Consider the following 223,451-nt stretch of genomic DNA (forward strand, 5'->3'; position numbering starts at 1 on the left):
AGAAGCGTCGCCGACAATTCGGCGAGCTGTCGCTGCACCAGCACACGCTGCTCGATCAGATTGATGACGAGCTGCGACTTGAGCACTTCGGGGGTGGCGTCGATGTCGCCCTTGTCGGCGAGCATCTGCTTGATCAGCTTGGCCCTCGCCTCCGCTTCGGACTTCTGCGCCTCGGCGAGGATCAGCTGGCTGTTGAGCTCGGAGAGCTGCTGGGCGTTCAAGGTGACGTTGTTGGAGCCGGCATAGAGGCCTTCGCTGGCGCGGAACGTCTCCGCCGCCTCTTCCGATTCCGCCACCTTGGCGCGCAGCACCTCGATCTGGTCCTTGAGCCAGGCGGTGGCGTCCTTGGTCTGGGCGATCTTGGCGGTGCGCTGCCAGCCGATATAGACGTCGGCGAGCTGATTGGCGATCTCGGCGGCAAGCCCCGGATCGCCCGAGCTGTACTCGATGGCGATCACGCTCGACTTCGTGAGCTGGAACACGTCGAGATGGTCGGCGAGCGCGGTCGCCGCCCGCTCCTCCTCGCTCTCAGGGCTGCCGCGCATCAGCCCGAAGCGGCCCAGGAGGCGCCGCATCAAGGGCTGCCCTGCGTCCTTGGCGAAGGCCGCGTTGTTGGTGAGATCGAGGTCCTTGACCACCTGCAGGATGAGGTCGCGCGAGGACAGCACCTGCACCTGGCTCAGGACCGCCTGCTCGTCGAGCGCCACCCGCGCCGGGTCGCGGCCTTGATCGGTGGTCGGCCGCGTGAACGCCGATTCCTCGTTCTGGATGAGGATGCGGGCTTCGGAGGTGTAGAGCGGCCGCACCATAGAGAGGCCGATGAAGGTGCCGACCCCGGCCAAGAGCACGAGGCCCAAGATCCAGCCTTTGGCCCGCCACAGCGCGAGCCCCAGGCTGGCAAGGTCGACGTCGTCTCCTGCCGGATCGTCTGTTCGGGACTTGCTCACTTCAGGCGGAACTCCGGATACGCGCGGCGCTTAAGGCGCATTAACGCAGATCGCCGTAACCAAAGGCTTAAGCGCCGCGCCGCTTCGAGACGCATGCTCAGCATTCGTTAACCATGCGGCCTTAGCTTCGAGCCATGTGGGGTCTCACAAGCGTTCGGTTCGCCCGTTTGGCATTTCTGCTGCTGGCAGTGTCGGCCGCATGCCTCGGCGGCTGCAAGATGCGCTCGATCCCTGGGTTAACGACCCCGGACTTCGCGCTCTCCACCCCCGCGCCGCTGCCCGCCCCGGGCGAAGCTTTCCCGGCAGGCGCCGGCTCAAGCCCCCCGGGCGTTCCCGTCATCCCCAACGAGACCTACACCCTCGATTCCGGCGACAAGGTCAGGATCATCGTGTTCGGCCAGGACAACCTCTCCCGCGTCTATAGCGTCGACGGCTCAGGGCGCGTCGCCATGCCGCTGATCGGCGCGGTCAGCGCCCGCGGCCTCACCACCTTCGAGCTCGCAAGCGAGATCGCCGCCGACCTCAAGCAGAAATACATCAAGGACCCAAAGGTCACCGTCGAGGTCGAGACCTACCGCCCGTTCTTCATCCTGGGCGAGGTCAACAAGCCGGGACAATACGCCTATGTCAACGCCATGAGCGTGGAGGCCGCCGTCGCCATCGCCGAAGGCTATACCGAACGCGCCAAGCAGCGCTTCGTCCGCCTCACCAGGCGGTTCGGCGGCGTCATGTCAACCGTCATGGTCCCAACCGACTACCCAGTCCAGCCAGGCGACACTATTTACGTCCTCGAACGCATCTTCTAAAGCTCTCACGGGAACCTTCAGCCCTCGCGCCTTATCACGGGTCTCGTGAGCTCTAATTTTCGCATCCTTCATGTCTTGCGCGCGCCGGTAGGCGGTCTCTTCCGCCATGTGCACGATCTCGCCATCGGCCAGGCAGAACTCGGGGCCGAGGTCGGCGTCATCTGCGATTCCCACGGCGGCGGCGACGAGCTCGCCGTGGCGCTGAGCCGGCTTGCCGACAATTGCGCGCTTGGCGTCACGCGCATTCCCATGATCCGCCAGATTGGCCTGAACGACTGGCGCACCTATCGAAAGATCGCCAAGATCGCCGGCAAACTGGATGTCGATGTGTTGCACGGCCATGGCGCCAAAGGTGGCGCGTATGCCCGCCTCGCCGGTCGCAAGCTCCGCCGGCGCAAGGGGACCAAGGTGGTCTACACGCCCCATGGCGGCGTGCTGCACTACTCGCCGTCGACGCCCACGGGCCGGCTCTACCTCATGGCCGAGCGCAAGCTCGCGCGGCTGACCGACGGGATCATCTTCGAGAGCGTGTTCGCCGGCAATCGCTATGCCGAGATGGTCGGGCACCCGCCCTGCCCCGCGCGGGTCATCCCCAACGGTCTTTACCGTCACGAGTTCTACGAGTCTCTGCTTGCGGACGATGCGGCGGACTTCGTGTTCATCGGCGAGCTGCGCAAGCTGAAGGGGGTCGATGTGTTCCTCGAGGCGCTCGCCGCGCACCAGACCATCTTCCCGGGCCGGGCGATCATTGTCGGCAGCGGCCCCGATGAGAAATCGTTCAAGCGGCTCGCCCGCAAGCTCGGCCTCGGCCAGCGGGTCGTGTTCTCCGGGCCGCAGCCGGCGCGCACGGCCTTCGTTCGTGCCCGCTGTGTCGTGGTGCCGAGCCGCGCGGAGTCGTTCCCCTATATCGTGCTCGAGGCGGCGGCGGCGCAGATGCCGCTGATCGCCACCAATGTCGGCGGCATCCCGGAGATCATGGGCAATGTGCCCATGCCCCTGATCCCGCCGGGCGACGTCGACGCGCTCGCCGGTCAATTGCGCGCCTTCCTCGCCGACCCCAAGCCGTTCCTCGTGCGGGCGGCGGAGCTCCAGAAATATGTCGCCCAGCACTTCACCGTCGAGGCGATGACACGCGAGGTGGTCGATTTCTATATCGCCGACCTCGGCGCCGGCATCCACAAGCTCCCGGAACTCAGCCCCGCAACGGCCTCTTAACCATAGGTTAAGCACAGCCTTCCGTCCCCGCACCGCTTCACGCATCCAAAAGGCTCGCGTGCCATGATGATGGCCGGATTGCGCTCTCGCGCGCTCATCGCCCGGCCGGGTGGGCCGGACTCGGGGTCGAAGACGGATGGACAAAACCGAAGCGATTCCGACGCAGGAAGGCCTCGTCCCGCCGCGCGCGCGTGGCAAATCGGGTGTGTCGTTCCCCGAGCGGCGCCGCGCACCACGGCCGCCGCTGGCCGAGATCCGCCGCGGCGGCAAGCTCAATCTCTTGCCGCCGATCGTCGTGTCCGGTGCCGTGCGCATGGTCGAGTTCCTGCTCGTGGCCGTGCTCGGCTTTGCCATCTACCTCGCCTATGTGGAACATGACGGCGAGAGCGTGCACATCGTCTATCTCGGCGCCGTGCTCATCGCAGCGACCGCCAACACGCTGATCCTCCAGGCGCTAGATCTCTATCGCCTGCCCGCCTTCCGCGTGTTCGTCAGAAGTTTCACCAAAATCGTATTGGCGTGGACCATGGTGATGGCCGGGATGATGGCGCTCGCCTTCTTCGGCAAGGTCGGCGCCGACTTCTCCCGCGTGTGGATCGCGAGCTGGTACGCCACGGCGCTGTTCGCATTGTTCGGCGAGCGGCTCGCCCTGTCGTTCATGGCCAAGCGGTGGGTCAAGGAAGGCCGTCTTTATCGCCGTGCGGTGATCGTCGGCGGCGGCCCCGAGGCGGAACAACTCATCAAGGCACTGGAAGCTTCCGCCGACACCGACATCCGCATCGTCGGCATTTTCGACGACCGGGGCAACGACCGGGTCTCACCGCTGGTGGCCGGATACCCGAAGCTTGGCAATATCGACGAATTGGTGGACTTCGCCCGCGGCTCGCGCCTCGACCTGCTCATTGTGTCGCTGCCGGTGACTGCCGAGAAGCGCCTGCTTCAGCTCCTGAAGAAGCTGTGGGTGCTGCCGGTCGACATAAGGTTGTCTGCGCACACCAACAAGCTGCGCTTCCGGCCGCGCACCTACTCATACATCGGCAACGTGCCGTTCATCGACATCAGCGACAAGCCGATCGCCGACTGGGACTACGTCAAGAAGTGGTTGTTCGACAAGATCGTCGCCACGCTTGCCCTCATCGTCCTTGGGCCGCTCATGGCGGCCATTGCGCTCGCCATCAAGCTCGATTCACCGGGCCCCGTGCTGTTTCGGCAGAAGCGCCAGGGCTTCAATAACGAGCTGATCGACGTCTACAAATTCCGCACCATGTACACGAGCAAGACCGACGCCGAAGGGAACAAGCTCGTCACCAGAAACGACCCCCGGGTCACCCGGGTCGGCCGTTTCTTGCGCCGGACGAGCCTCGACGAGCTGCCGCAATTCTTCAACGTGGTGAAGGGCAATCTTTCCCTCGTCGGGCCGCGGCCGCACGCGCTCAAGGCCAAAGCCGCGGACAAGCTCTACGCCGACGCGGTCGACGGCTATTTCGCGCGGCACCGGGTCAAGCCAGGGGTCACCGGGTGGGCCCAGATCAACGGCTGGCGCGGCGAAACCGACACGCACGAGAAGATCCTGCGGCGGGTCGAACACGACCTCTACTACATCGAGAACTGGTCGGTGACCTTCGACCTCTACATCCTGCTGATGACGCCCTTCGCCCTGCTCAAGGGCGACAACGCCTACTAGGAAAAGGGCGGTTTCTGAGTATGGCCGTAACCTACGACGCCGTCGACGGAGCGGTCTCTCGTTCGAAACGGCAGGCAAGTCCCGGCGTCAAGCGGCTCGCGCTTGTCTATCTCTGGATCACCATCGCCATTAGCGGCGTGGTCTACTTCGAACCGGCACCTTACGACGCGCTGATGATCGGCGCCGTGATCCTGCTGCCGCTGGTCGGTCTTGCGCCCTTCACACGCGGGCTTGCCGTCTATCTCACGCTGCTTTGCGGCATCGTCGCCGGCGGTTTTGTCGCCACGACTCAAGCAGGCGTTCTCGGCATCCCGGCGACTCACGTCGCCGTCACGCTCTACCTGGCGCTCTCCTCCGTCGTCATGGCGGCGTTTGTCGCGCACAAGCCGGAGGCAAACGTCCGGCTGATCATGTCGGCCTATATGGTCGCGGCACTCGTTGCGGCGATGGCGGCGCTCATCGGCTATTTCGATCTCGTGCCGGGGCTCTACGACCTGTTCACGGAGTTCGGCCGCGCCCGCGGCACGTTCAAGGATCCCAACGTGCTCGGCGCGTTCCTCGTGCCGACCCTGCTCTATGCCTTTAACGTCGTGCTCACCGCCCGCTTCGTGCGCGGAAGCTTCTGGGCGCTGGCGCTGCCGCTTCTCCTGCTCGGCACGTTGCTCAGCTTCTCGCGCGGCGCCTGGCTGAACCTGTTCGTGTCGCTTGCCGCCTTCAGCTTCTTCATCTTTGTGATTGCGGCAACCAATCGCGAGCGCATCAAGCTCGTGCTCGCGATGGTGATCGCCGGCGTGTGCGCCGTCGGCGTCCTTGTGGTGGCGCAGAGCATCCCCAAAGTGGCCGAGATCATGGGCGAGCGCGCCACCTTGGAACAGTCCTACGACGTCGGGCCGGAAGGCCGGTTCGGCGGGCAGAGGAAGGCGGCGGAGCTGGTCATGACCCATCCGCTCGGCATCGGAGCCCTCGAGTTTGGGCGCGTGCATCACAACGAGGACGTGCACGAGGTCTATCTCAACATGTTCCTCAACACCGGATGGATCGGCGGCACGCTCTATATCTTTCTGGTGTTGGCAACGCTGGTGCTCGGGCTGCAGCTCGTGATCAGGGATCGCGGCGGCGATGGCGTCAGCGCCGTCCTCGTCGCCGCTTTCATCGGCATGGCGATCGAGGGCCTGGTGATCGACACAGACCATTGGCGGCACTTCTATCTCATCATGGCGATGATCTGGGGGATGGCGCTGGCGCGGTCGCCGGAGCTGCGCTGACGGGTTTTCGGCATCTCGCCTTTACTCTCACGCGCCGACGGTTTGAGCGTGACCAGTATTCTTGCTCTTCTGGCAAGGGCGCCGCTCGGCGGGCATAGTTACCTGGATCGCACTTGAGTGATGTTCGTCCGGTACCCACATAACTTCGCCGCCATGCTGTCGCGCAATTTCGCGCACAAGCGCGAGACCTAGGCCGGCCCCACACGCTTGTGTTCCGGGCACGCGGTAGAACGGCGAAAAAACCCGCTCCTGGTCGGCGGCGGGTACGCCCGGGCCGTGATCGTGCATGGCCAAGATCACATTCGAGGCACTGGGACGTACTTCGAGCTTGATTGGAGGACTGCCATGCTGCCGCGCATTTTCCAAGAGGTTTCGGATCATTCTGCGTAGCAGCGTTGGGTCTCCGCGCACAAAGCATGGCTCACCGCAAACCGAACAATCTTCGTAGCGGGCGCCCTCCTCAGCTGCCAGCGCCAGAAGGTCAATGTCCTCATGAATGTCGAGCTCTTTCAACGCATCGAGCCGACTCAAAAGTAGAATCTGTTCAATTAATGCATCTACCTCTGCGATGTCATTCTCGAAGTCAGCTTTGCGCTTTGGATCCGCCGACCCCTTGAGCAACTCTACACTCAAGCGAAGGCGCGACAGGGGCGTTCTGAGTTCATGCGACACATTTGCAAGCAAGAGCTTATGCGCGTCGACGAGCTGCTCAATTTTTGCAGCGGCTTGATTGAAGCTTTCTCCAAGTTGCGCCACCTCGTCATGGCCCTCTACATTTACCCGCGTCGTAAAGTTGCCAGCACCAAGCGATTTTACCGCGACCTGCAAACGCTCAAGATTGCGCGTCAAACGGCGAACGATCGGATAGCAGAGGACCGCAATCACGCCGACGAAACAACCCAACAACGCAAACCGCCATTGGGCACGCGAACGCAGCGACGAGGGTCCTTGCACCACAATCCAGCGTGCATCCGGAAGCCGGATCGCCAAGGCCGGCCCGTCGGGTCCTTGGAACCGCCCCCCAAAGTCATGAACCTCCTTTGGAGGCGGCAACTGACGGCCGGCGGCCCCGATTACTCGCATATCAGCATCGAACAAAGACATATCCAATCCAAGCCTTGCGGAAATTTGCTCTATGGCCTGTCGCTGCAATGATGGGTCTGCGTCTGCAAGCGGCAATGCCGAACCGACAAGTCGCCCTGCTAACACAAACGCTTGCTCCGCCGTAGACTCGCCACCAATCGGCCGCCACAGGGCTGCGGCAGCACTCAGGACAAGGATGAGGCTAATCAGGATCGTCAGATATATCTGATAGGAAAGCCGCTTCATGCACTGTTAGATCGGTCAATCCTGATGTCGTGTGAACACATAGCCTGCTCCCCGCACGGTGATGACGCGGCGAGGCCTCTTGACATCGTCCTCGATGGCAACACGGATGCGAGAGATGTGGACGTCGATCGACCGGTCGAACGCCTCTAGCGCCTCCCCCTTGAGAAGGTCCATGAGAACATCGCGTGTCATCACCTGGCCCGGGCGGCGCGCCATGGCTAAAAGCAGATCGAACTGATAGCCGGTGAGTGCTCTGGTGTTTCCGTCAATGCGAACCTCACGCGCCCCGGGATCGATCTCGAGCCGTCCGAAACGTAATACGTTGAGCGTGTCTGCATTCTTGCCCCGTCTCAAAACCGCCTTGAGGCGGGCCAGCAACTCGCGCGGCTCGAAAGGTTTCGGCAGGTAGTCATCGGCCCCTGTCTCTAGGCCTATGATGCGATCCAGCGCATTTCCGCGAGCGGTTAGAATGAGAATTGGCGTCGCCGACTTACCGCGCACTTGCCGACAAACCTCAAGTCCATCCATGTCGGGCAACATCAAATCCAGCACGATCGCATCGAAAGCATCGTGGCTGTGTCGGGCTATTCCGGAGGTCGCATTGAGCGCGTGGGCAACGCGGAATCCCGCTCCTCCGAGATAATCGCAAAGCATCTCAGCAAGACGCGCGTCGTCCTCGATCAAGAGAATTCTCTCCGTCACGGGCCCACTACCTCGCGACCTAGCAGACTGAAACCGCGACAGTGTCGTTCAAGCGGCCGCAACGAGCAAGTGTTCCGGCGGCCGAAGCGGGGTTCGGCAATGCAAAGTTTTGTAAAGTCGAGTGGCACTCCTGCTCCTGCGCGAGGCACCGCTTGATGTTCACTTTACGCAACTTTACCGCCCAGCAAAACGCGAGCAACCGCTCCTCCTCAAGTTGATATCTCAAAAGAGAAAACATGGGAGGGCGTTCATGCGACTCAGGGGTTCATCCGGCGACGACGTTTTGACCGGAAGCAAAAAATCCGACCGCATCTTCGGACTCGGTGGCGACGACAAACTCGCGGGGCTCCGAGGTAACGATGTACTCGAGGGGGCAAGGGCGACGATGTTCTCCTCGGCGGTGCTGGGAACGACACGCTTCGGGGCGGCCTCGGCAGCGACCACCTAATCGGGGGTAGCGGCGCAGACCTCATCGACGGCGGTAAGGGCAACGACACGTTGAGCTATGCCGGCTCACGGGGAGCGGTGAACGTGACGCTCGGAGTCGGCGGGCAGATGACCCTAGGCCAGGGTGGTCATGCCAAGGGTGATCGGATCACCAACATCGAGAACCTACTGGGTGGTAACGGCAACGACGTACTGACGGGCAATGAGCTGGCCAACGTCCTCGCAGGAGGCGCCGGTGCCGATGTCATCGATGGCGGCGAAGGTCACGACATACTCAAAGGCGGCTCGGGCAACGACACCCTTCTTGGGGGCGATGGCGATGACACGCTCATAGGGGGCCGTGGCGTCGACATCATCGAAGGAGGAGACGGCAACGACACTCTAAGCTATGCCAATTCACAAGCTCCGGTACGCGTGCGGTTAGGTGCGGGCGGAATTGAAACTGTCGGTCAAGGTGGCGACGCACAAGACGATCGGATTTCGGCTGTCGAGAACTTGATCGGCAGTGGCGGCGACGATGTGCTTACCGGGAATGAACTCGCCAACATTCTTGACGGCGGCAACGGCAACGACTTTGTCGATGGCGGCATGGGCAACGATACGCTCAAGGGCCGCGCCGGTAACGACACGTTGCTGGGCAATCTGGGAAGCGACGTAATCTTCGGTGGATCGGGCAACGACTATATCGACGGCGGCACGGATAACGACACTGTCTACGGTGGCGCAGGCGATGACATCCTGTTGGGCGGCTTTGGTCATGACACACTAAGGGGCGGTGATGGCGATGACTTCCTCCAAGGCGGCCAAGATGGCGACGATAGACTTGAGGGCGGTGCCGGCAAGGATACACTCCTTGGCGGAATCGGAAACGACACTCTGATCGGCGGCGCCGGTAACGACGTTCTGCTCGGCGGCGAAGGCCACGACACAATGATTGGCGGAGGGGGCAGTGACTTCTTCCAAGGTCTCGGCGGTGATGACACGATGGAGGGCGGTGCCGGGAACGATACGCTGATTGGCGGCGATGGCAACGACACCCTGATTGGCGGCGATGGTAAGGACGCGCTTCGAGCCGGGCTGGGCAATGATCTGTTGATCGGTGGCAGGGGCGCCGATGTAATCGAGGGTCTCGCCGGAATCGACACGCTGAGCTACGCGGGCTCTGGGGCTGCTGTGACGGTGACACTGGGAGTCGGCGGTGCGGAGACCATCGGTAAGGGAGGCGATGCACAGGGCGACCGCATTTCGAGCGTGGAGAACGTGATCGGCGGCGATGGGAACGACACACTGATTGGAAACGAATTGGCCAACGTCCTCGACGGGAGCAATGGCAATGACATCCTCGACGGCGGTGGTGGTAATGACACGCTTAGGGGCGGGGTCGGCAAAGACACGATGACGGGGGGGACCGGCAACGATACGTTCACTTTTGTGGCCGGCTTTGGCCAAGACACAATCACGGATTTTCAGGCAGGTGCAGGTCCAGGGGACACAATTGCGATCGACGACGCGCTCTTCGCAGACTTCAATGCTCTGCTTGCGGCGAGTGCCCAAGTGGAGAATGACGTGGTGATAACGGCCGACCCGGCCAACATCATCACGCTTCGCAACGTCGCGCTCGGAGATCTGAACGGCGACGATTTCTCGTTCTTCTAGTCGCCGAGGTAGTGGCGCCGCGGGTCGCCCCGCGGCCGCCGCTGTCGCGGCTCGGTCCCGGAGGCTCCGAAGGAAGTGGTCGGAGCGGGGAGATTTGAACTCCCGACCCCCGGTCCCCCAGACCGGTGCGCTAACCGAGCTGCGCTACGCTCCGACGTCTCGATGATCAGGAGACTTGCATATACTCGTTCGGGCCGCTGAGACAAGCCAAAGCAGGCCTTGGTGCCAAGCCTTGGTGAGGACGCTAGTCCTTGGCATCGGCGGCGGCAAGAAGGCGCTGGCACGTCTCGATTTCCTCGAGCACGGCGTCCAGCGTGTCTTCATGCAGCTTACGCGGAGCGTGCCGTGCCCGCCCGCCGCTCTGCGCCGCTTCCGCGGCGACGTCCGGGATATCGCGCAAGCGGGGCATGTCGTCGTCGGCATCATCCGCCTCCTCCGCAAGGCCCCGGTAGTCCATGACGAAACGCGGCCCTTGCTCCCGCAAGATCTTCTGGACCCCGCGAATGGTGTAGCCGTCGTCGTAGAGCAGAAAGCGAATTCCGCGCAGAAGCGCCACGTCCTCGGGCCGGTAGTAGCGGCGGCCGCCGCCTCGCTTCATCGGTTTGAGCTGGGCGAACTTGGCTTCCCAAAATCGAAGCACATGCTTCGGGACTTCCAACTCATCAGCGACTTCGCTGATCGTGCGAAACGCCTCGGGCGCCTTCTCCAACGCTCGTCCTCCTGGCGTCAAAACACCCAAGCCTACTCGGCCGCCTTTCTCCGCGACAGCGCCTCGTTGATGCGCTGCTTCATGATGTTGCTTGCGCGGAACACGAGCACGCGTCGTGGCGTGATTGGAACTTCCTGCCCGGTCTTCGGGTTGCGTCCGATGCGCTGACCCTTGTCGCGAATGCCGAACGAGCCGAACGACGACAACTTTACCGGGTCTCCGCGCTCGAGGCTCGCCACAATCTCGCGGAGCACAAGCTCCACGATCTCGGCGGATTCGTTCCGAGGCAGACCAACCTTCTGAAACACGGCTTCCGCTAGGTCAGCGCGCGTTAATGTCTTCCCGCTCATCGTGCGTACGGCTCCCCCAAAGTCGCGGGACGAACCAAGATGCTAGCCGAGCGGGTGTTGAGCGGTCAATCTCCGGTACAATCAAATTCCTGATATTGCGTCATATTCCGGCGAGGTGTGACATAAGCGGCACTCACCAGCGAATTAGCAACGCTCCCCAGGTGAATCCCCCGCCCATGGCCTCCAAGAGCACGAGATCACCCTGCTTGATGCGGCCGTCGGCGCACGCCGCATTGAGGGCAAGTGGTATCGAGGCGGCCGAGGTATTGGCATGCTTATCGACTGTAATGACAATGCGCTCGGGGTCTAACCCAAGTTTCCTTGCCGCTCCGTCCAAGATGCGCTTGTTAGCTTGGTGCGGTACAAACCAATCGATATCGGACGCTTGATAGCCGGCTTGGTCCAGCGTGTCGCCGATCACTTCACTGATCTTGGTCACCGCATGACGAAATACCTCGGGGCCATCCATGCGGACGTGGCCCACAGTCCCGGTCGAGGACGGTCCACCGTCCACATAAAGCTTGTCGCGATAGCGCCCGTCCGAGCGCAAGCAGGCCGCGAGAATGCCCCGATCGCTCATGGCGCCGTTCAATTTCTGCGCCTCCACGACGACCGCGCCCGCGCCATCGCCGAACAGGACGCAGGTGGATCGATCCTGCCAGTCGAGAATGCGCGAGAAGGCCTCCGAGCCGACCACCAGCGCGCGCTTGAATTGGCCTCCCTTCAGATAGTTATCGGCCGTGGCTAAAGCGAACACGAAGCCGGAGCAGACGGCCTGGATGTCGAACGCGGCGCCATGGTTGATGCCAAGCTCGGCCTGGATGGTCACGGCAGTGGCCGGGAAGGTCTGATCGGGGGTCGAGGTTGCGAGGATGATGAGATCGATGTCCTTCGCCTCGAGCCCCGCATTGCCGAGGGCGGCCCTTGCCGCCGCCACGCCCATCGTGGAGGTCAGCTCATCGTCGGCGACGATGCGGCGCTCTCTGATGCCGGTCCGCGCCGCGATCCACTCGTCGGAGGTATCGATGAGCTGGGCCAGGTCGTCATTGGTGACGACCCGCTTGGGCAGATATCCGCCAACGCCCTTGACCACTGACCGCAACGTGCTCAACGCCGTCCACTCCAAAGCCTACGCCGCACCTTCAAGCTCCAGCTTGGTGTGGAAATGGGCGACATCGCTCCCAAGACGTTCGACCACACCGCTCGACGCCATCTCGTAGGCGAGATCGATGGCGCTCGCAAAGCCCGTGGCGTCGGTTCCACCGTGGCTTTTAACGACGATGCCATTCAACCCAAGGAAAATGCCACCATTCAACTGGCGCGGATCCATCTTTTCCTTGAGGGCGCGGAAGGCGCCTTGCGCCAGAACAGCTCCTAGTCGAGCAAGGAACGAGCGCCCCATGGCGGCGCGTAGATACTCGCCGATCTGCTTAGCGGTTCCCTCGGCGGTCTTCAAGGCGATGTTCCCGGTAAAGCCGTCGGTTACGACCACGTCGACCACGCCGTGCCCGATATCGTCACCCTCGATGAAGCCGCTATAGCGGATGGGAAGCGGCGCTTCTTTCAGGACAGCCCCTGCGTTCCTGATCTCCTCCACGCCTTTCACTTCCTCAACGCCGATATTCAGAAGGCCGACCGAGGGCTTTTCCATGCCGAATAGGGCGCGGGCCATGGCCGCTCCCATGAGAGTGAACTCGACCAGCTGGCGGGAATCGGCGCCGACATTAGCGCCGACATCGAGCACGATGCACTCGGCATTGACGGTGGGCCAGATGGCGGCAATGGCCGGCCGGTCGACCCCTTGGATCGTCTTCAGGCAGAACTTCGCCATGGCCATGAGCGCGCCGGTATTGCCAGCCGACACGACGGCGGCGGCGCGGCCGTCGCGCACCGCCTCGATGGCGAGCCACATGCTCGATTTCCAGCGGCCGCGGCGCAGCGCTTGGCTTGGTTTTGCGTCCATGGCAATGGCGATATCGGTGTGAACGACCTCCGTCTTGCCGGCGAGTGTGGGGTGGGCAGCAAGCTCGGGCTCGATCTTCGCCGCATCGCCGACAAGGATGAAGCGCATTCCGGGGTGCCGGACGAGGGCAATGGCGGCAGCCGGAATGACCACGCTTGGACCGTGGTCCCCGCCCATGGCGTCAAGCGCTATGGTGACTGGAGCACCCATTTCCTTACCGATCAGGAAGACGTTACCCTGCAGCGGTCACGCCGCGGCAACCCCCGGAAACGAAACCCGAATAGACTTAAAAGGCCGCTAGTGACAACCGTAATCTGCCGCAGGGTTTCGCGCCCCTAGGGCTCCTTGAGTTGCTTCAGGGCGGCAAATGGGCCGCTTTCGCCGTCTTCGGGCTCTACCCCTCCTTGCGACCATTCGAAGCTCGCCCCCTCCCGTTTCGGATAAGGATCGAGCGCCGTGGCCAGAGTCTCGTAGATTACCGGTCCGAGGTCGAGCGTTCCATCGACGATGGCCTCAGGCCAATCGAGAAGGCCCGACTGTCTGGGGTCCTCGACCCTGCTCTCGAGATCGGCGATCAACGGCGCGGGCCAGAACTCGACGGCAACCGGGACGTCGATGCTGGCTTCGATGGGGTCGAGCGATACGACACAGGTTTGGGTGACGTTCGCTTTGAGCCTGCCGGTCAGCTGAACACGGCCCTGCCCGCCAAGACGCAGCCGATAGTCCAGGTTGAGATTGTCGAGGGACGCGAGCCCGAGCAGGGCGGCGATGGATGTCATCTCGGCCCGCGTGGCATCGATGGCGAGCGGAACGTTCTCCTCGATGTCGGCCGCGCGGACTTTCCGCGACAGCGGCGGGGTTTCAACGTCCTTGCTCACGCGGATTCTACCTTCGGAAACTTCAGCTCGCCGGCGCAGATATCTTGGAGAGGCTCGTGCTCCAAGTGCCGAACGATCCTCTTTACATAGGGTACCAAGCGTCCGCTTACAGCGTCAGCCTGCGTCTCGTCCAGGGGCAGCGAGCGGGCGATCGCGGCGGCGAAGGCCGCGTCCCCCCGCTTAAGGGCCTCCTCGAAGTCCTGCAACAAGGCGGCGCTTGAAGCGGCGAGCCCCCTCACCTTCTTCGGGATGCTGAGGTCGCCGATCCCGATCTCCCGCAGCACGGTCTCCATGTCGGCGGTAAACCGGTCGGCAAGCGCCTGGCCCATGCTACGCGCTTTACTGTCCCCATCATTCAGACGGTGCAACACGGCGAACAGATGGAGCAAAAGCACTGTAAACCGGCCCACAAGGGTGTCAGGCACGCCAAACTCCTGATAGAAAACGGGAAGCCGCGCCTGCGCCACAATCGCGCCATAGATTTCGTCGGCATGGGCATCTCTGCGGCGCCAAGGCAGCAGGGAGGCGACGGGCTTCAAAGTGGGGGCCATTTCGTCTAGTTTTTTAGCACTTCCAAACCGCTTAGCGGAGCGGGGCGCGAAGACGCTTACGGGCACTAAGAGGGGACGTCCAAGTCTTGCGCAAGGTCAAGCCTGCTTCCGTATGGGCTACGTTGCCCATGCTCGCCTTGCTTGCCACTGCATCGGTGGCGCTGACGGCGTGTGGCGCACAGATCGATCGGCACGGACACGTGTTCATCGATATCGACCTCGACCAGATTCAGCCGGGCATGTCGAAGGACGAAGTCCAGACCGTCCTTGGCTCGCCCGATACGACCAGCACCATCGGCGGCGACGCCTACTACTACATTTCGACGACGCAGAAGACCGTCGCCTTCCTCAAGCCGCGGGAGATCGACCGTCAGGTGGTGGCCGTCTATTTCGATGGCGCGCAGAGTGTTCAGCAGGTCGCACACTACGGACTGAAGGACGGCATTGTGGTCAACTACTATAAGGGCGAGACGCCAGCCCGCGGCAAGGACATCACCTTGCTCGAGCAGCTGTTCGGCAACATCGCCAACCGCCAGATGTTCAAGGACCAGCGGCAGAACGCGACCGGCATCCCGGGCCCGGGCCTCTAGCGAGACCCGGGAACGCTTCGTCCTATTGGTGGGCGAGCACCGCGAGCAGCAACAACGCCACGATATTGGTGATCTTGATCATGGGGTTCACGGCGGGGCCGGCGGTATCCTTGTAAGGATCGCCCACCGTATCGCCGGTCACCGCCGCCTTGTGCGCCTCCGAGCCCTTGCCGCCGTATTGGCCGTCCTCGATATACTTCTTGGCGTTGTCCCAGGCCCCGCCGCCCGCCGTCATGGAAATGGCAACGAACAGCCCAGTGACGATGACGCCGAGCAGCATGGCGCCGAGCGCGGAGAACGCCGCGCTCTTGCCGGCGATCCAGTAGATCACGAAATAGAAGATGACCGGTGACAGGACCGGTAGCATCGAGGGGATGATCATCTCCTTGATGGCGGCGCGTGTGAGAAGGTCGACGGCGCGGCCATAGTCGGGGCGTTCAGTGCCCTTCATGATGCCCGGCTTCTCCTTGAACTGACGGCGCACTTCCTCGACGATGGCAGACCCGGCGCGGCCGACGGCCGTCATGGCGATGCCGCCGAAGAGATACGGCAAGAGGCCGCCGAGAAACAGACCAACCACGACGTAGGGGTTGGACAGGCTGAAGGTCGGGTCGACCCCGGCGAAATAAGGGAACTTGTCCGCATTCGCGGCGAAATATTTGAGATCCTCCGTGTAGGCCGCGAACAGCACGAGCGCGCCAAGGCCGGCGGAGCCGATGGCGTAGCCCTTGGTCACCGCCTTAGTGGTGTTGCCGACGGCGTCGAGCGCATCGGTGGTCTTGCGGATGTCTTTGGGCAGGCCCGCCATCTCGGCGATGCCGCCGGCGTTGTCGGTGACCGGCCCGAACGCGTCAAGCGCCACCACCATGCCGGCCAGCGCCAGCATGGTGGTCACGGCGATGGCGATGCCGAACAGACCGGCCAGGATATAGGTGACGATGATCCCCGCCATGATTACCAGCGCCGGCAGCGCGGTCGCTTCCAGGGATACGGCAAGGCCTTGAATGACGTTGGTGCCGTGCCCCGTCACCGACGCCTTGGCGATCGAGTGCACCGGCCTGAACTTCGTGCTGGTGTAATATTCGGTGATGACCACGATCAGCGCCGTGACAACGAGGCCGACGACGCCGCAGAGATAGAGCGATTGGCCGGTGAAGCTCACGTCGCCCACCGTCATGACCGTATCCATGCCGACCAGCCAGGCGGTCAGCGGCCACAGCAGGATGAGCGACAGGACCCCGGTAGCGATGACGCCCTTGTAGAGCGCGCCCATGATCGACTGGCTCTTGCCGAGCCGCACGAAATACGTGCCGATGATCGAGGTGATGACGCAAACGGCGCCGATGGCCAGCGGATAGATCATCATCTGCACGACGCGATCCTCACCGCCGGCGAAGTAGATGGAGGCGAGCACCATGGTGGCGACGACCGTCACCACGTAGGTCTCGAACAGGTCGGCGGCCATGCCGGCACAGTCGCCGACATTGTCGCCGACGTTGTCGGCGATGGTGGCCGGGTTGCGCGGATCGTCCTCGGGTATGCCGGCCTCGACCTTGCCGACCAGATCGCCGCCAACATCGGCGCCCTTGGTGAAGATGCCGCCGCCGAGACGGGCGAAGATGGAGATCAGCGAGGCGCCGAAGCCGAGCGCGACGAGCGCATCGACAACTTGGCGCGAGGCCGGGCTATAGCCGAGAAACTGCGTAAGGATGAGGAAATAGATGGTGACGCCGAGCAGAGCGAGCCCGGCGACGAGGAGGCCGGTGATGGCGCCGGCGCGGAAGGCGAGGCTCAAGCCGTCGGCGAGGCTCTTGGTCGCAGCCTGGGCGGTCCGCACGTTGGCGCGCACGGACACGTTCATGCCGATATAGCCGGCAGCACCGGAGAGCACCGCGCCGACGGCGAAGCCGATCGCCGGTGCCATCCCGAGCAGATAAGCGAGGATGGCGAAGATGACCACCCCGACCAAGCCGATGGCCTGGTATTGGCGCGAGAGATAGGCTTGCGCCCCTTCCTGGATGGCGGCGGCGATCTCTTGCATGCGCGCCGTGCCTGGGTCCGAGGCGAGGACGGCCCTGGTGGTCCAAACGCCATAGGCGATGGAAAGCGCCCCGCAAGCAATGATGAGGTAGAGAACCCAGGTCATGACGGACTGTCCCCGTTTGTCGGCTCGTTGGGAAAGGGGGGTTCGCGACCGCAAGAGGCGTGACACGCAAGGTGCCCGCGGCCTTGTTGCCCCCGGGAGTGGACTTAAGCCCGGCGGAAAATGCCAAAGTTGCGGGGCGGACGCAACACACTGCCTCTCTAAGCGGCAATTTGGCCTAACGCTGGCTCAGCACGCTTAGAAGTGGCTGAATCCCTTGCGTTTTAGCTTGAGTGCCTGCCCCTCTCCGTCGAGCACGGCGATTCCCTCCCCGGCCGGAACAACCTCGCCGATCAGCGTGAACGCCGCTCCCTTGGCGCCCGCCTCCGATTCGAAATCAGCGGCACTCCTCTCGGAGACTGCCATCACGACCCCATAGTCGTCGCCGGCCGTGATCAGCACGGGGAGAAGTCCCGGCTCTCGAGCAAGCGCCTTCCTGGCGGCGGCGGAGAACGGCACGCGCGCGGCCTCGATCCTGGCGCCCACATGGGAGACGTTGCAAAGCTTCTCGATATCGCCGATCAGCCCGTCGGAGACGTCGATGGCGGCTTGGGCGAAATTGCGGACCAGAACCGCGAGGTCATTGTTGGGGCCCGGACGGCGATAGGCCTCGACGAGGAAAGCGACGTCGTTCTTCGTCAGAGCCCACGATGGGGCGAGCCCCGGCTCACGCAGCAGCCGGAGCCCGAGACAGGCATCGCCGATAGTGCCGCTGACATAGAGCCGGTCCCCGGGCTTTGCGCCGAGCCGCATCACGGCGTGATCGTGCGACACGAGACCAAGTGCGGCGATGGTGATGGTGAGGGGTCCGGGCGAAGCGGTGGTGTCGCCGCCGATCAGGCTGATGCCGGTGCGGTCCTGGATGTCGCGCAAGCCCGAGGCGAAGCCCTCGAGCCATGCGGGCGAGACATCGGGCGGCAGCGCCAAGGAGAGCAGGTAGACGTAGCCGCGCGATCCCTTCGCCGTGAGGTCCGAAAGATTGACCGCCAAAGCCTTGTGGCCGATGGAGTCCGCGGGGTCATCTTTCAGGAAATGCACGCCTTCGACGATGGTGTCGCAGGTCGCCACGAGCTCATGCCCCTCGGAGACCATGAGCACGGCGGCGTCGTCGCGAAGCCCGAGAGCGGCAGTGTCCTTGGCAAGGGGGGCGAAATAGCGCGCGATGATGTCGAACTCGTCGGCACCCTTGGTCGCGGTGCGTTCGGTCCGCTTAGCCATTGCCGGCCCCGCGCACCGCGAATTCCTTCGGCCGTGCAGCGCGGCCGATCTGGTCGAGGATGCCGTTCACGACCTTGGGCTCCTCCTCGCCGAAGAAGGCGTGGGCGATATCGACATACTCGGTGATCACGACTTTGGCCGGAACGTCCGGACGCGCGATGAGTTCGTAGGCGCCTGCGCGTAAGATCGCGCGCAGGATGGAATCGACGCGGGTCAGCCGCCAGCCTTCGGCGAGCTGCTTGTCGATCAGCGGGTCGAGCTGCAGCTGATCGCGCACCACCCCCTCGACGAGATTGCGGAAGAAGGCGAACTCCGCGTCACAATATTGATCGCCCTCGACCTCCTGGCCCAAACGGTGCGCCGCAAACTCGGCGACGACCTCGTTCAGGTCGATTCCGGTCATGTCCATCTGGTAGAGCGCCTGGACGGCGGCGAGCCGCGCGGCACTGCGGGAGGCCGCACGATTTGGCGTGTCGCCGCGGGCGGCCATGGCGGCTAGCGCCGGCTCGCGGAGGAGAAATGCTGCTCGAGACGCATCAAGGTGAGACAGGCGCGGGCGGCATCGCCCCCTTTGTTGCGTCCGTCCACGCTTGCGCGCTCCCAGGCCTGCTCCCTGGTGTCGCAGGTGAGAATGCCCATGCCGATGGGCACGCCATGTTGCACGGCGAGCTGATGCAGGCCCGCCGCAGATTCCCTGGCAACGATTTCGTAGTGGGCTGTCTGCCCGCGGATCACGCAGCCAAGCGCAATGCAGCCGCGATGGCGTCCGGCCCGGCCGACAAAGCCGTTGGCGAGTGCGAGGCTGAGCGCGAGCGCGATCTCGAGCGAGCCAGGCACCGCGATGCGCTCATAGTCCACGTGATTGCCGCGCAGTTCCTCGATGGCGCCGCGGGCAAGCTCGTCGGCGATGTCCTCATAGAATCGCGCCTCGATGATGAGGACCGACTTTGGTCCCTTACGGGTCATGAGGTCCGCTCCAGGCTGCGATGGCCAGCGACCTTAAGCCCGTAGCCTTCGAGGCCGACGATCTTGCGCGCCGGCGAGTTCGACAGAAGCACCATCTCGCTCACGCCGAGATCGAGCAGGATCTGCGCGCCGATGCCATACTCGATGAGCCGCTGCTGGCCTTGCCCGGATGCCGCCTGCTTCAAGCGCGTGGACATAGCGTCGGGCCGCGATTCCCGGATGAGAACGATGACGCCGCGGCCCTCGCGGGCGATAATGTCCATAGCCTTGTGGATGGCATTCTCGCGGCCAGCGCCAGAGGCCAGAACATCGTCGAGCGTGTTCAGGGCGTGGACGCGCACGAGCACGGGGCCGCCGGAGGCCACGTCGCCTTTGACGAGCGCCACGTGCTCAGCCGGGTCGACAGTCGTGGCGTAGACCTTCACGGCGAATTCGCCGTAGGGGCTGTCGAGGGTGGTCTCCGCCGCCACTCTCACCAGATGGTCGTAGCGCAGCCGGTAGGCGATGAGATCGGCGATGGCGGCGATCTTGAGGCCGTGGGTCCGAGCGAAACCGACAAGGTCGGGAAGCCGCGCCATGGTGCCGTCGTCGTTCATGATCTCGCAGATCACGCCGGCGGGGTAAAGGCCGGCGAGGCGTGCCACGTCCACGGCCGCCTCGGTGTGACCGGCGCGGACGAGTACCCCGCCCTCCTTGGCCAGCAGCGGGAACACGTGGCCGGGGGTCATCACGTCGCGATAGTCCTTGGTGGGGTCGATGGCGACCGAGATGGTGTGCGCGCGGTCATGGGCTGAAATTCCCGTCGAGACCCCCTCGCGCGCCTCGATTGATACGGTGAAAGCGGTCGAGAGCCGCGAGCGGTTCGACCGCGACATCAACTCGAGATGAAGCCGCTTGGCGCGTTCGGGCGTGAGCGCGAGGCAGACGAGCCCTCTGCCATGCTTTGCCATGAAATTGATGGCGTCAGGCGTCGCCATCTGCGCCGGAATGACGAGGTCACCCTCGTTCTCACGCTCCTCTGCGTCGACGAGGATGAACATGCGGCCGTTGCGCGCGTCCTCGATCACCTCCTCGATCGGCGAGAGGAACTCGTGGTGGGGCGCCCTGTGCGATGTCTTCAAAACGGTCACGGTCTGCCGCCTTCGTGCTGTGCCAGCCGCGCCACGTAGCGCGCGAGAAGATCAACTTCAAGGTTTACCAGATCGCCGGGCGCCCGGTCTCCCCACGTGGTGTGAGTGAGCGTGTAGGGAATGACGTTGACGCCGAAGCGGTTACTATCGGCTTCGTTAACGGTGAGCGAAACGCCGTCGAGCGCAACGGAGCCTTTCGGCGCAATGAAGCCGGCAAGCTCGGCCGGCGCCTCCAAGACGAACCTGACACTGGCGCCGTCCTCGTGACGGGCGAGGACTTTGGCACGGCCGTCGACATGGCCCGTGACGATATGCCCGCCAAGCTCCTCGCCCAGCGCAAGCGCCCGCTCCAGATTGATGCGCCGCCCCGCCTGCCATTCCCCAAGCGTCGTGCTGGCCAAGGTTTCGTTGGACACGTCCACTGCCAACACGGCCCCGTCACCCTTTGCCTTGCTGACAGCGACGACGGTCAGGCAACAGCCGTCGCAGGCGACCGACGCGCCTTCCTGGAGGCTCTTCCGTTTGTAGGGAGAGGCGATCGAATAGCGCGACCCGTTCCGCTCAAGGAGCGTCCCTACGCCGCTGACAATGCCAGTGAACATGTTCGCATCCGCCGCCACAATGTCATCCGGTCCGGCCCGAAGGCGCGCGAGGCGACCTTCGTGAAATCGCGGCTTCCCGTGAGGCGATCAAGGCCATCGCCGGCAAACGGCATGAGGCCGTCGGCGCCTACGGAGCTAGGGCCCTGGTAGATCACAGCCTCGTCCACGAGATCGGCGTCGAGGAAGGCGCGCGCCACCGAGGGGCCGCCTTCGACCAGCACCCGGGTGATGCCGCGTGCCGCCAGCGTCTCCAAGGCGTCTCGAACTTCGATGAGGCCGTGATCGTCGACGGGGACCGGCACGATTTCCGCGCCGCGCTCTTGCAGTGGCTCCGCATTCGCAAGATTTTCGCCCTCGGCGCAGATCAGCCAGACCGGCACCATCATGTCGTCGAAGAGCTTTGCCTCGGGCGGCGTGCGCAGGCGGCGGTCGAGCACGACGCGGATTGGAGAGCGGCAGGACATGCCAGGAAGTCGGCAGGTGAGCGAGGGATCGTCGGACAGGATCGTGCCGCGGCCGACTAGGATTGCGTCGCTTCTGGAACGCAGCAGGTGACCGTGGGCGCGGGCGTCGGGGCCGGTGATCCAGACGGGCTGTCCCTGTCCTTGCGGCACGAGCCCGTCGGCGCCGACGGCAAGCTTGAGCGTCACTGCCGGGCGCCCGTGCATGACGCGCATCAGATGACCGAGGGCGACCGAGGCGGCCTCCGCCGTCAAGACGCCCTCCTCGACGGCGATGCCGGCGTCCTTCAGGCGTGCAATCCCGCGGCCCGCGGTGCGCGGATCGGGATCGCGCAAGGCGATCACGGCGCGCGCAGGTTTCGCCGCAACAATCGCATCGGCGCACGCCAGGCCGCGCCCCTCGTGGGCGCAAGGCTCAAGGGTGACGTAAATGGTGCCGCCTTCGGTCTTGGCGCCGGCATGCTCGAGCGCCACAGCCTCGGCATGAGGACGGCCTCCCGGCGCCGTCCAGCCGCGGCCGACGAGCTCGCCATCGGCCGTGACGACGATCGACCCCACGGACGGGTTCGGCCAGGTGAGCCCAAGTCCGCGCCGCGCCAGCACAAGGGCCTGCGCCATATGCTCTTCGTCGCTCGGGGTCATGGGATAGGGGCCTATCTACTCTTCGGCGGCGGCGGCCTCGCTCGCCTCCGGCTCCTCGCCACCCTCAGTCCCCGCCAGCTCGCCGAGCAGCACCTCGAAATCCTTAGCCTCGCGGAAATTCTTGTAGACGGAGGCGAACCTCACATAGGCCACATCGTCGAGACCCTTCAATGCCTCCATCACCAGATGGCCGATGGTCTCCGAGCGGATGTCGTTCTCGCCCATGTTCTCGAGGCGGCGCACGATGCCGCTCACCATGCGCTCGACGCGCTCCGGCTCAACCGGGCGCTTGCGCAGCGCGATCTGCACCGACCGCATCAGCTTGTCGCGGTCGAACGGAATACGGCGTCCGCTCCGCTTGATCACAGTCAGCTCGCGCAGCTGCACGCGCTCGAACGTGGTGAAGCGTCCGCCGCAGTCGGCGCAAACGCGCCGGCGCCTAATTGTGGTGTGATCCTCGCTAGGGCGAGAATCCTTCACTTGCGTGTTGGTGCTGCCACAATAGGGGCACCGCATGCGCGACCGCCCTCCCCTTCCTCACCGTCACGCCCCGACGCTTACGGATAAATCGGATGGCGCTCGCAAAGCTCGATGGCACGCTTCTTCACCTTCTCCTCCACGGCGCGGTTGCCGTCGTCGCCGTTGGCGGCGAGGCCATCGAGCACTTCGAGGATCATGCTGCCGACCGATTGGAAATCGGTGATACCGAAGCCGCGCGTGGTACCTGCTGGCGAGCCCAGGCGAATGCCGGAAGTGACCATGGGCTTCTCCGGATCGAAGGGCACGCCATTCTTGTTGCAGGTGATGTGCGCCCGGCCAAGGGCGATCTCGGCGGCTTTGCCGGTGAGCTTCTTGGGCCGCAAATCCACCAGCATCAGGTGTGTGTCGGTACCGCCTGAGACGAGCGCGAGGCCGCCGTTGACCAGGGTCTCGCCGAGCGCCTTGGCGTTGTCGATGACCTGCTGCGCATAGAGCTTGAATGATGGCTGTAGCGCCTCGCCAAAGGCCACGGCCTTGGCGGCGATGACATGCATCAAGGGGCCGCCTTGCAGGCCGGGAAACACTGAAGAGTTGATCTTCTTGCCGATCTCCTCGTCGTTGGAGACGACCATGCCCGAGCGGGGCCCACGCAACGTCTTATGCGTGGTGGTGGTGCACACATGGGCATGGGGCAGCGGGCTCGGATGGAGGCCGGCAGCGACCAGGCCGGCAAAGTGTGCCATGTCGACCATGAGATAGGCGCCGACGGAATCGGCGATGGCGCGGAATCGCTTAAAGTCGATCTGGCGCGGATAGGCCGAGCCGCCGGCGATGATCATGGCCGGCTTGTGCTCGTGCGCGAGCCGCTCGACCTCATCATAGTCGATGAGATTGGTGTCCCGGGTCACGCCATATTGCACAGCGTTGAACCACTTGCCGGAGAGGTTGGGCGGCGCGCCGTGGGTGAGATGACCACCATGCGCAAGCCCCATGCCGAGGATGGTGTCGCCGGGCTTGATCAGCGCGAGCATCACCGACTGATTGGCTTGGCTGCCCGAATGGGGCTGGACGTTGGCGAATGCGCAGTTGAACAGGCGCTTGGCCCGGTCGATCGCGATCTGCTCGACAACATCGACATGCTGGCAGCCGCCGTAATAGCGTCGGCCAGGATAGCCTTCGGCATATTTGTTGGTGAGGAGCGTGCCGGCTGCCTCGAGGACGGCCTTGGAAACGATATTCTCGGAGGCGATCAGCTCGATCTCGTTCTGCTGACGCTCGTGCTCGTTCTCGATGGCCTCCCACACTTCGGGATCGGCATCTTCCAAGGGCTTGGTGAAAAAGCTGCTCTCGCGCGCCTCGGCGCGGCGAATATCACTTGCCGTCATGGCTAACTGCTCCTCGAGCTCAAACTTCCCGCCGGCCTAAGACGAATGCGCCCCGCGGGCTCTCCTCATGTCGCGCGCACTTTAGGCACGTTTGGCTGCCTCTACCACATGTCGCGGGACTGCGCCAGCAACACCCCAACCATAGACTGCGCCGACCAGGCTAATCCAGCGGTCGCCTAAAACCAAAGGATTTCGAGTGGCTTAGGTGTGCGCCACACGCAAGAGTTCATCCGGAGGAAACTGGATGGCCGCTTACGTTTCTAGATGGCTCAGTACGCCGAGGCGGTGAAGGCGCCAGCGTCGTGGTTATAGATATCCGGGCGGAAATGCACCTGCCCGTCGGGCGTTGCCCAGGCGCTCACATAGGCCAGATAGATCGGAATCGGGTTGGCCACCTTGACGTCGATCTGCTCGCCCGTGTGCTTCATCTGCTCGATGCGGTTGAGGCTCCAACCGGGATTGTCGCGCATGATCCAGGCGACAAGCGACGAGACGTTGTGGACGCGGACGCAGCCGGAGCTTTCGAAGCGGATGGCCTTGCCGAACAGGCTCTTGAGCGGCGTATCATGCAAATACACGGCATCCTTGTTCGCGAAATTGATCTTCACGAAGCCGAGGGAGTTCTCCTCCCAAGGGCGCTGTCGGAAATTATAGCTGTAGACCGCTTCGCCGAACCAATCGATCTGCCGCGGATCGAGCGGGTTGCCCTGCTGGTCGAACGCCTCCATGTGGTAGGCCGCCAGCATGTCCTGGCCGCGCTGCGCGAATTGACGGCCCTTTGGCACGAGGTCCTTATGGACGATGCTTCTTGGCACGTGCCAATAGGGATTGAAGTTGATCTCCGAGATCTTGCTGGAGAGTTCCGGGGTCGGCCGCTCGATCTTGCCGACGACGGCGGCGTGACGCTGGACCACCTGGCGGCCTTCGACGGCTTCGACCTGGGCCGCGGGGACGTTGACGAGCACGTGGCGGCCGGCTGCCGAGGGCGCGAGACTTTGCAGACGCCGCAGATTTGCCTCGAGCTGAGCGAGACGCACGCTCGCCGGGACGTTCAACGCTTCGACTGTCGCCTTTGAGTCGACCACGCCCGTGGGGGGCAGTCCGTGACGAACTTGGAACTTCTTCATCGCGGCGACGACCGCGGCGTCGTACTCGTCGGGGATGCTCATGCCGACGAGATCGCCGCTGACCTCAAGCCGCTTGTGCAGGATGACGATCTCCTGACCGCGCGCGCCAGGCTTCATCGCCACGGCCGGTACGGCCGGCCAGCCGCCTTGCGCCACGATCGCTTTGTACTTCTCAATGGCCGCCTTGGTCGCCGCGATGTTGTTGGTGGACAGAGTCGGCAAGCCGAGGGCCGGGTTGACGATCATGGCGACCTCGGGGTCGCCCTCGGGGAGCTCGGAAGCGTGCGACTCATGGCTGGGAGCAGTACGCGATGCACCCTTGCCCCCGCCAAACAAGCCGCCGAACAGACCGCCGCCGCCCTGCGGCGGGCCCGGCTGCGCCTGCGGCGCTTGATACTGGTTGTACTGGTCGGGGGGCTGGTTTTGGCCTTGGCCCTGATTCTTGCCCTTGAACCAATTGAATGGCCCGGCGCTCGACGGCTCAACGCTGACGACGAGAAGGGCGACAGCCAATCCGATGGCGGCAAGGATCGCCCCGCCGCTCAATCTGCACGTAAACTTCGGCATGTGCCGGTCCCCGTCCGTTGCGGCCCATCTTCGCTTAACTATAAGCGCTTTACGTTTACCGCTCTACTCGTTTCGGGCCCGCCTTAATCCTCGCTTGGTGACACAAATTCTTTAACCAAGACTGAGGCCAAGGCGAGCCTTGGAGGCTGCAACCGCGCACGCCGCGACAAACCTCTAGATAGCTTCCCTCATCAGCCGCCCTCGTCGCAGGAATTACGTGGCGCGGACTAGCTTCAAGTTATCTGCAGAATAGGGCGAATTTGGGCTGCCCGGCACGCAAAAGCAGACGCCCCGGCGGAAGTTCATCCCGCCGGGGCGAGGAAACTGGCAAATGTGCGAGGGCTAGAGCTGGTAGCGGATCTGATCGGTCCAGAAGCGCTCGAGCCGGATCAAGGCTTTGTTGAGCGTCTCCAGATCGTCTTGCCCGATGCCACCGACCTGCTGCAAGGACTTCAACTGCCTTTGGAACAGGCCGTTCACCACCTTGGACACTTCTTGGCCCTTTTCGGTGAGGCTTACCCGCACAGACCGGCGGTCGGTGGTCGAGCGCTGATGGTGAATATAGCCAGCGTCAACCAGCTTCTTCAGATTGTACGAGACGTTGGAGCCGAGATAATACCCACGGCTGGTGAGCTCGCCCGCCGTGAGCTCGGCATCGCCGATGTTGTAGAGCAACAGCGCCTGCACGCTGTTGACATCGACGCGACCCAAGCGCTCGAATTCATCTTTAATGACATCCAGCAGCAACCGGTGGAGCCGCTCGACGAGTTTCAAGGAAACTAGATAGCGTCCCTTGAGGTCTTCTGCCTCTTCCGAACGAACATCTTTCCCTAAGTCCAGGGCTACATTCATCGCCTACCCTCGTTAGTTGTTGTTAATCCCCAACTTGGCGGCGAGAATATGCTTGGCAGCCTAAAATCCGCTTAAGCGAGACGCTTAAGATTGCATGAAATTCTAGGATTAAGTTTTGATGATGTTGCTGCGCGTTTGAGCAGTCTCAAGGGCCCAAGCGCTCGTCGAGCTCGAGTTCGCCGTCGATGGGGGTCGAAAACAGGCGCTCGATCACTTCGTCATCAACGTCCGCTAGGGTTGCAGGCTGCCAGTTCGGCACGCGCCCCTTGCCGCCGATCCGCGCAGCGATGCCCTCGCGGTAGTCGTGGGTGCCGACGAGATGTGAGGCAAGGCTAAACTCGAGCTTCAGCGCCTGCGCGAGATCGAGCGACTTGCCGGCCTGCATCTGCGCAAAGGCAATCTTGAGCGAGGTCGGCGACTTCTTGCGTAGCTCCGCCGCCGTCTCCTTGGCCCAGGCCGCGTCCTCGCCTTCCTCAGCGTCGAGACGGGCGAGGATCTCCTCCACCGAGCCTGCGGAGAAGATGCGGTCGATGGCCGGCGTGTGTCTTACAAGTTCGCCTTCGCCGGGATCGCGATGCAGCCCGTCCAGGAGGCGGTCGATGGGGTGGTTGTCGGCGAGCGCATCCTTGATCACGCCGAAATGGGTAGCGGGGATGTAGTGGCTCACCAGGCGCAAGCGGTGCGCGTCGGCTGGACCGACGGTGCGGCCCGTGAGCGCGAGATAGACGCCAGTCCAGCCGAAGAGGCGCGGCAGAAAATACGTGCCGCCGATATCGGGCAGGAAGCCAATACCCACTTGCGGCATGGCAAAGCGGTAGCCCTCCCCCGCGACGCAATGGGTGCCGAACAGCGTGATGCCAACACCGCCGCCAAAACAGAGGCCGTTGATCAGGGGCACGTTCGGCCTGATGAATTTCTCGAGCAGCCAAACATGGCTATAAGCGGCGCGATAGAACTCGCGAATCGCCTCGGTGGCGCCCTGCTCGTTCAGCGCGTTCAGGACCTTGAGGTCGCCGCCGCTGCAGAACACGGAGGGATGGGCCGATTGCATCACTACGCCGTAGATGTGCGGCGCAGGCGCCCAGCGCCGGTAATGTGCGCTCAAGGCCTCGAACATTTCGCGCGACAGCGCGTTTAATCGCGACGGACGGTTGAGGGTCACCACCCCGGCGCGGTCGACTTCCTCGAACGTGATGCCAAGCGCTTCGGACAATGGCGATGATCCCCGGCCAAATTCGTCGAATTCCCGCCTTGGAAAGGCCCGCGGCAGCTAGCACTCAATGGCGGAAACCACAAGCTTTGGCAAAGATGCACAAGGACGCCAAATGATGCGAAACGCGGTGCCGGGGCTTGTCATCGCGGCCCTCCTCGCGCTGCCGGTCGCCGCATTGGGTCAGGACACGGACGCGCCGCCGCAGCCGGACCGGAACCCGGCGCGTAGCGGGACGCTAGCGACCGAGACGGCGGAGACCGAGCGGCCGAGCCTTCCCGGCGAGGCGACGACCGTGGCGTGGAGCGACACTGCCGTCGCCAAGGCGGAAGCTGCCTGCAAAAACCTCCTTACCGGGCTGGCGCTCGACTACGAGACCTTGCCGCCGATCAAGGAAGGCCTGTGCGGCGCGCCCGCGCCGATCCTCGTCCGGTCGATCGGCGCCAATCCCGAGGTGGCGATCGAGCCTCCGGCCACAATCACCTGCCCCCTCGCCGCCAAGCTCGACGCCTGGCTCAAGGATAAGGTGCAGCTTGCGGCGAAGGCCTCGTTCGACGCTCCGGTCGTGAAGATCCGCAATGCCTCGTCCTATATCTGCCGCAACCGCTACGGCGACATCGACACCAAGATCAGCGAGCATGCGCTGGCCAATGCGCTCGACATCGCCGAGTTCGAACTTGCCTCGGGCGAGCGCATTACGGTCCTAGACAGTTGGCCGCGCACGGTCGTTACCGAGAAGCCGCCTGCTTTCGCCGATGAGACGACTGCCACGGTCGTGAAGGTGAAGCAGACCATCGCCCTCACGCCGACCGTCGCGGCGTCCAAACCAACAGCGAATCCGTTCGTCCCGCCAAAGGCGCGAAGCACCGGCGTCAAGACGAACCCTTTCGTGGCCCCGATCTCCGCTCCCGCTGAGGCCGCCCTCCCCTTGCCGCCGGAGGCCAAGCCGCCAGCACCCGCTCCTTCGGCAGAACCCCGTGCTGTTTTCCTCAGAGCCATGCATGCTGACGCTTGCAAGATGTTCGGCACGGTGCTTGGGCCAGACGCAAACGCGGCTCACAAGGATCACTTTCACTTCGACATGAAGGCACGCCGCCACTCCAGCTACTGCGAGTAATTCAAACGGCAAACCATGTTTGCCGCACCGTCTTTAAGCCGGGTGCCCCGAGTGGTAGTTTCTCGGCTCGTTAGTCACAGAACGCAGGACCAGGCGTGGCGTCACCGTCCAAAGATAAGGCTGTCTCCTTGCGCACCGAGCGTGCCAAGCGGAGCGGCGCGAAGGCGACCGGCTACCCAAAGCCCGGCTATCCGGCCACGCGGCTCAGGCGCAACCGCCGTGCCGACTGGTCGCGAAGGCTCGTGCGCGAGACGACGCTCACGACCGACGACCTCGTATGGCCGATCTTCGTCATCGAGGGCGAGCGGCAGCGCTCCGAGGTCAAGGCGATGCCGGGCGTGGAGCGTCTCTCAATCGACCTTGCCGTCAAGGCGGCGGAGGAAGCGGCGAGGCTTGGGATTCCTGCCATCGCCATCTTCCCCAACACCGATGCCTCGCTTCGTGATGAGGAGGCGAGCGAAGCCTTCAACCCCGGCAATCTGGTGTGCCGGGCGGTGCGCGCCATCAAGTCGGCGGTGCCGGAGATCGGCCTCATCTGCGACGTGGCGCTCGATCCCTATACGAGCCACGGCCATGACGGACTTCTGAACGACGCTGGCGAAGTCGACAACGATCGCACCGTCGAGGCGCTGATCACCCAGGCGCTGGTTCAGGCGGAAGCCGGCTGCGACATCCTTGCACCCTCCGACATGATGGACGGCCGCATCGGCGCGATCCGCGCCGCGCTCGAACAAAACCGTTTCACCGAAACGCAGATCCTGAGCTACGCCGTCAAGTACGCTTCGGCGTTCTATGGGCCGTTCCGCGAGGCGGTCGGCTCAAGCGCGCAGTTCCGCGGCGACAAGAAGGCCTATCAGATGGACCCGGCCAACGGCGACGAGGCGCTGCGCGAGGCGGCGCTCGACGTCGCCGAAGGCGCCGACATGCTGATGGTGAAGCCGGGGCTCCCTTATCTCGACATCGTGTGGCAGGTGAAGGAAGCGTTCAAGCTGCCGACGTTCGTCTACCAGACCTCCGGCGAGTACGCGATGATCGTGGGCGCGGCCGAGCGTGGCTGGCTCGATCGGGATCGGGTGGTCATGGAAAGCTTGACGGCGTTCAAGCGCGCCGGTGCCGATGCCGTGTTCACGTATTTCGCGCCGGAAGTGGCGAGACGGCTGAAGAGCGCGACCTAACGCTCAGTCGGTGACCTTCATGTTGGTGAAGATCACCGTCGCCTCCCTCCCTTTGTCGAAATTGTCGCCGGAGAGACCGAAGCGCCAGCCGCCCGCCGGCGATTGCCCCCGCAACTCGCGTACCTTCGTACCGTTGATGTAGAAGGTGAGCGCGTTGCCCTTGGCATCGACGCGGAGGGTGTTGGACGCGCCGGGCGCGGTGTTGATGGCGGGGGTTTCGATATTGGCGGCGATAGTGCCGAGCCACTCGCCACCCTGCTTGCGCGCGATCCAGAACTTGCCGTTGTTGAGGATGCCGAACTGATAATAGGTGCGGTTGTCCTCGCCCCAGAACAGCAGGCCGGCGCCGAGCATCGGTTGATCGCCGCCTTGCGGCCACACCGCCTCGGTGCAGATATCCGCGTCCTCGACGGTGAAGGTGACGTTGAGGTTCGACTGCATGTCGTCAGCCGGGAGCTTGAAGATGAAGGCGCCGTCCTTCACCTCGATGGTCTCTCTCAGCGACCATCCGCCGGCATCGTCGTCGAACTTGTCCTCGAAAATGACCTTGCTGCCGTCGCAGGCGAGCGCATGACCGCAAGCGGCGGTGAAAAGGCCGGCAAGCGCGAGCCACAACACCGTTTTCCGCATCCTTACGTCCCCGTAAGCCTCGTCGCGCCCAGAGAGAATCCTTAACGCGTCGTCCCGGACTCGGCAACCGGCGTACCCGTCCGGCCCTATGAGGGCTGTCCCGCTTGTCTGCGCGTGACGGGATACCCATGTTGACCGTGCAAGCTTGGCCCGATTCGGAGGCACTATGACTGAGCATCACCCCCATCCCCATCCGGCCCCCACCAGCTTCAGCGACGAGCCGCACGCCTATAATCCCGTAACCCAGCCTCAGCTGTTTCAGGCGGTGATCCGCAAACGCTCGGTGGCCTTTATCGTCGACGCCATCATCATCTTGGCGTTAACCGCCATCGCCTGGGTCGCCGTGGCGATACTGGGCATCGTCACACTGGGCCTGGCCTGGCTCCTGTTCGGCTTGGTGTTCCCGGCGGTCGGCCTCGGCTACAACGCCATCACCATCGGCGGCCCGAACTCGGCCACGATCGGCCAGCGCATGATGGGGCTTTCCGTGCATATGTGGAACGGCGGCAAGGTGACCCCGCTCATCGCGGCATTCCACGCGCTCCTGTTCTGGTTCTCGCTGGTGATTTTCTGCCCCATTCTGCTGTGGGCGTTCTTCGACCAGCGCAAGCGCTGCCTGCACGACATTCTCGCGGGCGTTGTGGTGATCAACCGGCCCTAGCTTGGAGGAGTTCCAAATTTTAGTGGCTTTGTGACAAGGCTTGCGGATTGCGCGCCCGGCCTCCAATCCACTAAGCTTGCCCCGGATTGACTTGGATTCGCTTCAGGTCGGTGGCCGTGACAGAGCATAAGAGCAACTTTCCCGAGTTCTATATCACCGCGCCGCAGCCCTGCCCCTATCTTCCCGGCCGGCTCGAGCGGAAGCTGTTCACGCACCTCACGCGCGACAAGCCGGGTTTCCTCATCGACAACCTGCTGAAGGGCGGGTTCCGGCGCAGCCAGAACATCGCCTACATGCCCTATTGCGATGCGTGCTCTGCCTGCGTGCCCGTGCGCATCCTGGTGGATGAGTTCGCGCCGCGCCGCTCCCTGAAACGTATCGCGCGCGCCAATCTCGATCTTGTGGCGACCCGCATGCCGCCGGCGCCGAGCTCCGAGCAATATGCGCTGTTCCGCACCTATATCGAGGCGCGCCACGCCGACGGCGGCATGGCGGAGATGAGCGTGCTCGACTATTCGCTGATGGTCGAGGACAGCGTGGTGGAAACCTTCGTTACCGAGTATCGGCTGAAGCCAGACGAGAGTGGCGACGCGCCGCTCATGGGGGTCGCGCTATGCGACCGTCTCAGCGACGGAATCTCCATGGTGTACAGTTTCTACGAGCCGGACCTGCCGGCGCGGAGCCTCGGCACTTACATGATCCTCGACCACGTCGACTATGCCCGGGCGCAAGGCTACCCCTTCGTCTATCTCGGCTACTGGATCGAGGGCTCCCGCAAGATGCGCTATAAGGACCGCTTCCAGCCGCAGGAACGGCTCACGTCGAAGGGCTGGGTGCGCGGATGAGGCTGCGGACCGTCTTCTATCACTGCCCATTGAAGCGTTTGCCGAACTTGCCTGACTTGGGGAAGCCACGCGGCGGCAGGCGTCCGGCCTGCGCGCGGGTACCCCACCAGTCGCGCAACTCTGCCGATGAAAGCGTGAAGGTGCGGTCCGCCGCGTCGATGTAAGTGAGGCCGTCCTTCTTCAGGAAGGTCTTGGCGTCGGCGAGACCGCCGTCCTTGTAGCGCTGGAGGCGCACTCCCTTGCCACGCGGCATCTCGGGCAGTTCCTTCAGTGCGAACAAAAGCAACTTGCGGTTCTCGCCGATCACCGCGACGCTGTCGCCGTCGACCGGCGCGGCAACCGCCGCCTCATCGCCCGCTTTCACGTTCAAGATCTGCTTGCCCTTGCGGGTCATGGCCACGACCTCGTCCTCGGGCACGATGAAGCCGTGGCCGCTCAACGAGGCGACGAGTAGCTTGCGGCCGGGTTCGTAGACGAACAGCTCGACGCTATCGGCGGCGTCCTCGATGTCGACCATGAGGCGGAACGGCTCGCCATGGCCCCTGCCGCCCGGCAGCTTGTCGGCGCCCAGCGAATAGAAGCGCCCGTTGGTGGCAAACAGGAGCAGCGTGTCCGTCGTCTGAGCGTGCACCAGACTCTTCAGCCGGTCACCCTCCTTGAAGGTGAGGCTCGGGGCTTCGGTGTTGTGGCCCTTGATGGAGCGGATCCAGCCTTTCTCCGACAGCACGACGGTGACCGGTTCCTTCTCGATCATGGCTTCGGCAAGCTCGATCTCGACCCCTTCCGGCGCATCGGCGAAGATCGTGCGCCTCTTGCCAAGCTCGGTCTTCTGGCCGAACTCGGCCTTCAGCGCCTTGATCTCGTCCGCGATGCGGGTCCATTGCTTGTCCCTGGAGGCGAGCAGCGATTTCAGCTCCTTGCGTTCCTTGGTGAGCGCGTCGTGCTCGCGCTTGATCTCCATCTCCTCGAGCTTGCGCAGAGCACGCAAGCGCATGTTGAGGATGGCTTCGGCTTGCACGTCGGTGAGCCTGAAGGCCTTCATCAGGGCAGGCTTGGGCTCGTCCTTCTCGCGGATAATCTTGATGACCTTGTCGACGTTCAAATAGACGATGAGATAGCCGGCGAGCACTTCGAGCCGGTGGTCGATCTTGGCGAGGCGGAATTTGGAGCGGCGGACGAGCACCACCAGGCGGTGGTCGAGCCACTCCTGCAACACTTGGCGAAGCCCAAGCACGTTGGGGATTTGACCGCAGCTCAGCACGTTCATGTTGAGCGGCACCCGCGTCTCGAGCTCGGTCAACTTGAACAGCGACTCCATGAGGAGCGTGGGATCGACGCTGCGGCTCTTCGGCTCCAGCACCAGCCGCACGTCCTCCGCCGATTCGTCCCGGACGTCGGCAAGGAGCGGTAGCTTCTTCTGTTGGAGTAACTCGGCGATGCGCGCGACGAGCCGCGCCTTTGGCACCTGATACGGGATCTCGGTGACCACGATCTGGTAGGTGCCGCGGCCGGTGTCCTCCTGCTCCCACTTCGCGCGCAGCCGAAAGCTGCCACGGCCCGTCTTGTAGGCATCAACGATACTCTCGCGCGGCTCAACGATAACGCCGCCGGTCGGCAGGTCCGGACCGGGCACGAAATCGACCAGCTTGTCGGCGGTGGCCTTGGGGAACTTGATGAGGTGGAGCGCCGCGTCGCACAGCTCGCCGGCATTGTGCGGCGGGATGTTGGTGGCCATGCCAACGGCGATGCCCGAGGCGCCGTTGGCAAGGAGGTTCGGGAAATTGGCCGGCAGGACTGAGGGCTCCTGCTCGCGGCCGTCGTAGTTGGCGCGGAAGTCGACTGTGTCCTCGTCGATGCCTTCCAGAAGCCGCGCGGCAACCTCCGTGAGCCGCGCCTCGGTATAGCGCTCGGCGGCAGGGTTATCGCCGTCGATATTGCCGAAATTGCCCTGGCCCTCGACGAGGGGGTAGCGGACGGAGAAGTCCTGGGCGAGGCGCGCCAGGGCGTCGTAGATCGCCTGGTTCCCATGGGGGTGGAAGTTGCCCATGGTATCGCCAACGATCTTGGCGCATTTGCGGAACTCGCCTTGGGGGCCGAGCCGCAATTGCTGCATGGCGTAGAGAAGGCGCCGGTGCACCGGCTTGAGGCCATCGCGCACGTCGGGCAGCGCCCGGTGCATGATGGTGGAGAGCGCGTAGGCGAGATAGCGCTGCTCGAGCGCCTCTTTCAGATCGACCGGCTCGATTGGCCCCGAATCAGGCGGGGATGCGCGTTTTCCCATGCCTCGCGCTTAGCGCATCGCCATGGCGCGCTCAAGGCGTCTCGCTCCGCTCGGGGTTGCGGTCCGGAAGCGGCGGGAGCGCGTCTGCCGGCCCGCGGAAGCAGGACGTGTCGAGGAACATTTGAATCGACACGTAGTACCACTGATTGCCGTGCTTCCATCCCGCGACGCCGACGCCGATTTCCGTGGAGGCCGAGCGCAGTGCACGCTCGTGCCCGGGCGAGCGCTTCCAGAAGCGCATGGCCTTGGCCATGGCCGACTCGACGGAGGCGCGGGCCGGACGCGTCCAGGACTGATGCCAGTTCTCGCCGCGAAACTTGCAGAACTTGATACCGCCCGCGCGTAGCCGCTGCGCCGGGCTTCGCCCGTCCGCTCCGTGGCCTTGCTTGAGCGTGCGGGCAAGATAGGTGGCGTAGGCCTGCGCCACCTGGCTCGCGCCGGCGCTTTCATCCAAGGGCGCAAGTCCCCTGGCTTGCCGGTAGGCATTGGTCTCGCTGACGATTGTCGCTCTCGCGCCCGGAGCGACGAACTGTTGCGCCTTCACCGGCACGACTTCGGACATTACCCCGGCCACCAAGAGCCCAAGCGCGAGCGGCAATGGCGCGACAGATCGTCTGCCCTCCCCGCGCATGAACATGCGCCGCCTCCACGCGTCACGATTGGCGTCCGAAGGGAAATCTTACCTCATCATGCGTGCCGGCTTAAGCCGACGCGTCGCGGCAACGGCGATTGCCGCTGCTCAAGAGGACGTCTCGAGGCCAGTCAGTTCGGCAAAGCGTGTGATGCTCGTGCTCCACCCTTGCGGGGAATCGAGCGCCGCGCGCAATGCGGCTGCCGTCTCGCCGAAGCGCTCGAGGTGCCGATGCTCCAGCTCGACTCTGGTCGTATCGTCGCCTTCAGGGATAAAACGCACCTCGACCTCGCTGACCGCGTTCGGGTCGAACTGAAAATTGCCATTGATTTGCCAGCCGAGGACCATCCGATTGGGCGGGTCCCAGGCCAGCACCTCACCCCACAAACATTCCGATCTATCCTCGCCGCGCTCGAACCAGCGGCCGCCGACGCGCGGCTCGATGATCACCTCTTTCTGCGGGGAGCCGGAGGCGAGGATGGAATGCTCCTTTTGCCACCACCGGCAGGCAGCGAAGACCTCGAACGCCCGCTCCTGTCCCGCCTTGACCGTGACAGTCTTCCGCACCGATGCGACCTCGATGCTGCGCTGCATGGCTACTCCTCCTTCTTGCTCTCTTCCCGCGTGGGGCCGTCTGACTCAAGTTCGGCTTGAAAGGCCGCAAGACCGGACGTCCAAAGCTCGTCGAGCCAGCGCCGCAGCGCGCCGAGGCCCGCCGGGTCGATCTCGTAAATGTGCCTGGTCCCGTCGCGCCGCTCGCGCACAAGTCTCGCCTCACGCAGCACCTTCAGATGCTGCGAGACGGCCGGCCGGCTGACCGGCAAGGCATCTGCGAGGCGTCCGACCGACCTTGGGCCGCACTTGAGCTGCTCGAACACCTGACGCCGCGTGGGATCGGCCAAAGCCGTAAGCGCTTGTGCGTAAGTCATGCCTTACCGTAAGCTAATGCTTACTGAATTGCAAGCCCGGATGGGGAGGCCTCGGGGGGACGCCTGGCGAGAAGATCGAGGAGGCGGGCGCGGGCTTTTGGCAGGGTGAGGCCATGCGGCTCAAGCACGTCGCGCTCGAGGAAGTGTCCGGTGAGCACGAAGCCGGCGGCGATGTCGGCGTTCCCGACAGGCGCTGTATCATCGAGCAGAAACGCCGGCAGCTTGAGCAGCTTGTCGCAATAGGGCTGGCCCGCGTCGCGCGAGACCGCCCTTCCCGAGCGCGGCGATACGTAGGTGAGCTCGTGGTCGGCTCCGGTCACCGCGCATGTGGAGAGATCAAGGCCGAAGCCGAGCTCCTGCAATAGCTGGAACTCCCAGCGCACGAGGAGCACCGGCCAAATGCGCCGGTCATCGAGCGCGCGCAGGACATGCAACGTCTCGGCGTAAAGCTCGGGATGCGGGTCGCGCTCAGGCAGAAGCTTGGCAAGGCCGGCCAAGGTGCCGATGGCGGCAAGCGCCGCCGCATCGTCGAGCGCGCGGGCGGCATGGGCCTCCATCAGCTCCACATTGAAGCCGCCAAGATGGTCGGAGAGACGCGCGCGCCAGGTGACGCGCACGAGATTGCCGGGCTGAAGGACGGGGCGAATGCGGCGCGAGCGGCCGCCGCGCACGAGCCCGAGATGCCGCCCGTGCGACAACGTCAACAGCTCGGCGACCACATTCGCTTCGCCGAGCGGCTTGCCGCCCAGGAAGATGCCATCGTCCACCCAGTCCATCGGCTAACCTATGGCGCAGCCATGCGCCACTCAAGCGGCCCGATGGTTGCCCTAGCCACCACTCGATGTGCCAGAGGAACCCGGTGTGGTCGTCGAACCTGAGCCCGGCAACGGCGTTGGGCCAATGTCTGGCGCATCAGGCGTGCCGGGCGTCACGCCGAAACTTGGATAGGGCGCATAGCCAAGTCCTGGACCCGCAGAAGGATTGGTCTCTTGCAGCGATTGTGGCGAACCTTCGATGAGGCCCGGATTCGTCCTTATCGGGGGCGCGCCCGTTGACCCGGTGCCCGTCGTCGACTGTGCATTGCTGACCGTCGTCGCCAATACCACGGAGATGCCGATCAGCGCGGCTAAAGCGAATTTCATGGGCTGACCTCCGTGAAGTGATCGATCTGGGCCAACCGACTGTCGAAAGAATGGTTCCCGACGGAAAGTCGCAATCAGCGATTCTTCGGATAGTCCAGGCCCATCTCGCGGAAGCGCTCGGGGTCCTCTCCCCAGCGCTCGCGCACCTTGACGAACAGAAAGAGGTGGACGGGGACCCCCGCGATCGCGGCGATCTCAGCGCGGGCGGCCTGGCCGATTTCCTTGATCATGGCGCCCTTGGCGCCGAGCACGATGCGGCGCTGGCTCTCGCGCTCGACATAGATGGTCTGCTCGATGCGGACGCTGCCGTCCTTAAGCTCCTTCCAGTCGGTGGTTTCCACGGTCAGCGCGTAAGGCAGCTCCTCGTGCAGTCGCAAGAACAGCTTCTCGCGGGTGATCTCGGCGGCGGTTTGGCGCAGCGAGGCGTCGGTGAGCTGGTCTTCGGGGAACAGCCATGGCCCTGGAGGCACCGCTTCGGCGAGATACGCCTTGAGGTCGGCGACACCGTCGCCAGTCAGGGCCGAGACCATGAACACGCGGTCGAAGGCTCGATGCGCGGACAACTCCGACGCAAGCCGCAGTAGGTCGGGCTTTGCTACGAGATCGATCTTGTTAAGGAGCGCGATGGCCGGCCGCTTGACCTCGGGCAGATGCTCAAGGAGCGGTGCGAGCTTGTCATCCAGACCGCGTTTGGCGTCGACCACGAGGGCCACGATGTCGGCGTCGGCAGCGCGGTCCCAAGCGGCGTGCGCCATGGCGCGATCGAGCTTGCGCTTGGGCTGAAAGATGCCGGGCGTGTCGACGAGGATTACTTGTGAGGCGCCGATCAGCGCGATGCCGCGCACCGGCCCCCGCGTGGTCTGCGCCTTGTGGGTGACGATGGACACCTTGGCGCCGACGAGCGCGTTGGTGAGCGTCGACTTGCCGCTATTCGGCGCGCCGATCAAGGCGACGAAGCCGCAGCGCGTCTCCTCTCCACCCGGGGTCGCGGTGTCAGCCATCTGCGGGCGGGCGCCAGACGCCCTCGCGTAGCAGCATGGCGAGCGCTGCCGCCTGTTCGGCTTGGCGCTTATTCGCCCCCTGCCCTCGCTCCGGGGCCACCCCCTCCACCTGCACTTCGGCGGTGAAGCGCGGCGCGTGGTCGGGTCCCTCTCGGGCGATCTCGATATAGCGCGGCAGCGGCAGCGCTTTGCCTTGCGCCCATTCCTGTAATACCGACTTCGCGTCGGGCGCGGCGAGGTCGAGGTCGGCGAGATTGGGCTCCCAATCGCGATGCACCAGAGCGCGCGCCGCGGGGTAGCCGCCATCGGCGAATACCGCGCCGAGCACGGCCTCGCAGGCGTTGGCGAGGATCGTCTTCTTGTGGCGGCCGCCCGAGCCGGCCTCGCCGCCGCTCATCAGGATAAAATCGCCGAGCGCCCAATCCTGCGCCACTTGGGCGCAGGTCTCGGCGCGCACCAGGTGATTGAACCAGCGGGCGAGTTCGCCCTCATGCGCCATGGGGAAGCGATCCGCCAGCAGCTCAGCCACGGCGAGCCCCAGCACGCGGTCGCCCACGAATTCGAGCCGCTCGTTGTCCTCGTTCGGTTTGGCGCTTGCCCGCGCGCTCGAATGGGTCAGAGCGAGCTTGAGTAGGGCGGGATCGGCGAAGTCGTGCCCGAGCCGGGCGCAAAGCCGGGCGAGATCCGTAGTCCGCCGCTTAGGCAAGGCCTTAATAAACCACCTGGAAGATGCGGTCCCAGCGGACTTCCGTGGGCCAGCGCCAGAATTCCCAGAACCTCGAATCTTCGTCGATCGAGAAGAAGATCACCTGTGCCTTCCCGACGAGATTCTCGAACGGTACGAATCCCACTTCCGACAAGAAACGGCTGTCCGTCGAGTTGTCGCGGTTGTCGCCCATCATGAAAAATTGCCCTTCGGGCACGTTGTAGACCTCAGTGTTGTCGCCGAAGCCGTCCTTGACGAGATCGAGCACGGGATAGCTCACGCCGTTCGGCAGGGTCTCCTGGTAGCGCGCCATGCGCCGCTCGCGGCCCGAGGAGTCCGTCACGACGTAATCGTCGATCTTCACCTTGTCGACGGCGTCGCCGTTGATGTGCAGGACGCCGTGGATCATCTGGATCTCGTCGCCCGGGAGCCCGATGACGCGCTTGATGTAGTCGGTCTCGTTGTCGCGCGGCAGCTTGAACACGACCACGTCGCCGCGCTCGGGATCGCTGGCCCAGATGCGGCCGGGGAACAGATTGAGGCCGAACGGAAACGAGTAGCGGCTATAACCGTAGCTGTATTTCGAGACGAAGAGATAGTCTCCGATCAAGAGCGTCGGGATCATGGAGCCGGAGGGGATATTGAACGGCTGGAACAGGAAAACACGCACGATCAGCGCCAGGATCAGCGCATGAATAATGACGCGGACCGTGTCCCTGGTACTGCTTTTCGCTTCCATCTTTTCGGCGTCCACGCTCATGCGGAAGCTCTCCTTGGGTTCTTGCTCGGGCCGCTCCCCCGCCCTCACGACTTGCGACAGGCGCCCCTATAGCTCCTCCCCGGGCAACAGGCAAAGCCTCAATCCCGGCCGGGCAGCTTCATGGCGGAGATGATGACGATCGCCTGGGCGGTCGGGAAATCGTCGGTGATGGTGAGGTCGATGCGTACGTCAAGTCCTTGGGGTGTTAGGCGTTCGAGCGCGCGCAAGGCGCCCCCGGTCAGTTCAAGCGTAGGCCGGCCGGAAGGCAGATTGACGACGCCCATGTCGCGCCAGAACACGCCGTGGCGAAAGCCGGTGCCGAGCGCCTTGGCGCACGCCTCCTTGGCGGCGAAGCGTTTGGCGTAGGAGGCGGCCCGCGCCGCCCTGCCATCCGACTTCTGGCGCTCGATGTCGGTGAACACGCGCAACAAGAACCGTTCGCCGTACCGCTCGATGGTGCGTTCCACGCGACGGATGTCGATGATGTCGTTGCCGAGGCCGATGATCATCACGCGAGTCCAGCCCTGGCACTAGCGCGCTGGCGCAGAGTCTCCCGTCCCTTATCCATTGCGGTGCGCATCTGCCGCACACTTTCGTCGAGGCCTACGAACACCGCCTCGCCAACAAGAAAGTGCCCGATATTGAGCTCAACGATTTCAGGCAAGGCGGAGATCGTCTCCGCGGTCGCATAGTTGAGGCCGTGGCCGGCGTGCACTTCGAGACCCAGACCGCGCGCGAGCCGCGCACCGTCCTTTATGGCGCGCCACTGCGCCTCGGCGTCGTCGCTGCGCCCTTCGGCCAGCGCAGCGCACCACGGGCCGACATGAATTTCGATGGCCGGGGCGCGCAGGCGCGACGCCGCCTCGATCTTGCGCCGCTCCGGAGCGATGAACAACGACACATGAATGCCGGCATCGACCAGCTTGGCAACCACAGGCACCAGAGTGTCGAATTGGCCGACGACGTCGAGGCCGCCTTCGGTGGTGCGCTCGGTGCGTTTCTCCGGCACCACGCAGGCGGCATGGGGCGCGGTCTTGAGCGCAATGGCGAGCATCTCCGGAGTCGCCGCCATCTCCAGATTGAGCGGACAGTCGAGTTCGGCGATCAGGCGCGCGATGTCTTCGTCGGTGATGTGGCGCCGGTCTTCGCGCAGGTGCGCCGTGATATTGTCGGCGCCAGCTTCGACCGCAAGCCGCGCGGCGCGCAAAGGATCGGGATGCGGCCCGCCGCGTGCGTTGCGCAGGGTGGCGACATGGTCGATGTTGATCCCGAGCCTGATGGGAGGAACGGTCATCGGGCTTCAGCCGCCTCTCGGGATCTGAGCTCGCGGCGACGGTGCTGATAGGCATCCACCATGGGCTTCACCACGACATAGCTCAGGGCGGCAAGGCCAATGCCGATGGGAACGGCGCCGAGCGACATGGGTTTCAGGATCGGCCAAAGCTGTTCGACGGATGTCTGGAAGATGCCGCCGGAAAGGTCGATGCGCGCCTTATCCGAACCGCCGCCCAGCATCAGGTGACCGACCTCATAGGTTCCGTACCAGAACAACGGATAGGTCAACGGGTTGCCGACGAACGTGCCGAGAACGGCCGCGACGATGCTGCCGCCGATGATCCAGGCGACCAGCGCCGCCATGATCATGTGCGTGCCGAGAAACGGGGTCGTGGCAGAGAACACGCCGGCGGCGAAGCCAAGTGCGACGGCATGGGGCGTGGCGCTCAAGCGGCGCACGCGGTGCACGATGTAACGAGTCGAGCGGCTCCAGCTGCGGCGGGGCCACAGATGCACCCTGAGCCGCTCCAGAAAGCTCTCCGCCTCTCGGCGCCTGAACAGCATCGTCACCTCGTTCTAAGGACTGGTGATCGTCGCTCGACGATGATGGGCCCTTGGTGACGGAGCCCTAGCATATTTGGGCAAAGTTCCTCCATATGCCAGGGGGGCTAGCCTTCCGCTCGGGCCGCGCTGCTCACGACGTCCTTGGCCCTCAGGCCCGCGAGGATCTCGTTCAGGTGCTGCAAGTCCCAGACTTCGAGATCGATCAGCATCTCGGTGTAGTCGGCGACCCGGTTGGTCATCTTGATGTTCTCGATGTTGCCGTCCGCCTCTCCGATTACGGCCGCGACCTGGGCGAGGCTCCCTGGTTCGTTCATCAACGTCACGCCGATCTTGGCGGTGAAGCGCTGGGGATTGTCTTCGTCGATGTCCCAGGTCACGTCGATCCAGCGTTCGGGCTCGTCGTCGAATGCCTTCAACGCATCGGCGTGGATGGGGTAGATGGTGATGCCCTGCCCCGGCGTGAGAATGCCGACGATGCGGTCGCCCGGCACGGCGCCGCCCTCGGCAAAGTTCACCGGAAGATCCCCGCGCAGTCCGCGGATGGGAATGCCGGGGGAACCTTCCGCGCGCTCGCGGCCGCTCGACCCCGGCCAGCGAAATTTCAGCCCCATCACTTTGCCAAGCCCGAACCAGCCCTCCTCGGTGCGCTTAACCTCGCGCCGCCGCTTGGGCGCCTCGGAGGACGTCTCGTCGGGGAACACGGCACGCACCACATCGGCCGAGGCGAGTTCGCCGCGCCCCACCGCCGCCATGACGTCCTCGACGGTCTTCTGCGACAGCCGGCCGAGCGCTTGGCCGATGGCCTCTTCGTTGAAGGACTTGCTGCGCCGCTGGAACGCGCGGTCGAGGATCTCGCGGCCGAGCTTGCCGTACTGGGCGCGGACCGCGTCGCGCGTCGCGCGCCTGATGGCGGAGCGGGCCTTGCCGGTGACGGCAAGACTTTGCCAAGCAGCCGGCGGAAGCTGCGCCTTGGAGCAGATGATCTCCACCTCGTCGCCGTTCCTGAGCTGGGACACGAGCGGCATCGGCCGGCCGTTAATCTTGGCACCGACGCAAGTGTTGCCGACGTCGGTGTGTACGGCATAGGCAAAGTCGATGCAGTTCGCCCCGCGCGGCAGCGCGATCAATCGCCCCTTGGGCGTGAAGCAGAACACCTGGTCCTGGAACAGCTCGAGCTTGGTGTGTTCGAGGAACTCCTCGGGGTTGTCGCCGTCGAGCAGCATGCCGACGAGATGGCGCAGCCAGCGATAGGCATTCGAATCCTGCGACGGCACCTTGCTCTTGCCGTTGGCGCCGTTGAGATCCTTGTAGAGGCCGTGCGCCGCTACGCCGTATTGTGCGACCGAATGCATGAGCTCGGTGCGGATCTGCAGCTCGACCCGTTGATGCCGCGGACCGACAATAGTCGTGTGAATCGACTGGTAATCGTTCTGCTTCGGGTTGGAGATGTAGTCCTTGAAGCGGCCGGGCACCGCGTGCCACGTGGTGTGCACCACGGCGAGCGCGTGATAGCAGTCGGGCACCTCCGGCACGACGATGCGGAACCCGTAGATATCGGACAGCTGTTCGAGCGAGATCTGCTTCCGCTCCATCTTGCTCCAGATGGCGTAAGGCTTCTTCTCGCGGCCGGCGACGATGCCCTTGACCTTGGTCTCTTTGAGCTTGGTGGTAAGCGCGTTCTCGATCTCGTCGATCAGGCCCTGGTTGCGTTCGCGCAAGATCTTCAGGCGCTCGACTACGGCGGCATGGGCCTCCGGGTTGAGCCATCGGAAGGCATGGTCCTCCAACTCTTCGCGCAGCCATTGCATGCCCATGCGGCCGGCCAGCGGCGCATAGATCTCCATGGTCTCCTCGGCGATGATCCGGCGTTTCGCCGGCTTCATGTGCCCGAGCGTGCGCATGTTGTGCAGGCGGTCGGCGAGCTTGACGAGCAGCACGCGGATGTCGCTGGAGATGGCGAGCAGGAGCTTGCGGAAGTTCTCGGCCTGCTCGGCCTTCTTGGTGACGAGGTCGAGCTTCTTGATCTTGGTGAGACCGTCGACCAGGGTGCCGATCTCGGGGCCGAACAGGGTGTCGATCTCGCTCCGGGTGACCTCGGTGTCTTCGATGATGTCGTGGAGGAGCGCGGTGGCAATCGTCGCGTCGTCGAGGCGCATCTCGGCGAGGATCGCGGCGACCTCCAGAGGATGCGAGAAGTACGGCGCGCCCGACGCCCGCTTCTGATTGCCATGGGCCTTCATGGCATAGACGTAGGCGCGGTTCAGCATGGCCTCGTCGGCGGTTGGCTGATAGCTCAGCACGCGTTCGACCAGCTCGTATTGCCGAGTTGTCATGGCGCGCTCAGGATATCGTCATTCCGGCGAAAGCCGGAATCTAGAAACGAAGACTGAGCATTGTCGACTGGATACCGGCTTACCTGCCTGCGCCGAAGCGAAGCCCGTCGTGGGCCTGGCGGTTCCAGCCGAATCGCTTCGGCTTCGCGCAGGCAGGCGCCGGTATGACGGTTAGTGAGTCGTTTAGACTCAGCGTGCGCGCGGTCCTGCATTGGAGCCATCCGAAGGAGCCTGGGTCGCCATGCGGCGCAAGAGCTCCTCCTCGGTCATCTTGTCGATCATCGTATCGCTCGACTGATCGTCCTGGCCGAGAACCGGCATTCTCGTCTCCGTCGACAGCATCGGCACGGCTTCCGCCTCGGGCTCATCCACCTCGACATATTTCTGCATCGAGTGGATGAAATCTTCCTTGAGATCATCGGGAGCGATTTTCTTCTCGGCGATCTCGCGCAGGGCGACGACCGGGTTCTTGTCGTTGTCCCGCTGCACGGCGATCTGCGCCCCGGCGGAAATGGTGCGGGCGCGGTGGCTCGCAAGCAGCACGAGCTCGAAGCGGTTCGGAATCTTGTCGATGCAGTCCTCGACGGTTACGCGAGCCATCAGGTGATCCTTTTGAGAATTGGCCGGATTTAGCCCCTATTTATGCAGTTCGTAGGACGCTGGCAAGTCGAAGTGCGCCTAAAGCTTGCGCAGAACCTGGCCTTGCGCGGCCGTTGCGGCTTCCCGCCACAGCTCCCGGGTGCTCCGTTTCAGGACCGGGTGCCGCCAATCCGGGGCAATGTCGAGCAGCGGCCGGAGCACGAAAAGCCGCTCATGCATCCAGGGGTGGGGCAGAACGAGCGGCCTCGGACCAGCCCGCGCGAAGCGCGGATGCCTTCCTCGCCAATGCTTAACGAGCCCTTTGTGGTCCAGAATGTCGATGTCGAGGGTGCGCGGCCCCCAGGGGCTGCCGCCGCGCCGCCCGGCACGGCGCTCGATGCCTTTCAACGCTCTGAGCAGCGCCTCGGGCGACAGGGGCGTGTCGATCAGGGCGACCGCATTAATGTAGGACGGCTGGCTGGCGCGGCCGACCGCCGCAGTCTCATAGAGGCCGCTCACCGCTTCGATGGCGATGCCGGCGTGCGCGATCTCGCGCACAGCGCGCGCGATGGTGTCCGCGGGACTTCCCCACGGCCCGGGATAATTTGCGCCGAAACTTACCAGCGTCTTGCCGCATGTCGCCAATTGCCGAGCGCCCTTGTCATACCTATGTTGTGTGGAAAGCTCTAGTACGTGTTCGTTGTAACTCGACAGCATATTTTCAGTGTTAGGGACTCAAAATGAATTTCTATCCCACCGAGCGCATCGCTCTCTTCATCGATGGCGCCAACCTCTACGCGGCAGCCAAGTCTCTCGCCTTCGACATCGATTATAAGCGGCTGCTGGCACTGTTCCGCAGCAAGGGGCAACTGGTCAGGGCGCTCTATTACACGGCGCTCGCCGAGGATCAGGAGTACTCCTCGATCAGGCCGCTGATCGATTGGCTCGACTATAACGGTTACACCATGGTGACCAAGCCGACCAAAGAGTTCATCGACGCGGCCGGCCGGCGCAAAATCAAAGGCAACATGGACATCGAGCTTGCCGTCGACGCCATGGAGCTCGCCGACCATCTCGACCACATCGTTCTGTTCTCCGGCGACGGCGACTTCCGCTCGCTGGTCGAGGCGTTGCAGCACAAGGGCAAGCGCGTGAGCGTCGTCTCCACCCTTGCCACCAATCCGCCCATGGTCGCCGACGAGCTTCGCCGTCAGGCGGATCAATTCATCGACCTCGCAGATCTCCACGACGAGATCGGCCGCGACCCGGCGGAGCGGGCGCAGCGCGAGCAGCGGCGGCGTCCGGAACCGGGCCCGCTCGACGACTTCGAGCGCGAAGACCTGATCGAAACTTGATGCGCGCCGGCTAGCCTTGCACCGCGCGCGGCGCTAGGCATAGCGGTATGACGCTATCGCCGCCGCCGGAACCAGACCGCGACTGTCCGCTCTGTCCGCGCCTCGTGGCGTTTCGTCACGATAACCAGGCAACACATCCGGACTGGTTCAACGGGGCTGTCCCCTCTTTTGGCGACGCGAGCGCGCGGCTTCTCATTGTTGGGCTCGCGCCGGGCCTCAAGGGCGCCAACCGCACCGGGCGTCCGTTCCTCGGCGACTATGCAGGCGAGCTGCTTTACCGCACCTTGCTGAAGACCGGGCTCGCCCGAGGCCGTCACGATCCGACGTCGCCGGACGCTCTGGAGCTGGTGGACTGCATGATCACCAACGCGGTGCGCTGCGTACCGCCGCAGAACAAGCCGAAGCCCGACGAGATCGCGCGCTGCCGCGCCTTCCTCATCGGCCGCATGCGCGCCCTGCCCCAATTGGGGGTGTTGCTCGCCATCGGCCGCATCGCCCATGACAGTATTATGGACGCGCTGGGGATGCGGAAACGGGACGCTCCTTTTGCCCACGGCGCGCGTCACCCGCTGCCCGGCGGTCTCATCCTTTTCGACAGCTACCACTGCTCGCGGCAGAACACGAATACCGGTCGGCTCACGGAGTCGATGTTCGAGAAGGTCGTCAGCGAAGCCGCCGCGAGCCGCGAGGGCTGAGCACGTGCTCAGCGCCTTGCTGGCGCGAGACAAGTCGGGCATGCTTCTAGCTGGGTCTTTCACGCGTTAGGGTTTCCTCATGGCGGGACTGGAGATCTCACCGTCAAAGGTTGGCTATGTCATCGTCAAGGCGCGCGAGCTCGCGGCAAAGGTGGCCGCGTGGGACGATGGCGCCACCTCCGAGCATGACGCCGACTCGATCCTGGAGTCCTTTTCGGATGACGCGACCCACGCCGAACTGAAGGAGTTCATCCACGATCTCAACGAAGACGAGCAAGTGAGCCTGGTGGCTCTTGCTTGGGTCGGCCGCGGCTCCTTCGGGCCGGAGGAGCTCGACGAGGCGCTCGCCACGGCCCGCACCGAACGGACCGATCGGACCGAGGACTATCTCATCGGCATGCCGCTGCTGCCCGACTATCTGGAGGAGGCGCTCGACCGCCTCGGCTATTCGGTCGAGGACGCCGAGGACGACGCGCTGGGCGACTGATTTTCAGGCAAGCGCAGCGAGGACCTCGCTCGCATGTCCGGCCGGATCCGCAACAGGATAGATGACCCTCTCGATGCGGCCGTCCGCGACGACAAGGGTGAGTCGCTTCAGATAGATCTCGCCGCCGGTTGTGAAAGTGGGTAAAGCGAGCGCCGCCGAAAAGTGGCCTGCCGCGTCGCTGAGCAGCGGAAACGGCAGAGCTAGACGCAGGGCAAGCTCCCGCTGATAGTCGGTCGTCTGTCGGCTGAGGGCAAACAAATCGATCCTGCGCTGCGTGAAGCTAGTGGCCGCGTCGCGGAAACCTTCGAGCTCCGGGGTCGAACCATGCGCGCCAGGGATATCGTCCCAATCAGGTGGGTTGGCACGACCCGGACGCCCGGTCCAGGGATAGACGGCGATGACGGCGCGCCCGCGCAAGGTCGCAAGGCAGATATCGCGTCCGTCGGTTGTGGGCAGCACGACCGGCGGCAAGGCCCTCCCCGTACAAAGATGAACTGCGGCCCCGTCGGCGGCCGGCGGTGGAGAGCCGGTCACCGCCCTACCCCTTCTCGCGCATGAGCCGGCCCTTCTGGCGCTCCCAGTCGCGCTTCTTTTCCGTCTCGCGTTTGTCGTAATCCTTCTTGCCGCGGCCGAGGCCCAGTTCGACCTTGGCGATGCCGCGCGCGTTGAAATAAAGTCGGAGCGGCACGAGCGCCATGCCCTGCCGCTGGATGGCGCCAAGCAGCCGCGCCATCTCCCGCTTATGCAGCAAAAGCTTGCGGCGCCGCGTCGGCGCGTGGCCGTCGCGCGCTGCGCCTGAATATTCGGCGATGTGCGAATTGATTAGATAAAGCTCGCCGCCTTCGTTGGAGGCGTACGATTCCGCGATGGTCGCTTTGCCCGCACGCAACGACTTCACTTCGGATCCGGTCAAGACGATGCCCGCCTCAATCTTTTCCTCGATGTCGTAGTTGAAGCGGGCTTTGCGATTCTCGGCGACGAGCTTGCCGCTCTCGCGCTTCGGCGCCATGACAAGATCCTGCGCTTAGACCACGGTGAGACCGACGGCAACCAGCGCCTCATCGATCTTTTTGCGTGACGCCGCGCTGATGGGCGCAAGCGGCAGGCGCGTCTCGTCGGAGCACAGCCCGAGCTTGAAGGCAGCATACTTCACCGGGCCGGGATTGGATTCCACGAACAAGGCCTCGTGTAGCGGCATTAATCGATCCTGCAATTCGAGCGCTCGCTTGAAGTTGCCGGCAAGGCAGGCGAGCTGGAACTCGGAGCAAAGCGAGGGCGCCACATTGGCGGTGACCGAAATGCAGCCCTGGCCGCCATGGGCCATGAAGCCGAGCGCGGTCGCGTCCTCGCCCGAGAGCTGGACGAAGTCGTGGCCGAGCGCCGCGCGCTGCTGGCTGACCCGCGCCAGGTTGGCGGTCGCGTCCTTCACGCCGACGATGTTCTTAAGCTTGAACAGTCGGGCCATGGTGTCGACCGACATGTCGATGACGCTCCGTCCGGGAATATTGTAGATCAGAATCGGAATGTCGGCGGCGTCGTTGATGGCCTTGTAGTGGAGGTAGAGCCCTTCCTGAGTCGGCTTGTTGTAATAGGGCGTCACTACGAGGGCGCCGTCGGCGCCGGCAGCCTTGGCGTGACGCGTGAGCTCGATGGCCTCGGCCGTCGAGTTGGACCCCGTTCCGGCAATGACCGGCACGCGGCCCCCCGCCGCCTCGATGCACAGTTCGATGACGCGCCGGTGCTCGTCATGGCTAAGGGTGGGCGACTCCCCGGTCGTGCCGCACGGCACGAGCCCGTGAGTGCCCTGATCGATCTGCCACTCGACCAGCCTACGAAAGGCCGCCTCGTCGAGCTTCCCGTCCTTCAAAGGCGTGATAAGGGCCGTGATCGAGCCTTGAAACGGCGGCATGGGCACGGGGCGAAGCTCCTAAACGCAGGTCAGGACGGACCGGCTGTGGAAAAGTTCGGCGGACAATAGGGGCTCGACGTTGAGGCGGCAAGCCGATGACGGGGAGCGATGGCGTGTGCAGAACCGGCGGCCGTGTCCGGCAAAAAGACGTGAAGGACTCGACGTTTAGGCGAATTTTCTCAGGGTGTCTTGAGCTGAGCAGGACCTGCGGCAGTCATTTTTCCGCCGAATTCTTTCAGACATTGTTCAATTTGGGTACACTAGGGTGACTTTTATCGTCGCGGCTCCCCGGTCGGGGGACGTCCTGACCGCAAGACGCAGGTCGTAAACCGGTACCGATCGACGAACATGGAACGCATTCGCGCGCATTCTCTGACATTGCTGGTCTCGTTGGCCTGCCTTGCGCCTTGGGCTGCGGCGGCGGCGACGTCCGTGCCACTTCCTGACCGCAACCCGGAGCGCCCGCCGACGCCCGCCCAACAGGCGGCGGCTACGCCTGACGCGCAGCCCCTAACGCCGGACGCTGCGCCGAGCGCCAAGGAAGCCGCACCCAGCGCTACGGAGGCCGCACCATCACCCACCGCGCCGGAGCCCGTCCCCGCCGACAACGAAACGACCGTAGCGGCCATTCCCGAGCCGGAGCGCAATCCCGAGAAACCTGCTTCGCAAGCAGGGGCGCCCGTGGAAGAAGCTGCAGCGCCCACGCCGGTCAACGTGCCGCTCCCCGACGTCAATCCCAATCGCGGGCTACCGATGAGCCCGCCCGCGCCTCAACCGGCGCTCAACTACTCCGCGATCCTGAAGCCGTTACTGTCCTATGACCTCAGCGCGGCGGACGAGGCCAATCTCAAGATCGTCGCCCACGGCAAAGGCAATGTCGACGCAACGACCGCCAAGATTTCGGACACCGCGGCACGCGCTTTTGCGCTGTGGTACCGCTACAAGCACAACAAGAGCACGACGCTGAGTGCCGAGGCCGTTGAGCGGTTTCGGCTGACCCATCCTCATTGGCCGGGCCAGGATGATCTCCGCGAGAAGGCCGAAACATCTCTGTTTCTCACCGACGCCTCGCCCGAGCAGGTTAAGCTGTTCTTCGGTGCCTCGGACCCCCAGACCGGCGCCGGAAAGGCCGCGGTCGCCACCGTCTACCTGAAGGAGGGCAACGAGACGGGCGCCAAAGAGCTCGTCGTCTCCGCGTGGCGCGACCATATGCTCAATGAGGACGTTGAGAAGAAAATCCTCGACAAGTTCGGCAGCATGCTGACGGAGGAGCACCACCGGGCGCGCATCGATCGTTTTCTCTATCCGGACAAGGAGTCGCTCGCGGCAGACGCACTGCGCATCGCCAAACTGCTTCCCGCTGACGAGCAGAAAAAGGTCGCGGCCCGCGTCGCCGTGCTTAAGCGCGGCGGCAATGCCGGCAAGCTGCTGGACGCTCTGCCCGACGACGCCATCAAAGCCGACGTCGGGCTCCGCTTTAACAACATTCAATGGCTGCGGCGCACCAAGGACAAAGACCAGCGCCTCATCGCCTTCAAGCTGTTGCTGGATGCCCCGCAGGAGCCGAACGTCCTACTCGATCTCAACGAGTGGTGGGTCGAGCGGCGCATCAATGTTCGCGCCGCGCTCAGCGACGGTCATCCCCGCACGGCCTACGAGATCGCCGCAAAGCACGGCCTCGCTTCCGGCGATTCCTTCATCGAGGCGGAGTACTTGGCGGGCTGGATCGCGTTGCGCTTCCTCAACGAACCGCACACCGCGTTGCGCCACTTCCTCGCGCTCCGCAAGGCGGCTACCAGCTCCAAGAACATCGCGCTCGGCGAATATTGGCTCGGCCGCACGGCGCTCACCCTCGGCGACCGCGGTTCGGCCCTCATCCACTTCCATGGCGCCGCCAAGTACCCGCAATATTTCTACGGTCAGCTCGGCCGTCAGGCGCTTGATCCCAGGCCTGCCCGCCTAGAGGTGACCTCCACGCCAGTGCCGACGCAGGCCGATATCGACCGCTTCATGGCCCACGAAGGCGTGCGCGCCATCGGCATTGCCCGCGCCGCCAACATGGACTGGGTCACGCCGCAGTTCTTCTTCGCCATGGCCCGCACCTTGGATAGCGCGGCCGAGGTGGTGCTGCTCGCCGAGCTCGCCAAAGCCATGGACAAGTGGCAGATCGGCCTGCGCCTGGCGAAGATCGCCTTCAATCGAGACCTGCCTCTCGGCGACTATGCGCTCCCCGTAGGCGTTATGCCCGCGTTCAAGAGCCTGCTCGAGGAGCGGGTCGATCCGGCGCTCTGCCATGCCCTGTCCCGGCAAGAGAGCGAGTTCAATGCTTCAGCCAAGAGTCCCGTAGGCGCGAGCGGGTTAATGCAGCTGATGCCTGCCACGGCGAAGGGCGTCGCCCGCCGGTACAAGGTCACGTATTCTCAGGCGCAGCTCACCAACCCTACGTATAATCAGCAGCTCGGCGAGGCGTTCCTGAACGACCTGATCTCAAGCTACAGCGGCTCCTATTTCCTGGCGCTTGCCGCTTACAATGCCGGCCCCGGCCGGGTCAAAGAATGGATGGAGAAGCACGGCGATCCGCGCGACCCCGACGTCGATCCCGTAGACTGGATCGAGCGCATCCCGTTCACCGAGACACGCGAGTACGTCTTCAAGATCATGGAGACGCTTCAGCTCTACCGCTCTCGGCTTTCGGGCCCGGACCAGGCGCTCCACCTCGTTCAAGATCTCAATCGCGGCCGGAAAGTGCCGTCGTCGGAGACAGCATCCGTGGCCGTCATGCCTGCGACGAAAGCGCCCTGACGGAGCGCCCGCCTCCCCGTTTGACTTTTCAAGGCTTGCCCCCTCGTCAACTTTGCTGAACACTGCGGCCGCGCGCGACCCCGCGCGGCATTAATCCGAGCAAGCTCCCAAGGTTGCTTCACTGACGATGCCAGAGCTTGAAGGCAAGCCGTGGCGAGATATCTTCTATGGGTCGTTCGACGACCTTAGACTTCACGCTCGCCACTACCCAGCACCGGACGACCGCTTCCGGAGCGTAATCTGCTTGCCCGGCCTAACCCGCAACGCCCGCGATTTCCACACCCTCGCCACCTACCTCTCGACACATCCGGAGACGCCACGCAACGTCTACTGCCTGGACTATCGCGGGCGCGGGCGGTCCCAGCACGACAGCAATTGGCGCAACTACGTCCCCTATATCGAACTCCTCGACACGCTCGACTTCCTGACGGTGCAAGGCCTGCATCGGGTGGGAGTCGTTGGCACGTCGCGGGGCGGCATCATCGCCATGATGATGGCCGCGTTCAGGCCGACGGCGATGGGGGCCGTCGTCCTCAACGACATCGGCCCGGTGATCGAGACCCGCGGCCTCGCCCGTATCGTCGGCTATGTGGGGCGCATGCCGGTGCCGAAGACCTGGGCCGACGCGGTGATGATCATGCGGGAGATCAATGGCCGCGGATTCCCGGAGTTCAGCGACGCCCAATGGGACCAGATGGCGCGCGGCGTGTTCGAAGAGCGCAAGGGGCGCCTCGTACTCTCCTATGACCGGAAGCTTGGCCGCGCCATTGGGACGGTCGACTTGAGCCGCCCCCTGCCCGACATGTGGCCGCAGTTCGTCGCGCTCGGACAGGTACCCGCCTTCGTGCTCCGCGGCGCCAACTCAGACGTGCTGAGCGCCGAAACATTGGAGACAATGGTCGAGCGCCATCCGAACCTGCGGGCCATGACTGTGCCGGACCAGGGTCACGCCCCCATGCTCCAAGAGCAGGAGCCGGTCGAGGCGATCGGCGCGTTCTTCGCGGTCAACGATTAGGCCAAGCGGAGCGAGCCCTTATTGCGCATCGAGCAACTGCTTGAGCGGTGGGAGTTCGCCCTTAGGCCAGGTGCTGTTGGTATGCGCAAACTCCTTGATGCGCGGCAGGACCTGCGCCGCAAGATCGTGCGGGACGGCCGCCTCCTTCCACTTGATGCTCTCCGACGTGGAAAACAGCTCGGGTAGGTCGCGGCGCAGTTGATAGGAGACGGCAACGGCGGTGCCTTTGTCCGGCGCAACGCCCTCGATGGTCACGGCGAGGCCCGAGAGCGCGACCTTTCCAGATTCGAGCCGGCTCAAGGCCCGGAGTGCGGCGGTCACCGCTTCATCCCAATTCTTCGGTGCGCCGGATGCGACCTCGAGCCGGTCATCGAGGCCCGGACGCTCGAACAATTGGCGCGACAGCTCGCGCAACTGCTTGCGCGAGTCTTCGCTCGGCACGCTGCCCGAGAGGCTCAGCGCATTCACGCCGAGATTGGCAGTGAACACAAACGGGTCGGCGAGCGGGGGCCGCACGTCGACGCTCTTAACAACGAGGCCGGTGGGCAGCGGGCCAGCGAGCGCCTTTTTGAGCTCTATGTAGCTGTTCCCGCTGCGCGCTTCGCCGATCACCCGGAGATTGACATTGAGAAGTTGAACCGAGCCACGCTTAAGATGCGACAGCTGCTGCAGGCCGAAGCTCACTGCGCCGAGCCATTGCTCCTTTGGTGGTCCGCCTTCGACGATGTTAAGCCGGTCCTCCACCGCAAGGTCGGGAAAGTGAGCCTTCACCATGCCGAGCACCGTGCGCCGGTCTTCTTCTGACGGCACGTCGCCGCGTAAGCGAAGGCCGCCCTCGATCCGCGTCGCGGTCCAGACATAGGCGGAAGGTCGATCGTCGTTCTTCGCCGTGATCGGTGTGACGTGGCGAGCAGCCGCAGCCTCGCTCTGGAGGGTGGGGTCCGGGTAGAATCCGGCGCGCGCGCCAAATGCGGCGATCACTGCAAGAAGTGCGACGAGACACACGAGCAGCCACGGCCGGAACTCCAATATGGAGTTCACCACCCCGCTAGCACGGCGCCGCTTGGCTTGGTTGCCTTGTCCGTTCACACCCGTGGTAGCCCCGTCTTGTTGTCACAGCGTCGGCTAGAAGCATGCGCGACACGGTCGCGAAAAGCGCATTGCCCACTGGCCCTTTGGCTTAAGAAGCCTGGAAGGATTGGATCCCGCGCTCTGCGGGCGGTATCTCCCTTGATACTGAGCGTGAAGATGGAACTATAGGACATCGGAAGACACAGTTCCAGGTCACTCTTTATTGCCACAAGACAAATGCGGCAGGCCGCCGCAGCAGACCGCCGGCGTTTACCTTGCAGCCCAACAGGAGAACTGACGACTAGCGGACTATTGGAAGTGATGCGCCAAACCAATAATGCCGATGGCGATGAGATAAATCGCCACGACGTAATTCAGGATGCGCGGCATCAGTAAGATGAGAATTCCGGCGATTAGGGCGATGAGTGGATTGAGCAGGACTGGATCCATGGCTGGCAAAGGTTCCTCCCCGTAATAGGGCCCGCAGGCCCGATTCGTCGCACTGACGAGCGAAGCATAAGCGATCCGCCGGCGCTTGTCCTAGAGCGAAAACCTGGGCCATAAGTCAAACTAAGCCGCATTACTCACCTTCAAACCGGCGCCAGAAAACCTATATACCCGTCTTGCCCTTGCCGTTTTTCACGGCAAAGGGTAGCTGGCTCCGGCCGGGTTTGGGGACCTGGCCGGAAAATCCGAATGCCCAGGGGGGAAAGCAGCAGCAATGACTGTCGACGATCCAGCATTTTGGCTCGCCGTCCTGCAGATTATCTGGATTGACCTCCTGTTGTCGGGAGACAACGCGGTGGTCATCGCGCTTGCTTGCCGCAAACTCCCCCCGCGGCAGCGCGCCTGGGGCATCGCGCTGGGCACGCTCGTGGCCATCGGCCTCCGCGTCGTCTTTACCGGCGCGATCACCACGCTGATGACCATGCCTTATGTGAAGCTGATCGGCGGCCTGCTCCTGCTGTGGATCGCCATCAAGCTGCTGGGACCTGAGGATAACGGCGGCACGGACGAGATCGCACCAGTCAACAACCTCTGGCACGCGATCAAGATCATCGCCATCGCCGATGCGGTGATGAGCCTCGACAACGTGATCGCCATCGCCATGGCGGCCCGGGGCAGCTACGCTCTGCTGATGTTCGGCCTCGCCGTAAGCATTCCGCTGATCATGGCCGGCGCCGCCATCATTCTGTCCCTGCTCGAGCGCTTCCCCATCATCGTCTGGGCCGGTGCGGCGCTGCTCGGCTGGATCGCCGGCGAGATCATCGCCAAGGATCCGCTCATCGCCGGCAGCCTGGATCCGGCGATGGCGCATTCGGCGTGGATAATCGGCGCGACATTGGGCGCGCTATTCGTGCTCGGCGTCGGCCTGGCGCGCCGGCGATGGCGACGCGAGCCGGACAGGGCCTAGCGCGCAGCGCCCTTCCCTGGCTGTCCTTGCGCCTCCACTTGCGCATTGATCTGCGCGCCGAGCAGCACGATGTAGAACGACAGATAAAGCCAGAACAGGAGAATGATCACGGCGCCGAGGGAGCCATACATCCTGTCGTAATTGGCGAAGTTCGACACGTAATAGGAAAAGCCCACCGAGGCGAGCAGCCATACGAAGGTCGCGAACACCGAGCCTACGCTGATCCACTGCCACCTGGGGTTCTTGCGGCTCGGGCCGTAGTGATAGATCACGGCAATCAAGAACAGGGTCAGCAGCGCGAGGATCGGCCAACGCCCGATCTTGACGAGCCTCTCGTAGGCTTCAGGGTGCCCTGCGTCGGCGAACAGGATCGGCACGTAGACGATCGCGAATAGCATGACGACGCCGCCGAGAATGCCGATGATGGTGTAGCCGATCGCACTCAGGTAGAAGCGCAAGAGGCTGCGGCGCTCGGGCTCGCCATAGGCGATGTTGAGGGCGGAGAACATCGCTTGCGTGCCGAGATTGGCGCTCCACAGGGCGACAACGAGGCTAAGCACGAGCCCTCCCCCCAAGGTCTGGCCGGAGGCCTGGGCGATCCTGCGGATCTGATCGATGACGATGTCGTAGGCTTCTTTGGGCAGTACGTCGTCGAGCATGCCGAACTGCCGCTCCACCGTGGCGGGATCGGTCATAAGGCCGAACAACGAGATCGTCGCCGTCAGTGCCGGGAAGATGGCGAACAGCGCATAGAAGGCACAACCGGCTGAAACCACGGAAAGATTGTCGGTCGACGCCTTGCTCACCACGCTTTGTGCGATCTCCCACCATCCCTTAAGGGGAATGTGGTAGGCGGCCATGGCCACAGGCTCCGGCTTGCGATTCATGTCCTTATGAAGGATCGTGGGGCGCCCTGAACACAAGAGGAAATCGTCGGACCCTTAAGGCAGGCTTTCCGTGCGACAGGAGGGGTGGCCGAGTGGTTGAAGGCACCGGTCTTGAAAACCGGCAGACGCGCAAGCGTCTCGAGGGTTCGAATCCCTCCCCCTCCGCCATCCTCCGCCTCCGCTTACGCTACGGCGTGATTGGCCCAAACGAGGTATCCTAGCCGCCTCTCGTTCTGACAGGCCAATCACGGCGTAGCGTTAGAGAGGCGGATGCCACGCCGTAACGAAGTGAAGGCGGGCCATATGCATTATGTCGACATGCTTCAGAGCGTGCCTAACCCTGATCGCTATTATGTTGGTCTTGCGACGAATCTGAAGCGCCGATTCGAGGAGCACAATTCCTCAAAATCGACTCATACGAGCAAATACCTGCCTTGGAAGCTGGTTACATATGTCGCCTTCTCCGATGGCGTGAAAGCATGGAGATTCGAGCGCTATTTGAAGTCTGGTTCAGGAAGATCGTTCGCTAAGAAGCATTTCTAATCCGCCTCCGCCCTCCAAAGCTTTAGCGAAGGAGGGTCGCCGAACTCAAGCGAATGCATGCGGCAAAGAGATGCGCTTGGCCTCCTCGGCAGGCGCCTCGTCGGTCACGACGCTGAACGATACGAACTTATGCGGGCCGAACGAGGTGACGATGGCCACGTCGGTGGCGTCGCGTCCGTGGGCGATGAGGATGCGGCCGATGCGCGGGGTATTGTGCCGGGCGTCGAAGGTGTACCACCGCCCGTCGATATAGGCCTCGAACCAGGCGCTGAAATCCATCGGCATATCCTCCGGCGGAACGCCGATGTCGCCGAGATAGCCGGTACAGTAGCGCGCGGGCACGTTCATGCAGCGGCACAGCGTAATGGCGAGATGGGCGAAGTCGCGGCACACCCCGCGCCGCTCCTGCAAGGTTTCGAAGGCGGTTCTGGCCGGGTTCGCATGCTCGTAGCCGAACGCGATCTCGTCATGGACGAAGTCGCAAATGGCCTGGACCAGGCTGCCGCCCTTGGGAACCCCGCCGAATTTCGACCAGGCGAAATCCGACAGGCGGTCGGTCTCGCAGTAGCGGCTGCCGAGCAAGTACACCAGAGTCTCGACAGGCAGCCGGTCGAGCGGGTGATAACCGCCCGCCGGCGCCCTGGCTTCAGGCTATCCTCGATAAGAAAATCGGCGGAAATCGTCATGTGTCCCGGGGGTGCCTTGACCACATGGCAGATGTTGTCGAAGGCATCGCGGTAGACGGTGGTCGGCAGGTCGGGATGAAGCCGCATGCGGTCTGGCGTGACGAGGTCCGGGCGCCGCGATGGATGCACGCTCAAGCAAAGGATCATCGGCGTCGCTTGTGGACACTCATAGCCGATGGCGTAGCCTGCACGAATTTTCATCATCACCCTCCACGACCCGACTAAGAACTAGGCCGAAGAGCGATCCTGAAGGCTACTTGCGATCAGGTCAAAGCCCGCAAATTGGCTTTTTGGAACCGATCGACAGCACGCCCTCGTCGCCTTGCTCCACACCAAAGAGCAACGCCCGTGCCAATGTGACGATTGGATGGGTAGCAAGTGATTGGGACGCTGCGGCGCTAGACGTTGCCGGGCTTGCTGGCTGGCGTTCGCGTGGCGGGCTGGGGACCGCCGATGAACCAGGAGACGCGCTCGCCCGCCGGCGGGCGCTCCTCCTCTTCATGCCGTTCCGCGGCGCCGGGCGTGCGGCGCGGTGCGGGGCGCGCGCCGTTCATCACCTGGGCGACCGTCCAGATATGCGGCCGCTGAAGGTGGCCGGGGAGCACGGTGCGCGCATCGCCCTCGGCCTCGTAGAGCTGCGCCTGGGTTAGGTTGCGGACCTCGGCCAAGGTCGCGCCGCTGAGGTTGGCTCCGGCGAGGTTGGCGCCCGCGAGATCGGCGCGATCGAGTTGCGCATCGCTCAGGTCGGCGCCCGCGAGGTTGACCCCCTCGAGGCGAGCATCCCTGAGATCGGTATCGGCGAGGTCGGCGCCTTCGAGGCTCGCCCCGGTCAAGGTGGCGAACCGCAAGAAGGCGTGCCGTAGCCGGGCGAAAGCCAGATTGATGGGGCCGCCGTTGATGGGGCCGAGCTGACGGTCGCCGATGGTGAGAGAAATGCCGACGAGGTTCGGGATGACCGATGGGTGCTGCTCCCGCCATTCGTTCCATGGCCTGGGACCGCAGCGCAGCAGCTCGATATGTTCGGAGTCGGCAGACACAACGCACGCCTACAACACTGAACGCAACACGATGCTAAGCATAAAAACCTGTACACAAGGTAAGCGGCGACCGTAATGCAGGGCGGAACTCATCCACAAGAGATTTGCGCGCGCGTAATGGTGCGCTCCATCCGCACGCCGTGCGCCAGCCCGATCGCCTAAGAGTGTGATCGCAAGCCGCAAAAGAGCCGCCCAATGGGACGGCTCTCGCCAGACATTTCAGCTTGACTGTGGCTTACGCGACTCAGCCGCCAATGCGCGCCGTCCCGGAGCGGCCATCGTTGCGCACCCAGCGTACGGCCGCGCCCTGGCGAGTCAGCCGGTAGCAATACTGCTTGCCGTCCATCCAGCTCGTCCATTTCTGGCAGAGCTGATCGTCGGCCACCCACCATTTGCCGGAGTTCGAGGCGCCGTCGCCCTTCGAGAAGCTCGCCGCCACGGTTCCCATTTTGCCGCTCATGCGCCCATTGGAGGCATAGCGGATGGGAAGCTCGAATCCCGAGATGTTGAGGTAGACGGTCTTGCCGCTGATCGCCTTGCGCAGCTCATCGCCCGCAAGCGAGGCCGGCTCCGCACCAAAAGCCGCAGTCGCCGGTAGGGCGAGGCCCGCGGCCAAAAGGAGTGCTCCGATCTTCATCGCTTCCCCATTTTGTCTTGGAACTGACATCTCGGGCATGCCCCGCAATTCTGGTCAATTTGGGGCTAAGCAAAGGGAATTGCGTGTCAACGTTAAGGGACCCGGGAAGCGCCCGCTCAGCCTTTCCGGCCCGATTTCGCTTTGGCCCGCGCCTGGCGCCGATTCCGCGACGCGAGCACATTGATCACCTCGACGAGCGCCGAGAAGGCCATGGCGAAGTAGATGTAGCCGCGCGGGATATGGAAGTGGAAGGCGTCGGCGACCAACGCCGCGCCGATGAGTAGCAGGAAGGAGAGCGCCAGCATCTTGGTGGTCGGATGTCGTTCGATAAAGGCGGAGACGGGCCCCGAGGCGAAATACATGACGGCGATGGCGACCATCACCGCCGCGATCATGACCTCGATATGGTCGGCCATGCCGACCGCGGTGATGATCGAGTCCACGGAGAAGACCATGTCGATGATGGCGATCTGAATGATGGCCGAGGTCAGCGATTGCACGACCGGACCGCTACCGTGCTCGCCGTCCTCGCCTTCAATGCCGTCGTGGATCTCGCGGGTGCCCTTTACCAACAGGAACAGCCCCCCGGCGAGAAGGATCAGGTCGCGCCAGGAGAAGGCGTAATCGCCGACCGTAAAGATCGGCGTCGTCATGTGGATGAACCAGGCGATGAACGCCAGCATGATGATCCGGAAGATCAGGGCCAGCGACAGGCCGATGCGCCGCGCCATGAGCTGCTGATTGCGCGGCAGGCGCTGCACCATGACGGAGATGAAGACGACGTTGTCGATGCCGAGCACGATCTCCATCGCGCTCAAAGCGAGAAAGCTTGCCCAGGCGTGCGGATCGGTGAGGAGGTCGACGAAAGGCATTTGGTGTGGAGTGATGGCGGTGGGACGGTTCGGTCGGGAGCTAATAGCTCAGCAGGCCGCTTGGGTCCATCGCGACATGTGTCACAAAAGCCGACGCAACGACCGGCCGGCGCCGATGCCTGCAAAGTAGGCGGCGGTGGCCAGCAGCGCCACCTGGACCCACAGGGGCGATGGGAAGGGGTTGGCGACGGCGACCGCCGCCACCGCCGCCCAGACGAGTGTCACCAGCCCCGTGAGGAGGCGCAGACGCCTCACCCGGAAGGGGTGCACATAGAGGATCGGCACGAAGGTGAGGACCACGAAGCCCACCACGACGGCGAGCGCGACCGTCGGCTCCAGCCCAAGCACGAACAAGTAAAGCAACACGATGTTCCAGATGGCCGGGAAGCCGACGAAGAACCCCTCCTCCGTCTTGCTGTCCATGTCTGAGACGTGGAACAGGCCCGACAGGAGTATGGCGATGGCCGCGGGCAGCCGGGAAGCCTCGGGCAGAAGGTCTGACTCCGTGAGCACGAAGGCGGGGATTGCTACATAGGTGAGATAGTCGACGATGAGGTCGAGGCGCTCGCCACTGAAGCGCGGCAGGACGGCCTTGACGTCGAACAGGCGCGCCAGCGGCCCGTCGATGGTGTCGACGATGAGCGCGACGCCGAGCCACACGAACATCATCTGCCAGTCGGCCTGGTGGGCGGCACGCAGCGCGAGCAGCGCGAGGACGGCCCCGATCGCCGTCAGGACATGGACCGAGGCCGCGCGCAGGCGAAGGCCTCTCATGGGCGCGTACCCGCCGCAAAGTGCCGCTTAAAACCGGCGCTTGATCTTGCCCAATACGGTGACGTCGCTCTCGGCATCGAAGGTCGTCTGGCCCTGTTGCAGCTCCAATTGCGGCTGCTCCTGGCCATAGAGCAACTCGAGGCCGAAATCGAGCTTCGGCACGCTGTAGCCGAACACTTCCATCTGGTCGGGCTCCGGTGCCTCTATGGGCACCGCCGGGTTGCCAAGGGCCAGGGCTGGCGGCAAAGGGACGCTCTCTCCGGCAGGAGGCGCCCCGGGAACCTCCTGGAAAGCAGACGCGGGTGCGGCGGCGCCGGCGGTCAGCGCAAGGCTCAATGTCGCGATCAGGCTGCGTGACCTGCACATGGCTCGGTCTCGGCCCCCAGGTTGGTCTTGCCAGCGGGCTGATCAACCTCTCAGGTCTATGGTTAACGGCGTGTTAACCTGGAATCTTCGGCCCTTATCAATGCGTTGTCCGGCCATGTTGCATCGGCCCACAGGATGACCGGGGGCGACTCAGGAGCGAGGCCCCCTGTTATCGTCCGGTCATTCGCGGTCCCTAGGATTTCGCGTTTGGCCATCCAAAGAGGGGGATTTCCGCAAATGAAGAAGAATTACGCCTTAGGCGCGGCCGTGTCGGCGATGATGTTTGCCGCGGGCCCGAGCCTCGCCGAGTACATGAACCCAATCGACTTTCCGCAGAAGGGTGATCCGAACGACGTGCAGGTCGTGGTCGAGATTCCCGCCGGCACCTTCACCAAGTACGAGCTCGACGCCAAGACCGGCCTTATCTTCGTCGATCGGTTCCAGTCGATGCCGGTCGTGTATCCCACGAACTATGGATCGATCCCGAGCACGGTCGGACCCGACGGCGATCCGCTCGACGCGCTCGTGATCACACGCCAGCCGATCTATCCCGGCGCGCTGATCCGCGTCCGCCCCATCGGCATTCTGAAGATGATCGATGGCGGCGAGGTCGATGACAAGATCGTCGCCGTGCCGATCTCGAAGGTCGACCCGACCTACGACAACATCAAGACGGTCGACGATCTGCCGGAAATCGAACGGGCCCGCATCGAGCAGTTCTTCGCCGTGTACAAGAAGCTGCCGGACGGGCGGAAGGTCGTGGAGATGAACGGCTATGATGGTGTCAACGCTGCCGTCGACATGCTCACGTCCGGGCTCGAGAAGTTCAAGACGACCGACGTCTCCACCTCCGCGCAGTAAGACAACGCATTTCAGGCTAACGAAAGCTCATCGAGGCGGACCGCCTCGATGAGCTTCCTTTTTGCGCTCAGCCACCGCGCAGTGTCGCCTGGTCCCAAAAAGGGGCCGCCGCCCGGGAAGGTGGGCGGCGGCAGTCAGGCGAAAGGGGATAGTCTTAAATCCTCGTCTTGCTTTACCAGTCCACTTGGGCACGGACACCCACGCCGGTGATCTCGGCGCCGTCGTTGACACCGCCCTCGATCTCCGACTGGCTGACTTGCAGCTTGATCGCCGTGTAGTCGGTCGCCCACCAGTTGAGGCCAAGGAGCCAAGTCTTCTGCTCACCGCACTCGTTACAGTTGACCACGCCGAAATTGGCGATGGCTGCGGCCTTGTCGCTGAGATCGATCACGTCGTAACGGCCGGCGAGTTGCCAGGCGCCCCAGCCACCACTGCCGCCGTAGAACGGGTTCTTCGGCTTGATGCGTTCCCAGACGCCTTCGTCAGCCGCATAGGGACGCATCTCGCCGGTGATGAACCAGCCCGCTTCGACGTACCAGCCGTCATAGGTCGGGTCGATATTATCGGCGATGGACTTGGCACTATTCGCCTCAATTTGCGAATATTCGCCCACCGCATAGAGGGACTTCCACACCACAGCGCCTTCAAGGACGAACATGTCATCCGAATCGGCAAATTGCGGCGTATCGACGAAGCGGTCGGCGAGATGCAGATCCGCGCCGCGGGCGCGATACTGGAACAGCGCGTTCGGCCCCCCGACGCAAAGCGTAGCGCCGCAGTCCCGCAACGTGCCGGCATCGCGATGGCGCCAGCTGCCACCGAGGTGGACAACCGCCGTGTCGTTGTTGATCGGGGCCACAGTCCCGCGAATGGTAAAGGCCGTCTGGTCGGTGTCGAAGTTTTCCTGGCCCGGGATGCCGTTTTCCTCGATGGGCGTCGCGCCATAGTAGCCCGTCTGGAATGACCAGTGCTCGTTGCCCGCCCAGATGCCGGCGCCGATCTGGCGGTCGAGGAAGAACGCGTCGGTGAACGCCGCGCGCTCCAGGAAGGTGATGAAGCGCGAGCTGGTCAGTTGCTCCATGGAGTTGGCGGTCTTGAAGTTACCGACGATGATCTCCGACTTCTCCCAGTTCGCCCAATTGGCATAGGCGATGTAAGCGTCCTTGATGGCAGCGTCGCCGCCGGCAAAATCGATCTCGAACTTGTACTTCCAGTCGTAGAATACGACGCCTTCGACGCCGATACGGGCACGGCGGATCTCGACCGCCGAGATATCACCCTCGCCGGTAATGCTCTCGTCCTGGTCGATGCCGTTGTAGTCCGTCTGCAACCGGCCGCGGACCTTGAACTTGAACTTGCCGTCGGTGCTGGCCAGTTCCGGCGCGCCCTTCCATTTGACCTTGAGGTCGAGACCGCTGCCGCCACCGCCGCTAGAAGCCTGCTGAGCCGCCGCCGCGGCCGCCTTGGCCGCCGCGACCTCTTTCTGCAACTGCTGCATTTGGGCCTGCATGGCCTTCATCGCGGCCTCGAGTTGCTCAACGCTGGCCGCCTTGGCAGCGGTGCCGCCAAAGGAGAGAAGGCCTAGCGCGCTCACGCCGGCAAGCAAATACCGGCTCGTTTTCCGTAGTCCCCCGTTCATGACCCCTCTCCACTGTGTTTAGCGTTGCATCTTTTGTTAATCAGTTCAGGCAGTTAGGAGAATTCGCTGTTTCCCCGGTTCTCCCCGTTAGAGATCGTTCCACCGTGTCGCCACGGCTGGCCAATACCGTTCTATTTCCTGGCCAATGACGCGCTTGTGACAGTCGGACGACGGTGGGGATTTCGTGAGCCAGTGTTGCCCGTCGGCCACGGAGCGGCCCTGACCGAAGCGGGCGCGCCGGGACAGCCCACCAGCGTCCGTGCCCGGATTCTACGCCCTTGATGCGCGGTAAGAATTCCCGCCGAGGGAACTATCCCCTCAATCCTCTGAGCAGGGCTGAGACCCACGGGCCCCCGGTCACATGGCGAGGCCCTTGAAACCGGGCTAGGCTGCGGCCCCGACCATGGCCAGCACGCAAGCAACGAACGGCCCAAAGCCCGAGGAGATTCGTTCCGACGTCGCCGTCGTCGGCGCCGGCCCTGCCGGCATCGCCGCGGCGCTGGCGCTTGCCCATGTTGGCGCGCGCACCGCATTGATTGGCCCGGCTCCGTCGCAGAGCGACGACGCACACCGCGAGACGCGAACGGCGGCATTGCTCGCAAGCTCCGTCGATTTCCTCAAACGGCTCGAGGTGTGGGATGCCCTCGCGCCTCACGCCGCGCCCCTCAAGGCGATTCGCATCATTGATGCCTCGCGCAGCCTGTTGCGGTCTCCGGATGTCACGTTCGAAGCCGCCGAGCTCGGGCTCGAGGCGTTCGGCTACAACGTCGCCAACACCGTGCTGCTCGACGCGCTCTACGCCCGCGCGCGAGAGATTCTGCCCCTGGTGCTCGACACGAGCGCCAAGGAAATTGCCCTCGATGCGCACGAAGCGCGGCTCAAGCTCGGCGATGGCCAGCGGCTCACCGCACGCCTCGTGGCGGGAGCCGACGGGCGCAAGTCGGTCTGCCGTGAAGCTGCGGGAATCGAGACGAGCGAATGGCGCTACGATCAAGGCGCCATCGCCACAAGCTTCCGCCACACGCGGCACCATGACGGCGTCTCGACCGAGCTGCACAAGGAATCCGGCTCGGTTACGACGGTGCCGACGACGGACAAGCTCGCCTCGAGCCTGATTTGGGTCGGGCCACCGGCGGAGATCGCAGACCTCATGGCGGGCCACGCGGCGGGCTTCGCCGTCCGCCTCCAGGAGCGACTGGGAGAGAGTCTAGGCACTATCTCGGACGTGGGACCGCGCGCGGAGTTTCCCGTCGCCGGACTGACGGCGAAGCGGCTCGCCCATAACCGCACCGCCTTGGTCGGCGAGGCGGCGCACATTCTGCCGCCGATCGGTGCACAGGGGCTCAATCTCGGCCTGCGCGACGCCGCGGCGCTGGCCGACTGCGTGGCAGGGGCGCTGCGGCGCGGTCACGATCCCGGCGGCATGGCGGCGCTCTCGGCCTATGTCCGGGCGCGGCAGCTCGACGTGCTTTCGCGCACCATCGGCGTCGACTTGCTCAATCGCTCCTTGCTGACGAGCCTCATTCCGGTGCAGGCGGCGCGCGGCCTCTTCCTGCACGGGCTGAACGCGCTGCCTCCGTTGCGACGTATGATCATGCGCGCCGGGCTCGCGCCGCCGGCTGAATTGCCGAGCCTGATGCGGCCTCAGCCAGCCGGCCTGCGCGCTTGACGCTTCGAGCCGGTTTGGCCATGAGGTTGGGTTCCTAGGGCGCCCCCTCGCCACCCGAAAAAAGCCTGTAGAAGGAAGCCTCTGTGGCCAACAGCTTCAACCTGCCCTTTGCCCGCGATCTGCGCTACCGGCTCGAATATGCGGGCTTGCGCTTCCTCATCGGGCTGGTGCGGCTGTTCCCCGTCGACCTCGCCGGCAACGTCTCGGCCAAGATCTGGCGGCTGATCGCGCCACATAACCGGCGTCACAAGCGCGCGCTCGCCAATCTTCAGCGCGCCTTCCCGGAGAAGACGCCGGAGGAGCGCGAGCGTATCGCGCGCGCCGCCTGGGAAAATCTCGGGCGGGTTATGGTCGAGACCATGAATATCGACCGCATCCTGAAGGATCCCGGGCGGCTTCACGTCACCAACGGACACTGGATCGCCCGCTACAAGGATAAGATGGGCCCCGCGCTCATCGTCACCATGCATATGGGCAATTGGGAGCTCGGCATGTGGCCCGTGATGTTGGCGGGCGTAAACCCGGCCGGAGTCTACCGCCAGGTGAAGAATCCTTACGTCGACCGCTATTTGCGCGCGCAACGTGAAGCGCTTTATCCCGGCGGCCTATTCGGCCGCGGCCGCGCCGCCGGCCAGGACGAGACGCAGAAGACCGCGCGCCTGATCATGGACTATGTGCGCCAAGGCGGCCGGCTCGGCTTCATCTCCGACCTCTACGACGCCAACGGCATCGAGGTGCCGTTCTTCGGCCGTCCCGCCAAGAGCATGCCGATCGCCGCCATGATCGCGCGCCGCGTCGGCGCGCGCATCTGGATCGGCCGCTGCGTGCGCATCGGCAATCGTGCGTGCTTCGATGTCAATGTAAACGAGCTGCGGATTCCGCGCACCAACAACCAGGCGGAAGATATTCGGTCGATTACCGCCGCAATCCAGCGCTACTTCGAAGTGTGGATTCGCGAGACGCCCGAGCAGTTCATGTGGTCGAACCGCCGCTGGTCATAACGGAGGCGTTAACTGCGTTGACAGCCTCCCCGGGCCGCGCTCTTATCGTCACAAAGACTCGGGGATAGGGTGTCGGTGCAATGTCTACTGTCCGCAACGCTAGATTTCAGATCGGCCAGGTGGTGCGCCACCGGCTCTACCCGTTTCGCGGCGTCGTCTTCGACGTGGACCCGACGTTCTCCAACACCGAGGAATGGTATGCCTCCATTCCGCAGGACGTGCGGCCGCCGAAGGATCAGCCGTTCTACCACTTGCTCGCGGAGAACGCAGAGACCGAATATATTGCCTATGTCTCGGAACAGAATCTCGTGCCCGATCCTTCGGACGAGCCGCTGCGACATCCTCAAGTGCCGGAACTGTTCGAGGACTTGAGGGACGGTGTGTTCCGCTACCGCTTCCTGCAAGAGCACTGAAACGCGAAGGCCGCTGCGCCATGAGACAAGACCGCCCCGGTGCGGCCTTTTCGATGTCGCGTAGACGGCGTCAGACTATGGAGTCGCGGCGGCCGGCGGCTGCTTCTGCTGCGCGGTGGCGTTGGCCGGCGCTGGTGCCGGGGCGCCGCCTTGCGCTTGCGCGGGGGCGCCGCCTTGGGCTTGCGCTTCCCCTTGCTTGGCCTTGGCTGCGAGCTCGGCCTGGCGCTTGCGGAACATCTCCATCAGCTGCCGGCGCTGCTCTTCGTATTTGGCGTTGTCGACCGGCGCTCCGTCATAGGCCTTGCTGAAGCCGGAAAGCGGCACGGGGAAGCCCATGGTCTTCTGCTGGATGTTCATCGCGGCGACGATCATCTGCTTGCCGGCGCGCATCTTCTGATAGAGGTCGTCGGTCAGCTCCATCTGAACCTGGCAGCTGGTCGGGAAGCAGATCGAATATTGCAGCTGGATCGGCTGCTGCTCATCGATGCGGATCTGTACGCCGGCCGGAATCACCAGCGCATAGGCGGTCGGCACGCGGATGAGCAGTTGCTGCTTGTCCTCGCCTTCCGCCTTGCGCACGGCGGCGGCGATGAGAACCATGCCGGTGTTCGGCTCGAGCCCCTCATGGTTGATCAGGCAGATTTCCTTGTTGGCCGTCTGCTCGTTCTTCATGCAGAGCTTCACCCAGGCGTCGTCCGCAGCTTGGCCGGCGGGGCCAGCGCCGGGTGCCGCGGCGGCGGGAGCTGCGGCCGGTGCGGGCGCCTTCGGTGCTTGCGTGGACTTGGGGGCTTGTTGCGCCTGGGTCATTGGCGCGATCATGGCGACGGCAAGCGCGCTTACGCCTGCGCCAAGTATCCAACGACCCGCGCTGCGGCTCAGCGTGTTCCAACGATCCTTGGACCAGATCATCAATCGACCTTTCCTCTGTTTGCGGGCTGGCTCAGGCATGCCAGCAATACCCCGTGCCCGCTCCCTGATACCAGGGTCAATACCCGAAATGCGGCGTAGACGTGGCTGGCCACCGCGCCTAGGGGACTTTCTTGGCCGCCCCTTCCAGTGTTCTAACCTTTTTTCATTGTGATGGAGATAGGTTGCGGCGTCGGATTGTTTGGCCAGGGATGTTACCCTTACCCCCATGGTGCAATGCGAAGGCATCTATAGCCATGCCGGGTCGCGGTTGAAAGCCCCTATTTTGCTGCTTGTGTTGGGGCTGTTGTTGCCGCCCGGCAGCGGTCAGGCGCAGCCTGCGTCCGGGCTCGCCATGCATGGTGAGCCCCGCGAGGGCGCCGATTTCAGCCATTTTCCCTATGCCAATCCCGATGCACCGAAAGGCGGCCGGGCGACCTTCAGCGTGCGCGGCTCCTTCGACAGCTTGAACCCGCTGATCGTCAAGGGCGCACCCGCCGACGGTCTCCGCGAATACGTCTACGAGAGCCTGATGGCGCGCGCCTACGATGAGCCGTTCACCCTCTACGGCCTCATCGCCGAGGCGGTGGAGTCGCCGGCAGACCGTAGCTACGTCGAGTTCACCTTGAACGAGAACGCCAAGTTCTCCGACGGCGCTCCCATCACGGTGGACGACGTGATCTTCTCCCACGCCGTGCTGCGCGATCACGGCCGGCCGAACCACCGCTCCTACTACAAGAAGGTCGCCAAGGTCGAGAAGACGGGCGAGCGCAAGGTTCGCTTCACCTTCGATCAGTCGGGCGACCGCGAGATGCCGTTGATCATGGGCTTGATGCCGGTGCTGCCCAAGCATCTGCTCTCGCCTGAGACCTTCGAGAAGACGACCTTGAAGCCGCCGATCGGCAGCGGCCCTTACGTCATCGACAAGGTCGATCCGGGCAAGAGCATCAGCTACAAACGTGATCCGAACTATTGGGGCCGCGATCTGCCGGTCAATCGCGGGCTCTATAATTTCGACGAGATCCGTTACGACTACTACCGCGACGCGGGTGCCATGTTCGAGGCGTTCAAATCCGGGCTCGTCCAGATTCGCAACGAGGACGATCCGACACGCTGGACGGAAGGCTACAATTTTCCGGCCCTGCGCGACGGGCGCGTCGTCAAGGAGGAGCTTCCGGTCGAGACGCCGGCCGGCATGTCGGCGCTCGTGTTCAACACGCGGCGACCGTTGTTCGCGGACCAGCGTGTGCGCCAAGCGCTCATCAAGCTGTTCGACTTCGAGTGGGTGAACCGCACGCTCTATCACGGCCAGTACGCGCGCAGCGAAAGCTATTTCGCGCGCTCGGAGTTGTCGTCGCACGGCAGGCCGGCCGACGCGACGGAGCGCGCTTTGCTGGCGCCATACGCCGACGCGGTGAAGCCCGCCATCATGGACGGAAATTTCTCCTTCCCGGTGAGCGACGGCACGGGCGAGAACCGTGAAGGCCGGGCGCAAGCACTCGCACTCTTCGAAGATGCGGGCTACACGCTGAAGAATGGCAAGCTTGTCGACAAGAAGACCGGCGAGCCGTTCACCTTCGAGATCCTTGCCGCCACGAGAGCCCAGGAGCGGCTTCTCCTCACCTATGCCCGCGCCTTGAAACAGGTGGGAATCGACGCTCGAATCCGGCAAGTTGACTCCGCCCAGTATCAGCGGCGCAAGCAGACCTACGATTTCGACATGATCCAATATTTCTGGCCGGTGTCGCTGTCGCCGGGCAACGAGCAGTCGTTCCGCTGGGGGAGCGAGGCGGCCGTGACGGAGGGATCGTTCAACTATCCGGGGGTCAGGAGCGAGGCGGTCGACGCCACGATCGAGGCGGTGCTCAAGGCGGAGGACCGCGCCGGTTTCGTCTCCGCCGTGCGCGCGCTGGACCGCGCGCTCCTGTCGGGCGACTACGTCGTGCCCCTGTTCTATCTGCCGCGGCAATGGGTGGCGCATTGGCGGAACCTCAAGCGGCCGCACGAGACCCCGCTTTACGGCTATCAGATCGACACGTGGTGGTTCGACCCACCGGCCAAGGCTGCCGGCGACGTCACCGGCACGCCGTGAAGCCATGAGCATGCTGCCCGCTTCCGCCACGGAAATGGACCATGACAACGGCCCGATCACGGCGGAAGGATTGTTGCGGCGCCGCGCGCACCAGAAGCCGGAAGCCATGGCGCTCGCCGATCCGCCGAACCGGCAGACGCTCGGGCTGACGCCCGCCCGCTCCTTCACCTATGCCCAAGCCGACGAAGCGGTGGACGCGCTCGCCGGCTTCTTCATCGAGCTTGGCTTGGAGCCCGGCGACAGGATCGTCATGCAGCTCCCCAATGTCATCGAGGCGCCGCTGGCGCTGCTCGGGGCCTGGCGGGCGGGACTCACGGTCGCCGCCGTGCCTATGCTGTGGCGCGCCATGGAGATCGCCAGAGTGTGCGACGCGATCGAGCCGAAGGCACTGATCGGCGCGGCGGAGTTCGCCGGCGAGAGGTCGGCCGAATATCTCCGCGACGTCGCCGCCACAAGGCTTTCGGTCCGCTTCGTGCTCGGCTTCGGCCGCAACCTACCCGACGGCATCGCCTCGCTCGACGATGCGATCGCCGCCGGACGCCTGGCGCGCGATCAGGTTCGGGCGCGCACGCACGACGGCCATTCGCTCATCACCTTCACGGCGCGCGCCGGCGCACCATTCATTCCTGTCTTTCGAACTGAGGACGAGATTCTCGCGCAAGGCGCAATGGCGGTGCTCGCGCTCGCGCTCGACCGCGGCGACACGATCCTCAACCCCTACCCGTTCACCGGGCCGGTCGGGCTTGGACTTGGGCTCGCCCCCTGGCTCATCGCAGGCGCCACGCTCGCACAGCACCACCCCTTCGACTACGGCGCGTTCGTGCAGCAGGTTCTCGTCACGGGCGCGACGGTAACGGCACTGCCCGGCGCTGTTCTCGCCGAGCTTGCCAGAGACGGCGTGTTGCAAGATCCCCAGTGCCGGTTACGCCGCGTGGGCCGCGTCTGGTCTACGCCCGGGCTCAGCGAGAGCGCCGCCCTCCCGGTGCAGGCAAGTCGCCCGGTGTTCGACCTCGTCCAGCTCGGCGATCTCGCGAGCCTGATGCTGCGGGACGAGCTGGATGGCCGCGCCGGCCTGCCGCTCGGGCCGGTGCATCTCGGCGAGGACGCCGGCGGCGCGGTGTTCGTGGAGACCAAGCTCGGGGTCGGCGAGCTGTTGGTGCGCGGGCCGGTGGTGCCGCGGGGCGCGTCTGAGGGGCCGCTCGCCGCGGATCGCGACGGCTTCGTCTCAACCGGCCTACGCGGGCGGGCAGAAGATGGCGGGGTGCGGCTTCAGCGCGATCCCGAGCTCGTCTACCATGGCGGCTTCACCATCGCTGCGTCTGAGCTCGACGGGCTTTACCAAGCCTTCCCCGGCTTTCTCGATGCCGCTTGCTTCGTGCTGCCGGACCCCATCGTCGGCGACCGCATCTTCGCCGCGGTGGCCCCCTTTCCCAACGCGCCGGTATCGCTCGAGGCGCTGCACCGCTTCCTCATGGAGCGGGGCGTCGCACCCTATAAATTCCCCGACAAATTGCTCGTGGTGAAGGACATCCCGCGCGACCGCCAGGGCCGCATCCTGCGCGGCGAGATCTTGCGGCAGGTGTAGCCCTCTTTCTCCCTGGAAGGGCGCATATGATCGTCCGACAAAGTTGGACCACTTTTGAGGGAGAGCCTAATGGCCGCCAAGCGTTCGGGGGGGTGCTGCCGACCCTGGTAGGAGTGCACCCCATGAAGAAATATCTCATTGCAGCTGCCCTCGTCGGCGCCTTCGCCATTCCCGCTCTCGCCCAGCAGGACTATTACGTCGCCTTGAGGGTCGGAGGGGGCGGGTGCGAGATCATGACCACCGAGCCCACGGACACCAAAACATACAAGATGATGGGCAAGTACAGCTCAGAGGCCGAGGCCAAGAAGGCCATGGGCGCCATGGCAGAGTGCCAGTAGCCGCCACTCGGCGAAGTTCAAGGGCCCGGCTCACCGGCCCCTTTTGTTACGCCGCCTGCTTCACCGCCTCGGCGATCTTGACGAGGCGCTTCAGGAGATCGCTTGTGCCGGCGAGGCGATTCTCCGGCTGGGGCCAGTTGGCGTAATAGATGAGCCGGTGGTCGGGTTGGAGCTTCACCTGCTTGCCGTTGTCCCGAATGAAGTCGATGAGGCCTTCCGGATTGGCGAAGGTCTTGTTGCGGAAAGCGATGACGGCGCCCTTCGGCCCTGCGTCGATCTGCTCGACGCCGGCCTGGCGGCACAATCCCTTGATCTCGACCACGTCGAGCAGATGCCGCACCTCTTCGGGCAACGCGCCGAAGCGGTCGATCAGCTCGGCGGCGAAGCTCTCGATGGCATCGGCGCTCTCAACCGCCGCCAGGCGCCGGTAAAGCCCGAGCCGCACTTGCAGGTCCGGCACATAGTCCTCCGGGATTAGGACCGAGGTGCCGAGATTGATGCGCGGGCTCCACTGATCCTCGATCATGGCGCCCTCCCCGCCCTTCAGGGCGGCGACCGCCTCCTCGAGCATCGACTGGTAAAGCTCGAAGCCCACCTCTCTGATGTGGCCCGACTGCTCCTCGCCAAGGAGGTTGCCGGCGCCCCTGATGTCGAGGTCGTGGCTCGCCAGGATGAAGCCGGCGCCGAGCGTGTCGAGCGATTGAAGCACCTTCAGGCGCTTCTCGGCGGCGGGCGTGAGCCGCGCGTCGGCGGGAATGGTGAAATAGGCATAGGCCCTGATCTTGGAGCGGCCGACCCTGCCACGCAGCTGATAGAGCTGGGCAAGGCCGAACATGTCGGCGCGGTAGACGATCAGGGTATTGGCCGAAGGGATATCGAGGCCGGACTCGACAATCGATGTGGACAGAAGCACGTCGTATTGGCGGTCGTAGAACGCGTTCATCACCTGGTCGAGCTCGCGGCTCGCCATCTGGCCGTGGGCGCGGGCGACCTTCAGCTCAGGTACGTGCTCCTTGAGGAAGGCGGCGGCGTCGTCGAGGTCGGAGATGCGTGGCACGACGAAGAAGGTCTGGCCGCCGCGGAAGCGCTCGCGGAGCAGCGCCTCGCGCAGGGTCATGGGATCGAACGGCGCCACGTAGGTGCGCACCGCAAGCCGGTCGACCGGGGGCGTCGCGATCAGCGACATCTCGCGCACGCCTGACAGTGCAAGTTGGAGCGTGCGCGGGATGGGGGTGGCGGTGAGGGTCAGCACGTGCACGTCCTCGCGCAGCTCCTTCAGCCGCTCCTTATGCTTGACGCCGAAATGCTGCTCCTCGTCGACGATGAGGAGTCCGAGATCGACGAACTCGATGGACTTGCCGAGCAGCGCATGGGTGCCGATGACAATGTCGATATCGCCGGTCTTGATGCCCTTCTTGACCTCGGCGAGTTCCTTGCCGCCGACGAGGCGCGAAGCCTGGGCGATCTTCACGGGGAAGCCGCGGAAGCGCTCGGTGAAGGTGTGGAAGTGCTGGCGGGCGAGCAAGGTGGTCGGCACCACCACCGCCACCTGCTTGCCGGCGAGCACGGCGATGAGGCTCGCGCGAAGCGCCACCTCCGTCTTGCCGAAGCCGACATCGCCGCAGACGAGCCGATCCATGGGCCGGCCGCTCGCGAGATCCTCAAGCACGGCACCGATGCTGGTGACCTGGTCCTCGGTCTCCTCGTAGGGGAAGCGCGCCGAGAACTCGTCGTAAGTGCCGTCGGGGGGATTGAAGATCGGCGCCTGCCGCAGCTCGCGCAGCGCCGCCACCTTGATCAGCTTCTCGGCCATGTCGCGGATGCGCTGCTTGAGTCGGGCTTTACGCGACTGCCAGGCCACGCCGCCGAGTCTGTCGAGCACGACACCGGATTCGTCCGAGCCGTAGCGGGTGAGCAGCTCGATGTTCTCGACCGGCAGATAGAGCTTGTCGCCGCCTTGGTAGTGCAACTCGAGGCAATCGTGCGGCTCACCGGCCGCCTCGATGGTGGCCAAGCCGACGAAGCGGCCGATACCGTGGTCGGCATGGACCACGAGGTCGCCGACCGTGAGGCTCGCCGCCTCGGTCAGCGCGTCGCTGCCCTTCTTGGCGCGCGACTTGCGCACGAGCCGGTCGCCGAGAATGTCCTGCTCACCAATCACGGCAATGCCAGGCGCCTCGAAGCCCGTCTCGAGCGGCAGCACCGCCACCGATGTCGCCTCAGGCGGGGCGGCGACGGCCTCGGCAAAGGTCTCAACCCGCACCGTGTCGCGCAGGCCGTGCTCGGCGAGTAGAGTGGCGAGGCGTTCCCGCGCGCCGACGCTCCAGCAGGCAACGATGACGAGCTTCTGCTCGCCGAGGAGCCGCTTGGCGTGGGCGACGACGGCGTCGAACACGTTGGCGCCTTCGGTCTGACGCTCCGGCGCAAACGACCGGCTCTGGCGCCCGCCAAACGAGACGAGGGGCACAGCGCTGTCCTCCGGGCGCTCGAACGCATCGAGCGCGATCACCTTGCGGGTGCCGGCGAGCGCCTGCCACTCGGCCTCGGCGAGGAACATGCTCTCCGCAGGCACAGGATGATACGGCGGCGCCCCGAACGCCTTGCGCTCGAGCGCGCCGGGGCGCGCATCGTAGTGATCGGCGATCTGCTCGAGCCGGGTCGCGCGCGCCTCGTCAGAGAGCGGGTCTAGCGTCAGCACCGCGTCCGGCAGATAATCGAACAATGTGGCAAGCGAGCCGTGGAACAGCGGCAGCCAATGCTCCATGCCCTGGTGCTGATGCCCAGCCGAGACCGCCTCGTAGAGCGGGTCATCGCCCTTCACTGGGCCGAACAGTTCCACGTAGCGCTGGCGAAAGGCGCGGCGGACGTCCGGCGTCAGCGCCACCTCGCTCATGGGCAGAAAGTGAACCGCATCGAGACGCGCCTCGGTGCGTTGCGTCTCAGGATCGAACGCACGGATCGACTCCAATGTGTCGCCGAAGAAATCGAGGCGCACCGGCTGGCCGCCTGGCGGATAGAGATCGAGAATACCGCCGCGCACAGCATATTGGCCGGGGTCCGTCACCGTGCCGGACCGGCCATAGCCCGAGGCTTCGAGGCGCTGGATCAGCGCCTGCATGCTCATGACGTTGCCGGACTGAAGCTTGAGACTCGATCCTGAGATGAAGGCGGGTGGCGGCACCCGCTGGATCGCGGCGTTGACCGAGGTAAGCAGCACGAGCGGCTTGGTATCGCCGGGCGCGCGCTCGGTCAGCGCGGCAAGGGTGGCGATGCGCTCCGCTACAATCTCGGCATTGGGCGCCACGCGGTCGTAAGGCACGCTGTCCCATGCCGGGAAGCACAACACCGTGACATCGGGCGCGAAGAAGGCAAGCGCCTCTTGAAGTGTGGCGAGCCGGTTGCCGTCGCGGGCGACGTGCAGGATCTGCGCACCGGCGTGCCTTGCAAGCTCCCCGAGGAGCAAGGCATCGAGGCCCTCGGGCACGCCGCCCGCGATCGTGCGCGGCGCTTTGAGCAGGCGGTCGATTGGCAAGGATGGAAGCTTAGACGCGGAACTCATGGCCGATGGCGTGTTTATCTCGTCCAGGGCAGCCCGTGAAAGCGACGCACGCGGTCCATCAGCGCATCGAGGTCCCGCTCGCCGAGGGAATATCCCTCGAACAGCGATAACTCGAGCCGGGGGTCCGGGGTTTCGATCAGGCGCTCGAGCACGGCGATGTCGTCGGCGTTCATGCTATCGATGGTCTGCTCGGCAAAGCGGCCGAGCAGGTAGTCCATCTCCTTGGAGCCTCGATGAGCCGCCCGCCACAGCGCCCGGCGCCGGCGCATGCCAAGGTCACTGGCCATATCTGCTTTCCAGCCTTGAGCATTCCGGGTTAGAGCGAGCACCCCGACCGATGTCAAGGGCGCCCGAATCTCATCATTGTACACTGGAAATCTATGCGCCCGCCCCGGCTAGCCCCGCTGTTTGCCACGGTCCGCGCCTTGAAGGGCGTCGGGCCCAAGGTCGAGGGGCTGCTCAACAAGCTGGTCGTCCCGCGCCACCAGGGGGCGCATGCGCGGGCCATCGATCTTCTCTGGCAACTGCCGGTCGGTCTCGTCGACCGCGCCATTGTCCCGCGGATTGCCGATGCCAAAGTCGGCGCGCTTGCCACGCTTGAGGTCACGGTCGCCGAGCATAGGCCCGGGGGCGGCCGGCGCGGGGCCAGCGCGCCCTACCGGGTGCTGGTGGAGGACGCCTCCGGCGCGTTCGAGCTGGTCTATTTCAACGCCGACCCGGCTTATCTCAGGCGCCTGCTGCCGGTCGGCAGCACGCGCCTCGTCTCCGGCAAGCTCGAATCCTACGACGGTTGGCTGCAAATGCCACATCCCGACCATGTGGCGGCGGCGGAGCAAGGTGCGAGCACTCTCCCGCTGATGGAGCCGATCTACCCGCTGACCACCGGCCTCTCCAATACGGTGCTGCGGAAGGCGATCGGCGAGGCTCTCACCCAAGTGCCGCCCTTGCCCGAATGGATCGACGCGGGCTTCCTAGCGAAGAACGCGTGGCCGTCCTTCGGCGATGCCATGCAGCGTCTCCACGCACCCCAAGACGACGCGGATCTTCTGCCGTCTGCGCCGGCGCGGGAACGCCTCGCCTACGACGAGCTTCTCGCCAACCAGCTCGCGCTCGCCATCATCCGTCAGCGGCTCAAGAAGCGCACCGGGCGGCGGATCGCTGCACAAGGCAGGGTGCGCAAGGCGATCATGGACGCCCTGCCCTTCGCGTTGACCGGCGCGCAACGCCGAGCGCTTGCCGAGATCGACGCCGACCTTGCAAGCCCTCACCGCATGCTGCGCCTCCTGCAAGGGGACGTCGGCAGCGGCAAGACGGTGGTGGCGCTGCTCGCCATGGCGAATGCGGTCGGGGCCGGCGCGCAAGCCGCGCTCATGGCGCCAACCGAGCTTCTCGCCCGCCAGCACTTTGCCACCATCGGCGGCTTTGCGGACGCCTCGGGGCTTCGGGTTGCGCTGCTCACGGGGCGTGAGCGCGGCCGCGAGCGGACTGCGATCCTCGGTGCGCTGAAGACTGGAAACATCGACATTCTGATCGGCACCCATGCGCTGTTCCAGGAATCGATCCAGTCCCGTGATCTCGCACTTGTGGTCATCGACGAGCAGCACAGATTCGGCGTGCATCAGCGGCTCGCCCTGCAAGCCAAGGGCACCGGTGCAGGCGCGGAGCTTCTGGTGATGACGGCGACGCCGATCCCGCGCACGCTCCTCCTCACGAGCTACGGCGACATGGATGTGTCGCGGCTCGACGAAAAGCCGCCGGGGCGAAAGCCGATCGCGACCCGCACCGTGCCGCTGGACCGTCTCGATGAGATCATCGACGGCGTGGAGCGCGCCATCGGCTCAGGCGCCCAGGTGTATTGGGTATGCCCGCTTATCGCCGAATCCGAGGTGCTCGATCTCGCCGCGGCGGAGGAGCGCTACGCGGCCCTACGCGCGCGGTTAGGCGACAAGGTCGGCCTCGTGCATGGCCGTCTCGCCGGCAAGGACAAGGACGCAGTGATGGCGCAGTTCGCGTCCGGTGCACTCGCGATCCTCGTGTCGACCACGGTGATCGAGGTCGGCGTCGACGTGCCGAACGCCTCCATCATGATCATCGAGCACGCCGAGCGCTTCGGCCTCGCCCAGCTGCATCAGTTGCGCGGCCGCGTGGGACGCGGCGTCGCCGAATCCTCCTGCGTGTTGCTCTATCGTCAGCCGCTTGGCGAGACGGCGCGGGAGCGCCTCAATGTGATCCGCACGACGGAAGACGGCTTCATCATCGCTGAAGAAGACCTGCGTCTCAGAGGCGGCGGCGAGGTGCTAGGCACCCGCCAAAGTGGATTACCCGCGTTTCGGGTCGCCACGCTACCCGAGCATCAAGAGCTTCTCGAAGCGGCGCGCGACGGGGCCCGGCTCAGGCTTACCCGCGATCCAGGGCTCAAAGGCAAGGACGCTGAGGCGCTGCGGCTTCTGCTTTATCTGTTTGAGCGCGACGATGCGGTCCGGCTGATCAGCGCGGGCTGATGTCCGCTTGATCGGCGGCGCAACTCAGGGCTGATTGCCGCCGCTGAAGATGCCGCCAAAGAGACCCCCTCGGCCGAAGAGGCCCGGGCGCTTCTGCGGTTGAGCGGTGTCCGTCTCAGCTGCCACCTCCGCATCGGGCTTGGCTGGCGTCACCTTCTTGTTGACCGCCTTTGGACTGCTCCCCTTTGGCTTGGGATCGGCCGACGCCGTTGCCGGTTTGCGGCCGCCGGCGCCCGGTTTCGCTTGAGACGGCGCCGTCACGACCGGCGGCGGCGGCGCGAGTGCCGCCTCGTCGATCCAACCGCTGGCGCCGCTCCTCAAGTCCTGAATCCGGGCGTAGCCGCCCTCACGTCCAATGACCCGGAATGGCCGCCCGGCGGGAAAGCCGAACATGGCCGAGGCGTCTGGCGAGGGACTAGCCAGCACCTCGACCGGCCGTTTGGAAACGAGGATCATGCCGGCACCCGGGAGCTCCGGCTGCTCCGCCGGCTCAACTGCAGCGCTTTCCGCATCGGTCGGCAGGGCCGCATCACCTGTCGGTGCGGCGGGCTCGCTCGGTGCGGTGGCGGCTTCTTGGGTGGCGGGTGTCGGCTTGGGAATGGAGTCGGTCGTTTCCACGGCGGGTGGTGCGGCAGGGGCCGGCGAAGGGGCTTCAACCGCAGCCGGCGCTTTCTCCTCCACCGCGGGCTGATTGAAATATGGGCCCGCCCGCAGGACAACGCCCACGACCAGCACTAGGCCGGCGACGGCAAGAAACGCGACCTTCCTCGAAGCAAATCCGCTACGCTTCGACAGGGACTTCCGCGCGGCTTCCAGATCCATGGCCCAATCATCGCACGGCCGGAATGTTCGATCCACAGGCGCAGTTCCGCCGGCTGAGAGAGTTATGAAATAGGATAAAGGCGAACTCCGGGCCGGCAATCGCCCGCTCCGGCCGCGTCATGCGGTCGTGGCTCTCGCCTAAACGACCGGCTCCTCGTCGGGGATCGGCTTCTTCGCCTTGGCGTCGTCGACGAGCTTCTTCAGCGCGTCTTGCTGCGGCGGCACGAGACCAGCCGAGATCACCATCTTCGCGCCATCCTCGATGGCCATGTCGAGCAAGGTCACGTCTTTCGCGGGCATGAACATGACGAAACCCGTGGTTGGGTTCGGCGCGTTCGGCATGAACACCGTCATCAGCTTCTCACCGTTGCCAAGCTTCTCCTTGACCTCGGCAGGCGGGTCGCCGGAGATGAACACGAGCGCGTAAAGCCCGCGCCGGGGAAACTCGATGACGCCCACGCGCTTGAACGACGTGCCGGTCTTGGAGAATACGGTGGTGAAAATCTGCTTCAGCAGGCGGTAGACGCCACGCACGACCGGCATGCGATCGAGCATCATCTCGCCGTAGCTGACGATGGTGCGGCCGAACAGATTGGCGGTGAGCGCACCGATCACCATCAGCGCCAGGATGCCGACGATCAGGCCGGCGCCCGGGACGCTGTAAGGAAGATAAGTCTCAGGCAGGTAAGCCTTGGGAATGAGCGGCTTCACCCAGCCGTCGACGAGATTGATGAACCACCACACCACGTAGATGGTGATGGCGACCGGGCCCACGACGATGAGGCCGGTGAGGAAGTAGCCGCGCAGCCGCGCCAGGACGTGTGACGAGGGAGGCTCGAGCGCGCCGAACAAACCGAGCTGGTCTTCCTCGTTTGGCGTGTCGGGGGCTGACTTCGACTCGTTCGTCTTTGATTCTTTGAATTTCATGCAGGTATGTGAATCATGGGAGAGCAGGGGCGGTCAAGATAACATGGGTGCGGCTTTCGGCCGTTCCTAGTCCGCCCGGGTTACGCATAGGAGGCATGGCCGAAGTCGGGCGTGCTGGCAAGCCTGTTGCCGGTGCCTAGGGCCCGTCCGGCGAGACGACCGAGCAATCGGTGCCGCTTCGCTTCAACGCGTTGCACACTCTGGCCCCCTCCTCCTGGCTCCCGAACTGACCGAATTTGAGGCTGTAGAACGTGCCGAAGCTGCCGATGTCGACCTTCTCGATCTGCGGTTGCGCGCTCGCGAGTTGCCCGTTGGCGCGCGACACCTGCTTCCACAGAGCCTCGGCCTCGGCCTGCGACCGGCTATTGGCGAGCTGGATGCGATAACGGCCGGCGCTGGCGGCTTGTGGCGCCGCGGGTGCGGACTCGGAGGACCGCGAGAACCAGCGGCCGATGGCAGTGCCGCCGCCGCCGTCGGAGCCTTCCGACACGACCTTGGTGGTTTCCGTGTTGGCGGCCCAACTCGCCGCGGAAGGCGGCGCGGCCGCAGTTTTCGGCGGCGCCGTGGTGGTTCGAGGGGCTGGCGCCGGTGCCGTCGCGTCAGGGGCTGGCGCCGGTGCCGGTGCGCTGTCGCCGGTCAGCGATCCGAACCAGCGGCTGACGCGATTGCCGCCGCCACTCGGTTCCGAGGTCGTATCGCTGACCGATGCGTCCCAGCCGCTTGAGGGCGCCGCGGCGGCCGTCTGTGGCGAAGCCGGCGCCGGCGCGGGCGCTGCGCGTGGCGGGGGCGCCGCAGGGGGAGGCGCAGGCGGCGGGCTGCTGCTCGAACCGCCGAAGCTTGGCACCAGCCGGCTCCAGACGCTTTCACCCGAAGAGGATTGGTCGTCCGCGACCACGGCGGTGGCGAAGCTGCCGGGGTCGGCGGCCGCCACGGCGGCAGCGCCGTCCTCGGCGATGAGCTTGTCGACCTCGCTCGTGCTCGAGGCCTTGCGGGCAAGCGCAAGCTCTGCGTCGCCTTGGCTCGACAGTCCCGCGGCCTTGTAGGCGAGGCCACGGTTGACCAGCGCCCTCACCTTGTCGGATGGAGTGAGACCGAGCCAGATCGCGGCGCCGAGATCGGAGATGGCGCGAGCCGGCTGGCCGAGCTTGCGGTAGGCGATGCCCCGCAGGTAGAGCGCCTTGGCGGCTTGTCCGGCCGAGACGTTCTCATTGTTGACGGTGGCGGAGAGTTGGCGCACCGCCGTGTCGTACTTGCCGGCGGCAAGAGAGTCGGCGCCGGTCTTCAAGCCGGCATCCTGGGCGTGGGCTGCGGCCAGCAGGCCAAGCAGCGCGAACGCCGCACCGGCCAGACGGCGGCGCAGAAGGAGGCCCCCGCCAAAAGCAAGATGGCGCGGCCGGAACGACTTCCGATGATCCGCCATGTGCTTGCTCAAGCAAAGAAATCAGGCAAATCCGAGGCTGTAGTCTATTCCACCGTCACAGACTTTGCGAGATTTCGCGGCTGATCTACGTCCGTGCCCATGAACACCGCGGTATGGTAGGCGATGAGCTGGACCGGCACGGCATAGACGAGCGGCGTGACAAACGGGTGGACGGACGGCACCGGCAGGGCCGTCTGGATGGCGCAGCCGACGGAGACCGGGTCGGCGTCGCTAACCAGGACGATCTTGCCGTCGCGGGCGGCGACCTCCTGCATGTTGGACACGGTCTTGTCGAAGAGATCGTCGCGCGGGGCGATGACGATGACCGGCACGGTCTCGTCGATCAGCGCGATGGGCCCGTGCTTCAGCTCGCCCGCCGCGTAGCCTTCGGCATGGATGTAGGAAATTTCCTTCAGCTTCAGCGCGCCTTCCATGGCGATGGGGTAGCTCGAGCCGCGGCCGAGATAGAGCACGTCGCGCGCCTTCGACAGCGAGTGCGCCAGCGTCTCGTACGGGCTCTCGTCACGCAGGATCGTCGCCATGTGGCGTGGCACCTCGGCCAGCGCCTTGATGAGTTCGCCTTCGAACGCCGAGCCGATCACGCCCCGCGCCTTGCCGGCGGCAATAGCGAGGCAGGCGAGTACCGTCAGCTGACAGGTGAAAGCCTTGGTGGAGGCAACGCCGATCTCAGGGCCGGCCAAGGTCGGCAACATGGCGTCGGACTCGCGCGCGATCGAGGATTCCTGCACGTTGACGATGGACAGGACGTGCTGGCGCTGCTCGCGGCAGTAACGCAGCGAGGCAAGTGTGTCGGCCGTCTCGCCCGATTGAGAGACGAACACCGCTACGCCGCCGGGATCCAACGTCGTCTCGCGGTAGCGGAATTCCGAGGCGATATCGATGTCGACCGGGAGCTTGGCCCAGCGCTCGAACCAGTACTTGGCGACGAGACAGGCGTAGAACGCGGTGCCGCAGGCCGACAGCGAGAGGCGATTGACCCCGGCGAAGTCGAAGGGCAGCGCTGGCAAGTCCACTTGATAGGTGGCGAGGTCGACATAGTTCGCCAACGTATGGCCGACCACTTCCGGCTGCTCATGAATCTCCTTGGCCATGAAGTGCCGGTAGTTGCCCTTGTCGACGATGAGGCGGGCGGCGAGCGACCGCGCGATGGGCCGTTCGACTGCTTGGCCGGCGCGGTCGCGCATGGCGATGCCTTCCCGCGTGATCACGGCCCAATCGCCGTCCTCGAGATAAGCGATCCTGTCGGTGAACGGCGCGAGCGCAATGGCGTCGGAACCGACGAACATCTCGCCGTCGCCATAGCCGACGGCGAGTGGGCTGCCCTGACGCGCCACAATCATCAGATTGTCGTAGCCGCGAAAGATCATGGCGAGCGCGAACGCGCCCTGGAGCTGGCTCAAGGTCTGGTACACCGCGGCGACCGGATCCTTCCCGGCGCGCAGCTCACGCGTAATGAGATGGGCGATCACCTCTGTGTCGGTGTCGCTGGTGAACGGGGCGCCTACGGCCATGAGCTCGGCCTTCAGCTCGCGGAAGTTCTCGATGATGCCGTTATGCACGATCGAGACGTCGTCGGTCATGTGCGGGTGCGCGTTGGCTTCGCTCGGCTTGCCATGGGTAGCCCAGCGGGTGTGGCCAATGCCGGTGTCGCCGTGTAGCGGGTACGCCTTCAGCAGCTCCTCGAGATTGCGCAGCTTCCCTTCGGCCCGGCGCCGGTCGAGACGCCCGTTCTCCAACGTCGCCACGCCCGCTGAGTCGTAGCCGCGATATTCAAGGCGCTTCAGCGCATCGACGAGCTTCTCCGCGACCGGACCCCTGCCGAGAATGCCAACGATCCCGCACATCGTCCCCTACTCCCTCGACCCCTGGCTCTTGCCTAAACGGGCTGCCTCTGCGTCGCAATTCACGAGCTATGTCCCTTTATTGCGATGACTTCAGTCGTGTAGGCCGGCCGCTATTTGGACTTGTCGCGCGCACGCCGCGCACGAACCTTGGCGGCCCAGCCGGCCTTTTCTTCCTGCGGCGTGCGGGTCAGCGCCAGCGCGTCGGCCGGCACGTCCTTGGTGATCACGCTGCCCGAGCCGATATAGGCGCCGTCGCCGATCTTCACCGGCGCCACGAGCGAACTGTTGGAACCGATGAACGCTCCGGCGCCAATTTCGGTCCGGTGCTTGGCGAAGCCATCATAGTTGCACGTGATGGTACCGGCCCCGACGTTAGCGCGCGCGCCGACGCTGGCATCGCCAATGTAAGTAAGATGGTTAACCTTGGCGCCTTCGGCGATCTCCGCCTGCTTGATTTCGACGAAGTTGCCGACATGGGCATCCTTCGCCAACGCCGCGCCTGGTCTGAGCCGCGCGAAAGGTCCCACCGTCGCGCCCGGCCCGATCTTCGCGGCCTCGATGTGGCAGAAGGCCCTGATCGTCACCCCGTTGTCGATGGTGACGCCGGGACCGATGACGACGTTCGGCTCGATCAGCACGTCCCTGCCGACTTCCGTGTCATGACTGAGGAACACCGTGTCTGGCGCGACCAGAGTGGCGCCGTTCGCCATGACGGCGGCGCGGAGCCGCCGCTGCATCAGCGCTTCCGCGGTGGCGAGCTCGGCGCGCGAGTTCACGCCGAGCACCTCCTCGGCGTTCGACAGCACGACGCGCGCATGCAGCCCCTCGTTCCGCGCCAACGCCACCGCGTCGGTCAGGTAGAACTCGCCCTTGGCGTTGTCATTGCCGATCTTACTGAGCAACCGGCCGAGGGTCTTGCTCGCACGGAACGCCAGGATGCCGGAATTGCACAAGGTCAACGCTCGTTCGGCCGGGCTCGCGTCCTTCTCCTCGCGAATGCCGGCAAGCTGTCCGTGATCGTCGAACAAGAGGCGACCGTAGCCGGTCGGATCTTCGGCCTCGAAGCCGATCACGACGACGTCGGCGCCGGCCTCGAGCTCGCCGAGGACCGCCTTCAGGGTCTCGGTGCGCAGGAGCGGCGTGTCGCCATAAAGCACGAGAACCGCTCCATCGGAGCCTTCGAACGCGGCGCGCGCGGCTTTCAGCGCGTCGGCGGTGCCGAGTTGCTCGGGCTGGACGAATACGTCGAGCTTGGGATCGATGGCGCGCGCGGCAGCGCCCACCTTGTCCATGTCGGGTCCCACCACGACGCAAGCCCTGCCGATGCCGGCAGCCGCGACCGAGCGCAGCACATGGGCCAGCATGGGCGCGCCCGCCAGGCGGTGCAGCACCTTTGGCAGGGCCGATTTCATGCGCGTGCCTTTGCCGGCGGCAAGGATGATGGCGAGAACCGATGCTTGTGTCATGCCGACCTGATCGCTGTCACTCCCGAGGACCGATGACCGAATCGTGCTTTCCAAGTTCCCCTAAAGCCGGACTGTCTAGTCCAAAGCGGCCACGAGGGCCACAATCCCGGCTTGGCGAAGTGCCGCGCCCCTAATGAAATTGACCGTGCGGACAGAGTGAGTAATCATTCCCCCGAGGGTAGTTCAATCGCCGCCAAGCCTTATTCAGGTCGCTTTTCGGCTCGAATCTGGCATTCCGGAGGCTCGAAATTTCATGGCTCTGAAAAGTCGCCGACGCGGCGCGCGCAATTGGGCGCGAGGCATCTTCGCCTTTTTCTGGATCATCCTCGCCGGATTTTCCGGCCTTTACCTCTACACCCTGTTCACCGATCCAGCCGCCCTCGGGAGCCCAACCATCCAACTGAGCGGAATTATCGCCGGAGACCAGGCCCGAACCGGCACGACGCCAGTCGCGCCTGCTCCAGCCGCCGCGCCGGCGCCCGCCGGGGGAGCCTCGCTCGGTACCGCGCAGCTTGCCGAGCTCAAGGCGTCGCTTCAGGCGCTGTCGCAACAGACGGCCGCGATCGATGCACGGTTGAAGCCCATCGAAAAATTCATCGGCCCCGTGGCCGCGCTCCCACCGGCGTCCTCCGTGACCACCTCGCCGCCCGCGCCCATCGTGCCGCTGCCCGAAGAAGAGAGCGCGGCGCCGGCGCCCGAAGTTGCGGTGGCCGAGGTTGAGGAGGAGACAGTAGTGGAAGCGCCGGCAGCGCCGCCGCCACCCGTCGAGACGCCTGCCGCGGCGCCTGCGCCTTCGCCTCCCGTTGCTACCGAGGCTCCAGCGACTGAGGCGCCACCCGCCGTCGCCGCCGCGCCTATGGAGGACGAGGCTCAGCCGCCGGCGTCTGAAGCCGCCGGCCCGGCCGAGGCGGCGGAGATCGCCAGTCTCGATCCTGTCACTCTGCCGCCTGCCGCCAATGACGGCTCGACCCGGTATGGCATCGAGATCGGCATCGTGGCGAAGCGCGACGAGCTGCGGCCCCTGTGGCGGGAATACCTGACCAACCACGCGGCTCTCGTCGCCGGACTCCAACCGCGGCGCGTGCTCGCGCCGGACAAGAAATGGCGCTTGATCGCCGGGCCATTCGCCAACGCCCAAGACGCCGAGGGCGCGTGCACGTTATTCAAGAAGGCCGACCGGCCGTGTGCGGCGACCGTCTACGCAGGCGACGGTCTCTGATCTCGCCTTCGATAGTCCTCCAGCCTAGGGCCGGACACGCGGGATGACGGGCTCATCCGTGGCCCATTTCTCCGGCGCGACCACGACATATTCGCCGTCGACGATCTGGGTCAGGATCATCGGTTTGGCGATGTTCCTGCCGGAAGCATCGAACTTGATCGGCCCGTAAAACGTCGGCAGGTCGGTCGCCGCGATGGCGTCGCGAATGTCCTCCGGATCGAGGCTTTGCGCCCGGGTGAACGCGTCGGCGAACACATAGACCGCCGCCGCCGACTGAGCCGCCTGATACGGCGCTTCGTAGCCATAGACCTTCGCGAACAGGTTGGCGAAATCCGCCGCAGACCCGAACAGCTTGTCCTTGTGCTCGAGCGAGCGGTGCCACTGATGGGCGCACAATACATGCTGCGAAGCCTTGGGCAGTTTCTCCTCGACCCGCGCCGAGTCGCACTGGGTCACTGCGATGACCGGCACGTCGACACCCAACGCCTCCACCTGGGCGATCGCGGTCAGCGCGCCCGTCTCGCGGCCCGAGATCATCAGCATATCGGGCTTCAGCATTTTCGCTCTGGCCAGAGTCCCGGACATGTCGTCGAGCTCCGGCGGCAATTGGTCGTCGATGACGAGATCGATGCCATGACGCTCGGCAGCGGCGAGAACCCCTGCCCGAACGTCCTGCGCGAAGGCATCGTCCGACGTAGCGATCGCCAGCGTGAGATCCCCGGGACTCTTGCCGAGCTTTTCGGCGTGCTTCGCCGCAAGATCGACGGCAGGCTTCAGATACTCGTCGGAGATCGAAAGCACGGCGAACATGTAACGAGAGCCGGTGGTGAACAGATCGCGCGCCGCGCCGTTCGCCTGCACCATCGGCACCCGGTGCCGCTCGACAATGGGTAAGATCGCCTTGGTCATCACCGAGCTGTAGGGGCCGAGGATAAATCGGATACCGTCTTGCTGGATCAAGCGTTCGACAAGTTCGATCCCGTGGGCCGGGGTCGACTCGTCGTCGTAGTAGCGTACTTCGAGCCGGTACGGCTTGCGGCCGATCGCGACGCCGCCCTTTTCATTGACCTGGCGGATGGCAAGGTCGTAGCCGTTCCTGGTGTGCGTGCCGTTCGGCGCGTATTCGCCGGTGAAGGAGATCGCGGCGCCGAGCGTGATGACGCCATCGGCGCAAAGAGCAACATCGGCACCGCTCTGGACTAGGATAAGCCCAGCGCTCGCCAATAGCCCTCTAAGAGGCGACACGTGAGCGACCCCCCGCCCCTAGCGAATCCCCGACGGCAACAAGCTTACGCCCGTCGCGGCGGTTGCAGCAATCGCGCTAAGAGTGCGCCGGACGCCGCGGTCCTGGCACGTCTCGGGTGCGCAATCAGAGGTTGTCGGTATTGAACGTGTCGCAGACTTGCAGCGCGCCGCTCTCGTAGCCGCGGCGGAACCAGCGCACGCGCTGCGCTGACGAGCCGTGGGTGAAGGAGTCCGGCACCACATAGCCCTGCGTCTGCTTCTGAATGCGGTCGTCGCCGATGGCGCTCGCCGCGCCGAGCGCCTCGTCGATATCGCCAGGCTCGATGAGATCCTTCTCCGACTGCATTTGATGGGCCCACACACCGGCGAGGCAATCAGCCTGCAGTTCCATGCGGACCTGCAGCGCATTGCCTTCGCGCGGTCCGATCCGTTGGCGCGCCGCCTCGACCTTGTCGGCGATGCCCAGCAGATTTTGCACGTGGTGACCCACCTCATGGGCGATGACGTAGGCTTGCGCAAAGTCGCCAGGCGCGTGGAAACGGTTCTTCAGTTCACGGTAGAAGTTGAGGTCGATGTAGACCCGCTCGTCGGCCGGGCAGTAGAACGGTCCCATGGCGGACATGCCGGTGCCGCAGGCCGAGCGCACCGCCCCCTCGAACAGCACGAGTTTGGGCTCGCGATAGCGGGCGCCGATGCGCTGAAAGGTTTGCTCCCAAACGTCTTCCGTCGTGCCAAGCACCACGGCCACAAAGCGCTTGAGGTCGTCCTCGCCGGTCGTTTTCGGCCGTTGAATGTCCACGTCCTGCCCGCCGGGGATCGGGAAATTGGTGGCGTCGGGCCGGGTCTGCGGCAGCTGGATATCGGGGAAGTTCCCGCCGCCGCCTGACGGCCCGCTTCCCTGCATGAGCACCGTCGGATCGAGGCCGAAGAACAGCATCAAGCCGAGAATGATGAGGAGCCCGACAATGCCGATGCCGCCGCCGCCGCGGGACGAACCGCCGCCGCTCGGAAAGCGCGCGCCGCCGCCGGGGAACGGAAATCCGAACCCGCGGCGCTCGCCGCGCCGGTCCTCGACGTTCTGGCTTTCTCGTTGGCCGCGCCACCGCATTCTTGCAGTCCTCGCCGCACCGCCGCCGAAACTTGGAGCATTGTGCATGCGGCAGCCCAGGGCACAAGGCATATGCAAAGAGGCGCAGCAAGGCCCCTTTGCGCGGGTTGCAACGGGCCCGGTCTTCGCGCCAAAACAGGGTGAGAGCGGGCCCGCAAATCCTTGTTGCTATTAAAGATACTGACAAAGAAACGTCACAGAACTGCCACAGGCCATAGGCATGCTCTAACTGCCCAGTTGTGTTCGGTCTGGGCAGGTAGTGCGTTCTGTGTAATGCGTACGAGCCTCGGCACTCCCCGCGCCGGGGCTCTTCTTTTTTGCATGCAGGCGCCGGCCACGCCTATGCTTTGGCCATGCCTGCGAGCCTCCGCCGCCGCATCCTCGCCGAAACTCTCATCGTAGGCTGCGTCGTCGCGGTGGCGTGCTCCGCCACCACATCCCGGGGCATGCGAATCGCCCTCCCCTTCGATATCTATCCCGGCGGCGCCTATCTCGCCCTGCTGGCGCTGCCCGCGTTGTTCGGCGGCGAGGGTAGCGAGGCAGGCGGTCCCGACATTCAGTTCGCCGCCTATGCCGGACCGTCCTACACCATGCCGAGCGCGCTCTCCCTCGTTCAGCCCGGCGGCACCGAGATGCACTTCGAGGGCATCGCCTGGGATGGCGAGCCGTTCAAGGGTCCCATCTACTACGGCTATCGCGGCTTCCTCTGGCCGCATGATGGACGCACCGGCCTCATGGCCGACTTTACGCACATCAAGGCGATGGCGCGGCTGGAGAGCGACGTCGATCAGACCGGCACGCGTGACGGCGAGGAGGTGCCGCCGCGCGAGCCGCTCGCCGCGACGTTCCGCAGGCTCGAATTCACCCACGGCTACAATTTCCTGACGTTGAATCTTGTCCGGCGCGCGACCGCCCAAGGGCGCACCCTCGTCCCCTATGCAGGTGCGGGCGCGGGCATCGCCTTGCCCCACGTGGAGGTGCTGAGACAGGGACGGGAGCGCAGCGCGCGGACATCTGAATACCAGGTTGCATTCCCCGCCGTGCAAGTGCTCGGCGGCGTCGAATGGCGCGTCTTCGCCCACATCTCACTCTTCGTCGAGTACAAGCTGAGCTGCGCGGTGATCCGCGGCCAGATCCGAAGCGGCGGGCACGTCGACACGAGCCTCTGCACTCACCAATTGCTCGGCGGTCCGGCGTGGCATTTCAGAGCGCGCGGCGCGACAACAAAGCCCTAAGCTATTCTGCGGCCTCCAGTGCTCGAGATTTGGTTTCTGGACGGGATGCAACCGCCTCGCCCTCGCTCTCTTCATCGGCCTCGAGGAACAGGCGTCGCGACAGATAGGTGTAGACCACGGGGATCACGAATAGGGTGAACAGCGTGCCGACCAAAAGACCGCCGACGATCACCCAGCCGATATCCTGGCGGCTTTCGGCGCCGGCGCCGGCGGCGACGGCAAGTGGAACTGCGCCAAGCACCATGGCGCCGGTGGTCATCAGGATCGGCCGCAGCCTAAGAGTCGCTGCCTCGATCACCGCCTCACGCATCGGCTTGCCCCGCCCTCGAAGCTGGTTGGAAAACTCGACGATGAGAATGCCGTGCTTGGTGATCAACCCAATGAGCGTAACAAGGCCGACTTGGCTGTAGATGTTGAGCGTGCCGCCGCTCCACCACAACGCAAGCAATCCTCCCGTCACCGACAGCGGCACGGTCAGCATGATAATGAAAGGGTCGGTGAAGCTTTCGAACTGAGCGGCCAGGGCCAAGTAGATGAAGGCCAGTGCCAGCAGGAAGGTGAGATACATGCTGGCACTTGCCTCGCGGAACTCGCGCGACTCTCCCGCATACTCGATCCGAGCGGTCGCGGGTAGCACCTCCTTGGCGGCTTGTTCGAGGAAAGCGAGTCCGTCACTCAGCGAATAGCCGGGCGCCAGTTGGCCGGTAATAGTCGCCGCGCGCAGCTGGTTGAAGTGGTTCAACTCCTTAGGCGCCACGGTCTCCTTGATGGTGATCAGGTTCGACAGCGGGACCATGGTGCCGTCAGTGGCGCGAACATAGATGCGGCGCATATCGTCCGGGTTCTCACGGTCGATATCCGCTACTTTGACCACGACGTCGTACTGTTGACCTTCCTTCTTGAAACGGGTGACTTGGCGCCCGCCCAGCATGGTTTCGAGAGTCCGCCCAAGCGTTTCGATCTCGATGCCCATCGATGCCGCCTTCTCGCGGTCGACGGAGATGTCGAGTTGCGGCGAGTTGAGCTTGAGGTCGCTCTCGACGTCGACGAGCCCAGGGTAATCGTCGAGCTTCTCGAGCAACGCGTCGACCATCTTTTGTAGCTCGCTGTAGGATTGGGACGTCTGGATCACGAAGTTTATGGGCTTTGACCGCGAGCTCTGCCCAAGCGGCGGCTGATTGCCGGGAAATGCGACGACACCCGTCACGTTGGTAACCTGTGGCGCGATCGATCGTCCGATCTCCTGCTGCGAGCGCTCGCGCTCGTCCCAGTGCTTCACCCGCAGGCTGACGCGCCCTTGCGAGACAGTCGGATTGCCTGAGACCGTGAAGACCCTGTCGGCCTCGGGTACCGCACGCGCGATGTCCTCGAGTTGTTTGGCATAGGCATCCGTGAATTCGATCGTGGCGCCCTCCGGACCGCGGAACGAGATGATGATGCGCCCCTCATCCTCGACGGGCGCAAGTTCGGCCTTTATCGTGTTGAATAGGAAGTAGCTCGATGCTGCCACCGCCAGACCCATTACAAGCACGAGCGGCCGCGCCACGAGCGCGCCCTTAAGAAGCAACCGGTAGGATCGGGTGACCCACTGCAAAAAGCGTTCGATGACGCGGTAGGCCAGATTGTGGTGGCTTTGATGCTTGAGCAGTTTCGAGCACATCATCGGCGAGAGGGTCAGCGCGACGAATCCCGACACAATCACTGCGCCGGCCAGCGTCCAGGCAAACTCCGTGAACAAACGCCCTGTCAGGCCGGTCATGAAGCCGATCGGCGCGTACACGGCGGCGAGCGTGATGGTCATGGCCACGATCGCGAAGCTGATCTCGCGGCTGCCGAGGAGCGCGGCCTTCACCGGGCTCACACCCCCCTCGACGTGACGGAAAATATTTTCGAGCATGACGATGGCGTCGTCGACGACGAGTCCGATGGCAAGCACGAGCGCGAGCAGGGTCAGCGTGTTGATGGAGAAGCCGAAGGCATACATGAGCGCGAAGGCGCCGATCAACGAGACGGGGATGGTCACAAGCGGGATAAGCGTCGCCCGGACAGAGCGCAGGAACAGAAAGATGATCAGGATGACCAGAAGTACGGCCTCGCCGATAGTGGTGTAGACGTTCTTGATCGACTCGGCGATGAAGATGGACTTGTCATGCGCCACCCGCACCTGCATGCCTTCCGGCAATGATTCCAGGATGCTCGGCAGGAGCTTGTTGACAGCCTCCGAGACTTCGAGCGGGTTGGCGGTTGCCTGCTTGATGACGCCGACGGCAATGGCCGGCTCGCCGTTAAAGCGGACAATGCGGCGCTCGTCGAGAGCGCCGAGCTCGGCCAACCCCACGTCGCTCAGGCGCACTAGGTAGCCATTGGCATCCTTGACGATGAGATCGTTGAACTGCTCCGGCGTGCGCAGGTCCGTCTCGGCGAGAACCGTAAATTCGCGCTGTAGGCTCTCGATGCGGCCCGACGGTACCTCGACGTTCTGGCGCCGGAGCGCGTTTTCGACATCCTGCGGCGTCAGCTGGTAGGCGGCGAGGCGCTCGGGGTCGAGCCAGATCCGCATGGAGTAGGCCCGATCGCCGAAAAGGCGGACCTCGGCCACGCCGTTGAGAGTCTGAAGTTGATCCTTGACGTACCGGTCGGCGTGGTCGGTGATCTCAAGTGCGGAGTGTCGCTTGCTCGAGAACGCGAGATAAAGGATCGGCTGCGCGTCGGCCTCGCGCTTCTGAATGATCGGCTCCTCGATCTCCTCCGGCAGCCGGCCCCGCACGCGGCCCACGCGATCGCGGATGTCCGCCGCGGCGTAGTCCGGGTTGCGGTCAAGCTTGAACGTGACGGTGATCTGGCTCGATTCCTGGCGGCTGATCGAGGTGATGAAGTCGATGCCCTCGATGCCGGCGAGCGAATCCTCGAGCACTTGTGTGACTTGGGTCTCGACGATGGCGGCGCTTGCGCCGGGATAGGTCGACTCCACGGTGATGACCGGCGGATCGATGGCCGGGTACTCGCGCACGCTCAGACGCTCATAGGACACGAGGCCAACGAGCACGAGCACGAGACTGAGAACCGTGGCGAAGACCGGCCGTTTGATCGAGAGTTCCGGGAGAGTCACGTCTAGGCTCCGGCCTCGTTGATGACGGAGACTGCGGTCCCGTCGCGCAGCTTGAGCTGTCCGGCGGTTACGACCTGGTCGCCCGCCTGGAGGCCGTCGACGATTTCGACCTGACCCGAGCGGCGCATGCCGACCGTTACTTCCGTCAGCTTGACTTTGCCGTCGTCGATCTTGAACACGAATTGGCTGTCGCCTTGCGGCACTATGGCCTGCTCGGGAATGATCAGCGCATCCTCCTTGAGCTGCAGCAGCACGCTCACCCGGGCGAACAGGCCGGGCCGCAAGCGCTGTTCCGGGTTCGCTACCCGGGCGCGCACGAGAAGGCTGCGTCCAGCGACGTCAAGGCGCGGATCGATGGCGTAGACCTCGCCTTCGAAACTCTCGCCAGGAAAAGCGTCTACCCTGATGCTGATGGGCTGACCCACTTTGATTGCGGGCAGGAACTTCTCGGGCACCCTGAAGTCCGCCTTGATCGGGTCAATCGCTTCCAGATTGACGAGTGCGTGGCCAGCCGTGATGTATTCGCCGACACTGACATGGCGGAGTCCGACAATGCCGGAGAATGGAGCGACGATCTTCGTTTTCTCGAGCTGTACGCGGGCGAGCTCGACGGCCGCCTTGGTGACGGCTAGGTTCGAAGTCGCCTCGTCAGCAGACTGCGCAGTCGCGTATTTGTTGCTGAAGAGCTGGGTCGTACGCTGATGGGTCTGCTCGGCGAGCTTGAGCTTGGCTTCGACGTCCGACACCTGCGCCCGGTAGACCGAGTCGTCCAGCGTGAACAGCGGGGCGCCCTCCTCAACCGGCTGTCCCTCTTCGAAGTGGATTTGCTTGATCCGCCCGGGGATCTCCGAGCTTACCGTTACCGCTTCGTCCGACAACAGAGAGCCGACGGCGGTCACCTGCTCGCTGAGAGGGGCATGGGCAACCTTCGCCGCCTCGACCAAGACGGTCTTCTCTTGAGCCTGTGGTTCTGCTCCTTGGCAGAGGGCAGCCGAGGAGACCATAAGGAAACCGGCGGTCAAGAGCCACCGCTGCGCATCCTTACTGCGACCGTTCCGCGCCATGCCTGCCTTTCCAGACGGGGATCGAGGTCGCCACTCTATCACCATTTCCGGCAGTAAGGAGGCAGCCGGGCACTACCCCGGGTTTACGAATGCCAGGCCGGAGCCGCGGTCCGCCCGCCATTTGCCTTCCTCAAAAATTTGGAGCAGGCGCGGGCTCCTCAGGCGCCGCCTCCTCCGGACTCTCCTCAGGCATGATCTCGTCAGGCGCCTCGTCCGGCATGGCCTCTTCCGGCATCTCGTCCGGCGGCATGGCATCATCCGGCATGGCATCCTCCGGCATGGCGTCGTCCGGCATGGCATCGTCTGCCGGCATGTCCTCGGCGGGTTCGGTCGCGGGAGTTTCCGCTGGCGCCTCAACGGCAGGCGCGGGCGACTCGACGGGCGTTTCGGCGGCGGGCTGTTCCGCCTGCATGCCAGCGTCGTCTTTGCCGCCGTACATGAAGTAAGCGGCGATCACGAGGGCGATCACGATGCCGCCGAGGACGATGGCAAGAAACGTGCGGCTGCCCTGATTGTGGTTGGCCATGAAGAAATTCCTCCCTCTTGTAGAATCGCCGCTAGCCGAACAACCTATCGGCGAATCAGAGTGAGGTCGAGACCGTTACGGCCGCAATCTCCGAGCATCACCGCACAGCGGAAGTTCCAGCGCGCGATAGGCGATCGAACACGGGGCTCAACGCCATGGCAACGAGAAAGTTCAGCAAAAGCGAGTAAAGTGCCGCATAGCCGGGCACCGTGAGGCCGAGGATCTCGAGCGGGTAGACCGAAGAGACGAAGCCGCGCGTGGCCGCCATGTAGGTGCCGGTAGCGGTGCCTATGGCCCATCCCAAGAGGAGCGCGCGGGCGTTGAAGCCGCGAGTGAAGAGGCCGAGCAGGATCGGCGGCAAGAGCTGAATGATCCAGATGCCGCCGAGCAACTGAAGCTGGATGGCGTAGGCCTGGGGGATGGCGAGGATGAACACGACGGCGCCGATCTTGACGACGAGCGAAACGATCTTCGCCATGCGTGCTTCCTCGGCGTCGGTGCAGTCCGGCCTCCAGAACTCCTTGTAGAGATTGCGCGTGAACAGATTGGCGCAGGCGATCGACATGATCGCCGCGGGCACCAACGCGCCAATGGCGATCGCCGCGAAGGCGACGCCGACGAACCATGAGGAGAACGAGTCCAGGAACAGGGCCGGCACGGCGAAGTTCGCGCCATATTGAGTGAAGCCGGCCGCGTAGGCCGGATTCTTGTCGACGCCGGCGGCGATGGCCATGTAGCCGAGCAAGGCGAGCAGGCCGAGAATGAAGGAATAGGCGGGAAGCAGCGCTGCGTTGCGGCGGATGACGTTGGCGCCGGAGGCGCTCAAGATGCCCGTCATGGCGTGAGGATAGAGGAACAGTGCGAGCGCGGAGCCGAGCGCCAAGGTGAAATATGCACTATAGCTGCCGAGTGTGCCTGCGGACGGCGACTCGAGAAGCAGCTTCTCCTGCGGGATGCTGGAGAAGATCGCGCCATAGCCGCCGAGCTTCGCTGGAATGACGACGATTGCCGCGAACACGGTAATGAAAATGAGCGTGTCCTTGACCACGGCGATCAGCGCCGGCGCACGCAGCCCGCTGGTATAGGTGAACGCGGCAAGCACGATAAAGGCGATGATGAGCGGCAGATGTCCCGTGAAGCCGCCGGCCGGGAAGCCGAGCGCGCCAATCACCACCTCCATGCCGACGAGCTGGAGCGCGATATAAGGCATGGTCGCGAGCAGGCCGGTCATCGCGACGGCCAGTGCGAGAAGCCGGCTGCCGAAGCGGTCGCGGACATAGTCGGCGGCCGTCACATGACCGCGCTTATGGGCAACCACCCATAGTCGCGGGAAGACGAGAAACAGGAACGGATAAATCAGAATCGTATAGGGCACGGCGAAGAAGCCCATGGCGCCCACGCCGAAGACGAGGGCCGGCACCGCGATGAAGGTGTAGGCGGTGTAGAGATCGCCCCCGAGCAGAAACCAGGTGACCATGGTGCCGAAGCGCCGCCCGCCCAACCCCCATTCGTGCAACACGTTGAGGTCCGCCTTGCGCCAGCGGGCGGCGACGAAACCGAGCCAGGTGACGAGCAAGAAGAGCGCGACGAAAACGCTCGTGGCGACGAGATCCAAGTTCAAAGGATGTCTCCCGGGCCCCCGGAGGAGTCGAGATCGGCGTGCGCGGCTTTGGTCGTGCGGGTGATGCGCACTTCGAGCACGTAGACGAGGAGCACGACGACGGCGCCGACGAGAATCGAAGCGAGCTGATACCAGTAGAAGAAGGGAATGCCGCTGAGCGCAGGCTCGATGCGGTTATAGAACGGGACCCAGACCACGAGCAGAAACGGGATGACGAGCAAAGCCCGCGGCCAGTAGCGCGCGAACCATCCCTTCGTGCCTTTGCCGGCCATGACCGATCCCCTCGCCCCGCTCCTGGTCGGGCGCGACCTTACTGAAAGCCGCAGGGAAGCGCGATGCCGCATTTCGGGCTCCGATTGCAGTCCGGTCCTACGGCAGGCGCGCCCGGCGCAGCCTCCCCAACCCACCGTGTGCCTTGTTTTGTTGACCTCTTCGGCGTACCGGCCCATATGGTGCCCCGAGGAGCCCGTAGCTCAGCCGGTAGAGCATCTGACTTTTAATCAGAGGGTCCCGGGTTCGAGTCCCGGCGGGCTCACCATTGAAAATCAATGGCTTCCGTTCCTGCCTTCGACCGGCGTATTGGTCCCAGGCATCATGCGGAAGCGAACCGGACTGCGGTCCAGCGGGCGTCGGGCTGCCGGCGCCCGCTTCATTTTGGTCCAACCGTGTCCGAAACGTCACAGCTTTTCGCCGCGAAGGCCTCTATAGTCGGCTACAGAATCGACAGAAGAACGGGGGACTGACATGCGTATCTTTATCGCCTGCGCGATCATCATTTCGGCTGCAATTGGTCTCGGTGGCTGCTTCGGTCACCACGAGAAGGCCGTCGTGACGGAGCCGTTGAAGCTCGGTTAATTGACGACGAGATAGCCCTTAAGAACCTATCTCTCCGGCAAATGCCAACCCCGGTCGGGTCTCCCCGACCGGGGTTTTTCGCTTGAATAAAACACGAGGTGCGGCGGAAAGCCGGGGCGTGGAGATGCGCTGAATTTCTCAGGCGCTCTCGCGCTGCCACCTGCGGCGGATGCGGTCGTAAACGGTACGCTTGAGGAAGTAGTAGGCGGGCCGGCCCATCACGGCGATGGCGACGAACTTCGAGAGAAACGGCATCGCGCCAAGAAGGCCCGACAGGGCCGCCTTGATGCTGGGATCGAGATCGCTCGCCACGACCACGGGAATGAGCGGCCACGCCGCATAGGCAACCACAATGATTGTGGTGCCAATGGCGAAGCGCCAGCCGACCTGTTCCGCAGTAAACTCTGGCTCGGCGGAAGCTATGGCGATCTCCTTACGGGGCCGTCGGTACGGGGCATCCAAGTAGTGTGGGGAAGATTTAGGTTTATCGGAGGCGAACCGGAAGACGCCCCACCCCCGGCCTACTCAACGAATCTAGCCTTCACTGTCCCGGCACGAAACACATTTCGCAGGGGCGGTAAACGCGAATTGCGGCATTTTCCGCATGGTCGCGCAAAATTCATCGGGCGAGAGCCCGGCCTCGCGCGGGCTGGAGTGCTTGGCTTTACTCGCCTGTTTCGGATGCGACCAGCCACGCCGGGTCGAACCAGCGGTCCGCCTCGCCGTCATAGGGCAGCCGCGTGATATCCCAGTGGCGGATATAGGGGGCATAGGTGTCCCACACGGGCGGGCCGCCGCCGACATAGACCACGCGGTCGGGGAACCAGGCCAGCACCTCATCCGGATGATGCGTCGAGCGGATCTCGCAAATGGTGCGGTCCTCGTGGGCGAAGGGCGGGATCGACGCGATCGTCGTCGGCCCGGCGATGATGACGTGACCGCGTGTCACCTCGAAGAATCGCGCCACGTCGGCGACAAACTCCCGTCCCTTGTTGCCTTCCCAAGGGAGCCTGCCGTTCAGCCCCAATTGGCCTCGTAGGCCAATGGCGCACATGGCACGAATATCAGCCAAGTCGTCCTCCGTCGGATGCGGCCCTTCCTTTTATCGGCGGATGGCGCTTTGGCAAGGATTGGTGCAAATAGGCGATTGTTCATGACCCCCCGCCCCGCTCCCGCGGCCGATCCGAGCCAGACCCTGAAGGCGATCGGCCTGATGACACTGGCCACGCTGTGCTTCGCCGCGCTCGACGCCACGGCGAAATATCTCGTCGGCGAGCAGAGTGTGCCGGTGACGCAAGTGACGTGGCTCAGATTCGCCGGCCATGTGGCATTCAGCGCGATCGTGCTGTGGCCGTTTGCGCTCAGGCCCTCGCTCCGCTCGGCCAAGCCGCTGATCCAGATCGTTCGCTCCTGTTTCATGATCTTGACCACGGGGCTCAATTTCATCGCGCTCCGCTACCTCCAGCTCGATCAGACCGTGACGATCTTCTTCCTCACGCCCCTTCTGGTCGCGGCGCTCGCCGGGCCGCTGCTCGGCGAATGGGTCGGCTGGCATCGCGTGCTCGCCATCTTCGCCGGCTTCATCGGCGTGCTGGTGGTGATGCATCCAGGCTTCGGCGAGGTGCACTGGGCCATGCTGCTCGTGCTCGGGGCGACGTTCGGTTACGCGCTCTACAATATCGCCACGCGCTATCTCGCCGCGTTCGATCCCCCGTCGGTGACGCAGACCTACACGCCGCTGGTCGGCGTCCTGGTGATGACGCCGTTCGTTATCGGCGACTGGCAATGGCCGGAGGCGTCGTGGCTATGGATCCTGTTCGCCTCGCTCGGCTTCTGGGGCGGCCTCGGGCATTGGTTCCTGATCCTCGCCCACAGGATCGCGCCGGCGCCCGTGCTGGCGCCTTACATCTATCTCGGGCTGATCTGGATGTCGGTGGCGGGGTTTATCGTGTTCGGGGACGTGCCCACCTGGTGGACGCTCGCCGGCGGCGCCATCGTGATCCTCGCCGGCCTCTACCTGTTCGCCCGCGAGCGGAAGATGCTTGGCGCGACCAAAGGCGGCCCCGCCTCCGACGTCGCCTCGCAGTAGCAGTTAGCCGTCGTCCTCATCGCCGTCGGCGTAGCGGCGGCGGATGTCGTCGGCGAAGGCGGCGAAGCGGCCCTGAATGATGGCGTCCCGCGCGCGAGCCATGAGCTCCTGGTAGAATTGCACGTTGGCATAAGTCAGCAGCATGGCGCCGAGCGTCTCGTTCGACCTGACCAGATGATGCAGATAGGCGCGCTCATACTGCGCCGCCGGGCACCAGCTCTCGGCATCGAGCGGGGTCGGGTCCTCGGCGTAGCGGGCGTTGCGCAGGTTGCGCTTGCCGCGCCAGGTAAAGGCCTGGCAATGCCGGCCGGAGCGGGTCGGCATGACGCAATCGAACATGTCGATGCCGCGGGCGATGGCGCCGACCAGATCCTCCGGCGTGCCGACGCCCATGAGGTAGCGCGGCCGGTCCTCGGGCAGGCGCGCGGCCGTGACCTCGACCATGTCGAACATGGCGTCCTGCCCCTCGCCCACGGCGAGGCCGCCGATGGCATACCCATCGAAGTCCATGCCGATCAGCGCGCGGGCGCTTTGTTCGCGTAAATCGGGATAGACACTGCCCTGGACGATGCCGAACAGGGCCTGGCCCGGCGCGGCACGTTCGCTGAACGCCGCCTTCGAGCGCTCGGCCCAGCGCATGGAGAGGTCGAGGGAGGCGCGCGCTTCGTCGCGGGTCGCCGGGAAGGGCGTGCATTCGTCGAGCACCATCTGGATGTCGGCGCCGAGCAGACATTGCACGTCGATGGCCCGCTCCGGCGTCAGCTCGATGGTGGCACCATCGATATGGGACTGGAAGGTGACGCCGTCCTCGGTGATGCGGCGGAGCTTCGCCAGCGACATCACCTGATAGCCACCGCTATCGGTGAGGATCGGCTTCTCCCAATGCATGAATTGGTGCAGGCCGCCGAGCCGGTGCACGCGCTCGGCGCCCGGGCGCAGCATCAAATGATAGGTGTTGGCGAGGATGATGTCGGCGCCGGCGGCGGCGACGTCCTCCGGGAACATGGCCTTGACGGTGGCGCCGGTGCCGACCGTCATGAAGGCCGGCGTGCGCACCACGCCGCGCGGCGTGGCGATCGCGCCGGTCCGCGCTCTGCCGTCCCGCGCCGTAATGGAAAAGGAGAAGGGCTTGGTCATATGGGCTCCCCCTCACCACTCCCCGGGCTGAGCAAGCAGGCATCGCCGTAGGAATAGAAGCGATAGCGCTGTTCGACGGCGTGGGCGTAGGCCCGCTTCATAGTTTCAAGTCCAGAGAACGCCGCGACCAGCATGAACAAGGTCGAGCGCGGCAGATGGAAGTTGGTCAACAGACGATCGACGAAACGGAAACGATAGCCCGGCGTGATGAAGAGATTGGTAGCGCCGAAGAAGGGCGCGAGCCTACCATGGGCATCCGCAGCGCTTTCCAGAAGCCGGAGCGAGGTGGTGCCCACGGCGACGATCGCCCCGCCTTTTCCCTTGACCGCGTTCAAGGCCTCGGCCGTTTCCGCGGAGATCGTCCCCGTCTCCTCATGCATGACGTGGCCGCCGGTGTCGGCGCTGCGCACCGGCAGGAAGGTGCCCGGCCCGACATGCAAGGTCACGAAATGCCGCGAGATGCCGCGCGCGTCGAGCGCTTGCATCAGCCGCTCCGTGAAATGGAGCCCGGCGGTCGGCGCGGCGACGGCGCCCTCTGCCCGCGCGAACAGGGTCTGATAATCGGTGCGGTCCTGCTCGTCGCCGGCGCGGCGCGAGGCGATATAAGGCGGCAGCGGCATGGCGCCGAGACGGTGGATCGCTTGGTCAAGGCTCGCGTCGCTGAAGTCGAAGGCGAGAGTCACCTCGCCTTCTCGCCCGCGCGCTTCGACCGTCGCCGTGAGGCTGCCGAGAAGGCACACGTCCCCGCCTTCGCCGAAGACGATCCGGTCTCCTGGCTTCAGCCGCTTGGCGGGGCGCGCCAGCGCGTGCCAGCGATTGGCGTCAATGCGGTCGGTCAGGGTGACCGAGACATGCGCAGACGCCCCATCGCGCTCCCGCGTGCCGGCCAACTCGGCGGGAATGACTTTCGTGTCGTTGAACACCAGAGCATCGCCTGGCGACAACAGCTCGGGCAGGTCCCCGATCATGCGGTCGCTCAGCGGCTCCGCCGCATTCGGCTCCACCACGAGCAGCCGCGCCGCATCGCGCGGCGAGACCGGACGCAGCGCGATCAGCTCCTCAGGCAGGTGATAGTCGAAGAGATCGGTACGCACCGAGACCAGCGGCTAAAGCAGCCGCACCATGAGCGCCCCTACCAGGACCAGCACGGCGCCGCTGACCCGTCCCGTGGTCAGCCCGCGCTCCAACAGCTCGAACATGCCGAACCGGTCAAGCAGCAACGCGGCGAATAGCTGACCGGCGATGCCGAGCGCCATCACCGCGGCGATACCGATTTTGGGCGCGAGGATGATGGCGAGCGTGACGTAGAGCGCGCCGAGCAGGCCCCCGCCGAGCAACATATAGAGGGGCATCGATGTCACCGCGCCAAGCTCGGTCGTGTGGCGCGCAAACAGCCATGTGACCAGGATCAGCGCCACCGTACCGACGCAGAACGACATGGTGGCGGCGGCAAGCGGGTTGCCGAGGCGGGTCGCCGCCTCGGCGTTGATGGGGGCTTGCAGGGCGATGATGGCGCCGCCGACAAGCGCGACCAGCGTGAGCAGAGCAGCTTGCACCGACATGGGGCGCCCCCTTTCGAGCTAACCTTGCGCGTCGGCGGCGATCCGGGCCGACAGGATCTTGTCGGGATTGGCCGGCGGCTCGCCGCGATTGATCTTGTCGACGTTCTCCATGCCTTCGATCACCCGGCCCCACACCGTGTATTTGCGGTCGAGGAACGTCGCGTCGTCGAACACGATGAAGAACTGGCTATCGGCGGAATCGGGCGACTGCGCCCGGGCCATGGACACGGCGCCGCGCGTATGCGGCTCGGCGTTGAACTCTGCGGCGAGCTTCTTGCCCGAGCCGCCGGTGCCGGTGCCGGTCGGGTCGCCGGTCTGGGCCATGAAGCCTTCGATTACGCGGTGGAACGGCACGCCGTCGTAGAAGCCCTGGCGCGCCAGCTCCTTGATGCGGGCGACGTGATTGGGCGCGAGGTCCGGCCGCAGCTCGACCAGGACGTCGCCTTTGCTCGTCTCGATGATGAGGGTGTCTTCGGGGTTTGCCATAGGGCCTCCTTGGCGTTGTCAGTTGGCGTTACGGCTCGATGGTGGCCTTCTTGACGTAGTCGAGCTTGGGGAAGTCGGTGACGAGATAGGCGTTGCCTTCCATCTGGAGCCGCCCCTGGTCGGGCCCCTGCCCGCGCGGCGCACCCTCGCCGTAGCCCTTGAAGAATGAATCGACCACGTCCATGCCCTGGATCACCTGGCCGAAGGGCGAGAAGCCCTGGCCGTCGAGGCCGGCATTGTCGCCGAAATTGATGAACACCTGGGTGGTGCGTGTGTCAGGGCCGGCGGTGGCGAAGCTCACCATGCCGGGCTGGTTCGACTGCTTCACCTTGTCGTCCTTGATGCGCGCCTCGCGCCACACGGCGTTGAGGTCAGGATTGCCGTTGATGCCGAATTGCACCATGAAACCGTCGATCACGCGGAAGAACCGCGCGTCGTTGTAGTAGCCGTTTTTCACCAGATTATAGAAGCGGTCGGCGCCGTTCGGTGCCCAGTCGCGATGCACCTCGATGACGAAGGTGCCCTTGCTCGTGTCGAACTTCGCCTTGTACACGTCGGGCGCCTTCTCGTTCAGCGACTCCGGGTCACCGAGATTGGCGGCATGCGCCGGAGCTTGCGCGCCGCCCGCGCCGAACAGCAACGCGGCGGCAAATAGGACGATGGCCCTGATGGTCATGGGGTCTCCTCTTTATGGTCCTGGTCTATGCGGTGAATTTCTGCTTGAGCGCCGCCGCGACGATCGGCGGGACGAAGGTGGAAACATCGCCGCGCATTGCGGCGATCTGACGGACGAGGCTGGCCGCGATGTGGCGCGTGTCCGGCGACGAGGCGAGGAACACCGTCTCGATCTCCGGCGCCAGCGCCGCGTTCATGCCGGCCATCTGCATCTCGTAGTCGAAGTCGCCGGCATCGCGTAAGCCCCGGATGACGACCGCGGCGCCTGTAGCCCTCGCCGCCGCCACCGTCAGGCTGTCATAAGTAATGACGTCGAGGCCAAGGCCGATCTCCTCGGCAACCGGCTTGAGCACACGCGAGGCCAGGTCGACGCGCTCCTCGGCCGAGAACAGCGGGTGCTTCTTGTCGTGATGGGTGCCGACGGCGATCACCAGCCTATCGACGAGATGGGCCGCCCGGCGCACGATATCCACGTGGCCGAACGTGACGGGGTCGAAGCTGCCGGGATAGAGACCCACGCGCATGCCGCTAGCACTCCCATGCGCCTGTCCCGCGTCCATCCACGATGGACGAGCGTTTTGGCGCGTCAGGGCCCGTTTCTAGCCGCGTGGACGCATCATCGGCAAGGCGCAATCGGCACGTCCGGGCGCCGAGTCCAAGGCGGTGCAGGAACGGCTGAAACTAACTCGAGGCGATCTCCTCGCCCTCGGCGTCGTTTCCATTCTCGTCGGGAATGTGCTCGACCGACACCACGCGCTCGTCCTCGGCGGTGTCGAACACGATCACCCCTTGGGTGGAGCGGCCCATGATGGAGATACCATCCACGGGGATGCGGATGAGCTGGCCACGGTCGGTGACGAGCATGATCTGGTCGCTGTCGTCCGCCGGGAACGAGGCGACCAGCTTGCCGTTCCGCTGATTGACGATCATGCCGATGATGCCTTTGCCGCCGCGGCCCGAGATCCGGTACTCGTAGGCGCTAGACCGCTTGCCATAGCCGTTCTCGGAAACGGTCAGAACGAACTCCTCATGGGCGCTGAGCTCGGCGTAGCGTTCGGGGCTGAGCACGACCGTCTCCTGGCCTTCCGCCTCCGGCTCGATATCGGGCTCGTAGTCCGTGCCGCCACGACGGACCATGTTCGCCTGTCGCACATAGGCTGTACGCTCCGCCGCCGACGCGTCCACATGGCCGAGGATGGCCATGGAGATGACCTCGTCGCCCTTGCCGAGCTTGATGCCGCGCACGCCGGCCGACTCGCGGCCCTTGAACACGCGCACGTCGGTCACCGGGAAGCGGATCGCCTGGCCGTCGCCCGAGGTGAGCAGCACGTCCTGCTGCTCGTTGCACACATGCACGTCGACGATGCGATCGCCGGCATCGAGCTTCATGGCAATCTTGCCGTTCTGGCGCACCTCGATGAAGTCGGACAGCTTGTTGCGGCGGACGCTGCCGTAATTGGTGGCGAACATCACGTCGAGCTTGTCCCACGAGGCCTCGTCCTCGGGCAGCGGCAGAATGGTGGTGACGGTCTCGTCCTTGTCGAGCGGCAGGAGATTGACCAGCGCCTTGCCGCGCGCTTGCGGCGCGGCTTGCGGCAGCCGCCACACCGTCATCTTGTAGGCCATGCCGCGCGAGGAGAAGAACAGGACCGGCGTGTGGGTGTTGGCGATGAAGATGCGGGTGACGAAATCCTCCTCGCGGGTCGCCATGCCGGCGCGGCCCTTGCCGCCGCGGCGCTGGGAGCGGTAGGCGGACAGCGGTACGCGCTTGATGTAGCCTTTGTGGGACACGGTGACGACCATGTCCTCCCGCTGGATCAAGTCCTCGTCCTCGACCTCACCCACCATTTCGAGGATCTCGGTCTTTCGCGGGGTGCCAAACTCGGTCTTGATCGTGGTCAGCTCGTCCTTGACGATGCCGACGATGCGGGCACGGCTGCGCAAAATCTCGAGGTAGTCGGCAATCTGATCGCCGAGGGTCTTCAACTCATCGCCGATTTCGTCGCGGCCAAGCGCGGTCAGCCGCTGCAGCCGCAGGTCGAGTATGGCGCGGGCCTGATCCTCGGAGAGCCGGTAGGTGCCTTGCGCCGACACTTTGTGGCGCGGGTCGGCGATCAGTTCGACCAGCGCAACCTCGTCCTTGGCCGGCCAGTCGCGCGCCATCAACTGCTCGCGCGCCGTGGCAGGGTCCGGCGCTTTGCGAATCAGCGCGATCACCTCGTCGATATTGGCCACGGCGATGGCGAGGCCGACCAGGACATGAGCACGATCGCGGGCCTTGCGCAGCAGGAACTTGGTGCGGCGCCCGACCACCTCCTCGCGGAAGTCGGTGAAGGCGCGGACCATGTCCTTGAGGTTGAGCAGCTCGGGCTTGCCGCCGATCAGCGCCACCATGTTGCAGCCGAACGTGCTCTGGAGCGGCGAGAAGCGGTAGAGCTGGTTTAGCACCACGTCGGCCATGGCGTCGCGCTTCAGCTCGATGACGACGCGCATGCCCTGGCGGTCCGACTCGTCGCGGATGTCGGCGATGCCCTCGATCTTCTTCTCGCGCACCAGCTCGGCGATCTTCTCCACCATCGCCGCCTTGTTCACCTGATAGGGAATCTCGGTGATGATCAGCGCTTCGCGTTCTTTGCGCACCGTCTCCTGGTGGACGCGGCCGCGCATGAGCACCGAGCCGCGGCCCTTGTGATAGGCGGAGCGGATGCCCTGCTTGCCGAGAATGAGGCCGCCGGTCGGGAAGTCGGGCCCGGGCACCAGCTCGGCCAGCTCGCCGACGCCGATCGCGGGATTGTCGAAATAGGCGATGCAGGCGTCGATCACCTCGCCGAGATTGTGCGGCGGGATGTTGGTGGCCATGCCGACGGCGATGCCGCCAGCGCCGTTGACGAGGAGATTGGGAAACTTCGCCGGCAACACGATCGGCTCTTTCTCGCGGCCGTCGTAGTTCGGCTGGAAGTCGACCGTGTCGTTGTCGAGATCATCGAGCAGCGCCATGGCGGGCTTGGCAAGCCGCACCTCGGTGTAGCGCTCAGCTGCGGGCGGATCGCCGTCGACCGAGCCAAAGTTCCCCTGGCCGTCGATCAGCGGCAGGCGCATGGAGAAGTCCTGCGCCAGGCGAACCAGCGCGTCGTAGATCGCCTGATTGCCGTGCGGGTGGTACTTACCCATGGTGTCGCCGGTGACGCGCGCCGATTTGTTGTAAGGCCGGTCCGGTGTGTAGTTGTTCTCGCGCATCGAATAGAGGATGCGCCGGTGCACGGGCTTCAGCCCGTCGCGCACGTCGGGCAGTGCGCGCGACACGATCACGCTCATGGCGTAATCGAGATACGACCGCTTCATCTCGTCGATGAGCGAGACCGGCCTTATGTCAGAGGGAGTCGGTCCCTCGACCTCGATATTGTCGTCGTCGGCCAATGAAGGAGAAGCCTTCTAAGAGTTGTCGATTCCGCAAACGCCGCACGCACGAGAGGAAACAAGAGCCTCCCGCTCGAGATCGAAAACGCTCGTGGAGTCGCAATTTCTATAGCTGATTTGGCAGGGGTTCCGCAACCGCTCATGAGGTGCAACGCACCGCTGTTTTTTGCTTATACTTCAATGGGTTTGCCTGCCTTTGTACGACCGCCGAGGGGGGCGATTTGACGCCCTCGTCCACAGCCTTGCGCGCGCTCATCGGGAACGAACGAGTCACCCGAAACGTTGTTCGCGAGACGGCGGCGCGACCCCCTGCCCCGCCGCGAATCAAGGCGTCAGCAAGGCGCCATGCAAACCCAAGACGAAAGGAAGTGACCCATGAAACGACTTCTAACTGGCACGGCCATCGGTCTGCTTATGGGCCTGACACCGGCTCTGGCGCAGACCGATACGCCACCCGCCGAATCGCAGGAGCCCCCCGCCCTGCAGGATCCGGCGATTCCCCCGGAGATCATGCCGAGCGAGCCGTCTGAGCCCGCCGATCCAGCGGCGCCGATCCCGGGTGACTCCGCGGCTCCGGCTCCGGACAAGTCATCCGAAATGGCACCTGAGGCACTGCCGGGTGATGAGGCATCGCCTCCATCGCAGTCCTCGGAAGCGCCAAAGTCCCTCGCCCCTGAGGATGCCGGTGACGCCGATGACTCTGCCTCCGCTTCGCTGGACAGCCCGCAGTTCCTCAGCAAGCAGGAAAGCGGAGACTTTCTCGCAAGCTCTCTGATCGGCAAGTCGGTGGTCAATTCGAGCAACGAGTCCATCGGCAGCATCAAGGACCTCGTCACCGATGAGAACGGCGCCATCATCGCCGCGGTCATCGGACATGGCGGCTTCCTTGGCCTGGGCGAGAAGGAGATTGCCGTGCGCTTCGAGGATCTCGACATCGTGCGCGACGAGGACGACGACGTCACGGTGACGGCAAATCTGAGCAACGAGACGCTCGCTTCGGCGCCCGACTACGAGACCTTGGCCGAGCAAGAGATGGCGGTCGGCGCGGCGGATGAGGATGCCGTCGGCACGCCCGACGCCGACATCGGCGACGAAGAGCGCACCTACTAGCTAGTCCCGTTTGGAAACGCCCAGCGGGGACGACAGGGAGCCCGGTTCGTGACACACGGACCGGGCTCTTTCTATGTGCGCGATCATGCCGGCTTGGCGATCATCAGCCAAAAAATGATGAGGACTGACAGGAACGCCGGCCAGCCGAGCCAGAACCAGATGCGGGAGAGACGATAATAGGCCGGCGGCAGCCTGTCTGCGCCGGCCGCCTCGGCCTTCGCGGCGATGTCGCGCATTCGGATCTGGAGGACGACGACCGGCAACCAGCAGGCGCCGACCAGCACGTAGAGAATGAGGCTGGCGGCAATCCAGGTCTGGCCGAGGCTGTAACCCACGAGATAGACGAGCAGAAATCCGGTGATCGGCTGCGCGACCGCGGCGGTGGCGGTGAAGATGTAGTCGGCGACCACCACGGTGCGCAAGGTGGCGGCGATGGCGGCCGGCGCTTCGCGCCGCTCGGCGCGATAGAGAAAGAAGGCGATGCCGGCGCCGGTGCCGAGCAGCACCGCGGCGCCGATGACATGGAGGAATTTCAGCACCAGATAGAGCGACATGGCCGCCTAGCGCTGCTCCTGGAACGCCATGACCACGAGTGTCGCGGCCATCAACGGCAGGATCTTGAGGAGCGCGCCAAACGGGTCGAGCCACAAGGCTGGCGCGATGACGCTGAGGCCGATCAGATAAAAGGCGCTGACGGCGAGCTGAAGCGCGCCTGCCCGGCGCACCCAACCGGGAACCAGAAACAATGCTCCGGCGACAATGTCGACCGCAGCGCCTGCGGCGACGAGCGGCCCTGCGGTGGAAGGATCGACGCCGATATGCGCGAGGATGCTCGCCGCCAGAAACCGCGTCCCCGGGGTCAGCGCCACGAGGCCGGACAGGATCCAGAACAGCGCCACCAACACCTGAAGCAAGGGCACGGTGAAATAGGTCCTGGCGTGGAGGCGGTCTTGCAAGGTCGCCGGCGATACTTGGAGCGTGTCCGCCAGCGACTTGACCCCACCGGCGACGCGGGCGAAGGCCGTGCCGTCCATCAGCCGATCGTAGCGCATCTGCGTCAGCGAGGTCGTCCTTGCAGCGGAGGCATGGCCGAGCCAACCGGCGGCATCGCCAAGGCGGAGCAGCAGGCGCAGTAGCGGGAGCGGCACGGTCACCTCGAGCGCCGCCGGAAAGCCGAGCCAGGCACGAAGAGCGCGCAGAATACCGCTGACGCTCAGCGTATCGGGGCCCGTGGCGTAGAGCGTGGTGCGGGACGGTTCGTGCGTCAGCGCCAGCCGCGCGATACCCCGCGCGAGATCATCGGCGGCGATCGGCTGGAAGCGTTCCGTGGCCCGTCCCGGCAACGGCAACAGTCCCGGCAGGCCGGCCAGGCCGCGCATCAGGGATGTGCCGCCATAGGCGCCGCGCCCGATGACGAGGGACGGCTTGACGATGACCCAATCGATGTCGAGCGCGGCAAGGGCCGTGTCGGCCTTGGCCTTTGACCGCGCATAGGCGCTTCCCATGTCGTCCTCGGCGCTGATGGCGGAGATGTGCACCACGCGGCGGATATGCGCCTCGGCACAGGCCTCGAACAGCGCGATCGTCGCATCGCCATGGATGCGCATGGCATCGTCCTTGGCGGTGCTTTGCAGGATGCCGACGCAATTGACCACGGCGTCGATGCCGGCGAGCCGGGGCAGCCAGCGCGCGGCCTCGACGTCGCGGTTGAAGTCGCAGGCCACCCACGTGATGCCGGGCATGGTGCGTCGCGCGAAGGCAAGGTCGCGGCCGGCGCCGACCACGGTCGCGCCTTCGGGAGGGCGGCCATGACCTCCCTGCCGATAAAGCCATAGGCGCCGGTTACGAGGCAGCGCATTTCAGGTGCCAGAGGTCAGAGGTCAGAGGTCAGGTGCCACGTGCTAACGATCTGGGGAATCGGCACCGGGTTACATATCAGCCACTGATGCCTGATATCTGATATCTGACGACTGACCCCTGATTCTAGAACGGGATCTCGTCGTCGAGCTCCTTGTTGAAGGCGGTGCCGCCACTGCCGCCGCCGCTGCCGCCCAGCGGACGCGAGCGGCCGAAATCGCCGCCGGACTGCCCCTCGCCTGCCCCATCGCGCTGCCGGCCGTCGAGCATGGTGAGCTGCGAATTGAACCCCTGAAGCACGACCTCTGTGGTGTAGCGCTCCTGGCCGGACTGGTCCTCCCATTTGCGCGTTTGCAGCGCGCCTTCGAGATAAACCTTGGAGCCCTTCTTCAGATATTGCTCGGCGATTCGGGCCAAGCCCTCGTTGAAGATGACCACGCGGTGCCACTCGGTCTTCTCGCGCCGCTCACCGGTCGCCTTGTCGCGCCAGCTGTCGCTGGTGGCGACACGCAGATTGACGATGGGACGGCCATCTTGGGTGTGGCGGACTTCAGGATCGGCCCCGAGATTGCCGATCAGGATGACTTTGTTGACCGATCCGGCCATAGTTTCGACCTCCCCGCGGGTGCGCGTCACGATGCCCCGGGAGGCAGTCTAGGGCGGCACTGCGCCCCCTTCCAGGCGACATGGCCCCTGTCCACAGGCCAGGAGCCGGTCTGTTGTACACGTTTTGTTCTCATTCGTCTAGCCTCTCGGCCTCTTGAGATTTCCTGACGCGGGCCGTAAGGCTAAAAACAGAACGAAGTGATTGCAGTGGCAGCGCGTCCGCCTTCGGGAGGTTGCTCGCCTGAAACCCGGTAAGAGGGGATATGCAGCGGTCCGTCGTCGAGCAGCGGCAAACACCAGGGCGTCGAAAGAGCCAACGGCGCCATCCACGCTCAACATTTCTCGGCTTCACCCCCCGCCAGTGGCCGTTCATCGGCGTGTTGGTGGGCAATTGGCTGTTCGCCGCCACCTTCTACGTTCTCGCCAAAATTTATTGGCAGTGGATGCCCGAAAGCTGGACGGTCGGCGAGCGTATCGAGCTCGTGATCAAGGTCGCGGTGTTCGCGCTCATGCCTGCGCTGCTCGCCATCTGCATCGTCGCGGCGCAACGGCTCGATCCGAGTATGTGGGTCGGACGGGCGCCGAAGCCAAACTCCGCGCTCGACATCAACACGCACTTCATCCTCAACACGTTCGAACAGTCCATCCTGTTCGTGATCGGGCTTGCCGGGCTCGCGCTCTATTGCCCAATCGAGGAGGCGCGCACCCTCATCATCCTGGCCGTGCTGTTCCTGGCCGGCCGCGTGCTGTTCTGGGTGGGTTATCACTATCACCCTTACGTGCGCGCTTTCGGCTTCGGCATCACCTTCTATCCGACCGTCATGGTTTATGTCTGGCTGTTCTTCCGCATGGTGTTCGACGTCAAGATTTTCTGACGCGGGAGCAGCTCACTCAGCCTCACCCACCCATGTTGCCAGTCAGCCCCCGCGTGCAGCTCTAGTCGAACCGCCGGCGACTAGCGCCAGCGCTGCCACTCGAGAACCCAATCGAGCGGCCACACGAACATCAAGATGTTGAGCGTGAGGTTGTCGCGGATCATGGCGCCGACGAAGACTTCGAGCGCCACCGCGAGCACGATGGTGAGCCACACCGGCAAGACCGCGGCGAGACAGAAGCCAAGGATCATGAACAGGATGTCGCTCACCGAGTTGAGCACGCTGTCGCCGTAATAGTCGAGCGAGATGGTCGCCTCGCGGTAGTGATTGATGACGAAGTCGGTGTTCTCGAACACTTCCCAGCCCGCCTCGACGGCGACAGCGAGGATCAGCCTGGTCCCGAACGACAGCTTCGGCGCGACGAGCCAGAACAGCGCATAGAACAGAAAGCCGTGGATGATGTGGGAGGGCGTGTACCAGTCAATGAGGTGCTGCGAGTTCTCGGCGCTCACCACCTGGAAATGCCACAGCTTGACATAGCCGCATTTGCAGATGAGCGGGTGGCCCATCGCATAGAGTGCGGCGCCGGCGGCGATAAGGATGGCAGCGACGATGGCGGCTTGGGCGCGGGTGACAATCATGGGCCCGCGCGTCTAGCACGGCGCGCGACTGCCGTCACCCGCAAGGTGGGCATTGCCCACACGGGATACGGTGGGCATGCTTCGCTTTGCCCACCCTACAGGCCTGCAAGAAAGTGAAGATCAAGTCCGAGTAGAACCGTCCGACAGGTTAGCGCGTTAGCCGAGTGTACACAGTTGACGGGTGCTGGCACGCGCCAAGCGCCGATCAGCTATGAGGACATATAGCGGCACGCGGCATACCGAAGCGCGCCGCTACAAGGCTGGCGGCGTGTGGGAAACCGTCAAGAAATGCACTGAGTCATACAATGGACGACGGCATCATTCATACGTCGGACTTTTACATTGATCATACCGGCCAATCGGACAGTGGTCCGGGCCTTCAGGCGTTCCTAAATGCAATAGTCGACACTAAGAAGCGCGGTTGGATTGACCCTGGCATAATTGACTGTAAGGGCTGCGACGTCTACCTCAACTCGACTGGAACAAGGGACGGCTTAGGCGTGAACGGTCTACGCGTCGAAGGGTCCAGCCGAAATCAATCCCGAGTTGTCAATGCGCGCTTGCATGTCGGCGACCAAAACAATCTGACGAGTGGCGCAAGCGGCAAATTAACGTTTGCGTCCTTTAGCATCGAAGGCCAACTGAACCTCTATAATTGCGAGAGCACGCCCATCTTGCAGGACATGACGATCTTCCCATCAGCGATTGATGGATTCTACGCTGGCATCGATACGATCCTAGTGCAGCTGATCTATTGCAATCACCCACTGCTTGTCGGCGTCCGGATAGAAAATGGCATCGACGTTTCCGCCGAAGCCGATGGCATCCGCTTCTCGGGGTGCAACAATGCCACGTGGATTGGCGGTGGCGTCAGCAAGTGCAGACAGGGTATCGCTTTTGAGCATCATCCTCGCTTCGGCGGTGGTGTGTGCCGCATGGCAAAGCTTGACGGCCTGCATCTTGAGCGCAATCGGCTTGAGAGCATTTTGCTCGATGAAGTCTCAAACGCAATGGTGCGCTGTCATGTGCGTGGCAGCCCGCCCAAGAACGGCGATCCGGGCTGGGACACCACTCGGGCGCTCATCAAGCTCCTAGGCAAAGCGGAAATGGTGACGCTCGATCTATATTGCGTGGGCGTGAGCCACGACAAAGGTACAGCCGTACAGGTCAACGATTGCAACCATGTCTATATCCGTGGCACTTTCGAGGACTTCGAAACGGCGGTGGAGATCGCGAACAATGTCACGTACAACATTGGCACGATCAATGCCTCGCGCGTTGGCCAGCCCCTGAGCATCTCTCCCGGGGCTGTCCGTACCGACCATTGGTAGAGATGCGGTATGGGAGATGATGGGACGTCTGCAACCATCTGCTTGAAGCGAAGGCGGCCGCCTTCTTTTTTTGTAAGCCTCTAACTCCTGTTTGTCCGGCTGAGCAACGACCGCACTCGTCGTGGTCCTTTGGGTCAAAAGCTGACCCTCAGCCATCGCGTCACGGCGCACCCTCCGTCACGATTACTCTGGTTCGGCTGGTCGCGCCGGGCTGTCAAAGCCCGTTATCAGGCGTACCAGCTCGGCTTGGCGCCTGGTACCGGTCTTGGCGAACAGATGCTCGAGGTGTTTTTTTACCGTTGACCGCGCCGTCCCAAGCGAATTTGCGACGTCAGCGATATCGCCCAGCTCAATCAGGTTCCGGAGGGCCCGTTTCTCTGCCGGCGTAAGGCCATAGAGCTGTGCCGCCGCATCGACTGCCGTGGATAGATCGGTACGCACCTTTCGCACGAACAAGGCTGCCACCGACGTCTTACTGCCGGCCGCGAGTCTAACGCCGGAGGTGAGTGGCAGAACATGGGCGAGGAAAAGCTCGCGGGTGCGCCCCTTGAGCGGCACGGCGATGCCACGGGCTGCGACTGCCTGGTCTCCCGCCTTTGCGGCGGAGAAGACTTCACGCAGCACGTGATCGACGGAGGGGTCGACGACCATGAGGACGTCCTGAACAAGCTTCACTGGCTCCGCCGCGTCGAGCATCGCACGTCCGCTTGCGTTGGCGTGGACCAGACCGCCGCGCTCATCGACGAGAAACACGCCGGCGGCGAAGTCGTCGATGACTTCGGAAAAGGTGCTGGATTTGACATTGCTGAACTGGATTACATTGCCGACCAGTATGGCGCGGCGGATATGGGGCGCGATCAGTCCCATTCGGCGGCGCGCCTCGTCATCGACCAGTCCGTCACGTCGATGGCGGATGACGGCAGAAATAGCGACATAGGTTGCCGACTTGCTCAGAATGCATCCGATCGAATCGACATAACCCTGCGGCTTCATGTATTCGTTGTACATCGCGGTCCGCTTCATCTCTTCTTCGGGCACGAGATCGTATATGCCGACCACGTCGCCTGGAGATCGCGTCAGCAAAGGCGGGATGATCGGATTGGTGGCGGCAAACCTGTCGAAAAAGAGCTTCATGTAATGGACGTCGTCACCCCAGCTGAAATGGTGGGTGCCACTGCTGTCGATGACGTCTTGCGAAAAAATATTGGCCAGGCACCCGGGCACAAAGTGTGCGACGAGACGTAGCGCCTCCGGCCAGAGCGAGGAATCGAGGGCTGCGTCATAGGTCAGCCCGATCAGTGCCGAGAGCGCTTCGGACTCGTCTTGGTCGGAGGGGTGCCGCATCGCGCAACAGGACTCCCGCACCCGACGATTGGTGTGAAAGGCCAATCGCGGGGATAACCGCGCGCAGAATAATCGATCATGCCGCGGCGCGGAACCCTTTGTTGCTGAGCGTCGCTACAGAACGAAATCGCCCTTGGCGAGGCTGCCGATATTGACGAAGATCTCGAAGTCGGCCTTGCCGTCGCCGTTCGTGTCGCCCTGGACGATCACGGTCGCGCCCTTGTCCTCATAGCGCAGCTCGCCCTTCTCGTCGCTGAAGTCCTTCTTGCCGATCCACTTGAACTTCTGGTTGCCGCTGCCGCTCTTGGCGTCGATGTCCTTGAGGTCGATCTTGTCTTTGCCGCCGAAGTCCATGATCTTGTCGCGCTTTGAGCCGCGCACGCTCTCCTTGATCGAGTTGAAGTCGAAGCGGTCGGCGTCCGCGCCGCCAAACAGGGTATCGCGGCCCTTCCCGCCGATCAGCGTGTCCTTGTTCGCAAAGCCGCGGAGCGTATCGTTGCCGCCCAATCCCGAAATGGTGTTGACATCGCTGTTACCGTTGATCGTCTCGCTGGCGTTGGTCCCCGTGAAATTCTCGGGGCTAATGTTTCCAACAGCGATTGTGATCGGCTGTTGCGTGAAGGAGCCGTCGTCGCTGGTCGCGCGTATGGTGATGGTGTGACTTTTTGCCGTTTCGAAGTCGAGCGCCGCTCCTCCGTTGGCAACGGTTACGACCCCTGTAGTGGAATCGATCTGAAACCGGCCACCGGCGTTATTCACGAGACTGTAGGTGACAGTTTCGCCGCTCCCGTCGATCGCGAGGGCCGTGAACCCGGCCAAGGTCCCGGTCGCCGCGCCTTCCTTTACGCTGTTAACCGCCGGATTGGCGTCCGCCAGTGCGGAGATCAGCGAAGTGACGGCGACGTCGACGTTGGAGAAGTTGAACTGCTCGATATTGGTGAGCGTATCGGTCCCTTCGTCGCCGTCGCCCGGATTCGTATCCGTAATCAGCCACGATGTCGTTCCCCCCTCGTCGACGCGCTGGATGCTGTAACCGGCGGAGTGGCCGTATTCTATGATGTCGAATCCGCCCATTCCATTTATGACGTCATTGCCCTCTCGTGAAAGCGAGAATATGTCGTTCTGACTCGATCCGGTAAGAGTGTCGACGCCTGCAGTGCCTCTGAACTCGATCCGGTCTTCCGCCGAATTCCAGTTGACGAACGTCCAGCCGGCAGCCGAGATATTCGATCCATCGATCAGAAATTGCTGCATCCCGGTGTTGCCGGTGATCCGCAGCGAGTTCGAGAGCAGCCCGTCATCGAATTGCTCCGCCCTAGCAACGACGAGGGAGAAGCCCGAGCTGGCAAATGTCAGCGCTTCATAGTTATGAAAGCCTGTGGTCGCGGTCGTTGTGGCAAAGTCGAACCGGTAGATGGCCCCCGAACCGGCGTTGAGGACGATCGTGTCAAATCCGTTGGTGCCGTTGAAGAAATCCGACGAACCAATGTGCCCGAGACCAGAAGTGCTGGTGATGAAGAGGTTGTCGTCGCTGGCGGGCTGGACGATGTTGTCGACACCGGCGGTGGCACTGTCGTCCTGCATGATGCCGGGATAGGCCGACAGGGCGGCGGCGGTGAGGGGTGGGTGCGCCGCCGCGCCGGCTTGGGCCTGAGGAAGCTCCCAGCTTCCTCCACGCCACGGCGAGCCAACCAGGCCGGCAGCGGCGAGGATGTCGGCGCCAACGAGCTCTTCAAGCGCCGCCACAAACTCTCTGCCCCGTTCGCCCTGGCCCGTCTCACAGGACCAGAGCAGCAGGCGTCCGCCAGCGGCAAGCGCCTGACCGATGGTTGCAAGCTCCGCGGCATGGTCGCCGAGGCCGTGGCGAGTCAGCGTTCCGGAAGCGAATTGAACTTCGCCCGGGGCGCCATGTGCGACGATATGGATGGCTTCGAGCCCAGTCCGTCCGCGCAAGGCGTCGGCAATCTCCCCCAGCGCGCTCCGGCCTGGCGAAAGCACCACCTTTTGGAGGTCTGGGCGTACGCCCGATAACAGTGTGTTGAGGCTTGCGATGTTGGAATCGACGAAAACGATTTCCGCGCCGGTTGGCAACGAACTTACGTTTGTTGGTTGATCCAAAATCAGAGTTGCCATGCTTGCCTCCTCATGGGGCGTAAGGATTCCCGGCGAGCTCGCATATCCGTGAGGATTTCCACCGTCCTGACGATGGCCATCTGTGTCTCCTCTCACGAAGTGCGCGTTTCACTATCGTGAGTTCCGGCAAGGGCCGCATCCGGCATTTGCCGGAGATCGGTCCCAAAATTGCGCGATTTGCATTATCCTGTCGGCGTGCCGCTGAGTGCCGAGGGACTGCCTAATCATGCTTGGAAACGAACCTCAGGCCACGGGCCCGTCGCGGGCCTTGGCGGACCTCATCGGCTCAATCTACGACTGCACGCTCGATCCTGAGCTATGGGACCGGTGCCTTGGCCAGATCAAGGAGGCGCTGGGGACCGCGAATGCCGTGCTGAGCTTGGCGGATATCTCCCAAGACCGCTTTTTGCTGACCAAGCAGGTCGGCATCCCGCCCGAGTGGATGGACCGCGTCGCCGAACACGCTACGGAGATCAACTCGAGGCTTACCGAGGTCCTCGCGTGGTGGCCGTCATTGGACGAACCGTTCGTCGTCAGGCGGCACATGTCCGAGAGCGACCTGCGGACCTCCCCCTACTTCAACGACGTCGTCAGCAAGCAGGGCTTGGTCGACATTATGAGTTTCTACCTCATGGTGTCGCCGACTCGCTACTCGGCTCTGGCGGCAGGGAGCACGCAGCTCATCACCGACCGCCAGGTCGAGCTCGGGCAGCTGTTGTTGCCGCATCTGCGCCGCGCCGTCACCATCAGCAACGTCCTCGATGCCCGCGCCATAGAACGGGCGAGGATGGCCGATGCGCTCGACGCGCTGCATTGCGGCGTCATCTTGGCCAATGAGCGCGCCGACATCCTGCACGCAAACCGCTCGGCGGAGCAGATGTTGCGGCAAGGCCGTCCCCTGCGCGGCAGTGGCGGCGTCCTTGGCGCCACCGACGATGCGGCAACACACGAACTGCGTGCGGCGATCAAGATCGCGGCGCGGGACGAGACCGGTCTCGGGCGGACCGGTCTTGCCGTTCCTCTGGCGGAGCCCGAGGCGGACACCGTCTTCGCCCACGTCCTGCCGCTGGCGTCGGGCGAGACCCGCACACGGCTCCAGCCGGACGCCGTCGCGGCGGTGTTCGTCGGCCAGCGCGACGAGCGCGACGGCGCCGATCTGGTCGCCGCCGCCTTCGGGCTCACGCCGGCCGAGACGCGGGTGCTATCCGGGCTGGTTGCGGGAAGCACCATCGCCGAAACCGCGGCCGCCCTCGGCATCGCACCGTCGACGGCGCGGACGCATCTGGAAAACATCTTTTCGAAAACGGGCATCGGCAGGCAGGCCGACCTCATTCGCCTGGCGGCGCGCATGGCCCCGCCAACGCGATCGCGGGGCTAGGCGACAAAGCAGTCCCTACAAGACAAAGTCGCCCTTGGCGAGGGCGCCGACGTTGACGAAGATCTCGAAGTCGGCCTTGCCGTCGCCATTCGTGTCGCCCTGGACGATGACGGTCGCGCCCTTGTCCTCGTAGCGCAGCTCGCCCTTCTTCTCGTGGAAGTCGCTCTTGCCGATCCACTTGAACTTGCCGGGAATGCCAGCGAGATCGATCTCGTCGCCCTCACCGCGGCTGAAATCCATGATCTTGTCGCGGTTGCCGACCTTCTTGCTGTCCTTGATGGAGTTGAAGTCGAAGCGGTCGGCATCAAGACCGCCGAACAGCGTGTCGCGCCCGAGCCCGCCGCGTATAACGTCATCACCGGCGCCGCCGTCCAACGTGTCGCCGCCCTTGCCGCCGATCAGAGTGTCGTTGCCGTCCTCGCCGAACACCTTCACCGCGCTGCTGCCGCCGGCGCCGTTGAAGCTGTCATTGCCGTCACCGAGAAAGACATTGCCCGTGATCTTGCCTTTGTTGACGATGACGTCATCGACGTTGCCGGCGGTGGCATTCAAGTCGATGTCGCCGGCGATGGTACCGCTGTTGTCGAGCGAGATACGACTAGTACCGGAGAAGATCGCGGCGTCGGTGCCCTTGATGGTGCCGCCGGCGAAGTTGGCGATGGCCGTCACCACGCCGGAGTTGGTGTCGACACGTATACCAAAAAGGTCCGAGTGGATCAGGCCCGAATTGTTGATGACCCCGCCTGCGGGCGAATTAGCGATAACCCCACTCCCCCTTCCATAGATGACGCCGTCATTGTTCAGCACGGCGTTAACGGACACACCGGCGAAGGCGACGCCAAAACCACCATGTGCGATGATCGTGCCATGATTGGTGACAGTGACGTCATCGCCATCCACAAATACTCCGTCAACGCGCCCCGCGATGGTGCGGCCGGCATTGTTGGTTATGACCCCGTCGTCGCCATTAAAGCGCACGCCGGCGTTGGCCCCAAAGATGTTGCCGTCGTTGATCAGTGTGCTTCCGGTTTGGGTGCTTTCAATGCCGTCACCGAAATTGAAGGTGGAGATCACGGAGGTGCCGGCGCCGACGGTTACGGTGATGTTGTTCGCGCCGTATCTGATCGCGCTGTCGTCAGTGACGAACTGGTCGGTGTTGATGGTGCTTGTGAAGTTCACGACGAGTGCTGGCATGGCTTTTTCTCCTCTGTTGCGGCTGTGCGCGCACGTAAGCAGACGGTCGGAGCGAGGCGCCGCCCGCGGCTTATCGTCTTAGATTCACGGGCTCTGGCGCATCCGCCATTTGGCGTAGGTCGCTCGATTGCATTTCCCTGAGCGGCCCCTGAAAACAGCTGAGAGACCAGACCCTGAGATCGCCGATCCGGTGGGCGGGTCCTCTCGATGCTGCACTCCAGGCTGGCGCTACAAAATGAAGTCGCCCTTGGCGAGGCTGCCGACATTGACGAAGATCTCGAAGTCGGCCTTGCCGTCGCCATTCGTGTCGCCTTGCACGATCACCGTGGAGCCCTTGTCCTCGTAGCGGAGTTCGCCCTTCTTCTCGTGGAAGTCCTGCTTGCCGATGAACTTGAAGTTCTGATTGCCGCCGACGCCGGACTTGGCGTCGATGTCGCGCAGGTCGATGACGTCATCCTGCCCGCGCTTGAAGTCCATGATCTTGTCGCGCGGGCCGCCCTTCTTCGATTCCTTGATCGAATTGAAATCGAAGCGGTCGGCGTCTGGCCCGCCGAACAGGGTGTCGCGGCCGAGGCCGCCGTTCAGCACGTCGTCGCCGGCGCCGCCGCGCAGAGTGTCGGAACCCTTGAAGCCTATGATCGTGTCGTTGCCCTCGCCGCCATCGACGAACGGCACGCTGAACATCTGCTTCAGCGCGGAGAAGTCGAAGGTGTTGGCGCCGGCGGTGCCAAACAGTCCTTTGTCGTTGCCGAGCAATTTCTCGATGGAGGCAGCCCCGGCGTTGAAACCGGAAAGCGTGACCGCGCTGCTTGGGCCGGTAAAGTTGGCAAAGACGAGGCTGTCGACGCCCGATCCTCCGTTCATGCTGTCGGCGATCCCCTCTGAGCCGTTAATGTAGATATCGTCGTTACCGCTGCCGCCGAAAACCGTGTCCGCGCCCGCGCCGCCGATCAGCAAATCGTTGCCGATGCCGCCAGTAAGCGTGTCGTTGCCGGCTTCCCCTTCGATAACGTCGTCCCCCGCGCCCCCATCGAGGGAGTCGTTACCCTCTCCTCCGTAGAGACCGTCACCGCCGGGACCGGCAACGACAACGTCGTTGCCGCCCTCACAGTGGAATTCATCGAGCTGATTATCCTGGAGCTGGGCCAATCCACCGCCGCTAAATCCAATCAGAACGCCGGTCGTTGCATTGGCCGTGTCGGCGCCGGATGTACCTACAAATTGCGTCATTGCAATTCTCCCGTCGCTCTAGCGTGGAATACCCGGCCCAATCCGGGCTTGCTCATAAGATGAAGTCGCCCTTGGCGAGGCTGCCGATATTGACGAAGATCTCGAAGTCGGCCTTGCCGTCGCCGTTCGTGTCGCCCTGGACGATCACGGTCGCGCCCTTGTCCTCGTAGCGCAGCTCACCCTTCTTCTCGTGGAACTTGCTCTTGCCGATCCACTTGAAGGCCTGATTGCCCCCACCCGTCTGGGCGTCGATGTCTTTGAGGTCGATGTGGTCGGGGCCGCGTTCGAAGTCCATGATCTTGTCGCGTGAGCCGCCCTTCTTGCTCTCCTTGATGGAGTTAAAGTCGAAGCGGTCGGCGCCGAGGCCGCCGAACAGCATGTCGCGGCCCGCGCCGCCGGTCAGGACATCGATGCCCGCGTCTCCGTTTAGGATGTCGTTTCCGGCATCGCCGAAAAGCATGTTGTTGCCGATGCCCCCGGAGATGAAATCGTTGCCGCCGAGACCCTTGACCGTCGAATTGACGGTGCCACCGCCGAGAATATCGTTGAAGTTTGAACCGATCAGTTGCTCGACCTCGAATATCCGATCTCCGGCGGCATGGCCGCCAGCGCCGGGGTCACCGGCCAAGTTAATGTTGACGGCGGCGGGCGACGAAGCATAGGTCACGGTGTCGAACCCGTTGCCGCCATTGAGCGCGTCGCCGCGGTCGCCGCCGATCAGCGTGTCGTTGCCGTTAAAGCCAAGAAGCGTGTCCGACAAAGGCGTGCCGACGACTGTGTCGTTGCCCTGCATCAGGTTGCCGACGAATTCCGCCACGTTGCCGCTGTCCCGAAGCGCGTTCCAGTATGCGAATGTTATTGAGAAGGAGATTCCGGTAATATCCAGATTAGGGGCACCGGAACCGTCGGTGCCATTTATCAAGGCGCGTGAAATTGGTCCTTGGACCCCGGCCAGCGAATCCACAATGAACTGACCGAGAAAATGCACATAGCTGTTGTTGGTCCACATCAACTGCCCATAAGACGTCCACCAACTCGCTCCTCCAAGAGTTCCGGAGGTGGGCAGCGCGCTCATATTCGTAGGTTCAAGTAGGGTAACGGTGGCCATGGCAGCCTCCCCAGTTCAGGCTTAGGCGGCTCAAGCGCGCCGTGAGCCGGAATAACACTCGGTTACCGGGTAAGCCGGGGCCCGGGACATTCCTCACCGAGCCGCCATCCCGAGGCGCGCGATTGGTGCTGCTGCGAACGTCTTACTTTCGAGAGGCCAGCGCATCCGCCATTTGGCGTAGATGGGACGCAAAATGGCGGCCTTTCCGGCCCTAGCTTGCTATAGTTGCGCCGCAACCAGCGGGAGCGGCCGCGCAAGAGTAGAATGGCCGCCGTCATGCCGCTCGGCTGAGAGCGACGCATCTTTCGACTAAGGGCGACGGGATGTTTCGGTTCAGCTCAAATGTCGTCGAGCCCCGTGAGCGGATCGAGCTCTGGGACGACTTCCTGGCGCAGACTCTTGCGCCGTTCAGAACCGAGCCGGCAGGTGAGAGTCCCTTTCACGTCGAGATCGGGATGCAGATGGTCGGCGACCTCCCGATCGTCAACGTCGATGGCCGCGGCTACCGAGGAGCGCGTGGGAAGTCGGAAATCGCGCGCTCGCGCGAGCACTTCTATGTCGCGACAGTCCATGTTGGCGGTGCCGCATCCCTGGCAGGCCCAGATAAAGAAACGTCTCTCGCTCGCGGCGACGTCTTTGTCCTCGACACGATGCATGAGTTGGAGTTTGGCCTTGAGGCCCCCTACCGGCATCTGCTCGTGAAGGTGCCGAAGGAATGGCTCGAGGCGCGGGTGGCCCGGCCGGATCTGCTGTGCGGCTCTGTCTTGACGCGCGACAACGCACTCGCGCAGCTGTTCGCCTCTTATCTCGCCGCCGGGTTCCTGACGGCAGATCGACTTTCAGCGTCTGCGGCGACGATGTTCGCGCAACATCTGATCGATCTCCTGGCCGAGGCCTTTGCCGGACCGGAGCCGGATCGACCGGCGCCCTCCAAGGCGTGGCGCGCCGCCATGCTCACCCACGCCTGCCGGCTGATGGCGTTGAAGTTTGGCGACCCAGATCTCAACCCGCAGCGCATCGCCGAGCAGCTCGGCATCTCGACGCGCATGCTGCACCGAATCTTCGCCGAGCATGGCGAGACCGTGATGCAACATCTGCTGACGGAGCGGCTGGATCGCGCGGCGAAACTCTTGGGCTCTCCGCACGTGCGACATCGCGGCATCACCGAGATTGCGTTTGCCTGCGGCTTCAACGACCTTACCCATTTCGGCCGTGTGTTCGCCGAGCGTATGGGCATGCCGCCATCGCAATGGCGCAAGCAGGCGCTATGAACTCCTAGAGAATGAAGTCGCCCTTGGCGAGGGCGCCGGCGAGGGAGCATCTTCGCGAAGACGGGCGCGACGCGTCAGGCCGACCTCATGCGGCTTGGCGCGCGGGTCGGGCCCCCCGCCCGCACGCTGGGCTGAGCGCCGCTCAGAACAGCTAGAGCTCGCTTGGATCGATCGGCTCTCTTGCCGCGTGGCGAATATGCAGAATAATGACCTCGTCGCGTGTCGTCGTGTAGAAGATCAGGTAGGGATAGACGCCGAGTGGAAATGCTCGGACAGAAGGCCTCTCTTCGACGACGCGCCCACTATTTGGAAAAGCCGCTATCAGGTCCACGACGGTGCGAATGCGCCGCTCGATTTCGATCGCCCCGAGCGGGTTACGCTCGGCAAGATAGTCTCCGATGTCAATAAGGTCGCAGACGGCGCGAGGACTGTAACCTATTCTCACCTGCGGAAGCGCTCGAAGGCAGCTTCAACCTCGGCAGGGGTCGCTCGTTCGCCGCGCTCGACTTGGGTTAGCGCTTCATCGATTGCTTCTAGGTCTTCAGCGGAGAGCTTGAGGGCACGCAGACCAAGCCGGTCAAGAGCAAGTAGAATTTCGGCTGCCTCGTCCTGACGTTCCTGCGGCCAGCGGCGCACAGCGTCGAGGGCTTTTTCCATCAGCGTTGTCATGGTCCTCAACTAACACAAGCCGGGAATTGGCGCGAGTCCCGGCGGTAACGCCGGCGCTGCTGTCCCTGATATGGTGCGTGTCTATGCAGATCAACGCGCCGCCAGCCGTCTCAATCCTGACGATTTCAGAATTTCTTGAAGACGCCGAACACCACGCTCCACGCCGTCACGGTGTTGTAGGCGAACGCCGAGGTGAGCGCCTTGAGCTTCATCGAGGTGGCGTGCTCGGGGATATCGTAGCCGATGACGGGACCGAGCTGAAGCGTCTCCGCCCGCAACCCGTCGGGCGGGATGGGAACACCGAAAAACTCATCGTCCCCGATCTGGATGGCATAGAAGCCGGCGACCCCCACCTGAAAGCGTCCGATATGTTCGGACACGGCCCAATCGATGTTGATGAGGTCGCCGGTCAGATAGTGGGTCTCGGGATTTTCCAAATAAGTGTTGTAGTAAGCCTTGGCGCTGAACTCGGTGCCCTCGGCGAGGATCGGCCGGGTCGTGTAGGTGAGCGCGATGGACGGCGCGAAGTCCCAGATATTCGTGCCCATGCTCAAGACCCGGGCCAAGGTGTCGGCGTTGTCGTACTGCCCTGACGGGATCACCATGCCGAAGCCAAGCATGAGATTGAGTCCCTCCAGGATGGGATAGGCGTTCGGATTTCTCGACGGGCGGGGTGTGCCGTAATAGCGCCCCCAGTCGAACTCGACATAGGGATCGCCGACCCCCTGATTGCAGCGGTCCCGCTGGCCGATGAACAGGCTGCCGCACTGATTGCCGCCGGGGATGATGCCGCCGAAGCCGACGCTTCCGCCGAACACCTTGAAGTTGGGCACGTAATAGAGGAACGGGCCGACCAGCTCCTTGTAGAGCTGCGCGTCCCTCAGGGCCGGGATGGTCTCGCCGTGGCGATCGAGGAAATCGATGGTCCCGGCGCCGACGGTGATGAACCCGCCATAGAGGCCGGGCAGCGGCATGATGGCCGAGCGGATGTCAGTGCCGCCGATCGGCCCGGCCACGGTCGGGCCCTCGACCGCGAGCGCGCGGACAGGGACCGCCAAGACGCTCAGGAAGACGACGATAATGGCTGAAAATCGCCAATTCTCCCGCACGCTGACCCGCCCCCGGTCTTATTTGCGCTGAGAGAGATTAGTCTGTTTTTCGCGCCACACTGTTGTATTTGTGCAGCGGTTCAACCGAAAATGCGCCCGGCTCGGCCCTGCCCGCCGCCAGGCAAATCCAGGACCTGCTCCGGGGCTCCCCTTACAAGTCGAAGTCGCCGGCGTTGAGCTTGGTCACGTTCTTCACCAGGATGGCGAAGTCGGCCTCGCCGTCGCCGTTGGTGTCGCCTTCGACGTAGGCGTTGCCGTTCTTCACCACGTAGTGCAACTCGCCCTTCTTTTCGTGGAAGTTGCTCTTGCCGATCCATTTGAAGGCCTGGTTGCCGCTGCCGGTCTTGGCATCGATGGCGGAGAGGTCCATCAGATCGCCGTCGGCTCTGGTGAAATCCTCGATGGTGTCGCGGCCATTAGCCTTCACGGTCGAGTCCTTGATCGACGTGTACCGGAACGTATCGGCACCGTCATAGCCGAACAACATGTCCTTGCCGCGGCCGCCGGTGATGAGGTTGTCGCCCTCGTTGCCCTGAAGCATGTTGTTCGCAGCGCTGCCGACCAGACTGAAATCGCCGGTGCCTGCGAGCACCACGTTCTCGACATTGGCGTAGTTGGCGAGGTTGATGCTGAAGGCGTCGGCCAAGATCGTGTCCGTGCCCTGACCGGCGCCCTCAATAACGACATCGAGCGGGTTATCGATTGCATACGTATCGTTACCGGTTCCGCCCGACATCAGATCGGCGCCGACCCCGCCCACGATAAGGTCGTCGCCGCCCCCGCCGAACAGGGCATCGCTGCCGCTATCGCCGAGCAGAAAATCGTTGCCGCTGCCGCCATCCAGGAGATCGTTGCCGAGGCCACCGAGAAGCGTTCCCCTCCTCTCCCCTAAGCGTATCCTGGCCGTTGTCGCCGTGCAGCTCGTCGTCGCCGGAGCGGCCCTCGATCGTGTCGTCGAGAAACGTGCCGACCAGGCTGTCGTCGAAGCCGGAGCCGAACAGAGTCACCGGACCGGTGCGCGGCTCGAAGATCTGGCCGCGGATCGCGTTTCCGTCGGTATCGCCGCCGGTTTGACTTGCGTCTAACCAAGCGAAGACAAGGCGCCCATCGGCCAGTACGGAAACGCTGGGAAAGCCTTGCCCCTGGGCGGTGGTGGTGTTGACCAGAAACTCGTCGCCCGAGGTGGTGCCGTCGCCATTGAAGACCTGGGCGCGTACGGCCGCGCCCGACGTGTCGTCCCCGGTCTGGCTGTAGTCGGTCCAGGTGACGACGAAACGCCCGTCAGCCAAGGCGGTCAAGCTTATGTCTCGCTGGTCGTCGGTGGAGGTTGTGTGAACCGTGAACTCGCCACCGAACTTCGTGCCGTCTGCATTGAAGATCTGGGCGACGATTTCGGCGTCCGCGCCGCCATGGTCCTGCCAAGCGACGACGAAACGGCCGTCGGCCAGACCGATGACAGCCGCGGCATCCTGGTCGCCGGCAGTCGTTGCGCTGACGACGAACTCGCTTCCGACAGCGAAGCCATTCTCATCGTAGCGCTGCGCCCGCACATTGAGACCGGTGGCAAAATCTCCCAGCTCATTGGCGCTCCCGTCCGTCCACACGACAACGAAGCCGCCATTGGTTAGGGAAGCGGCCGCCGGCTGCGTCTGGGGGCCAAGGACAGTGGTGTTGATCGTGGTGGTCGGGCCCGAGGCGTCGCCGGCGGCGTCATAAAGCTGCGCCCTGACGTCTCCGTCTTGCGTGTCCTCCCAGAGGATGGCGAACCCTCCGGCAGCCAAAGCCACGAGGGTGGGATCGACTGCCGTATCAAGTGCGATCTCATCGCCGATCGGATCGCCCGCTGCGTCGAACACCCGGGCGCTGATGCCGAACGTGTCGTTATCCTGCCAAGCGAGAACGAAGCCGCCGCCTTGCAAGGCGGTGACCATTGGCGCGACCTTGAAATCGGTGGCGTCGGTATGGGCGATGAACTCGCTGCCCGACTTGCTGCCGTCCGCATTGAAGATTTGCGCGCGGATGTCGAAGTCGCCGGCGCTTTCGTCTTGCCAAGTGACGACGAAGCGGCCATCGGCCAGCGCCGTCATGTTAGGCTCGCTTTGGCTATCGGCGGTCGTCGTGTTGACCAGAAATTCGCTGCCCCATTTGATGGGTGTCGGCATCGTTGCGCTCCGTTTGCTGGGATTAGCAGCAGAGCACTCTCAGCCGCAGCGATTGCCGGGCCGTTCCAAAAATCCCTAGAATGCGGTGAAATTTGGCGGACGGTGCAGGTGCCGCCCGCTAAGCCTTGCTAACAGGCCCGTTCCCCCCGAGATTGCCCGACAGCATGACCTCCAAGCTCATCTCCATCGGCGCTGCACGGGACGTATAGATGACGCAAGACGAAGCGCTTGCATTGCTCAAGACCGGCGCGTCTGTCTTCCTCACCGGCCAGCCCGGCAGCGGCAAGACCCACACAGTCAATCGCTACCTCAGGGAACTTCAGCGGCTCGACATTGCGTACGCTTACACCGCCTCGACCGGCATCGCGGCGACCCACGGGCATGGCGTTACCATTCACGCCTGGAGCGGGATCGGCGTGCGTGAGGCGCTGAGCCGCCGAGACCTTGATCTGCTGGCCGCCAATCGTCGTCTCACCTCTCGTATCGAGAAGACGAGCGTCCTGGTCATCGACGAGATCTCGATGCTCCCCGCGCGGAGCCTAACTCTGGTGGATGCTGTTTGCCGCCATATCAAGGGAATTCCATCGCCGTTCGGTGGCTTGCAGGTCGTTCTCGTCGGCGACTTCTTTCAGTTGCCGCCGGTGGTTCGCCGCGGCGCGCAGCCTGCCTTGCTGCCTGAAGCCGACGGTGCAAATGCCTTCGGCTCGGAGTTCGCCCATGCGTCCGCCGCCTGGCGTGATCTCTCTCCGACCGTCTGCTATTTATCCGAACAGCATCGGCAGACTGACAAGCCGTTTCTTGAGGTGCTCGCTGCCATACGCGCCAACGCTTGCGCCGGCATTCATCGAGAGCGTCTGGCCGAGCGGCTGGTGGGCAATGACCCTCCGCCTGAGGGCTGCACCCGCCTCTTCACTCACAATGCCGCGGTCGATGACATCAACCGGCAGCAACTGGCGAAGCTTGGCGGTAAGACGCACGTTTTCACCATGCTCGCCAAGGGGGCCGATCACTTCGTACAGGCGCTCAAACGCGGATGCTTGTCGCCAGAGACTCTCGAGCTCAAGCACGAGGCGGTGGTGATGTTCACCAAGAACGATCCGGCGGGACGCTTCGTCAACGGCACGCTCGGGGTAGTGGAAACTTTCGACACGGACGATGGCTATCCCCTGGTGCGAACGCGCGGCGGAAAGCGCATCATGGCGGAGCCCGCCGTGTGGAAGATCGAGGAAGCCGGCAAGGAACGGGCGAGCATCGCGCAAGTACCGCTCCGGTTAGCTTGGGCGATGACCGTGCATAAGAGCCAAGGCATGTCGCTCGACACTGCCGTGATCGACCTCTCGCGCGCCTTCGAATACGGCCAGGGCTATGTCGCCCTGTCGCGCCTGCGCAGCCTGTCGGGCCTGCATCTCCTCGGCCTCAACGAGCGGGCCCTGCGCGTCCATCCGCTCGCTGTCGAGAAGGACGCCGAGTTTGGTGCGGCGTCGGCGGCGGCGCGCCGCGCTTCAGGCGGCGTGGACGCGCTCACCAGCAAGCAGGCGGCCTTCCTCGCCGCCTGCCAAGCGCGCCCGCCCTCCGCCGAGCCGAAACGTCCAAGGCGGTCGGCCTATCCCAAGAGCTACGAGGTGGCAGCGCTCCGGGAGACCCATGCCAAAGCCTATGCGCCTTGGACCATGGCCGAGGAGAACGACCTCGCGCTGCGCCACCACAAGGGCGAGCCGATTGACTCGATCGCCGCAGCCCTCGGCCGGAAGCTCGGCGCCATAAGGTCCCGTCTCAAGAAGCTCGGTTTGATCTAGGCCGCCGTGCTACTGAAGGTCACAAGTCGAAATCGCCGGCGTTGAGCCTTGTGACATCGTTCACACGGATGGCGAAGTCGGCCTTGCCGTCGCCGTTCACGTCGCCTTCGACGATGGCGTCGCCGTTCCTCACGATGTAATGCAACTCGCCCTTCCTCTCGTGGAACGACTGCCTGCCGATAAAGGTGAACGCCTGATTGCCGCCGCCAGCCCTGGCGTCGATGGCGGACAAGTCGATCAGGTCGTCCACCCGGTTGAAGTCGAGGATGGTGTCGCGGCCCGAGGATCGCGTGGTCGAGTCCCGCACCGAGGTGTAGACGAACGTATCGGCACCATCGTAGCCGAATAGGCTATCTCCGCCTCGCCCGCCGCGGATGAGATTGTCGCCCTCGTTACCTTGCAGGAAATTCCGCGCGTTGGAGCCGATCAGCGACAAGTCTTCCGTGCCCGCAAGCAGCACGTTCTCGACATTGGCATAGTTGGCGAGATTGATGCTGAAGGCTGCCTGGATCGTGTCCGTGCCCTGACCGGCCGACTCGATGACGGTGTCAAGCACGCTGTCGAGCGAGTAGGTGTCATTCCCTGCGCCGCCCGCCAATTGATCGGGGCCGTCGCCGCCGACGAGGACGTCGTTGCCGAGGCCACCGAACAGCAAATCGCTGCCGTTGTCGCCGAACAGGAAGTCGTTGCCGGCGCCGCCGTCGAGGAGGTCGTTGCCGAGACCGCCATGGAGCGTGTCGTTGCCGTTCTCGCCCCTCAGCGTGTCCTGACCGTTCTCGCCGAACAGCTCGTCGTTGCCGGAGCGCCCCTCGATGAAGTCATTGAGAAAGGTGCCGACCAAAGTGTCGTCGAAGCCCGTGCCAAACAGGGTCACCGCCTCGTCGCGGGGATCGAAGATCTGGCCGCGGATGGCGTTACCGTCGGTATCGCCGCCGGTTTGACTTGCATCCGACCAAGCGAAAACAAGGCGGCCGTCGGCGAGTGCCGTGATCGTCGGCTCTCCCTGAGCCTGACTCGTGGTGGCGTTGACGAGGAACTCGCTACCCGATTTGCTGCCGTCGGCGTTGAAGACCTGCGCGCGCACGGCCGTGCTCGAGCTATCGCCGCCGCTCTGGCTCGCATCGGTCCAGGTGATGACGAAACGGCCGTCGGCCAGAGCCGTGATCGCCGGGTCATCCTGAGCCTGATCCGTGGTGGTGTTGACGAGAATCTCGCTGCCCGACTTGGTACCGTCCGCATTGAACACCTGCGCGCGAATCGCCGCACCGTCGGTATCGTCGCCGCTCTGGCTCGCATCGGTCCAGGCGACGACGAAGCGGCCGTCGGCCAGGCCCGTGATCGTCGGCTCTCCCTGAGACTGAGTCGTGGTGGTGTTGACGAGAAACTCGCCGCCCGACTTGGTGCCGTCGGCATTGAACACCTGCGCGCGGATCCCCGTCCCGCTGGTATCGCCGGTGAGCCCGCCGTCATCCGTCCAGGCGACGACGAAGCGGCCGTCGGTCAGACCGGCGATCGTCGGGCTCGTCTGTTGGCCATTGGTCGTGGTGGCGACCAGGAATTCACCGCCGAACTTGCTGCCGTCGGCATTGAAGACCTGAGCGAGAAGTGACTGATTGGGTTCGTTGGTAAAGCTCTCGTCCCGCCAGGCGACGACGAAGCGTCCGTCGGTCAGTGCGGAGATCGTGGGCTCGAACTGACCGTTTATCGTCGTCGTGTTGACGAGGAATGCGCCGCCTGAGGCATTGCCGTCGGCGTCGAAGATCTGCGCACGAATCGCCTCGAGGTTGGTGTCGCCTCCGGTCTGGCTCGCGTCCTCCCAGGCGATGATGAAGCCTCCGTCGGCCAAAGCCGTGATGGTCGGTGCTGACGCGGCACCTGGCGTGGCCGTATTGACCAGAAACTCGGCGCCGCTCGGATTTCCCGCCCCGTCGTAGATCTGCACGCGAATGTTGAGCGTACCGTTGTCCTGAAAGGCAATCACAAATCCTCCGCCGACCAGGGCGGCGACGGTTGGGCTCACCTGGGAGCCTGTCGTCGTGGTGTTGATCAGGAATTCGTCGCCCAATTTGATAGATGTAGCCATGACTTGTTCCTCCCTTGTCCGCTGCTTGCGGGCAAAAAATCAGCGTCTGGGCGCCCTTGGACCGATCTTTCCGCTAGGCGCTGCGACGCTGGTTGCGGTTTCAACTTCCGGAGGGAAGATGCAGGCCCGGGGGTCCTTATGACAAGTCATCCCGGGATCAATACTTTCTCAAGTTTACGTCATGGCGAGTTGATCTGTAGATGTACTTGTATTATTTACCATTGTATCGAAAATTGTAGATGAATTACTGAGACCGGCATTCCCTTGCGGACTCGACGCGATAGCGCGCGGCGGCTTGGCGAGAAACCAGCGAGGACATTGGCGGACTCCACAGGAAGCGGCTAAGGCTTATCGGACCCGCGGGGCTCGGGCCTTCAGGAAACCCAGCGGCTGGCCGCGGGACCTAAAGAATGAAGTCGCCCTTGGCGAGGCTGCCGACATTGACGAAGATCTCGAAGTCGGCCTTGCCGTCGCCGTTCACGTCGCCTTGGACGATCACCGTCGCGCCCTTGTCGATGTAGCGGAGTTCGCCCTTCTGGTCATGGAAGCCCTGCTTGCCGATGAACTTGAAGGCGTTGTTGCCGGAAACGCCCGTCTTGGCGTCGATGGTCGAAAGATCGATGCGGTCATCGACGGCGGCACTGAAATCGAGAATCTGATCGCGAGCCGCGCCGTTGCCCGCCTCCTTGATGGAGTTGAAGTCGAAGAAATCGCGGTCGGCGCCGCCCGTCAGACGATCCCGGCCGAGCCCACCGCGGAGGGTGTCGTCGCCCGCACCGCCGTCAAGCGTGTCGCCGCTCTTGCCGCCGATCAAGGTGTCATTGCCGGCTTCGCCGAACACCTTGACTGCGGTGCTGCCGCCGGCGCCGTTGAAGGTGTCAATGCCGAGGCCAAGAAACACGTCGCCGGTGATCTTGCCCTTGTTGACGATGACGTCGTCGACGTTGCCGGTGGCGGCGTTCAAGTCGATGTCGCCGGAAATGGTGCCGCGGTTGTCGAGCGAGATGCGGCCGCCGAAACTCGCAGATGTAAAAATCGCGGCGTCGGAGCCCTTGATAGTGCCGCCGGCGAAGTTGGTGATCGTCGTCGTCACGCCGGGGTTGGTGTTGACAAACACGCCAAAATGGTCCGAGTGGATCAGGCCGGAATTGTTCATGACCCCGCCGCCCAAATCGGCGCGAACCCCATTGTCCTGTCCATAGATGACGCCATCGTTGTTCAGCACGAAGTTATCGGAAAAGAAACGGATGCCATCATCCCTGTGTCCGATGATCGTGCCATGATTGGTCACGGTGGTGCCGTCGCCAAGCACAAGTACACCGTCCTGGCCCCCCACGATGGTGCGGCCGGCATTGTTGGTTATGACCGCATTGCCGCCAACAAAGCCCACACCGTTGATATCCCCAAAGATATTACCATTGTTGATCAGCGTGCTTCCGGTTTGGTTGCTTGAAATGCCGTTACTGACGGTGGAGATCACAGAGACGCCGGCGCCAATGGTGACCTGGATGTTGTTCGCACCGAACCTAATCGCGGCGTCGTCATCGGCTAACTGGTCGGTGTTGATGGTGCTAGTACCGCCCACGACGAGTGCTGGCATGGCTTGTTCTCCTCTGTTGCGGCCGGGCACTTGGGGTCAGGAGACGGACCTGGGCTGCCCATGCCGAAATCCTCCTTCTAGGAATGCAATGGCCGGGCGCGGCCGCGCATGCGCGCGATCGGGCGAAGCGGTCGCCACGGTCGCCTGCTAGGAATCTTGGCTTAAGTCGGCCGTCCGCGCGTCGGCCAAACGGCCAATGCCGGGCTATTTTTGTTGGGGCTCGCGCGCCGGGCTGTCGAAGCCGGCGATCAGGCGGACAAGATCCGCTTGGCGCCTGGTGCCCGTCTTGGCGAAGAGATGCTCGAGGTGCCGCTTGATCGTGGAGCGCGAGGCGCCGAGCGCGTCGGCGACGGCATCGACCCCGCCCACCTCGATCAGCGCGTGAAGCACCCTCTCCTCCGCCGGCGTGAAGCCATAGAGCTGCGCAGATGCTTTGACGGCGGCGGGAAGATCGACGCTCGCCTTGCGCACGAACAGCGCCGCCACGGCGGCGGTGTTGAGGCCGGCCTCGCGGCGCATGCCGGAGGTGAGGGGCAGGACGTTGGCCATATAGCGTTCACCCGCTCGGCCGCGGATCGGCAGCGCCATGCCGCCGGTCGCAACCGCATCGTCGCCCGCCTTGGCCGCGCGGTATACGTCGCGCAGCGCCCGATCGACGGCAGGATCGCAGACGACGAGTACATCTTGGGCAAGAACCAACGGGTCGCCCGCGTCGATCATAGCGCGAGCGGCCGAATTGGCGTGAACCAACAGGCCTCTCGCATCGACCAGGAACACGGCAGCGGCAAAGCCGTCGATCGTCTCGGCAAAGGCGTTCGTCTGCACGTGATTGAGGTCGATGACCTTGCCGATCAGCACGGAGCGGCGCATATGCGGCGCGATGAGGCCGACGCGATGCCGTGCCGCGTCATCGGCGAAGCCGTCGCGCCGGTGCCGGACGACGGCAAGCGGTACGATACTGGTCGCCGACTTTTCGAGATTGCAGCCGATGAAGTCGATATAGCCCTGCGGCTCTAGCCAGCCCTTGTAGTAGTCGGTCTCGTGCATCTGCGCGAACGGAACGAAGTCCGACGAGGTGAACGGCTCGCAGATCGGGAAAGCCATGACGGCCGGGAAAATGGGATTGATCGCGGCGTATTTTTGCAAATACAGATCGTAGTAGTAGGGATCGTGCCCCCAGGCGAAATAGCCGCCCGCCGCATTGGTGACGTCCTGAAAGAACATATTGCCCATGCTGCCCGGCACATAGGCGCAAATCTTCTCCAGAACCGGGACCCATAGCCCAGGATCGAGCGCCGCGTCGTAGATATCGCCGATGAGCGACGACACCTGCACAGCCTCATCTTGACCACGCATTGGCATGTCAGATGCTCCGTAAAACCAATGCTGGCTCCGCGAGACGGAGTCAATTGCCGACGGACCCCTGGCACCGACCGGCCGGCTTTCAAAATCCCTGGAAATTATTGGAATTTGGCGGACTGAGCGGCGGAGCTGGGGGCTAACCGCTTGCATCCCGGGGCTGGCTCTTGTGGCGAAGGGCCCTGCAAGCTAAGCCTTGCGGAGCGGCGCATTCCCCCCGACATTGCCCAGAACAATGACCTCAAAGCACCTCTCCATCCGCGGCGCGCGGGAGCACAATCTCAAGAATGTCAGCCTCGACCTGCCGCGCGAGCAGCTGGTGGTTATCACCGGGCTGTCCGGCTCCGGCAAGTCCTCGCTCGCCTTCGACACCGTCTATGCCGAGGGCCAGCGGCGCTATGTGGAGAGCCTGTCGGCCTACGCGCGCCAGTTCCTCGACATGATGCAGAAGCCGGACGTCGATCATATCGACGGGCTGTCCCCGGCCATCTCCATCGAGCAGAAGACCACCTCGAAGAATCCGCGCTCCACGGTCGGCACGGTCACCGAGATCTACGATTACATGCGCCTCTTATGGGCGCGGGTCGGCGTGCCCTATTCGCCGGCGACCGGGCTGCCCATCGAGAGCCAGACCGTGAGTCAGATGGTGGATCGCGTCTTGGCGCTGCCCGAAGGCACCCGCCTCTATCTGCTGGCGCCCATCGCCCGCGGCCGCAAGGGCGAATATAAGAAGGAGCTCGCCGAGCTCCAGAAGAAGGGCTTCCAGCGGGTCAAGATCGACGGCGCGTTCCACGAGATCGCCGAGGCGCCTGCCCTCGACAAGAAGTTCAAGCACGACATCGACGTGGTGGTGGACCGGATCGTGGTGCGCCCTGACATGTCGGCAAGGCTCGCCGACTCATTCGAGACGGCGCTGCAACTGTCCGACGGCATCGCCATCGCCGAGTTCGCCGACAAACCGGCGAAAGGTGGCGCCGAGCGGATCATCTTCTCGGCGAAGTTCGCCTGCCCGGTGTCGGGCTTCACCATCGAGGAGATCGAGCCGCGCCTGTTCTCGTTCAACAACCCGTATGGCGCCTGCCCGGCCTGCGACGGGCTCGGCACGGAGCTGTTCTTCGAGCCGGAGCTCGTGGTGCCGGACGAGACCCTGTCACTGGCGCGCGGCGCCATCGCGCCGTGGAACCGCACATCCGCGACCTCGCCCTATTACCAGCAGACCCTCGAGGCGCTCGCCCGCCACTACCGCCAGCCGATGAGCCGCCCGTGGAAGGACCTGCCGGAGAAGTTCCGCGAGGTTCTGCTCTATGGCTCGGGCGAGGAGGAGATCACCTTCACCTATGACGACGGCGTGCGCCGCTACACCACGTCGAAGCCGTTCGAGGGCGTCATCACCAATATCGAGCGGCGCTGGCGCGAGACGGAGTCCACCTGGGTCACCGAGGAGCTGGAGCGCTATCAGTCCGACCAGCCGTGCGAGGCCTGCGCGGGCTATCGCCTCAAGCCGCAGGCGTTGGCGGTGAAGATCGCCGGCCTGCATATCGGCGAGGTCACCGAGATGTCGATCAAGGAGGCCGGCGCCTGGTTCGCAGGCCTGCCGGCCAAGCTCACGGCGAAGCAGAACGAGATCGCCGAGCGCATCCTCAAGGAGATCCGCGAGCGGCTCGCCTTCCTCAACGATGTCGGCCTCGACTATCTGACCCTCGCCCGCGCCTCCGGCACGTTAAGCGGCGGCGAGAGCCAGCGCATCCGGCTTGCCTCGCAGATCGGCTCCGGGCTGACCGGCGTGCTCTATGTGCTGGACGAGCCGTCCATCGGGCTCCACCAGCGCGACAACGCGCGGCTGCTGGAGACGCTCAAAGCGCTGCGCGACCTCGGCAACTCCGTGATCGTGGTCGAGCACGACGAGGAGGCGATCCGCGAGGCCGACCATGTGGTCGACATGGGGCCTGGCGCGGGCGTGCATGGCGGCGAGGTGGTGGCGGAAGGCACGCCCGAACAAGTAATGGCGAACCCGGCGAGCCTCACCGGCCAATACCTCACCGGCTTCAAGCAGATCCCCCTCCCCGCCACGCGCCGCAAGCCGAGCAAAGGCCGGCGCATCAAGGTCGTCGGCGCCTCGGAGAACAACCTCAAATCCATCAATGTCGACATCCCCCTCGGCCTGTTCACCTGCGTCACCGGCGTCTCGGGCGGCGGCAAGTCGACCTTTCTCATCGAGACGCTCTACCGCGCCGTCGCCCGCAAGCTGAACAATTCGCGCGAGCTGCCCGGCACGCACAAATCCATCGAGGGCCTGGAGCATCTCGACAAGGTCATCGACATCGACCAGAGCCCGATCGGCCGCACCCCTCGCTCCAACCCCGCGACCTATACCGGCGCCTTCACCCCGATCCGCGAATGGTTCGCCGAGCTGCCCGAGGCCAAGACCCGCGGCTACAAGCCCGGCCGCTTCTCGTTCAACGTCAAGGGCGGGCGCTGCGAGGCCTGCCAGGGCGACGGCGTCATCAAGATCGAGATGCACTTTCTGCCCGACATCTACGTCACCTGCGACGTGTGCAAGGGCAAGCGCTACGACCGCGAGACCCTGGAGATCAAGTTCAAGGGCAAGTCGATCGCCGACGTTCTCGACATGACCGTCGAGGAGGCGGCCGAGCTGTTCAAGGCGGTGCCCGCCGTGCGCGACAAGCTGCTCACGCTCGCCCGCGTCGGCCTCGGCTACATCCATGTCGGCCAGCAGGCGACGACCTTGTCGGGCGGCGAGGCGCAGCGCATCAAGCTGTCGAAGGAGCTGTCGAAGCGCGCCACCGGCCGCACGCTCTATATCCTCGACGAGCCGACCACCGGGCTCCACTTCCACGACGTGGCGAAGCTGCTCGAGGTGCTGCACGAGCTGGTCGACCAGGGCAACACGGTGGTGGTGATCGAGCACAATCTCGAAGTGATAAAGACCGCGGACTGGATCATCGACCTCGGCCCCGAAGGCGGCGATGCCGGCGGCGAGGTGGTGGCGACCGGCACCCCGGAGGAGGTCGCGGCGAATTCTGCGAGCTACACGGGGCAGTATCTCAAGCAGCTGCTGTCGCGGCGCGGCGGCGTGGCCCGCGGCAAACGCCCCGCCGCGAGCGAAGCGGCGGAGTGACAATTGCCTACGTCGACGTACCTACGTCCTTTTTCGCTTGAGCAGTCGGCCCTGTTCCCAAGCTAGTAGGTCCAATAGCCCCGGATACTCCGGGCTAATTTCACGCGCCAGATAAATAAGTTCTTCCTTTTTTGCGTCCTCACGTAGCAGCCCTATCGACTGAAAATACTTCATAACTTGCCTGTCCGCAGATATGTCGATCGCGGATTTGTCCCGCATTGGAACCTTGAGCTGCCGCACGAGAATGTTGGTAGCCATCGTTGCGATCTTCGGTCCTACGCCGTCGAACTCGAGGAATCTACGGATAACAAGTGCACAACGCGGATTTTCTGACCAAATCGAGCTTGCGACGCCCTTATAGGAAGTAGCTATGCGTTGAACGCCTCGGAAAAAGATTGTTGGCATGATGTTCTTTCTGAAACGATGAAGGCGCTCTTTCGCGAAAATTGTCTGAGTCCGTTGCAAACTCAACGAATTGTAGTGGGAGAAGTCAAAACCTCCGACAACCAGACCAACACGGTACGGGATAACCCACGCCTGTTTCGCGCCAAGTTGGCGATCCATCAAACATGCTAGAACGTAGTGATGAGGAAAATTTTCGAGGTCTGAAAGCATTCGCTCGGCTTCGGGAATGCCTGTATCGAATCCTTCTGTTGGACCGCACAGGTCGAGCCGCCTCTTGGCTTCGGCTACAAGATGTCCATAGGTAGGCATTTCTAATCAACTCTCCCGCAGGAGCCCCGTTAGGTTGCGACTGTCAGTCAATGTCCTCGACAGGGCCACTAGGAGCGGGAACCTGAGCCGCCTCTTGTATGGTCTTCACCACATCAGCTCCGTACCTTCGCGCAAGTCTGTCGAGAAACGTCGGTTCGATGACGTTCGCAAATGCTAAATATCCGGCAAGGATCTGGAGTTGCTCGGGGCTAAGTTGATTGAGCGATGCTCGGTGAACCTGAGCGGACAATTTTCGCTTTCGATCCCGTCCAAGACTCAATAGCCCGTCATTTGTCAAAATCACTCCGGTCACCGTCCGACGGAATTTGGTTGTTACAAACGTCGTCTTCTGGTCGTTAACGCGCAGCTTTGGATGAGTGAGTGCATGGGTAGCTTTTTCAACAACGTGAATCATGTCACGAAGCATCCCGATCCGCTGACCGGAGAATGTTAGGTCATCCGCGTAGCGCGTATAGGCAATACCTCGACGAACTGCTTCCTTGGTTACGATCTCATCGAATTCATACATAAGCACGTTTGACAAAGATGGCGAAGACGGCGCGCCGATCGAAAGCTTTAACAACCGCTCTCCTCGTGCTCGCCTAAATAGGATCAGAGAGGAAATTGCAGCGTCCTCGGAAGTCAGGACTTCATGCTTCTCGCAATAGAACTTCCAGTCCTCGCTGCGGATGGACGGAAAAAAGTCCTTGAAGTCCATTTTCAGAATTGGGCCGTGCCCTGAATGTGGACTCGCGTTGTCTCGGATCGATCTATGACGCCGATAGGCTGTCGCGGCTTCATGAATTGGTAGTCGATCCAATATTTTCGCTATCAAGACGCGTTGCAGAACCTTGAGCTCACGAGCCGGCTGAGCAATTTCTCGTGTGCCTCCAGCACGCTTCTTGATGGTGAAGACCTTGTAGCGACTAGGGGCGGTTCGGATGATGCGCTGCAGATCTTCGTGGGATAAGCCGGTTTCGGAGGATAGCATTCGCAAGAGGGTGGTCATGGGGCCGCCCCCTCCAACACTTCGGAAATTGCGCGAGCCCGCGCTTGATCTTGAGATTTCCAATAAGTGCGAATGTCCATTCGCCAGCGCAATTTATCGCGAGGCTCAACCTCGTCTTCGAGGCTGAAAACTAGGGCATATTCGCCTCCAGTCGCCACATAGTAAGTGTTGTTGCCTTTTTTGACCTTCTTGATCCAGCCCAACAACTGTGAACAATAAAGAAAGTTATGAAGTCTCTTTTTATCTAGTGCTCTTCCGCTGAGCATTTCAACGTATTGTCGAATTTCCTTTTGAATCAGAGCGCCATACTCTTGGCAAAGGCCAGTTATCATGAGTATGATATGGCCATCTTTTTCCTTGAGAAATTTTTCAGATGAGACTTGAACCGCCAGTCGCTCATCTATGACCGGGGCCACACTGTCGTGAAGCCTGATCATATCTAGCTTTTCAAGTGGTTGGTCGCCTTGGGATATACCCAAATACGCGGTATCCAGGCTCAACACCCACTCATCACCGTACTTCGATTCTAAGAATCTTATTGGCCCGTCTCGTATGAAGGACTTGTCGTCATAGAAATGATCGTTGACTATGGCCAATAACTGAGGCGCTACGGGCTCAAGCGCTGCGAAGGCTCCAAACTCGGCTAGGCTTCCCGCGCTCTCACGAAAAGAACGATTAAGCCAACAACTTGAGCAATATCGGATTCGAAGCTCAATAAATCTTCATATAGCGCGTCTGCTGTAAGCGGATCGGCGTCTTCCGCCAGCATTACTTTGTAAGTCGGGGGAGAATCTGTAACTAGCCGGTGGAATGCATCACGAAGGACCAGCGGCTGAGCCTGCCCGTCGCCAAGTTTGCCCCCGCAAAGGAATACGACCTTTGATGGTTGCCTGACCCGTAGGCTGTCCCGCTTAATACTGCCTATCAGGTTGCCTGGATGGAATGGAGCCACTTACCTTTGAAGGTGAGGAAGAGGGTGATGTCTTATCGAGCGTAAGCGTCCCGAAGGGCGATGAGACAGCGCCCTCTTCCGCACCGATAAGACTACACAATCGACTTAAGTCCGGCGGATCGCCGGACAAGCACGAGAACAAGTGCAATCGCGTAAGTGGTAGTAGGTATAGAACACACCACGGGTCTAATTTGTCAACTATCCTGCCACCCATCTTCCCCAAGAGTTGGCTGGAAATGGTGCCTTCGCCCGTTGTCATGCCCGCGAAAGCGGGCATCCAGTAACCACCGATCTTCGCTTTTGCGAACGGCAGGAGTTACTGGATCGCCGGGTCAAGCCGGGCGAGGACGAAGGACGGAAATGAGCCGGAGCCGGAGCTCCCTGACGAGGTCCCCAAAAAAAATGGAAGCCTCCGGGTTTTTAGGCCCGGGGACTCCCAACCTTACTTTTCGATTGCTCGAATTTCGGGTCTGAGGATTAACGTGTCACGCGCCCATAAGTTCCCGCCCGGTGGCGCGCGGCCCTTACGTATATCCCGTGAAGTCCTCGCTGTGGATGTCCTGGTCGTCGATGCCCATGTCGTCGAGCATCTGGCGCATGGCCTCGCACATGTCCGGCGTGCCGGCGACGTAGTAATGCGGCCTGGGCAGGTCGCTTGCGGCCTCCTTCACCATGGCGGGATCGATGCGCCGCGTCTCGCCGTCCCAGCCGCCCTCGTCCTCCGTCCCGGTCATGGTCACGACGAGGCGGAAAGTGTCGAGACGCTTCTCCAGGGCGCGGAGCTCGTCCAGATAGGCCGCGTCCTCGGGCCGCCGGTTCGAATAGAGCAGCGCCATGGGGCGCGGGCTCTCCTTCTCCGCCTCGCTGCGCAGCACGCTGATGAACGGGGTGATGCCGATGCCGCCGGCGATCATGACGATGGCGCGGTCGGGCTCGTCGTGCAGGCTCATGGTTCCGGTCGGGCCGACGATGCGCACTCTGGCGCCGGGCTTGGCCTCGCCAAGCGGCTGCTTGTAGGCGCTCTTGCGCATGCGGGTGGCGATGGTCAGCCGGTCCTCGTGCGGCGCGGAGGCGAGCGAGAATGAGCGCTGGCGGTCGTCGCTCACGCCCGGAAAATCCTCCGGCAGGAACAGGTCGATCGATTCACACGGGCTGAATGTGAACCCGTCCGGCTTCTCGAAATGAAAGGCGCGCGTGGACCGGGCGATCTCCTCGCTGCCCAACAGCTTGCTGTCATATTTGCCCATGACGAGAAGTATAGCGCGAAAGAGCAGCGGACCCCTTCCCTTCGTCATGCCCGGACTTGATCCGGGCATCCAATGTGGCGGAGCGGCAGGTGGTGAGTCCCGAATGGATGGCCGGGACAAGCCCGGCCATGACGGTTATGGATGTTAGCTCTCGCCGCTTCGCCACGAGAGCACCGACAGCAGAAGCGTGCCGAAGGCGAGCACGTAGAGCACGGCGCGCACCGCGTGGGAGTATTCCCATTGCGCGCGCCACGCCTCCCAATCGTCGGGGAGCATAGTCCAGTTCTCGGTGGCGCGGTTGGCGGGCGCGGTGAAGCCCCAGAAAGCGATCAGCTCGCCCACGAGCAGCACGACGGCGATCGCCGCCAGGACGAAGGGCGCGCCCGTGCCGCGCAAGCCGAACATGAGCGCGATCACGGCGATGAAGGCCGCCGGCACGAATAGCCCGACCATCCACCAGTTGTCGTAATTGCGCTGCACGGTGAGATAGTCGTCCGGGCCGATGCCGATCTTGTTGGGCAGCTCGAACAGATGCGCGAGTGCCGCGCCCATGGCGATGGCGGTCAGCATCAAAGCGAGGAAATAGAGGATGCGCACCATGGGACGGGAACGGCGCGCGGCGCCCCCGGTTCCACCGCCGTTCGATGGAATTGTGAAAATCTTCCTAGACACTCTCCCTCGCCTCCGCTACATTCCACCCGCCTCGTCCAGTCAAGGGGCGCGCTCATGAGGCGTTCATGGATGCGGGACGGGGTGCGGCGCCCGCGGGCCTGGTTACGCGACCAAGGCCCCCGGGCGGTGCGGGCTACCCCCCGGGGGCTACTACGAGCCGCCGCCGGATGTCGGAGAGGTGTGGTTGTCTCTTATGTGGCGCTACCGCGCTTCGCGCTACTTGAGCGCGATTGTTGCGCTATCGCTTCGGGAACGGCCACTGCAAGTGGGGTCCGCCGCCGACCAACGCCGCAAATGAACATGCGCTTTTTAGCGATGCGCTACCGGCCTCTGGCCTACTTGAGCGCATTTGCTTCTCGCGCGTGTGGCGCGCCGCGAGGCGCCCGCCGTGGTCCCGAAAGGATCGCGGAACCATAGGTTTGCGCTTCTCGGCGCGCCATCCCCCCTTCTTTCGATGGGGGCAAGCTCATTGACACGAGCCGGACGCGTTCCCGCGCCGCGGTAACGAAGAGGCATGTCTTGCCGAAACCGAGCCACAAACTCCCCGCTCTCCCCGTGGGGGAGAGCACACGCGCCGAAGGCGCGTGGTGAGGGGGAAGCCGCGAAGCGGCGTCGAGCGTGCGTGGCCCCCTCACCCTTCCCGCCATGCGACTTGCGCAGAGCTGCGCTCGCGCAAGATCGCGGCGGAAAGCCCTCTCCCCACTGGGGAGAGGGGAAGCGTGGGCTCAAGGCGCCTCGGTGAAGCGGCCGTAGGCGCGCACGGCGATATAGGCGGCGAGGGTGAGCACGAGGAGGCCGCCGAGCGCGATGAGCACGGCGAGCACCAGCGGGCCGCTGCCGGCATCGGTGACGGCGAGCATGTCGAAGGCCTGCACCGCCCACACGGCGATCAAAGCGAGGCCGACGAGGAGCACGCTAACGGCGGTGACCACGGCCCAGCGGTGGATGCGCCGGCGCCGCGCGAGCTTGTCGCTGAACATGGGCGGACCCTAGCACGTCCGGAAGCGGGCGCGCGCTAGGCCGGCTTCGCCTCGGCGAGCAGCGTGTTGCTGACCTTGATCTTGTTGGCGAGCTCGCGGCCGATGAGCTGATAGATGAGGCCGGCGACCTCGGTCTCGTGCGCGAAGAAGTGGTTGAGCTTGTCCTGCTCGAAGTCGAGCACGCGCACGCCCTTCCCCGCCGTCACCGTCGCCGTGGCCGGCCGGTCGGTGAGGAAGGCGACCTCGCCGACGAAATTGCCGGCCTTGAGCTGCGAGACCTCGCGGCCGCCGATGGCGACCTTGACCCTGCCGGCGCAGATGAAGAACAGGTGCTCCAGCGGCTCGTTCTCCACCGCGAGCTTGGTCCCCGCGTCGATGTCGCGGAACTCGCTGGCGGTGAGGAGGCGCGCGATCTGCGCATCGTCGAGGCCGGCCAGCACTTTCCGCAACAGGTCGCGGTCGCGCGCGGGCAAGGTCAGCGACAGGCGGTCCTTCATCAGGCGGTAGATTTGGTAGAGATTGATGAGGATGAAGACGATGTCCCAGCCGATGCCGGTGCGGAGATCCCCGCCCGACATCGTGAAGTAGAGAATTTCGAGCGACAGCCCGATCACGGCCACCACCCGCAGCCAAAGGATATTGGTGAGCCAATAGGAAATCGCGATCAGGACATAGGAGAGATGCCCCGGCCAATTGTTGAGGCTGAAGATGGTGGCCAGGTCATCCATGGGGGCCCCTCCATGTGTCGGACGCTGGTGATGATAGCGCCGAGACGATCACCGGGATATCGGCGAGCCGGGGGTCCCCTGTTAGGGGAAATCAAGCGACGGCAAGGATGGAGGGTCTAGTTCTCAGCGCTCTGGGCTGCGGCTTGGGTCTCGCAGTCGCCGAAGGCGGGCGCGCCGGCATAGGTCAGGCATCGCGCCTCGGCGGCCTCGCTCGGGGCGAGCGCCATGGGGAGCATGGGCGCCTGCTCGGTCACGCAGCCGGCAAGAGCCACAGGGACGAGAAGGATGAAAAGCCGCTTCAACATGAAAGTCCCCGCGAGGCGGCCCTGGGTGGGGCCAGCCATAGATATGGCCGGCCCACCGCCGATTGCAAGGGGGCTAGCTCCGCGGGCCGGGGAGCAGCCAGGCGCTCTCGACCGCGTAGGCGCGGGGATCGAAATAGAAATAGTGGCGGCCGATGCGCCCCGTCTGGGTCATGCGCTTGGCCCAGTCCGGCTTGACGTAGTCGGCGTGGTAGTGGGTCGAGGTCTCCAGGGACGCCACCTGGAAGAGCGGCCGGGGCTTGGTCTCGCCGGCCAGGAGCCAGGCGGCGTAGCCCTGGATGTCCTCCCATACGGCGTACTCGGTGATAGCGTCGGTCGTGCCGTCGCAGGCGAAGGAGAATTGGCAGCGGTTGCGCCGGTGGTCGTTCTGGTAGACGACCCCACAGATGGTGTCGGGATAGGCGCCGCTCTCCACCCGGTTGAGGATCACCCGCCCGACCGCCAGCTGGCCGCGAACGGACTCGCCACGGGCCTCGAAATAGATGCCCTCGGCAAGGCAAGCGAGCTCGCTGTCGGATGGCGTGGCGGCGGCGGCTGGAACCGTGCTTTCCGCGGCCACCTCGAGTGCTGCGGCTTCGATGCCCCTCAGAGTCGAGGCGGCAGCGGTCGAAGGCGCACGCGGCCTTTCCGTCGCGGCGCCAACGGGGGCCGTGCTCTCGCTAGCTACCATCTGTGCTGCGGCCTCAATGCCCTTGAGATACGAGGCAGCAGCTGATGTCGGAGCGGTCGAAGGCTCACCCGGCTCATCCGCACGGGCGGGCTGCAACAGTACAAGAAACCCCAAGACAATCACGCATATACGCAAACTCGCAATCCCCCGAAGCTCCATTGATTCCCCTCACTGTTGTTAACCTTCCCGAGGTTGGACGCTCGGGACCGGGGCTAATGCTGGGAAAATCTGTCGGGGGAAAGATCATGATGTGACGAAACCGTGGTCTCCCCACGATAATAGTGCGGCAAATTGCTTCAACCGGGCGTTGTGGGAAGAATAACCCCTGGGACTAGGGCGCCTGGCCGGGAATGAGGTCGATCCAGCGATCGAGGATCTGCTTGCAGGCACCAGCAAAGATCGGCAAGTGCCTTCGGCTCTCGCCGATTATGGTCTCGGCATCGAACCCGTTGGCCGCCATGTAGTCGGCGTTGTTCCGGCACATCAGCTCGACCAGCGGCTCGTCGACCTCGGCGTGATACTGGAAGCCATAGACGTTGCTGCCGTAGCGAAACAGCTGGCACGGCGTCATGACCGACGAGGCCAGATTGGTGGCGCCGGGCACGTTCTCGATGCGATCGCCGTGAAAGTGGTAGGCGAGCAGCGTTTTGGGATGGCCCGTAAGCAGCGCGTCGCCCGCCCCGTCCTCGGTCAGAGTCAGGTCGTACCAACCGATTTCCTTCTTTGCTCCCGGCACCACCTCGCCGCCGAGCGTCCGTGCCAAGATCTGGGCGCCGAGGCAGAATCCGGCGATCGGCTTGCCTGCTTGCATGAAGTCCTGACAGAGCGCCATCTCGCGCGCGAGGTAAGGATAGGTCTCGGTCTCATAGGCGCTTTGCGCCCCGCCGAGCACCACGAGAGCTGCGTAGCCGGCAGAGCCAACGCGGTCGTAATCGGTGTCGTAACCGAACACCCTCTCCTGCTTCAGCCCGCGCGCGGAGAGCAGGGTCGTCAACTGGCCGGCACCTTCCTTTGGGTCGTTCTGAACGATGAGAACCGGTTTCATGACAGACCTCGATGCGTGCCTGGCAGATACAAGCAAACTGGGAGGATTCTCAAGGCTCGCCCACCCAAAAAGTGCCCGTCCAAGACATAACGGGGAACATGAGGATGGGCGTCCGAATTGGGTGGCCTCAGTTCTTCGCAAGGGGCATAATCCCTTCAATCGTCAAATTTTAAGCGGTTTTTCCGGATAGGCGTGGAGTATCCCGAGGGAGCTAGGGGCCTGCGCCAGGGGGAGCACACCATGAAGCCAATTGCATTGGGGCTGATTCTGGCGACGTGCCTCGCTTTCCCCGCTGTTGCCGCCGAGCCCGGGGGACCGGCGGCGCTGATCACCCGGACCGAGGCCGTCAGGATCGCCATCCAAGGTCAGATCGCGGACAAGACCGGTTCTGGTGCGGCTCAGCAGGTCGCCCTTGCGGAATACTATTCGGTGCCTGATCGGCGTCTGCTCTGGGTCGACGAGAGCGGGCTGACCCCGCGTGGCAAAGCCATCGTGGCCGAGATCGCCAAGGCCGATGACTATGGCCTGCGCGCTTCGGACTACTCGCTTCCCGACAACTCGCTGTTCAACCCCTCGGATGCCGATGCGGTCGATTGGCTCGCCGGCGCCGAGCTCAAGATCAGCACCGCCGTGCTCGAATACGCCAAGGATGCGCGTGGCGGCCGCCTGGAACCGCAGCGCCTCAGCAAAAACCTCGACCCCACGCTTTTCCTGCCCAACCCGGCCGAGGTCATCGCCTTCATCGCCTTGCGTTCCGACCCCGCAGCCTATTTGCGCAGCTTCCAGCCCAGCCAGCCGCAGTTCGAGGCACTAAGGCAGAAGTTGCTGCAGCTCCGCAACGGCGGCGAACCGGCCGAGCCCGCCGACCCGCCGGTCGTCGTCATACCCGACGGCCCGGTTTTGAAGCTTGGTGTCGATCATGAGCATGTCGCGCTGCTCAGGAAGCGGCTGACGATGCCGGTGAGTACATCCGGCAACGAAACTCTGTTCGACAATGACGTGTTCGAAGCCGTGCGGCAGTTCCAGCGCGAGCATGGCCTTGGCGCCGACGGCATGGTCGGGGCCGGCACAAGGGCCAGGCTCAACAACAAACAAGCACCGCAGCAGCCCGGAGGCGACGCGACCATCCAGGCGCTCGTGATCAACATGGAGCGGTGGCGCTGGTTACCCCAGGACCTTGGGCCGTTCTACGTCACGGTCAACATCCCGGAGTTCATGCTGCGCATCGTCGACGACGGAACGCCGATTCATGAGACGCGCGTGGTCGTCGGCAAAACCGACAAGCAGACCCCGGTGTTCTCGGATTTCATGGAAGAGATCGTCTTTCGTCCCTACTGGAACGTCCCGAACTCGATCAAGACCGAGGAAATTGCGCCTTACCTGTACCAGGGCGGCGGCTTCTTCGGCGGCGGGTGGGACACCTCGGTCCTTCGGCGTCACAACCTCCGCATCAGGGGATATAACGGGCGCGACATCGACCCCGATTCGGTCGACTGGGGGAGCACCGATATTCGCAGATACGAGCTCTATCAGCCGCCTGGACCTGGCAACGTGCTCGGCATGATGAAGTTCGTGTTCCCCAACACGCATGACGTCTACATGCACGACACGACGCAAAAGCATCTGTTCGCCAAGGCCGTCCGCACCGAAAGCCATGGCTGCATGCGCGTGCAGAATCCAGACCAGGTGGCGACTATCCTGCTCAAGCAAGACCAAGACTGGACGGCGGGGCACGTCGCCTCGGCCGTACAGGGTCATGACGACAATCATATCGCACTGAAGCAGCACATCCCGGTCTACATCACCTATTTGACCCTGAGGGTGAACGACGACGGCTCGATGGCGAGATTCCGCGACATCTACGGTCACGATGCTCGAATGGCCGCGGCGCTGAGCGGCGAGCCTTTGCTCTACGACACGCCCACCGTTCCGCAAGAAGTCGTGGCGAGCGATACGACGCGACGGGTCAACCGGCGCGTCCGCCAGCGTGCGACATTCGAGAACGACTTTACCCGGGCGCTATTCGGCTTCTAAGCACCGCGAAGCAGAGTCTGAAGGTTTGAGGCCCCTCGCCTACCCGGCGATCTGCTTGATAACTTTCACAATGACAAGCAGGATCACCGCGCCGATAAACGCGAGGATGATCGCGCCGAGTACGCCGCCGCCGAGGGTCAAGGCGATCCCGAAATACGGGAACAGGAAGCCCGCGAGCAGCGCCCCCAAGATGCCGATAACGATATCGCCGACAAGGCCGAAACCGGTGCCTTGCACGACGAGGCCGGCGAGCCAGCCGGCAATGGCCCCGACCACAAGCGCGATGATGAGTGCTGTCAACATTGTTTCCCCCTCCGTTGGCGTCCAAACGAAGTCTAGCATGAGTCTCTGCGGGTCGAGGATCGCCGATGTGCTATGGACTTTGATCTCGCGTTAGGACTAAATCGGCGCCTACAGCGTCCTAAGTTGGGGAGTTCGACCATGATCAGAGCGGTATTGGCCGGTACGGTCGTCGCGGCCGCGGTTCTATTCGTTGGCCAGCCGGCCAAGGCCGAATGGCTATGCGGTGAGGACCGTTGCGTCTGGGTTACTTGGGACGTCGACGAGCCGGCCTTCGCCCTGGCCTGGGGCCCGCCGCCCAGGCCCAGTTGCTTCTGGAGGCAGGGCATACTCGGCCGCTGGCGGATGGTCTGCCGTTAGTTAGATCCGAACTTCCGGTTGGGCGCCCTCGCGACTCCTGATTATGGCTTCAGCACGAGGGGCACGACCGTCCGTCCTGGTGGGAAGCCTTCGCCATCGGAGACGTCCTCCTCGAAGACTTCTAGGTGGCCGATCTGCCGCGCGTCCACGTTGTAGGGCACCGTGAACGAGAACGCGCCTGGACCATCGACGCCGCCGCCTTGGGTATGGCCGCTGGCGAGCTCCACGCCGGTGCGGCCGATGAGCTTCCATTGCACATTGCTCTCGAAGGTGCGCGAGCAGCCCACGACCGTGAAGCCGCTCTCAACCCGCTCGCCGGCCTTCGGCTGAGTGGCGATGACGAAGGCGGCTTCGCCGAACGCGCCGTCGTCATTGGCGCAATTGTCGGCGGTCTCCTCGCCGCCGCCCCACGATCCCATCGCGGCGGCATGCTCCGTCTCCACAACGAGCGTCAAACTTGATAGCGCAAGGACCGCGCCCGCCGCGGTGTAAAGCATCGGGTGTTTCATGGCCTCCTCCTGCTTTTGCCGATGACTGCTGCCGGCCGGACGCCGGCGGCGGTCAAGGCTACGCCCGCGGCTCAGCCAAGACAACGCGATAGCGAGAAGGACGCAGAGCTCCCGATTGAGAGCCCCGAACGCCTCATCCCTCGCGATTGGGCGTGCCGAGGATGTGGCTCTTAGGCGGCAGCATTACCTGATCGAAGTCCTGGGTGAACATCGCCGCGGCAAAGAAGGCGACGGCGCGCAAGGTCTCCTTGCCGGTGTTCTCGAGATCGTGGCGCACCGGCGTCGGGATGACGAAGACGCTTCCCGGTCCAACCTGATGGGTGGATCCATCCTCGAGATAGAGCTTCCCTTGCCCGGCAATGATGTACTGTGTCTCCTCGGTCGCATCGGTGTGCCAGCCGAGCCGCCCGCCGGGCTCAATCTCATAGACGATGGTCGAGGACGCCGTAGTGCCGCCCTCGCCGCCATAAAGCGCGAAGGCGCCCTGCCAGCGCACCGCCTTGTCGGTCTCGCCCCAAACTTTGTTGCGCGGAAGCTTGTTGGAATCGAGGATAACAGTCTTGACGGTGGAACCCTTGGGTGCCGCTTTGGTGGCAGTTGCAGTGGCCATGATCCCTTCCTCCTTCGGTGATGGTGAAACGAAGCTATCGCCAGGCTGGTCTCAGAGTTCGGTCCTCCCGAGGTTCAGGTTATGAAACGGTATCGGCGACGGCCCGCATTCGAGTCGAAATGCAGGGGACCGACCCTGCAGCTCAGCTCCGCTTCACACTGCGGCGATCGACGCCGATGACGAGCGCGGCGCGGTACCGGCCGCCCTCTTCATTGATCTCCACCAATGTTTCGGCGCCGCCCTCACGCTTGAAAATGAAGTCGTTATCGTTGAACGTGTCTCGCTTCGCCTTCCGCGCAAGATAGGGCTCAAGGCTTGTATAGATGCGATCGGTGATCGCATCGGGAAAATAAAGCTGGCCGGTGACGAGATCTTTCTCCTCCACCAGCACCTTGAAGTGGATATGCGGCGTACGCCCGGGATACCAGCCGGGATAGATCGTGGCGAAGCGCACCTGGCCGTCCACATCGGCGAACTGCGTGCCGCGCAAGAAGGTCTCGCCCTCGGTCGAGCCGGTCGCTTGGCGCGCGTAGCCCGAATAAACGCCGAGCCCGTCGGAATGCCAGACATCGACGCGGGCGCCTCCTAGCTTTGAGCAGGTCTCGGCTTCAACGACTTGCAGCGTGAGGGCGAGCGGCGCACCGCGCTTGCCCTCGGTGATATCGGCGCGCACCAGCTTGGGGTCGAAATAGAACGGCCCTTCCATCGCTTCGGGCGTAAGCACGCAAACCTTGGCATCGGCTAGGGTCGCACGCCCGCCCGCAGCAGCCGGTCTACCGGCGATGGTGAGGCCGGTCGCCGCCACGGCGCCGGCCAAGGCTTGCCGCCGGGTCATGCCGCTTCTCGTCTCTGCGCTCATCAATCGACCTTTTGGGCAACGATAGCGTCGAGCAGAGCACGCAAAAGTGTCAGGGCCTGGGCGTAGATGCCGGGCGCCTCACTCTCACGCGGGCCTGCAATGCACAGCGCGCCGTCTCCCCTCGCCGCGAGCCAAGCGCGAGCTTCGGCCAGGGCTCCAAGAGAGTTGAGGTCGACGACGAGATACGGCTTGGCAAACATCTTGGCGCAGCGAATGGCTCGCTCGGTGCCCTGCGACACGCCGGGGCCGGCGCTCTCCGTCAAGACGAGCAAGGCGTCACTGTCGCGCACGTTCCATTCGGTGCGCTTGCGCGGATCGGCGGCGGGCGTCTCTTGCAAGCCCGGGTACAGCGCGAGCAGACCGGGGGGCGTCACGAAATCTTCGGCCCAGCCGTTCCTCGGGCACCAGCCCCAATAGGCGATGCCTTTCTCTATGGCGGCATCGAGCGCGGCGCGATCGACGCCGGTCTGGCCGCCCGAGACGATCTTCAGCATTCGTGTCTCGCCTTGCACTTCGCCGCAGAAGCGGCATCATGCGGCGAACAGGGGGACACCGCCATGTCATTGAAGCTTCTGATCTTCGGCTTCGCCGCCGGATTCCTCGCCACGCTGATCTTCCATCAAGGCCTGTGGTACGTGTTCAACCTGACCGGCGTCATTCCGCCGGACCGTCCCGCCTGGCCGGTCGATCCCATCCCGCCATGGGGCGTGCCGTCGGTGCTGTCCAAGGCGTTCTGGGGTGGCGTGTGGGGCTTGGCGCTTACGCCAGTGCTCGCGCATCTCAGCGGCGCGAGCTATTGGGCGGCCTGGATCCTGGTGGGGGCCATCGCGCTGACCCTCGTCGCCTTCTTCGTCGTGCCGCCGCTCAAGGGAGAACCCATGCAGGCGATGGGCCCGCGCTTCCTGATCGGGCTTGCGGCGAACGGGGCGTGGGGCTTCGGCACCGCGCTGCTTCTGCAAGTCTTTGGCGCCGTCCGCTCCTAGGATGCCTGCGCAGTCGCCAGCTTCGCGTCTAAGGCCGTAGCTCGTTGCAGCGCCGGACGCTGCTCAAGGCGCCCGACATAGGCCATGAACTCGGGCCGCTTAGGCAGGAGATTGAACATCGTGCCCCAGCGGAGCATGGAGCCGACGATCACGTCGGCGGCGGTGAACTGATCGCCCATGAGATAAGGACCCGGCTCGACCGCCTTGGCGGTCACATTCATCACCGTGTCGAAATCGCCATAACTCAGCATGCCGCGCCTTGGCGCCTCCTTGCGGGGGAACGCACGATCGGTGACCGCAGGCTCGATGCAGCTTGGGCTGAAGAACAGCCACTTGAGGTAGGATCCGCGGCGCGGATCGCCGACGGGCACGTTGAGCTTCGCTTGAGGAAACTCGTCGGCGAGATAGGTGCAAATGGCGGCCGCCTCGGTAATGATCGCATCGCCGTGACGCAAGGCAGGAACCTTGCCCATCGGATTGATGGCAAGATACTCGGGTGAAGATTGCTCACTTTTGGTCAGATCAAGCAAATGGACGTCGTAGGGTTCGCCCAGCTCCTCGAGCATCCAGCGGACGATCGACGAGCGCGACGGGCTTGCATGATAGAGCGTGAGGTCGGCCATGAGGTTCTCCTCCCTTCGTCTGCCGCCCCAACTAATCGTGCGTTGTGGCGTTAAGATGATGGCCTTCCGCGGGAGTCACACATGGCAGCGGAGTCAAAGTCATCCCAGGCGCGCTGGTCGCAGGACGTCACCGAGCATTCCGACGCGCTCGACCTCGAGAAGGGCGTGTTTACCCTCGAGGATCCGAAAGAGATCGCGGCCTCGTTGAAGCGCTCGGCGGAGGCGAGCACGCGGCGCAAGGCAGATCCGTTCCGCTCGGCCATGTCGATGCTCGTGTTCTACATCAACCGCGCCGGCAAGAACTTGTCGGCAGAGGACCGCGACCGGCTCGAGAAGGCGAAGGACGAACTGCGCAAAGCGTTCGGCAAGGCGCCCTCAAGGTCGTGATGCTTGGGCGAATGCGTCGGGGCTCAGGCCTTCTCGGCCTTGGCCCAGCCTTCGACCTGACCAGTCAAATGCTCGGCGTGCTGGGAGAAGGTGCCGAGGATCGCCTCGAACGTGGCTTCCTCGGCGGCTTCGCTGCCCCGCTCGGCCTGGAGCTCGCCGAACAGGCCGCGATAGTCGGTGTAGCCTTCGAGCTCCTCCCAGCGCCGCCACCAGAAATCGCCCATGAAGAAGAAGCGGATCCAAGAGAACAGGCAGTCGGTCCAGTCCTCCAGGTAATAGCGGAGATGGACGCTCGGCGTGCAGAGATAGACGTTTTGCCGCCGTAGCTGCTCGGCGGTCCACTCCTCGTCGCCAGGGGCGATCTCGACGAGCCTGCCGTCGAGGAAATGATGTTCTGGACATTCAAGAAAGACGAAGCTCATGCGGTCCGCCCCCGGATAGAGCCCGCGCGGGTCGTAGAGCTTGAAGTCGAGGCCGCGCAGGCGGGCGCGGTCGAGCGCGATGAGAGGAGGCCCCTCGCCTTCGGGCTCGATTACGGTAAGCCCTGCCTCGCGCGCCCGCGCGATCAAAGTCTCCGGATTGGGGCCGATCCAGCTCGAGACCAGGATCTTCCCGGAGATCTCCCGGTCTATGACCTCGATATTCGCCCGAGCGGGAAAGCCGCTGGCGCGGTCTTCACTCACCAAGGTCAGGATGGCGGGACGGTCCGGCTGCTGCCGGCGGAGATAGTCGTCACTTAGAGCAGCAAGGCGATGCAGATGGGCGAGCAGCCGATAACGGCTCTGTGGATCGCGGCAATTGCCTTTCCATACGACATCGACGGAGGGCATGGGCTAGAGAAGTCCTCCGGAAAGGCGTGGGACCACAGGAAGCGCGCCACCCTGCCCCGGCGGTTCGGCACGTGCAAGCCATACGCGGAAACACGGTTGCTCCGGGGTTCACGACTGTCATCTCCGGGGTGGCGACATTGCGGCGAAGGAAAGGCAAACCGATGGACGAGAGATGGATTATCGCGCCGGCGATCGCGAGCCGGCACTCCTGACCGGACTCAAACGGGCGGAAGGCAGCGCGGCTCGGCACGAGCCGCGCTGCTTGTCAAACCGTGCGGTCAGCGGGGCTAGGGGCCCGCAGACTCAACCGAGCGGCTGAACGCGCTTAAGCCTTGGCGTGACGGGCGCCGTGCCCAGCTCCCGCCAGCATGCCGGCGACCTTCTCGGACACCCAGCCGAACAGAGCGCCGACAATCATCGACAGGATGATGACGACGACCGGGTTTGCCATTGAGGGCGCCGTGAGGCTTCCTGCAGCGTTGCCCATAAGGGTCAGCGCCACCACCGAGGCGAAGCCATAGACTTGCGCCGGGATGCTGGCGAAGATCGGGACGTTGCCAAGTAGGACCATGGCGGCGACGCCGATGCCGACGCAGATGCCGGCCCAAATCGGCAAACCGATACTGTCGGCAACCCCCGTCTGGGTCACGACCCAAAGGGTAATGCCGCAATGATGGCGCCGGCGATATTGCCGAGAATGGCGGATTGCAGACCGGTCTCTTTGCCTCCGCAATGGAAGAAGCAGCCCCACGCGATAAAGGCGGCCCAAATCGCCAAAACCCCGCCAAGCGGCCCTAGGAACAGCCACGTGGCAATGGCGCCAAGCACACCAACGCTGATTGCAAGTGCAGTATTCGCGGACATCTCACCCCCCTTTTTCAAGAAGAGCGGGCGGATGCCGCCATCTGCCGGCAATCCACCGGCTCACTGGAATAGAAGCCTTTTCTTTGACGCGTTGATTCGGCTTCGGGCGCAACCATAGCCCAAAGTGGTCCAGGATTGAACAAGGAATAGTCTTTTGCCCAAGGAATAGTCGGCTCGTTCCTTGGCGCACGGGCCCTCCTGACGCTTGAAACTTCAAGCGTTGGGGCCATAGGTAAGGCCTATGGCGGACAAGGTTCATGTGATCGGCGGCGGATTGGCCGGGAGCGAGGCGGCGTGGCAGCTCGCCCGAGCGGGCGTTCCGGTCGTGCTGCACGAGATGCGCCCGGCCCGCCAGACCGAGGCGCACCAGACCGGCGCGCTCGCCGAGTTGGTGTGCTCCAACTCCTTCCGGTCCGACGAGTGGGAGACCAATGCCGTGGGCCTCCTGCACGAGGAGATGCGCCGGGCCGGCTCGCTGATCATGGCCGCGGCTGACCGCCACAAGCTGCCCGCCGGCGGAGCGCTTGCCGTCGACCGCAAGGGCTTTGCCGCGGCGGTGACGGCCGCGCTCGAAGCGCATGATCTGAGCGAGATCGATCGCGGTGAAGTCGCGGGCCTGCCGCCTGCCGATTGGCAGAGCGTGATCGTGGCCACGGGCCCCCTCACCTCGCCAGCACTCGCGCAGGCCATCCAATCGCTCACCGGCGAAGCCGAACTCGCCTTCTTCGACGCCATCGCCCCTATCGTGCATTTCGAGTCCGTCGACATGCGCGTGTGCTGGCGCCAGTCGCGCTACGACAAGGCAGGCCCTGGCGGCGGCGGCGCCGACTACATCAATTGTCCCCTAGACAAACACCAATACGACGCGTTCATCGACGCGCTGCTCGGGGCGGAGAAGACCGCGTTCAAGGAGTTCGAAGCATCGACACCCTATTTCGAAGGCTGCCTGCCCATCGAGGTGATGGCCGAGCGCGGGCGCGACACGTTGCGCTACGGCCCGATGAAGCCGGTCGGCCTGTCCGACCCACACCGGCCCGGCGAAAAGCCGCACGCCGTGGTGCAGCTCCGCCAGGACAATGCGCTCGGCACGTTGTGGAACATGGTGGGTTTCCAAACCAAGCTGAACCACGGCGAGCAAGTGCGCGTGTTCCGCATGATCCCCGGGCTCGAGGCGGCCGAGTTCGCGCGACTCGGGGGGCTCCACCGCAACACGTTCCTCAACAGTCCGAAGCTCCTCGACGGAACCTTGCGTCTTAAGGCCGATCCTCGCTTGCGCTTCGCCGGGCAGATCACCGGCGTCGAGGGCTATGTGGAGTCGGCGGCCATCGGGCTGATCGCCGGGCGCTTCGCCGCGGCGGAGCGCTTGGGCCAGAAACTCTCGCCGCCGCCGCCGACCACGGCACTCGGCGCGCTGCTCGCCCATATCACCGAAGGGCATCTCAGCGCCGAAGGTGACGGCGGCGCGCCGAGCTTCCAGCCCATGAACGTCAATTTCGGTCTATTCCCGCCGATCACTGCGCCATCCGGGCCGCGCGGCAAAGGCCCGCGCAGTTCGAAGTCGTTCGAGCGCAAGCGGGCGCTCGCCGCCCGCGCGCTGACCGATCTCGACCGCTGGCTTGCGGGTCCTGCCTCCGTCGCGGCGGAATGATTAGCGCCGGGTCGCCATGCGCCATAGGCGGTAAAGCGGGTTGATCGCGGCGACCTCGTGCAAGGGATCGCGGCTCCTCTCCAACGCGAGGAGATATGGCTCGACCAGGCTGAGCGGCAGGAACGCCGTGCGGCCGCGCGGGTCGATGCCGGCGAGATGGCCTTGCGCTTCGACATAGGCTCCGCGCGCGCGTGCCCTTAGCTCTTTCAGAAGGGCTTCGAGGCCCGCGCTCGTCTCCCCTGCAAGCACCGCCTCAGGCGACGTTCCATGCCGGCGCAGCGCGTCCGCCGGCAGATAGACACGGCCCTTGCTGGCATGGATTGGCAGCGCCCGCATCAAGCCCGTAAGCCCGTAGGCGCGGCCAGCCGCCTCGGAGGCTAGATCGAGGCCCTCGCCATCGGCGCCGACGATCTGCGCCGCCAACGCGAACAGGCCGATCGCCGTGTCGAAGAGATAAGCGTCGAGGGACGCTTCGTCCGGGATGACGACCGCGCCGACATCGAAGCTTCGCGCGTCGATGAGTGCGGCGATGCGTTCCCGATTCAGCGCCCGGCGCTTGATCGCAGCGCCGAAGGCACCGGCCACGGCATGGCCGGCGGCCTCGCCCGCCGCCGCGCGGTCGATCGCCTCGCGCCACCATTGCAGGCGGAGGTCGCCGAGCCCCGGCTCCGTCACCTGGTCGGCGATGCGGGCAAGCTCAGCATTGAAGGCGTAGAGGGCGAAGAGGTCGGCGCGCGGCCCTGGTGGCGCGAACAATGCGGCAAGGGCGCGGTCCGGGTCGGCGGCGCGGGCGATGCGTCTGACGGTGTCGGCTCGCTCGGCATCATGCAAGGCCCGCGCCTCTTTGGACTTAGGCGCGCGCGGCAGCCCCGGCGCGGCCTTTGGCGGACTCGGCGCTCACGCTGAACGCCTCGCGGCGGACGCCGAGGATCAGCTGCATCGGCGAGGCCACGAAGATCGACGAATAGGCGCCAATGACGATGCCGAAGCACATGGCCACGGCGAAGCCGTAGATCGCCTCCCCGCCGAAGAACAGGAAAGGCAGCATGGCGAGGAAGGTGGTGACGTGGGTGAGCACGGCCCGCGACAGCATCTCGTTGATGGAGAGATCGAGCAGTTCGACCAGCGGCATGCGGCGATACTTGCGCAGATTCTCCCTGATGCGGTCGAAGATCACCACCTTGTCGTTCAGGGAGTAGCCGATGATCGTGAGAATCGCGGCGATGCTCGACACGTTGAACTCGAGCTGGAGCAGCGCGTAGAGCCCGATCGTGGCGGTGATGTCATGGACCAGCGAAGCGATGGCCGCCACGGCAAACTGCCATTCGAAGCGAAACCACACATAGACCATAATGCCGATCATCGCCACGACGACGGCGACGGTGCCGCCGGCGATCAGCTCGCCCGAGATGGTCGGCCCGACGATCTCGGTACGGCGATACTCGACCGTGTCGCCGAGCGCGCCCTTCACCTTGGCGATCGAGGCCTGCTGCTCCTCCTCGGTCGGCAGCGAGGCGATGCGGATCAGGACTCCGTCCGACCCGAACTCTTGAATCTGCACTTCGCCGAGGCCGAGCCCGCTGATCTTGCCGCGAATCTCCGCGAGATCGGCAGGGCCCTCCTTGGTCTTCACCTCAATGAGCGTGCCGCCCTGGAAGTCGATGCCCATGTTGAGGCCCACGGTGGCGACGAGGACAAGCGGTGCGACCGTGAGAAATGCCGAGACCAGCCAGGTGATTGCGCGCTGACCGACGAAGTCGATCTTGGTGTCGGCGGGAATGAGGGTGATGCCACGGAACATGCCGGTTGATCCTAGATTGGGACGAATTTCGGCCGCGCCCAGCGCAGCCAGTAAGCGACCATCATGCGCGTCACGGTGACGGCGGTGAACATAGAGGCGAGGATGCCGACGGTGAGCGTCACGGCGAAACCGCGCACCGGCCCAGAGCCGAGCCAGAACAACACCAAGACGGCGATCAGGGTCGTCACATTGGAGTCGATAATCGTGGTCAACGCCCGCGAATAGCCGGCATCGACCGCGGCGATGGGCGATTTCCCGGACCTTATCTCCTCGCGAATGCGCTCGTTGATAAGCACGTTGGCATCGACGGCGATACCGATCACGAGCACAATGCCGGCGATGCCGGGCAAGGTCAGGGTCGCGCCCATGAGCGAAAGGACGGCGAAGATCAGCGCGATGTTGACGACGAGCGCAAGATTGGCGAACAGGCCGAATAGACCGTAGGCCGCGAACATGAAGGCCACCACCAGGAGCAGGCCGACGATCGCCGCCTTCTTGCCGGACTCGATGGAGTCGGCGCCGAGGCTTGCACCCACGGTGCGTTCCTCGATAACCGTGAGCTTGGCCGGTAGGGCGCCGGAGCGCAGCAGAACCGAAAGATCGTTCGCCTCCTGGACGGTGAAATTGCCGCTGATCTGCCCGGTGCCGCCAAGTATCGGCTCGCGGATCACGGGCGCGGAGATCACCTTGTTGTCGAGCACGATGGCGAAGGGCAGCCCGACATTTTCCTGCGTGACCCGGCCGAAACGCTTGGCGCCGGCCGCATCGAAACGGAACGTCACCACCGGCTCGCCGGTGCGCTGATCGAAACCGGGCTGGGCGTCGACGAGGTTCTCGCCGCTCACCATGACCTGGTCCTTCAACACATAGGGAATCGGCGGATCATCGGCGGAGTAGACGAGCTCGTCGCCGGGCGGGATCTGCTTGCTCGCCGCCACCGCCGCGGCGTCGGCAGTGTGATCGACGAGCTTGAACTCGAGCTTGCCGGTCTCGCCGATGAGGTTCTTGAGCCGCTCAACGTCCGAGACGCCAGGCACCTGGACGAGAATACGCGCCCTGCCCTCGCGCTGAATGCTTGGCTCGGTGGTGCCGAACGCGTCGACGCGGCGCCGTATGGTTTCGATCGAAGCCTCGATGGCGGAGTTGATGCGTTCCGTGAGGCCGGCCTCGGTGACCGTGAGGGTAATCCCGTCACTGCCGCTGCGCGACACTTCGAGGTCGGTCCCGGAGAATCCACCGAACACGTCGCTGCCGATGGGCACCGCGAGCTTCTTGAGTTCCGCCAGGGCTTTGTCCATGTCGCCGGGCTCGCGGATTTTCAGCGACGCGCTACGACCCGCATTGTTCTGGACGAGGTCGGTATAGCCGATACGGGCGCGGCGCAACGTGTCGCGCACGTCGCTGCGAATGTTGCCGAGCCAATCGTCGATCAGCTCCTTCTCGTCGATCTGGTAGAGCAGATGCGCGCCGCCCTGAAGGTCGAGGCCGAGATTGACCTGCTGGTGCGGAACCCAGGTGGGAAGTCCGCGCAAGGTCGAGGCAGGGAACAAGTTGGGAAGCGCGAAGATGAAGCCGAACAGCACAACGGCGAACACCAGGATCAGCTTCCATCTTTGAAAATGCAGCATTGCCGGGTTGAAACTCCAGATCAGGCTAGCGATTGAGCACGAAGGCCAGGATCATCACGACGCCGCCTTGGGTTGGGCCGCGCCTCCGTCCCCCTTGCCGCGCACCTCAGAGAGGGTGCCGCGGAGCACCTTGATTCTGACGCCGTCGGCGATCTCGACCTGCAGCTCGCTGTCCTCGACCTTGGTCACCTTGCCGATGATGCCGCCCGAGGTCACGACGGTGTCGCCACGACGGACGCCGGCGACCATCTCGCGGTGCTCCTTCATCCGTTTCTGCTGCGGCCGGATCATCAGGAAATACATGATGCCGATAATGAGGATGGTGGGGACGAGCAGGCTGTTCAGCATCTCAAAGCCGCTTGAGCCTGCTTGAGCGTAGGCGAAATCCGTCATTGCTCGTGTCCCCTATGCGACTTAAGGATGGCCGCCTTCGGCCAGTTTGGGCCTTGTCTCGCGGCGGGTTGAGTAGCTCTTATCGCGCGATTGGGCGCGACTATACTGAGCTAGACCGCCTTTGCAACGGGCCCGGCATGAACTTTCAGGAACCCATCTCTGGCCTTATCGAGCGGATTGCGCGGGCGCTCGAGCGTCTCGGCCCCGATCACCCGGAGATGCCCGATTTCGGCGCGGGCGATGCCTTCGTGTTCCAGGCGGAAACCGAGCGTTTCGTGCCGGTCACGGCGGTGAACCGGCTGCCGCTTCCCCTGCTCAAGGGCATCGACCGCAACCGTGACGTGCTCGTTGCCAATACCGAACGGTTCGCAAAGGGCCTGCCAGCCAACAATGCGCTCCTGTGGGGCGCGCGCGGCATGGGCAAGAGCTCGCTGGTCAAGGCGGTGCACGGCGTGTTCCCCGGTCTCAAGCTGGTCGAGATCCACCGCGAGGAGATCGGCGCCCTGCCCCGCGTGCTCGCCTATTTGCGCGAAGCGCCGGAGCACCGCTTCATCCTGTTCTGCGACGATCTGTCGTTCGAGGCGGTGGACACCTCCTACAAGTCGCTGAAGGCCGTGCTCGAAGGCGGGATCGAGGGCCGCCCAGCCAACGTGCTGCTCTACGCCACCTCTAACCGGCGGCACCTGATGCCGCGCGACATGGTGGAGAATGAACGCTCCACCGCGATCAATCCGTCCGAGGCCGTCGAGGAGAAACTGTCGCTGTCAGACCGCTTCGGCTTGTGGATCGGCTTCCACAATTGCAGCCAGGACGAGTACCTGGCCATGGTGCGGGGCTACGCAGAGCACTACGGGCTCGAAGTGGCCGAGGAGACGCTTGCCCGCGAGGCGCTCGAATGGGCGCGCGGGCGCGGCAGCCGCTCAGGCCGCGTCGCCTGGCAATTCATTCAGGATCTCGCCGGTCGTCTCGGTGCGCAGCTCTAGTCGGCCTCGGCCGTCATGCTGGACATGTACTTGGTCGGGTCGACGGGACGCGAGCCCTTGCGCAGCTCGAAATGCACCTGAGGCTGGCTGACCGAGCCGCTGGCGCCGGCTTTGGCGATGACCTGGCCGCGGGTGACCTTGTCGCCGCGCTTGACCAGGATCGCCTCGTTGTTGGCGTAGGCCGATACCCAGTTATTGGCGTGGCGGACGAGAACGAGATTGCCATAGCCCTTGAGCTCGCTGCCGGCATAGGCGACGACGCCGTTCTCAGCCGCCTTGACCGGGGTGCCTTGCGGCACGGAGATGTTGATGCCGTCGTTGTGGCCGCCATCAGGCTTGGTGCCGAATCCGGAGATGATGCGTCCCTTTACGGGCCAGCGGAAGCTCGCGCCCGACATTGGATCGGGCGACGGCAATTGCTCCACGCTGGCAAGCTTCTGGGCATTGCCGCCGATGACTTCCGGCGAGGCGGCGATGCCAGGCATAGCATCGGGCGCCGGGGCGCTACCCGGCGCGGGGATCGTGGTCGTCTTCACTTTGCGCACGCCTGACGGCGTGGTCTCGGCCGCGGCCAGGGACGGCGCCGCCGATGCGGCCGGGATGATGAGCTTCTGGCCGATCTGGAGACTGTCGGGACGGACGCCGTTGCGGGCGATGATGGCTTGCTCGTCGGCGCCGAGCTTCTCGGCGATCGAGTTCGGCGTGTCTCCCTCTGCCACGATGTAAGCCGTCTCGCCGGCGGCGAGCGCGGTTGAAGCCACTGCAGGCGTAGGCGTAGGCGTAGGCGTAGCAGCGGGCGCGGCCTCCGCGATCGCCGCACTCGCGCCGGGCATGATCAGCTCTTGGCCGACGCGGAGCCGCGCATCGGGGAGATTGTTGGCGCTCTGGATCTTGTCGATGGACACGCCGTAGCGCCGCGACAGGCTGGACAGGGTGTCGCCGCTTTGGACCTTGATGCGCGGGCCCGATGCCGCGACGGCGGGCTTAGGCCCGGGCGGCGCGTAACCCCGCGCTTGCGGCTTCTGCATGGGCGTATAGGAGGCTTGCGTGGCTTTCGGCGGCGGCAGGCTGGAGCGAGTGATCTGCCCGCCCGACGCTTGCGCATCGCCGTAGTAGTGATAGCGATCGGTGCTATAGACCGACTCCGACGGAACCGGCAGCGAGGCCGTGGTGTTCGGGTCGGCGTTGCCGCTCGAGCCGCTGTCGGTGAGATTGAAGGCCGGGAAGTCGAAGCGGGAGACGCCGGAGCTGCAGGCCGATAAGCCAACCGCAAGGCCAGCGGCCGCCAACGCAGCGCACGCGCCGCGGCCATAACTCGACCAGAACGCCAACCGCATCCCTCTCTGGCCCCCTCACAAAACCCGTAGGTGCGAGTAAAGCGCGCCGGCGGTAAACAAGGCATTAAGTCTGTCACCGGGACTCTCCAAAAAGGAATCGGCGAACAATGACTTAGGGCCCGGCCCGGCTACGGGCGCTTGACCCGTCCGTGCACCAGCGGCACGAACCGCACGGGCAGCAGCGGCGTCTCCACCAGCCCCTCCGGCGTCTTGTCGATCTGCACCAGGGACTGTGCATCCCGCGTCTCGCCGAGCGGGATGATCATGCGGCCGCCCTCCTTCAACTGATCGAGCAGCGCCGCCGGCGCATCGAGCGCGGCCGCAGTGACAATGATGCGGTCGAACGGCGCCTGCGGCGGCCAGCCGAGCCAGCCGTCGCCGATGATGGTGGTGACGTTGGTGATGTGCAGTTCGGCAAGGCGCCGCTCCGCCGCCTTCTGCAGCTCGCGCCAGCGTTCCACGGTGTAGACCCGGCGGCAGAGATAGGACAGCACGGCCGCCTGGTAGCCGGAGCCGGTGCCGACCTCCAGCACCTTGTGGCGGTCGTCAAGCTCGAGCTGCTCGGTCATGAAGGCGACGACGTAGGGCTGGGAGATGGTCTGGCCGCACTCGATCGGCAGCGCGATGTCCTGATAGGCGTGGTCGGCGAAGGCTTCGTCGACGAACATCTCGCGCGGCACCCGTTCGATGGCGCGCAGCACCTTGGGGTCGCGAATGCCGCGACGCCTGAGCTGCATGATGAGACCGATCTGGTCTGGGGCGCTGGCCATGGCCGTCCACCACCTCCCCGCGAGGCGGTTTTTCCCGTTAGTATCAGCCGATTCTCGCACGCTCTTAAGGACTATTTGCGTCTGTCGCCGAGGACGGCGGCAAGCTCGTCCAGGGCGCCCTGATCGGTGAAGTCGAGGCAGAGCGGGGTCACCGAAATGAGGTTGGAGCGCACCGCCCATAGATCGGTGCCCTTGGGGGGCTTCGCCCGGCGGCGCTCGATGCCGATCCAGTAATAGGCCTTGCCGCGCGTATCGAGCCGGTCGTCGATGCGCAACAGCTCCTTGTCGCGCAGGCCTTGCACCGTCGCCGCCATGCCCTTCACCTCGCCGGGCTGGCAATCGGGGAAGTTGACATTGAGCACGGTGCCGTCCGGCCAGCCGGCGTCCAGCAATTTGCGCACGAGCTTGGCGCCGTGCTGCATCGGCGTCTCCCAGATGGGGATGCCGGTCTCGTAGGAGCCGACGGCAAGGCTGAGCGCGATCGATGGCACGCCGAGCAGTGTGCCTTCGATGGCGCCGGCCACGGTGCCCGAATAGTTGACGTCGTCGGCGAGGTTCTGGCCGCGATTGACGCCGGACATGACGAGGTCCGGGCGTTGGTCTTTCAGCAGGAAGCGCACGCCCATGATGACGCAGTCGGTGGGGGTGCCCTTCACCGCGTAGCGGCGCTTGCCGAGCTCGCGCATGCGCAAGGGTTCGGCCAAAGTGAGCGAGTGGGAGGCGCCGGAGTTGTCGGTCTCGGGCGCCACCACCCAGACGTCGTCGGTCAGATCGGTGGCGATCTTTTCCAGAACGTCGAGGCCGGGGGCTTCGATGCCATCGTCGTTGGTAATCAGGATACGCATCGTGCGAGTCATGTCAGAGGCTCAAGCCCGCGCGCTCGCGTGGGTTCCCAACGACGGCGATCCCCCTCACCCTTTCCGCCATGCGACTTGCGCAAGCTTCGCGCGCAAGATCGCGGCGGAAAGCCCTCTCCCCGCTGGGGAGAGGTGATGGCGCGGCGCGGCAGCAGACTCCATTCCCTCTCCCCATTGGGGAGAGGGAAGCTGGCGGGACGCAAGTCGCGCCAGCAGGGTGAGGGGGTTCGTGTGCCTGCGATCACTTCGGGGCCGCGATTTTGGTGAGGCCGCCCATATAGGGCTGGAGCGCGTCGGGGATGCGCACGCTGCCGTCCGCCTCCTGGTAGTTCTCCAGCACGGCGATCAGCGCGCGGCCGACAGCGACGCCAGAGCCGTTCAAGGTGTGCACGAACTCGGTGGCCTTGGCGCCCTTGGGGCGGTAGCGCGCATTCATGCGGCGGGCTTGGAAGTCGCCGCAGTTCGAGCAGGAGGAAATCTCGCGGTAGGTCCCCTGCCCCGGCAGCCACACCTCGATATCGTAGGTCTTCTGCGCGGCGAAGCCCATGTCGCCGGTGGAGAGCACGACGGTGCGGTAGGGCAGCCCGAGCTTCTGCAACACGGTCTCGGCGCATGTGGTCATGCGCTCGTGCTCTTCTTGCGATTGCTCCGGGGTGGTGACGGACACGAGCTCGACCTTGAAGAACTGATGCTGGCGGATCATGCCGCGCGTGTCTTTGCCGGCGGCGCCGGCCTCGCCGCGGAAGCACGGCGTGCCGGCGGTGACTCTGATGGGGAGTTTCGCTTCGTCGGTGATGTCCTCACGCACGAGGTTGGTGAGCGGCACTTCGGCGGTTGGAATGAGCCAGAACTGTTCGGAGAGTTCAAAAACTGGCAGCGAGCCTTTGTCGACTTTCTCTGTCACGGTGAGATTTATCCGCTCGTCGACTGCTTCTTCCACAGTGACACTTCTAGTCGCTAAAAACTGGTCCTCCTTGAACTTCGGTAGTTGAGCGGTGCCGAACATGGTGTCGTCGCGCACGAGAAGCGGCGGGTCGATCTCTGTGTAGCCGTGCTCGGTGGTGTGCAGGTCGAGCATGAACTGGGCGAGCGCGCGCTCGAGCCGCGCCAGCGGTCCCTTCAACAGCACGAAGCGCGCGCCAGACAGCTTCGCCGCGGTCTCGAAATCCATGAGGCCGAGCGCCTCGCCGATCTCGAAATGCTGCTTCGGCGCGAATGAGAACTTGGGCAGCTCGCCGACCTTGCGCAGCTCGACATTCGCGTCGGCGTCCGGTCCCACCGGCACATCGGCGGCGGGCATGTTGGGGATCGTGGCGATGAGGTCGCCGAACGCCTTCTCGACCTCGCGTTCCTTGGCTTCGCCCTCCTGGATGGCGGTCTTCAGCCGCGCCACTTCGTCCTTGAGGGCCTCGGCGCGAGGCCCGTCCTTGGCGGCCATGGCCTGGCCGATCTCCTTCGAGGCGGCGTTGCGGCGGGCCTGCGCCTCCTGCAAATGTTGAATCGTTCCGCGCCGTTCCTCGTCCAGCTTGAGAACTCGATTCAACGTGCCTTTGGGATCGTCGAAGCCGCGATCGGTCAGGCCTTTGACGAAGGCGTCCTGGTTGTCACGTATCCATTTGGCGTCCAGCACGGTTCAACTCGTTGGTTTGGCGACTCGTTGGAGCGTGTCGGTATAAGGCCCAACTACTTCATTGTCATGGCCGGGCTTGTCCCGCCTACGCGGGCCGAAGCCTGCCTGGCGGTGGGCCAAGACATTGCTTCGGCGGGCGAAGGCCCGGCCATCCAATACTGAATCACCGCATACTCGGCTCCACCCTATTGGATGCCCGGAACAAGTCCGGGCATGACGAAAAGTTGCCGCGGCGCAAGTGCGTCCGGCTTATGTTCCTTTCTCCCCTCAAGGCATGAGGGGGGTGGCGCGCCGAACGGCGCAGTCCGTAATGGTGTCGTGTCCTTGCGAGGACACGCGGGCGCCTTCCGGCGCGCCACTCGCGGCGTCTTACTCGGCATCGGGCCCCGCTTTCCGTTGACCGGCGATAGGCTCCGGGCGGTCAGTCAGCTCCTGACAGGGGCCCGTGGTGGCCCCGGGGGGAGCCCCGATGCGGCCCGAGTGCCTCGCAGCGTACGAGACCCGCAGGCGCCGCACCCCGTCCCGCCACTCAAGACGCCTCTAGAGCAACGCCCCTTCAGCGGACGAGGGGTGCGCACTGTAACGGGGACTGTGGCGAAGGTCTAGGAATATTTTCATATCATTATTTCGTTCTAAGCGGGTTTGCCGGCAGGCTTGGCGCTCGTGGCGGCGGCCGAAGCGGCGCGTTTCTTCTCGGCGAGCCTCACGGCGTAGATCGACAGCTCGTAGAGAAGCAAGGTCGGCAAAGCGAGCGCGATCTGGCTCACGGGATCGGGCGGGGTGAGGATCGCCGCGGCGACGAACACGCCGAGAATGGCGTGGCGGCGGTATTTCTTCAGGCCCTCGGCGGTGACGAGACCGGCGCGCGCAAGCAAGGTCAGCAGCACCGGCAATTGGAAGCAAATGCCGAACCCGAGGATCAAGGTCATGATCAGCGACAGATATTCGCTCACCTTGGCGGTGAGATAGATCTGCACCGGCTGATCGCCCGTCTGCTGCATCGACAGGAAGAACGTCATGGCGAGCGGCATGGCGACGAAATAGACGAGCGCGGCGCCAAGCAGAAACAGGACCGGCGTGGCGACGAGGAACGGCAGGAATGCCTGGCGCTCGCTGCGATAGAGCCCGGGCGCCACGAACATATAGAGCTGCGCGGCGATGACCGGGAAGGCGATGAAGACGGCGCCGAACAGCGCGAGCTTCACTTGCGTGAAGAAAAATTCCTGCGGCGCGGTGTAGATCATCTCGATCGGCGCATCGACGCCAGCGGCGAGACGGTAAGGCCACAGAAGGAGATTGTAGATCGGCTTGGCGAACCAAAAGCACACGACGAAGGCGGCGAAGATGGCGAGAAGCGCCCACATCAGGCGGCGCCTGAGCTCGATCAGGTGCTCGATGAGCGGCGCCTTCGACGCCTCGATGTCGTCGTCTTCTTTTTTTTCTTCGTTCTCGCTCACGACTTCGGCTCCGCTTTCGTCTTGCGGCGCGCGGCCGACGCGGTCTTGGGGGACGCGGTCTTGGGGGACGCGGTCTTGGGCGACGCGGTCTTGGGCGACGCGGCCTTGGGCGAAGCAGCCCTGGGCTTCGCAGTCTTGGACGCGGCAGTCTTGGATTTCGCCGGCGCTTTCCGCTTGGCCGCGGCGCGTTTCGCCTGGGGCGCTTTCGCTTTCGCCGCAGACGACGCGGCGGGCGCGGGCGGCTCGGTCTTGGGCAGCATCACCGGCTTGTCGAGCGGCGCCTTCAGGCTCGGCGCATCCAGCCCTGTGCGAATGCTTTCGAGGTTCTTGCGCACGTCCTCGGCTTCGGTCTCGCGGATGGCGTCCTCGAACTGACGCTGAAAGTCGGACGCGGCGCGACGGAGCTTGCCGGTGTAGTGGCCGAAGGTGCGCATCATGCGCGGCAGGTCCTTAGGACCGACCACGACGATCGCCACAATGGCGATCACCAAAAGTTCCGACCATCCAATGTCGAGCATGAGCTTGGTTCAGGGGTTGCGCGGCGAGCACCGCGCTAGCCCCGGTGGTTGCGCCCGCGCCGCTAACCCGTTTTCTGCTTGCGCGGCGCTTTTGACTTGGCGCGAGCCTGCGGTTTCGCCGGCTCGTGCTCGATAGCCTTGGGCTCGGCCGGCGCCGGCGCCTCGGCGTCCTCCGACATCCCCATCTTGAAGCTCTTGATGCCCTTGGCCACGTCGCCCATCAGCTCGGAGATCTTGCCGCGGCCGAACAGAAGCACGAACAGCACCAATACGATCAGAATTTGCCACCAACTCGGTCCCATCGAAGCCTCCAACGCGCATCATTCCGCGCGTATTCATGTTCGGCGGCACTATGGCAGCAAAGCCGCCCCGCTCGCAAGCGGGCCCCCTTCTTAGGGTGAAACCCCGTTCAGGGCGGCGAACACCAGCACCGCGCCGGGATCGACGGCGACGCCGATCTCGGTGCCTTGCGCGGGCGCGTCGCTTTCGCGCATGCGCGCGAGGATCGGCGCATCGAGCCCCTGCACGGCGACTTCGACCAGGGCCACGTCGCCGAGAAAGCGCGTGTCGAGGACGCGGCCGGGCACCCCCTTCCCGGCTTTCAAGAGCCGCACGCCGCCCTGGCGTACGCAGACCACCGCCTCGGCGCCGTCGGCGAGGCCGTTGGCCTTGAACGTGCCGAGCGGCGTCGCGGCGCGGCCGCTCTCGATGCGCGCCGGCACCTCGTTTAGGTCGGAGAAGGTACGCGCGGCGTCGAGGTCCTTCGGCGCGCGGTAGAGGTCAAGCGCGTCGCCGGTCTGCACGATGCGGCCTTTGCGCATGAGCGCCACTGAATCGCCCATGCGCATGGCCTCCTCGGCGTCGTGGGTGACGACGATACAGGTGGCGCAGGTCTCGTGCAGGATGGCGAGCGTGTCCTCGCGCATGGCTTCGCGCAGGCGCGTGTCGAGGCCGGAGAACGGCTCGTCCATGAGAAGGATGCCGGGCCGCGGCGCGATGGCGCGGGCGAGCGCCACGCGCTGCTGCTCGCCGCCGGACAGGATGTGGGGATATTCGCCGGCGTAGTGGCCAAGACCGACACGCTCCAGCGCGGCGAGCGCCTCCGTGCGTGCCTCGCGGCGAGTGAGGAATTTGAGGCCGAAGGCAACGTTGTCGAGGATGGTGAGATGCGGGAACAGCGCGAAGTCCTGAAACATGAGGCCGACGCCGCGCTTCTCCGGCGGCACGAAGCGGTCGGGTCCGGCGACCTCCTCGCCGTCGATGAGGACGCGCCCGGAGGACGGCCGCTCCACGCCGGCGGCGATTCTGAGCAAAGTGGTCTTGCCGCAGCCCGAGGGGCCAAGCAGGCAGAGCACCTTGCCGGGTGGTACGTCGAGGGTGACGTCGTCGAGGGCAAGCGTGTCGCCGTAGCGGCGCCACACGTGCTCGAAGCCGAGCGCCAAGGCGAAGGTGACGGCGGCCTTGCCGCGCGGGCTCTTGCGGCGGAGGCCGTTGGCGGCTTCGGTCAGCGAGCGGGTGCGCGCCTTAAGGAACTCCAGCATGGCGGCCATGTAGGCGCTTGCCGCCCCCGCGCGCAACATGCCATTTGAAGGTCATGAGCCGGACCAAGCCGCCTTCGCTCAAGGTCAAGCCTCTCAACGATCATCTCATCGCGTTCTATGCCGGCCGCGACGAGGCCCCGCGCTTGGATGCCGGCCATAATTGGTACGACGACGGCGCCATGAATCTCGGCGTCTGCACCTATGCCATCCATGACGGCGATAGAGCCGTCATCTACGACACCTTCGCCAGCGTGCCGATGGCGGAATTCGGCCGCGCCTATCTTAAAGACATGGGCATCCGGAAGATCACCGTGGTGCTCAGCCATTGGCATCTCGACCATATCGCCGGCAACGAAGTGTTCGACGACTGCGATATCATCGCCACGATGCGCACACGCGACGCGATGATGCGGCACAAGACTGAGATCGAGGCCGGCAGAGTGTGGGGACCGCCGCCAATCGCCCCACTCGTATTCCCCAACATCATGTTCGAGGATCGTCTTGAGCTCAGCGTCGGCGGTATCGCGCTTGAGCTCCGCCGCATGAACATCCACAGCATCGACGGCTGCGTCATCTATTTGCCGCGGGACAAGCTCCTGCTCGCCGGCGATACGGTCGAGGACTCGCTCACCTGGATGATCGAGCCGGAGAATCTCGCCGAGCATATCCGGGACCTCAGAGAGATGCAGAGCTGGGATGTCGCCAAGATCCTGCCCGCGCATGGCGACCCGGACGTCATCTTCGCCGGCGGTTACGACACGACGTTGATCGACGCGACCATCGCCTATGTCGGCAAGATGCTATCGCGGGCCCACGACGCGGATTTCATGGATGGCACGATGGAAGACTATATCGCGCCCGAGGTGGCCAAGGGCTGGGTGCACAGCTTCGAGCCCTACCGCGCGGTGCACGCGCAGAACCTCAAGGTCGTGCGAGACTATTGGCAGGACAAGGCACTGCCGGACATCGCCGCCTGATCAGGTGGGCTCGTCGCGGCTCTCGTCGTCGTCGGCGGGCTCGTCGTCGTCCTCACCCGCGCCGAGCGGCTCGTCCTCGAGCGGGTCCTCGTCGTCGCGGAGGTCGGGGGCATCGTCGGGGTTCGGCAGGGAGAAGCCGGGCGGCAGGTTGGAATCAAGCAGGCCGGCGCCCTTGAGCTCGGCGAGCCCAGGCAGATCCTGGATCGCCTCGAAGCCGAAATGCTCGAGGAATGCCTCGGTGGTGCCGTAGGTCACCGGGCGGCCGGGCGCGCGCCTGCGGCCCCTGAGCTTGATCCAGCCGGTCTCGAGCAGCACGTCGATAGTGCCCTTGGAGGTCGAGACGCCCCTGATCTCCTCGATCTCGGCGCGGGTGACGGGCTGGTGGTAGGCGATGATGGCGAGCGTCTCCAGCGCGGCGCGCGACAGGCGGCGCTGTTCGACCGCCTGGCGCTCCAGCAGAAAGGAGAGATCGTCGGCGGTGCGGAACGCCCATTTGCCGGCGACGCGCACCAGATTGACGCCGCGGCCGGCATAGAGGCCTTGCAGCTCCTCGAGCAGCGCCGTCACGTCCTCGCCTTGGGCGAAGTGGCGGGCGAGTTCGTCCTCCTTCAGCGGCTCAGGCGCGGCGAACAGCAACGCCTCGACGATGCGCAATTTCTCGCGCCGGTCGGCGGAAGGCAGCGCCATCACGTTGGACGGCAGCGGCAGCATCGGCGCGGGCGCGCCCTGCTCGTCCTCGTCTGCCGTCATCGGTACCACCTTCTCGACTTGCTTCACTGACATCTCCGACCCCGCCTTGGATGGTCTTGTCCTTGTATGCTCCGCAACCGCCGCCCGCATGACCTGATCGAGCATGTACAGCGCGGAGGCGCCTTCTCTCTCGCCTTCATCCTCCGACATCTTCGATATATCGGACAGCAGCGCGGTCAAGGCCGGCTTTGCTCGTGGCCGTTCCCGCTCCTGCTCCGGCGTATTCCGATCAAGCTTCGATGGCGAAATTTTGGGTCTCGGCATGATGGCCCCTCGTTAAGTGTGCTACGCGGCCCCCTACGCCGCCTTGCCGCGACGGCGGACCAGCAGCGGCGCGAAACTCTTCGACTGGCGGATCTCGAGCGCGCCTTCGCGCGTCATCTCCAAGGTGGCGGTGAAGCTCGAGGCGAGCGCGGTCTTCCTGAGCTCGGGATCGACCAGAAACTCGGCGAGCAGCCGATCGAGCGGCGCCCAGTCGCAAGAGATGCCGAGCAGCCGCTCAAGCTCATCGCGCGCCTCCTTTAGCGACCACACCGTGCGCTTCTCCATGTGGAGCGTGCGCGTCGCGGTGCGCTGGCGCTGCTGCGAATAGGCCTTGAGCAGATCGTAGACATTGGCCTCGTAGACACTGTTCTTCGTGATGCGGATCGGCTCGGGAAGGCCGCGCGAAAACACGTCGCGGCCGAGCCGCTTGCGCGTCATGAGCTGCGCCGCGGCGTCGCGCATGGCGCCGAGGCGCTTCAGCCGGAAGGCGAGCAGCGCGGCAAGCTCCGCGCCGGTCGGCTCGCCCTCCTCGCTCGGCTCGGCCGGCAGCAGGAGCTTCGACTTGAGGAAAGCGAGCCACGCCGCCATGACGAGATAGTCGGCGGCGATCTCCAGCCGGAGGCGGCGCGCCTCGGCAATGAATTCGAGATATTGCTGGGCGAGTGCCAGCACCGAGATCTTGGCGAGATCGACCTTCTGGGTGCGGGCGAGCGCAAGCAGAAGGTCGAGCGGGCCTTCGAAGCCCTCGACGTCGACCACGAGCCGGTCGCCAGGGCCGAGTTCTAGGCGCTCGTCGCCGCTCTCCCAATCGGAGGGCACGTCGTCGTCGTGCGGATCGTCGCTCACCGGTGTTTCGCTGTCGCTCATGCCTGCACCGTCGGGTCCTTGCCGAGGCTCGCCACGCGGGTCGCCGCGGCCTCCGTCACCAGGGCCAATGCCTCTTCCTTATCAAAGGGTTGTGGCTCCCGAAAGGCGGCCCGTGCGTGCGCGAAACGCTCGCCCGCGAGCCCGTCGAGCGGCGGCGCCGCGCCAGCCACCTCGATCATCTCGAGCAAGCGGCCGCTGCAATGAAGCACCACATCGCAGCCCGCCGCGATCACGGCGCTTGTGCGCTCCGCGTAAGGCCCGCCAAGGGCCTGCATGCCGATATCGTCGCTCATCACGAGCCCGGTCAACCCTATGGAATCACGAATCACTTTGCCCATTATAGCGGGCGAGACGGTCGCCGGTCGCCGCTCATCGAACGCGGGCAGCAAAACGTGGGCCGTCATGGCGAGCGGCGCGTCGCGCAAGGCCCGGAACGGCCGGAAATCCACCGCCTCAAGCTCGGCCTCAGAGGCGTCGATCCGCGGCAGGGCGAGATGGCTGTCGGCGAGGGCGCGGCCATGGCCTGGCACATGCTTGATGACCGGGAGCACGCCACCGGCGAGCGTGCCCTCCATCACGGCGCGGCCAAGGGCAATGATGACGTCCGGATCGGGCGAAAAGGCGCGGTCGCCGATGATGTCGTGCGCGCCGGGCTGGGGCACGTCGAGGCACGGCGTGCAATTCACGTTGATGCCGATGGCGTAAAGCTCCGCGGCCATCAGGCGCGCGCCGGCAAAGGCGGCGCGCTTCGCCGCCTCGGGGTCGGTGTCGTAGAGATCGCCGTAGCAGCGCGCGGGGGGCATGTTGCGCCAATGCGGCGGGCGTAAGCGCTGCACGCGGCCGCCCTCCTGATCGACCAGGACAAGCACCTCGTCGCTCCCGAGCGCCTCCTTGAAGGAAGCGACGAGCGCGCGGATCTGGTCCGGGCTTTGGCAATTGCGCGCAAACAGGATGAGGCCGCAGGGCCGTTCGCGCGCGAAAAATGCGCGCTCGTCATAGGAGAGGTGCGTGCCGGCGCAACTCGGGATGAAGGCCTTGAGATCCACGCCCGGGGGGCTAGCCGCCCAGGAGGTCCCCGTCAAGAGAGCGAGCCTTTCGCCCGCCAGATCACTGCGCCACGACGAAGCAGTCCGTGCCTTGGGCCTTCAACTGGCCACACAGCTTATCGGCGGCGCTCTTGTCGTCCATCGGGCCGACGCGCAAGCGATACATCGTGCCGCTTTGCACAGCGGCCTTCTGCACGATCGGCGGATAGTTGCCGAGCAGCGCCGGGTTCTTCTGCTGGATGTCGGCGTAGATGGCGAGGGCCTCGGTCTGGCTCTTATGCGCGCCGACCTGAACGACATATTTCGATGGAGCGGCCGGCGCGGGCGCAGGAACGGCGGCAGCGATTTGTTGCGGCGCTGGCGCTGGCGCTGCCTCAGCCGGAGCTGCCGGCGGCACGGCGAGCGAAGCCTGAGCCTCCGCCGGCGCAGCAGCGGTGGCGTCGGCCGGTGCAGCCTCGGCGGCCGGAGCGGCTGCGCCGGCAGCGGCCATCTCGACCGCAGGCGGCGCCTCGACCGAGCCGTCGGGAAGCACGCGCAGGGTCTTCACCTTGCGAGGACCGCCCTCGGCGTCTTCGCCGGTGGCGACTGCCTGAGTGGTGTCGGGGCTGGCGAGATCGGTGGTGGCGACGGGGGCCGGAAGACCGCCGGTCTCCGCCGATGGCGGCAAGGCCGGAACCGCTACATCCTCCTGCCGCGGCACGAGGCGCTCGGATTCCGGCTCATCGGCGTTGCTCAAGCGATCGTATATCAGCTTGTTCTTGTGAGGAAATTCCTTGCCGCCGGGCTCGTTCGGGGCTTCCTTCACGGGGGTCGCGTCAGCCTGCACGACGGGCGTCTGCTCGCTGCCCATGCCCCCGCCGCTCTGCTTGTAGGCGAAGGCAAGAGCGCCACCGAGGGCGATGGCGCCGAGAAGCGCGCTGCCCACCATGAAGGCGCTCCGCCCCCTTAAGGTCATGCCCATCTTGGAGCGGGCGGTGGGCGGAGGCAGAACCTGACTCTCGTCGAGGAAATCGGCATCGCTTCGGTCCGCCTCGAAGAACTCCTGCGCCGGGCGCGGCATATCGGGTCCGCCGAGCGCGATTTGTGGCGGCTGGTCGTAGACGGCGTCGAAGGCCTGGAGCTGGCGGCGCGGGTCGCTTTGCGGCACTTGCGGCTGCGGCATGTGTGGCTGCATGGCGAAGCCAGGTGTCATGCCGTCGTTTGATGTCTCGAAGTGAGCGCCGGCGGGAGCGGACCCGAATTCGGTGCCCGCGGTGAACTGCGACTCCGGGAAGCTCGCATCGCCCCCCTCGTCGGCAAAGCTCGTGTAGCTCTGATCGGCCGCGCCTTGATCGGCAAAGGTCGGCTCGTCGGCATAGCTCGTGCCGGCGGTGTTGAAGTCGGGGAAGATCGACTCCGGGAAGCCGGGATCGGCGTTGCTCAAGTCGGGGATGCCGGCGTCCGCGTAGCCCTGGTTCGGAAGGCCATGCCCATAGCCCGGGGCCGGATAGGTCTGCGGGGGCTGATAGGGTTGATGGCCGGTGAAGCTCTGCGGCTGATGCGGTTGGGTCTGGTAGCTCGGCGCGGGCTGCGGTGCGGGCCGTGGTTGTGGCCGCGGCGCAGCGGCTTGGGGGCTCGGCATGGCGGGCGCAGGCTGATGCGGCTGCGGTCTTGACTGCGGCTGTGGCGCCGGCTGCGGCGGCGCGTAAGAGGGCTGCGGCGGGCTTTGCGGCGGCTCTGGAGCGCGAGTCACCGGCGTATAGGTCGGCATTTGTGTAAAGGCCGGTCCCCCGGTTCCGAAAATCGAGCGCTGCCCGCTATTTGGCTGTCCTGGCCGACCCGCTCCTTGACCCATGAAAGACCCCTCACTGGTTTGCGTGTTTGCCGCGCCCACGCGCCAGGGCTGGCCGCCCGGGGCGTTGCCCGCGTTCTGCCTATCGGCAAAATCCGTGTCGTATTCAGGCGGCCGACCGGCTTTCACGCCGAGCCCGCTATTGTGCGTGGACATGGCAACTTCCCTCGAACCACCCCTGCCCCTGGCTGGCTAGTGCAACTCGTGCATGGCTTGAACCCCGAGGATCCCCAACCCTAACGCCAAAACACGCTTTGTGGCAGTCACAAGCGCTACACGAGCACGCGTTAACTCTCGGTCACTTTCGTAAATAAAACGTAATTGTGGCAAGTCTTTGCCTCGGTTCCAGAGGCCGTGAAGGTCTCCGGCAAGATCGTAAAGATAGAACCCGAGGCGATGCGGCTCATGAGCTTGCGCCGCACCCTCCACAATACGGGGGAACTGCGCGATCCTGCGGATCAGGGCGATCTCGCCCTCGTCGTCCAACCGGTCCAGATCGGCCCCTGCCAACGCAACCTCCTCGACGCCGAGGTCCGAAAACGTGTCACGCACATTACGCAGAATCGAGCTCGCCCTTGCATGGGCGTACTGAACATAAAACACCGGGTTGTCCCGCGACTGCTCGGTGACTTTGGCGAAGTCGAAATCGAGCGGCGCGTCGTTCTTCCGGTAGAGCATCATGAACCGGACGGGGCCTGCGCCTACCTCGTCGACCACGTCCCTCAAGGTCACGAAGGTCCCGGCACGTTTGGACATTTTGACAGGCTCGCCGGCGCGAAACAAGCGCACCAGCTGACAAATCTTCACGTCGAGATCGGCCTCGCCGCCGGTAAGCGCGGCGAGCGCCGCCTGCATGCGCCTGATATGGCCGCTATGGTCGGCGCCCCAGACGTCGATCATGGACTTAAACCCGCGTCTGAACTTGTCGCGGTGATAGGCCATGTCGGAAGCGAAATAGGTGTAGGAGCCGTCCGACTTGACGAGCGGCCGGTCCTGGTCGTCGCCGAACGCCGTGGCGCGGAACAGGAGCTGCTCGCGGTCCTCCCATTCCTCGTCGGGCTTGCCCTTGGGCGGCGGCAAACGGCCCTTGTAGATGAGACCCTTGGCGGCGAGGTCGGCGATGGTCTCGGCGACCTCGTCATGGCTCCCGTCGATGAGGGACCGCTCGGAGAAAAACACGTCGTGGTGGATGCCGAGGCTTGCGAGGTCGTCCTCGATCATGGCGAGCATGGCTTTCAGCGCCGCAGAGCGCACGATGGGCAGCCACTCGGCCTCCGGCTTGTCGAGCAGCGAGGCGCCGTGATGGGCGGCAAGCGCTGCGCCCACCGGCTTGAGATAGTCGCCGGGATAAAGCCCTGCCGGGATCTCGCCGATGTCCTCGCCCAGCGCCTCGCGGTAGCGAAGATACGCCGAGCGGGCGAGCACATCGACCTGGGCGCCCGCGTCGTTGACATAGTACTCGCGGGTGACGGCATAGCCTGAGAAAGCGAGCAGGTTGGCGAGCGCGTCGCCGAACACGGCGCCGCGGCAATGGCCGACATGCATCGGGCCTGTGGGGTTGGCGGACACGTATTCCACGTTCACCGCCTCGCCCCTGCCGATGGCGCTCCGCCCATACGCGTCCCCCTGCTCCAGCACCATGCGCAGCACGCGCGGCCAGAAGGCACGGGCGAGTGTCAGGTTGATGAAGCCGGGCCCGGCGATCTCGACTCTATCGACGAAAGGGTCGGAAGCGATGAGCGGCACGAGGCGCTCGGCGAGCGCCCGTGGCGGCATGCCCGCCGCCTTGGCGAGCACCATGGCGGCGTTGGTGGCGAGGTCGCCATGGCTTGCGTCCTTGGGTGCGCCCAATGTGATGCCGTCGGTGCTCGCTTCGTGCGGCACGACGCCGTCATGCTTGAGCTGCTGGACGGCCGCCAGAACGTGGCCGTGGAACCCTGCAAAAACGTCCATGGAGGCCCCGGGAAGACTTTTTCGAGCATGATCTTAGCGGAAAACCGGTTCCCGCTTTTCCGGATCATGCTTCGGCGCGACTAACGCAAATCAGGGGTGGCGTCAAACAGGCGGCGGTGCTCGGCGAGCGCGTAACGGTCGGTCATGCCGGCGATGAAGTCGGCGACGTGGCGCGCATAGGCGCGGGCGTCCTTGGCCGGCGCCTGCCCGGACCATTCCGGCGGCAGCGCGTCGAGGTCCTCGCGATAGCGCCGGAAGAGATCGGCGATGACGCCTTCGGCCGCACCCATGATGCGCATGACCCGCTCGTGCCGGTAGACGCGCGCGAACAGGAAGGCGCGCAGCGCGGCAAGCTCGGCCTGCATCTCCTCGGAAAACGCCACCATCGCGCGGCCGGCGTGGCGCACGTCGTCGGCGCTTCCTGGCGTGAGTTCAGCGAGCCGCCGCGTGGTCTCGGCGACCGCATCGTCGATCATCGACGTGATCAGGCGGCGGTTCATCTCGTAGAGACGCCGCGGGTCCTCGGCGCGCGGATAGATTCGATCGACTTCGGCGAGGAGGCGTCCCGCGAGCGGCACCTCGGCGAGCTCGGCGAAGCTGAAGCAAGAGGCGCGGTAGCCGTCGTCGACGTCGTGGTTGTTGTAGGCGATGTCGTCGGCGAGCGCGGCGGCCTGGGCTTCGACCGAGGCGAATGTGCCGAGATCGAGATCCTGCTTCAAGCAATAGGCGAGCACCGTCTCCGGCACCGGCACGCGGCCGATGAGCGGCCCGTTGTGCTTGATCAACCCTTCGAGGGTCTCCCAGGTGAGGTTGAGGCCGTCGAAGCTTGCGTATTTCTTTTCGAGTTGGGTGACGACGCGCAAGGACTGGGCGTTGTGGTCGAAACCGCCGGCGTCCGCCATCGCCGCGTCCAGCGCCCGCTCGCCGGCATGGCCGAACGGCGGGTGGCCGAGATCGTGGGCGAGCGCCAGCGCCTCGGTGAGGTCCTCATCGACACCGAGCGAGCGGGCGAGGCTGCGGGCGATCTGCGCCACTTCGAGGCTGTGGGTGAGGCGCGAGCGGTAGTGGTCGCCTTCGTGATAGACGAACACCTGGGTCTTGTAGTTGAGCCGGCGGAAGGCGGTGGAGTGGAGGATGCGGTCGCGGTCGCGGGCGTAAAGCGAGCGGGTCGGGCTTGGCGGCTCGGGATGGAGCCGCCCGCGGCTTCCGGCCTCGGTCACGGCGTAGGGCGCAAGGCCCCCTCCCCCAGGCGGGCCTTCCCAGGCCTCAAGCGTTGCGCCAAGGCCCTTGCGGCGTTGGTTGATTGACAAGCCTTTTTGCCGTCCTATGTAACGATCAGGAACTGGCTACACCGAACATGAGCGCACCGTCCGTCACCATAAGCCCGCGCGCCGCCAAGCGCATCGTCGAGCTGGTCACGGCCGATCAGGCCGCGCGCCTGTTCCGCGTCAGCGTCGAGGGCGGCGGCTGCTCCGGCTTCCAGTACCGCTTCGAGCTGGTCAAGGAGACCGCGCCGGACGACATCCTCATCGAGCGCGACGGAGCCAAGGTCGTGGTCGATCCCGTGTCCGCCGATTTCGTGGCCGGCGCCGAGATCGACTTCGTCGACGAGCTGATCGGCGCCCAGTTCAAGATCAACAACCCGAACGCCACCGCGTCCTGCGGCTGCGGCACCAGCTTCTCGATTTAGTTCGTAGCTCGTAGCCCGGGTGAAGCGAAGCGTAACCCGGGACAGCCCATCGATCATTCCCGGATTTCGCTGCGCTCCATCCGGGCTACGCTTGCTTGTGCCCGGCACATTTGGTTTGCGCTACCGCTTCGCTGCTTGAGCGCGAGATGTCCGGGCATGACGGGCCTTATTGGTGTACGACACTCTCCACCCATGAAGATCGCCACCTGGAACATCAACGGCATCAAGGCCCGCATCGACGCCGCTACGACCTGGCTCAAGCCGAACGCGCCGGATATCGCCTGCCTGCAGGAGATCAAATGCGTGGACGAGGCGTTCCCGCGCGAGGTCTTCGAGGAGATGGGCTATAACGTCGCCGTGCACGGCCAGAAGGGCTTCAACGGCGTGGCGCTTCTGTCGAAGCTCCCCTTCGACGACGTGACGCCGGGGCTCGCGGGCGATTCGGAGGACGCGCAGGCGCGCTACCTGGAGGCGTGCGTCTCGGTGCCCTCAGGCGTGCTGCGCGTGGTCAACATCTATCTGCCCAACGGCAATGGCGCGCCGGAGAAGTTCGCCTACAAGCTCGCATGGATGACGCGGCTGCGCCAACGGGCGCAGGCGCTGCTTGCGCTGGAGGAGCCGATGGTCGTCGCCGGCGACTTCAACGTCATCCCGGCGCCGGAGGACGTCTACAATCCGAGCGCCTGGATGGACGATGCGCTGTTCCGCACGGAGACGCGCGCGCACTTCCAGGCGCTGCTCAATCTGGGCTTGACCGACGCCTTCCGCGCCTGCCACGACGAGCCGCACCGCTTCACGTTCTGGGATTATCAGGCCGGCGCCTGGCAGAAGAACCAGGGCTTACGCATCGACCATCTACTGTTGTCGCCGCAAGCTGCGGACCGGCTCATCGCGTGCGAGATAGACCCCACGCCACGCAGCTGGGAGAAGCCGTCGGATCACGTGCCGATTGTGGTGGAGCTTTCGCTCTAGGGCTCGAGGCCGCCGAGCCCGTCGCCCGACGCGCCGAAGCCGACGGAGAGGCCCATGGCGGCCGGCGGCACGAGGTCCACGGGGCCGAGCTTCGGCCCTTCCGCGGCCGACAAGGCCGGAGGGGTGGCAGCAGGCTTGGTGATCGCCCGTGTAGGCAGCGGCGGGTCGGCGCGGTCGGCCGGAATGACCTTGGCCGGCGTCGCAACCGCCCGATTGGGACCGCCCAGCTGCGGCAGCAGGGCCTCGGCCTCCTTGCGGGTGGTATTGTCGGCGTGGGCGAAGGCGTCCTGATAGATCTCGCCGATCCATGCGGGGCCGCCCACCTTGGCGTTCTCATTGGCAAGGGTCAGGAAGGCAAGCCCCCGCGCCGGCCGCTGGATCACGCCCTCGCCGCGCCACAGCATCTCGCCGAGCACGGCTTGCGCGGCGGGGTGCTGCTTGCGCGCGGCCATGGCGAGCCAGTTCGCGGCGATGGTCGCATTCTTCTCCACGCCCGAACCTGTGAGATAGAGTCGCCCGAGCTGATACTGCGCTTCGGCGTTGCCGAAATACGTGCCCGCCTGGCGGAAGAGGCCGGCGGCATACGCCGGATTCGACAGGAGCGGCATGGCCGGAATGCCGTCGACGTAATACTGGCCAAGCGCGACGAACGCCTCGCCGACATATTTGGCGATCGGGCTCGACGACGGGATCTCGGCATATTGGTCGGCGATGTCGCGGAAGTAGTAGAACGCCTTGGCGTCGTCCTTCGCCACGTCGCGGCCCGCGGCGTAGAGACGCGCGAGCTTGAGCTGGGCGCCGAGCACGCCGCGCTTGGCGGCATATTCCAGCGCCGGCACCGCCGTCGCCATCTCGCCCGACTTGAGCGCGCTCGCGCCCTGGCGATACGCCTCGGTGGCCGAGGTGTAGGGCGGCGGCTCGTCCGCTCCGCCGACCGCGACCGGGGTCAGCACAATGAACGCGGCAAGCGCGCTCCCAATCGTTGATGGGCTAAACATCGGCATAACACTCTACTTCAACGCCGCCGCCGGGATGGGTTACCGCCCCAGTGCGGGCCGGCCCAACCTCGTTCGCGTACTTCCACAAATAGCCGCTCTTGAACGGCACCGGCCGCGCCTTCCACGCCTTGGCGCGCGCCGCCAACTCGTCCTTGCCGACCTCGAGATCGATGGTGCCCTTATCGGCGTCGAGCGCGATCATGTCGCCGTCGCGCACGAGCGCGATGGGACCACCAAGCGCCGCCTCGGGCCCGACATGGCCGACGCAAAAGCCGCGCGTGGCGCCAGAGAAGCGCCCGTCGGTGATGAGCGCCACCTTGTCGCCCATGCCCTGGCCGTACAGCGCCGCCGTGGTCGACAGCATCTCGCGCATGCCGGGGCCGCCCTTGGGGCCCTCGTAGCGGATGATGATGACGTCGCCTTCCTTGTACTTCTTGGCGCTCACGGCGGCGAAGGCCGCTTCCTCGCTGTCGAAGCAGCGGGCGGGCCCCCGGAATTTCAGGTTCTTCATGCCGGCCACTTTGACGATGGCGCCATCGGGCGCCAGCGTCCCCCTCAAGCCCACGACGCCCCCCGTGGGCGACAACGGCTTGTCAGCAGAACGCACGACATCCTGGTCCGGGTTCCATGCCACCTTGGCAAGATTGTCGGCCATAGTGCGTCCCGTGACGGTGAGGCAGTCGCCATGCATGTAGCCATGGTCGAGCAGGGTTTTCATGAGGAGCGGCACACCGCCAGCCTCGAACATATCCTTGGCGACATAGCGGCCAGCCGGTTTCAAATCCGCGATATAAGGTGTCCTTTTCATGACATCGGCGACGTCGAACAAGTCGAACTCGATGCCGCACTCATGGGCGATGGCCGGCAGGTGCAGCGCCGCGTTGGTGGAGCCGCCGGAGGCGGCGACGACGGCGGCGGCGTTCTCAAGCGCCTGCCTCGTGACGATGTCGCGCGGGCGAATATTGCGCGCGATGAGGTCCATGATCTTCTCGCCCGCCGTCATGCAAAACCGGTCCCTGATCTCGTAAGGCGCGGGCGCGCCGGACGAGTATGGCAGGGCAAGGCCGATGGCCTCGGACACCGTGGCCATGGTGTTGGCGGTGAACTGCGCGCCGCAGGCGCCCGCCGAGGGGCACGCCACCTGCTCGAGCTCGTCAAGATCCTCCGCCGACATCTTGCCGACCGAGTACTGGCCGACCGCCTCGAACAGATCCTGCACCGTGACCGGCCGGCCCTTGAACGAGCCCGGAAGGATCGAGCCGCCATAGATGAAGATCGACGGCACGTTGAGCCGGCACATGGCCATCATCATGCCGGGCAGCGACTTGTCGCAGCCGGCGAGGCCGATCAGCGCGTCGTAGCAATGGCCGCGGATGGTGAGCTCGACAGAATCGGCGATGACTTCGCGCGAGGGCAGCGAGGACTTCATGCCCTGGTGCCCCATGGCGATGCCGTCGGTGACGGTGATGGTGCAGAATTCGCGCGGCGTGCCTTCCCTTGCGGCAACGCCCTGCTTCACGGCCTGGGCCTGGCGCATCAGCGCGATGTTGCACGGAGCCGCCTCGTTCCAGCAGGTGGCAACGCCGACAAAGGGCTGATGAATCTGCTCGCGCGTCAGCCCCATCGCGTAATAGTACGAACGATGGGGGGCGCGGGATGGCCCTTCCGTCACGTGCCTGCTCGGCAGACGGGACTTATCGAACGTCTTTGCGTCCATCTGTCTGTCCGGCCGGGCTTGCCTCAAGGGGCGGTCCCTCCGCCGCTCTCAAGACGCCTCAGCCGGTCGCTCCCTGGCCCCGCCCCCCCTCGCTTTTCTCTGCGAGTGTCTTCCGTGGCCAAATATTCCTCTAACTGGGGCCGGATGTCCCAAAGTTTTATGGCGCAAACGAGGCGCAAATACCTCAGTCTGTTGCAATTTAGTTACAGTTGCAAAGATTCTCCATAGGGTTTGCCGGGCTACGTCCAAAAATCTTGTCGGCTCAGGCGCCTGCGGCGCATCCACCGCTTGATATTCGTCGTAAAAACGTCATCTACACAGCCGGTCTTCCCACGGGGCCTTTGATGCTGAAGCCGAATCCTGAAGCGGTGCCAGAGGCGCCCCTGCCCGATCCGAAGCGGGCGAAGGGGCCTTACCGGCCGTTCTCGTGCGACCCCGGCTGGGACGAGGCGTGGTGGTGGCTCGGCATTCCCGTGGCGATGGCTGCGTTCATTCTCGCCAGCGCAGGGTTCGCTCCGGACTTCTACATGCAATGGGTGTTGCCGGAGGGCTACGGCTTTCTCGAGGTGGGCCATTTCCTCGTTCCGCTGGCGGCGGCGATCATCGCGCTTCGGCTCCTGTTCAAGCCGTTCATGCGGGGGCGGCCCGTGACTTTCGCCTTCGTGCTGTTCGCGGCTGTCGCGTGCATCTATATCGCCGGCGAGGAGCACAGCTGGGGCCAGCATTTCTTCTACTGGAACACGCCGGAATACTGGGCCGCGGTCAACCGCCAGGCGGAGACCAACCTGCACAATGTCTACACCTGGCTCAATCATCAGCCACGTGCGGTCTTGCAGGCCGGCATTTTCATCGGCGGCCTATTGGTGCCGCTGGCTGCCTGGTTCTTTCCCTTCGTGCGGCGCAATCGCTGGTCGCTGTTCCTTCCCGCGGCGGCATTGGTGCCGGCTGCGCTGGGCTGGCTGTTCTTCCGTGGCGTGAGCCAATGGAACAAGGTCTACGGCGAGACCCTGGTGCAGCGGCCGAGCGAGAGCGTCGAGACCTTCATGTATCTATTTCTGCTGTTCTACATGATCGTGTTCGCCCGCCGCATCGCCGAGCTTGAGGGGGAGGCGCGGGTTTCCAGCAACGGCTAAAGCGCGGCTTCGAGGCGCTTCAGCGCCTGCTCGAGCTTGGCGGCAGTGGCTTCGGCTTCCGACTTCCGCTCGCGCTGCTCCTCGACCACGTGCTCCGGCGCGCGCGAGACGAATTTCTCGTTGGCGAGCTTGGCGCTGAGCTGGGCGATCTCAGAGCCAACTTTATCGATCTCGCGCTTCAGCCGCGCCGACTCCGCGCCGATGTCGATGACGCCCTGGAGCGGCAGCGCCAAGGTCGCCTCGTCGAGCACGATCTGCACGGAGCCAGTGGGCGGAGCAGCCGCGAAGCCGATCGTGTCGATCCGCGCGAGACGCTTGATGGTCTCTTCGTGGGCGGCGACGCGCGCCTTGGTCGTCTCGCTCGCGCTGGCCATGACGAGTGGCACCTTGGCGGCGGCCGGCACGTTCATCTCCGCCCGCACCGAGCGCACCTCCGACACGAGCCTGATGAGCCAGGAGATCTCGGCGTCGGCTTGCGCGTTCTCAAGTCCGCTATGGGTGGGCCAGGCTGCGAGCATGAGCAGGCTGTCGCGTGGCGTATCGGCGGCCGCCCGCTTCGCCCACAGCTCCTCGGTGACGAAGGGCATGAAGGGGTGCAGCAGCATCAGCGCGCGATCGAGCACAAGCGCGGCCATGGCGCGGGTCTCGGCCCGCGCCGCCTCGTCGCCGCCCATCAGGACCGGTTTGATCAGCTCGAGATACCAGTCGCAGTAGATGTGCCAGAGGAAGTGATAGATGGCGCCGGCCGCCTCGTTGAAGCGGAACGCTTCGAGCGCCTCGGTGACGGCAGCGGTGGTGCGCTCGGCCTCGCCGGCGATCCACCGGTTGACGGTGAGGCGCGCGGACGCCGGGTCGAAATCGGCGCGCGGCACGCACTCGTTCATCTCGGCGAAGCGCGCGGCGTTCCACAGCTTGGTGGCGAAGTTGCGGTAGCCCTCGACGCGGCTGCCTGAGAGCTTGATATCGCGGCCTTGCGCGGCCATGGCGGCCAGGGTGAAGCGCAGCGCGTCGGCGCCGTAGCTGTCGATCAGCTCGAGCGGGTCGATGACGTTGCCCTTTGACTTCGACATCTTCTGGCCCTTCTCGTCGCGGACCAGCGCGTGGATGTAGACGTCGCGGAACGGCACCTCTTCCATGAAGTGCAGCCCCAGCATCATCATGCGGGCGATCCAGAAGAAGATGATGTCGAAGCCGGTGACGAGGACCGAGGTGGGGTAAAAGCGGGCAAGCTCCGGTGTCTTGTCCGGCCAGCCGAGGGTGGAGAACGGCCACAACGCGGAGGAGAACCAGGTGTCGAGCACGTCCTCGTCGCGCTTGAGGGCCACGTCCTTGCCGTAATGCTCCTTGGCTTGCGCGTTTGCCGCTGCCTCGTCCTCGGCGACGAACACATGGCCGTCGGGCCCGTACCAGGCGGGGATCCGGTGACCCCACCACAGCTGGCGCGAGATGCACCACGGCTGGATGTTCTCCATCCAGTGGAAATAGGTCGACTCCCAATTCTTCGGCACGAAGGTGGTGCGGCCGCGCTTCACCGCCTCTATTGCCGGCTTGGCTAGGGTCGCCGCGTCGACATACCACTGGTCGGTGAGGAACGGCTCGATGACGGCATTGGAGCGGTCGCCATGCGGGACGACGTGGACGTGCGGCTCGATCTTATCGACGTAACCTTGCGCCTCAAGCTGATGGACGAGCATCTTGCGCGCGGCGAAGCGGAACACGCCGTTGAATTCGAGAATCGTGGCCTTGAGTTGCGGGGTCATGTCGACGCCGCGTGTGAAGTCCGGGTTGGGATCGAGAAAGAGTTTTCCCTCCGGCCCCATGATGTTGATCATGGGCAGGCCATGGCGCTTGCCGACCTCGAAGTCGTTGAAGTCGTGGGCGGGCGTAATCTTCACCGCGCCGGAGCCCTTCTCCGGATCGGAATATTCGTCGGCGACGATGGGGATGCGCCGGCCGACCAAGGGCAGAACGACGTTCTTGCCGACCAGGTGCTGGTAGCGCTCGTCGTCGGGGTGCACGGCGACGGCGGTATCGCCGAGCATGGTCTCTGGCCGCGTGGTGGCGACGACGATGTAGGTCGAGGGGTTGCCTGGATCGAACTTCATCCCCTCGATGGGATAGCGCAGGTGCCAGAGGTGGCCCTTGGTTTCGATCTGCTCCACTTCGAGATCGGAGATGGCGGTGAGCAGCTCGGGATCCCAATTGACGAGGCGCTTGTCCTTGTAAACGAGGCCGGCGTGGTAGAGATCGACGAATACCTTGCGCACGGCGCGCGACAGGCCCTCGTCCATGGTGAATCTCAGCCGCGACCAGTCGCAGGACGCGCCGAGGCGCTTCAACTGGCCGACGATGGTATTGCCCGACTCCTCTTTCCATTGCCACACGCGGGCGACGAACTTGTCGCGGCCGAGCGCGCGCCGGTTCGGCTCCTGCCGCTCCATTAGTTGGCGCTCGACCACTATTTGCGTGGCGATGCCGGCGTGGTCGGTGCCGGGTTGCCACAGCACGTCGCGGCCGCGCATGCGCTCGAAGCGGAGCAGCACGTCCTGCAGGGTGTTGTTGAGGGCGTGCCCCATATGGAGCGAGCCGGTGACGTTCGGGGGCGGGATGACGATGGCGAAGGGCCGCGCCGTCTCGCGGTCGCCGCGACCGGCGGCGAAGGCGCGCGCCTGTTCCCAGGCGCGGTAGACGTCGCCTTCAAAGTTCTGCGGCTGATAGGTCTTGTCGAGCATGGACGCGGGCGGTTGGCGCAAGTATCGCCGCGCGTCCTACGCTCTCGGCTTCGGCGCTGTCAACGTTTGACGCTTCAGTCGTGCCGGCGATAGGCGGACCCGGGACCAAGCTCATCCTTCAGCGCCGCCGAGACCATGCGGGGCATGTTCTCGTCGAGCCATTGGCGCAGCATCGGACGCAACATGTCCTTGACGCTGTCTTCCAGGGTCTTGGGCTCGTCGTGGTGGTTGTTGCCGCCATTGACCTGAGCCGCGACTGGCTCGGGCTCGTATTCGGGCTCCGGCTCGTATTCGGGCTCCGACTCGGCAGGCTCGTCCTCGTCGCGGGAGAAGCGCGCGGGCCAGAACGGCGTCGCCTCGGGCTCGCTCTCCGCCTCCAACGCCAAGGGCTCCTCGATGTCGGCTTCGACCATGGTCTCGACTTCCACTAGCTCGAATTCGGCCTCCGGCTCCGGCTGCGCCTCACGCTCAAGCTCGGCCTCGACCTCGGCTTCCGCCTGCATCTCGGGCACGGGCTCCGGCTCGGGCTGCGGCTCGAACAGAGGCTCGGGCTCCGCCGCGAACTGCGGCTGAAATGGAGGCTGCGGCTCGAACGAAGGCGCGGGCATCGGCTCCGGCTGCGGCGCCGCCTGGAACCTGAACGGCTCGGCTTGCGGTGTCGTGGAGGTGGGAACCTGCCCTGCCCTGAGCGCGGCGATGGCCCGCTCTAGCGCCGAGGCTGCCTCTTCGCTTGCGGAAAGCTTTGGCTGAGGCGGCGCTGCCGGCGGCGTCGCCATCTGCGGCGCAGGCGCCGGCTGTACAAACTCGACCGGCGGCGTCTCTTCCGCCGGCGCGGCCTCCTCCAACATCACAATTTCGGTCTGAAGTTCAGGCGCCGCGCTCACAGGCTGCTCGGCAACTTCCTCGACCAGTTCGAGTTCTTCGACCTCTTCGACAATTTCAAGCCCGCCAAGCTCGGCCGTGAGGTCGAGGATTTCTTCCTCCTCCTCGGCCGCCGTGGCGGAACCGCCGCCGCTCAGGACGCGCGCGATGTCGTCGATGATCTGATTGTCCGCCTCGCCTTCGAGGCTCTCGTCTTCCTGACGGGCTTGGTGCGCCGGCTTCGCCGCCCTTGCCTGACCCGTCTCATCGTCCGTGATTATCCGACGGATGGAGGCCAGAATTTCCTCCATGGTCGGTTCAGGAGCGCGCTCGGTGCTGCTCATGACTAGATCCCTTGCCGCCTTAAGAAATGCCACATCACCCGGCGGTGTACACCAGGGTCACCCTTATCAATAGCTTAACACGATGTTAAGACCCAAGTCTCGACCCGCCCTCGACCCGCCTGGGAGAATAGCCCCGATGGTTAACGCGTAAACCCCCCTTAGGTTCAATTTTTGTCCCGGCTCAGTTGTCGGCCGCGGGGGGCGTCGGCGGGCGAAGGCCGAACCACTTGTTCTTGACGATGTCATAGTGCTCGATCGGATCGTAATAAGGCACTGACAGACCGAGCGTTTGGGCATCCATGCGGCCGACGGCCGCGTAGAGCGAGTATTCGGCGACGACGCGGTCCCGGAGCGCCGAGACGAGGCCGATCTGCGAGTTCAGGAGCTCGCGCTGGGCGTCGAGCACGTCGAGGGTGGTGCGCTGCCCGACCTTCTCCTCCTCGCGCACGCCGGTGAGCGCGATCTTGTTGGCCGCCACGGCGGCTTCGGCGGACTCGATGGCCGGGCCGGAGGACTGGAGGATACCCCAGTTGGCGATGACGTCGGCATGAACGCGGAGCCGCGCGTCCTCGACCTCGCGCTTCAGCTGATTGTTGGTCTCCTTGGCTTGGCGGACGCGCGCGGAGACGCCGCCTCCTTGATAGAACGGCACGTTGACCCGGCCCGTCACCGTCGTCGTCTCGATCTCCTCGATAGTCTCGCTCTGGTCGAAGCGCTTTCTGTACTCCGCCTCGAGTGTCACCTCCGGCAGAAGCTCGCCCATGATCTGCTCGACGGCGTAAAGCGAGGCCTCCTCGTTATAGACGGTGGCGAGGATCTGCGGGTTCTCGCCGTCGCCCAAGGTCATCGCCTCATTCAAGGTGTGGGGCAGAAGATGCTGGATCGACGGGGGCGTGACGAGATTGCCGGGCGGATGGCCGATGATCTGCTCGTAGGCGGCGCGGCTCGCCTTCAGGTTCGCCTGCGCTCCGGCAAGGGTGGCGAGCGACTCGGCGTGCCGCGCCTCTGCCTGTGCCACGTCGGTGCGCGTCACCTCGCCCACATCGAACCGATCGCGGGTGGCTTTAAGCTGTTCGGCGAGCACGCTCACGTCGTTTTCGCGCAGGCGGACCACGGCCTGATCGCGCACGACGTTGACGTAGGCGGTGGCGGCGTCGAGCAGCACCGTCTGCTCCACATTGCGCAAGATCTCCCGCTGCGCCTGCACCTCGGCCTTGGCCTGGCGGATGGCGTTCAGATTCTGAAAGCCCTGGAACAGCGGCTGCGAGAGCTGAACCGCGTAGCCGTGCGGTGTGTTGACACCATCGGAGTCGAGTCCGCCCTCGCCGAAGCCGAACACGTCGGAAGGATCCTCGCTCGTCTCGCTATTCTGGTTGACGTAGTTGTAGTCGGCCGTGCCGCCGACGAACGGGCGCAAGCCGGACTTGGCGAGCGCTACCTGCTCGTCGATGGCACGCAGCCGCGCGCGCTCGGCGTTGAGGACGGGATTGACGAGATAGGCGTCGGCCAGCGCCTGCTCCAGCGTCTCGGCCTGGGCCGGAGCCGGGCAAGACAAAAACGCGGCCGCAGACAGAGCAAGCACAAATCTCGCCCTGCCACACAGCCGTGACGCAATTGCGCAGCACGACACGTCGCGCCTGCCCACGACACCCGACACTTCCAGTCTCCTGCAGCCAGCGGCGCCCCCCGCCCCCGCTGCGAACCAGAACCATAGAGCACAGCAAGCGTGCAGGGATACATGCGGCGGCAGGATTCGGCAAAAACCTCAAGGCACTGTGGGATCGGCGCAACAGTGACGATCGAAGGCCTTGACAGCTAGAAGACGAAGGACGGCGCCGGCACGAAGCCCGGCAGCGGGTACGCGCCCGCGTCGAAATGGGCGACACCGCTGAGCTCATCGCCAACCCGGACGAAGAGATTGGCCTTACCCTGCCGCATGTTAGGGCGGCTCGTTACCACGGCGACGAGCCTGCCGCCGTCGGTCAATTGGGCAAGAAGGCTCTCAGGCACCTCGGCCACGCTGCCCTCAAGCACGATCACATCGTAAGGCCCCTCGGCCGGACGGCCGGCGGCGAGCGGGCCTTCCACGATCCCGGCGTTGGCAAGCCCCAGCCCAATCAGGGCCTCGCGGGCCGCCTGAGCCAACTCTGGCTCCGGCTCGAGCCCAATCACCGTGGCGGCGAGCTGCGCCAGGATGGCCGTCGCGTAGCCGGTGGCGCAGCCCACATCGAGGACATTGTCCCCTGGCTCGACCTCGGCGAGCTGAATGAGCCGCGCCTGCACCATCGGCGACAACAGATAGCGCGCCGGCGCCCCGTCGATCGAAGGGAACACCTCGATGCTCTCGTCCATATAGGCGAGCTTCTGAAACGCCGGCAGCACGAAGCGCTCGCGCGGCAAGGTGCGCATGGCGCGAAGCAGCGCCGGGTCGGTGACCTCGTTGGGCCGGACCTGGGACTCCACCATGGCGATCCGCTGCGCCTCGTAGCCGGTCATGCTCTCTCCATTCCTTGCCTGGTCCCACCCCGTCGACGGGCACTACTCTATGCGCCAAGTCTACGCGCCAAGTCCCGATCCCTTGAAGAACAATTGGTCCTTAGGCATATCGTGCGTATGACATGCCGAGCGCGGGCAGAGCGGCGTCCCGAATTGAAGGTTGGACATTCGTGCGTTTGGCACTAGAAATCCTGCCCGGTTGGCCACGTGGCGGAGTGGTGACGCAGCGGACTGCAAATCCGTATACCCCGGTTCGATTCCGGGCGTGGCCTCCACAACTTCCAGAACACTAATTTCCTAGCAATAAATCTGATACGCTGCGCGCTCCGGAGCGACACTGCGCGCCGACGCAGCCTTTCCTCGCGTCCGATGCAAGGAGGCCGGCAGGCTTCGCCGTGCCACGGTTCTCGAACACGAGGAGGCATGAATGCGCGGCTTTGTGTCATGCGTCGCCGCAGGCGTCGCGGCTCTCATTCTCTCATCAACCGCCGAAGCCAATCTCTGGCACGCGACGTCTCCACGCGACGGCGCGGCGCTAACCGCGGCAACCACCATCGGGTTCGGGTGCAAGATCATCGACCGGAAGCTCGTCTGCGGTAAGGACATCGGCGGCGACAAGAATGGCGGCGGCGCAAAGAAGCAAGACGATAAAGATCAGGAGAACAAGAAAAAGACGGGCAATATTTGCGAGGGCGAGATCGCCTGCCCGCCCGGCTATATGGTGCTCGATAAGCCCAACAAATACGGCGCCTGCTGCGAGCTGGTCGAGCAGAAGGCAACGTGCCCGGCCGACCGGCCGGTCGGAACGCCACCCAACTGCTGCCCAGAAGGGACCCAGTTTAATAAGGGCGCCTGTTACCCGCCAACGTGCTCGCCCGGATGGGAGGGCGTGCCGCCAGACTGCACGCCGCCCACGCCAGTTGGCCCCACTCCGAAGAAGTCATGCCCGGACGGCAGCAAGGTCGATGCGACCAAGCCGTGCCCTGGCGAGCAGCACTGCACCACCTGCGGCGGACCGGGCTGCCTGCAAAATGGCACGCCCTGCCCCTTCGGTGGTGTCACCACCTGCCGGCCGATCGAGGGCAAGACGTACTACAATTGTTGCTGCCCGTGAGGCTCAGTCTATGAGGATTAGCGCGCCGCAGAGGGCCGCTCGATCCGGAACCCGCCCTCGCGGTGGTAGAGATAGAGCAGCACGAGCAGCCAGACCGCGACGAAGCCGTCCGAGAATTGCCCGCGAGCTCGATCTCAAAATCGACGACATTCGCCGAGATCACCACCAAGCTCGAATTGAAAACGGTATTGCCGCCGCTGAAGAAGAAGCGAATTGCCCTCGTACAAGCCGCGCTAAACGGCCACGAAGTCGCCAGCGACGAGGGTGATCTGGCCCACAAGCTCGATCTCGAACCAGATGTTGACATTGGGGTCACTGAACTGAACGATCGTGTTGCCGTTCCCGTCGAACTCGTAGCGGACCTGCTCGGGTGCGCTGAAGGGGTCGGTACCGATGAACATGAAGGGTTCGATGGTTATCGTATCAATTCGATCGCCTTCGGCCTGGCTGAAGTCGAAGATGATGTCGCGGTTCCCGGCGCCGACGCCCGACTCAGTGGCAGAATTCCACTCGAACGTGTCTGGGCCTGAGCCGCCCGTCAGGAAGTCCACGCCAAGACCGCCCTCCAAGTCGTCCTCGCCGCTGCCGCCGTCAAGCGTGTCGTTGCCAGCGTCGCCGATCAGGTTGTCGTCGCCGCCGCGGCCTTGCAGGTTGTTGCTGCCGTCGTCGCCGCCCAAATTGTCATCGAAATTCGAGCCGATGAGATTTTCGATGCTCGTTAAGGTGTCGCCCGTTGCATCCCCGCCGTCGGCAACGGCGGCAAGCAAATCGACGGTGACACCACTTGGAGAGCCGATGTAGCTCGCCGTATCCGTGCCGCTGCCGCCGTCCAGCGTATCGGCGCCGGCACCGCCTTCAAGCGTATCGTTGCCGCTGCCGCCGTTGAGCGTGTCGTTGTCGCCGCCGCCGTCGAGCGTGTCGTTGTCGCCGCCGCCGTCGAGCGTGTCGTTGCCGCCATTGCCGAAGAGTTTGTCGTTGCCGCCATTACCGAAGAGCTTGTCGGTGCCGCCCTGACCTTTGAGGTCGTCGTTGCCACCCTGACCTTTCAGCGTGTCGTTGCCGCCCTGACCTTTTAGGTCGTCGTTGCCGCCATTGCCGAAGAGGTTGTCATTGCTGCCATTGCCGAAGAGGTTGTCATTGCCCCCCTGACCTTTGAGGTCGTCCTTGCCGCCGCCGCCTTTCAGCGTGTCGTTGTCGCCCTGACCTCTGAGGTCGTCCTTGCCACCCTGACCTTTCAGCGTGTCCTTGCCCGAGCCGCCCTTGAGCTTGTCGTTGCCCGAGCCGCCCTGAAGCGTGTCGTTGCCGGCACGGCCCACCAGCAGATCGGCGTCGCCGAGCCCGATGATCGTGTCGTTGTCGCCGGTGCCCCGCAGCTTGTCTTTCCGGCTGGTGCCTCTGATTCTTGCCATGGCGCTCTCCTTGTGGCTGCGCCGTCCAAGCCGTGCTAAATGGCGAAGCCGATCATGGGTTTAGCCCACGACGACCTGTTCCGCCGCGCCGATGCGGCCGGTCCCGACCCGCTCAAGGGCTTTCTCATCTGGCTCGACATGCTCGCCGACATGGTGGCGGACCTCCCGAGCGGACACGCTGGCTGTCTCGTCGCGGCCCACTGCTATCGGTCGCGACCTAATAGCAATATGCCGCTTGCTATCAGGAGCGCCTGTTCGACAAGGAGGTGAGCGACCTCAACACGGCGGCGATCCTCGCCTGACGCAAGCGGTTTCGCGAGCGGCTCGATCTCATCGCCGCCACCGCCCATAATGACGTCTTTGCCGCCCATGCCGACGATGACATCCTTGCCAGAGGTGCCGATCAGGATGTCGTTCCTGCTCGTTCCGATAATCCGTGCCATGACATCCCCTTGCGGCTTGCGTAAGGTTTGGCCGACTGCTCGGCTGCTTGAATCCTAAACTTAGAGATCGAGGGCGCAAGGCGGTGCGTCTCACCCACATGGGTGAGGCGGTGGCGATTGGTTTGAAGACTCTGGATTTTTTGCCGCGCTCTGGACGAAATTGCTATATCCTTGAGTTGTACCGACGTGGCCGAAGCCCAACCCGGAGTGGACCTTGCCGGCCAAGGAAGACGAGGCGATCCAGGTCATTGCCAAGCTTTACGAGGCGGCGATCCGACCCGCGCGCTGGCGGGACGCCCTAGAAGGTCTACGGACCGCCTTCGGCGGCGCCAAGAGCATCGCCTTCGTGCACGACACCGAGACCGGGCAGATGCCCCTGTGGTTCGGTGTCGGCACCGAAGACGGGAAAGACGAGTACATCGAGGATATTCATTTCATCAATCCGTGTGCTCAGTTTTGCATGACGCACAGGCCGGGAACCGTGGCGTGGGACCATCGTGTGCTGCCCGAGCGTGCCATGGACCGCCATCCCTTCTATGACTGGCTCCGCCGGCAGAGCCTTCGCTACTTTCTGGGCACTCGGCTGTTCGAGGACGGCCCCCTCAACGGCTTCGCCAGCGTCAATTGGTCAGCCTCTCACGGCCACGCAGACGAAAAGGATGTCGAGCTCTTTCGCCGGCTCCAGCCCCACTTGGAGCGGGCACTTCGCCTGACCGTCGAGACGCGGCGTCACGAGGCGCGGTCGACCGCCCTCGATGCGGCGCTGCACCTGTTTGATTTTGGCATCGTCTTGCTGGACGCGCGGGGGAAGGTCGTCTTCGCCAATGCGTTTGCAGAGCGCATTTTCGCGCGTTGCGATGGGCCAGCGAGGGACAGCTCAGCGCAGCAAAGTCCGCGGACCGCCGGACCCTGAATGAGTTGATCGCATCGGCCTTGTCCGCGAGCCAAGGGGACGGATGGCCGCCAGATACCACGGCGCTTATATCGCGCAGCACAAATGCGCCGCCCTACCTGATTTCCGTCGCGCCCGTGCCACAAGGAGTCTGCGCAAGGATGGCAGGCGAGCCGAGCGTGATCGTCATGATCAGGGATACCGCCGCGCGGACACCGTCAACAGTCGTGCTGCGCCAGACCTACGGATTGAGTGAGCGCGAGGCCGAGCTGGCAGCGGCGTTGCAGCAGGGCGCCGATCTCGCCCATGCGGCCGAGGCACTTCAGATTTCGCACAACACGGCCAAGACGCATCTGAAGGCGATATTTCTCAAGACCGGCACCCGCTCGCAGTCCCAGCTTGCGCGGCTCTTGGCCGGCGTGCCGCCTCATCCCTTCGCTTGAGCAAGTTCGACTCCTCGTCGCCCAGCCACCTTTCGCTCATTCCGCTGAGGGGAACCCGCCCTCCCGGTGGTACAGATAGAGCAGCACGAGCAGCCAGACCGCGACGAAGCCGTCCGAGAAGATGGTGAAAAAATTGTAGGGCGCATAGTTGTCGTGGAGCGCCATCTGGTGGATGTGCCCGTAGGTGGCGCCGAGCATGAACAGCGACCAGCCGAGCCCGGTCGCGAGCCAGAACGAGTCGCCGATCCAGATGCACAGGAAGCCGAGCACGCCCCAGGCGCCGTCGTGAACGCCGACCTCGAACTGGAACGGGCTGCCAGGCGGCCAGCCAATCATCCGCGCCGTCTCGTTGGCAAAGAAGACATGCGGAATGAAGCCGAGGATGAAGCCGATCACGCCGACATCGATCACCAGGGCGTAGAGCAGCAGGAGGTGAAGGACGCGGAGCCGCGTGCGCGGCTCCTTGCTCAGCGCGAGGTGCACAAGCGGCAACACGATGCTGAGGGCGACGACGGCGAGCATGATCATGGCAGGCTCCCTCCAAGCGGCAGCCGGCTGCGGCGCCGCGTCTCTACTTTGGCTTCGCCGGCGCCGCGGCGTCAACCGAGGCGCTCTGCCACAACGCTCATATCTCCACGGTAAAATCTGATACGCTGCGCGTCGGCGCTTTTCCATCTTGAGGAGGCATCAATGCGCGGCCTGGTGTCATGCGTCGCAGCAATCGTTGCGGCTGTTTTGCTTGCATCAATCTCCGACGCCGCTCCCTGGCGATCGACCTTGACCCGCGATGGGACATCGGCGGCAACAAGACTGGCGGTACGAAGAAGCAAGACAATAAGGACCAGGGGAACAACGATCAGGAGAACCAGAAAAAGAAGACCGGCAATATTTGCGAAGGCGAAATCGCGTGCCCGCCCGGCTATGTGGTTCTCGACAAGCCGAACAAATACGGCGCCTGCTGCGAGCCGAAGGAAGGCTTCCCCGATGCCACGCCAGCCCCCGCGCCGGCGCCCGAGCCGAAAGCAGGCGCGTGCCAACTTTGCGACAACAAGGGAAACTGCTCGCCTGCGGGCAACGAAGCAGAGTGCGCGCAACGCAAAGCCACCGCCGAGCAAATGACGGTCACGCCGTTCTTAAAGTGGAGTTGCAATTGCGGGGGAGGCAGTTCCGGCACCGGCGCCGGCGGCAGTTCCGGCACCGGGGGTGGCGGCGCGGGCGCCGTGCCGGAGGACGCGTCGAGCCCTGCCCCGCCGAACAATGACTATGCCAAGTGCAAGATTCCCGAGACGAAGTCCTTCGCCGGCAAAGGTTGTCTGAAGGGTCACGACAGCAGCGCCTTGCCGGAATCCAAGAAGCCCGAGTATGCAAAGGCAAGTCGGGTATTCCGTTATGCGGGCCCGTGCCGGACCGTGGCGGCCAGTTCGAGTGTTGGTGCTACTTCTGAAGCCGGGTCATCTCGGATGTAGCTCTGCGCGTCTCGGCGGCCTTCTCGGCGGATCCGGTTTCGGCGGGGGCTTGGTCATCGCCGCGCTTGCGGTGCCACCACACGGTGAGCTGGCGCCGCCAGCGGCGCACGATCGGGAGGTCGACCGACAGCACGAGGAGCCCGAGCGGGATCATCCAGAAGCCAAGCACGGGCAGGAAGCCGAGCAGGCCGAAGGCGACGAGCAGGATACCGAGGCCGATGCGGAGCGGCTTCGATTTCGGCAGGTGCCAGTGACGGTCAAAGAGGCGGATCTTGTGGGCCATGTCCTTGGGGGGCGTTGCTCGGAGCCGATGCCCGACATAGGGGCTTCAGCGGGGACCCGCAAGCGCTGGAAGATTCCCGCGCGGGGGCCCGGCGCAAAGCTCTGGAAAGCCCCTCGCCCATTTGCTATCTACCGGTCAGCGCCGCTTTCAAGAGAGCGCTCTGCTCCCCGGTAGCTCAGTTGGTAGAGCAAGCGGCTGTTAACCGCTGGGTCGCTGGTTCGAGTCCGGCCCGGGGAGCCAATTTTTTCAGACGCAGGGCTACGACGCGGTTCGCCAGCTTGGCCAAAATGGCGGGGGCCCATGGGCCAAAAGTCAGTGGCGGGCCGGTTGGAACAGCTCAACGAAATTTCCAGAGGGATCCACCAACAGGATTTGCGAGCCGCCGGGCCCGGTGACGATGTCGTTGCGGAACTTTGCGCCGGCAGCGCGTAACCGGGCGACCTCGGCAGGCAAATCGTCGACGATGAGGTGAATGCGATTCCAGCCGCCGGGCTGCGGCTTTTCGCCATCAGGCATCGATCGCCCCGCAGAACTGGTCGGCCCGCTGAGCAATAGCCGCAACGATCCGCGCTTCACGTCTGCGAATGCGGGAGCCTGGTTGGATAGAAGCGAAAAGCCCAGGTGTCCGGTGTACCACTCAATCGCCGCTTCGACGTCATCGACCATGTAGCGTACATTGACGGTAGTTTCTGCCATTCCTGCCTCGCGAGTTACCGCGCAACGATGGCGCGCACGTCGTCGACGACTATGCCCGCCTTTTAGCCAGCCGTCTCCAGGTTGCGGACCAGGGCCGTGGCGCCGGACTCGACCAGCGGCGCCACCAGCGCCATCTTCTCGTTCGGCAGGAAGTCGCTGACCCAGACGAAGCGGCAGCGCCCCTCGCCATCGGGGACGATTTGCATCGACGCGGAGTGATGCTCGAACACGCCGTCGATCACCGCATAGGCGACCCGCTTGCTCGCCTCGTCGATGTCGACGATGCGCTCGCGCACGACCATGCCGTTGGCGAAGGTGACGGTGCGGATGTCGCCGTCGATACTGCCATCGACCAGCACATCGGCGAACAGAGCGTGGGGCCGGCCGACGTCGCGCAATGCCGACCACGCTTTGTCGGCGGGCACCTCGACGATCTCCTCCCTGCGTATCGACGCCATCGCTTCCTCCTTAAGCTACGCCGGCACCGCCTCGATGACGCAGATCGGGCGGCCCGTGGGCACGATGCGGCTGAGCCGGAAGCCGGCCGAGGCAAATAGATCGCGGAATTCGTCCTCGGTGCGCTCCTTGCCCCCCACGGTCATCACCAGCATCTCGATGTCGAGCATCTTGGCTGGCGTCGGTCCCGGATCGTCGGTCACCACCATTTCGCAGAGCAGCACGCGGCCGCCCGTTGGGAGCGCATCGCGAATCAGGCCGAGAATGGTGCGGCAGTGCTCGTCGCTCCAGTCGTGGATGATGTGCTTCATGATGAAGGCGTCGCAGCCTTGCGGCACGCGCTCGAAGAAGCTGCCTGCCTCGACCGTCAGGCGCCCGCCGCATGCGGCGATGCGGTCCTCGGGAACGCCGGCGACCACTTCGGGACGGTCGAACAGGACGCCATGCATCTTTGGATTGCGCTCGAGGATCGCGGCGAGCAGGAGGCCATGACCGCCGCCGACATCGGCGAGGCGCTTAATGCCGGAGAAGTCGTAGGCGCCGGCGATGGCCCCGGCGGACATCGCCGAGCCGCCGGTCATCGCGCGCTGGAACGTCTCAGATTGCTCCGGACGCTCGGCCAGGAGGTCGAACACATGCTTGCCGAATGCCTTGGTAACGCCGTCCTCGCCGGTGCGGATGCAATCGGCCATGTGCTCGTAGGCGCGCAAGGTCCACTCATCGCCGAGCATCATGGCCGTGTAGCGCATCGAGCCCGGCGCATCGGTCTTCAAGAGTTCGCCGACCGGCGTGAGCGCGAAACTCCGTTCGGGACCTTGGCGAAACACACCCATGGCGGCCAGCATGCGCATGACGCGATAGAGGGATGGGGCGTGGGCGCCCACCTTCGCGGCGAGCTCGTCCACGGAGATAAAGTCGCCCTGCATATGATCGGCTATCCCGAGCCGCGCCAAAGCGGCGAGCGAAGCCGTCAGCTGCTTGCCGAACAAGAGCTGCATCATGATCGCCTGGGGCGGGACTGGCGTATCTGTCGGGGTTTTCTGCATGCGGTGCTCCCTCGTCTGAACCGGGCGCAGGGTGCTGACCTAGTGTGGCTGGGGAATGACGGGGAGATAGCAAGAGAAACGAGCGGAGGGGTCGCTGCCGACCCCTTCACCCCCGTACCCGTTACGGCGGGCGGGGTACGCAGAACCTGCCCCGCCGACAAGCGGAAACGCCGCTTGGCGGGGGATGGTTCCAGGCCCAATTCTTGGGCGAAAACCGTGGGTTAGGCCGGCACGAAGTTCAGCGCCACGCCGTTTATGCAGTAGCGGAGGCCCGTGGGCTTTGGGCCGTCGTTGAAGATGTGGCCGAGATGGCCGCCGCAGCGGCGGCAGTGCACCTCCTCCCTGAGCAAGCCGAAGCTCCAGTCCTCGCCGGTCCCCACCGCGCCCTCGATCGGCTGATAGAAGCTCGGCCAGCCGGTGCCCGACTCGAACTTCGTCTCCGACGCGAACAGCGGCAGCTCGCAGCCGGCGCAGACGAAGGTACCTTTGCGCTTCTCCTGATTGAGGGGGCTGGTCCAGGGGCGCTCGGTGTCCTCCTCGCGCAGCACGGCATATTGCGCGGGGGTGAGAATCTTCCGCCACTCCTCCGGCGTCTTGGTGACCTCGAAATGGCCGCCGGTCGCGGCAGTAGCCTGCCCACCCCGCCACCGGACGATGCCGATGCCGGCCGCGGCGACAGCCGCCGCGGCAGCGGAACCCAAGAGAATTTCGCGTCGCGTAACCATGATGGCTCCTCGCATTTTCAACGTGTTACCCGCGTCAGCGACAGGTACGTAATCTGCAAGCAAATGTATGCACTCCTCCCCCGGTCACAATTCAACTTCGATCACGACCGAGTGTCAGGGGGTCAGCCGCGCGAGGTGACTTGCTAGCCGCGGGACGTGACCTGCGCCGCCGGGATGAGGATCTCGCAGCGCACGCCCTTGGGCGGGAAGGACAGCTTGACGTCGCCGGCCAGCGCCTTGCCGACGACGTTCTCGATCATGGTGCGGCCGAAGCCCGAGCGCCTCGGCGGGCTCACGGCGGGGCCGCCCTGCTCCTGCCACACAAGCTTCAGCTTCTCGGCATCCTCGCAGAATTGCCAGTTGATGCGAATCTCGCCGTGCGGATCGGACAGCGACCCATACTTCTCCGCGTTGGCCGCGAGCTCGTGCAGCGCAAGCCCGAGATTGTGCACTGCCTCAGGCTTCAGCATGACATCCTCGCCTTCGATGGCGATGCGCCGGCCGAAGCCCGCGGCATGCGCCTCCAATTGCTGCTCGACCAGCATGCGAAGCGAGGCGCCGTGCCAATCGTCGGCGATGAGGAGATCGTGAGAGCAGCCGATGGCGTAGAGCCTGGCGCTGAACCGGTCGAGGAAGTCGTCGACCGAGCGCGTGCGCGACGCCGTCTGCCGGGCGATGGCATGGATCACCGCCAAGAGATTCTTGGAGCGGTGGGTCAGCTCGCGCAGCAGAAGGCGAAGCTGGTCCTCGTTCGCCTTGCGCTCGCTGATGTCGACGGCAACCGAAGCAACGCCGATGACGCCGCCTGCTTCGTCGCGCAGGGGCTCCATCACCACATAGAACGACCGCACCCGCCGATGGAGCTCGAAATCGATCTCGAGCTCTTGGGAATCGCCGGTCTCCATCGCTTGGCGCTTGACGGCAATGATCTTATCGGCGGCTTCAGCCGGAAGGATCTCGGCGTCGGTTCGGCCGATCAATTCCTCGGACTTGAGTCCGGCGGGAAGATTGTGGACCCAGGTATAGCGCAGCTCCTTGTCCTGGCTGAACACGGAGATGGGAGAGCCGCGCAGCGCGATCTCGAAGCGCTGCTTGGCTTCGTCGAGCTCCTTGGTGCGCGCCTCGACACGCTCCTCGAGCTGCTGGCGCGCGTCTTTCAGCTCTTCCAAGGTATTCAAGTGCGCGGCGATCTCGGACTTGAGCCGGTCGCGCGACGGCACCCTGAGCAGATGCGGGGCGAGCCACCACAGGCCGAGTGCCGTGGCGATGGCGAGCAGTGCCGCCGCGCCTTTCAACACGCCTTCAAGGCCCGGCGCGGGCATGAATTGACTAATCAGCGCGGCGAAATGGACGAGGCCGACGGCGAAGACGAAGAGCAGGAAGAGTTTGAGGAGCGCCGCTTCGCGTCCGCCGCCCTCGCCTCGCCGCTTGTACACGTAGAGCAAAACCCCCGGCACGAGCAGGAAGGTGGCGGCGATGATGCCGTCGGCAACGGCATGGAGCAGCGTAAGGCCGGCCGGCCAAGCTTCAAGCCGTAGGTCCGGTCCGTCCGCGCCAAAAAGGAAGGGCAAGGGGCTTCCCATGGTCGGCGGTCAATCCTTCACAACGTGTGCCGCATCATAGCAACGCGATGCGCCTCGCGCCCTCCCAGCGAAGCCTTGCGTCAGGGCGGCGGCCAGCAATGCAGTCCGGAGTGCCACGTCTAAACCACCGCGGCGATCAAGGTGACGAGGAACACGACGAGGAAGATGAAGAACAGGATACGGGCGACGCCGCCTGCGGCCGAAGCCACCCCGCCGAATCCGAATACGCCGGCCACCAGGGCAACAATGGCGAAGACGAGCGCCCAATAGAGAAGCATGTGTTACTCCCGGTCCCGAGTATACGCGTCCACAACGCCCTCGCCGCCCCGCGCTAGGCATAAAGCAAACGTTCCATTGCCCGATTTCGTTGCAAATTCATGATTCAGAACCCGGCGATGGCGGCGAGCAGGTCGCGGTCGGTGAAAGGCTTTCTCACCAAAGGCGCGCCGCGATGCTCCGGCGGCAGGCTCTCGCGCCCATAGCCGCTGACGAAGGCAAAGGGAATACCGCGCGCCTGCAACGCATCGGCAATGCGGCCGGCCGGCTCGCCGGCGAGGTGCGCGTCAAGCAGCACCCCGCGAAGGGGCTGGCTCTCGATCGCGGCGAGCGCGTCCCGCACGGTGCTGGCGGGACCAGCCACGGCGATGCCGGCCTGCTCGAGCGCGCTCATAATATCCAGCGCGATCAGGAACTCGTCTTCGACAACGAGAACGGGATGCGCAGTCACTACTCCTTCACCTTTCCCACGTTTGCCGCAGCCGCCTTCCAGGAATCTGGTGCAAGCTCCGCGGCGCAGCGGATCGAGCCTTCGGCCTTACAAGCCCGGCCCACCCTTTCGGAACTTGCGCGCGCCACCGCGCGTTCTAGACCGCATCTGTGAATAGCCCAAGCATCCGCTAGTGGGCTGCCAACGAAAGGAGTAGATTTCCATGAACTGGGATCGAATCGAAGGCAATTGGAAGCAGTTTCGCGGCAAGGCCCAGCAGCAATGGGGCAAGCTCACCAATGACGATCTCGACGTCGTCGAGGGCCGCCGCGTCGAGCTGGTGGGCAAGATCCAAGAGAGGTATGGCATTGCCAAGGACGAGGCCGAGCGCCAAGTCGACAGCTGGATTCGGGATATGTGATCCGGCACGCCGCAGGCCGGCGGAGGCATCACCTCTTCGCCCGGCCGGCGGCGTTCTGACGGTTTTAGCTCAGACACGCGTTTTCCCGCAGCATCATCAAGGCCGGTGACATGCTCACGACCATTCTCATCATCATTCTCATCTTGATCCTACTCGGCGCCTTTCCGGCATGGCCTTATAGCCGCGGTTGGGGCTACGGGCCTTCCGGCGTGGTCGGCCTCATCCTCATCATTCTGCTGATCCTGCTTTTGCTCGGTAAAATCTGACGAGTCGCACATGTCCTAACAGGGCTTAAAACCATGCTGACGACAATTCTCATCATCATCCTCATCTTGATCCTGCTCGGTGCCATTCCGGCGTGGCCGCATAGCCGCGGCTGGGGTTACGGCCCCTCGGGCGTGGTCGGCCTCATCCTCGTGATCCTTTTGATCCTGCTGCTGCTCGGCAAGATCTGACGCCCCTCCGCTTTGGCCTTTATGCGCTCGCCGACGGCTGCTCGCGCAGTTGCGCGCGCCGTTCGAAGAACAGCGCCTGCGACACGATGGCCTTCACCGTGTCGGGTTGATACGGCTTGGTGATGAGGAAGGCGGGCTCCGGCCGCTCTCCGGTCAAGAGCCGGTCGGGATAAGCGGTGATGAAGATCACGGGCACCGCAAAGGAGCCAAGCATTTCGTTGACGGCGTCGAGGCCGGAGCTTCCGTCGGCAAGCTGAATGTCGGCGAGGACCAGGCCCGGCTTCTCGTCCTTGACCGCTCTCAACGCTTCGCCATGGGTGCGGGCGACGCCGGCGACACGGTGGCCGAGCCCCTCGACGATGCTTTCGAGGTCCATGGCGATCATCGGCTCGTCCTCGATGATCAGCACGTCGGTGGCGACTTGCGCGGCGATCTCCCGCCCGGCGGTGTCGATCAGCGCGTCAATATTGCTTTCGCTGGTATTGAGAATGACGGCTGCGTCGGCCGGCAAAAAACCCTCCACCGAGCACAGCAGAAAGGCTTGGCGCGGCAGCGGCGTGATCTGCTCGAGCTTGCGATCGACAAGCGTATCGCCGCTGGCAAACTCGGGCTTCAGGTTGATGCCGACGGAATTCCACAGGCCGAGGAAGGTCCGGTAAAGCGCCACCCGCGGATCGAGACCGGCATCGAACAGCGACGGATCCTCGGCCAGTACTTCGAGCGTCGCCGCGACATAGGCGTCGCCCGCTGCTTGCGTTCCGGCAAGCGCCCGGGCGAACCGCCGGAGATAGGGGAGATGAGGCGCAATCGTGCTCGACAAAGGCATCTGTCCGACTTTCCTTAGAGGCAACATCCGAGGTCCCCGATTGTCGCACAATCCAGGCAGGAGGGTGGCCTTTTGCGATTCCGCTTTCAGCGTCAATTAATTCCACTCAGCCAAAAAGGTTCCCGGCGCTCGGAACTATTTGAACATTCGGACGTTTTGGGCCTCTAAATCTCGGCGAAATCCGCTATTGTGCGTTTGCCGACGGAGGAGTCGGCAAAGGAATCACCGTGAATCGTAGCGACAACAACAAGAAGGCGGCTGGACGAGCGGCAAGCGCCGAGAAGAAGACGGATAATTCCGCCGAACTTCACGCCGCAAAGACCGCGCCCGGCGGGGCGCCGCGCAGTCGTTCGGGGGCACGCGAAGGCATGTCCCCGGAATTGCAGGCGCATATCGGGCGTCATGTCCGGGCGGTGTTCGACGAGGTCGCGCAAGAACCGATCCCCGATCACCTCCTGCGATTGCTCAAGGATCTCGATCGCAGCGGAGACAAATAATTTGCCGCGCAAAGTATCCCAGGGGCTAAGAGATTCTCTCGTGGCCCAAATCGGCAGCCTGCGAGCGTTCGCCGTATCGCTTTGCGGCGACAGGGAGCGCGCGGACGATCTTGTCCAGGAGACGTTGTTCAAGGCGTGGAACCATCTCGACTCCTTCAAGGAGGGGACCAACTTGAAGGCCTGGCTATTCACGATCTTGCGGAACACGTATTTCTCCGAGCGGCGCAAGCGCAAGCGCGAGGTCGAGGACGCCGAAGGTACCTACGCGGCGCGCCTCGCAACCATGCCCGCGCAGCACGGTCATATGGACATGCAGGACTTTCAGGCGGCTCTCGTTTGCCTTCCCGACGACCAGCGCGAAGCACTGATCTTGGTCGGCGCCGCGGGTTTTTCCTACGAGGAAGCGGCGAACATCTCCGGCTGCGCGGTCGGCACGATCAAGAGCCGCGTCAATCGCGCGCGGAATCGGCTTGTCGACATGCTAGGTCTGGACGAGACCGTGGCCGATGAGGATCGAGTCCCTCCCGAGATGACCAAGATTGCCTGAAGCCGACGCGAGTGCGCTAGTCGACGAGAAGGATGAAGCCGCTCATCGTCACGATCGCGCCGAGCGTGCTGATGAGCAAGGCTGACGCCATCTCCGCGGTCGCCACCTTGTATTGCACGCTCAGCATGACGGCGAGCACGACGGAAGGCAGCGCGACCGTCAGCACGGCCTCGCCGAGCAGTGGGTTGGCGTAGCCGAACCAGAGCAGCGCCCCCCAGACCAGCCCCGGCTGAACGATGTTCTTGACGAGGACGAAAGACAGCACCGGCCCGTTCACCACGACACGGTAGCCGGCGATGATAATGCCCGAGACGAACAGAGCGACGCCCGCGGAAGCGTGTCCGAGCAGCGACAGCGAGTTTTGGATCACCTTCGGCACCGGAATGCCGAGAAGCACGACGATGAAACCACAGAGCGGCAGCCACACGACCGGCTGGCGCAACGCGGCGACGATCTTACCGGCGACATCCGGGTCTGAGGACGCCGCGTCTCCGCGCCCGGGTTGCTCGTCTGCCTGCAAAGACAGGATGATGAGGGTGACCGGCACCAGCGCGAGCACGATGAGGATGCTGCCGATGGCGACCGGGATGTCGGCCTTGGCGCCATAGAGATAGCCCAGCACTGCCGCGCCGACGAACGCCGAACTCGGCGCGGAGCTGGCGAGCGCGCCAAGCGCGCTGAAGCCCGCCGGGTATCGGAACCCGATGCGGCACACCAGGAACACCGCCGCATATGTGCCGATCAACGCGATTGCGAGCACGATCGCCAGCGGCAGGTCGGCAAGAAGTTGAGCCCGCCCGGCGCTGACCACGCCGACGAACAGGGACAGAGGCAGCGCATAGCTGATCACCATCTTGTTGAGGGTCGGCACCTCCTTCTGTTTGAAGTCATGATGCCGGGCGGCGAAATAGCCGAGCAGAATGGTGATGACCGCCGGAAGCAGCGCTCCGAGAATCTTTTCAAGCATCGCCAGCGTTTGCTCCTGCACCTAGGGCGGAAGCGCTAAGGGAACACAGGAGACTTGACAAATGTTATAGAAAGGCGCGGAGGCTCACTCCCATGACGTCGCTATCGGCCGCACAGCTCGACCAAGCCAAGCTCGATCCCGCCTCCGTATTCCGCGCGCCGGAGGACGTGCTCAGCGCCAACCTGCCGGATGACGACAAGAAGACCATCCTGCTTCGCTGGGAAGCGGACGCCGAAGCGCTAATGCGCGCCACGGAAGAAGGCATGCCGCCCGACGATAACCGGCGGGGCCCTGGTGAGCTGTTGCGTGCGGTGCAGGCGGCGCTCGGGTCGCTCGGCGCCTGACGCACTCCCCCCATCTCGTTACCTGGAACCTTATGCGGTTTGGCGCGTTTCATCAGCGCATTCGTGCACACCATTCCCCAACAAAGGAGGACACCCATGGCAACGACCAAATTCGATCGCGCGGGCGAGCCTCACACGGAAGTCACGACGACCGAGGCGAGACAAGCGACGCGTGTCGGCATGATCTGGGTCCTCACTATCTCCTTGGCGCTCGCCGTGATCGCGGGCCTAGCGCTGGGCTATGGCTGGATCACGCTGCCGTGGAGCGCCTGACCCCTTGACCTGCGGGCGGCGAGCACAAATCTCTATGGTTAAGGCTCCCGAACCATTGGGGATCACTCGTGGGATCTGCTCCGCGCCGATTTGGTGTTGCGATCATCGTGAGCATGCTGCTCGCCACTGGTGCCGCCTTCGCTAACCCAGCGGACCCGCAAGAGGATTCCGTCCAGTCCCAGTTTGAGGATTCCGTCCAGTCCCAGTTCGAGCGCCTAACCTCGACCTTGAAGGCCGAGGGGGAGTGGACGCTTGACGCGGCCGCCGACTTGGCCAGCCAGGCTGTTGAGAAGAGCCAGGAGGCCATCGCTGAGGCGCAGACCGAACTGGTCCCGCGCCTTCAGGCTCTCGGCAAGCTGTTAAGCGAGCAGAAAGGGCGGCTTGACACACTCGCGGAGGACTGGGGCCCGCAGTTCGATGCATGGCGGGAGGCGGCTGCCTCGTCCCTGGCCGAGTTGCAGCGTTCGACCGCCGAGGCGCTCGACTGGTTCCACGATTGGATGGTGGAACGCTCCGAGCCGGAAGAGCCGATTGAAATCCGTGTGTGAAACTTCACTCAAGAACAAGAGAGGCGATCGATGACCGACAAGACCCCCGCGAACGACCAGGCCGACAAGGATTGGGCCGACCTTCAGCGCGACCTCGATACCTTAGGCGAGCAACTCGGCAGCTTGCGCAGCCATACCGCCGCGCTCGGCGAGACGCTCGTGGCAGATCTCGAGGCGCGCTTCCAGGACGTGCGGAACCGCAGCCTGACCTTCAGGAACGCCACCGAAACGCAGCTCGAGACGCTGCGTCAGCAGGCCATGCAGCAGGCGAGCGAGGCCGGCGCGAAATCCGCGGAGATCGCCAAGGACACCGCGCGCCAGATGTGGGAGCGCTCGGAGCCGCTGCGCCAGGGCGCGCAGGAAGTCGGCCAAGGGCTCGTGCGGGCTTGGTCCGAGATCGCCGCTTCGTTCGGCAAGGCCGCTGACAAGTATCAGCAAGCAGCCGCGCAAAAGCGCACGGAAACCTCGACCGGCGAGGAAGGCCACACGCCGAGCTAGCCGGATTCCCTCTAAGGATGATTGTCAGCCGGCGTGGGCGGGCTCTCGCGCGTCCGCGTCCGCCGGCTGCATCAGCTCGGCGCGGACCAGTCCGCGCACGGAGTTGCCGAGATAGATGCGGTCGGCGCGGGCGAGATCGGCGGGTGTCAGCACCGCCTCGCTCGCCGCCGCACGCGGCAGATCGAGCAGCTCCTCACGCAAGGTGCCAGGCAACAGGCCGCAGGCAAGCGCGGGCGTAAACAGCCGCCCGTCCTGTTCGACGAACAGTGTTGTGCGCGTGCCTTCGGTCAGCTCCCCCTTGTGGTTGAGGAACACCACCTCGTCGCAGCCGGTCGCCGCCTTCTGCCGCTCCATCTCGCGCTCGTAGAACTGGCGGCGCGTGGTCTTGTGGTAGAAGAAGGGATCCTTCTCGTCGATGCGCTGGTCGGAGATGACGAAGCGCCAGACCGTATCCTTGGTGGGCAAGGTGATCTCCGTCGAGGTGACGGTGATGGAACCGTCCTCGGCGAGGAGGAGCCGCACAAGGGCTACCGGCGAGGTGACGCGGGCTGCCTCCGCGTCGAGCGCGGCAAGCACCGCCTCGCGCGCGTAGGGGTAGCCGAAATGGTGGGCGGAGGCGTGGAGCCTGGCGAGATGCCGCTCCAGGAGGTTGAAGCCTTTTCCCTTCTCGTAGCGCAAGGTCTCGATCAGCTCGAAGGGCGTATCGACCTTGGTGAGGAAGTGCGCCTTGAGCAGGCACTCCTCGTATTCCGACTCCTCCTTGGAGTCGGCGACGATGCCGCCGCCGATGCCCAACTCGCCGCCCTCCCCGTCGAGCACGACGGTGCGAATGGCGACGTTGAACTGGCAGTCGCCTGACGGCGCGATGTGGCCGATGGCGCCGGTATAGATGCCGCGCGGCGCGCCTTCGAGCTCGCGGATGATCTCCATGGCGCGGACCTTCGGCGCGCCGGTCACCGAGCCGCACGGGAACAGCGCATGGAGCATGTCCTTGAGGCCCATGTCGGAGCGGAGCTCGGCGGTGATGCCGGAGGTCATCTGATGCACCGAGCGGTAGGTCTCCACGGTGAACAAATCGGTGACCTCGACGGAGCCGATGCGCGCCACGCGGCCGAGATCGTTGCGCAACAGATCGACGATCATCAGATTCTCGGCGCGCTGCTTCTCGTCCATGGCGAGCCAGGTCTTGAGGCGCGCATCCTCGCGCGGCGTGCGGCCGCGGGGCGCGGTGCCCTTCATCGGCCGCGCCGACATGTGCTGGCCCTCGCGGCGGAAGAAGAGCTCCGGCGACAGCGACAGGACGTGGAGGCCCGGCGTGGCGATGAGCGCGCCATAGGCCACGCGCTGCTTGCGGCGGAGCGCGGCGTAGAGCGCTGCGGGATCGCCCTCGAAGTCGAAGTGGAATTTCTGGGTGAGATTGATCTGATAGACGTCGCCGGCGGCGATGAAGTTCTTCACGGCGGCGAAGGCGGAGGCGTATTGCTCGCGCGTCCAGGAGAGCCGGAGGTTGGAGATCTTGGCGCGCTCGGCCCCGCCATGGGTGTCGAGCCAGCCCCTGGTCTCCTCGTCATTGAAGGGGAGCGGCTTTCCGAACAGCCCGATCCACAACAGCGGCACGCGGCGCGGAGCGGGAAGCAGGTCTTTGAGCTTAGGCTCGAGGCAATAGCCGAGCTCGTAGGAGAAGAAGCCTGTGGCGTGTAGCCCGCGCGCGAGCCCGTTGGACACGCGCTCGAGCGCCACATCGACTTCCGACGGCTCGCTCGCCACGATGACCTCAAGTGGCCCGGCGTAGAGCAGGCTTCTGCCGCCAGGGGTCAGGCTGTCATCGAGAAGCACATAGGGGTAAGCGGTCATCAACATACGCCGTGCGCGAAATCGATTGGGTCAAGCATAGCGGATATGGCGTTGTCGAGCGTGAACATCGATGCCGCGGGCGTGGGCCCACTTTGGCTTGTCAGGCGAGGACCAGAATCTCGCCTTTGCCGAGCACGGCCATGTCGCCGATCAGCCGACGGGCCTTGGCGCCGAGGCTGATGCGCATGCCGGTGCCCTTCAGCCACTTCTCCAGCAGACGTAGATAGTCGAACTCGAGCACGCCGCAATCGTTGAAGGTGGGCAGTAGATCCTTCGGCTTCTCCATGAAGATGAGGCTGCCACGGCGGAGCCCATAGCCGGCATAGCGGCCGGCGCCGCGCTTCAAGACGATGGTGCCGGCGATCATGCGGCCTCCGGCATAATCCCCTGCCCTGCCCGACACGACCAAAAGCCCGCGGCGCATGCGCTCGCCGACAAGCGCGCCGGCATTGCCGCCGATGGTGAGGAAGCCGCCCTTCATGCCAAGGGTGTCGCCGGTGAGCACACCGCCGGCCCGCTCGCCCGCGTCCCGGCCAATGGCGATATGGCCACCCGACATACTCGCCCCGGCGAGCACGCCCGCGCTTCCCGTCACCGCGATCTTGCCCTTCTTCATACCGGCGCCGAGATAGGCGCCCGCATTCCCCTCGACGACGATCTCGCCGCCTTTGAGCCCGGCGCCGATCCTGTCGCAGCGCGCATCGGTGCGGACGAAGCGGATCGACTCCGCATTCTTGCCCTTGACCTTGAACGCGTCGCCCACGGTGAGCGTCTCGCGCGTCGTGCCGATGGCGAGCTTGGCGATGTCCTTCACGCTCATGCCCGCCAACCGCTCGGGCACGAGCGGCGACAGATCGAGCCGCTGGTTGGGCTTCGCCTTAAGCTCAAAGGTCAGCGCGCTCACCCGACGATCTCCTTGAGGTGGAAGTGATGGGGACCAAGATTGCCACCGTAATTGCCGGCGGTGATGTGGGTCACGCCCTCCTTGGCCCCGCCCCTGGCGATGGCGTGGATGCCCACATGCATCGCCTCGTGAACGGCGTCGAAGGTGAGGCCGTCGATGACGATCTCCATCACCGCCTCGACGCTGAGCGGCAGCTCCGTCTTCACCGCGCCCTTGAGGCTCGGGCAATAGGCGTCGTTGGTGGAGGCGATCTGCCCCTTGTATTTGGAGCCGACCTTGGAGCCGGAGCGCACGATGCCGCCCGGGAACGGGGTGATCACGTCGGGCACCTCGGCGATGGCTTTGACCGCGCGTGTGCAGGCGGCAAGCACCGATGCATGAGACTTGCCCAGCACCAGCAGGTTGCCGCCGCCCACGGCCTTCTTGGTGAGGCCGGTGGTCGCCTCGCAGACGAACTCGCCGTCCATGACAGGAATGCGCCAGAAGCGCCGGCCGCCGATCAGCTTCGACACCTGCCAGCCATCGCCGAAGAAGCGGAGCGAGGCGCCGAGCTTCAGCTTCTTCTCGCCTTCGAGCCCGGCGAAGCAGGCCGACCCAGGGCTCGTCAGCACGCACTGGCCGACCCTGTTCCTGAGCTGCGTCTGGAGCTTGTTGGCATCCATGGTGAAGAGCAGAACGGCGACGCCTGGGCGCCCATCCAAGGTCTCGTTGCGGCCGAGCCTGCGCTCGATGCCGGCCTCGGCGCCGCAAGCGATCACCGAGGTGGCGAAGCCGGTCATGGTGCGCGCAGAGATCTCGGCCCATTCCATGGTCGGCGCGGTGATGATGATCCGCGTGCCGACCATGGGAAAGGCCTCGGCAAAGGTCTCGATGATGGTGACGCCTTTGACTTTCAGTTCTGGCATGGCACGGGGACGAAGCGGTCGGGACGGTTGACGGTGGCGGTGGAAACACCGAACCAGGACGGATCGGCACCGTAATAGCGGTCATAGAAGGCTTTCACGCGCCGCTCAATCTGTGAATCGTAGCCGGGCGCCACATGATGGCAGCGGCCCTGAGTGACGCGCACGACTTTGCCGTCGCGCACCACGAGCTCTCCGGATTTGAACACGAGATCGGCCCCAGCAAACATGGCGGTCTTGTTCTTCTGCTCGGTATAAACCGCGATATCGGCGATGGCGCCAGGGCCTAAATGGCCGCGGTCGGCGAGGCCCAGGAGCCGGGCGGGCGCGGCGCGGGTGATGACGGCGAGCTCCGATAGGCTGAACTCGCGGCGAATCTCGGCAAGCGCAGAATATTGCCGCACCTCCGCGGGCAGGCCATCGAGCCAGCGGTCGCGCTCGCCGACGTCCATGAGTAGGTGGAAGATCTCGGGATAGCGCACGAACAGCGCGCCGTTGGGATGGTCGGTGGAGAACAGGACGCGCCATGGGTCCCCGGCCATGAGGAAGATCTCGAGCCCGATCGCCCATTGCAGCGCATTGACGAAGCTGTCGGCGCGGTAGCGGTACGGCACGACGCCCGTGCCGTTGCCGTCGCCCTGGTCGATCGCCCATTTCTTTGGGCTCGCCGCGCCACGGGCGTCGAACTGGCGCAGGATATCGCCGGAGATGGTCACTGTCTGGCCGAACATGACCTGGCCGACGTCGACGGTGGCGTTGTGGTGGGCGTTGACCGCCTCCATCAGCCGGGCCGCGCCGGAGGAGAAACCACGCTCGCCGTCCTTGGCGTAGCCGTAGAACTGGATGTGGGCGAAGTGGATGGGCAGGCCTTGTGTCGCTTCGATGGTGGCGACCGCGGTCTCCACGTTGCCGGCGAGGCCGAGATTATTGCAGTGGACATGCGGCGGATGCGGCACGCCGAGATCGGCTACCGCGCGTTGCAGCGCCTCGACGATTGAGCGCGAGGTGACGCCGTAGGCCGGCACCTCGTCGTCGAGCCCGAACGTGCGGGCGTTGAACTTGAAGGCCTCCGAGCCGCCGGCATTGATGATCTTGAGGCCGAGTGCCTTCGAATGCTCAAGCGTCCAGGCGACGTAGTCCTTGAGCTCGTCGCCGCCGCGGCCATCGCGCAACAGCTCGAGGGTGAAGTCGTCGTTTCCAAGAATGGCGAGCGCGCCGACATCGATGATGGGGATCATGGCGAGCTCGATCTGCGCCTCGACGGCGTGGGTCGGGATCATCGCCGGTTCGATGACCGTGGTGTAGCCCATCTCGGCATAGCGGATGCCGGTGGCATAGGCGCCCCAGGCGGCGGGCGAGGCGAGAATCGGTTGCCCGCCTTGCGCCGCGAGCGCTGGCAACTCGGGCATCAGCCGGCGGCCGAGGGTAACGTTGGAGCCGGCGATGTGGGAATGCACGTCGATGGCGCCGGCCATGACGATCTTGCCGGTGACATCGTAGGTCTCGCCGGGCTCGCGGCCATTCGCCGCGACGATGCGGCCGTCCTCGATAAAGATGTCGCCCACCGTATCGCGGTCATGCGCTGGGTCGATGACCCTGCCAGCGAACGAGCATCAGGCGGCCTCCCGCTGAGGGATCATCTCGGCGAGGCGCGACAGCACCGCCGCGACCCTCAGTCTGGCATCGTCCGGCTTGACCGCCTTCACCATGCCAATCCCGGAGATCGGCTGGAGGTAAAGCGCCGCGTCGTGGTCGCGGCCGGCACAAGCCACGTCGATGACGACATCGTGCTTGGCTGCCCGCGCCGGTTTCGAAGACAGCACGATGGTCGGCACACCCTTGGGCGGCACGGCCCCCTCGCCTTCCAGCGCATCGATCCACACCAGCGCATCGGCCTCGCCGCTCTCGATCAGGCGTCGCGCGTCGAACCGCCGCGTGTCATGCTCCGGGACCGGCCCGGCGAAGCTCGTGCGCACCGGCAGGCCGCAGGTCCAGGTCGAGCACAGATTCACTCCGTCCCCGTTGCCTGGCGTCGCCAGCGCCAACGTCGCCGCGCGCGTGGTGGCGCTCAAGTCGCGGACCGTGTCGAGAATGGTGAAGAGGGCCGGCTCGTCGAGGTCTTCGGCTGAATAAACGAAGACGGCGAAGGCCGCCGCGCGCAGGCGCGCCGCGACACGGGCCAGGTCGCGGCCAAGCGCATCGTCACCTGTTGGGCGCCCGCCGACCGCGGCGCCAAGCCGCGCCATGAGGGCCGGCAGGTCGTGCTCGATGACGGTCATTTGGATGTGACGTGGCGCACGGAATGGCGCACCGCCGAGCACAATCAGCGCGCGCTTATTGTCGCCGGGACGCGGCAGCCCCTCGCCTTCCGGAAACAACTTGTCGATGAGGCCTGGGTCGCGTTCGAGCGGTCCGGTGCCTGCCACGATGACGACATCGGCGCGATTGCGCACCTCGCCGAAGCTCGCCGACGACGCGCCCCGTTCGCGCATAATCTGCGCCATGCGCGACAGGCTCTCGCCATAGGCATGATCGATGACGCCGCCGAGCTTCTCGGCAAGCGCGAGAGCCGCCGCCGCACCGGCAATGTCGGTGAGAAGTCCGCCGAAGACGGGAAGTCTGGCGCGGCCCAGCAAGTCCGCCGCGCGTCGGAGCGCGCTCTCCACTAAGGCCTCCTCCCCTTCGCCCTTGTACTCAGGCGTTCTTAGCGGCGCACAATTAATCAGGTGATTGTTGGGGCCGCAAGCGCGGAGGGAAGTTCAAGCTTTGGGCTTGTCGTATTTGATATAGGCGAAGCGCATGTCCTCGGCGGGCGTGCCTTCGAGCGCCCCGCCTTCCTGGCCCGGCTGCCAATGCACCACCTCTTCGATCTTCTTGGCGAGCGCGAAGTCTTTGTCGGTAATGCCTTTGGCGGCGTGATTCATCAGCCGCACCTCGACCCACGCATAGGACGCGGTGATGTCGGGGTGGTGCCAGGCCGCCTCGGAGAGATGGCCCACGGCATTGATGACCATCAGCGTGCCCTTCCAGCTGTTGGTCTTGTATTTGCGCCTGATCCAACCGCCTTCGAGGTACCAGTGCGGCAGTTCCTTCTTCAGCCGCTCCTCGACCTCGGCGTCGGTATAGGTCCGCTCTTTCGTTGCCATCGAAGCCGTCTTTTGAAAAAGTGGGCCGCTTTCCCGCTAGACCAAGAGCATAGCAGAGGCTTCGAGCCGATCAATGGAGGCCTTTCAGGCGAGCCGGCATGACCGATCTGGAGCGCAATAAACGGGCCGTCTTGGCCTTTTATGACATGGCTTTCAACCAGTCGCGCCCGCGCGAGGCGATGGCGCTTTATGCCGGAGCCGAGTACATCCAGCACAATCCAGGCGTGAAGGACGGCAAGCAGGGGTTCATCGACTATTTCGAGGAGATGGACCGCCGCTATCCCGGCAAGCGCGTCCACTTCAAACGGGTAATCGCCGAGGGGAACTATGTCGCGCTGCATTGCTTTCAGGAATGGCCGGGTGACAAGGACTGGATCGGCATCGACATCTTCCGGTTGGACGACGCGGGAAAGATCGTGGAGCACTGGGACGTGCTGCAAATCGCGCCGGAGACGTCGGCGAATGCGAACGGCATGTTCTGACGTCAATGGGTGCGGCATCCGATTTGGCTCATTCCAATCCAAAGTTAGTCTCCCAGTCCGTCGCGGTTGCCACGACGGCACGGCTGCATTTCGGGTTCCTCGATCCGAGCGGCCGCAGCGCGCGTCCCTTCGGCAGCTTCGGGCTGGCGCTCGACCGCCCATCCACGCGGCTCGTCCTCCAACCTGCCCCCACGTTCGAGGCGGGCGGGCCTGAGCGCGAACCGGCGCTGCGCTATCTGCGCGCCATGGCCGAGAGTTGCGGCGTGACGCGCGGCTATCGCATTCGCATCGACGAGGCGATCCCGCCGCATGCGGGACTCGGCTCCGGCACACAGCTTGCGCTCGCCGTGGGTTCCGCCTTGGCCGCGGCCGAAGGACTAGACCTATCTCCCCGCGAGATCGCGTCCCGGCTCGGACGCGGCGTGCGCTCTGGGATCGGCATCGCCACGTTCGAGGCGGGCGGCGCCGTGCTCGACAGCGGCCCGACAGGCAGATCGCTGCCGGAACTCACCGCCCGCGCGCCCTTCCCCGAAGCCTGGCGCGTGCTTCTCATCTTCGACGCGCGCGCCCAGGGGCTCGCCGGCGCCAACGAGACGGCGGCCTTCGAAGCGCTGCCCGATTTTTCCGAGGGCGAGACGGCCGCACTCCGCGAGCGAATCATGCACCGCGCGCTTCCCGCGCTCTCCGAAGGCAACTTCGTTAGGTTTTGCGCCGAGGTTGGGCATTTGCAGGAGTGCATGGGCGACTATTTCGCGCCGCTCCAGGGCGGCCCTTACACAAGTGATCGCGTAGCCGACGCTCTCGCTTTTCTGCGCGGCGAAGGCGTCACCGGGCTTGGCCAAAGCTCATGGGGACCGACGGGCTTCGCCTTCGCCGAATCGATCGAGGCTGGCGACGCCTTGCTTGCCGCGGCGCGCCGGCGCATGGCCGGGACGGCCCTGCATTTCGAGCTTGCCCAGGGGCGCAACGAGGGCGCCAGGATCGAATTAGACTGAGCAAGCGAATGTGCTAAAGCGGGGAGATTCGAGCCAACCGCTTTGCGCGAGCCAAAGACAGACTGGGAGACGTAAGCGATGGCCCTGCCACGCATTCTGCATATGATCACGCCCCTCAAACATATGAGCCCGTTCGACGTGAACATGGCGCTCGACGCCGGTTACGACCACGCCATCCCCTATACCAACGTGACCATCGAGGACGTGTACGGTCTCGTGCAGGACGCGATCTTCTCGCGCAGCCCCGACGGCACCAAGCGCACCGGCATGTTCATCGGCGGCAAGCGGGCCATCGAGGCGCTCGACATGATGGACCGCGCCAGGAAGGCGATGGTGCCTCCGTTCGAGATCTCGGTGTTCGCCGACCCGGCCGGCTCGTTCACCACGGCGGCGGCCATGGTCGCCTGCGCCAAGAAGGCGCTTCACGACAAGTTCAAGACCGACCTCAAGGACAAGAAGGTCATCGTGTTCGGCGGCACCGGCGTGGTCGCCTTCGCCTCCGCCGTGATCGCCACCATGGACGGCGCCAAGGCGGTTCTCGTCGGCTATGACGGGCCCGAGCGTGTGCACCGGCTGACGATGGAAGCGAATGCACGGTTCGAGGTCAATCTCGACTTTGCCGACGGCTCGACCGAAGAGCAGAAGGCGGCGCTTGCACGCGAGGCCGACATCATCTTCGCGGCGGGGCCGGCGGGACGCAGGCTGCTCACCCGCGCCCAGCTCGAGCCGGCCAAGCATCTGGAGGTGGCGGCAGACGTGAACGCCGTGCCGCCGTCCGGCATCGAGGGGGTCGGCGTCAACGACAACGGCAAACCGATCGAAGGAACGGGCGCGGTGGGGATCGGCGCGCTCGCCATCGGCAACGTCAAGTACAAGACCGAGACCGGTCTCTTCCGCAAGATGATCGAGGCCGATAAGCCGGTCTATCTCGACTTCCGTGACGCCTACGCTCTTGCCCAGAAGCTCGCGTCGTAGCGGCGGCTCGGTCCTGATCGCCGCGATCTCGGGACGGGCGCTGGCCCGCGCCGCAGTAGATGCCGGCTTGCGGCCGCTGGTCGCCGATTTCTTCGCCGACACGGACACGCAAGCAATTGCCCATGCTTGCCGCAAGCTGCCGGGCGACATCGGGCGCGGCATGCAATGGCCGGCCGTCGCCCGGGCGCTTCAGGCTTTGACCAAGGCGGCGCCCTCGCCTCTCCTCGGCGTGGTCTATGGGTCGGGCTTCGAGGACAGGCCCAAGTTCCTCGCCCGTATCGCGAAGCGCTGGCCGCTCCTCGGCAATGACGCGGCGACGGTCGCGCGCATCAAATCGCCGGAGAGCTTCTTCGGAACGTTGGACCGGCTCGGCATCGCCTATCCCCCCACGATGACCGCGCGACCGGTGAACGGGGCGGGCTGGGTCGCCAAGCGAAGAGGAGGTGCCGGCGGCAGCCACGTGGTGCCGAGCCGCCTGCAGAGAGATGCCGTCAACGCCTACTACCAGGCGCTGGTCGAGGGACGCGCGGTCTCGGCGTTATTTCTCGCGAATGGGCGTCGCTCGGTCGTGCTCGGGTTCAGCGAGCAGTGGACCGCGCCGGCGCCGCGGCGTTTGTGGCGCTACGGCGGTGCGGTGCGGCCTGCGTCCCTGCCCGAGAGCACCGAGGCGGCGATGGCGAGGGCGGTCGCCCTGGCTACCCGCGCCTTTGGCATCAAGGGCCTCGCCTCGGCGGACTTCGTGCTCAAGGGGAACGAGGCCCTCCTCCTGGAGGTCAACCCGCGACCCGGTGCCACACTCGATGTCTTCGCAGGCGCGGCAAAACCGTTGCTCGACCTTCATCTTGACGCCGTTCTCGACGGCAAGCTCCCGCGAACGGGGCTGAAGCTCAAGGGGGCCGCAGCAGCGGCCATCGTCTATGCGCCGCGGAGCGTCATTGTGCCGCGCAACATGACTTGGCCCGACTGGGCGGCTGACATACCTAAGCCCGGCGAGCGGATCGACAAACAGCGTCCGATATGCACTGTACTGGCCCGCGCAGGAACGAAAGGACGCGCCAAGCGTCTCGTCGAGACCAGAAAATCGATCGTCCTGGCCAAGATTCAAAAAGCTGAGCAGGGGAAGCACCGTGGACAAAAGGACAAAAGAGAGCCCAACACGCCGAATGGAACTCCCGAGCGTCAACGCCAAGGTGGAACCGCTCGTCCGCGCCCTCATCGATGATGCGGACGCGCTGCGCATTGGCGTGACGCAAGGGTCGCTGGGTGAGACGCTCATCGATTGCGGCGTGAAGGCGGTGGGCGGTCTCGAGGCGGGACGCCAGCTGGCGGAGGTCTGCCTAGGCGGCCTTGGCAAGGTGACGATCGAGACGACCAACACCGAGGCCACGTGGCCGTTCATGGTCACGGTCCACACGAGCCAGCCGGTGATCGCCTGCCTCGGCTCGCAATATGCCGGCTGGAGCCTCTCCGTCGACGACAATGGCAAGAAATTCAACGTGCTCGGCTCCGGCCCGGCTCGCGCCATGGGCTCTTCGGAGAAGCTGTTCGAAGAACTCGGCTACCGGGACGAGGCGTCGAGCGCGGCGCTTGTCATCGAGGCGGACAAGGCGCCGCCGCGCGCGCTCGTCGAGCACGTCGCCAAGGCGTGCAAGCTGCCGCCGGAGCGCCTGACCATCCTCTATGCGCCGACATCGAGCCTCGCCGGCACGGTGCAGATCGCCGCGCGGTGCCTCGAGGTGGCCCTGCACAAGGCGCACGAGCTGCACTTCCCCCTCAAGCACATCGTCGACGGCATCGCCACCGCGCCGCTGCCGCCGCCGACGCCCGGCTTCGTCGAGGCGATGGGCCGCACCAACGACGCCATCATCTATGGCGGCCGCGCCCAGCTCTACGTCACGGGCGATGCCAGGGCGGCGAAGAAGCTCGCCGACGAGCTGCCGAGCCTCAAGTCGAAAGACTACGGCAAGCCCTTCGCCGAGCTGTTCGCCGCGGTAAAGGGCGACTTCTATGCCATCGATCCCATGCTGTTCAGCCCGGCCAGGGTGACGGTGACGGCGCTCAAGAGCGGTGAGAGCTTCGAAAGCGGCCACATCGACACCGCCATTCTCTCTCGCTCTTTCGGCTAACCTCCATGCAACCAGAGGGTCCGCCTGATCCCGCCATCGTGCTGTTCGGTGATGGTAGGGATTGGCATGGGCGCAGCCTGGTCAAAGCGTTCAAGCGGCGGGGCATCAGGCCGCTCGTCGTCCCGCTCACGACATGCGGCTTCTCCACCGAGAGGGCGACGGGGCTCGCCATTCCCGGTCTGGGCGACCATCGCCCCGAGGGCGCCTTCGTGCGCTTCGTGCCGGGAGGCAGCTTCGAGCAGGTGACACTCTATCTCGGCGTGCTGCATGCCTTACGCGAGCTTGGCGTCACGGTGTGGAACGACGCCCGCGCCATCGAGCGCTGCGTCGACAAGTCCACCACCACGTTTCTCATGCAGAAGGAGGGCCTGCCGACGCCGCGGACTTTCGCTAATGTCAACCGCAGCGAGGCTGAGGAGATTACGGACGCCCTGCTCGGTGAGGGTCATAAGCTCGTGCAGAAGCCGCTGTTCGGCGCGCAAGGCAAAGGATTGCGGCTGATCTCATCGCTCGGCGACCTGTCGCCTCCCGAGGAGGTGAACGGCGTCTACTATCTGCAAGAGTTCGTGCCGCCGGCCCAGGCGCATCATCAGGATTGGCGGTTGTTGGTGTGCGCGGGCCGCGTCGTCGCCGCCATGATCCGCCATGGCGCGAGTTGGATCACCAACATCAAGCAGGGCGCGCGCGCCAAGGCGGCCATCGCCAGCCAGGAGCTTTGCAACCTCGCGTTGCGCGCGGCGGCGTGCGTCGGCGCCGACTACGCCGGGGTCGATATCGTCAAGGCGCAAGATGGCCGCTTTCTCGTGCTTGAAGTGAACTCCATGCCGGCCTGGAACGGACTGCAACGGGTGAGCCGTATTCGCATCTCGGACCATGTGGTCGATGCGTTTCTCGATGCGGCTCTGCCCCCTGCCCGGCGCAAAGACCAAGAGGAAGCTTGACCGGGCCCCTCACGCCCGAGGCAGTGGCGCGGCGCTTCCATGACGCTTGCCTTGCCGAACTCGAGGCGCTGAAGCCCGGCAACGTGCACCGCTACGGCGACGGTCACCGCATGCATGTCGCCGATTTCGAGGCGAGCGCGGCAGCGGCAGCGGCATCGATCGGCGCAACTGGCCTCTCGGTGGGCGAACGCATCGAGGGGGCAGTCGCGGCGACAAAGGACGCCGTGGGACAGAACACCAATCTCGGCATCATCCTGCTCTCAGCTCCACTTGCGCAGGCGGCGCTGGCCCCTGGCGCCGGCGATCTGCGCGACCGGCTCACCGTGGTCCTCAAGGGCTTGAGCGTCGAGGATGCGCGCGCCGCCTATCGCGCCATCAGGATCGCCGCCCCGGGCGGGCTGGGTGAGGCGCCCGCGCACGACGTCGCCAACGAGCCCGACATCAGCCTGATCGAGGCGATGCGCGCGGCCGAGACGCGCGACCGCATCGCCTGGAACTACACTCATGGCTTCGTCGATATCTTCGATCTCGGCCTGAAATGGCTGGAAGGTGCTACTAAACGCTGGGGTCCCGTGCCGTGGACGGCAACTTACGTCTATCTCGGGTTCCTCGCCCACATCCCCGACAGCCTGATCGAACGCAAATTCGGCGGGAAAGCCGCCGGCGACGTGCGCGACGAAGCGCGGCCGATCGAAGCTGGACTTTCGCAGTGCAGCGCGCCGGAGCAAATGGCGGCGCCGCTTGCCGCGTTCGACCGGTCGTTGAAAGACCGGGGCCTGAATCCCGGCACTTCCGCCGATCTCACCGTTGCGACTTTGTTCGCAGCGGCACTGCAAGCGCCGTAAATGCTCAGATAAGGAACAAATCCAATCGTCTGCGGCGGCCAATAATCGACTTGCCGATCCTTCCGGCCCCGGCTTATGTTCACCCCCGCGGAGCTCTGACCAGGAGTTGCGGACGGAGGAGCATTCACCCAAAGCACTTTCGTCGGCTTGTCGCCGGGCTATGGGCCGGCGGCGCCGTTTCGTTTTGTTGACCACGTCTCAGTATAGGGAGGGGTTGGCTCATGGCCAAAATCACTGGTGTTTGTGTCGGCGAGTCGCTCGTCGGCGACGGTAACGAAGTTGCACACGTTGACTTGTTGCTTGGCCCACGCGGTAGCGCCGTCGAGACGGCGTTCTGCAATGCACTGACCAACAACAAGGATGGCTTCACCACGCTGCTTGCGGTGGTCGCGCCGAACCTTCTCTGCAAGCCGCCGACGATCCTCTACAACAAGGTCACGATCAAGGATGCGCGTCAGGCCGTCCAGATGTTCGGTCCTGCGCAGTATGCCGTGGCCAAGGCCGTGGCCGACTCCGTAGCCGAGGGTGTGATCCCCGCCAACGAGGCCGACGACCTTTACATTACGGTCGGCGTGTTCATCCATTGGGAAGCCAAGGACGACAAGAAGATCCAGGACTTCAACTATCGTGCCGTCAAGGAAGCCATCGCCCACGCCGTCAAGGGCGAGCCCAAGGCCTCCGAGGTGACCGCAAAGAAGGACTCGGCCCACCATCCCTTCGCCGCCGGCTGAAAGGGAGAACCCCCAGGTCGGGACAAACTCGGCGGAGGAACCGGTCCGGGCCCGATTCGGCGGTGGCTGCAGAAGCTAGGTTTCTAGCGGAACGGAGCGTTCCGTCTCTAGGATCGAAATCGCCGCTCTCGCAAGAGGGCGGCGATTTCTTTCTGGCTAATGGCGCCAGAGTGGAGCGCCGTGGCGGCAAGCACGCCGCGCGCGCCGCTTTGCGACACACGCTCAATGTCGCTGAGATCGCGCACGCCGCCGGCGACGTACACTTCGCGGTCGGGGGCAATGCGCAAGGTCGCGGCGAGCCGCGTGAGATCAGGGCCGATCTCGGTGCCGACCCGGCCGAGCCCCATGAGGATGAGCCGGTCAGGCCAAAGGCTCGGGTCGGCCATCAAGGCCGGCGGGCCGCGAAAGCCGGTGTGATCGAAGTCGAGCGACAGGACGAGATTGCGGGCGAAGCTTTGGCGGATGTCGCGCCACGCTTCGAGGCTCGCGAGGCTCTCACTGCCGATGACCAAGGTGGCGCCGAGAGGCAGCCAAAAGGCGCAGTCCGTGATGTCGGAGAAACCCGCATCGATCCACAAGGCGGTGGCCGGAAACGCGTCGGCGAGTTCCCGGCAGATGGCAAAGTTGTTGCCCCGGCCCCTGATGGCGTCGAGATCGGCAACATAGAGCGTGGGCGAGAAGGTAATGCCGAGGAGCGCCCGGGCGATGGCCGCGGGATCGTGCGGCGGGCCATAAGGCGTGGCGATCGGCCGGTATTCCGCCCGCTTGCCGGCGCGGGCATGGACGACTAACCCGTCTTTCAGGTCGATCACGGGGATGACCGTGAAGTCGTCAAGGGTCTCGGTCGCGAGTACTTCGGCGTGAAGCGACATGGCGGTGCCCTCCCTCCATGCTTATCCCTATCATGGCGTGGAGCATCGTCCTGGCAAATTGAGGGCTGAATGGCAGCTTCATTTGGGTGGGATTTGGGCGGCGCCAATCTCAAGTTGGCGCGGGTCGAGGGGGGCCGCGTCCTCGAGGTCGTCCAGATCCCCTGCCCCGTGCTGGGGGATCGCAGCAAGTTCGACCTTGCCGTGGAGGAAGCGCTCAAGATTTGCCCGCCGGGGGCGCGCCACGCCGTGACCATGACAGGGGAACTCTCCGACGTGTTCCAGAACCGCGCCGAGGGGGTTGCCTACCTTGTCGGCTTGATGCGGAAGGCCACCGGCGCCGAGACCGGTTTCTATGGCTTAAGGAGCGACCTGCTCGATGCAGACCAGGCCGTTGAGCGTTGGCAGGAAGTGGCCTCGGCCAATTGGCATGCCAGCGCCGCGCTCGCCGCCAAACATTGCGGCGACGGCCTCCTGGTGGATGTGGGCACGACCACGACCGACCTGATCCCGCTGAAGGACGGCAAGGAGACGGCGCTAGGGCTCAATGACGGCCAGCGCCTCTTCGAAGGCGAGCTTATCTATGTTGGTGTGGTGCGCACGCCGGTGATGGCAATCGCACAAGCCGCTCCCTTCAAGGGCCGTATGCAAAGCATCGCGGCCGAGCGCTTCGCCACCATGGCCGACGTCTACCGCCTGACCGGCGATCTGCCGGACGATGCCGACCCCTACCCGGCAGCCGATCAGCGCGGAAAGAGCATAGAGGAAAGCGCAGCGCGGCTCGCCCGCATGTTGGGGCGGGACGCAGGAGAAGCGGACTTGATCGCCTGGAAGGCGCTTGCGCACTTTTTCGCGCGCCGCCAGCTCGACCAGATCGAGGGCGTCTCCCGCGCGCTGTTCGAGCGCGAGGCGCTTCCTCGCGAGGCGCCGGTGATCGGCGCCGGCTGCGGGCGGTTTCTGGCGCAAAGCCTCGCCAAACGCCTCGACCGCCCTTACCGCGACTTCGCCGGACTCATCGATTGCGCGCCCGAGGCGCGCGAAATGGCCGCGGCTTGCGCGCCCGCGGTTGCCGTGGCCCTGCTGTTTTTTTCGTCAGAACGCGCTACATAGGACGGTGAAACGACTGGGAGGATTCGCTCAAGTGTCCCGAGACATCGAGACTACCGATCACGACGACATCATCTATCCGTCGGCGATTCCCTTCGTCTTGGTTCATCTCGCCTGTTTCGGCGCGATCTGGTCGGGCGTGACCTGGCAGGCGGTGACGATCTGCATCGGCCTTTATTGGCTGCGCATCTTCGCCATCGGCGCCGGCTACCACCGGCTGTTCTCGCACCGCGCCTATTCCACGAGCAGAGCGTTCCAGTTCGTCCTCGCGGTTCTCGCCCAGAGCAGCGCCCAGAAGAGCGTCTTGTGGTGGGCGGCCAAGCACCGGCACCACCACCTTCATTCCGACACCGAGCAAGACGTGCATTCGCCCCGTTATACGGGCTTCATCTACAGTCACCTGGGGTGGATTTTCTCCCGGCGGCACGACAGTTTCGACGAGGAGCGGGTGGCCGACCTCATGCGCTATCCCGAGCTGCGGTGGCTGCACAAATACGAGCAGGTGCCGGCGCTCGTGCTTGCCGTGCTCTGCTTCCTCGCCGCCGGGTGGTCCGGACTGTTCGTCGGCTTCTTCTGGAGCACGGTGCTCGTCTATCACGCCACCTTCTGCATCAACTCCCTCGCCCATGTGAGCGGCAGCACGCGCTACGTCACGGGCGATGATTCGCGCAACAACTTGCTGCTCGCGATCTTCACCATGGGAGAAGGCTGGCACAACAATCACCACGCGTTCCAGAGCAGCGTCCGCCAAGGCTTTCGCTGGTGGGAGATCGACCCGACCTACTATCTCCTGAAGGCCCTGTCCTGGACGGGCGTCGTGTGGGGCCTGAGGACGCCGCCGGAACAGGTCCTACGCAACGAACAGCAGCTCGGCCCGAGCGTCATCAACCGGGCGGCCGAACAGCTCGCCGCACATTTCAATTCCGAGCGAATCGCGCTCGCGATCGCCTCGGCGCTCCAGGCGTCGGAACTGACCGCGCTTCGGGAACGGCTCGGCCGCGCCCACGACCGCACCGCCGAGGTGCTGGCGACCGTGCCCCTACCGCACATACCCAGCCGGGAAGAGCTTATGGCGAAGGCCAGGGCGATGTTTGCCAAGACCCGGTCGCTGGAAGAGATCGCCGACCGCGCCTACGAGCTGCTGCTCGCCTCGGTGGGAACAAGGCTGACCGCGCCGATCGAGAGCCGGTCCTAGGCGGCGGTTCGAAACCAATTGTTGAGGGTGCCTTGCCTGAGGGCGAACGCTTGGCGCGCCATTCGGCTATAAGACCAAGCGAAACAACCGACGGAGTTCCGACATGCGTGTCGCTGTGACTGTCGCCGCCCTGATTGCCGGCGGCCTTCTCATCGGAGCAAGCTCCGGCCCCGCCAATGCGGCGCCGCGGCTGGCTCTTTCATCCTCGTTCGCGGCCTCGAGCGCCGTCGAGACCATCGGCTGGCAGCGGCGCTACTACCGCCGCTATGGCAACTTGCCGTACGCGCCGCCCGCCGTGGTCGATGAGGAGGTGATCGTGGCGGACGACGGCACGGTGATCGTCGTGCCCATCCGCCCGTTGAGCTGCGGCGAGTTCCGCTACTGGAACGGCACGGCGTGCGTCGACGCGCGCTACAACACGCCCTATCTCGGGCCGAGATAGGCCAGCGTTCAAATCATCCGATCAGCGTGCTATATTCAGGCCATGGGCGGCGTGCCGAAGAGCCCCTGACCCGAAACTCTCACCTCCCGTCAGCGGGCCGCGCGGCAAGTGCCGCAGACTGGAGGTCTCCCATGCCAGAAGCGGACTATAGTTCCAGCAGGACAGAAGCGGTTGCGGTGTTCCACGACACTGCTCCGTTCCAGACTGCCATCGACGAGCTGTTGTCGGCCGGCTTCGACAGCGCCGACATCAACGTGCTCGCGCATGAGGACACGATTACGGCGAAGCTCGGGCGCGCATACAAATCGACCAAGGAATTCATGGACGATCCCGAGGCGCCGCGCATCGGCTATGTGCCGGATGAGACGATCGGCGATGCGGAGGGCGCCGTGATCGGCGCCGGCATCTACCTGCCGGCGATCGTCGGCAGTCTCGCGGTCGTCGCCTCCGGCGGAACGATGCTGGGCGCGATTGCCGCGGCCGCGATTGCCGGCGGCGCGGGCGGCCTTGTCGGCGCGGCGCTCGCGTGGCGCATCGGCCACGAGCACGCCAAGCATCTCGATCAGCATCTGCAACACGGCGGATTGTTGCTCTGGGTCAGAACGCGCGATGCGGAGCACGCCAACAAGGCACTCGGCATCCTGCGCCGCCATTCGGCCGAAGACGTCCACCTGCACCAGATTCCCGAGCGGGTCGGCAGGCCGGGGGACATGCCGGGCGAGCGGCCGCGGATCGTTCACATCCTGGAGCGGCCGCCGGAGTCCGAAACGCCGACCGCAGCGGCGTGATCCGGGGGTCATCGCCCCAGACCTGCCGCTACGTCGCACCGGCTCAATGGTGGTGGGCCGAAACGCTCTTGACGCACTCGGTCAGCAGGTCGCTCGGCGCGGCATGGCTGATGTCGCCCAGACTGAGAATGCCGACCATCCGCTTGCTCTGGTTGATCACCGGCAGACGACGGATTTTCAGCTCCTCCATGTGATGCACCGCCTTGGCGAGGTCGTCGTCCTCGCGGCAGCAATGGATGCCAGGCGTCATCACCTCGCGCGCAGTGGCGCGGCGCGCGTCGAAGCCGTTCCGCGCGAGGCCTTTGCAGACGATATCGCGGTCGGTGACCATGCCGATCAGCTGGTCGTTCTCGCCGATCGGAATGGCGCCGATGTCATGCTGGAGCATCAACTTGGCGATGTCGGTGAGAGGCGTGTCCGGGCCGACCCAGTCGACGCCCTTATGCATTGCGCTTTTGACTTTCATGGGTGGACCTCCGTGTTTGCGTTGGCTGCACCATTATCAATGCAGCGCCAGGTCCCCCCGTTCCCCAACTATACGACGGATGGGGTTCTATGGCACGAGGGCCCTTCACGGCCCCTCGGGTCCCTCAGGTTGCGTGGGCGGGGCGTGCTTGTAGTGGTCCTCGATCTTCTCGACGAGGAGCCGCCAGGCCTCGTGTTCGCGCGGGCCTGCCGTCTTCTCCACGGCAATCTGGAGATAAGCCAGCTCCTGCTCGATCTTCTCGCGCGGCAGCATGTGCAGGCGGCTCGCCAGGATCGCCGCCTCGATCACGGCTGCTTGGGCCCGGTTGAAGCCCTTGAACGGCGCGTGGCTCGCCTCGTAGACCACCCGGCAATGGAAACGGGGGCGCTGATCGTCCTCCTCGACGCTAGCCACCTCGAGCTCGGCATGGGCCAAGGCGCCTTCGAGCACGGTGCCGGGGACATGGGTCGCGGACCTGAGCGGCCAGTCCTTGTTGCCGGTGAGGCAGCCGGCGAAGACGAGCACGTCGTCGGTGAAGTTGGCCACCGCGAACGGCGTGATACGGAGATTGTCCAAGGTCGCCGAGGGGCGGAATGGCGCGATGATCCAGCCGTCGCCCTCCTGAATGAGGCCGAGCGGGGCGATATGCGTCCTGCCCTCTCCGTTGAGGGTGGTGACGATGCATTCGCGG

224 protein-coding genes, 5 tRNA genes and 3 pseudogenes (1 of these 232 running past the window's edge) are annotated in these 223,451 nt (G+C 64.4%); 75 read left to right on the forward strand and 157 right to left on the reverse strand.

Features of this window, described 5'->3' with window-relative positions:
- The coding region (locus tag ACRECX_RS00005; RefSeq protein WP_431556758.1) for a GumC family protein at positions 1-947 on the reverse strand (947 nt) is incomplete at its 3' end.
- A 167-nt stretch (positions 948-1,114) separates the two neighbouring features.
- On the opposite strand from ACRECX_RS00005, the gene ACRECX_RS00010 reads away from it, so the two are divergent.
- The 4 genes from ACRECX_RS00010 (at position 1,115) to ACRECX_RS00025 (ending at position 5,917) form a co-directional block, all read left to right on the forward strand.
- The gene (locus ACRECX_RS00010; RefSeq protein ID WP_431556759.1) at positions 1,115-1,753 is read left to right on the forward strand and encodes a polysaccharide biosynthesis/export family protein; all 639 of its coding nucleotides are present in this window, start codon (positions 1,115-1,117) and stop codon (positions 1,751-1,753) included.
- A gap of 45 nt (positions 1,754-1,798) precedes the next feature.
- Positions 1,799-2,968, forward strand: a complete 1,170-nt coding sequence (locus tag ACRECX_RS00015) for a glycosyltransferase family 4 protein (RefSeq protein ID WP_431556760.1) — start codon at positions 1,799-1,801, stop codon at positions 2,966-2,968.
- A 136-nt stretch (positions 2,969-3,104) separates the two neighbouring features.
- Positions 3,105-4,652: an undecaprenyl-phosphate glucose phosphotransferase gene (locus ACRECX_RS00020; RefSeq protein WP_431556761.1), complete on the forward strand. Its 1,548-nt coding sequence runs from the start codon at positions 3,105-3,107 to the stop codon at positions 4,650-4,652.
- Positions 4,653-4,672: 20 nt separating this feature from the next.
- Positions 4,673-5,917, forward strand: a complete 1,245-nt coding sequence (locus ACRECX_RS00025; RefSeq protein ID WP_431556762.1) for an O-antigen ligase family protein — start codon at positions 4,673-4,675, stop codon at positions 5,915-5,917.
- 27 nt (positions 5,918-5,944) lie between these two features.
- Here ACRECX_RS00025 and ACRECX_RS00030 read toward each other — a convergent pair whose 3' ends face one another.
- Together ACRECX_RS00030 and ACRECX_RS00035 are read right to left on the reverse strand one after the other, a co-directional pair.
- Positions 5,945-7,246: a sensor histidine kinase gene (locus ACRECX_RS00030; protein WP_431556763.1), complete on the reverse strand. Its 1,302-nt coding sequence runs from the start codon at positions 7,244-7,246 to the stop codon at positions 5,945-5,947.
- Positions 7,247-7,261: 15 nt separating this feature from the next.
- On the reverse strand, positions 7,262-7,948 hold the full coding sequence (locus tag ACRECX_RS00035) for a response regulator (RefSeq protein WP_431556764.1): 687 nt from the start codon (positions 7,946-7,948) through the stop codon (positions 7,262-7,264).
- Between the two features lie 250 nt (positions 7,949-8,198).
- On the opposite strand from ACRECX_RS00035, the pseudogene ACRECX_RS00040 reads away from it, so the two are divergent.
- The 3 genes and pseudogenes from ACRECX_RS00040 to ACRECX_RS00050 all read left to right on the forward strand — a co-directional run.
- Positions 8,199-8,267, forward strand: a pseudogene (locus ACRECX_RS00040) (hypothetical protein); the annotation flags it as partial.
- Between the two features lie 83 nt (positions 8,268-8,350).
- Positions 8,351-8,401: pseudogene (locus ACRECX_RS00045) on the forward strand (hypothetical protein); the annotation flags it as partial.
- Positions 8,402-8,479: 78 nt separating this feature from the next.
- Entirely contained in the window at positions 8,480-10,051 is a 1,572-nt protein-coding gene (locus tag ACRECX_RS00050) for a calcium-binding protein (RefSeq protein ID WP_431556765.1), read from the forward strand.
- 76 nt (positions 10,052-10,127) lie between these two features.
- On the opposite strand, the gene ACRECX_RS00055 is transcribed toward ACRECX_RS00050, so the two are convergent.
- The 7 genes from ACRECX_RS00055 to ACRECX_RS00085 all read right to left on the reverse strand — a co-directional run bounded on the left by ACRECX_RS00055 (position 10,128) and on the right by ACRECX_RS00085 (position 14,490).
- Positions 10,128-10,205, reverse strand: a tRNA-Pro gene (locus ACRECX_RS00055).
- Between the two features lie 90 nt (positions 10,206-10,295).
- A complete protein-coding gene (locus tag ACRECX_RS00060) occupies positions 10,296-10,760 on the reverse strand; it encodes a MerR family transcriptional regulator (protein ID WP_431556766.1) in 465 nt (154 codons plus the stop codon).
- Between the two features lie 32 nt (positions 10,761-10,792).
- Positions 10,793-11,110 carry an integration host factor subunit alpha gene (locus ACRECX_RS00065; RefSeq protein WP_431556767.1) on the reverse strand — a complete coding sequence of 106 codons (318 nt, stop codon included), beginning with the start codon at positions 11,108-11,110 and terminating at the stop codon, positions 10,793-10,795.
- A gap of 133 nt (positions 11,111-11,243) precedes the next feature.
- Positions 11,244-12,221, reverse strand: coding sequence for a beta-ketoacyl-ACP synthase III (locus ACRECX_RS00070; protein WP_431556768.1), 978 nt, complete (start codon positions 12,219-12,221; stop codon positions 11,244-11,246).
- An 18-nt stretch (positions 12,222-12,239) separates the two neighbouring features.
- Positions 12,240-13,283 (reverse strand): phosphate acyltransferase PlsX, encoded by a 1,044-nt coding sequence (gene plsX, locus ACRECX_RS00075; RefSeq protein ID WP_431556769.1) that lies wholly within the window; start codon positions 13,281-13,283, stop codon positions 12,240-12,242.
- A 125-nt stretch (positions 13,284-13,408) separates the two neighbouring features.
- Complete coding sequence (locus ACRECX_RS00080) at positions 13,409-13,951, reverse strand: YceD family protein (RefSeq protein WP_431556770.1); 543 nt, start codon at positions 13,949-13,951, stop codon at positions 13,409-13,411.
- Positions 13,948-14,490 carry a ubiquinol-cytochrome C chaperone family protein gene (locus ACRECX_RS00085; RefSeq protein WP_431556771.1) on the reverse strand — a complete coding sequence of 181 codons (543 nt, stop codon included), beginning with the start codon at positions 14,488-14,490 and terminating at the stop codon, positions 13,948-13,950. Before ACRECX_RS00085 ends, ACRECX_RS00080 begins: the two co-directional genes overlap by 4 nt.
- A gap of 98 nt (positions 14,491-14,588) precedes the next feature.
- On the opposite strand from ACRECX_RS00085, the gene ACRECX_RS00090 reads away from it, so the two are divergent.
- Entirely contained in the window at positions 14,589-15,092 is a 504-nt protein-coding gene (locus ACRECX_RS00090; RefSeq protein WP_431556772.1) for an outer membrane protein assembly factor BamE, read from the forward strand.
- Between the two features lie 22 nt (positions 15,093-15,114).
- On the opposite strand, the gene ACRECX_RS00095 is transcribed toward ACRECX_RS00090, so the two are convergent.
- The 12 genes from ACRECX_RS00095 to ACRECX_RS00150 form a co-directional block, all read right to left on the reverse strand.
- Positions 15,115-17,238: a sodium-translocating pyrophosphatase gene (locus tag ACRECX_RS00095; protein ID WP_431556773.1), complete on the reverse strand. Its 2,124-nt coding sequence runs from the start codon at positions 17,236-17,238 to the stop codon at positions 15,115-15,117.
- A gap of 195 nt (positions 17,239-17,433) precedes the next feature.
- Complete coding sequence (gene thiL, locus ACRECX_RS00100) at positions 17,434-18,453, reverse strand: thiamine-phosphate kinase (protein WP_431556774.1); 1,020 nt, start codon at positions 18,451-18,453, stop codon at positions 17,434-17,436.
- Positions 18,446-18,943, reverse strand: coding sequence for a transcription antitermination factor NusB (gene nusB / locus ACRECX_RS00105; RefSeq protein WP_431556775.1), 498 nt, complete (start codon positions 18,941-18,943; stop codon positions 18,446-18,448). The genes thiL and nusB overlap by 8 nt, the downstream gene beginning before the upstream one ends.
- Positions 18,944-18,948: 5 nt before the next feature.
- Positions 18,949-19,419, reverse strand: coding sequence for a 6,7-dimethyl-8-ribityllumazine synthase (ribH, locus tag ACRECX_RS00110; protein ID WP_431556776.1), 471 nt, complete (start codon positions 19,417-19,419; stop codon positions 18,949-18,951).
- A complete protein-coding gene (gene ribB / locus ACRECX_RS00115; RefSeq protein WP_431556777.1) occupies positions 19,416-20,549 on the reverse strand; it encodes a 3,4-dihydroxy-2-butanone-4-phosphate synthase in 1,134 nt (377 codons plus the stop codon). The genes ribH and ribB overlap by 4 nt, the downstream gene beginning before the upstream one ends.
- Positions 20,546-21,151, reverse strand: coding sequence for a riboflavin synthase (locus tag ACRECX_RS00120; RefSeq protein ID WP_431556778.1), 606 nt, complete (start codon positions 21,149-21,151; stop codon positions 20,546-20,548). The genes ribB and ACRECX_RS00120 overlap by 4 nt, the downstream gene beginning before the upstream one ends.
- Positions 21,124-22,254: a bifunctional diaminohydroxyphosphoribosylaminopyrimidine deaminase/5-amino-6-(5-phosphoribosylamino)uracil reductase RibD gene (gene ribD / locus ACRECX_RS00125; protein ID WP_431556779.1), complete on the reverse strand. Its 1,131-nt coding sequence runs from the start codon at positions 22,252-22,254 to the stop codon at positions 21,124-21,126. Before ribD ends, ACRECX_RS00120 begins: the two co-directional genes overlap by 28 nt.
- A gap of 15 nt (positions 22,255-22,269) precedes the next feature.
- Complete coding sequence (gene nrdR, locus ACRECX_RS00130; RefSeq protein ID WP_431556780.1) at positions 22,270-22,770, reverse strand: transcriptional regulator NrdR; 501 nt, start codon at positions 22,768-22,770, stop codon at positions 22,270-22,272.
- A gap of 41 nt (positions 22,771-22,811) precedes the next feature.
- Entirely contained in the window at positions 22,812-24,119 is a 1,308-nt protein-coding gene (glyA, locus tag ACRECX_RS00135; RefSeq protein ID WP_431556781.1) for a serine hydroxymethyltransferase, read from the reverse strand.
- A gap of 269 nt (positions 24,120-24,388) precedes the next feature.
- Positions 24,389-25,813, reverse strand: coding sequence for a L,D-transpeptidase family protein (locus ACRECX_RS00140; RefSeq protein ID WP_431556782.1), 1,425 nt, complete (start codon positions 25,811-25,813; stop codon positions 24,389-24,391).
- 342 nt (positions 25,814-26,155) lie between these two features.
- Positions 26,156-26,665 (reverse strand): transcriptional regulator LdtR, encoded by a 510-nt coding sequence (gene ldtR, locus ACRECX_RS00145; RefSeq protein WP_431556783.1) that lies wholly within the window; start codon positions 26,663-26,665, stop codon positions 26,156-26,158.
- Positions 26,666-26,810: 145 nt separating this feature from the next.
- Entirely contained in the window at positions 26,811-27,878 is a 1,068-nt protein-coding gene (locus tag ACRECX_RS00150) for an enoyl-CoA hydratase/isomerase family protein (RefSeq protein WP_431556784.1), read from the reverse strand.
- A gap of 112 nt (positions 27,879-27,990) precedes the next feature.
- Here ACRECX_RS00150 and ACRECX_RS00155 point away from each other — a divergent pair, with 112 nt between their 5' ends.
- Both ACRECX_RS00155 and hemB read left to right on the forward strand, forming a co-directional pair.
- Positions 27,991-28,992, forward strand: coding sequence for an extensin family protein (locus tag ACRECX_RS00155; protein WP_431556785.1), 1,002 nt, complete (start codon positions 27,991-27,993; stop codon positions 28,990-28,992).
- A gap of 128 nt (positions 28,993-29,120) precedes the next feature.
- Positions 29,121-30,167 (forward strand): porphobilinogen synthase, encoded by a 1,047-nt coding sequence (hemB, locus tag ACRECX_RS00160; RefSeq protein WP_431556786.1) that lies wholly within the window; start codon positions 29,121-29,123, stop codon positions 30,165-30,167.
- Positions 30,168-30,170: 3 nt separating this feature from the next.
- Here hemB and ACRECX_RS00165 read toward each other — a convergent pair whose 3' ends face one another.
- A complete protein-coding gene (locus tag ACRECX_RS00165; RefSeq protein ID WP_431556787.1) occupies positions 30,171-30,797 on the reverse strand; it encodes a family 16 glycoside hydrolase in 627 nt (208 codons plus the stop codon).
- A 166-nt stretch (positions 30,798-30,963) separates the two neighbouring features.
- On the opposite strand from ACRECX_RS00165, the gene ACRECX_RS00170 reads away from it, so the two are divergent.
- Both ACRECX_RS00170 and ACRECX_RS00175 read left to right on the forward strand, forming a co-directional pair.
- Entirely contained in the window at positions 30,964-31,458 is a 495-nt protein-coding gene (locus ACRECX_RS00170; RefSeq protein WP_431556788.1) for an RDD family protein, read from the forward strand.
- A gap of 116 nt (positions 31,459-31,574) precedes the next feature.
- Positions 31,575-32,303: an arginyltransferase gene (locus tag ACRECX_RS00175; RefSeq protein WP_431556789.1), complete on the forward strand. Its 729-nt coding sequence runs from the start codon at positions 31,575-31,577 to the stop codon at positions 32,301-32,303.
- 19 nt (positions 32,304-32,322) lie between these two features.
- Here ACRECX_RS00175 and parC read toward each other — a convergent pair whose 3' ends face one another.
- From parC to folK, 15 genes are all read right to left on the reverse strand, one after another.
- On the reverse strand, positions 32,323-34,584 hold the full coding sequence (gene parC / locus ACRECX_RS00180; protein ID WP_431556790.1) for a DNA topoisomerase IV subunit A: 2,262 nt from the start codon (positions 34,582-34,584) through the stop codon (positions 32,323-32,325).
- Positions 34,585-34,615: 31 nt separating this feature from the next.
- Positions 34,616-35,221 (reverse strand): CAP domain-containing protein, encoded by a 606-nt coding sequence (locus ACRECX_RS00185; protein ID WP_431556791.1) that lies wholly within the window; start codon positions 35,219-35,221, stop codon positions 34,616-34,618.
- Between the two features lie 102 nt (positions 35,222-35,323).
- Complete coding sequence (locus tag ACRECX_RS00190; protein WP_431556792.1) at positions 35,324-35,809, reverse strand: SRPBCC family protein; 486 nt, start codon at positions 35,807-35,809, stop codon at positions 35,324-35,326.
- Positions 35,810-35,811: 2 nt separating this feature from the next.
- Positions 35,812-36,144 carry an ArsR/SmtB family transcription factor gene (locus ACRECX_RS00195; protein WP_431556793.1) on the reverse strand — a complete coding sequence of 111 codons (333 nt, stop codon included), beginning with the start codon at positions 36,142-36,144 and terminating at the stop codon, positions 35,812-35,814.
- 20 nt (positions 36,145-36,164) lie between these two features.
- On the reverse strand, positions 36,165-36,920 hold the full coding sequence (gene recO, locus ACRECX_RS00200) for a DNA repair protein RecO (protein ID WP_431556794.1): 756 nt from the start codon (positions 36,918-36,920) through the stop codon (positions 36,165-36,167).
- A gap of 51 nt (positions 36,921-36,971) precedes the next feature.
- Positions 36,972-37,286: a hypothetical protein gene (locus tag ACRECX_RS00205; protein WP_431556795.1), complete on the reverse strand. Its 315-nt coding sequence runs from the start codon at positions 37,284-37,286 to the stop codon at positions 36,972-36,974.
- Positions 37,287-37,360: 74 nt separating this feature from the next.
- The gene (gene era / locus ACRECX_RS00210; protein ID WP_431556796.1) at positions 37,361-38,287 is read right to left on the reverse strand and encodes a GTPase Era; all 927 of its coding nucleotides are present in this window, start codon (positions 38,285-38,287) and stop codon (positions 37,361-37,363) included.
- A complete protein-coding gene (rnc, locus tag ACRECX_RS00215) occupies positions 38,280-38,993 on the reverse strand; it encodes a ribonuclease III (RefSeq protein ID WP_431556797.1) in 714 nt (237 codons plus the stop codon). Before rnc ends, era begins: the two co-directional genes overlap by 8 nt.
- Positions 38,994-38,997: 4 nt before the next feature.
- Positions 38,998-39,753, reverse strand: a complete 756-nt coding sequence (gene lepB / locus ACRECX_RS00220) for a signal peptidase I (protein ID WP_431556798.1) — start codon at positions 39,751-39,753, stop codon at positions 38,998-39,000.
- Positions 39,754-39,851: 98 nt separating this feature from the next.
- Complete coding sequence (gene acpS / locus ACRECX_RS00225; protein ID WP_431557006.1) at positions 39,852-40,262, reverse strand: holo-ACP synthase; 411 nt, start codon at positions 40,260-40,262, stop codon at positions 39,852-39,854.
- Positions 40,262-41,047 carry a pyridoxine 5'-phosphate synthase gene (locus ACRECX_RS00230; RefSeq protein WP_431556799.1) on the reverse strand — a complete coding sequence of 262 codons (786 nt, stop codon included), beginning with the start codon at positions 41,045-41,047 and terminating at the stop codon, positions 40,262-40,264. Before ACRECX_RS00230 ends, acpS begins: the two co-directional genes overlap by 1 nt.
- Entirely contained in the window at positions 41,044-41,592 is a 549-nt protein-coding gene (locus ACRECX_RS00235; protein ID WP_431556800.1) for a DUF2062 domain-containing protein, read from the reverse strand. Before ACRECX_RS00235 ends, ACRECX_RS00230 begins: the two co-directional genes overlap by 4 nt.
- A 104-nt stretch (positions 41,593-41,696) precedes the next feature.
- A complete protein-coding gene (locus tag ACRECX_RS00240; protein WP_431556801.1) occupies positions 41,697-43,925 on the reverse strand; it encodes a RelA/SpoT family protein in 2,229 nt (742 codons plus the stop codon).
- A 189-nt stretch (positions 43,926-44,114) separates the two neighbouring features.
- Complete coding sequence (gene rpoZ, locus ACRECX_RS00245) at positions 44,115-44,525, reverse strand: DNA-directed RNA polymerase subunit omega (protein WP_431556802.1); 411 nt, start codon at positions 44,523-44,525, stop codon at positions 44,115-44,117.
- A gap of 78 nt (positions 44,526-44,603) precedes the next feature.
- On the reverse strand, positions 44,604-45,149 hold the full coding sequence (gene folK / locus ACRECX_RS00250; protein ID WP_431556803.1) for a 2-amino-4-hydroxy-6-hydroxymethyldihydropteridine diphosphokinase: 546 nt from the start codon (positions 45,147-45,149) through the stop codon (positions 44,604-44,606).
- 95 nt (positions 45,150-45,244) lie between these two features.
- Between folK and ACRECX_RS00255 the strand changes: the two genes are divergently transcribed.
- The 3 genes from ACRECX_RS00255 (at position 45,245) to ACRECX_RS00265 (ending at position 47,041) form a co-directional block, all read left to right on the forward strand.
- Positions 45,245-45,859 (forward strand): NYN domain-containing protein, encoded by a 615-nt coding sequence (locus tag ACRECX_RS00255; RefSeq protein WP_431556804.1) that lies wholly within the window; start codon positions 45,245-45,247, stop codon positions 45,857-45,859.
- 47 nt (positions 45,860-45,906) lie between these two features.
- Positions 45,907-46,554 carry a uracil-DNA glycosylase gene (locus ACRECX_RS00260; RefSeq protein ID WP_431556805.1) on the forward strand — a complete coding sequence of 216 codons (648 nt, stop codon included), beginning with the start codon at positions 45,907-45,909 and terminating at the stop codon, positions 46,552-46,554.
- Between the two features lie 79 nt (positions 46,555-46,633).
- Positions 46,634-47,041, forward strand: coding sequence for a DUF3775 domain-containing protein (locus tag ACRECX_RS00265; protein WP_431556806.1), 408 nt, complete (start codon positions 46,634-46,636; stop codon positions 47,039-47,041).
- Between the two features lie 3 nt (positions 47,042-47,044).
- Here the strand turns inward: ACRECX_RS00265 and ACRECX_RS00270 are convergent, their stop codons facing one another.
- Genes ACRECX_RS00270 through dapA form a run of 3 tightly spaced genes read right to left on the reverse strand, consistent with a single transcriptional unit; the run spans position 47,045 to position 48,950 of the window.
- Positions 47,045-47,575: a peroxiredoxin gene (locus tag ACRECX_RS00270; protein ID WP_431556807.1), complete on the reverse strand. Its 531-nt coding sequence runs from the start codon at positions 47,573-47,575 to the stop codon at positions 47,045-47,047.
- Positions 47,576-47,579: 4 nt separating this feature from the next.
- Entirely contained in the window at positions 47,580-48,050 is a 471-nt protein-coding gene (gene smpB, locus ACRECX_RS00275) for an SsrA-binding protein SmpB (RefSeq protein WP_431556808.1), read from the reverse strand.
- Positions 48,051-48,065: 15 nt separating this feature from the next.
- A complete protein-coding gene (dapA, locus tag ACRECX_RS00280; protein WP_431557007.1) occupies positions 48,066-48,950 on the reverse strand; it encodes a 4-hydroxy-tetrahydrodipicolinate synthase in 885 nt (294 codons plus the stop codon).
- A gap of 432 nt (positions 48,951-49,382) precedes the next feature.
- Between dapA and ACRECX_RS00285 the strand changes: the two genes are divergently transcribed.
- A complete protein-coding gene (locus tag ACRECX_RS00285; RefSeq protein ID WP_431556809.1) occupies positions 49,383-51,752 on the forward strand; it encodes a transglycosylase SLT domain-containing protein in 2,370 nt (789 codons plus the stop codon).
- Between the two features lie 127 nt (positions 51,753-51,879).
- A complete protein-coding gene (locus tag ACRECX_RS00290; RefSeq protein WP_431556810.1) occupies positions 51,880-52,767 on the forward strand; it encodes an alpha/beta fold hydrolase in 888 nt (295 codons plus the stop codon).
- A gap of 18 nt (positions 52,768-52,785) precedes the next feature.
- Here the strand turns inward: ACRECX_RS00290 and ACRECX_RS00295 are convergent, their stop codons facing one another.
- Positions 52,786-53,856 carry a hypothetical protein gene (locus ACRECX_RS00295; RefSeq protein ID WP_431556811.1) on the reverse strand — a complete coding sequence of 357 codons (1,071 nt, stop codon included), beginning with the start codon at positions 53,854-53,856 and terminating at the stop codon, positions 52,786-52,788.
- Positions 53,857-54,147: 291 nt separating this feature from the next.
- Positions 54,148-54,288, reverse strand: coding sequence for a DUF3096 domain-containing protein (locus ACRECX_RS00300; RefSeq protein ID WP_083239502.1), 141 nt, complete (start codon positions 54,286-54,288; stop codon positions 54,148-54,150).
- Positions 54,289-54,559: 271 nt separating this feature from the next.
- On the opposite strand from ACRECX_RS00300, the gene ACRECX_RS00305 reads away from it, so the two are divergent.
- The gene (locus ACRECX_RS00305; protein ID WP_431556812.1) at positions 54,560-55,252 is read left to right on the forward strand and encodes a TerC family protein; all 693 of its coding nucleotides are present in this window, start codon (positions 54,560-54,562) and stop codon (positions 55,250-55,252) included.
- On the opposite strand, the gene ACRECX_RS00310 is transcribed toward ACRECX_RS00305, so the two are convergent.
- On the reverse strand, positions 55,249-56,139 hold the full coding sequence (locus ACRECX_RS00310) for a YihY/virulence factor BrkB family protein (RefSeq protein ID WP_431556813.1): 891 nt from the start codon (positions 56,137-56,139) through the stop codon (positions 55,249-55,251). The genes ACRECX_RS00305 and ACRECX_RS00310 overlap by 4 nt on opposite strands.
- 78 nt (positions 56,140-56,217) lie before the next feature.
- Between ACRECX_RS00310 and ACRECX_RS00315 the strand changes: the two genes are divergently transcribed.
- Together ACRECX_RS00315 and ACRECX_RS00320 are read left to right on the forward strand one after the other, a co-directional pair.
- Positions 56,218-56,307 (forward strand) — tRNA-Ser (locus ACRECX_RS00315).
- Between the two features lie 150 nt (positions 56,308-56,457).
- Positions 56,458-56,682 (forward strand): GIY-YIG nuclease family protein, encoded by a 225-nt coding sequence (locus ACRECX_RS00320; protein ID WP_431557008.1) that lies wholly within the window; start codon positions 56,458-56,460, stop codon positions 56,680-56,682.
- A 45-nt stretch (positions 56,683-56,727) separates the two neighbouring features.
- Here ACRECX_RS00320 and ACRECX_RS00325 read toward each other — a convergent pair.
- From ACRECX_RS00325 to ACRECX_RS00350, 6 genes and pseudogenes are all read right to left on the reverse strand, one after another.
- A pseudogene (locus ACRECX_RS00325) lies at positions 56,728-57,569 on the reverse strand (transglutaminase-like domain-containing protein).
- 197 nt (positions 57,570-57,766) lie between these two features.
- On the reverse strand, positions 57,767-58,405 hold the full coding sequence (locus tag ACRECX_RS00330) for a pentapeptide repeat-containing protein (RefSeq protein ID WP_431556814.1): 639 nt from the start codon (positions 58,403-58,405) through the stop codon (positions 57,767-57,769).
- A 244-nt stretch (positions 58,406-58,649) separates the two neighbouring features.
- Positions 58,650-59,042: a hypothetical protein gene (locus ACRECX_RS00335; RefSeq protein WP_431556815.1), complete on the reverse strand. Its 393-nt coding sequence runs from the start codon at positions 59,040-59,042 to the stop codon at positions 58,650-58,652.
- 116 nt (positions 59,043-59,158) lie between these two features.
- Complete coding sequence (locus tag ACRECX_RS00340; protein WP_431556816.1) at positions 59,159-59,914, reverse strand: TerC family protein; 756 nt, start codon at positions 59,912-59,914, stop codon at positions 59,159-59,161.
- 81 nt (positions 59,915-59,995) lie between these two features.
- Positions 59,996-60,688, reverse strand: coding sequence for a CDP-alcohol phosphatidyltransferase family protein (locus tag ACRECX_RS00345; protein WP_431556817.1), 693 nt, complete (start codon positions 60,686-60,688; stop codon positions 59,996-59,998).
- A gap of 27 nt (positions 60,689-60,715) precedes the next feature.
- Positions 60,716-61,054 (reverse strand): hypothetical protein, encoded by a 339-nt coding sequence (locus ACRECX_RS00350; protein WP_431556818.1) that lies wholly within the window; start codon positions 61,052-61,054, stop codon positions 60,716-60,718.
- A 237-nt stretch (positions 61,055-61,291) separates the two neighbouring features.
- Here ACRECX_RS00350 and ACRECX_RS00355 point away from each other — a divergent pair, with 237 nt between their 5' ends.
- Positions 61,292-61,915 carry an inorganic diphosphatase gene (locus ACRECX_RS00355; protein ID WP_431556819.1) on the forward strand — a complete coding sequence of 208 codons (624 nt, stop codon included), beginning with the start codon at positions 61,292-61,294 and terminating at the stop codon, positions 61,913-61,915.
- 172 nt (positions 61,916-62,087) lie between these two features.
- On the opposite strand, the gene ACRECX_RS00360 is transcribed toward ACRECX_RS00355, so the two are convergent.
- Complete coding sequence (locus tag ACRECX_RS00360; RefSeq protein ID WP_431556820.1) at positions 62,088-63,554, reverse strand: OprO/OprP family phosphate-selective porin; 1,467 nt, start codon at positions 63,552-63,554, stop codon at positions 62,088-62,090.
- 403 nt (positions 63,555-63,957) lie between these two features.
- Here ACRECX_RS00360 and ACRECX_RS00365 point away from each other — a divergent pair, with 403 nt between their 5' ends.
- The 3 genes from ACRECX_RS00365 (at position 63,958) to hspQ (ending at position 66,637) form a co-directional block, all read left to right on the forward strand.
- Positions 63,958-65,223, forward strand: a complete 1,266-nt coding sequence (locus tag ACRECX_RS00365; protein ID WP_431556821.1) for an FAD-dependent monooxygenase — start codon at positions 63,958-63,960, stop codon at positions 65,221-65,223.
- Positions 65,224-65,306: 83 nt separating this feature from the next.
- On the forward strand, positions 65,307-66,224 hold the full coding sequence (locus tag ACRECX_RS00370) for a lysophospholipid acyltransferase family protein (RefSeq protein WP_431556822.1): 918 nt from the start codon (positions 65,307-65,309) through the stop codon (positions 66,222-66,224).
- Between the two features lie 80 nt (positions 66,225-66,304).
- The gene (gene hspQ, locus ACRECX_RS00375) at positions 66,305-66,637 is read left to right on the forward strand and encodes a heat shock protein HspQ (protein WP_431556823.1); all 333 of its coding nucleotides are present in this window, start codon (positions 66,305-66,307) and stop codon (positions 66,635-66,637) included.
- Between the two features lie 75 nt (positions 66,638-66,712).
- Here hspQ and ACRECX_RS00380 read toward each other — a convergent pair whose 3' ends face one another.
- Positions 66,713-67,546 (reverse strand): invasion associated locus B family protein, encoded by an 834-nt coding sequence (locus ACRECX_RS00380; protein WP_431556824.1) that lies wholly within the window; start codon positions 67,544-67,546, stop codon positions 66,713-66,715.
- 226 nt (positions 67,547-67,772) lie between these two features.
- Here ACRECX_RS00380 and ACRECX_RS00385 point away from each other — a divergent pair, with 226 nt between their 5' ends.
- The 3 genes from ACRECX_RS00385 to ACRECX_RS00395 all read left to right on the forward strand — a co-directional run bounded on the left by ACRECX_RS00385 (position 67,773) and on the right by ACRECX_RS00395 (position 71,558).
- Positions 67,773-69,635 carry an extracellular solute-binding protein gene (locus ACRECX_RS00385; RefSeq protein ID WP_431556825.1) on the forward strand — a complete coding sequence of 621 codons (1,863 nt, stop codon included), beginning with the start codon at positions 67,773-67,775 and terminating at the stop codon, positions 69,633-69,635.
- A gap of 4 nt (positions 69,636-69,639) precedes the next feature.
- Positions 69,640-71,220, forward strand: a complete 1,581-nt coding sequence (locus ACRECX_RS00390) for a class I adenylate-forming enzyme family protein (protein ID WP_431556826.1) — start codon at positions 69,640-69,642, stop codon at positions 71,218-71,220.
- A 122-nt stretch (positions 71,221-71,342) separates the two neighbouring features.
- On the forward strand, positions 71,343-71,558 hold the full coding sequence (locus ACRECX_RS00395; RefSeq protein ID WP_431556827.1) for a hypothetical protein: 216 nt from the start codon (positions 71,343-71,345) through the stop codon (positions 71,556-71,558).
- Between the two features lie 46 nt (positions 71,559-71,604).
- On the opposite strand, the gene mfd is transcribed toward ACRECX_RS00395, so the two are convergent.
- Together mfd and ACRECX_RS00405 are read right to left on the reverse strand one after the other, a co-directional pair.
- On the reverse strand, positions 71,605-75,117 hold the full coding sequence (gene mfd, locus ACRECX_RS00400) for a transcription-repair coupling factor (RefSeq protein WP_431556828.1): 3,513 nt from the start codon (positions 75,115-75,117) through the stop codon (positions 71,605-71,607).
- 14 nt (positions 75,118-75,131) lie between these two features.
- Entirely contained in the window at positions 75,132-75,404 is a 273-nt protein-coding gene (locus ACRECX_RS00405) for a succinate dehydrogenase assembly factor 2 (protein ID WP_431556829.1), read from the reverse strand.
- Positions 75,405-75,497: 93 nt separating this feature from the next.
- Here ACRECX_RS00405 and recG point away from each other — a divergent pair, with 93 nt between their 5' ends.
- Positions 75,498-77,618 carry an ATP-dependent DNA helicase RecG gene (recG, locus tag ACRECX_RS00410; protein WP_431556830.1) on the forward strand — a complete coding sequence of 707 codons (2,121 nt, stop codon included), beginning with the start codon at positions 75,498-75,500 and terminating at the stop codon, positions 77,616-77,618.
- 24 nt (positions 77,619-77,642) lie between these two features.
- On the opposite strand, the gene ACRECX_RS00415 is transcribed toward recG, so the two are convergent.
- The 5 genes from ACRECX_RS00415 to glmU form a co-directional block, all read right to left on the reverse strand.
- Positions 77,643-78,440, reverse strand: a complete 798-nt coding sequence (locus tag ACRECX_RS00415) for a hypothetical protein (protein ID WP_431556831.1) — start codon at positions 78,438-78,440, stop codon at positions 77,643-77,645.
- 138 nt (positions 78,441-78,578) lie between these two features.
- A complete protein-coding gene (locus ACRECX_RS00420; RefSeq protein WP_431556832.1) occupies positions 78,579-79,367 on the reverse strand; it encodes a DUF502 domain-containing protein in 789 nt (262 codons plus the stop codon).
- 136 nt (positions 79,368-79,503) lie between these two features.
- A complete protein-coding gene (locus tag ACRECX_RS00425; protein ID WP_431556833.1) occupies positions 79,504-80,787 on the reverse strand; it encodes an SPOR domain-containing protein in 1,284 nt (427 codons plus the stop codon).
- A gap of 44 nt (positions 80,788-80,831) precedes the next feature.
- The gene (gene glmS / locus ACRECX_RS00430) at positions 80,832-82,652 is read right to left on the reverse strand and encodes a glutamine--fructose-6-phosphate transaminase (isomerizing) (protein WP_431556834.1); all 1,821 of its coding nucleotides are present in this window, start codon (positions 82,650-82,652) and stop codon (positions 80,832-80,834) included.
- A gap of 110 nt (positions 82,653-82,762) precedes the next feature.
- Positions 82,763-84,118: a bifunctional UDP-N-acetylglucosamine diphosphorylase/glucosamine-1-phosphate N-acetyltransferase GlmU gene (gene glmU / locus ACRECX_RS00435; RefSeq protein WP_431556835.1), complete on the reverse strand. Its 1,356-nt coding sequence runs from the start codon at positions 84,116-84,118 to the stop codon at positions 82,763-82,765.
- A gap of 253 nt (positions 84,119-84,371) precedes the next feature.
- On the opposite strand from glmU, the gene ACRECX_RS00440 reads away from it, so the two are divergent.
- On the forward strand, positions 84,372-85,337 hold the full coding sequence (locus ACRECX_RS00440) for an SPOR domain-containing protein (RefSeq protein WP_431556836.1): 966 nt from the start codon (positions 84,372-84,374) through the stop codon (positions 85,335-85,337).
- 24 nt (positions 85,338-85,361) lie between these two features.
- Here the strand turns inward: ACRECX_RS00440 and ACRECX_RS00445 are convergent, their stop codons facing one another.
- Together ACRECX_RS00445 and ypfJ are read right to left on the reverse strand one after the other, a co-directional pair.
- Positions 85,362-86,582, reverse strand: a complete 1,221-nt coding sequence (locus ACRECX_RS00445; protein WP_431556837.1) for an amino acid ABC transporter substrate-binding protein — start codon at positions 86,580-86,582, stop codon at positions 85,362-85,364.
- Between the two features lie 124 nt (positions 86,583-86,706).
- Complete coding sequence (gene ypfJ / locus ACRECX_RS00450) at positions 86,707-87,690, reverse strand: KPN_02809 family neutral zinc metallopeptidase (RefSeq protein WP_431556838.1); 984 nt, start codon at positions 87,688-87,690, stop codon at positions 86,707-86,709.
- A gap of 353 nt (positions 87,691-88,043) precedes the next feature.
- Between ypfJ and ACRECX_RS00455 the strand changes: the two genes are divergently transcribed.
- Complete coding sequence (locus ACRECX_RS00455; protein WP_431556839.1) at positions 88,044-88,925, forward strand: hypothetical protein; 882 nt, start codon at positions 88,044-88,046, stop codon at positions 88,923-88,925.
- Between the two features lies 1 nt (position 88,926).
- On the opposite strand, the gene ACRECX_RS00460 is transcribed toward ACRECX_RS00455, so the two are convergent.
- From ACRECX_RS00460 to ACRECX_RS00480, 5 genes are all read right to left on the reverse strand, one after another.
- Positions 88,927-92,034: an efflux RND transporter permease subunit gene (locus tag ACRECX_RS00460; RefSeq protein WP_431556840.1), complete on the reverse strand. Its 3,108-nt coding sequence runs from the start codon at positions 92,032-92,034 to the stop codon at positions 88,927-88,929.
- A gap of 2 nt (positions 92,035-92,036) precedes the next feature.
- Positions 92,037-92,978: an efflux RND transporter periplasmic adaptor subunit gene (locus ACRECX_RS00465; RefSeq protein ID WP_431556841.1), complete on the reverse strand. Its 942-nt coding sequence runs from the start codon at positions 92,976-92,978 to the stop codon at positions 92,037-92,039.
- 250 nt (positions 92,979-93,228) lie between these two features.
- A complete protein-coding gene (locus tag ACRECX_RS00470) occupies positions 93,229-93,624 on the reverse strand; it encodes a hypothetical protein (protein ID WP_431556842.1) in 396 nt (131 codons plus the stop codon).
- A 97-nt stretch (positions 93,625-93,721) separates the two neighbouring features.
- Positions 93,722-95,245 carry a monocarboxylate uptake permease MctP gene (gene mctP / locus ACRECX_RS00475; protein ID WP_431556843.1) on the reverse strand — a complete coding sequence of 508 codons (1,524 nt, stop codon included), beginning with the start codon at positions 95,243-95,245 and terminating at the stop codon, positions 93,722-93,724.
- Positions 95,242-95,517, reverse strand: coding sequence for a DUF3311 domain-containing protein (locus ACRECX_RS00480; RefSeq protein WP_431556844.1), 276 nt, complete (start codon positions 95,515-95,517; stop codon positions 95,242-95,244). Before ACRECX_RS00480 ends, mctP begins: the two co-directional genes overlap by 4 nt.
- 190 nt (positions 95,518-95,707) lie before the next feature.
- Here ACRECX_RS00480 and ACRECX_RS00485 point away from each other — a divergent pair.
- A tRNA-Lys gene (locus ACRECX_RS00485) sits at positions 95,708-95,783 on the forward strand.
- A gap of 455 nt (positions 95,784-96,238) precedes the next feature.
- Here ACRECX_RS00485 and ACRECX_RS00490 read toward each other — a convergent pair.
- A complete protein-coding gene (locus ACRECX_RS00490) occupies positions 96,239-96,562 on the reverse strand; it encodes a hypothetical protein (RefSeq protein ID WP_431556845.1) in 324 nt (107 codons plus the stop codon).
- A gap of 202 nt (positions 96,563-96,764) precedes the next feature.
- The gene (locus ACRECX_RS00495; RefSeq protein ID WP_431556846.1) at positions 96,765-97,172 is read right to left on the reverse strand and encodes a diacylglycerol kinase; all 408 of its coding nucleotides are present in this window, start codon (positions 97,170-97,172) and stop codon (positions 96,765-96,767) included.
- A gap of 81 nt (positions 97,173-97,253) precedes the next feature.
- Here ACRECX_RS00495 and ACRECX_RS00500 point away from each other — a divergent pair, with 81 nt between their 5' ends.
- Entirely contained in the window at positions 97,254-98,189 is a 936-nt protein-coding gene (locus ACRECX_RS00500) for a DMT family transporter (protein WP_431556847.1), read from the forward strand.
- Positions 98,190-98,192: 3 nt separating this feature from the next.
- Here the strand turns inward: ACRECX_RS00500 and tgt are convergent, their stop codons facing one another.
- The 7 genes from tgt to gyrA form a co-directional block, all read right to left on the reverse strand.
- Positions 98,193-99,326: a tRNA guanosine(34) transglycosylase Tgt gene (gene tgt / locus ACRECX_RS00505; protein ID WP_431556848.1), complete on the reverse strand. Its 1,134-nt coding sequence runs from the start codon at positions 99,324-99,326 to the stop codon at positions 98,193-98,195.
- Entirely contained in the window at positions 99,323-100,420 is a 1,098-nt protein-coding gene (gene queA, locus ACRECX_RS00510; RefSeq protein WP_431556849.1) for a tRNA preQ1(34) S-adenosylmethionine ribosyltransferase-isomerase QueA, read from the reverse strand. Before queA ends, tgt begins: the two co-directional genes overlap by 4 nt.
- A gap of 12 nt (positions 100,421-100,432) precedes the next feature.
- Entirely contained in the window at positions 100,433-100,888 is a 456-nt protein-coding gene (locus ACRECX_RS00515; protein ID WP_431556850.1) for a DMT family transporter, read from the reverse strand.
- 18 nt (positions 100,889-100,906) lie between these two features.
- Positions 100,907-101,374 (reverse strand): peptidylprolyl isomerase, encoded by a 468-nt coding sequence (locus ACRECX_RS00520; protein WP_431556851.1) that lies wholly within the window; start codon positions 101,372-101,374, stop codon positions 100,907-100,909.
- A gap of 28 nt (positions 101,375-101,402) precedes the next feature.
- A complete protein-coding gene (locus tag ACRECX_RS00525; RefSeq protein WP_431556852.1) occupies positions 101,403-102,050 on the reverse strand; it encodes a peptidylprolyl isomerase in 648 nt (215 codons plus the stop codon).
- Positions 102,051-102,075: 25 nt separating this feature from the next.
- Positions 102,076-102,573, reverse strand: a complete 498-nt coding sequence (coaD, locus tag ACRECX_RS00530; RefSeq protein ID WP_431556853.1) for a pantetheine-phosphate adenylyltransferase — start codon at positions 102,571-102,573, stop codon at positions 102,076-102,078.
- A gap of 157 nt (positions 102,574-102,730) precedes the next feature.
- Positions 102,731-105,466 (reverse strand): DNA gyrase subunit A, encoded by a 2,736-nt coding sequence (gene gyrA, locus ACRECX_RS00535; protein ID WP_431556854.1) that lies wholly within the window; start codon positions 105,464-105,466, stop codon positions 102,731-102,733.
- Between the two features lie 375 nt (positions 105,467-105,841).
- On the opposite strand from gyrA, the gene ACRECX_RS00540 reads away from it, so the two are divergent.
- Positions 105,842-106,576, forward strand: coding sequence for a PRC-barrel domain-containing protein (locus ACRECX_RS00540; protein WP_431556855.1), 735 nt, complete (start codon positions 105,842-105,844; stop codon positions 106,574-106,576).
- An 83-nt stretch (positions 106,577-106,659) separates the two neighbouring features.
- Here the strand turns inward: ACRECX_RS00540 and ACRECX_RS00545 are convergent, their stop codons facing one another.
- From ACRECX_RS00545 to ACRECX_RS00555, 3 genes are all read right to left on the reverse strand, one after another.
- On the reverse strand, positions 106,660-107,130 hold the full coding sequence (locus ACRECX_RS00545) for a DUF2269 family protein (protein WP_431556856.1): 471 nt from the start codon (positions 107,128-107,130) through the stop codon (positions 106,660-106,662).
- A gap of 6 nt (positions 107,131-107,136) precedes the next feature.
- Positions 107,137-108,360, reverse strand: a complete 1,224-nt coding sequence (locus ACRECX_RS00550; protein ID WP_431556857.1) for an SDR family oxidoreductase — start codon at positions 108,358-108,360, stop codon at positions 107,137-107,139.
- A gap of 199 nt (positions 108,361-108,559) precedes the next feature.
- Positions 108,560-109,039: a single-stranded DNA-binding protein gene (locus ACRECX_RS00555; protein WP_431556858.1), complete on the reverse strand. Its 480-nt coding sequence runs from the start codon at positions 109,037-109,039 to the stop codon at positions 108,560-108,562.
- Positions 109,040-109,302: 263 nt separating this feature from the next.
- Between ACRECX_RS00555 and ACRECX_RS00560 the strand changes: the two genes are divergently transcribed.
- Positions 109,303-109,914 (forward strand): MAPEG family protein, encoded by a 612-nt coding sequence (locus ACRECX_RS00560; RefSeq protein ID WP_431556859.1) that lies wholly within the window; start codon positions 109,303-109,305, stop codon positions 109,912-109,914.
- An 80-nt stretch (positions 109,915-109,994) separates the two neighbouring features.
- On the opposite strand, the gene ACRECX_RS00565 is transcribed toward ACRECX_RS00560, so the two are convergent.
- Positions 109,995-110,555 carry a DUF2585 domain-containing protein gene (locus tag ACRECX_RS00565; RefSeq protein ID WP_431556860.1) on the reverse strand — a complete coding sequence of 187 codons (561 nt, stop codon included), beginning with the start codon at positions 110,553-110,555 and terminating at the stop codon, positions 109,995-109,997.
- A 305-nt stretch (positions 110,556-110,860) separates the two neighbouring features.
- Here ACRECX_RS00565 and ACRECX_RS00570 point away from each other — a divergent pair, with 305 nt between their 5' ends.
- Positions 110,861-111,886, forward strand: coding sequence for a hypothetical protein (locus ACRECX_RS00570; protein ID WP_431556861.1), 1,026 nt, complete (start codon positions 110,861-110,863; stop codon positions 111,884-111,886).
- A gap of 183 nt (positions 111,887-112,069) precedes the next feature.
- On the opposite strand, the gene ACRECX_RS00575 is transcribed toward ACRECX_RS00570, so the two are convergent.
- Together ACRECX_RS00575 and ACRECX_RS00580 are read right to left on the reverse strand one after the other, a co-directional pair.
- Positions 112,070-113,230: a helix-turn-helix transcriptional regulator gene (locus tag ACRECX_RS00575; protein ID WP_431556862.1), complete on the reverse strand. Its 1,161-nt coding sequence runs from the start codon at positions 113,228-113,230 to the stop codon at positions 112,070-112,072.
- A 114-nt stretch (positions 113,231-113,344) separates the two neighbouring features.
- Positions 113,345-115,363: a DUF4347 domain-containing protein gene (locus ACRECX_RS00580; RefSeq protein WP_431556863.1), complete on the reverse strand. Its 2,019-nt coding sequence runs from the start codon at positions 115,361-115,363 to the stop codon at positions 113,345-113,347.
- A gap of 226 nt (positions 115,364-115,589) precedes the next feature.
- On the opposite strand from ACRECX_RS00580, the gene ACRECX_RS00585 reads away from it, so the two are divergent.
- A complete protein-coding gene (locus ACRECX_RS00585) occupies positions 115,590-116,741 on the forward strand; it encodes a helix-turn-helix transcriptional regulator (RefSeq protein WP_431556864.1) in 1,152 nt (383 codons plus the stop codon).
- Positions 116,742-116,756: 15 nt separating this feature from the next.
- Here ACRECX_RS00585 and ACRECX_RS00590 read toward each other — a convergent pair whose 3' ends face one another.
- The 3 genes from ACRECX_RS00590 to ACRECX_RS00600 all read right to left on the reverse strand — a co-directional run bounded on the left by ACRECX_RS00590 (position 116,757) and on the right by ACRECX_RS00600 (position 120,273).
- Complete coding sequence (locus tag ACRECX_RS00590; protein WP_431556865.1) at positions 116,757-117,935, reverse strand: hypothetical protein; 1,179 nt, start codon at positions 117,933-117,935, stop codon at positions 116,757-116,759.
- 228 nt (positions 117,936-118,163) lie between these two features.
- Positions 118,164-119,165: a calcium-binding protein gene (locus ACRECX_RS00595; RefSeq protein WP_431556866.1), complete on the reverse strand. Its 1,002-nt coding sequence runs from the start codon at positions 119,163-119,165 to the stop codon at positions 118,164-118,166.
- A gap of 52 nt (positions 119,166-119,217) precedes the next feature.
- Positions 119,218-120,273, reverse strand: a complete 1,056-nt coding sequence (locus tag ACRECX_RS00600; protein WP_431556867.1) for a calcium-binding protein — start codon at positions 120,271-120,273, stop codon at positions 119,218-119,220.
- A gap of 323 nt (positions 120,274-120,596) precedes the next feature.
- On the opposite strand from ACRECX_RS00600, the gene ACRECX_RS00605 reads away from it, so the two are divergent.
- The gene (locus tag ACRECX_RS00605; protein WP_431556868.1) at positions 120,597-121,544 is read left to right on the forward strand and encodes a helix-turn-helix domain-containing protein; all 948 of its coding nucleotides are present in this window, start codon (positions 120,597-120,599) and stop codon (positions 121,542-121,544) included.
- Positions 121,545-121,695: 151 nt separating this feature from the next.
- On the opposite strand, the gene ACRECX_RS00610 is transcribed toward ACRECX_RS00605, so the two are convergent.
- The 5 genes from ACRECX_RS00610 to ACRECX_RS00630 form a co-directional block, all read right to left on the reverse strand.
- The gene (locus ACRECX_RS00610; protein ID WP_431556869.1) at positions 121,696-121,989 is read right to left on the reverse strand and encodes a type II toxin-antitoxin system RelE/ParE family toxin; all 294 of its coding nucleotides are present in this window, start codon (positions 121,987-121,989) and stop codon (positions 121,696-121,698) included.
- Positions 121,986-122,213 carry a hypothetical protein gene (locus ACRECX_RS00615; RefSeq protein WP_431556870.1) on the reverse strand — a complete coding sequence of 76 codons (228 nt, stop codon included), beginning with the start codon at positions 122,211-122,213 and terminating at the stop codon, positions 121,986-121,988. The genes ACRECX_RS00610 and ACRECX_RS00615 overlap by 4 nt, the downstream gene beginning before the upstream one ends.
- Positions 122,214-122,338: 125 nt before the next feature.
- On the reverse strand, positions 122,339-123,322 hold the full coding sequence (locus ACRECX_RS00620; protein ID WP_431556871.1) for a SphA family protein: 984 nt from the start codon (positions 123,320-123,322) through the stop codon (positions 122,339-122,341).
- A gap of 151 nt (positions 123,323-123,473) precedes the next feature.
- Complete coding sequence (locus tag ACRECX_RS00625) at positions 123,474-124,220, reverse strand: hypothetical protein (protein WP_431557009.1); 747 nt, start codon at positions 124,218-124,220, stop codon at positions 123,474-123,476.
- On the reverse strand, positions 124,126-125,484 hold the full coding sequence (locus tag ACRECX_RS00630) for a calcium-binding protein (RefSeq protein WP_431556872.1): 1,359 nt from the start codon (positions 125,482-125,484) through the stop codon (positions 124,126-124,128). Before ACRECX_RS00630 ends, ACRECX_RS00625 begins: the two co-directional genes overlap by 95 nt.
- 209 nt (positions 125,485-125,693) lie before the next feature.
- On the opposite strand from ACRECX_RS00630, the gene ACRECX_RS00635 reads away from it, so the two are divergent.
- Positions 125,694-127,280, forward strand: coding sequence for an ATP-dependent DNA helicase (locus ACRECX_RS00635; protein WP_431556873.1), 1,587 nt, complete (start codon positions 125,694-125,696; stop codon positions 127,278-127,280).
- A 19-nt stretch (positions 127,281-127,299) separates the two neighbouring features.
- On the opposite strand, the gene ACRECX_RS00640 is transcribed toward ACRECX_RS00635, so the two are convergent.
- The 3 genes from ACRECX_RS00640 to ACRECX_RS00650 form a co-directional block, all read right to left on the reverse strand.
- Positions 127,300-129,363, reverse strand: a complete 2,064-nt coding sequence (locus tag ACRECX_RS00640; protein WP_431556874.1) for a calcium-binding protein — start codon at positions 129,361-129,363, stop codon at positions 127,300-127,302.
- A gap of 403 nt (positions 129,364-129,766) precedes the next feature.
- On the reverse strand, positions 129,767-130,963 hold the full coding sequence (locus tag ACRECX_RS00645) for a hypothetical protein (RefSeq protein ID WP_431556875.1): 1,197 nt from the start codon (positions 130,961-130,963) through the stop codon (positions 129,767-129,769).
- Between the two features lie 204 nt (positions 130,964-131,167).
- Positions 131,168-132,319, reverse strand: coding sequence for a helix-turn-helix transcriptional regulator (locus tag ACRECX_RS00650; RefSeq protein ID WP_431556876.1), 1,152 nt, complete (start codon positions 132,317-132,319; stop codon positions 131,168-131,170).
- A gap of 238 nt (positions 132,320-132,557) precedes the next feature.
- On the opposite strand from ACRECX_RS00650, the gene uvrA reads away from it, so the two are divergent.
- Positions 132,558-135,461 (forward strand): excinuclease ABC subunit UvrA, encoded by a 2,904-nt coding sequence (gene uvrA, locus ACRECX_RS00655; protein WP_431556877.1) that lies wholly within the window; start codon positions 132,558-132,560, stop codon positions 135,459-135,461.
- A gap of 21 nt (positions 135,462-135,482) precedes the next feature.
- Here uvrA and ACRECX_RS00660 read toward each other — a convergent pair whose 3' ends face one another.
- The 10 genes from ACRECX_RS00660 to ACRECX_RS00705 form a co-directional block, all read right to left on the reverse strand.
- Complete coding sequence (locus ACRECX_RS00660) at positions 135,483-136,175, reverse strand: hypothetical protein (RefSeq protein WP_431556878.1); 693 nt, start codon at positions 136,173-136,175, stop codon at positions 135,483-135,485.
- Between the two features lie 43 nt (positions 136,176-136,218).
- Entirely contained in the window at positions 136,219-137,184 is a 966-nt protein-coding gene (locus tag ACRECX_RS00665; RefSeq protein WP_431556879.1) for a retron St85 family RNA-directed DNA polymerase, read from the reverse strand.
- A complete protein-coding gene (locus tag ACRECX_RS00670) occupies positions 137,181-137,900 on the reverse strand; it encodes a retron St85 family effector protein (RefSeq protein WP_431557010.1) in 720 nt (239 codons plus the stop codon). The genes ACRECX_RS00665 and ACRECX_RS00670 overlap by 4 nt, the downstream gene beginning before the upstream one ends.
- A gap of 760 nt (positions 137,901-138,660) precedes the next feature.
- A complete protein-coding gene (locus ACRECX_RS00675) occupies positions 138,661-139,431 on the reverse strand; it encodes a ferredoxin--NADP reductase (RefSeq protein ID WP_431556880.1) in 771 nt (256 codons plus the stop codon).
- A gap of 96 nt (positions 139,432-139,527) precedes the next feature.
- Positions 139,528-140,055, reverse strand: coding sequence for a hypothetical protein (locus tag ACRECX_RS00680; RefSeq protein ID WP_431556881.1), 528 nt, complete (start codon positions 140,053-140,055; stop codon positions 139,528-139,530).
- 725 nt (positions 140,056-140,780) lie between these two features.
- Positions 140,781-141,035 carry a hypothetical protein gene (locus ACRECX_RS00685; RefSeq protein ID WP_431556882.1) on the reverse strand — a complete coding sequence of 85 codons (255 nt, stop codon included), beginning with the start codon at positions 141,033-141,035 and terminating at the stop codon, positions 140,781-140,783.
- Between the two features lie 35 nt (positions 141,036-141,070).
- Positions 141,071-141,763, reverse strand: coding sequence for a Crp/Fnr family transcriptional regulator (locus tag ACRECX_RS00690; protein WP_431556883.1), 693 nt, complete (start codon positions 141,761-141,763; stop codon positions 141,071-141,073).
- Between the two features lie 116 nt (positions 141,764-141,879).
- On the reverse strand, positions 141,880-142,068 hold the full coding sequence (locus tag ACRECX_RS00695) for a hypothetical protein (protein ID WP_431556884.1): 189 nt from the start codon (positions 142,066-142,068) through the stop codon (positions 141,880-141,882).
- 73 nt (positions 142,069-142,141) lie between these two features.
- Positions 142,142-142,756 carry a cell wall hydrolase gene (locus ACRECX_RS00700; RefSeq protein WP_431556885.1) on the reverse strand — a complete coding sequence of 205 codons (615 nt, stop codon included), beginning with the start codon at positions 142,754-142,756 and terminating at the stop codon, positions 142,142-142,144.
- Between the two features lie 331 nt (positions 142,757-143,087).
- Positions 143,088-143,801: a type 1 glutamine amidotransferase gene (locus ACRECX_RS00705; RefSeq protein ID WP_431556886.1), complete on the reverse strand. Its 714-nt coding sequence runs from the start codon at positions 143,799-143,801 to the stop codon at positions 143,088-143,090.
- A gap of 240 nt (positions 143,802-144,041) precedes the next feature.
- On the opposite strand from ACRECX_RS00705, the gene ACRECX_RS00710 reads away from it, so the two are divergent.
- Positions 144,042-145,835 carry a L,D-transpeptidase family protein gene (locus ACRECX_RS00710; protein ID WP_431556887.1) on the forward strand — a complete coding sequence of 598 codons (1,794 nt, stop codon included), beginning with the start codon at positions 144,042-144,044 and terminating at the stop codon, positions 145,833-145,835.
- Between the two features lie 39 nt (positions 145,836-145,874).
- Here ACRECX_RS00710 and ACRECX_RS00715 read toward each other — a convergent pair whose 3' ends face one another.
- The 5 genes from ACRECX_RS00715 to ACRECX_RS00735 all read right to left on the reverse strand — a co-directional run bounded on the left by ACRECX_RS00715 (position 145,875) and on the right by ACRECX_RS00735 (position 148,967).
- Positions 145,875-146,138, reverse strand: a complete 264-nt coding sequence (locus ACRECX_RS00715) for a GlsB/YeaQ/YmgE family stress response membrane protein (protein WP_431556888.1) — start codon at positions 146,136-146,138, stop codon at positions 145,875-145,877.
- A 398-nt stretch (positions 146,139-146,536) separates the two neighbouring features.
- On the reverse strand, positions 146,537-147,004 hold the full coding sequence (locus ACRECX_RS00720; RefSeq protein WP_431556889.1) for a Gmad2 immunoglobulin-like domain-containing protein: 468 nt from the start codon (positions 147,002-147,004) through the stop codon (positions 146,537-146,539).
- Between the two features lie 133 nt (positions 147,005-147,137).
- Entirely contained in the window at positions 147,138-147,614 is a 477-nt protein-coding gene (locus tag ACRECX_RS00725) for a cupin domain-containing protein (RefSeq protein ID WP_431556890.1), read from the reverse strand.
- 142 nt (positions 147,615-147,756) lie between these two features.
- Positions 147,757-148,473: an intradiol ring-cleavage dioxygenase gene (locus ACRECX_RS00730; RefSeq protein WP_431556891.1), complete on the reverse strand. Its 717-nt coding sequence runs from the start codon at positions 148,471-148,473 to the stop codon at positions 147,757-147,759.
- Positions 148,473-148,967: a putative molybdenum carrier protein gene (locus tag ACRECX_RS00735; protein WP_431556892.1), complete on the reverse strand. Its 495-nt coding sequence runs from the start codon at positions 148,965-148,967 to the stop codon at positions 148,473-148,475. The genes ACRECX_RS00730 and ACRECX_RS00735 overlap by 1 nt, the downstream gene beginning before the upstream one ends.
- Before the next feature lie 63 nt (positions 148,968-149,030).
- Here ACRECX_RS00735 and ACRECX_RS00740 point away from each other — a divergent pair, with 63 nt between their 5' ends.
- The gene (locus ACRECX_RS00740; RefSeq protein WP_431556893.1) at positions 149,031-149,456 is read left to right on the forward strand and encodes a hypothetical protein; all 426 of its coding nucleotides are present in this window, start codon (positions 149,031-149,033) and stop codon (positions 149,454-149,456) included.
- On the opposite strand, the gene ACRECX_RS00745 is transcribed toward ACRECX_RS00740, so the two are convergent.
- Positions 149,453-150,079 carry a glutathione S-transferase family protein gene (locus ACRECX_RS00745; RefSeq protein ID WP_431556894.1) on the reverse strand — a complete coding sequence of 209 codons (627 nt, stop codon included), beginning with the start codon at positions 150,077-150,079 and terminating at the stop codon, positions 149,453-149,455. The genes ACRECX_RS00740 and ACRECX_RS00745 overlap by 4 nt on opposite strands.
- Before the next feature lie 81 nt (positions 150,080-150,160).
- Here ACRECX_RS00745 and ACRECX_RS00750 point away from each other — a divergent pair, with 81 nt between their 5' ends.
- A complete protein-coding gene (locus tag ACRECX_RS00750) occupies positions 150,161-150,466 on the forward strand; it encodes a DUF3175 domain-containing protein (protein ID WP_431556895.1) in 306 nt (101 codons plus the stop codon).
- 23 nt (positions 150,467-150,489) lie between these two features.
- On the opposite strand, the gene ACRECX_RS00755 is transcribed toward ACRECX_RS00750, so the two are convergent.
- From ACRECX_RS00755 to ACRECX_RS00765, 3 genes are all read right to left on the reverse strand, one after another.
- Positions 150,490-151,296 carry a hypothetical protein gene (locus ACRECX_RS00755; protein ID WP_431556896.1) on the reverse strand — a complete coding sequence of 269 codons (807 nt, stop codon included), beginning with the start codon at positions 151,294-151,296 and terminating at the stop codon, positions 150,490-150,492.
- A 325-nt stretch (positions 151,297-151,621) separates the two neighbouring features.
- Entirely contained in the window at positions 151,622-151,945 is a 324-nt protein-coding gene (locus ACRECX_RS00760) for a DUF1097 domain-containing protein (protein WP_431556897.1), read from the reverse strand.
- On the reverse strand, positions 151,942-152,160 hold the full coding sequence (locus tag ACRECX_RS00765) for a DUF1097 domain-containing protein (RefSeq protein ID WP_431556898.1): 219 nt from the start codon (positions 152,158-152,160) through the stop codon (positions 151,942-151,944). Before ACRECX_RS00765 ends, ACRECX_RS00760 begins: the two co-directional genes overlap by 4 nt.
- A gap of 241 nt (positions 152,161-152,401) precedes the next feature.
- On the opposite strand from ACRECX_RS00765, the gene trmFO reads away from it, so the two are divergent.
- Complete coding sequence (gene trmFO / locus ACRECX_RS00770) at positions 152,402-153,808, forward strand: methylenetetrahydrofolate--tRNA-(uracil(54)-C(5))-methyltransferase (FADH(2)-oxidizing) TrmFO (RefSeq protein WP_431556899.1); 1,407 nt, start codon at positions 152,402-152,404, stop codon at positions 153,806-153,808.
- Here the strand turns inward: trmFO and ACRECX_RS00775 are convergent, their stop codons facing one another.
- From ACRECX_RS00775 to yajC, 4 genes are read right to left on the reverse strand one after another with little or no spacing between them, the layout of a single operon-like run.
- Entirely contained in the window at positions 153,809-154,639 is an 831-nt protein-coding gene (locus ACRECX_RS00775) for a phytoene/squalene synthase family protein (protein WP_431556900.1), read from the reverse strand.
- Positions 154,640-154,658: 19 nt separating this feature from the next.
- The gene (gene secF / locus ACRECX_RS00780) at positions 154,659-155,609 is read right to left on the reverse strand and encodes a protein translocase subunit SecF (protein ID WP_431556901.1); all 951 of its coding nucleotides are present in this window, start codon (positions 155,607-155,609) and stop codon (positions 154,659-154,661) included.
- A gap of 11 nt (positions 155,610-155,620) precedes the next feature.
- The gene (gene secD / locus ACRECX_RS00785) at positions 155,621-157,237 is read right to left on the reverse strand and encodes a protein translocase subunit SecD (protein WP_431556902.1); all 1,617 of its coding nucleotides are present in this window, start codon (positions 157,235-157,237) and stop codon (positions 155,621-155,623) included.
- Positions 157,238-157,291: 54 nt separating this feature from the next.
- Positions 157,292-157,630 carry a preprotein translocase subunit YajC gene (gene yajC / locus ACRECX_RS00790; protein ID WP_431556903.1) on the reverse strand — a complete coding sequence of 113 codons (339 nt, stop codon included), beginning with the start codon at positions 157,628-157,630 and terminating at the stop codon, positions 157,292-157,294.
- 137 nt (positions 157,631-157,767) lie between these two features.
- Here yajC and ACRECX_RS00795 point away from each other — a divergent pair, with 137 nt between their 5' ends.
- Entirely contained in the window at positions 157,768-158,613 is an 846-nt protein-coding gene (locus tag ACRECX_RS00795) for an ATP-binding protein (protein ID WP_431556904.1), read from the forward strand.
- On the opposite strand, the gene ACRECX_RS00800 is transcribed toward ACRECX_RS00795, so the two are convergent.
- The 8 genes from ACRECX_RS00800 to ACRECX_RS00835 all read right to left on the reverse strand — a co-directional run bounded on the left by ACRECX_RS00800 (position 158,610) and on the right by ACRECX_RS00835 (position 166,732).
- Positions 158,610-159,950: a peptidoglycan DD-metalloendopeptidase family protein gene (locus ACRECX_RS00800; RefSeq protein ID WP_431556905.1), complete on the reverse strand. Its 1,341-nt coding sequence runs from the start codon at positions 159,948-159,950 to the stop codon at positions 158,610-158,612. The two genes, ACRECX_RS00795 and ACRECX_RS00800, sit on opposite strands and share 4 nt — an antisense overlap.
- A 128-nt stretch (positions 159,951-160,078) precedes the next feature.
- Positions 160,079-160,720, reverse strand: coding sequence for a protein-L-isoaspartate(D-aspartate) O-methyltransferase (locus ACRECX_RS00805; RefSeq protein WP_431556906.1), 642 nt, complete (start codon positions 160,718-160,720; stop codon positions 160,079-160,081).
- 71 nt (positions 160,721-160,791) lie between these two features.
- Positions 160,792-161,565, reverse strand: coding sequence for a 5'/3'-nucleotidase SurE (surE, locus tag ACRECX_RS00810; protein ID WP_431556907.1), 774 nt, complete (start codon positions 161,563-161,565; stop codon positions 160,792-160,794).
- 253 nt (positions 161,566-161,818) lie between these two features.
- Positions 161,819-163,207, reverse strand: coding sequence for a serine--tRNA ligase (serS, locus tag ACRECX_RS00815; protein WP_431556908.1), 1,389 nt, complete (start codon positions 163,205-163,207; stop codon positions 161,819-161,821).
- A gap of 632 nt (positions 163,208-163,839) precedes the next feature.
- Complete coding sequence (gene tatC / locus ACRECX_RS00820; RefSeq protein WP_431556909.1) at positions 163,840-164,664, reverse strand: twin-arginine translocase subunit TatC; 825 nt, start codon at positions 164,662-164,664, stop codon at positions 163,840-163,842.
- Positions 164,661-165,182, reverse strand: a complete 522-nt coding sequence (gene tatB / locus ACRECX_RS00825) for a Sec-independent protein translocase protein TatB (protein WP_431556910.1) — start codon at positions 165,180-165,182, stop codon at positions 164,661-164,663. The genes tatC and tatB overlap by 4 nt, the downstream gene beginning before the upstream one ends.
- A gap of 62 nt (positions 165,183-165,244) precedes the next feature.
- Positions 165,245-165,484, reverse strand: coding sequence for a twin-arginine translocase TatA/TatE family subunit (locus ACRECX_RS00830; protein WP_431556911.1), 240 nt, complete (start codon positions 165,482-165,484; stop codon positions 165,245-165,247).
- Between the two features lie 90 nt (positions 165,485-165,574).
- Complete coding sequence (locus ACRECX_RS00835; protein WP_431556912.1) at positions 165,575-166,732, reverse strand: ABC transporter ATP-binding protein; 1,158 nt, start codon at positions 166,730-166,732, stop codon at positions 165,575-165,577.
- 44 nt (positions 166,733-166,776) lie between these two features.
- Here ACRECX_RS00835 and ACRECX_RS00840 point away from each other — a divergent pair, with 44 nt between their 5' ends.
- Positions 166,777-167,700, forward strand: a complete 924-nt coding sequence (locus tag ACRECX_RS00840; RefSeq protein ID WP_431556913.1) for an MBL fold metallo-hydrolase — start codon at positions 166,777-166,779, stop codon at positions 167,698-167,700.
- Here ACRECX_RS00840 and scpB read toward each other — a convergent pair whose 3' ends face one another.
- The 6 genes from scpB to ACRECX_RS00870 all read right to left on the reverse strand — a co-directional run bounded on the left by scpB (position 167,701) and on the right by ACRECX_RS00870 (position 175,715).
- Positions 167,701-168,411: an SMC-Scp complex subunit ScpB gene (gene scpB / locus ACRECX_RS00845; protein WP_431557011.1), complete on the reverse strand. Its 711-nt coding sequence runs from the start codon at positions 168,409-168,411 to the stop codon at positions 167,701-167,703.
- Positions 168,412-168,747: 336 nt separating this feature from the next.
- Positions 168,748-169,581 carry a segregation and condensation protein A gene (locus tag ACRECX_RS00850; RefSeq protein ID WP_431556914.1) on the reverse strand — a complete coding sequence of 278 codons (834 nt, stop codon included), beginning with the start codon at positions 169,579-169,581 and terminating at the stop codon, positions 168,748-168,750.
- On the reverse strand, positions 169,578-170,627 hold the full coding sequence (gene nagZ / locus ACRECX_RS00855) for a beta-N-acetylhexosaminidase (protein WP_431556915.1): 1,050 nt from the start codon (positions 170,625-170,627) through the stop codon (positions 169,578-169,580). Before nagZ ends, ACRECX_RS00850 begins: the two co-directional genes overlap by 4 nt.
- A gap of 61 nt (positions 170,628-170,688) precedes the next feature.
- Positions 170,689-172,614, reverse strand: coding sequence for an SPOR domain-containing protein (locus tag ACRECX_RS00860; RefSeq protein WP_431556916.1), 1,926 nt, complete (start codon positions 172,612-172,614; stop codon positions 170,689-170,691).
- Between the two features lie 36 nt (positions 172,615-172,650).
- The gene (gene argS, locus ACRECX_RS00865) at positions 172,651-174,411 is read right to left on the reverse strand and encodes an arginine--tRNA ligase (protein WP_431556917.1); all 1,761 of its coding nucleotides are present in this window, start codon (positions 174,409-174,411) and stop codon (positions 172,651-172,653) included.
- An 80-nt stretch (positions 174,412-174,491) separates the two neighbouring features.
- A complete protein-coding gene (locus ACRECX_RS00870) occupies positions 174,492-175,715 on the reverse strand; it encodes a deoxyguanosinetriphosphate triphosphohydrolase (RefSeq protein WP_431557012.1) in 1,224 nt (407 codons plus the stop codon).
- A 53-nt stretch (positions 175,716-175,768) separates the two neighbouring features.
- Here ACRECX_RS00870 and erpA point away from each other — a divergent pair, with 53 nt between their 5' ends.
- Both erpA and xth read left to right on the forward strand, forming a co-directional pair.
- Positions 175,769-176,101 (forward strand): iron-sulfur cluster insertion protein ErpA, encoded by a 333-nt coding sequence (gene erpA, locus ACRECX_RS00875; protein ID WP_431556918.1) that lies wholly within the window; start codon positions 175,769-175,771, stop codon positions 176,099-176,101.
- Between the two features lie 192 nt (positions 176,102-176,293).
- Positions 176,294-177,073 (forward strand): exodeoxyribonuclease III, encoded by a 780-nt coding sequence (gene xth, locus ACRECX_RS00880; protein WP_431557013.1) that lies wholly within the window; start codon positions 176,294-176,296, stop codon positions 177,071-177,073.
- Here xth and ACRECX_RS00885 read toward each other — a convergent pair.
- Together ACRECX_RS00885 and ilvD are read right to left on the reverse strand one after the other, a co-directional pair.
- Positions 177,070-178,077, reverse strand: a complete 1,008-nt coding sequence (locus tag ACRECX_RS00885; protein ID WP_431556919.1) for a hypothetical protein — start codon at positions 178,075-178,077, stop codon at positions 177,070-177,072. The genes xth and ACRECX_RS00885 overlap by 4 nt on opposite strands.
- Positions 178,064-179,788 (reverse strand): dihydroxy-acid dehydratase, encoded by a 1,725-nt coding sequence (gene ilvD, locus ACRECX_RS00890; RefSeq protein WP_431556920.1) that lies wholly within the window; start codon positions 179,786-179,788, stop codon positions 178,064-178,066. The genes ACRECX_RS00885 and ilvD overlap by 14 nt, the downstream gene beginning before the upstream one ends.
- A 344-nt stretch (positions 179,789-180,132) precedes the next feature.
- Between ilvD and ACRECX_RS00895 the strand changes: the two genes are divergently transcribed.
- The gene (locus ACRECX_RS00895; protein WP_431556921.1) at positions 180,133-180,921 is read left to right on the forward strand and encodes a hypothetical protein; all 789 of its coding nucleotides are present in this window, start codon (positions 180,133-180,135) and stop codon (positions 180,919-180,921) included.
- Here the strand turns inward: ACRECX_RS00895 and ACRECX_RS00900 are convergent.
- The 4 genes from ACRECX_RS00900 to ACRECX_RS00915 form a co-directional block, all read right to left on the reverse strand.
- Positions 180,918-183,653: a valine--tRNA ligase gene (locus ACRECX_RS00900; RefSeq protein ID WP_431557014.1), complete on the reverse strand. Its 2,736-nt coding sequence runs from the start codon at positions 183,651-183,653 to the stop codon at positions 180,918-180,920. The two genes, ACRECX_RS00895 and ACRECX_RS00900, sit on opposite strands and share 4 nt — an antisense overlap.
- Positions 183,654-183,727: 74 nt before the next feature.
- Positions 183,728-184,858, reverse strand: coding sequence for a DUF2497 domain-containing protein (locus ACRECX_RS00905; RefSeq protein ID WP_431556922.1), 1,131 nt, complete (start codon positions 184,856-184,858; stop codon positions 183,728-183,730).
- A 181-nt stretch (positions 184,859-185,039) separates the two neighbouring features.
- Positions 185,040-186,440: a TolC family outer membrane protein gene (locus tag ACRECX_RS00910; RefSeq protein WP_431556923.1), complete on the reverse strand. Its 1,401-nt coding sequence runs from the start codon at positions 186,438-186,440 to the stop codon at positions 185,040-185,042.
- 233 nt (positions 186,441-186,673) lie between these two features.
- On the reverse strand, positions 186,674-187,354 hold the full coding sequence (locus ACRECX_RS00915) for a protein-L-isoaspartate O-methyltransferase family protein (RefSeq protein WP_431556924.1): 681 nt from the start codon (positions 187,352-187,354) through the stop codon (positions 186,674-186,676).
- A 201-nt stretch (positions 187,355-187,555) separates the two neighbouring features.
- Between ACRECX_RS00915 and ACRECX_RS00920 the strand changes: the two genes are divergently transcribed.
- Together ACRECX_RS00920 and ACRECX_RS00925 are read left to right on the forward strand one after the other, a co-directional pair.
- Positions 187,556-187,629, forward strand: a tRNA-Cys gene (locus tag ACRECX_RS00920).
- 152 nt (positions 187,630-187,781) lie between these two features.
- Complete coding sequence (locus ACRECX_RS00925; protein WP_431556925.1) at positions 187,782-188,468, forward strand: hypothetical protein; 687 nt, start codon at positions 187,782-187,784, stop codon at positions 188,466-188,468.
- Positions 188,469-188,701: 233 nt separating this feature from the next.
- Here ACRECX_RS00925 and ACRECX_RS00930 read toward each other — a convergent pair whose 3' ends face one another.
- Positions 188,702-189,877 (reverse strand): calcium-binding protein, encoded by a 1,176-nt coding sequence (locus ACRECX_RS00930; RefSeq protein WP_431556926.1) that lies wholly within the window; start codon positions 189,875-189,877, stop codon positions 188,702-188,704.
- Positions 189,878-190,080: 203 nt separating this feature from the next.
- Positions 190,081-190,320, reverse strand: coding sequence for a hypothetical protein (locus ACRECX_RS00935; protein WP_431556927.1), 240 nt, complete (start codon positions 190,318-190,320; stop codon positions 190,081-190,083).
- A 214-nt stretch (positions 190,321-190,534) separates the two neighbouring features.
- Here ACRECX_RS00935 and ACRECX_RS00940 point away from each other — a divergent pair, with 214 nt between their 5' ends.
- Both ACRECX_RS00940 and ACRECX_RS00945 read left to right on the forward strand, forming a co-directional pair.
- Complete coding sequence (locus ACRECX_RS00940) at positions 190,535-191,233, forward strand: hypothetical protein (protein ID WP_431556928.1); 699 nt, start codon at positions 190,535-190,537, stop codon at positions 191,231-191,233.
- A gap of 140 nt (positions 191,234-191,373) precedes the next feature.
- Positions 191,374-191,655 carry a helix-turn-helix transcriptional regulator gene (locus ACRECX_RS00945; RefSeq protein WP_431556929.1) on the forward strand — a complete coding sequence of 94 codons (282 nt, stop codon included), beginning with the start codon at positions 191,374-191,376 and terminating at the stop codon, positions 191,653-191,655.
- A 36-nt stretch (positions 191,656-191,691) separates the two neighbouring features.
- Here ACRECX_RS00945 and ACRECX_RS00950 read toward each other — a convergent pair whose 3' ends face one another.
- Positions 191,692-192,183, reverse strand: a complete 492-nt coding sequence (locus ACRECX_RS00950) for a DUF6790 family protein (protein ID WP_431556930.1) — start codon at positions 192,181-192,183, stop codon at positions 191,692-191,694.
- A 179-nt stretch (positions 192,184-192,362) separates the two neighbouring features.
- On the opposite strand from ACRECX_RS00950, the gene ACRECX_RS00955 reads away from it, so the two are divergent.
- Positions 192,363-193,121, forward strand: a complete 759-nt coding sequence (locus tag ACRECX_RS00955; RefSeq protein ID WP_431556931.1) for a hypothetical protein — start codon at positions 192,363-192,365, stop codon at positions 193,119-193,121.
- On the opposite strand, the gene ACRECX_RS00960 is transcribed toward ACRECX_RS00955, so the two are convergent.
- Positions 193,090-193,404 (reverse strand): hypothetical protein, encoded by a 315-nt coding sequence (locus tag ACRECX_RS00960; protein WP_431556932.1) that lies wholly within the window; start codon positions 193,402-193,404, stop codon positions 193,090-193,092. The two genes, ACRECX_RS00955 and ACRECX_RS00960, sit on opposite strands and share 32 nt — an antisense overlap.
- Positions 193,405-193,568: 164 nt before the next feature.
- Here ACRECX_RS00960 and ACRECX_RS00965 point away from each other — a divergent pair.
- A tRNA-Asn gene (locus ACRECX_RS00965) sits at positions 193,569-193,644 on the forward strand.
- 72 nt (positions 193,645-193,716) lie between these two features.
- Here ACRECX_RS00965 and ACRECX_RS00970 read toward each other — a convergent pair.
- The 7 genes from ACRECX_RS00970 to ACRECX_RS01000 all read right to left on the reverse strand — a co-directional run bounded on the left by ACRECX_RS00970 (position 193,717) and on the right by ACRECX_RS01000 (position 198,637).
- Positions 193,717-194,100 (reverse strand): VOC family protein, encoded by a 384-nt coding sequence (locus ACRECX_RS00970; protein ID WP_431556933.1) that lies wholly within the window; start codon positions 194,098-194,100, stop codon positions 193,717-193,719.
- A gap of 62 nt (positions 194,101-194,162) precedes the next feature.
- On the reverse strand, positions 194,163-194,558 hold the full coding sequence (locus ACRECX_RS00975; protein ID WP_431556934.1) for an SRPBCC family protein: 396 nt from the start codon (positions 194,556-194,558) through the stop codon (positions 194,163-194,165).
- A gap of 15 nt (positions 194,559-194,573) precedes the next feature.
- On the reverse strand, positions 194,574-195,602 hold the full coding sequence (locus tag ACRECX_RS00980; protein WP_431556935.1) for a methyltransferase: 1,029 nt from the start codon (positions 195,600-195,602) through the stop codon (positions 194,574-194,576).
- A 221-nt stretch (positions 195,603-195,823) separates the two neighbouring features.
- Positions 195,824-196,327 carry a peptide-methionine (R)-S-oxide reductase MsrB gene (gene msrB / locus ACRECX_RS00985; RefSeq protein ID WP_431556936.1) on the reverse strand — a complete coding sequence of 168 codons (504 nt, stop codon included), beginning with the start codon at positions 196,325-196,327 and terminating at the stop codon, positions 195,824-195,826.
- 143 nt (positions 196,328-196,470) lie between these two features.
- Complete coding sequence (locus ACRECX_RS00990; RefSeq protein WP_431556937.1) at positions 196,471-197,898, reverse strand: sensor histidine kinase; 1,428 nt, start codon at positions 197,896-197,898, stop codon at positions 196,471-196,473.
- A 131-nt stretch (positions 197,899-198,029) separates the two neighbouring features.
- Positions 198,030-198,188 (reverse strand): DUF1328 domain-containing protein, encoded by a 159-nt coding sequence (locus ACRECX_RS00995; RefSeq protein ID WP_431556938.1) that lies wholly within the window; start codon positions 198,186-198,188, stop codon positions 198,030-198,032.
- Positions 198,189-198,292: 104 nt separating this feature from the next.
- The gene (locus tag ACRECX_RS01000; protein WP_431556939.1) at positions 198,293-198,637 is read right to left on the reverse strand and encodes a response regulator; all 345 of its coding nucleotides are present in this window, start codon (positions 198,635-198,637) and stop codon (positions 198,293-198,295) included.
- 202 nt (positions 198,638-198,839) lie between these two features.
- Here ACRECX_RS01000 and ACRECX_RS01005 point away from each other — a divergent pair, with 202 nt between their 5' ends.
- The 3 genes from ACRECX_RS01005 (at position 198,840) to ACRECX_RS01015 (ending at position 199,492) form a co-directional block, all read left to right on the forward strand.
- Entirely contained in the window at positions 198,840-199,037 is a 198-nt protein-coding gene (locus tag ACRECX_RS01005; RefSeq protein WP_431556940.1) for a CsbD family protein, read from the forward strand.
- Positions 199,038-199,147: 110 nt separating this feature from the next.
- Positions 199,148-199,303, forward strand: a complete 156-nt coding sequence (locus tag ACRECX_RS01010) for a DUF3309 family protein (protein ID WP_431556941.1) — start codon at positions 199,148-199,150, stop codon at positions 199,301-199,303.
- A gap of 33 nt (positions 199,304-199,336) precedes the next feature.
- Positions 199,337-199,492, forward strand: coding sequence for a DUF3309 family protein (locus tag ACRECX_RS01015; protein ID WP_431556942.1), 156 nt, complete (start codon positions 199,337-199,339; stop codon positions 199,490-199,492).
- Positions 199,493-199,511: 19 nt separating this feature from the next.
- On the opposite strand, the gene ACRECX_RS01020 is transcribed toward ACRECX_RS01015, so the two are convergent.
- Positions 199,512-200,318 carry a response regulator gene (locus tag ACRECX_RS01020; protein WP_431556943.1) on the reverse strand — a complete coding sequence of 269 codons (807 nt, stop codon included), beginning with the start codon at positions 200,316-200,318 and terminating at the stop codon, positions 199,512-199,514.
- Between the two features lie 227 nt (positions 200,319-200,545).
- Here ACRECX_RS01020 and ACRECX_RS01025 point away from each other — a divergent pair, with 227 nt between their 5' ends.
- Both ACRECX_RS01025 and ACRECX_RS01030 read left to right on the forward strand, forming a co-directional pair.
- The gene (locus ACRECX_RS01025; protein ID WP_431556944.1) at positions 200,546-200,815 is read left to right on the forward strand and encodes a NepR family anti-sigma factor; all 270 of its coding nucleotides are present in this window, start codon (positions 200,546-200,548) and stop codon (positions 200,813-200,815) included.
- Position 200,816: 1 nt separating this feature from the next.
- Positions 200,817-201,362, forward strand: a complete 546-nt coding sequence (locus ACRECX_RS01030) for a sigma-70 family RNA polymerase sigma factor (protein WP_431556945.1) — start codon at positions 200,817-200,819, stop codon at positions 201,360-201,362.
- A 16-nt stretch (positions 201,363-201,378) separates the two neighbouring features.
- Here the strand turns inward: ACRECX_RS01030 and ACRECX_RS01035 are convergent, their stop codons facing one another.
- Positions 201,379-202,329, reverse strand: a complete 951-nt coding sequence (locus ACRECX_RS01035) for an AEC family transporter (RefSeq protein WP_431556946.1) — start codon at positions 202,327-202,329, stop codon at positions 201,379-201,381.
- Between the two features lie 92 nt (positions 202,330-202,421).
- Between ACRECX_RS01035 and ACRECX_RS01040 the strand changes: the two genes are divergently transcribed.
- From ACRECX_RS01040 to ACRECX_RS01055, 4 genes are all read left to right on the forward strand, one after another.
- The gene (locus ACRECX_RS01040; protein ID WP_431556947.1) at positions 202,422-202,673 is read left to right on the forward strand and encodes a hypothetical protein; all 252 of its coding nucleotides are present in this window, start codon (positions 202,422-202,424) and stop codon (positions 202,671-202,673) included.
- Between the two features lie 96 nt (positions 202,674-202,769).
- Positions 202,770-202,946 carry a hypothetical protein gene (locus tag ACRECX_RS01045; protein ID WP_431556948.1) on the forward strand — a complete coding sequence of 59 codons (177 nt, stop codon included), beginning with the start codon at positions 202,770-202,772 and terminating at the stop codon, positions 202,944-202,946.
- A 107-nt stretch (positions 202,947-203,053) separates the two neighbouring features.
- Entirely contained in the window at positions 203,054-203,494 is a 441-nt protein-coding gene (locus tag ACRECX_RS01050) for a hypothetical protein (protein WP_431556949.1), read from the forward strand.
- Between the two features lie 30 nt (positions 203,495-203,524).
- On the forward strand, positions 203,525-203,992 hold the full coding sequence (locus ACRECX_RS01055; RefSeq protein ID WP_431556950.1) for a hypothetical protein: 468 nt from the start codon (positions 203,525-203,527) through the stop codon (positions 203,990-203,992).
- Positions 203,993-204,016: 24 nt separating this feature from the next.
- On the opposite strand, the gene ACRECX_RS01060 is transcribed toward ACRECX_RS01055, so the two are convergent.
- From ACRECX_RS01060 to ACRECX_RS01085, 6 genes are all read right to left on the reverse strand, one after another.
- The gene (locus ACRECX_RS01060; protein ID WP_431556951.1) at positions 204,017-205,846 is read right to left on the reverse strand and encodes an aminodeoxychorismate synthase component I; all 1,830 of its coding nucleotides are present in this window, start codon (positions 205,844-205,846) and stop codon (positions 204,017-204,019) included.
- Between the two features lie 100 nt (positions 205,847-205,946).
- Positions 205,947-206,750, reverse strand: a complete 804-nt coding sequence (locus ACRECX_RS01065; RefSeq protein ID WP_431556952.1) for a formylmethanofuran dehydrogenase subunit C — start codon at positions 206,748-206,750, stop codon at positions 205,947-205,949.
- Positions 206,747-207,655 (reverse strand): formylmethanofuran--tetrahydromethanopterin N-formyltransferase, encoded by a 909-nt coding sequence (gene fhcD, locus ACRECX_RS01070; protein ID WP_431556953.1) that lies wholly within the window; start codon positions 207,653-207,655, stop codon positions 206,747-206,749. Before fhcD ends, ACRECX_RS01065 begins: the two co-directional genes overlap by 4 nt.
- Entirely contained in the window at positions 207,643-209,244 is a 1,602-nt protein-coding gene (locus ACRECX_RS01075) for a formylmethanofuran dehydrogenase subunit A (RefSeq protein ID WP_431557015.1), read from the reverse strand. The genes fhcD and ACRECX_RS01075 overlap by 13 nt, the downstream gene beginning before the upstream one ends.
- Positions 209,245-209,265: 21 nt before the next feature.
- Complete coding sequence (locus ACRECX_RS01080; protein ID WP_431556954.1) at positions 209,266-210,318, reverse strand: hypothetical protein; 1,053 nt, start codon at positions 210,316-210,318, stop codon at positions 209,266-209,268.
- A 93-nt stretch (positions 210,319-210,411) separates the two neighbouring features.
- Positions 210,412-210,798, reverse strand: coding sequence for a 4a-hydroxytetrahydrobiopterin dehydratase (locus tag ACRECX_RS01085; RefSeq protein ID WP_431556955.1), 387 nt, complete (start codon positions 210,796-210,798; stop codon positions 210,412-210,414).
- Positions 210,799-210,896: 98 nt separating this feature from the next.
- Here ACRECX_RS01085 and ACRECX_RS01090 point away from each other — a divergent pair, with 98 nt between their 5' ends.
- From ACRECX_RS01090 to fae, 8 genes are all read left to right on the forward strand, one after another.
- Positions 210,897-211,280: a nuclear transport factor 2 family protein gene (locus ACRECX_RS01090; RefSeq protein WP_431556956.1), complete on the forward strand. Its 384-nt coding sequence runs from the start codon at positions 210,897-210,899 to the stop codon at positions 211,278-211,280.
- A 23-nt stretch (positions 211,281-211,303) separates the two neighbouring features.
- Positions 211,304-212,275 carry a hypothetical protein gene (locus ACRECX_RS01095; RefSeq protein WP_431556957.1) on the forward strand — a complete coding sequence of 324 codons (972 nt, stop codon included), beginning with the start codon at positions 211,304-211,306 and terminating at the stop codon, positions 212,273-212,275.
- Between the two features lie 78 nt (positions 212,276-212,353).
- Positions 212,354-213,250, forward strand: coding sequence for an NAD(P)-dependent methylenetetrahydromethanopterin dehydrogenase (locus tag ACRECX_RS01100; protein WP_431556958.1), 897 nt, complete (start codon positions 212,354-212,356; stop codon positions 213,248-213,250).
- Positions 213,228-214,472, forward strand: a complete 1,245-nt coding sequence (locus ACRECX_RS01105) for an ATP-grasp domain-containing protein (RefSeq protein ID WP_431556959.1) — start codon at positions 213,228-213,230, stop codon at positions 214,470-214,472. The genes ACRECX_RS01100 and ACRECX_RS01105 overlap by 23 nt, the downstream gene beginning before the upstream one ends.
- Positions 214,414-215,376: a methenyltetrahydromethanopterin cyclohydrolase gene (mch, locus tag ACRECX_RS01110; protein WP_431556960.1), complete on the forward strand. Its 963-nt coding sequence runs from the start codon at positions 214,414-214,416 to the stop codon at positions 215,374-215,376. Before ACRECX_RS01105 ends, mch begins: the two co-directional genes overlap by 59 nt.
- A gap of 5 nt (positions 215,377-215,381) precedes the next feature.
- Positions 215,382-216,317 carry a RimK family alpha-L-glutamate ligase gene (locus ACRECX_RS01115; protein ID WP_431556961.1) on the forward strand — a complete coding sequence of 312 codons (936 nt, stop codon included), beginning with the start codon at positions 215,382-215,384 and terminating at the stop codon, positions 216,315-216,317.
- Positions 216,314-217,162 (forward strand): triphosphoribosyl-dephospho-CoA synthase, encoded by an 849-nt coding sequence (locus tag ACRECX_RS01120; RefSeq protein ID WP_431556962.1) that lies wholly within the window; start codon positions 216,314-216,316, stop codon positions 217,160-217,162. The genes ACRECX_RS01115 and ACRECX_RS01120 overlap by 4 nt, the downstream gene beginning before the upstream one ends.
- A gap of 221 nt (positions 217,163-217,383) precedes the next feature.
- The gene (gene fae / locus ACRECX_RS01125; protein ID WP_431556963.1) at positions 217,384-217,893 is read left to right on the forward strand and encodes a formaldehyde-activating enzyme; all 510 of its coding nucleotides are present in this window, start codon (positions 217,384-217,386) and stop codon (positions 217,891-217,893) included.
- A gap of 107 nt (positions 217,894-218,000) precedes the next feature.
- Here the strand turns inward: fae and ACRECX_RS01130 are convergent, their stop codons facing one another.
- Positions 218,001-218,765 (reverse strand): HisA/HisF-related TIM barrel protein, encoded by a 765-nt coding sequence (locus ACRECX_RS01130; RefSeq protein ID WP_431556964.1) that lies wholly within the window; start codon positions 218,763-218,765, stop codon positions 218,001-218,003.
- A 69-nt stretch (positions 218,766-218,834) separates the two neighbouring features.
- Here ACRECX_RS01130 and ACRECX_RS01135 point away from each other — a divergent pair, with 69 nt between their 5' ends.
- The 4 genes from ACRECX_RS01135 (at position 218,835) to ACRECX_RS01150 (ending at position 222,294) form a co-directional block, all read left to right on the forward strand.
- Positions 218,835-219,872, forward strand: coding sequence for a hydantoinase/oxoprolinase family protein (locus ACRECX_RS01135; RefSeq protein ID WP_431556965.1), 1,038 nt, complete (start codon positions 218,835-218,837; stop codon positions 219,870-219,872).
- 31 nt (positions 219,873-219,903) lie between these two features.
- Positions 219,904-221,064 carry an acyl-CoA desaturase gene (locus ACRECX_RS01140; protein ID WP_431556966.1) on the forward strand — a complete coding sequence of 387 codons (1,161 nt, stop codon included), beginning with the start codon at positions 219,904-219,906 and terminating at the stop codon, positions 221,062-221,064.
- A 103-nt stretch (positions 221,065-221,167) separates the two neighbouring features.
- The gene (locus ACRECX_RS01145) at positions 221,168-221,506 is read left to right on the forward strand and encodes a hypothetical protein (protein WP_431556967.1); all 339 of its coding nucleotides are present in this window, start codon (positions 221,168-221,170) and stop codon (positions 221,504-221,506) included.
- A 131-nt stretch (positions 221,507-221,637) separates the two neighbouring features.
- The gene (locus ACRECX_RS01150; RefSeq protein WP_431556968.1) at positions 221,638-222,294 is read left to right on the forward strand and encodes a hypothetical protein; all 657 of its coding nucleotides are present in this window, start codon (positions 221,638-221,640) and stop codon (positions 222,292-222,294) included.
- Positions 222,295-222,337: 43 nt separating this feature from the next.
- Here the strand turns inward: ACRECX_RS01150 and ACRECX_RS01155 are convergent, their stop codons facing one another.
- Together ACRECX_RS01155 and ACRECX_RS01160 are read right to left on the reverse strand one after the other, a co-directional pair.
- Positions 222,338-222,760 (reverse strand): CBS domain-containing protein, encoded by a 423-nt coding sequence (locus ACRECX_RS01155; RefSeq protein WP_431556969.1) that lies wholly within the window; start codon positions 222,758-222,760, stop codon positions 222,338-222,340.
- Positions 222,761-222,865: 105 nt separating this feature from the next.
- A protein-coding gene (locus ACRECX_RS01160) for a DUF447 domain-containing protein (RefSeq protein WP_431556970.1) crosses the window boundary here: on the reverse strand, positions 222,866-223,451 show its 3' portion. Its footprint extends 11 nt past the window's final position; 586 of the gene's 597 nt are visible here — the last part of the coding sequence; the start codon falls outside the window, past its right edge; it ends in the stop codon at positions 222,866-222,868.

Origin of the sequence: Methyloceanibacter sp. (assembly GCF_050726195.1) — a bacterium.
GTDB lineage: Bacteria > Pseudomonadota > Alphaproteobacteria > Rhizobiales > Methyloligellaceae > Methyloceanibacter.

Bases quoted from the DNA above. Each gene is read 5' to 3' on its own strand.
- ACRECX_RS00800 (WP_431556905.1), bottom strand. From the start codon at position 159,950: ATGCGGTTGGCGTTCTGGTCGAGTTATGGCCGCGGCGCGTGCGCTGCG.
- ACRECX_RS00205 (WP_431556795.1), bottom strand. From the start codon at position 37,286: ATGAAATTCGCTTTAGCCGCGCTGATCGGCATCTCCGTGGTATTGGCG.
- ACRECX_RS00455 (WP_431556839.1), top strand. From the start codon at position 88,044: ATGCCTGCGAGCCTCCGCCGCCGCATCCTCGCCGAAACTCTCATCGTA.
- hspQ (WP_431556823.1), top strand. From the start codon at position 66,305: ATGTCTACTGTCCGCAACGCTAGATTTCAGATCGGCCAGGTGGTGCGC.
- ACRECX_RS00405 (WP_431556829.1), bottom strand. From the start codon at position 75,404: ATGGCCAGTGACCTTGGCATGCGCCGGCGCCGGGCGCTGTGGCGGGCG.
- ACRECX_RS01045 (WP_431556948.1), top strand. From the start codon at position 202,770: ATGGCAACGACCAAATTCGATCGCGCGGGCGAGCCTCACACGGAAGTC.
- ACRECX_RS00120 (WP_431556778.1), bottom strand. From the start codon at position 21,151: ATGTTCACTGGCATTGTCAGCGGCGTAGGGACGCTCCTTGAGCGGAAC.
- parC (WP_431556790.1), bottom strand. From the start codon at position 34,584: ATGGGAAAACGCGCATCCCCGCCTGATTCGGGGCCAATCGAGCCGGTC.
- ACRECX_RS00520 (WP_431556851.1), bottom strand. From the start codon at position 101,374: ATGGCAAACCCCGAAGACACCCTCATCATCGAGACGAGCAAAGGCGAC.
- recG (WP_431556830.1), top strand. From the start codon at position 75,498: ATGCGCCCGCCCCGGCTAGCCCCGCTGTTTGCCACGGTCCGCGCCTTG.
- ACRECX_RS00735 (WP_431556892.1), bottom strand. From the start codon at position 148,967: ATGCTGAAGATCGTCTCGGGCGGCCAGACCGGCGTCGATCGCGCCGCG.
- ACRECX_RS00710 (WP_431556887.1), top strand. From the start codon at position 144,042: ATGAAGCCAATTGCATTGGGGCTGATTCTGGCGACGTGCCTCGCTTTC.
- nrdR (WP_431556780.1), bottom strand. From the start codon at position 22,770: ATGCGGTGCCCCTATTGTGGCAGCACCAACACGCAAGTGAAGGATTCT.
- ACRECX_RS01040 (WP_431556947.1), top strand. From the start codon at position 202,422: ATGACGTCGCTATCGGCCGCACAGCTCGACCAAGCCAAGCTCGATCCC.
- ACRECX_RS00905 (WP_431556922.1), bottom strand. From the start codon at position 184,858: ATGAGCAGCACCGAGCGCGCTCCTGAACCGACCATGGAGGAAATTCTG.
- ACRECX_RS01085 (WP_431556955.1), bottom strand. From the start codon at position 210,798: ATGGCAACGAAAGAGCGGACCTATACCGACGCCGAGGTCGAGGAGCGG.
- thiL (WP_431556774.1), bottom strand. From the start codon at position 18,453: ATGGCTAAGCGGACCGAACGCACCGCGACCAAGGGTGCCGACGAGTTC.
- ACRECX_RS00515 (WP_431556850.1), bottom strand. From the start codon at position 100,888: ATGTCGGTGCAAGCTGCTCTGCTCACGCTGGTCGCGCTTGTCGGCGGC.
- ACRECX_RS01130 (WP_431556964.1), bottom strand. From the start codon at position 218,765: ATGTCGCTTCACGCCGAAGTACTCGCGACCGAGACCCTTGACGACTTC.
- ACRECX_RS00185 (WP_431556791.1), bottom strand. From the start codon at position 35,221: ATGTTCATGCGCGGGGAGGGCAGACGATCTGTCGCGCCATTGCCGCTC.
- ACRECX_RS00345 (WP_431556817.1), bottom strand. From the start codon at position 60,688: ATGAGAGGCCTTCGCCTGCGCGCGGCCTCGGTCCATGTCCTGACGGCG.
- mch (WP_431556960.1), top strand. From the start codon at position 214,414: ATGGAACTCCCGAGCGTCAACGCCAAGGTGGAACCGCTCGTCCGCGCC.
- ACRECX_RS00500 (WP_431556847.1), top strand. From the start codon at position 97,254: ATGACCCCCCGCCCCGCTCCCGCGGCCGATCCGAGCCAGACCCTGAAG.
- rpoZ (WP_431556802.1), bottom strand. From the start codon at position 44,525: ATGGCTCGCGTAACCGTCGAGGACTGCATCGACAAGATTCCGAACCGC.
- ACRECX_RS00700 (WP_431556885.1), bottom strand. From the start codon at position 142,756: ATGGTAGCTAGCGAGAGCACGGCCCCCGTTGGCGCCGCGACGGAAAGG.
- ACRECX_RS00165 (WP_431556787.1), bottom strand. From the start codon at position 30,797: ATGCGGAAAACGGTGTTGTGGCTCGCGCTTGCCGGCCTTTTCACCGCC.
- ACRECX_RS00675 (WP_431556880.1), bottom strand. From the start codon at position 139,431: ATGACGAAGGGAAGGGGTCCGCTGCTCTTTCGCGCTATACTTCTCGTC.
- ACRECX_RS00975 (WP_431556934.1), bottom strand. From the start codon at position 194,558: ATGGCGTCGATACGCAGGGAGGAGATCGTCGAGGTGCCCGCCGACAAA.
- ACRECX_RS00230 (WP_431556799.1), bottom strand. From the start codon at position 41,047: ATGACCGTTCCTCCCATCAGGCTCGGGATCAACATCGACCATGTCGCC.
- glmU (WP_431556835.1), bottom strand. From the start codon at position 84,118: ATGACACAAGCATCGGTTCTCGCCATCATCCTTGCCGCCGGCAAAGGC.
- ACRECX_RS00565 (WP_431556860.1), bottom strand. From the start codon at position 110,555: ATGATTGTCACCCGCGCCCAAGCCGCCATCGTCGCTGCCATCCTTATC.
- ACRECX_RS00600 (WP_431556867.1), bottom strand. From the start codon at position 120,273: ATGGCCACCGTTACCCTACTTGAACCTACGAATATGAGCGCGCTGCCC.
- ACRECX_RS00580 (WP_431556863.1), bottom strand. From the start codon at position 115,363: ATGGCAACTCTGATTTTGGATCAACCAACAAACGTAAGTTCGTTGCCA.
- ACRECX_RS00380 (WP_431556824.1), bottom strand. From the start codon at position 67,546: ATGATCTGGTCCAAGGATCGTTGGAACACGCTGAGCCGCAGCGCGGGT.
- ACRECX_RS00805 (WP_431556906.1), bottom strand. From the start codon at position 160,720: ATGGCCAGCGCCCCAGACCAGATCGGTCTCATCATGCAGCTCAGGCGT.
- ACRECX_RS00575 (WP_431556862.1), bottom strand. From the start codon at position 113,230: ATGCGGCACCCCTCCGACCAAGACGAGTCCGAAGCGCTCTCGGCACTG.
- ACRECX_RS00725 (WP_431556890.1), bottom strand. From the start codon at position 147,614: ATGGCCACTGCAACTGCCACCAAAGCGGCACCCAAGGGTTCCACCGTC.
- ACRECX_RS00290 (WP_431556810.1), top strand. From the start codon at position 51,880: ATGCCAGAGCTTGAAGGCAAGCCGTGGCGAGATATCTTCTATGGGTCG.
- ACRECX_RS00830 (WP_431556911.1), bottom strand. From the start codon at position 165,484: ATGGGACCGAGTTGGTGGCAAATTCTGATCGTATTGGTGCTGTTCGTG.
- ACRECX_RS00585 (WP_431556864.1), top strand. From the start codon at position 115,590: ATGCTTGGAAACGAACCTCAGGCCACGGGCCCGTCGCGGGCCTTGGCG.
- ACRECX_RS00235 (WP_431556800.1), bottom strand. From the start codon at position 41,592: ATGCTGTTCAGGCGCCGAGAGGCGGAGAGCTTTCTGGAGCGGCTCAGG.
- ribH (WP_431556776.1), bottom strand. From the start codon at position 19,419: ATGACCCGTAAGGGACCAAAGTCGGTCCTCATCATCGAGGCGCGATTC.
- ACRECX_RS00750 (WP_431556895.1), top strand. From the start codon at position 150,161: ATGGCAGCGGAGTCAAAGTCATCCCAGGCGCGCTGGTCGCAGGACGTC.
- ACRECX_RS00915 (WP_431556924.1), bottom strand. From the start codon at position 187,354: ATGACCGGCTACGAGGCGCAGCGGATCGCCATGGTGGAGTCCCAGGTC.
- ACRECX_RS00555 (WP_431556858.1), bottom strand. From the start codon at position 109,039: ATGGCCGGATCGGTCAACAAAGTCATCCTGATCGGCAATCTCGGGGCC.
- ACRECX_RS00850 (WP_431556914.1), bottom strand. From the start codon at position 169,581: ATGAGCGACAGCGAAACACCGGTGAGCGACGATCCGCACGACGACGAC.
- surE (WP_431556907.1), bottom strand. From the start codon at position 161,565: ATGCGTATCCTGATTACCAACGACGATGGCATCGAAGCCCCCGGCCTC.
- ACRECX_RS00960 (WP_431556932.1), bottom strand. From the start codon at position 193,404: ATGGCCCACAAGATCCGCCTCTTTGACCGTCACTGGCACCTGCCGAAA.
- ACRECX_RS01135 (WP_431556965.1), top strand. From the start codon at position 218,835: ATGGCAGCTTCATTTGGGTGGGATTTGGGCGGCGCCAATCTCAAGTTG.
- ACRECX_RS00705 (WP_431556886.1), bottom strand. From the start codon at position 143,801: ATGAAACCGGTTCTCATCGTTCAGAACGACCCAAAGGAAGGTGCCGGC.
- mfd (WP_431556828.1), bottom strand. From the start codon at position 75,117: ATGAGTTCCGCGTCTAAGCTTCCATCCTTGCCAATCGACCGCCTGCTC.
- ACRECX_RS00660 (WP_431556878.1), bottom strand. From the start codon at position 136,175: ATGCCTACCTATGGACATCTTGTAGCCGAAGCCAAGAGGCGGCTCGAC.
- dapA (WP_431557007.1), bottom strand. From the start codon at position 48,950: ATGCCGCCGTTTCAAGGCTCGATCACGGCCCTTATCACGCCTTTGAAG.
- ACRECX_RS00190 (WP_431556792.1), bottom strand. From the start codon at position 35,809: ATGCAGCGCAGCATCGAGGTCGCATCGGTGCGGAAGACTGTCACGGTC.
- ACRECX_RS00935 (WP_431556927.1), bottom strand. From the start codon at position 190,320: ATGGCACGGATTATCGGAACGAGCAGGAACGACATCCTGATCGGCACC.
- ACRECX_RS00170 (WP_431556788.1), top strand. From the start codon at position 30,964: ATGACTGAGCATCACCCCCATCCCCATCCGGCCCCCACCAGCTTCAGC.
- ldtR (WP_431556783.1), bottom strand. From the start codon at position 26,665: ATGAATGTAGCCCTGGACTTAGGGAAAGATGTTCGTTCGGAAGAGGCA.
- ACRECX_RS01150 (WP_431556968.1), top strand. From the start codon at position 221,638: ATGCCAGAAGCGGACTATAGTTCCAGCAGGACAGAAGCGGTTGCGGTG.
- ACRECX_RS00745 (WP_431556894.1), bottom strand. From the start codon at position 150,079: ATGGCCGACCTCACGCTCTATCATGCAAGCCCGTCGCGCTCGTCGATC.
- ACRECX_RS00020 (WP_431556761.1), top strand. From the start codon at position 3,105: ATGGACAAAACCGAAGCGATTCCGACGCAGGAAGGCCTCGTCCCGCCG.
- ACRECX_RS00955 (WP_431556931.1), top strand. From the start codon at position 192,363: ATGCGTCGCAGCAATCGTTGCGGCTGTTTTGCTTGCATCAATCTCCGA.
- ACRECX_RS00395 (WP_431556827.1), top strand. From the start codon at position 71,343: ATGAAGAAATATCTCATTGCAGCTGCCCTCGTCGGCGCCTTCGCCATT.
- ACRECX_RS00065 (WP_431556767.1), bottom strand. From the start codon at position 11,110: ATGAGCGGGAAGACATTAACGCGCGCTGACCTAGCGGAAGCCGTGTTT.
- argS (WP_431556917.1), bottom strand. From the start codon at position 174,411: ATGGACGTTTTTGCAGGGTTCCACGGCCACGTTCTGGCGGCCGTCCAG.
- ACRECX_RS00665 (WP_431556879.1), bottom strand. From the start codon at position 137,184: ATGACCACCCTCTTGCGAATGCTATCCTCCGAAACCGGCTTATCCCAC.
- ACRECX_RS00900 (WP_431557014.1), bottom strand. From the start codon at position 183,653: ATGCTCGACAAGACCTATCAGCCGCAGAACTTTGAAGGCGACGTCTAC.
- ACRECX_RS00835 (WP_431556912.1), bottom strand. From the start codon at position 166,732: ATGGCCGCCATGCTGGAGTTCCTTAAGGCGCGCACCCGCTCGCTGACC.
- glmS (WP_431556834.1), bottom strand. From the start codon at position 82,652: ATGTGCGGGATCGTTGGCATTCTCGGCAGGGGTCCGGTCGCGGAGAAG.
- secF (WP_431556901.1), bottom strand. From the start codon at position 155,609: ATGTTCCGTGGCATCACCCTCATTCCCGCCGACACCAAGATCGACTTC.
- tgt (WP_431556848.1), bottom strand. From the start codon at position 99,326: ATGACCAAGCCCTTCTCCTTTTCCATTACGGCGCGGGACGGCAGAGCG.
- ACRECX_RS00720 (WP_431556889.1), bottom strand. From the start codon at position 147,004: ATGAAACACCCGATGCTTTACACCGCGGCGGGCGCGGTCCTTGCGCTA.
- ACRECX_RS01145 (WP_431556967.1), top strand. From the start codon at position 221,168: ATGCGTGTCGCTGTGACTGTCGCCGCCCTGATTGCCGGCGGCCTTCTC.
- ACRECX_RS00570 (WP_431556861.1), top strand. From the start codon at position 110,861: ATGGACGACGGCATCATTCATACGTCGGACTTTTACATTGATCATACC.
- ACRECX_RS00365 (WP_431556821.1), top strand. From the start codon at position 63,958: ATGGCCAGCACGCAAGCAACGAACGGCCCAAAGCCCGAGGAGATTCGT.
- ACRECX_RS00970 (WP_431556933.1), bottom strand. From the start codon at position 194,100: ATGGCAGAAACTACCGTCAATGTACGCTACATGGTCGATGACGTCGAA.
- fae (WP_431556963.1), top strand. From the start codon at position 217,384: ATGGCCAAAATCACTGGTGTTTGTGTCGGCGAGTCGCTCGTCGGCGAC.
- ypfJ (WP_431556838.1), bottom strand. From the start codon at position 87,690: ATGCGGTGGCGCGGCCAACGAGAAAGCCAGAACGTCGAGGACCGGCGC.
- ACRECX_RS00795 (WP_431556904.1), top strand. From the start codon at position 157,768: ATGAACTTTCAGGAACCCATCTCTGGCCTTATCGAGCGGATTGCGCGG.
- ACRECX_RS00425 (WP_431556833.1), bottom strand. From the start codon at position 80,787: ATGGCGGATCATCGGAAGTCGTTCCGGCCGCGCCATCTTGCTTTTGGC.
- ACRECX_RS00930 (WP_431556926.1), bottom strand. From the start codon at position 189,877: ATGGCAAGAATCAGAGGCACCAGCCGGAAAGACAAGCTGCGGGGCACC.
- ACRECX_RS00260 (WP_431556805.1), top strand. From the start codon at position 45,907: ATGACGCTATCGCCGCCGCCGGAACCAGACCGCGACTGTCCGCTCTGT.
- ACRECX_RS00995 (WP_431556938.1), bottom strand. From the start codon at position 198,188: ATGCTTCTCTATTGGGCGCTCGTCTTCGCCATTGTTGCCCTGGTGGCC.
- ACRECX_RS00740 (WP_431556893.1), top strand. From the start codon at position 149,031: ATGTCATTGAAGCTTCTGATCTTCGGCTTCGCCGCCGGATTCCTCGCC.
- ACRECX_RS00640 (WP_431556874.1), bottom strand. From the start codon at position 129,363: ATGGCTACATCTATCAAATTGGGCGACGAATTCCTGATCAACACCACG.
- ribD (WP_431556779.1), bottom strand. From the start codon at position 22,254: ATGACCCCGAGCGACGAAGAGCATATGGCGCAGGCCCTTGTGCTGGCG.
- coaD (WP_431556853.1), bottom strand. From the start codon at position 102,573: ATGCGCGTGGGTCTCTATCCCGGCAGCTTCGACCCCGTCACGTTCGGC.
- ACRECX_RS00155 (WP_431556785.1), top strand. From the start codon at position 27,991: ATGATGCGAAACGCGGTGCCGGGGCTTGTCATCGCGGCCCTCCTCGCG.
- lepB (WP_431556798.1), bottom strand. From the start codon at position 39,753: ATGAGCGTGGACGCCGAAAAGATGGAAGCGAAAAGCAGTACCAGGGAC.
- xth (WP_431557013.1), top strand. From the start codon at position 176,294: ATGAAGATCGCCACCTGGAACATCAACGGCATCAAGGCCCGCATCGAC.
- ACRECX_RS01035 (WP_431556946.1), bottom strand. From the start codon at position 202,329: ATGCTTGAAAAGATTCTCGGAGCGCTGCTTCCGGCGGTCATCACCATT.
- ACRECX_RS01155 (WP_431556969.1), bottom strand. From the start codon at position 222,760: ATGAAAGTCAAAAGCGCAATGCATAAGGGCGTCGACTGGGTCGGCCCG.
- ACRECX_RS00195 (WP_431556793.1), bottom strand. From the start codon at position 36,144: ATGACTTACGCACAAGCGCTTACGGCTTTGGCCGATCCCACGCGGCGT.
- ACRECX_RS00925 (WP_431556925.1), top strand. From the start codon at position 187,782: ATGCGCGGCTTTGTGTCATGCGTCGCCGCAGGCGTCGCGGCTCTCATT.
- ACRECX_RS01015 (WP_431556942.1), top strand. From the start codon at position 199,337: ATGCTGACGACAATTCTCATCATCATCCTCATCTTGATCCTGCTCGGT.
- uvrA (WP_431556877.1), top strand. From the start codon at position 132,558: ATGACCTCAAAGCACCTCTCCATCCGCGGCGCGCGGGAGCACAATCTC.
- ACRECX_RS01060 (WP_431556951.1), bottom strand. From the start codon at position 205,846: ATGACCGCTTACCCCTATGTGCTTCTCGATGACAGCCTGACCCCTGGC.
- ACRECX_RS00840 (WP_431556913.1), top strand. From the start codon at position 166,777: ATGAGCCGGACCAAGCCGCCTTCGCTCAAGGTCAAGCCTCTCAACGAT.
- ACRECX_RS00305 (WP_431556812.1), top strand. From the start codon at position 54,560: ATGACTGTCGACGATCCAGCATTTTGGCTCGCCGTCCTGCAGATTATC.
- ACRECX_RS01055 (WP_431556950.1), top strand. From the start codon at position 203,525: ATGACCGACAAGACCCCCGCGAACGACCAGGCCGACAAGGATTGGGCC.
- ACRECX_RS00480 (WP_431556844.1), bottom strand. From the start codon at position 95,517: ATGGCCGGCAAAGGCACGAAGGGATGGTTCGCGCGCTACTGGCCGCGG.
- ACRECX_RS00095 (WP_431556773.1), bottom strand. From the start codon at position 17,238: ATGACCTGGGTTCTCTACCTCATCATTGCTTGCGGGGCGCTTTCCATC.
- fhcD (WP_431556953.1), bottom strand. From the start codon at position 207,655: ATGCCAGAACTGAAAGTCAAAGGCGTCACCATCATCGAGACCTTTGCC.
- ACRECX_RS00340 (WP_431556816.1), bottom strand. From the start codon at position 59,914: ATGCCTTTCGTCGACCTCCTCACCGATCCGCACGCCTGGGCAAGCTTT.
- ACRECX_RS01020 (WP_431556943.1), bottom strand. From the start codon at position 200,318: ATGCCTTTGTCGAGCACGATTGCGCCTCATCTCCCCTATCTCCGGCGG.
- ACRECX_RS00360 (WP_431556820.1), bottom strand. From the start codon at position 63,554: ATGAACGGGGGACTACGGAAAACGAGCCGGTATTTGCTTGCCGGCGTG.
- ACRECX_RS00320 (WP_431557008.1), top strand. From the start codon at position 56,458: ATGCTTCAGAGCGTGCCTAACCCTGATCGCTATTATGTTGGTCTTGCG.
- ACRECX_RS00560 (WP_431556859.1), top strand. From the start codon at position 109,303: ATGCAGCGGTCCGTCGTCGAGCAGCGGCAAACACCAGGGCGTCGAAAG.
- era (WP_431556796.1), bottom strand. From the start codon at position 38,287: ATGGCTGACACCGCGACCCCGGGTGGAGAGGAGACGCGCTGCGGCTTC.
- ACRECX_RS00255 (WP_431556804.1), top strand. From the start codon at position 45,245: ATGAATTTCTATCCCACCGAGCGCATCGCTCTCTTCATCGATGGCGCC.
- ACRECX_RS00755 (WP_431556896.1), bottom strand. From the start codon at position 151,296: ATGCCCTCCGTCGATGTCGTATGGAAAGGCAATTGCCGCGATCCACAG.
- ACRECX_RS00605 (WP_431556868.1), top strand. From the start codon at position 120,597: ATGTTTCGGTTCAGCTCAAATGTCGTCGAGCCCCGTGAGCGGATCGAG.
- smpB (WP_431556808.1), bottom strand. From the start codon at position 48,050: ATGGCGCCGAAGCGCGAGAGCGGCAAGCTCGTCGCCGAGAATCGCAAA.
- acpS (WP_431557006.1), bottom strand. From the start codon at position 40,262: ATGATCATCGGCCTCGGCAACGACATCATCGACATCCGTCGCGTGGAA.
- ACRECX_RS01090 (WP_431556956.1), top strand. From the start codon at position 210,897: ATGACCGATCTGGAGCGCAATAAACGGGCCGTCTTGGCCTTTTATGAC.
- ACRECX_RS00440 (WP_431556836.1), top strand. From the start codon at position 84,372: ATGGCTCTGAAAAGTCGCCGACGCGGCGCGCGCAATTGGGCGCGAGGC.
- ACRECX_RS00420 (WP_431556832.1), bottom strand. From the start codon at position 79,367: ATGAAATTCAAAGAATCAAAGACGAACGAGTCGAAGTCAGCCCCCGAC.
- glyA (WP_431556781.1), bottom strand. From the start codon at position 24,119: ATGACGGCAAGTGATATTCGCCGCGCCGAGGCGCGCGAGAGCAGCTTT.
- ACRECX_RS00350 (WP_431556818.1), bottom strand. From the start codon at position 61,054: ATGTGCAGGTCACGCAGCCTGATCGCGACATTGAGCCTTGCGCTGACC.
- ACRECX_RS00470 (WP_431556842.1), bottom strand. From the start codon at position 93,624: ATGGCCAACCACAATCAGGGCAGCCGCACGTTTCTTGCCATCGTCCTC.
- scpB (WP_431557011.1), bottom strand. From the start codon at position 168,411: ATGCTGCCGCTGCCGTCCAACGTGATGGCGCTGCCTTCCGCCGACCGG.
- ACRECX_RS00635 (WP_431556873.1), top strand. From the start codon at position 125,694: ATGACGCAAGACGAAGCGCTTGCATTGCTCAAGACCGGCGCGTCTGTC.
- ACRECX_RS01005 (WP_431556940.1), top strand. From the start codon at position 198,840: ATGAACTGGGATCGAATCGAAGGCAATTGGAAGCAGTTTCGCGGCAAG.
- ACRECX_RS00265 (WP_431556806.1), top strand. From the start codon at position 46,634: ATGGCGGGACTGGAGATCTCACCGTCAAAGGTTGGCTATGTCATCGTC.
- msrB (WP_431556936.1), bottom strand. From the start codon at position 196,327: ATGGTTACGCGACGCGAAATTCTCTTGGGTTCCGCTGCCGCGGCGGCT.
- ACRECX_RS00385 (WP_431556825.1), top strand. From the start codon at position 67,773: ATGGTGCAATGCGAAGGCATCTATAGCCATGCCGGGTCGCGGTTGAAA.
- ACRECX_RS00545 (WP_431556856.1), bottom strand. From the start codon at position 107,130: ATGTCGCTCTATCTGGTGCTGAAATTCCTCCATGTCATCGGCGCCGCG.
- ACRECX_RS00590 (WP_431556865.1), bottom strand. From the start codon at position 117,935: ATGCCAGCACTCGTCGTGAACTTCACAAGCACCATCAACACCGACCAG.
- ACRECX_RS00950 (WP_431556930.1), bottom strand. From the start codon at position 192,183: ATGATCATGCTCGCCGTCGTCGCCCTCAGCATCGTGTTGCCGCTTGTG.
- ACRECX_RS00695 (WP_431556884.1), bottom strand. From the start codon at position 142,068: ATGTTGAAGCGGCTTTTCATCCTTCTCGTCCCTGTGGCTCTTGCCGGC.
- ACRECX_RS00540 (WP_431556855.1), top strand. From the start codon at position 105,842: ATGAAACGACTTCTAACTGGCACGGCCATCGGTCTGCTTATGGGCCTG.
- ACRECX_RS00030 (WP_431556763.1), bottom strand. From the start codon at position 7,246: ATGAAGCGGCTTTCCTATCAGATATATCTGACGATCCTGATTAGCCTC.
- ACRECX_RS00650 (WP_431556876.1), bottom strand. From the start codon at position 132,319: ATGCGTGGTCAAGATGAGGCTGTGCAGGTGTCGTCGCTCATCGGCGAT.
- ACRECX_RS00240 (WP_431556801.1), bottom strand. From the start codon at position 43,925: ATGACAACTCGGCAATACGAGCTGGTCGAACGCGTGCTGAGCTATCAG.
- ACRECX_RS00140 (WP_431556782.1), bottom strand. From the start codon at position 25,813: ATGCCGAAGTTTACGTGCAGATTGAGCGGCGGGGCGATCCTTGCCGCC.
- ACRECX_RS00415 (WP_431556831.1), bottom strand. From the start codon at position 78,440: ATGGATCTGGAAGCCGCGCGGAAGTCCCTGTCGAAGCGTAGCGGATTT.
- trmFO (WP_431556899.1), top strand. From the start codon at position 152,402: ATGGCGGACAAGGTTCATGTGATCGGCGGCGGATTGGCCGGGAGCGAG.
- ilvD (WP_431556920.1), bottom strand. From the start codon at position 179,788: ATGGACGCAAAGACGTTCGATAAGTCCCGTCTGCCGAGCAGGCACGTG.
- ACRECX_RS00715 (WP_431556888.1), bottom strand. From the start codon at position 146,138: ATGTTGACAGCACTCATCATCGCGCTTGTGGTCGGGGCCATTGCCGGC.
- erpA (WP_431556918.1), top strand. From the start codon at position 175,769: ATGAGCGCACCGTCCGTCACCATAAGCCCGCGCGCCGCCAAGCGCATC.
- ACRECX_RS00895 (WP_431556921.1), top strand. From the start codon at position 180,133: ATGCTGAAGCCGAATCCTGAAGCGGTGCCAGAGGCGCCCCTGCCCGAT.
- ACRECX_RS01115 (WP_431556961.1), top strand. From the start codon at position 215,382: ATGCAACCAGAGGGTCCGCCTGATCCCGCCATCGTGCTGTTCGGTGAT.
- ACRECX_RS00945 (WP_431556929.1), top strand. From the start codon at position 191,374: ATGGCAGGCGAGCCGAGCGTGATCGTCATGATCAGGGATACCGCCGCG.
- ACRECX_RS00630 (WP_431556872.1), bottom strand. From the start codon at position 125,484: ATGCCGACACCCATCAAATGGGGCAGCGAATTTCTGGTCAACACGACG.
- plsX (WP_431556769.1), bottom strand. From the start codon at position 13,283: ATGGGTGCTCCAGTCACCATAGCGCTTGACGCCATGGGCGGGGACCAC.
- ACRECX_RS01010 (WP_431556941.1), top strand. From the start codon at position 199,148: ATGCTCACGACCATTCTCATCATCATTCTCATCTTGATCCTACTCGGC.
- ACRECX_RS00860 (WP_431556916.1), bottom strand. From the start codon at position 172,614: ATGTCCACGCACAATAGCGGGCTCGGCGTGAAAGCCGGTCGGCCGCCT.
- ACRECX_RS00885 (WP_431556919.1), bottom strand. From the start codon at position 178,077: ATGCCGATGTTTAGCCCATCAACGATTGGGAGCGCGCTTGCCGCGTTC.
- ACRECX_RS00355 (WP_431556819.1), top strand. From the start codon at position 61,292: ATGAAGAAGAATTACGCCTTAGGCGCGGCCGTGTCGGCGATGATGTTT.
- yajC (WP_431556903.1), bottom strand. From the start codon at position 157,630: ATGACGGATTTCGCCTACGCTCAAGCAGGCTCAAGCGGCTTTGAGATG.
- ACRECX_RS00025 (WP_431556762.1), top strand. From the start codon at position 4,673: ATGGCCGTAACCTACGACGCCGTCGACGGAGCGGTCTCTCGTTCGAAA.
- ACRECX_RS00615 (WP_431556870.1), bottom strand. From the start codon at position 122,213: ATGACAACGCTGATGGAAAAAGCCCTCGACGCTGTGCGCCGCTGGCCG.
- ACRECX_RS00730 (WP_431556891.1), bottom strand. From the start codon at position 148,473: ATGAGCGCAGAGACGAGAAGCGGCATGACCCGGCGGCAAGCCTTGGCC.
- ACRECX_RS01100 (WP_431556958.1), top strand. From the start codon at position 212,354: ATGGCCCTGCCACGCATTCTGCATATGATCACGCCCCTCAAACATATG.
- ACRECX_RS00310 (WP_431556813.1), bottom strand. From the start codon at position 56,139: ATGAATCGCAAGCCGGAGCCTGTGGCCATGGCCGCCTACCACATTCCC.
- secD (WP_431556902.1), bottom strand. From the start codon at position 157,237: ATGCTGCATTTTCAAAGATGGAAGCTGATCCTGGTGTTCGCCGTTGTG.
- ACRECX_RS00390 (WP_431556826.1), top strand. From the start codon at position 69,640: ATGAGCATGCTGCCCGCTTCCGCCACGGAAATGGACCATGACAACGGC.
- recO (WP_431556794.1), bottom strand. From the start codon at position 36,920: ATGGACTGGGTGGACGATGGCATCTTCCTGGGCGGCAAGCCGCTCGGC.
- ACRECX_RS00335 (WP_431556815.1), bottom strand. From the start codon at position 59,042: ATGAAGATCGGAGCACTCCTTTTGGCCGCGGGCCTCGCCCTACCGGCG.
- ACRECX_RS00690 (WP_431556883.1), bottom strand. From the start codon at position 141,763: ATGGATGACCTGGCCACCATCTTCAGCCTCAACAATTGGCCGGGGCAT.
- ACRECX_RS00300 (WP_083239502.1), bottom strand. From the start codon at position 54,288: ATGGATCCAGTCCTGCTCAATCCACTCATCGCCCTAATCGCCGGAATT.
- ACRECX_RS00765 (WP_431556898.1), bottom strand. From the start codon at position 152,160: ATGTCCGCGAATACTGCACTTGCAATCAGCGTTGGTGTGCTTGGCGCC.
- ACRECX_RS00645 (WP_431556875.1), bottom strand. From the start codon at position 130,963: ATGCCAGCACTCGTCGTGGGCGGTACTAGCACCATCAACACCGACCAG.
- ACRECX_RS00980 (WP_431556935.1), bottom strand. From the start codon at position 195,602: ATGCAGAAAACCCCGACAGATACGCCAGTCCCGCCCCAGGCGATCATG.
- nusB (WP_431556775.1), bottom strand. From the start codon at position 18,943: ATGGCCGCCCGCGGCGACACGCCAAATCGTGCGGCCTCCCGCAGTGCC.
- ACRECX_RS00685 (WP_431556882.1), bottom strand. From the start codon at position 141,035: ATGTTCAGCGACAAGCTCGCGCGGCGCCGGCGCATCCACCGCTGGGCC.
- tatB (WP_431556910.1), bottom strand. From the start codon at position 165,182: ATGCTCGACATTGGATGGTCGGAACTTTTGGTGATCGCCATTGTGGCG.
- ACRECX_RS00525 (WP_431556852.1), bottom strand. From the start codon at position 102,050: ATGACCATCAGGGCCATCGTCCTATTTGCCGCCGCGTTGCTGTTCGGC.
- ACRECX_RS00595 (WP_431556866.1), bottom strand. From the start codon at position 119,165: ATGACGCAATTTGTAGGTACATCCGGCGCCGACACGGCCAATGCAACG.